The organism is Vreelandella songnenensis (assembly GCF_003002925.1).
Lineage (GTDB): Bacteria > Pseudomonadota > Gammaproteobacteria > Pseudomonadales > Halomonadaceae > Vreelandella > Vreelandella songnenensis.
In genome coordinates this window covers 686271-916956 of sequence record NZ_PVTK01000001.1, presented here as the reverse complement: position 1 = coordinate 916956, position 230686 = coordinate 686271, and the positions used below count along the sequence as shown (strand labels likewise).

Here is a 230686-nt window from a genome sequence, read left to right as displayed (position 1 = left end):
CCCAGCCGCTGAGCTTTGCCGATCTGGAAGCACGGCTCGCGGCACGTGCGCAGCGCACCGACGATGACCGCGCCCGCACGCAGACCAATGATACGAGGTCAGACGATCATGACTCAGAGCACTAACACTCCCCCCGCCAGCGAAAAACTGCAAAAGGTGCTGGCGCGAGCCGGGCTTGGCTCGCGGCGCGAAATGGAAACCGCCATTGCCGACGGCCGGGTAAAGGTCAATGGGCAAGTCGCCAAGCTTGGCGACCGCGTTGAAATTCGTGACAAGGTCAATTTTGATGACCGGCCTGTGACGCTGCGCCCGGAAGACGAAACGCCGCGCCGGGTGATCATGTACAACAAGCCCGAAGGCGAGCTGTGCACACGCAAGGACCCGGAAGGCCGCCGCACGGTGTTCGAGCGCCTGCCGCGCTTGAAAGGCGAGCGCTGGATTGCCATTGGCCGTCTGGATATCAACACCAGCGGCCTGTTGCTGTTCACCACCGATGGTGAACTGGCCAACCGTCTGATGCACCCCTCGACCCAGGTAGAGCGCGAGTACGCGGTGCGCGTGATGGGGGAGGTCAAGCGTGAGCATATTGTCGCCATGGTGGATGGCGTCATGCTCGAAGACGGCCCGGCACGCTTTACCGACGTTCAGGAGTTTGGCGGCGAAGGGATCAACACCTGGTTCCACGTCGTGATTCTGGAAGGCCGCAACCGCGAGGTACGCCGCCTGTGGGAATCCCAGGAGCTTACCGTCAGCCGCCTGAAGCGGGTGCGTTACGGCAACATCTTCCTGGACAAGCGCGCCAAGGCGGGTGAGTGGGTCGAGCTTACTCAAGATGAAGTCGATGACCTGGCCACGCTTGCCAATCTGGAAACCCGCAAGGTACCTGAGCTGACGCCTGACGAGAAGAACCGCTGGAGCCGTGACAAGAACAAGCGCCGCCCGGTACAGGCAATGCGTAAGCCCAAGCAGAACCGCCGCTGAGAGGCGTTTGGAAAGCGCGGCGCCGGTGATGAAACCGGCGCGCGCTTTTCAGGAGCCCGGCCCTGGAATCACCCCAATCAGCGGGGTCGATGGCAAGGCCGCTTTCGATTATTTGATCCAGCTAATTGATCATGTTCAGAAAGCGCTGATAGAAAGCTAAAAAAGCCCTTGCCATCCATAAGTCGTATCTGTACTATATGCATCCGTTCGAGGGGGTCGTTAGCTCAGTTGGTAGAGCAGTTGACTTTTAATCAATTGGTCGTAGGTTCGAATCCTACACGACCCACCACTCGAACGAAAAGGCGGCGCGATCTTGAAAGCGTTGTCGTAAAACGCAAGTCAAGCAAGAATTTGGGTCGTTAGCTCAGTTGGTAGAGCAGTTGACTTTTAATCAATTGGTCGTAGGTTCGAATCCTACACGACCCACCAAATTCAACGCCCCTGGTAGCCTCGCTGCCAGGGGCGTTTTGCCATGCGCGATTCCCCTCGAGTGCCACTTGCGAAGCCCGGCCGCTTGCCACCACAATAAGGCCACGCTTTCACGCCGCTTAAAAGCAGTGGCGGAAAAGCCGACCGCAGCAGGCCACCGCGAAAGACGCAGCGGGCTGGTGCAATCGCGAGCGGCAGGTGTGGATGACACTGCCGCGACGATGGTTAACAGGGGGATTCCCTGTTCGTCACAGTGGTAGACACGATGACTATGATGACTACAGCAGAGCTTGATGCTCCGCTACAAAGCCCTTATTGCCCTACCCGTATTCCCGCTGAAGACCAGGCGCGCGTGGCTGACATAAAAGCGCTGCTTGAGGCAAACAATGCGGTACTGGTCGCCCATTACTATACCGATGATGCCATTCAGCAGCTCGCGGAAGAGACCGGCGGCTGCGTGGCAGATTCCCTGGAAATGGCCCGCTTCGGGGCTCGCCACGAGGCTACCACGCTGGTGGTGGCGGGCGTGCGCTTCATGGGCGAGACGGCCAAGATCCTGTCCCCGGAAAAGCGTGTGCTCATGCCCACGCTCGAGGCCACCTGCTCGCTGGATATCGGCTGTCCGGAAGCGGCGTTCAGCGCCTTCTGCGACGCCCATCCGGATCGCACGGTGGTGGTGTATGCCAACACGTCGGCCGCGGTCAAGGCGCGCGCTGACTGGGTGGTGACCTCCTCCATTGCCGTTGAAGTGATCGAGCATCTGCAGGCGAAAGGGGAGAAGATCCTGTGGGCGCCGGACAAGCACCTGGGTGGCTATATCCAGAAAAAGACCGGCGCGGATATGCTGCTGTGGGATGGCGCCTGTATCGTCCATGAAGAGTTCAAGGCCAAGGGGATTGCAGACCTCAAGCGCCTTTATCCTGACGCCGCGGTGCTGGTACATCCGGAATCGCCGGAGCCTGTGGTGCGCATGGCCGATGTGGCCGGGTCGACCTCGCAGCTGATCAGCGCCGCAAAGGCGCTGCCCAACGACAAGCTGATAGTGGCCACGGACCGGGGGATTTTCTTCAAGATGCAGCAGGCGGTGCCGGACAAGGCGCTGTTCGAGGCGCCTACCGCGGGTAACGGTGCCACCTGCCGCAGCTGTGCCCACTGTCCGTGGATGGCCATGAACGGGCTGGATAACCTGGCCGACGCCCTGCGCCAGGGCAGCGGTGAAATTCTGGTGGACGAGGCCCTGCGCCTGCGCGCGCTGAAGCCGCTGGAGCGGATGCTGGGTTTCAACGCCCAGCGCTAGTACCTGGATGGACCGAAGCGTCCCGCTGTAAATGCGCCCGGCTAAAAGCCGGGCGCATTGCATGGGCGGTGGGGCTAGAAGTCGTCCAGTGCCTTGCGGTACTCGATAAAGGCTTCGCGGCGCTGCTCGATGCGCGCCAGCGCCTGCTGATCGTTTTCGCGCTCAGCGGCGTCCTGGGCCAGGGAGAGCTGGCGTATGCCTTGATCGACCCGTCCGGTCAGCTGCAGATGCTCGGCGCGGGCCAGATGCCCCCAGCTATTGTGGCCGCTGCGCCCGGCCGCTTCGGCCAGCAGATTGAAACCCTGCGGGTTTTCTGGGTGGCGTGCCGTAATCTCGTTCAAGAGCGCGTAGGCGTCGTTCGGGTCGCGCTGCAACTGCGCTTCCGCCAGTACCAGTTGGGCGGGCAGATAGCCCGGCATGAAGCGCAGCAGGCGCTGGCTGCGGCTGATGGCGTCGTCGTAGCGCTGAGCTTCCAGGGCAAGGCTTGCGCCGGTGGCAGGTAGCATGCCGTAGTCGGGCAGCTCGGCAGCCAGTTGGTCGATCATCTGCAGCGCGCGGTCAGCCTGGCCGTTACGTGCCGCAATCAGCGCATCCAGGTAGCGGCGGGCGGGCTCTTCCGCGCCCTCTTGAGCAAGCCGGGAAGCGGCCTGCTGGGGCGAATTGCTGTAAATGCTCAGCAGGGCGCGGGCGCGCATCATGTCGTAAAGCGTATCGCTGGTGTGAGCATTGGCGACGCTCAGCTGCGAGGCGCGTGCCTGGGCATCGCTCAGGCGGCTGTCGGACACCGGGTGGGTAAGCAGAAATTCCGGCGGCGTGCCGCCCTGCAGGCGCGCCATTCGCTGCATGGCGGCAAACATGCGCACCATGGCTTCGGGGTCGTACCCGGCATCGGCCATGGCCTGCAGGCCAATGCGGTCGGCCTCCTGCTCGAAGCGCCGCGAGTAGGTGAGCTGATCTTGAATCAGCGCCGCCTGGGAACCCATGGCCGCCGCCAGGCCCGCGTCGCCGCCACCGCTGGCGGCGACCAGCATGCCGGCCAGCATGGCCGCCATGGCGGGTAGCTGTGTCTGCTCGGCCCTGGCGCTGCCGCGCGCGTAGTGGCGCTGCGAGAGATGACCAAGCTCGTGAGCGATGACCGATACGAACGCCCCTTCATCCTCGGCAAAGGCGAACAGCCCGGAGTTGATGCCAATCACGCCGCCGGGCACGGCAAAAGCGTTGAGCGAACGGTTATCCACCATCACCGTGGTGGTCTGCAGGCTGCCCATCTGGCTGTAGGGGATCAGCCGGGCCACCAGGTTATCCAGGTAATCGCTGACGATCGGGTCCTGCCATTGTGGTGCCTGGGCGCGGAACTGACGCAGCCAGGCGCGCCCTAGCCGGAACTCCTCGCTGGTCGCCGATGATGCGGCACCGCCAAGCGTGGGCAGATGGTAGTCGTTGAGTGCGTAGCTGGTGGGGCTCAGGGCGCTAAGGCTTAAAGCAACGACCAGCGCTTTGAGCCCGCGAGAGTAAGCGTTCCGTAAGTGCGGCATGGCATCCTCATTGATAAGGGTAAGGCGCAGCGGTCAACCTGGAATATTGATGGGTGCAGTGACGTGCCGTTAAATCAAATACGCATTGAACATCGCAAAGTAAACAGTTTATGCAACAATGCGGTGTTCATGCAGGCATTTTTGGGAGTACGTATGTCTGAATCATCGACAGGCCTTCAGCCCGACCAGATACTTGATGCAAGCGGGCTGCACTGTCCGTTGCCTCTGCTCAAGGCCAAGCAGGCGCTTGCCGGGCTGGCCGCCGGTCAACTGCTGGAGGTGCGCGCCTCGGATGCGGGTTCATGGCGCGACATGGCGTCTTTTACCCAGCAGAGCGGCCACACCATGGAAGCGCGAACACAGCAGGGAGATGGGTACATCTTCTGGATACGCAAGGCGGGGGATGTGCGTCCATGACCATGCGGACGATTCTGAAAAGCTGGGTTGAGCGCTACTTCTCCGATGAAGAGGCGCTGGTGCTGCTGCTGATACTGGTGGCGGGATTTGCTGCCATCATCTGGTTTGGCCGCATGCTGGCGCCGTTTTTTACTGCGCTGATACTGGCCTTTTTACTTCAAGGCGTGGTCAGCACGCTGACCCGGCGCGGCGTGCCGCATCTCTTGGCCGTCATCAGCGTCTTCCTGGCCTTTGTCAGTGTGCTGCTGACGCTTGCGTTTATCCTGATGCCGCTGATCTGGAATCAGCTGGTGGGGCTTGTGCAGGAAACGCCGCGAATGTTCGCCAGCGGTCAGGCATGGCTTGACGAGATGCAGGCGCGCTACCCCAACCTGATCACGCCTGATCAGATGCAGAGCTGGATCGGCGTGGCAAGTCGCGAGATCAGCCAGCTGGGCCAGCGCGCTCTGACGCTTTCGCTTGCCTCGCTTGGCAACGTGATGTCGCTGATCATCTATCTGGTGCTGGTGCCCATTCTGGTCTTTTTCATGCTCAAGGATCGTGAAGTGCTGGTCGGTTTTACGCTTTCGCTGCTGCCGCAAAAGCGTAGCCTGCTGACCCGCATCTGGCAGGAGATGGATCATCAGATTGCCAACTATATCCGCGGCAAGTTCATCGAGATCATGATCGTGGGAACGGTTGCGTTTTTCACCTTCACCTTTTTCGGGCTGCCCTATACGGCGCTCTTGGCCGTGTTGGTCGGGTTTTCAGTGCTGGTGCCGTTCATTGGCGCGGCAGTGGCGACGCTACCCGTGGCCGCGGTGGCGGGTTTCTATTTCGGTTTGAGCGATCAGTTCTTTTACGTTCTGGTGGCCTATGGTGTTATCCAGGCGCTGGATGGCAACGTGCTTTCGCCGGTGCTGTTTTCTGAAACCAACAACATCCACCCGGTTTCCATCATCGTGGCGGTACTCTTCTTTGGCGGTATCTGGGGATTTTGGGGAGTGTTCTTCGCCATCCCGCTGGCAACGCTGCTGAAGGCGTTGATCTACGCCTGGCCGCGCGGCATTCGCGAACAGGAAGCGGCCAGCGGCATTGTGCGCGTGGATTCCTAGCTTGGCAGGGCGGGTAGCGTCACACGGCTATTTGGCGTTATAGCGCGTAGAACGCTGGCAGAAAACGCCTCGAATGACGCCCGCTCGGTGATACCGAGCGGGCGCTTAGCTTACTGGCCGGTGCTTAACGCCTGCGCTGCGGCCAATACCTCTTCTACATGGCCCGGCACCTTGACGCCGCGCCACGCTTTGGCAAGCCGGCCCTCTGCGTCAATCAAGAAGGTGCTGCGCTCAATGCCCAGGTGCTCCTTGCCGTACATCTTTTTCAGCTTGATCACGTCAAACAACGTGCAGAGCGTTTCATCCTTGTCGGAAATCAGCGCAAAGTTGAAATCCTGCTTGGCCTTGAAGTTCTCCTGGGCGCGCAGACCGTCTCTTGAAACGCCCAGTATCACGGTGTTGGCCTCATCGAAGGCGGTCTTGCGGTCGCGAAAGTCACCGCCCTGGGTGGTGCAGCCCGGCGTGCTGGCCTTCGGGTAGAAGTAGATGACGACCTGCTTGCCGCGCAGCTCGGCAAGCGTCACGGTCGTGTCACCGGTGGCGCTGGCGGAAAAATCGGGAACGGGTTGGCCTATTTCAATGCTCATGCAGACTCCTTGTGATGGGCGAGGGTTGGGGTGATTACACGCAACCTGAGGCAGCATGTCAAAGGCGGATGAGGCGTGTAGCGCAAACTCACTGCGGTTTGCGCTGTACAGGCTTGAATCGCCTGAGTACCATTTACCCCCTGTAAGCCCAAAAGAGTGATAGCGCTGATATTCCAGGCCGCCATCCGGCGTCTTGTTTGGTGCCCCGCGCTGGGCTTGATTTCACAATTTTGCAGGTGAGGAATAAACGGATGATCACAGGCAGCATCGTCGCCCTGGCGACGCCGATGAAAGTCAATGGCGACATCGATTGGGAGGCGCTTCGCCGTCTGGTAAATTTCCACCTTGAAAACGGCACTGACGGTATCGTGGCTGCAGGCACCACCGGCGAGCCGACCACCATGTCGTTTGCCGAGCACTTTGACGTCATCCGAAGCGTTGTCGAGGAAGTCAACGGGCGCATTCCGGTGATCGCCGGTACCGGTGCCAACGCTACCTCCGAAGCCGTGGAACTTGCCCGCTACGCCAGCGAAGTAGGCGCCGACTACTGCCTGTCGGTATGCCCGTACTACAACAAGCCGACCCAGGAAGGCCTGTACCAGCACTTCAAGGCCGTGGCCGAGGGCAGCAAGCTGCCGGTCATCATGTACAACGTGCCGGGGCGCACCTGCTCTGATCTGTACAATGAAACCGTGGTGCGGCTGGCAAGCGTGGACAATATTATCGGCCTGAAAGATGCGACCGGGAACCTTGAGCGGGCAGAGGATCTAATCTCTCGCCTCAAAGGCAGCGATTTCATGCTCTACTCCGGTGATGATGCAACCGCCTGTGACTTCATGCTGATGGGCGGGCATGGCGACATCTCGGTGACCGCGAACGTGGCACCCAAGGCGATGCACGACCTGTGTGCGGCGGCGGTGGCGGGCGATGCGGATAAAGCTCACCAGATCAACACCCGCTTGATGCCGCTGCATACCAACCTGGGCATCGAGTCGAACCCGATTCCGGTAAAATGGGCGCTTAACCGCATGGGATACATGGACGCGGGGATTCGCCTGCCGTTGACGTGGCTATCCGAGAAGTACCACGCCACTGTGAGTGAAGCGATGCAACTGGCGGGCGTGATCGAGGAGTAATGCTCTTTTATCGCATCCAGCGAGATACTTTTGCTGCTCGGCGCACCCAAATGTGGTCGGGCAGCTGCTCTGTTGACTGAAGGTGGCTTGATGAGCTCTGTGCTTGAAAAACGTGCGCTTAAATGGATACCGCTGGCACTCGTAACGGCTGTCGCTTTGGCTGGGTGTGCGCGTGATGGTTACTACCACGACCGCAACCTGGACTACACGGAAGCCGCTCCGGCGCCGCCGCTGGTGCTCCCTGAAACCCGCAATGCTCAGCGCTATCAGGACGCGTTACCCGTTCCTCAAGCGGCTGTGCAGGGCGCACGCATCAAGGAAGCCGCGGACATACGCCCGCCCCAGTCGCTGGCCATTGGCAGCGGCCTGGAAGCTGAATACGTCGAACGCCGCCAGGTAGGTGATCAGAGCTGGTTGGTGGTCGCTGCCGACACCGGCGCCGTCTGGCCTCAGCTTGAAGCCTTTGCGCAAAGCCGCCAGCTGGGCGTGCAGCAAAGCGATGTATCTCAGGGCGTCATCGTGACCTCCCAGGCCGAGCTGCGCCTGCAAAGCGCGATGCGCGCGGGCAACAGCGAAGTACGCTGCGAACGTGGCGGCCAGACGGTCACCAACTGTCTCGACGCCCTGGAAGAGTACCTGAGCGCACGCAGCGCCTCGCAGAGCGTGACTTCCTCCTGGAACGCACAGCGTCTGAATACCCAGCAAACGCTGCAGATCCGCGAGCAGGGCGATGGCTGGGAAGCCGTGATTCCCCAGCCGGTGGACCGTGTATGGGCCGAGCTAAACCACTACCTGGCGCTGGACTTTACCCAGGAAGGGCAACGCGATCTTTTGAGCGCCGACGCTGAAAACTATGCGTTCCTGGTCGATTACATGACCGAAACCGAACGCGGCCGCAACCCGCTGCAGGTGGTATTCAGTCGAGACGTGCGCCAGATGTCACAAGAAATACGCCTGGTGCTGCAGCCGGATGGCAATCAGACCGTTCTGCGGGCCGTCAATGCCAGCGATCGGGCGTTCACCGCCGACGACCAGCGCGAGCTGATCGAGCGTGTGGCAAGCTATTTACGTTAACCTGTTGACTTGATCCCTTTCGGAGCCCTCATGGAAAAGCGCCAAGAACTCTATGCCGGCAAGGCAAAATCTGTATATACCACCGACGATCCGGACCTGCTGGTGCTGCATTTTCGTGACGACACCAGCGCGTTCGACGGCAAGAAGAAAGAGGCTCTTGCCCGCAAAGGGATGGTAAACAACATCTTCAACGCGTTCATCATGGAGCGCCTGCAGGAAGCCGGAATTCCCACGCATTTTGAAAAGCAGCTTTCCCCCACGGAAAGCCTGGTGAAAAAGATGCAGATGATTCCGGTGGAGTGCGTGGTGCGCAACATCGCGGCAGGCGGGCTGGTAAAGCGTCTGGGCATTGAAGAGGGCATTGCGCTGACACCGCCCACCTTCGAGCTATTCTTGAAGAACGACGAGAAGGGCGACCCGATGATCAACGAGTCGCTGGCGGAAACCTTCGGCTGGGCGACCCCGGAGCAGCTTGCGCAGATGAAAAAGTTGACCTTCAAGGTCAATCACGTGCTCAAGCAGCTCTTCGCCGAGGGCGACATGCTGCTGGTGGACTACAAGCTGGAATTCGGCGTGTTCAAGGGCGAAGTCGTGCTGGGCGACGAGTTCTCACCGGACGGCTGCCGCCTGTGGGATGCCAATACCCGCGAAAAGCTCGACAAGGACCGCTTCCGCCAGGGCCTGGGTGGCGTGATCGAAGCCTATGAGGAAGTGGGTCGGCGCCTGGGTATTACCTTTCCGACGGCGTAAACATCACTATGGCGTAGCCCGCTCGATAGCCACCACGTTCAACGTGGTGGCTTCGTCGTTCTTGAAGGCACAGAATTTCACATCCACATCGCGCAGGCGTACGCCATACACCCGCTCGCTCTCGTCGTCTTGCTTGTAGGCGGGGCGGGGGTCCTGGCCAAGTACCTGGATGATCAAGGCCTGTAGCGTGGCGCTGTCGGCGCGTGCGGCCAGCGTTTCAAGCGCCTGCTGGCGGAAGCTTACCTGCAGCAGGCCCGGCGCCTCGGGGGCAAAGCCGGCGCTGGCATCCGGGCGCGCTTCTGCCCAGGGCAGGTAGGGCTTGATATCCACTACCGGCGTGCCGCTTACCAGATCGCAGCCTTCCAGTTTCAAGCGAACGCCCTGGCGTGTGTCGATGCCGGCCAGTTTCACCAGCGAGAGTCCCAGCCGGTTGGGGCGATGGGTGCTGCGGCTGGCGAATACGCCCACTTTCTGATTGCCGCCCAGGCGGGGCGGGCGTACCAGCGGGGTCCAGCGCTCAGGGCTTTGATGAAAGATGAAGGACACCCAGATATGGCTAAAGGCGTCCAGACCGCGCACGCTGAGCGGGTCGTTGTAGGGTGCCACCAGTACCAGACTTGCCTCTGCTGCCGGCGCCAGGCCCGGTTGGCGCGGGATGCCAAACTTGTCCGGGTAGTCGCTCTCGACGTAACCGACCGGCGTTAGCGTAAAGGGCGCTGCAGGGGCGTTGTGCATGATACTGCCTTATGCTGAGATAGGCGCCCCAGTATAAAGCAGCTTGGCGTTACGCGCCGAGCATCCCGTAAACCCCCTTTTCGATCACTGTGTAGAGGTGATGCATGCCAACGACCGACGAGCTTTCTGCGCCTGAAGCCTCTCCTGCCCGAATAACCTACCGCGCTGCCCTGGCGCGTGACGCCGCCGACCAGGCTGAAGTGTTCTACCACGCGGTCATGCAGGGGGCGGCGAGCCACTACGCGTTGAGCCAGCGGCGTGCCTGGGCCAATGCGCTGCCTCGCGAAGCCAGCGCCTGGGCGGTACGTCACGCGCTTTACACCACGCTGGTGGCTGTGTGTGATGGTCGCTGCGTGGGGTTTCTGGAGCTGGACATCGAAGGGGGGCGCATCGAGACCCTGTACGTCTGGCCGTCGCTAACCGGCCGTGGCATCGGCACGACGCTGCTGATCCATGCCGAACGGATATTGCTGGAGCAGGGCGTTGACCGGGTGGAGATCGAGGCAAGCGAGGTGCTGTTTGATCGCCTGCTGCGCCGCGGATGGGAAAACCGCGGCGAGCAGTGGGTCGAGCGCAGTGGTGAGTCGCTCAAGCGCTATCGGTTGGAAAAACGCCTGAGCGCCATCGAAACCTGACCGATGCGTTAAACGTCGACGTTGAACGTCTGGGTAACGCGCATGGAGAGGTCAACCGACTTCACGTCCTTGGTGAGAGCGCCGCTGGAGATACAGTCAACGCCGGTGTCGGCAATGGCCTTGAGCGTGGCGGCATCCACATTGCCCGACGCTTCTAGGGTGGCTCGGCCGCCGTTGAGCTCGACGGCCACGTGCAGGTCTTCCACGGCAAAGTTGTCGAGCATGATGATATCGGCACCGGCCGCCAAGGCTTGATCCATCTCTTCGAAGGTTTCGACTTCCACTTCGACCGGCAGCTTGGGGGAGAGCGCCCGCGCCTTGGTGACCGCGGCCTGAATTCCGCCGCAGGCGGCAATATGGTTCTCCTTGATCAAGAACGCATCCCACAGGCCGATACGGTGGTTGTGCCCGCCGCCACAGGTAACGGCATACTTCTGCGCCAGGCGCAGGCCGGGAAGCGTCTTGCGGGTATCCAGCAGGCGTACGCCGGTGCCTTCGATCACGTCGACATACGCTCGGGTTGTGGTCGCGGTGGCTGAAAGCGTCTGCAGCACGTTCAAGGCCGCGCGCTCGCCGGTCAACAGGCTGCGGGCGGGTCCTTCGATTTCCAGAAAGCACTGCTCGGGGTCCAGCCGGTCGCCGTCAGCGGCCTGCCAGCGCAGGGTAACGCGCTCGTTTAGCTGGCGAAAGATCTCCTCTACCCAGGCCGTGCCGCACAGTACGCAGGCCTCGCGGGTAATGACCTTGGCGGTCGCCCACTGGTTCTCGGGGATCAGTTGAGCGGTAATATCACCGCTGCCTACATCTTCGGCAAGCAGGCGGGTAGCGCAGAGGCGGATCTCTTCAGCAAGCGCGTTCTGGTCATTCATGGCAGTGAGTTCTCTGGGCATCAGCAAGTGTGACCGGCATTATAGTAAGAGCGCAGACAAAGAGCAGCGAAACCGAGTACTAGATACTGAGTGTTTGATAACGGAGGCCCAGTGAGTGAGCGATAACGACATGGCAGGCGCGGTGTATCCGCGTGCACGAAAGCTTGCCTCGCCCAACTGCGATGCGCGCCCGAGCGATGAAGTCTCCCTCGTGGTGCTGCACGCGATCAGCCTGCCGCCGGGGCAGTTTGGCGGCCCGGCGATCGAGGCGCTGTTCACCAACCAGTTGGTGGCAGCTGACCACCCGTTTTTTGCAGAGATCGCCCATCTGCGCGTCTCGGCACATTTTTTGATCCGGCGCGATGGCGAGTGCGTGCAATTTGTTGATACAGATCAGCGCGCCTGGCATGCCGGACGTTCACGATGGTGGGACAGCCGGTGCGCGGATTATCGACAGGCGCTCAACGATTTTTCGTTGGGTATCGAGCTTGAAGGCGATGATGTCACGCCGTTTGCCAAGGCGCAGTACCACGCCCTGGTAAAACTCGTGAAATGGCTGATGGCGCGCTATCCTGCCCTTGATGAGTCACGAATCACGGGGCACGCCCACATAGCGCCGCTGCGCAAGACGGACCCGGGGCCTGCATTTGATTGGGCCTACTTTTATCAACTGTTGGGCGCCAGAAGCGTTGATGCCTCCTGGAGAAGCGGGATAAGTGATTCACTCTTAACAGAATAAAACGGTAGTTTAGCTACAGCATGGGGCTTCAAAAAGTCTGGAAACAATTTTTGAAAGTGCTTATGTTGCGGTGCAATAGTTTGTTTTCGATAGCCTTTTCAGCGGTTCTGTAATTGGCAGCGTGGCGACTTTGCGGTATCTTCGCATATACAAAAGGCTAACTTTTACGATATTTGTGTAGCTTTACTACATTGCAAGCCGCGTAGTTCGTTGAATGTAGAACGAAAATACCGTTAGCGTTACCGCGCAAATACTTATCTGCGGTGGCCACCAATCACCGCAGCCGCCCCAGGCCCATACGGGTTGGCGGGGCTCATGTCATTTATCGTCATTCGGAGAGACCTCTATGAGTCTGGAGACAAGAGAAGATCTCGATCCGGTCGAAACCACGGAGTGGCTGGAATCCCTGGAATCGGTTCTGGATCGTGAGGGCGAAGATCGCGCCCGCTACCTGATGACCCGCCTGGCGGATCGCTTGCGCCGGGACGGGATGAAGGTGCCCTTCTCGGTGACAACCCCGCACCGCAATACGATTCCGCTTCATCGTGAAGCGCCGATGCCTGGCGACCTGTTCATGGAGCGGCGTATCCGCTCGCTGATCCGCTACAACGCGATCGCCCAGGTCATTCGTAACAACCGGGCAAACCCCGGGCTTGGCGGCCACATTGCCAGCTTCATGTCGTCGGCGACGCTTTACGATGTGGGCTTCAACCATTTCTTCCGCGCGGCGAAAGACGACTTCGCGGGCGACCTGGTCTACATCCAGGGGCACGTTGCGCCGGGTATCTACGCGCGCTCCTTCCTGGAAGGCCGTCTGTCTGAAGAGCAGATGGACAAGTTCCGTCAGGAAGTGGATGGCGACGGCCTGTCGTCCTACCCGCACCCCTGGCTGATGCCGGATTACTGGCAGTTCCCGACCGTCTCCATGGGCCTTGGCCCGATCCAGGCGATCTATCAAGCGCACGTGATGAAGTACCTGCATCACCGCGAAATGAAGGACATGTACGACCGCAAGATCTGGTGCTTCATGGGCGACGGCGAGTGCGACGAGCCGGAATCCCTGGGCGCCATTTCGCTGGCCGGCCGTGAAAACCTGGATAACCTGATCTTCGTCATCAACTGCAACCTGCAGCGTCTCGACGGCCCGGTACGGGGTAACTCCCGCGTCATGGACGAGTTCGAAGGCGTGTTCCGCGGTGCTGGCTGGAACGTCATCAAGGTCGTCTGGGGTCGTCACTGGGACCCGCTGTTCGAGAAGGACAAGAAAGGCTTCCTGCAAAAACGCATGGACGAAGCGGTCGACGGCGAGTACCAGAACTACAAGGCCAACGGCGGCGCCTACACGCGTGAGCACTTCTTCGGCAAGTATCCTGAAACCGAAGAGATGGTCAAAGAGCTTTCCGATGAAGATATCTGGAAACTCAACCGCGGCGGCCACGACCCCTTCAAGGTGTACGCGGCGTATCACGAAGCGGTGAATACCCAAAACGGCAAGCCCACGGTCATCCTGGCGCATACCGTCAAAGGTTACGGCATGGGCAGCGGCGACGGCGAAGCGGCCAACGAAGCGCACCAGGTCAAGAGCATGGAGTACGAAGCGCTGAAGAAATTCCGCGACCGCTTCGGCATTCCGCTCACCGACGAACAGCTCAAGGAAGTGCCGTACTACAAGCCGGAAGACGATTCGCCCGAGCTCAAGTACATGCACCTTCAGCGCGAGCGGCTGAACGGCTACCTGCCGAGCCGCAAGAGCGACTTCGAAGCGCTGGAAATCCCCTCACTCGAAGACAAGACGTTTGCCTCTCAGATGGGTGGCTCCAAGGGTCGTGAAGTCTCTACCACCATGTCCTTCGTGCGCGTGCTGAACGGTCTTGTCAAGGACAAGAAACTTGGCAAGCAGGTAGTGCCGATCATCCCTGATGAAGCGCGTACCTTCGGTATGGAAGGCATGTTCCGTCAGCTGGGTATCTATACCGCTGAAGGCCAGAAGTACGAGCCGATGGATAAGGGCCAGATCATGTACTACCGCGAGGACCAGAAAGGTCAGGTCCTCGAAGAAGGTATTACTGAAGCTGGCGCAATGTCGGCGTGGATTGCCGCGGCGACCTCCTACAGCAACAACCACGTCACGCTGCTGCCGTTTTACATCTACTACTCGATGTTCGGCTTCCAGCGTATTGGCGATCTGGCCTGGGCCGCAGGCGATCTGCAGGCGCGTGGCTTCATGGTCGGCGGTACTGCCGGGCGCACCACGCTGAACGGCGAAGGTCTGCAGCACCAGGATGGTCACAGCCTGATCCAGGCGTCCACCATTCCCAACTGCCGCAGCTACGACCCGACCTACGCTCACGAAGTGGCGGTCATCGTTCAGGATGGTCTGAAGCGCATGTTCACTGATAAAGAGAACTGCTTCTACTACCTGACCGTGATGAACGAGAACTACGAGCATCCGGAGCTTGAGAACGTGCCGGTCGACGATATCGTCAAGGGCATGTACCTGCTGCGTGAAACCCAAGGCGACAAGGGTCGCGTTCAGCTGATGGGCTCTGGCACCATTCTGCGCGAAGTGGAAGCCGCCGCCGAGCTGCTGGAAAAAGAGTGGGGCATTGGCGCCGACATCTGGAGCGTTACAAGTTTCAACGAGCTGCGCCGTGAAGCGCTGCTGCTCGAGCGTGAAGCCTTCCTGAATCCGGACGCCGAGGCCAACAAGCCTCACGTGACCAAGTGTCTGGAAGGCCGCGATGGCCCGGTCATCGCCTCGACGGATTACATGAAGCTCTACGCCGATCAGGTGCGTGCATGGGTGCCGGGCGACTACACCGTGCTGGGTACCGACGGTTTCGGCCGTTCAGATACGCGTGAGAAGCTGCGCCACTTCTTCGAAGTGGACCGCTACTTCGTGACCGTGGCGGCCCTGCGTGCGCTTGCAGACCGTGGCGATATCGACCGCAAGCTCGTTGGCGAAGCCCTCAAGAAGTACAGCATTGACGCTAACAAGCCCAATCCGCTGATCAGCTAAACCGCTGCCCGGCGGGTCAAGTGACCCGCCGGCTCGATCCGATTTGAAAGGAGCGCGACCTTGAGTAGCGAAATCATCAAAGTGCCCGACATCGGCGGTAGCGAAGGTGTCGAAATCATCGAGATCGCGGTGTCGGAAGGCGACGTCATTGCAGCGGAAGACACCCTGATCACGCTGGAATCCGATAAGGCCAGCATGGATATTCCTGCCCCGAAAGGCGGCAAGGTCATCAAAGTGCTGGTGAAGGAAGGCGATACCGTCTCCGAAGGCGACGATATCGTTGAGCTGGAAGCCGAAGGCGGCGGCGATGCCGAGGAAGAGGACGAAAAGCAGGCGTCCGAACCCGAGCAGAAAGAAGCCCCGAAAGCGGAAGAAAAATCCGCGACCGAGCAGAAAAGTGCCAAGAAATCCGGCGGTGGCAAGCAGACCGTGGACATCAAGGTGCCGGACCTGGGCGGCTCGGACAACGTTGAAATCATCGAAGTCGCCGTTGGCGAAGGCGATGAAGTCAGCGCTGAAGACACGCTGATCACCCTTGAGTCCGATAAGGCCTCCATGGATGTGCCGAGCCCCTATAGCGGTAAGATCGTCGCGTTTACGGTAAAAGAAGGCGATACGGTTTCCGAGGGCGACGTTATCGGCCAGATGGAAGTCGAGGGTGAAGGCGGTGATGCTGCTGAAGACAGCGCCGCCGACGACGCCCCCGCTGAGCAAGCGCAAGGCACATCTAGCGACGAGTCTGATGTCGAGAGCGATGAAAGCGAAGACGAGGCGGTCAGCGGCGAGCCCGAGCGCAAGGAAATTCGTGTTCCGGATATCTCCGGTTCCACCGATGTACCGATCATCGAGATTGGCGTTGCCGTCGGCGATGAGATCAACGAAGAAGATTCGCTGATCACGCTCGAGTCCGACAAGGCCTCCATGGACGTGCCGAGCCCCTATAAAGGCAAGCTCGTCGAGCTGAGCGTCAAGGAAGGCGACACCGTCTCTGAAGGCGACCTGATCGGCTATATCGAAGTAGCCGGTGCGAAGAAATCGGCTTCCAAGCCGGCGCCGAAGAAAGACGCTTCTCAAAAGGCCCCTGCGAAAGCGGCGGACAAGAGCGCGGCCAAGCAGGAGAAGCCTGCAAGCGGCGGTACGCCAAGCCCTGAAGCGCAGATGGCTGCCCACAAGCCGCGTGACGGCAAGCTGGTACACGCGGGCCCGGCCGTGCGTATGCTGGCCCGTGAGCTGGGTGTCGACCTTGGCCTGGTGAAGCCAAGCGGGCCCAAGGAGCGCGTGCTCAAAGAGGACGTGCAGGCCTACGTGAAGCAGGTAATGGCCAATCAGGGAGCTGCTCAAGCCTCTGGTGGTGCTGCCACCGCGACAGCGGGCGCCGGTATTCCGCCGATTCCGGAAGTCGACTTCAGCCAGTTTGGTGAAGTGGAAGAGAAGCCGATGGGCCGTCTGCTCAAGATGGGGGCGACCAATCTGCATCGCAGCTGGCTCAACGTGCCGCACGTTACCCAGTTCGACGAAGCGGACATCACCGAGCTTGAGAACTTCCGCAAGTCGATGAAGGCCGAAGCTGAAGCCCAGGGCGCCAAGCTCACACCGCTGCCGTTTCTGGTCAAGGCCTGTGCCTTTGCACTGCGCAAGTTCCCGCAGTTCAATGTCAGCCTCAAGGGCGATGGCGAAACGCTGGTATGGAAGAACTATGTCCATATCGGTATCGCCGTGGATACGCCGGATGGCCTGATGGTGCCGGTCCTGCGCGATGCCGACAAGAAGTCCTTGATCGAAATCGCCAAGGACATGGCAGAGCTTGGCAAGAAGGCGCAAACCAAGAAGCTCAAGCGTGAAGAGATGACCGGTGGCTGTTTCACCATTTCGAGCCTGGGCTCGATTGGCGGCACTGCCTTTACGCCGATCGTCAACGCGCCGGAAGTGGCCATTCTGGGTGTTTCCAAGGCGCAGATGAAGCCGGTCTGGGATGGCAGCGCCTTCCAGCCGCGGCTGATGATGCCTTTGTCGCTCTCCTATGACCACCGAGCCATCAACGGTGCCGATGCGGCACGCTTTACGGCCTTTTTGGCCGATGTACTGACCGATATTCGTCGTCTGTTGCTGTAACGCGGCGTATGCCGGGTACGTAACAAGCAAGCGGTAAGGTCTAACGCGCGGCGCCCCCTAGTGGGCGCCGCGTGCGTTTAGGCAGTCGAAAGGGTGACGAAAGTACAAGGCTTGCGTCATTTGGCTGTTTTATTTAAAAAAATTTCACAAAAAAGGGTATCTCAGGCTTTTGGGGAGTTGTGCCGCCTGAGTGGCGCGGTTATTGTCGGTTAATTCATTGTGTCGCATATTTTTCATTCAAGGAGCAGTGCCATGCGTTTAATCCTGTTGGGTGCCCCCGGCGCGGGGAAGGGGACTCAGGCTCAATATATCTGCGAGCAGTTCAAGATTCCCCAGATTTCCACCGGGGACATGCTGCGCGCGGCGATTAAAGACGGCACCGAGCTGGGGCTTAAGGTAAAAGAGATCATGAACACCGGTGGGCTGGTATCCGACGAGATCATCATTGATCTGGTCAAGGAGCGCATAAGCCAGCCGGATTGTGAAAACGGCTTCTTGTTTGACGGTTTTCCGCGCACCATTCCTCAGGCAGATGCCATGAAGGAAGGCGGCGTGAAGATTGATCACGTGCTGGAAATTGCGGTACCTGACGAGGAGATCGTCAACCGTCTGGCAGGCCGTCGCGTCCACCCGGCCTCTGGGCGTGTTTACCATATCGACCACAATCCGCCCAAGGAGCCGGGCAAGGATGACGTGACCGGTGAACAGCTGATTCAGCGTGAGGATGACCAGGAGTCTACCGTGCGCAATCGCCTTTCGGTCTATCACGACCAGACCGCACCGCTGGTGGATTACTACCAGCAGTGGGCGGAAAGCGACCCCGAAGCCGCACCGCAGTACCACCGGGTAGAAGGCGTCGGCAGCGTGGCCGATATTACTCGTCAGGTGAAAGAAGCCCTGAACTGAGGCCTTGCGGTAGTGCTCCCCGATGGCCCGCCTGGTGCGGGCCATCGTCGTCTGGGAGCGCTGAAGGTATAATGGCCGGATACTTATCACGAGTGCTGAATTGCTATGTCGTTACACCTTCTGGCGTTAGACGCCTCCTCCAGCGCCTGTTCGGTGGCGCTGCTACGTCAGGATGGCGAAACCCACGAGTGCCTGGTGCGCCACGAGATGACGCCGCGCGCCCATACCCGGCGGCTGATGCCCATGATGGATGAGCTGCTGGCGGAGGCCGGGATCACGCCGACACATCTTGATGCGGTGGCCTTCGGGCAGGGGCCGGGGTCGTTTACCGGGCTGCGCATTGCCGCCGGGGCCGCCCAGGGGCTGGCCTTCGGGCTCGACCGCCCGCTGCTCGGGGTATCGACCCTCAAGGCGCTGGCGCTTCAGGCGCACCGGCGTTTTCACTTTCGCTATGTGGTCACCGCCCTCGATGCACGCATGGGCGAGATCTACGCCGCGACCTGGCACTGCCTGAACGATAGCGTGAGCCTTGAACGCGATGAAGCCGTACTGGCGCCCGAAGCGTTTCATCTGCCGGAAGATGAAACCGACTGGGTGGGCGTCGGCGCAGGCTTTACCCTCTGGGAGCGCTTTGCCCCTACCGTGCAGGTACGCATGTCCCAGCATCTGGTCGATATGGAGCCCCGCGCTGAAGAGATGGCCTGGCTTGGCGCTGATGATTTCGCCGCCGGGTTAGGCAAGCCGGCCCACCAGGCGCAGCCGGTTTACCTGCGCAATAACGTGGCCTGGAAAAAGCCGGCATGAACGTGCCGCACGCCGCTGAACTGCCCGAAGGACTCACGCTGGTACGCCAGGACGGGCGCCTGGTGCTGGCCGGGGATGAAAAGCGTTACGGCAAGCCGCTGAGCGTCGACTTTGCCGAAGGCAAGGCCGCCCACCGGCGCCAGTTCGGCGGCGGACGCGGGCAGCTGGTGGCCAAGGCCTGCGGGCTTGCCAAGGGCGTGACGCCAAGCGTGGTGGATGCCACTGCCGGGCTTGGCCGGGACGCCTTCGTGCTGGCAAGTCTGGGCGCCCGGGTACTGCTGATCGAGCGGGTCGAGGCGATTGCCGCGCTTTTGGAAGATGGCCTGGCGCGGGCCGCGCGTGAAAGCGAGATTGCCGAGATCATCGCCCGCATGACGCTGCGCCAGGGTGATTCCGCCAAGAGGCTTGGCGCGTTGATTGAAGACGCCGCGTTCAGTCCCGAGGTCATCCATCTGGACCCGATGTTTCCCCATCGGGAGAAGTCGGCGCTGGTCAAGAAGGAGATGCGCCTGTTTCGTGAGCTGGCCGGCAGCGACGATGACGCGCCCCGTTTGCTTGAAGCGGCGCTGGATATCGCCACGCACCGGGTTGTGGTCAAGCGCCCGCGCAAGGCGCCACCCGTTGCAGGGCCTGCGCCGCAGCACGTGCTGGAAGGCAAGACCAGCCGCTACGACCTCTATGTTAAAAAGTCGCTGCACCGTTAGGGCAGGGCGGATTGCCAAGGATAGTGCAAAGGAGCAGGTCTGTATGAAGTATCAGCCGCTGACGTGGCGTGAGGGCAATCACTTTACCCTGCTGCCCGAAGTGTCGCGTTTTCTACCCGCCATGTTCGAAGCCATCGAGCATGCCCGCCACTACGTACTGGTCGAGCTTTACCTGATGGAGTCGGGGGAGTTTGCCGACCAGCTGATCGAGTCACTTTCAAGCGCTGCCGGTCGCGGCATCAGCGTCTATCTGCTGCTCGATGGCTACGGCGCCCGCGGGCTTGCCAGAGCCGACCGTGACCGATTGACGGATGCTGGCGTGGCGCTGCGCTTTTTCAATCCTCTGGGGCTTCACTCGCTGGCGCGTAACCTGAGCCGTGATCATCGCAAGATCATGGTGGTCGATGGCAGCATTGCCTTTACCGGCGGGTTCGGGGCGGTCGATGAGTTCCTGGAAGCCTGGTACGAAATTGCCGTGCGTATCGAAGGCCCGGTCGTGGCTGACTGGGAAATGCTTTTTCGCAGGCTGTGGCGCTCGCGCCTGACCCGGGCCGACGACAGGCGCGCGGCCGAACCGCTGCCCAAGCAGCGCAAGGCCCAGGCGCTTGAGGACGGCAAAGCCGGGCGTGCCATGCAGGGTCGCGGGTATCGCTACCAGGCCATCCGGCGCTCGCTGTATCAGCAGGTAGGCGGTGTGCAGGAGCGCTTGTGGCTGTGCACGCCTTACTTCGTGCCTACCTTTACCCTGCGCCGACGCCTGGTGCGTGCGGCAAGGCGAGGTGTGGATGTTCGCCTGTTACTGCCGGGCGCCAAGCATGACCACCCTGGCGTGCGCTATGCCGGGCAGCGTTTTTACCAGGCCATGCTCAAGGCGGGAGTGCGTATTTATGAATTCCAGCCGACGTTCATTCACGCCAAGTTCGTGCTGGCGGATGACTGGGTGAGCATCGGCTCGTGCAATTTCGATCACTGGAATCTGCACTGGAATCTCGAAGCCAACCAAGAAGCCATTGACCCGGCGCTTGCAAGCGACGTGCAGGCGCTGTTTGAACGTAACTTTGCGGCCAGCAAGGAAGTGCTGGCCGAGGAGTGGGCAGAACGCTCCTGGACACAGCGCGCCTTCGAGTGGCTATTCGGCACGCTGGACGCTATCGTTACCCGGCTCAAATAGCGCCTCAAGCTTGTGTTCCGGGCATGATCAGCGGCGCTTGCCGCCCTTGGAGGGAGTCTTCTTGCGCGGCTTGGGTTTCGGGGTTTCCGGCGGTACGCGGTAGTGCAGGTACAGATCCAGCACCAACTCCGGCAGCTGTACTACCAGCGCTTCCTGGCGTGCGGTGTCGCTGGCCATTTCAGCCATGTCGGGCTCGTCATCAAATAGCCCGGAGAGCAGCATGAAAGGCAGCAGCAGCGTGGCCGCGGCCTCCTCGTCATCCTGGAACCAGGCGCTCTCATCGCTGAAGACGCCTTCCATGAAGCCCGCGCACCAATCACCAATCGGCGTCTCTTCGGCGGGCAGGCCGTCAAGGGTCAGCTCGAAGGGCAGTTCCGGCAGGCCGCCCTGCTCCAGCACCGCAACGGCGTTATCGCGCAGCAGCGTCAGTAGGGTGATGATCTCGTCGCGCTCGGCATCGTCGGCGTAGCGCGGCTCGCCCTGGAACAGCTCAGCGAGCCACTGCGTAGGGGGCACTTCGCTGGGCGCGACGGCAAGCGCTACCAGAAAGCCGTGAGCCGAGATCAGATCCAGCGCATCTTCGTCTACCTGCTCCGAGTCGAGGAAGTCATCCAGCCGGTCAAGCTGCTCATCGGTCAGCAGCGGCTGCGGAGGGGCGGTTTCGGACGCGGCGTCATTGGGGCGCTCTGCCATGGCAAGCCTCGTGGGTTGTTCGGTTGATGAATCGCAATTGTCTGGCGTTGATTGATGACCAGTTTATCACTAATAGAGGAATCCCCCATGGGCGTATCGCCACTGCCGCCCTGGCTAGAGGGCGGTCTGGACGCACTTTCCACTGATGCCCTGCACGAGGCCGCCTTGAGGCGCGTTGACGAAGCGTGGCGGCGCTGCCTGGAGGTCCACCCGACGCTTCCGCGCCCTGGCGTGTGGTTTGATCTGAGAGGTGCTTCCGCCGGGCAGGCACACATGGGCCGAGGCGGGCTGCGCTTCAACCCTATTCTGCTGAGTGATAATCGCGCCGCTTTCTTCGATGACGTCATCCCCCACGAGATGGCTCACTGGCTGGTCTTTCATCTGGACGATGCGCGCCGTTTCAAGCCCCATGGACGCGAATGGCAGACCGTGATGTGTGAGCTGTTCGGCCTTCCACCCCGGGTGACGCACCGCTTCGATGTGCAAAAGGCCCAGCCGGCGCCTTACCGCTACCGGTGCGGCTGCCGCACCCATGCATTGACACCCAGACGCCACGCCTGGGTGTTGAAAGGGCGCCGCTATCGCTGCCGTCACTGCCAGCAGCGTCTGGTCCATACGCCGCATGCGCCAGGATAATCGCTATAGGTTGCTGTTTTTAAATTAAAAATTGCTAATACCAATGTCTAAGGGGAAGGCGCCTTAGGGAGGTTTATGCTAGGGGAACAATTAGTGGTGTCGGCGCAGCCCGTGCGCATATCGACTACATTCCTATAAAAGTGCATTTCCACGGACAGAGGCAACTATGAGCGAACATCAAAACGTCTACCCGGTGCGCGATGCCATCGCCGCCAATGCCTGGGCCGATAAAGACACGTTCACGGCCATGTACCAGCAGTCCAAGGATGATCCGGAAGGTTTCTGGGCAGAGCAGTCCAAGCGCCTGGACTGGATCAAGGCGCCGACCAAGATCAAGAACACCTCTTTCAAACGCGACAATGTGGATATCCGCTGGTTCGAGGATGGCGTGCTCAACGTCAGCGCCAACTGTCTGGATCGCCACCTGGAAAAGCGTGGCGATCAGACCGCGATCATCTGGGAAGGCGACAACCCGGACGAGTCCAAGCATATTACCTACCGCGAGCTGCACACGCGTACCTGCCAGCTGGCCAATGCGCTGAAATCCCTGGGTATCGAGAAAGGCGATACCGTCACGCTGTACATGCCGATGATTCCGGAAGCCGCCATGGCCATGCTCGCCTGCGCGCGGATCGGCGCGGTGCACTCGGTGGTGTTTGGCGGCTTCTCGCCGGACGCTGTGGCCCAGCGCATCATCGGCGCAGATTCCAAGCTGATCATTACCGCCGATGAGTCGGTGCGCGGTGGCAAGCAGGTGCCGCTCAAGGAGAACGTCGATTCAGCCCTGACCCGTGACGGCACCGACGTCTGCAAGAACGTGCTGGTAGTGAAGCGTACCGGCGGCGATATCGACTGGCATGAGGGCCGCGATCTCTGGTTCGATGAGCTGGTGGATAAAGCGTCTGCCGAGTGCGCCGCCGAACCGATGGGCGCTGAAGACCCGCTGTTCATTCTCTATACTTCCGGCTCGACCGGCGCGCCCAAGGGCTTGAAACACACCACCGGCGGCTACCTGACCTACGCCGCCATGACCCACCAGTACGTGTTCGACTATCAGGATGGCGAGGTCTACTGGTGCAGCGCCGATGTTGGCTGGGTCACCGGGCACAGCTATATCGTCTACGGGCCGCTTGCCAATGGCGCCACCACGCTGATGTTCGAAGGCGTGCCGAGCTACCCGACCCATGGCCGCCTGGGTGAAATCGTCGACAAGCACAAGGTCAACATCCTGTATACCGCACCCACCGCCGTGCGGGCGCTGATGGCTCACGGCGACAGCGTGATGGACACAAGCTCGCGGGACAGCCTGCGCCTGCTCGGTTCGGTAGGGGAGCCCATCAATCCGGAAGCCTGGGAGTGGTTCTACCGCGTGATCGGCAACCAGAACTGCCCTATCGTGGATACCTGGTGGCAGACCGAAACCGGCGGCATCATGATTTCGCCGCTGCCCGGCGCCACCGCCCTCAAGCCGGGTTCTGCCACGCTGCCGTTCTTTGGTGTGCAGCCGGCGCTTGTAGATAACGAAGGCCATCAGCTTGAGGGTGCCGCGGAAGGCAACCTGGTGATTCTGGACTCCTGGCCTGGCCAGGCGCGCTCGATCTGGGGCGATCACGAGCGCTTCGTGCAGACCTACTTCTCCACCTACGACGGCATGTACTTTACCGGTGACGGCTGCCGCCGTGACGAGGACGGCTACTACTGGATCACCGGCCGCGTGGACGATGTGCTCAACGTTTCGGGCCACCGCATGGGCACGGCTGAAATCGAGTCGTCGCTGGTGGCGCACTCGGCGGTTGCCGAGGCGGCGGTGGTGGGTTTCCCGCACGATATCAAGGGGCAGGGTATCTATATCTATGTCACCCTGAACGACGGCGTCGACCCGACCGACGAGCTCAAGAAAGAGCTTTCACTGTGGGTACGCAAGGATATCGGTCCAATTGCCTCGCCGGATGTCATCCAGTGGGCGCCGGGGCTGCCGAAAACCCGCTCGGGCAAGATCATGCGGCGTATTTTACGTAAAATTGCCGCGAATGAATGTGATGGCCTGGGCGATACGAGTACACTGGCAGACCCCTCGGTGGTTGACGATTTGATTGAGCATCGCGCCAATCAGTAGTAGCTTAACATTCAGCGAGCTTAGCCTGGCTAAGCCACCTGTCTTGATAAGCGCCCACCAGTCAGGGCGTAGATAGCAGCATACTGCGCTTACGCGTTGTAGTGCCGGCCACGGGGCCGGCACTGTTGCGTTTAAACGGGTGATATAACGACGACCAATGTGCATGGGATATTTGGGCTTGAATAAGCCCATGGGGTACCATGTGACCGTATGAGCCTAGCGTCGCGGCGGCCGGTAATACCGCTGCACGAGGAACCGGAGGAATATCCATGGCAGTAGCCCATAAGTTTATCGTCGCAGACGACCATCCGCTGTTTCGCGCAGCGCTTACCCAGGCGTTACGCCAGCTGGCCCCACAGGCTGAGATTGTCGAAGCTGATACCATGGAAGCCACAACGGATGTGGTCAATCGTCATCCCGATGCCGATTTGATCCTGCTGGATTTGCACATGCCGGGCGCGCACGGCTTCTCCGGACTGATTCAACTGCGCGGCCAGATGCCGGATATTCCGGTGGCCGTGGTATCGGGCAGCGACGAACCTTACGTTGTTCGCCGGGCGATTGATTACGGCGCCTCGGGCTTCATTCCCAAATCCTCCTCGCTGCAACTGATTGCCGAAGCGGTAGGCGAAATCCTGCAGGGTGAAGTCTGGCTGCCTGAAGCACTGGCCAACGTGCTTGAAGAGACCAGCGAGGAAGAGTCGCGCTTTGCCGAAGCGATTGCTTCATTGACGCCGCAGCAGTTCCGCGTGCTCAACATGCTCACTGAAGGCCTTCTGAACAAGCAGATCGCCTACGAGCTCAACGTCTCGGAGGCCACCATCAAGGCGCACGTGACGGCGATCCTGCGCAAGCTTGGCGTGCATTCGCGCACTCAGGCAGTGATTGCCGCACAGAAACTGGAAGTCGATCCGCCCAAAGTCGAATCCTGAGCATCTTCTCCGGTTCAAAAAAACCTCGCTTGCGACGCCGCAAGCGAGGTTTTTTGTGTGCCTGATACGGGCTATAGAAAGCCGTTATCTGGGGCTCACTTTTCTTCGATCAGCTTTTGGCGCGGCTGGCCTGCAGCGTGCGGGTTAGAAGCGCCCGCAGGGCGGCGGGCTTGACCGGTTTGAGCAGCAGTTGGTAGCCCGCACGCTTGATCAGCTCGGCCACTTCCTCGGTGCGGTCGGCGGTAATCACAATGCCCGGTACCGCATCGGTCAGGCGCTCGCTGAGCGCTTCCAGCGCCATCAGGCCGGTGACTTCGTTGTCCAGGTGGTAGTCGGCCAGAATCGCATCCGGGTCGCCGTCCATGTTGCGCAGAATCGATTTGGCCCCGCCGATGCTTGTGGCCGTGAACACCTCGCAGCCCCAGCCGCTGAGCATGGCGGTCATGCCTTCCAGAATCAGCGTCTCGTTATCGATACACACGATGCGCGCCCCGGCAAGCTTGTTGCCGCTGCGCTTGCTGGTCGGCTCTTCGGTTGTGCTGATTTCTCGGGGTGCGACGATAGGCACGCTGACAGAGAACACCGTGCCCATGCCCTCCCAGGAGCGCACCTTGATGGGGTGATCGAGCACTCGGCTCATGCGGTCGGCAATCGAGAGCCCAAGGCCCAGGCCCTTTTCGCTCTCCTTGTGCCGCGATACCTGATCCAGACGGCGGAATTCCTGGAAGATTTCCGTCAGCTTGGACGCCGGAATGCCGGGGCCGCTGTCCCACACTTCAATTATCAGGCGCTGGCCTTGGCGGCGGCAGCCCAGCAGTACGCGGCCGTGCTGGGTGTAGCGAATGGCGTTGGACAGGAAGTTCTGCACGATCCGGCGCAGCATCTGCGGGTCGGAATCCACCCACTGCTGGGTCGGTACCACCATGAAGTCCAGGCCCCGGTTATCGGCCATGACCTCGAACTCGGCGCGCAGCGGGCGGAAGATATCCGCCAGCGCAAAGTGGCTGCGCCGGGGCGTAAGCGCGCCGGCATCCAGCTTGGAGATATCCAGGAGCGTGCCCAGAAGCTCTTCGGCCGCCTGCAGCGAGTTGTCGATATGGCCGATGGTGCGCTGAGTATCCGGAGCGGTAACGTTCTGCATCAGCGCCGAGGTGAAGAGCCTGGCGGCATTGAGCGGCTGCAGCAGGTCGTGGCTAGCCGCGGCCAGAAAGCGGGTCTTGGAGGCGTTGGCGTCTTCGGCTAGCTGCTTGGCCTGTCGCAAGGCTTGCTCGGCCTCGGCGCGCACACGGTTCTCCTGGCGCAGTGCGGCGTTGGCTTCGGAAAGCGCCTGGGTGCGCTCGCGCACGCGCTCCTCGAGCGTTTCGTTGGTCTCTTTCAAGGCAATCTCTGCCCGGCGCCGCTCGGTAATATCCTGATAGAGCGCGAAGAAGCCCAGAATCGACTGGCTGTCGCCAAAGTGGGGCGTGTAGGTGACCAGCATGTAGCGCATGGCGTCGTTGACACGCATGGACACCTCGAAGCTGACCCGCTCGCCGGAAAGCGCCAGATCGACCCAGGGGGCACGCTCTTCGGACTGCTTCAACGACAGCACGTCTTCATAGCGGCGGCCAATGACCGCATTGCGGTCGATACCGAACGCCTGCTCGTAGGCGCGGTTGGTGAACAGGTAGCGGCACTCTTTATCGAAGTAGGCGATCAGTGCGGGCACGTTATCGGTGTAGATACGGATATTGTTTTCCGAGCGGATCAGCGCTTCTTCGATACGCTTTTGCTGGGTAATATCCTGATAGGTATACACAAATCCACCGCCGGGCATGGGGTTGCCCTGGACTTCCAGCACACTGCCATCCTGGCGGTAGCGCACGTAGCGGTGGGGCTGGCCGTCGCGGATGTTGTCCAGCAGCAGCTGGACGTGCTCTTCCGGGTCGCCGGGGCCATACTCGCCGTTATGGGCGTTGTAGCGAAAGATACGATCGATCGGCGCGCCCACTCGAATCAGGTGGTCGGGAAAACGAAACAGCTCCAGATAGCGCTGGTTCCAGACCACCAGACGCAGGTTCTGGTCTACCACGCTGATGCCCTGGTTGATGTTCTCGATGGTGGCCTGCAACAGTGCACGGTTGAACTCCAGCACCTGAGAGGCTTCATCGACGATCGAGATCACATCCGATATGCCGATCCCGCGCCCCTGAAGCGCCGAGTTCACCACGATGCGCGCCGATGAGGCGCCCAGCACTGAAGCCAGAAAGCGCTCGGTAAACTGGATGACATCGATTGATGCTCGCGTACCGTTATCCAGCGGCTTGCCCGCGCGGCGGGCGTAATCCTCGAACGCCCGGTCGACCTGGCCGGCGCCCAGAAAGCGTTCGCACAGTACCTTCAAATCGCCCACCGTGGTGGCGCCGGTCCAGGGGCGGTTGACCGAGGTCTGGCGGGTTTCCACACTGTCCACGAACAGCGAGGCCTGAATACGCTCGACCACGCGCTGGGAGGTCATCTGAGAAATGAAGATATAGCAGAACAGGTTGACCCCGAGCGACAGCATCACGCCGTTGGTGAAGCTGTCGCCCAGATGCAGGCCAAACAGTGCCGTGGGTGAGAGCCAGGTCACACCCAGCGGCCCGCCGACAAGCCACGCAGCGGGCAGGACGCCGGCATTGATCATTGCCGGCATCAGCAGGCTGTAGGCCCAGATGGCAAAGCCTGCGTTCATGCCCACAATGACGCCCAGCCGGTTGCCGCGTTTCCAGTAAAGCCCGCCAATCAGGGCGGGCGCGAACTGCGCCGCCGCGGCAAAGGAAAGCATGCCGATGGAGGCAAGCGAGGTGAACTCGGCAATCAGCCGATAGAAGCCGTAGGCCATGGTCAGGACCACGGCGATGGTGATACGCCGGGCGCGCAGTACCAGGCGGCCGTAGTCGCGCGCCTTGGTATCAAACCAGCGCAGCCGGAAAAGCGCTGGAATCACGATTTCGTTGGAGATCATGATCGAGACCGCCACGGCCGCGACAATCACCATACCGGTGGCGGCGGAAAAACCGCCGATGAAGGTCAAGAGCGTCAGCCACTGCTGACCGGACTGCATGGAGAGCGCCAGTACGTAAGTGTCCGGCTCCACACCGCTCTCGGAAAAGAGCAGCAGCCCGGCGGCGGCCAACGGTACCACGAAGAAGGCAATGGCCAGCAGGTAGAGCGGGAATAGCCAGCGCGCCTTGGTGGCGTCGCCCGGGTGGATGTTTTCCACCACGGCGACGTGAAATTGGCGGGGCAGGCACAGAATCGCCAGCATGGCGAGCAGGGTCTGGGCCCAGAAGCTCTGACCAAAATCCTGATTGGCGAGTTGGCGCTGAAGTTCCAGCTGGCTCTCGGCATGTCCCATCAGCTCGCCCAGGCCATCGAACATGCCCCAGGTGACGAACGCGCCAAGCACCAAGAAGGCCAGCAGCTTGACGACGGACTCGAAGGCCACGGCGTGTATCAGGCCCTCGTGGTGCTCGGTAGCGTCGGTATGCCGGGTGCCAAACAGAATCGCAAACACCGCCATGACGATTGCCACGTAGAAGGCGGTGTCGCCAAACAGTGGGGCGCCGGAGGTATTCTCATCGGTGAGCACGCTGAAGGTGGTCGAGACGGCTTTGAGCTGCAAGGCGATATAGGGTAGCGTGCCGACCAGAGCCACCAGGCTTGCAAACGCCGCCAGTGACTGGGTCTTGCCGTAGCGCGAGGCGATGAAATCGGCAATCGAGGTCACGTTCTGGTGCTTGGCCACGCGAATCATCTTGGCCAGCACCGGCCAGAACAGCAGAAACGTCAGGATCGGGCCGACGAAGATACTGGCAAACGACCACCCGGCGGTGGCCGCCTGGCCCACCGCGCCGTAAAAGGTCCAGGAGGTGCAGTAGATGGCCAGTGCCAGGCTATAGATGATGGGGCGGCGGCGGCTGGCGCCGTGGGTGCGCGCACGGCGGTCACCGTACCAGGCAATGCCGAACAGCACCGCGATATAGAGTAGAGATACCGCGACCAGCAGCCCACCGTGAAACATGCCTATTTCCCCAGCCAACGATTATTGGCGCCCGCCAAGGCGCGTGCAGTCCCCCATTCTAGGCGAAGAGCGCCGCGTGCGTCTCGCTCAAGCGTTGGAGAGTCCGCATACCGTGGTCAGCAGAGGCGAGGTTTCGCGCAATCGGCGCAGCTCGCCGATTTCGGCTTCACCGCCGATGCCTTCAAGCGGCACCAGCTCGCGGCTTGCACAGTTCAGCACGTAAGGCTGCATGATGAGGATATCGGTATGATGACGCTCGAACTGGTACAAGATGAATTCCACTACCGGCGTGCCTTCGATGTCACGCGCCACGATATTGTCGCGGTCTACCACGCTGAACTTGGTGGTCATGGGAAACGCAAAGGTCCAGGGGCGCCACACGGCGGTAGACGTATCGCTTGATATCACCATGGCCGTCTCGGGCAGCTGTGCCTTTTTGTGCTCGAACCACGAATACTCTACCTGGATCTGGTAGCCCAGCATGCCCAGCCCGCCAAACACCGGCACGATCCACTTGGGCAGTCGTTTGCCGCTGAGCGTGCGCAGCAACAGGCCAATCCCGGCGCCGGCAAGACCGGCGAAGACGGCGGCAATCAGGTGCCATATCATACATTTCCCTTCTGAAAGTCATCGGGCCTCCCAGAGGAGGCCCGATGGTCACTTTTGATCCCAGCGCCAAGCGTCAGGAGTGATTATGGCTTAGTGATTGATGGCTGTACCAGCACCTTTTGGATAGCGAACGCTCTCCACCAGCTCGCGGATTTCCTGCGGCGGCTTGGCCGTGACGCTGGATACCGCGAAGGCCACGATAAAGTTGATCATCGCACCGACTGCACCGAAGGAGAGCGGCGAAATACCCAGGATCCAGTTATCCGGCGTGTTGGCCAGCGTGTTGGTGCCAGGGATGAAGAACCAGCCAAGGTAGGTGAAGATGTACAGCAGCGTGCAGATAAGGCCTGACAGCATGCCGGCAATCGCCCCCACGTTGTTCATGCGGGTCGAGAAGATACCCATCATGAGCGCCGGGAACAGCGAGGCACCGGCAATACCGAAGGCAAGCGCCACGGTTTGTGCCGCAAACCCGGGAGGATTCAAGCCCAGGTACGTGGCCAGCAGGATTGCCCCGCCCATGGAGATACGCGCTGCGAGCATTTCGCCTTTCTCGGAAATGTTCGGGTTGATCATCGTCTTGATCAAGTCGTGGCTGATGGCCGAGGAGATGGCCAGCAGCAGACCCGCCGCGGTTGAAAGGGCAGCGGCAATACCGCCTGCGGCAATCAGGCCGATAACCCAACCTGGAAGGTTGGCAATTTCCGGGTTCGCGAGTACCAGGATGTCGTTGTTGACCGTCAGCTCGTTGCCTTCCCAACCGCGATCAGCGTAGTCAGCAGCATCATTGTAGAACTGGATGCGGCCGTCGTTGTTCAGGTCGTTGAAGGTGATCAGGCCGGTATCTTCCCAGGTGCGGAACCAGTCTGGGCGCTCCTCGTACAGGATGGGGGTCTGAGCAGCCTCTTCGTAGTTCTCCACCTGGCCTGCCATTTCCGGATAGACCGTGGTCATCAGGTTAAGGCGTGCCATGGAGCCCACCGCCGGTGCGGTCAGGTAGAGCAGGGCGATGAACACCAGCGCCCAGCCGGCTGACCAGCGTGCGTCGGATACTTTAGGCACGGTGAAAAAGCGGATGATAACGTGAGGAAGACCGGCGGTACCCACCATCAGCGAGAGCGTGAACAGCACCATGTTGAGCTTGTTGTCCACATCGGCGGTGTAGTCCTGGAAGCCCAGCGCGCTGACCACGTCATCGAGTTTCTGCAGCAGCGGAATGCCGGATTCGGTGTGCGTGCTGAACATGCCGAACATGGGGATCGGATTGCCGGTGAGCTGGAAGGCGATAAATACGGCGGGAATCGTGTAGGCCACGATCAATACGATGTACTGAGCCACCTGAGTGTAAGTGATCCCTTTCATGCCGCCGAACACTGCGTACAGGAACACGATCAGCGCGGCAAGCCAGATACCCCAGGTATTGCTGACTTCCAGAAAGCGCGAGAAGGCAACGCCCGCACCGGTCATCTGGCCGATAACGTAAGTGACCGAGGCAATGATCAGACACACGATGGCAACAAAGCGTGCGGTGTTGCTGTAAAAGCGGTCGCCGATAAAGTCCGGTACGGTGAACTTGCCGAACTTGCGCAGGTAAGGCGCCAACAGCATTGCCAGAATAACGAAGCCGCCGGTCCAGCCCATCAGGAAGGTAGAGTTGGCATAGCCGCCGGAGGCGAGCAGACCCGCCATGGAAATGAACGAAGCCGCGGACATCCAGTCAGCGGCCGTGGCCATCCCGTTGGTAATCGGATGAACGCCGCCCCCCGCAACGTAGAAGTCCTTGGTGGACCCCGCTCGCGCCCAGATCGCAATGCCGATATACAGGGCAAAGGAGGCGCCAACGAACAGTAGGTTGATTGCAAATTGGCTCATGCTGGCTTACTCCCCAAGGCCAAATTTTTGATCGAGCTTATTCATTCTCCAGGCGTAGAAGAAGATCAGCACGATGAAGGTAAGAATGGAGCCTTGCTGAGCAAACCAGAAGCCCAGGTCTGTTCCCCCCACTGGAATGCTCGCCAGAAGAGGGCGAAACAGGATCGCACACCCATAAGAGACGAAGGCCCATACCACCAGGCATCCGAAAATTAAGCGAACGTTGGCTTTCCAGTATTCAGCAGCATTGGATTTGTCGTCTGCCATTGTGTTGCTCTCCACTTGTGTTTTTAAGGTTTGGAAAGTTCACCAGGAGTAGCATTTGGCATGTCAGGGTAACCGCACGCCAAAAAACCACTTAGCTCTTAGTTATCGATTATTTTGGGTTTCCGCTTGGTTGAATGATCACTTTTAATATCAGGGAAAGTTTGCGCGTCCCCTATGTGATTTTCCTGAATCATACCGTGTTAATACTGGACAATAATAGCTAAAAAATAATCCCAGACTTTGGTATCACGAATCGTGCAAGCGTATGGAAGGTTTTAATCCTTCTGTAATAAAAGAGGTTTTTCGTTTTCCATAGGGTGGGCGACAGTCACTTGAACCATGGTCTAGGGTTTGGTTAAGCGATATTGTTTGCTACTTTGAATAAAGTGAGGAATATACATATATAAAGTCAATAAACCACGACTTTAGTCGTTAATCCAAACGTAGTGTCGACGTTGGCAGCATATCCCAAAGTATGGGTGGTCAAGGCTAACAAGCGAATTAGTGAGTCTTCTGGTTAAGCATTTCGTTTCTGCTTCATCTTGGCATAAGTTTTATTAAGCATGGTCAGTTGCCTGACATCGCCAGGCAGAGTGATTTTCCATTTAACAATAACAAGCGACCTAACGGATGTTTGCCCCATGGTTGATGTCGATCTGTCCCAGCTGCCGTTTACGTTGCTCGATGACGAAGGGCGCGACCATGTTCGCCGCAGCATGGACCTGGCCTATTTCGAGCGCGACAGCATCATCCTGGAAACGGGGGAAAAGGGGGAGCATGTATTTCTGGTGCACAAGGGCGACGTGGCTGAGATTGACCCCACGCTGCCCGCCGCCAGCGCCCGGCTGGGTCACTACACCGCCGGAGATCTGTTCGGGGCCATCAGCATCTTGAATGGCAAGAGCCGCTACCGCTTTCAGGCCGAACAGGAGTGCCTTTGCTACCTCTTGCCGCGTGCGCTGTTTCTCCAGCTGTGCCGTCAGTATCCGCCGTTCGAGCAGTTTTTCCGTCAATCGCTGGCGCACAAGGCGCGCTTGTTGACCGAAAAGCGTGCCGAGGGGGGCGTCACCATGGCGGGCTTCATGCTGGCAAGCGTGGGCGAGTGCATGCGTGAACCCCTGCTGATGGATGCCCAGGGCAGCATTGCCGACGCCGTCAGAAAGCTCAACGACAGCCACGCCGACAGCCTTCTGGTCGAAACCCGGGGCAAGCTTGGCATGGTTACCAAGACCGACCTGCTCAATGGCCTGGTGGTTGAAGGTTTTACTCAGGAAACGCCGGTCGATCAGGTCGCACACTTTTCCCTGGTCACGGTGACGCCTGTCCAATACCTCTTTGAGGCCCTGGTGCTGATGACTCGGCACAAGGTGACGCGCGTGGTGGTCATGGAGCAGGCCAGTTTGAAAGGTGTGGTCGAACTCACCGATGTGCTGAGCTACTTCTCCAGCCGAAGCTATGTGGTCAGCCTGCAGGTAGAGCAGGCCAATGACCTGGATACCCTGGCGGTTGCCAGCCAGCGCACGCCGGAGCTGGTTCGGGCGCTGATGGCACAAGGGGTCAAGCTGCGTTTTGCCATGGATCTGCTGGCCGCGCTCAATGGCCGCATCATGAACAAGGCGTGGGAGTTTACCGTCAATGAGACGCATCACTCGCACAGCTGCCTGATGGTGATGGGCAGCGAAGGGCGCGGCGAGCAGATTCTGAAAACCGATCAGGACAACGGGCTGATTCTTGACGATGACGCGCCGTGGCCTGATGTGTCAGGCGACATGCAGCGCCTCACGGATACGCTGATACGCCTGGGCTATCCGCCGTGCCCAGGCAACATCATGGTGTCCAACCCGCAGTGGGTGGCAAGCGTCAGCCAGTGGAAAAACAGTATCATCCAGTGGGCCAGCGTGCGTGATGGCGACAGCCTCATGAAGCTTGCCATCCTGCTGGACGCCCACGCCGTGGCGGGCAACCCGCGGCTGCTGGAAAGCGTCCGCGAAGCGCTGTTCGAGCACTGCGCCCGCGACGAGATACTGCTCTCCTACCTGGCCCGCACGGCGCTGCGCTTCTCTACGCCGCTCACCCTGTTTGGCTCGCTTAAAAAGCCTCAGCACGGCATCGATATCAAGAAGGGAGGCATTTTTCCCATCGTTCACGGCGTGCGCACCATGGCGCTTGAACGACGTATCGGCGTGACCTCGACGCTTGGCCGTCTGGAAGCGCTGGCCGATGACGGCCGCCTCGAGCGCCGTGTGGCCGACGACCTGGGTGAAGCACTTTCTCTTTTTACCGAACTGCGCCTCAAGCAGCAGTTGGGCAGCCAGGAGATCAACGATGCGCACTCCAATCGTGTCATCGTTCAGGAGCTTTCATCGCTTGAGCGCGATCTGCTGCGTGAATCGCTGCATATCGTGAAGGATTTCAAGCAGCATCTTTCCCACCGCTACCACCTAGAGTACTCATGAGCGGAATCGATAGATACGCCGCACTCCTGGGGCGCTCGCTGCGCCTGTTGTTCAAGCGCGAAAGGGATCGCCGCCGCTACGCCAACTCGCCCTATGCCTGGCTTTTTCAGCCCTACATGGGCGAGGAGCTCGTCGCTTTGGCCTGTCAGGTAACACCGGGGCCTGCGCCGGTGCTCAGCATCGCCGCGGTAGTGATGAATCAGCAGCACATTCAGTTGAGCCATGCATGGGTGGCGACCTTCGCCGACGCCGAGACCGCGTGTGGCAAGACCGTGCGCCGTCATCAAGAGCTTTATGATACCCAGACCACGTTACGCTTCAGCGCCCAGGCGCTGAAAGGGTTGGCGGAGTTCATCGGCAACCGACCATTGATCGGTTGGCAGCTGGAGCAGCAGCTGGCAATGCTCAACAGCGCCTTCAGAGTCCACCTGGGCTTCGGGCTGCCCAATGCTCAAGTGGATGTGGCGAGGCTGCATCAGCGCCAGCTACGCCGCCGGCATCCGCTGGTCGAGTCCTCCTGCCAGTTTCCCGAGGCACTGGCGTGCTGGCAGATTCCCACGATTGCCGCACGCGGGCTGCTTGGCAAGGCGGCCGCCAGCGCGCTTTTGTATATGCGCCTGCAGCGTGATATGGCCCAATCTGGTTAGTATCTTCCGCTTGAAGGGCGTGAGTTTGCCAGTTGGGTGAATGCAGGGAGTGTTGTTAGAATAGCCGCTGCTCCTTCTACCATTGGCAGTGCTTATACCATGCAACACATTGATCATTTTGACCCCGCCACGGCAACGGTTGCGCCAACGGCTGGCCCTGACAGCCAGCAGGACGCTGTTGATGCCAAACAAAAGCGTGAATTCAACAAGTTGCAAAAGCGGCTGCGGCGCGAAGTGGGTAACGCCATCATCGACTATCAGATGATCAATGAAGGCGACCGGGTCATGGTCTGCCTGTCCGGTGGTAAAGACAGCTACACGATGCTCGAGATTCTGCGCAATCTGCAGCGCAACGCGCCGGTGAATTTTTCCCTGGTAGCGGTCAACATGGATCAGAAACAGCCCGGTTTTCCCGAGCACGTGCTGCCGCGCTACCTGGACGCGCTGGGCGTGGAGTACCACATTCTGGAGCGCGATACCTACTCGGTGGTGAAAGAGAAGACCCCGGAAGGCAAGACCACCTGCGCGCTGTGTTCACGGTTACGGCGCGGCTCGCTCTACGGCTTTGCCGAAGAGATCGGCGCCAACAAGATTGCTCTTGGCCATCACCGCGAAGACATTCTGGAAACCATGTTCCTGAACATGTTCTTTGGCGGCACCCTGAAGGCAATGCCGCCCAAGCTGCTTTCCGACGACGGCAAGAACATCGTGATTCGCCCGCTGGCCTACTGCAAGGAAGCGGATATTGCCGAGTTTTCGCGGCTGATGGAGTTCCCGATCATCCCCTGCAACCTGTGTGGCTCGCAGCCCAACCTGCAGCGCCAGGTCGTCAAGGAGATGCTCGCCGAGTGGGACAAGAAACACCCAGGCCGCCTTGAAAGCATGTTCAAGGCGGTGACCAATGTCGCCCCTTCGCAGCTGGCCGACCGTGAGCTGTTTGACTTTGCAGGCCTTGAAGCCAAGCAGGCCGAGCTGATGAGTGGACGTATTCAGGCGTTTAACGTGAAGTGATCGTCTGATCGTCCTCTTCACTCAACGCCACAAGGCGTTGCATGTCGAGAATGTTGACCTCCCGGCCGGAAACGGCCACTACCTTCTGCTGCTGAAAACGGCTCAGAATGCGGCTGACCGTCTCGACGGCCAGCCCCAGATAGTTGCCGATATCCGCCCGCGCCATGGAGAGCCTGAAACTGTAGGGCGAGTAGCCGCGACGCCGAAAGCGCTCGGATAGCGTGAGTAAAAAGCTTGCCAGCCGCTGGTCGGCGGTCTTGCGCGAGAGTAGGCGCATCATGCGCCGGTCGTCGCGAAGCTCCTTGCTCATGCTGCGGTAGAGCTGGCCACGCAGCTCCGGCAACTCTTCTGAAAGCGTATCCAGCTGGTCGAACGGGATCTCGCAGATGGTCGTGGTTTCAAGCGCGATGACGCTGCCGGGGTAGTGCTCTTCGTCAATCCCGTCCAGGCCAACGAGCTCGCTGGGCAGAAAGAAGTTGGTCAACTGATCGTTGCCATTACCTTCGCTGGTGATCTGCTTCAGGCTACCCGAGCGCACCGCGTACACGCTGGTAAAACGATCACCCTGGCGAAACAGCGGCTCGCCTTTTTTCAACGGCGCCCGGCGGCGAATGATGGCATCGAACTGCCCCATGTCCTCCAGCTCCAGCGCGAGCGGCAGGCACAGCGAGCTCAGGCTGCAGGTCTGGCAGCGGGCTTCCTGAAGAAGCGATCGGCGTTGGCTTGCCGGTAGTGACATACATCTCTCCCTGTTCTTGTGCCCCAGTAAATATCAGTGCGTTCAGGGCGCTAGACAATGCGTGAATAGCGCGAACCCGACTGCCCAGGCAGATAGCCATCAAACGCCATGGCCAGATGGCGGATCAATAGCCGCCCCATGGGGGTGGTGCTTAGCGTATCACCCTGCCAGGTAATTAGCCCGTCCTGCTCGGCGGTGCGCAGTGTTGCCATTGCGCCGGCAAAATAGTCGGCCGCTTCAATGTTCCAGCGCTGGCTCACGGCGCCCAGATCAAGGTGCATATCGCACATCAACCGCTCGATGACGTCCGCTCGTATTAGATCATCCTTATTTAAACGCACCCCTTTTAGCGTGGCTAGTCGACCTTGATCCAAGGCGTCTTCATAGCTGCCGAGGCTTGACGGGTTCTGGGCATACACATCGTCGATGCGCGAGATGGCGGAAACCCCGAGGCCGATCAGATCGCACTGGGCGTGGCTCGAGTAACCCTGAAAGTTGCGCTGCAGAGTGCCGTTGGCCTGGGCAACCGCCAGACTGTCACCGGGTTTGGCGAAGTGATCCATGCCGATATGCACATAGCCCGCCGCCGTGAGCATCTCGATCGTGGTGCGCAGAATTGAAAGCTTCTCCTCGGCTCCTGGCAAATCGTCCTCCTTGATGCGCCGCTGGGGCTTGAAGCGTTCCGGCATATGCGCGTAGTTGAACACCGACAGGCGCGCCGGACTCAACTCGATCACCTGCGCCAGGGTGTCGGCGAAACTTCTTTCGGTCTGAAAGGGCAGGCCGTAGATAAGATCCAGGTTCAGCGAGCGAAAGCCCAGCCGGTGGGCTTCATCCATCAGCGTTTCGGTCAGCACACGGGGTTGATGACGATTGATCGCTTTCTGTACCTGTGGGCTCAAGTCCTGAACGCCCAGGCTCAAGCGGTTGAAGCCTAACGACTGCAGGTGACGCAGGGTAAAGACATCCGCCTCGCGCGGGTCGATTTCAATGGCGTAATCGCGGTCAGCATCGCTTGAAAGCCCGAACCGGGCGTCCAGGCGGTCGATCAGGTCGCCCATCTGTGAAAGCGAGAGAAAGGTTGGTGTACCGCCGCCCCAGTGCAGTTGCTTGACCGGGCGTGAGGTGTCCAGGTGGCGGGCCGTCAGCACCATTTCCCGGTCAAGTCGCGAAAGATAGGGCTCAGCCAGCGAGGTGTTCTTGGTGGCAATCTTGTTGCAGGCGCAGTAAAAGCAGATCTTGCGACAGAACGGCACGTGAACATACAGCGAGAGCGGGCGGCCGTACCGGTTGCTGCGCTCCAGCGCTTGAATGGTGTCATCCGCCGTGAAGCGTTCATGAAAGGCCAGCGCTGTGGGGTAAGAGGTATAGCGCGGGCCGCTCTTGTCGTAGCGGCGCAGCAGGGCGGCGTCCCAATGGGGAATCGGCTGGCTGGCACCCAGGGCAGATAGGGAGGCAACAGGGGCACGCACGGGCATGAGGAACGCCTCCGGTAGCTGATACGTTTAGAACTTGTTGCAAGACTAAACGAGCCGGTGCCCTGAAGTGTTGCGCTACATCAATGAATGGGGTGGGAGGGCGAATATGGTGGCGAATGTGAATGTGAATGTGAGTGTGAAGGCGTGGCGGGTGCTGAGTGCCCCTGGGAGTGTTCGCCCGAGTGAGCGTTCAGCGTCCACAGCTGCCATAGCGCAAAGGCGATGATTATCAGTGCCGCCAGGGTACGCGTGGCTGGATGGCGAATCAGGCCACCCAGCTTGCGGGCCGCAAGCCCGGTGGCCAGAAGCGCTGGCAGCGTGCCGAGGCCAAAGGCGCCCATCAGTAGTGCCCCTTGAAGCGGTTCGGCAATCGCCAGGCTCCAGGCCAGCATGGCGTAGACCAGGCCGCAGGGCAGCCAGCCCCAGATAGCCCCCAATGCAAACGCCTGGGGCAGGTGAACCACCGGCATCAGCCGCCGACCGACCGGCTCTAGGTAGCGCCACAGGCGCTTGCCCAGGGCTTCAATGCCCAATAGTCCCTTCCACCAGTTGGCGATATACAGCGCCATGAGAATCAGCATCACTGCCGCCAGGCCCTGCAGTATCTGGCGGGCGAGCGGGGCCAGCGATATCAGCGTGCCCAGCGCGGCCACCAGGGCGCCTGCTGCCATATAGCTTGCAATACGCCCCAGGTTATAGCCAAGCAGCAGGCCCGCCATGCGCCCGGGGCGGCGCATGCTGGGCGGCACGGCAAAGCTCAGCGCGCTCATGATGCCGCCGCACATGCCGATGCAATGAGCGCCCCCCAAAAGACCAAACACAAAGGCGGCCATCAGCGGCGGAAGATCAAGCCCGGTTGGGTTCATAGGCTACCTGTGGGAAAAGTGGGGCGGCCCAGCCGCCGCTGCGTGTTGGCGATCACCATCAGCGCACTGACGGCACTGCCCATCACGGCACCCAAGGGGGAAAGCTGGCCCAGTGCGGCCAGAAGTACCAGCACAAGCGTCATTCCAAGCGCAATGTAGCGGTTTTGTTGCACGCAGCGCTGGGTAAAGCGCGCCATCGCCACGGCTTCATCGAGGCGCCCTGCGCGAGGGCTAAGCAGCGAGACATCCGGAGGCGCGGTGATAGGTGCAGCACGCGCCAGTGTAAGCAGCGCGTGGGGGCGGGTAACCCATACCCCGCGCCTGCCAAGCTGCTTGAACCCGGCCACCAGGGCCAGCGGCGTGGCCAGAGCCAGGGCAAACGGGCTGCCCGCCATCAGCATGGCAACGGGCGCATCGATGGCCTGGGGGGCGTCCCATGAAAGCCCTGCAATGACGGCCGTTGATATCAGCAACCCCAGCACCCAGGCGTGCATGTAAGGCGCACTTGTCGCGCCCAGGTGCCGCGCGCGCCAGTTGGCCTGAAGATGGCGGTTGATGCAGGCCGCGCGCGCCTGGTCGGCGGCGCGAGATACCTTGATGACCAGCGGGTTCTCCAGGTTGAGTGCACCGCACAGCGCCTCATCGCCCGCCCGGCAAGCGGCCGGCAGCGGCTCACCGGTCAGGCGCGAGGTATCCAGGCTGGATTCGCCCCGAATGATGGTGCCGTCAGCGGGCAGGCGCTGGCCGGGCGCCACCTTGATGCAATCGCCGACTAGCAGCGCGGCGACGGGTATCAGGCGCTCGCGAGCTTCATCCGCGCCTTCGAGCCGCGTGGCAAAGGCGGGCAGCGCCCGCTGTCCGGCGGCGTTTACAGTGTTGCGAAGCGCAACGTAGCGTCCAAGCAGTAAGAGCGCCACCAGCAGGGCGATAGCGCCTGCGTAATGCCCGCTGCCGTGCAGAATCACATAGCCCTCGGCCAGGTAGGCGCTTGTCAGTGCCAGGCTGACGGGCACCATCAGGCCCAGTTGGCGGCGCTTTAGATCGCCAAGCGCCTGGAAAAAGAAGGGCGCGGCGGCGAGCATTGACGCGCTGGCCAGCGCCAAGGTCAGCCCGGCAAGAAGCGTTGAGCCGCCACTCCCAGGCCCGTCCAAAAGCGGATAAAGCGCCAGCGCTGCGATGCCCGCAAGGCTCGCTGTCGCCACGGTCAGCCGCCTGGCCGTCTGGCGCATGCATGCTTCAAGGCGTGCCTGGGCGGGGACTGGCATATAGGGCAGAGCGCTATAGCCGATGGCGGCAAGCTCCCCCATCAATGTCGACGGTTGGAGCGTTTCGGGGTGCCAGCTGACCACAAGGCGGTGGTGGGCCAGATCCACGGCGCTGGCAGCAATGCCGGGAAGCGCGTTCAAGCGGTGCTCGATAAGCCAGGCGCAGGCGTTGCAGGTAATCCCCTCGACGGCCAGCGTCGCACTTGCCTTGCCGGTTGCCGGTTCGAGGCTGACCCAGTGCTGGTATTCGGGCAGATCAAAGTGCGTCCAGAGATTGCGCTTCACAGCTTGCGTGGCGGGCTTTTCGGGCGGTTCGGTGCGCTGTCGGTAGTAGTGCTCGAGCCCGCCCTGCACGATGGCATTGGCCACGGCTTCGCACCCCGGGCAGCACACCGGGTAAGACACGCTATCCAGCGTAATCTGCCAGGGGGCACCGGCAGGCACGGCGCTTTTGCAATGATAGCAGGCGGCAGGTGTCGTCATGCCCTGGCTATCCACTCTTGAGATAACCGGCGCATCAGCGTTTTCTCAGCCAAACGGATGTCCTTCAGGCCAAGGCCCGGTGCAGTAGGGTGAATCGAAAGCCCGTATTTAACGGTTTGAAAAGGTTAGCAGGATCGCAGCCTAAGGGGCGAATTTAACGCGCAGGAGACGCCGAAAACCGCCAAAATGCGACCCACTACCCCAAAGGAGATCAAACAGTGACTCAGCATGCCTATGCAGACTACACGCCGGTTTTGCCAGATGCGCTGGCCGCAGCGCTAGAGGAGTCTGCTGCGCCGCGCCTGCGGGTAGAAGGCCTGGGGCCTCTGGCGGTGGTAGGGCAGCCGCGCCATGGGCGAATTTTATGGGCTCACGGCGCTGGCGCCGGGCATCAATCGGCATTCATGCAGCAGATCATCAGAGCGCTTGCCGAGCACGGCATTCAGGTGCTGGCGATCGACTTTCCCTACATGCAGCAGATGCTGGAGCAGGGAAAGCGCCGCCCGCCGCCCCGCGTCGAACGCACGCTTGAGCACTTCGTCGCCTGGTACCGTTTGCTTGAACCCATGAGTAGCCAGCCGCTCTGGGGGGGGGGCAAATCCATGGGTGGGCGTATTGCCACGCTGTTTGCCAGTGGGGTGCACCGCGGTGAGATAGAAGACGCCAACTGCCCCGGTGTAGTGGTTGCCGGCTACCCGTTTCACCCGCCCAAGAAGCCGGAGGCGCTGCGCCTGGGCCACTGGAGTGATATTCACTGCCCGCTGCTGGTGCTTCAAGGCGAGCGCGACCCGTTTGGCACTCGGGAAGAGGTGGAAGGTTACCCGCTTGCCCCGCAAACGCGCCTTGCCTGGCTTGCCGATGGCGACCATGACTTCAAGCCGCGAAAGGCGTCAGGGGTGAAACATGAGTTTTTGATTGACGAAGCGGCCCTACTTGCGGCATCCTTCGTCCGCGCTCATGGAACGCCTTCGGCAGGGTGAGCAACGCGCTGGTTTAAATCATAAAGTTTAAACATAACGTGTTGACATCCCGGTAGGCTTCTGTAGAATGCAGCGCCACGTGACCAGCGGGTGGTTAGCTCAGTTGGGAGAGCACCAGCCTTACAAGCTGGGGGTCACTGGTTCGAACCCAGTACCACCCACCATCGCAAGATGGCCTGGAAATGTGAAGCAGTATCAAAGTAGCATCAGCATGATGTAACAGCGGACCGGTAGTTCAGTTGGTTAGAATGCCGGCCTGTCACGCCGGAGGTCGCGAGTTCGAGTCTCGTCCGGTCCGCCATCATCACGCCCACCTACTTTAAAGCAGTTATCGCTATTCGGACCGGTAGTTCAGTTGGTTAGAATGCCGGCCTGTCACGCCGGAGGTCGCGAGTTCGAGTCTCGTCCGGTCCGCCACGATAACTTGCTGATTGGTTGATGAAAATCGGTTGATTAAACATCAACACCCCGGGTGGTTAGCTCAGTTGGGAGAGCACCAGCCTTACAAGCTGGGGGTCACTGGTTCGAACCCAGTACCACCCACCATTTAAAGTCCTTTTAAATGGTTGTAATAGTGTTAGAAAGTGCCTTATTAGTGGACCGGTAGTTCAGTTGGTTAGAATGCCGGCCTGTCACGCCGGAGGTCGCGAGTTCGAGTCTCGTCCGGTCCGCCATTAAGCACTAGTATCAAGTACTCGTTTTCAAGTAATTATCTTGAAAACTATCGGTTGATACCGAACAAATTCCAAAACCCCGGATCCTTGATCCGGGGTTTTTTGTGTGCGCTCGTAACACCTGTCAGGCGATCGCGCTGACACCCGCCTTGGCGATCTGCACATCCTGTTCGGGCTTCACGCCGGAAATACCGACCGAGCCGATCACCTGGCCATCCACGATGACCGGCACGCCGCCGGAAAGAAGACCCTGTAGAGGGGCGGTCACAAATGCCGTGCGCCCGCCGTTGATCATCTCTTCGAACACCTGGGTCTCCTTGCGGCCCAGCGCTGCATTGCGCGCCTTGTGAGTGGCCACTTCGGCGCTGAAGGGCGCAGCGCCATCCAGGCGGCGCAGCGCCAGCAGGTGGCCGCCATCGTCGGCCACGGCAATGGTCACCGGCCAGGCGTTGCTGTCGGCCTCTTTCTGCGCGGCATCCAGTATCTTGTTGATATCGGTCAGGGCAAGAATCGCTTTGGTTTGCATATCGGTTTCCTGTGGTTGGACAAAGTGTTGTTTCAGGGGGTTAAAGCCGCGCCCGCCGGGCAGGCGCGGAGCGTTGTCAGCCAAGCGCGGCCTCCACGACTTCTATCCAGTGGCGCACCGGCGTGCGGTTGGCACCGGCCAAGTGCGTCTGGCAGCCAATGTTGGCGGTCACGATAAGCTCAGGATTGCCCGCTTCCAGGGCATTGAGCTTGTTATCGCGCAGCTGGGTGGCAAGCGCTGGCTGGGTGATCGAGTAGGTACCCGCCGAGCCGCAGCACAGGTGGGCATCCTGCACCGGCGTCAGCGCAAAGCCGAGCTTGGTAAGCACGCCTTCGACCGCGCCGTTGAGCTTCTGGGCGTGCTGCAGCGTACACGGGCAGTGAAAGGCGAGCCGCTGTGGTTCGGCTACCTTGAGCGACTCCAGAGGCTCGTCGCGCAGTATCTCGACAATATCCTTGGCCAGCATGCTGACCCGCTTGGCCTTTTCAGCGTAGGCCGGGTCATCCTTGAGCATGTAGCCATACTCCTTGATGAAGGCCCCACAGCCGCTGGCGGTCTGCACGATGGCTTCGACGCCCTGCTCGATATGCGGCCACCAGGCATCGATATTGGCGCGCATGCGAGCGCGGCCGTCATCCTGGGCGTTGAGGTGAAAATCGATCGCCCCGCAGCAGCCGGCCTCGCTCACCGGGCTCAGGCTGATACCCAGGCGGTCGAGCAGGCGCGCCGTGGCCGCGTTGGTGTTGGGCGAAAGGCCGGGCTGGACGCAGCCTTCCAGAATCAGCATGCGGCGGGCGTGCCGGGTGGCGGGGCGCTTGCCGGCATCCACCGGGGCGGCGGGCATCTTGTTGCGCAGCTTGGCAGGTACCAGCGGCTTGAAGGTCTGGCCCAGCGTGAGCAGCGCCTTGAAGCGCTTGGGCTCGACCATCATCTTGCGCAGCGCATAGCGCTGGGCGCGGTCTGCCGGTGGTCGCGGTACGCGGCGCTCGATCTCCGCCCGGCCGATGTTGAGAAGTTTGTGATACTCGACGCCGGACGGGCAGGTGGTTTCACAGTTCTGACAGGTCAGGCAGCGGTCCAGGTGCAGCCTCGTCTCTTCGGTGACCTGGTCGTCATCGTCACGGCTCTCCAGCAGCTCCTTCATCAGGTAGATGCGCCCGCGCGGGCCGTCGCGCTCATCGCCCAGCAGCTGATAGGTGGGGCAGGTGGCGTTACAGAACCCGCAGTGCACGCAGGTGCGCAGAATGCGCTCGGCTTCCTGAATATGCGGCTTTTGACGATCGGCCTCGGTGAAATGCGTTTGCATATCAGCTCTCCTGATTAAAACGCCGCGTAAAGACGACCGGGATTGAAAATACCGTGGGCATCCAGCTGAGTTTTCAGATTGCGGTGATACTTCTCCACCACGGCGTTAAGCGCCGTAAAAGGTTCGGCCGCGCCGCCCTGGGCCTCGGGGGTGTAGCAGGTGGCATGCCCGCCGGCCGCCTGACAGGCATCGCGCAGGGTCTTGGCATCCAGCGCCGCCTTTACCCAGCGCTGGCAGCCAGCCCAGTCGTAGAAGATATCGGTCTCGGCTATATCCAGCGAAAGCGGCGGCGTATGGGGCGGCAGCGACAGGCGCCACAGCGCCTGGCCTTCGGTCAGGGTGAAGAAATCGAGCGTATGATCGCGCAGCGCCGTCCAGAACTCGGCGTCCAGCGCCTCGCCGCCCAGACGTTCACGGGTGGCCTTCACCGAGCTTTCACCGCCTTCAAGGCGAATGAAAAGCTCGCCGGCATGCCAGGCCGCCGCGGTAATAGGCAGTGGCTGGCGGCCCAGTTCGGCAAGCTTGCCCAAGGCATCATCAACGCCCATGGAAAGGCGCAGACAGTGGCTGGCGGTGGGAATGGGCAGCACCTTGAAGGAGATATCTGCAAGCACGCCAAGCGTGCCTTGGGCACCGGCCATCAGCCGGGAAAGATCGTACCCCGCCACGTTTTTCATGACTTCGCCACCAAAGCGCAGCAGCTTGCCTTCCTGGGTGATGACCCGCGTGCCCAGCACGAAATCCCGCGCCGCGCCCGCCCAGGGGCGGCGCGGGCCGGAAAGCCCGGTGGCGACCGCGCCACCGATGGTGCTCTGTTCGCCAAACACCGGCGGCTCGAAAGGAAGCATCTGGTGATGCTCGAAAAGCGCGCTTTGCAGGGCATCAAGACGCGTACCGGCGCGCACGGTGACCACCAGTTCTACCGGGTCGTAGGAGACGATACCGCTGTGCGCCGCCAGGCAAAGCGCCTGACCTTCGACCGGGCGGCCATAGAAGGCGCGGGTGTCGCCCCCGACAATGCGTAGCGGCGTGCGCGTTTCATAGGCTGTGCGTACCTGGTCACACAGGGTGTCGGCGATATCGCGGTCGGCGGAGTGAATCGCTAAATCGGTCATGGGGTGTCCTTGTGCCATCAAAAGCGCGGAAGCTCCGGGTGTGGCAATTCGTTGTTATGCACGTGCATGGCGCCAAATTCCGCACAGCGCGCAAGCGTGGGAATATTCTTGCCCGGGTTCAGCAGGCGCTTCTCGTCGAAGGCGGCTTTCAACGCGTGAAACACGCTGATCTCATCGGCCTGGAACTGGCTGCACATCTGATTGATCTTTTCACGCCCCACGCCGTGTTCGCCGGTGATCGAACCGCCGGCGGCTACGCACAGCTCCAGAATCTTGCCGCCCACGTCTTCGGCAAGCGCAAGCTCGCCCTCTTTGTTGGCATCGAACAGTATCAAGGGGTGCATGTTGCCGTCGCCGGCGTGAAACACGTTGGCCACCGCCAGGCCGCTCTGCTCGGAAAGCGCGGCAATGCCCTTGAGCACGCGGGGCAGCTCGCGGCGCGGGATGGTGCCGTCCATGCAGTAGTAGTCCGGCGACATGCGGCCCACCGCCGGGAAGGCGTTCTTGCGCCCGGCCCAGAATTTCGCCCGCTCGAGCTCGTCGCGAGCCTGCTGGATCTGGGTGGCCCCGGCTTTCTCGAGTACCCGGCGCACCGTTTCGCAGTCGTCGTCGACGTCGGCCTCCACGCCGTCGAGCTCGCACAGCAGGATGGCTTCGGCGTCCAGCGGGTAGCCCGCGCGAACGAAATCCTCCGCGGCCTTGATGGCAAGCCTGTCCATCATCTCGAGCCCGCCTGGAATGATGCCTGCCGCGATGATGTCGCCCACCGCACGGCCCGCTTTCTCGACATCGTCAAAGCTTGCCATCAACACCTTGGCGGTTTCGGGTTTGGGCAGCAGCTTGACGGTGATTTCGGTCACCACCCCCAGCATGCCTTCCGAGCCGTTCATCAGCGCAAGAAGATCAAACCCCGGGGCGTCGAGGGATTCGGCGCCGAGCGTCATGCGTTCGCCTTCGATGGTCAGTACATCCACGCGCAGCACGTTATGTACGGTCAGACCGTACTTCAAGCAGTGCACGCCGCCGGCGTTCTCCGCCACGTTACCGCCAATGGAGCAGGCAATCTGGGAGGAGGGGTCCGGCGCGTAGTAAAGCCCGTAAGGGGCGGCCGCCTCGGAAATGGCCAGGTTGCGCACCCCGGGCTGCACGCGGGCAAGGCGGGCGTCGGGGTCGACGCTGACGATCTTGTTGAAGCGCGACATTACCAGAAGCACACCCTGCTCGAGCGGCAGCGCGCCCCCGGAAAGCCCGGTGCCCGCGCCGCGGGTCACCACCGGAACGTCCAGCGCATGGCAGCGCTTGAGCAGCATTTCCACCTGGTCAAGGCTTTCCGGCAGGGCCACCAGCATGGGCAGAACGCGGTAGGCGGCCAGGCCGTCACACTCGAACGGGCGCAGATCTTCCTCGCGGTGAAGCAGGGTCATGCTGGGCACGGCCTGCTGCAGGTCCGTCAGGACCTCGTGCTTGTCGCGGCGTACCAGCTCACCATCAAGGCGCTCATCAAAGAGGATATTCATCACGACATCCCAGTTTTTATCGTTGAAAGTAACCGCACGGTCGGTAGGGCAATAGCGTCAATCTGAGCTTTTTTTGTGTGCCTGTCCAGACTGTGGTGCAATGGTCAGACCAGTAATTGGTCGACGATAGCGAAGCATCGCGATTGCCGCAGCGCTGCGCTGGCAGCCGCTGCCACAGGTCTTACCACTGCCTGCTTTCAAGGTGCAAGACGAGCCGGTGGTTCGAGAGGAGAGAGCATGACGCTTTCAAACGAGAAGCGAGTGGCCGGACGGCGCACGCCGGAAAACGTGGCGGCGCGGCTCGAGCAGCTGATTCTGGATGGCGTGTTCCGCCCGGGCCAGCTGCTGCCTTCAGAGCGCAGGCTGTGCGAGCGGCTCAAGGTGTCGCGCGCCTCGTTGCGCGAGGGCCTGCGGATTCTGCGCAGCAAGCAGATCATCGATACCCGCCAGGGCCACGGCTCCACGGTGGCGTCGCTTCTGCCCATGCACCAGCACAGCCCGCTGATGCACCTGTTCAACGACCATCCGCGCACGCTGTTCGATCTTCTGGAAGTGCGCGCGCTGCTGGAGGGCGAGTCGGCGTTTCTGGCGGCCCGGCGGGGCACGTCGATGGACCGCGTGCTGATCACCCGGCGCTACCGCGAGATGGCCGACTACGCCGAGCAGGCAGAGCCCATCGAGGTGGAACGGCTGGCGCGACTGGACCACGCCTTTCATCTGGCGATTTCCCAGGCTTCGCACAATCCGGTACTGGTACACACGCTGCAAAGTTTGACCGACCTGTTGCTGAGTTCGGTGTTTGCCTCGGTCAAGCACCTTTATCACCGCGAAGGCCCCAGAGAGATGATCAACCGCCAGCACGCCCGGCTGCACGATGCCGTGGTGGCGGGCGATGCCGAACAGGCAAAGCGGGTGGCGCTCGAGCACCTCACCAGTATCAGCGAGCTGTTGCGCGAACTTGAAGCCGAAAGCGAGCGCCTGGAGCGCTCGGCCATGCGCATCGAGTCCTGGTAGCGCCTTACCCGTTGACCGCCTCAAGAGGCCCGTCATCGTCGATCACACCGGCCAGGGTGGCTACCTCCAGCTTGTTGCACAGGTGGTCGCGCAGAATCTGGCCAAGCAACTGGCTGTCGCGCGCTTCCAGGGCGTTGATCATGTTTTCATGATCCTTGACTGCGCGATCCCAGAACGCCTGGGTCATCTTCTTGGAGTAGCGCACGCGCTTTACGCGCTGGCTGAGGTTGCTGTACATCTCCTGAAGTACCTCATTTTGCGACGCCGCCAGAATGCTTTCATGAATCTGTCGGTTGAGTTCGAAGTACGTCTTCAGATCCTGCTGGCGGTAGTGCTCGAGCATACTGTTGTGCAGCCGGCGAATGGCGGCGATTTCCGCATCGCTGATATGCTGGCAGGCAAGCTCGCCGGATAACCCTTCCAGCGCGGCCATCAGGTCGTAGGTGTCCTTGACCTTCTTGAACGTCAAGCGCACCACGCGTGCGCCGCGGTTGGGCAACAGCTCGATCAGCCCTTCGGTGGCCAGCACCTTCAACGCTTCGCGCAGGGGGGTACGCGATACGCCGAATTTTTCGCACAGCTGCTTTTCGGAAATGCGCTCGCCCGGCGCCAGTTCGCCATGCTCGATCAGATCACCGATGCGATCGGCCACTTCTCGATACAGGTTGCGCTGAAGTATCTTGGTCATTTGCTCATCCTTCTGGGTCGTCCACCTGGCGATCCTACCAAGCTGTCCGCTCTGCTAAAGGGATTTAGGCGCCTACCCGCTTGGTATAGTGGCGAGTCTGCGTATGATCTGCAAAAGTAATTATGAATTCAATATTAACAAGGTTATTAAAAACCTCAGCCGTGATATTGAAATTTTCTCCTCAAGCTAGGGGAAATTAGCAGTTAACAACGATAACAAGGAGCAGACAATGGCCGGTAACGTATATCACGCGAAGGTAGCGCTGACGCGCGCCCAGGCAAAGGCAATGCTGGAGGGGGCGGTTGCCCAGGCGCGCAAGGCGGATCTACCCCCTCTGACCATCGTGGTGCTGGATGGCGGAGGCCACCTGATCGCCGCCGAGCGCGAAGACGGCTGCGCCCCGCTGCGCTTTCCCGTCGCCCAAGGCAAGGCCTTTGCCGCGCTCGGCATCGGCGTGGCAAGCGGAGTAATCGGGGAGCGTAACAGCGAGCGGCCGGCCTTTCTGGCAAGCGTGGCGGCGGCCTCTCAGGGCCATTTCGTGGCGGTGGCCGGCGGTGTTCCCATTCTGGATCAATCGGGGTATGTGATTGGCGCAGTAGGGGTAAGCGGGGCGTCGTCCGGCGAAGATGAGCAGACGGCCATTGCCGGTATCGACGCCGCCGGGCTTGCCTGGGGGCTTGAGCCCGCGCCGGATAAGTAAAGTCTCGGGTTTTGTTTGAACCACAGGCGCCTTGAACAGGGCGCTTTTTTTGTGCCTGCAGGTTTTTTTGCGCCGCTGACCGGACGGAGTGCTTATAAATCAACCCGGTGTAACGCGCAGAATTCTCACGATACGAAAGTTTAATACCTAATTTTGAATTTTGAATTCAAATTGAATGAGCGAGTTGACAGGAGTGTCGCTCACGCGACAGGGATGTGGCCGCTTGCAAAGCTACCGGCAAGCGCTGAGCAGGAACCGCCGGGCACAAGGCCCGCGTGGTGACGTAGCCAACAACAACAAGTGTTCACCTGGAGTGCTCCATGAAATTTCTCAAGACCACGCTTGCAAGCGTTATCGTGGCGGCTGGCCTGCAGGCCGCCGCCGCGAACGCCGCCACCGAAGTTCGTCTGGGCCACGTCGGCGGCCCGGGCTCGCTGTTCGAGATCACCGCCAACCGCTTTGCCGAGCTTGCCAATGAACGCCTTGAAGGCGTGGCCGAGGTGAACGTGTACGGCAATAGCCAGCTGGGCAGCGATGAGTCGATGATGCGCAGGCTTCGCCTGGGGTCGCTGGACCTTTCCATTCCATCCACGGTAATGAGCTCGGAATCCCCGGAGTTTGCGCTGTTCGAGATGCCCTACCTGATCAAGGATCGTGAGCACATGAAGCGCGTGCGCGATGAGGTGGTGCGCGGGCCGCTTTACGAGGCTGCCGAAGCGCGTGGCTTCAAAATCATCGGTGTCTGGGAGAACGGGTTTCGACAGATTACCAACAACGTAAGGCCGATCGTCGTGCCGGGGGATCTCGAGGGCATCAAGCTGCGTACGCCAAGCGGTGTCTGGCGCATCGAGATGTTCAGAAGCTACGGTGCGGCCCCTTCGCCCATGTCGCTTTCCGAGGTGTTCGTGGCGCTGCAGACCGGGGCCATGGACGGGCAGGAAAACCCGCTGATTCAAACCTACTCCTCGCGTTTTCAGGAAGTGCAGGATTATCTCTCCATGTCCAACCACGTCTATACCCCGGCGTACCTGACGGCAGGCGCCAGCTGGAATCGCCTGCCCGAGGAAATCCGCGAGGTACTCGAGGAGGTGGCCCTTGAAATGGAGGACTTTGCGCTGGAAGAGGGGCTGCGCCTGGACGAGGAGACGCTGGTGAAGATGGAGGAGGGCGGTATGCAGGTCAACGAGGTGGATTTCGATGCCTTCGTGGAAGCCTCTCAGACCATCTACGCCAAGTTTGCCGATGATGTCGAGGGTGGTCAGGAACTGATCGATTCCGTGGCCGCGCTTCGCGAGTAGGCCAAGCCGCCGTTTCCTGGAGGCGGGCTGGCCTGCGTGCCGGGCCGCCTCACCGTTCTGGAGGTTTCAATGAGTGCTTTTAGCAAGTTCAGGAACGCCTACTTCTCGTTTCTCGAAGCGATAGTCGTGGTGCTGGTGATTGCACTGGCAGGCGTTGTGACCATCGGGTTCGTGACCCGCTATCTGGGTTTTCCGCTGAGCTGGTACGACGAGCTGGCCGCGGTACTGCTGGCCTGGGTGACCTACTACGGCACGGCGCTGGCCGCGGCACGGGGCGCGCATATCACCTGCCCAAGCGTGCTCAACATGTGCCCACCGGCCATTCGGGTGCCGGTCGCGCTGCTGGCAGAGGCCATTACCATCGGCTTTTTCGTGTTTCTGGGTCTGGCCAGCTACCAGGTGATGCTGATTCTGGAAGGCGTCAACATGGTCAGCCTGCCGGCGATCTCCATGCAGCTTACCCAGTCGGCCATTCCGGTGGCGTCTGTACTGTTCATCATCGCTGAACTGCTGCGTCTGCCCGAGGTGCTGAAAAGTGCGCGGGGCAAAGGGTTCATCGATCACGAGCTGGAAGAAGCCGGGATCGATGCCGAAGAAGTTGAAGCCGTCAGCACCCATCAGCGAGGGTAGGTAACCAGCATGACCATACTGTATATATTTCTCGCACTGATCGTGCTGATTCTGATCAACGTGCCGGTCGCCGTGGCGCTTGCGCTGGTAGGCACGATTGCCACCTTCATGACCTACGGCAGCATGGCGATGCCGACAGTGGGCATGACCATGTTCGAAGGGGCGACCAACTTTCCCCTGATCGCCATTCCGCTGTTCATTCTGGCCGGCGCCATCATGAACGCCTCGAGCATCTCCCGGCGCCTGATCGATCTGGCCATGGCCATGGTCGGGTTCATCAAGGGTGGGCTTTCCATGGTGACCATCGGCGCTTCGGTGTTCTTCGCCGAAATCTCCGGGTCGTCGGTGGCGGGCGTGTCGGCGATCGGGAGCATCCTGATTCCGGCCATGCGCAAGAAGGGCTACTCGAAAGAGTTTGCCGCTTCCATCTCTTCCTCCGCGGCGAGCCTTGCAATCATCCTGCCCCCTTCGATTCCCATGATCCTGTACGCGGTGATGTCCGGCGAGTCCGTGGTACAGATGTTTGTGGCGGGCATTTTCCCCGGCCTGTTAGGCGCCATGGGGCTTGCCGCCATGTGCTACTACCTGGCCAGGAAATACAACTTTCCCTCTGAGGGACGTTTTCAGGTCTCCGTGCTGTGGACGGCGCTCAAGGAGGCGGTCTGGGCGCTGTTGATTCCGGTGATCATTCTGGGCGGTATCTTCGGCGGCTTCGTCACGGCGACTGAAGGGGCGGCCCTTGCAGTGTGCGTGGCGATCTTCATCAGCGCCGTGGTGTATCGCGAGTTCACGATCAAGAACTTCCTCGACTCCTGCAAGAGCGCCGGGGTGCAGACGGCGGTGGTCATGCTCCTGGTGGCGGCTTCGGCGGTGGTGGGCAGTTACCTGACCGAAACCCGCGTGCCACAGGAAATCGCCATGCAGATCAGCGAACTGACGGACAACAAGTACGTCATTCTGGCGCTCTTGAACATCATCTTCCTGATTCTGGGGATTTTCCTGCACTCGGCGGCGGCGATCATTCTGGTAGTGCCCATCGTACTGCCGCTGGTGCTGGAAGTGGGCATCGACCCGCTGCACTTTGGCCTGATCGTGACCCTGAACCTGGCGATCGGTCAGCAGACCCCGCCGGTGGCGAGCGTGCTGATTGCCGCGTGTTCGATTGCCAAATCGGATATCTGGGCAACGTCCAGGACCAACCTGTGGTTCATCGCGGTGCTGTTCACGATCCTGATGATCAATACCTATATTCCCGCCTTCGCGCTGGCACTGGTCAACTTCATCTACGGCTGAGGGAGTCATTCATGAGCGATTCACCTGATTCATCGCCGACCGAAAGTGTGACGTTCAACGTTCGTGACGGCGTTGCCTGGCTGGGGTTCAACCGCCCGCAAAGCCGCAATGCCATGACCTGGGAGATGTACAGCGCCCTGGAGCACTACTGCGATGTGCTGGCCGATGACGACGACGTTCACGCGCTGGTGCTGCACGGGGTGGGCGGCGAGGCGTTCGTGGCGGGTACCGATATCACCCAGTTTGCCGGCTTCTCGAAGCCTGAGGATGCGATTGGCTACGAGCGGCGCATCGATCAGGTGGTGGGCAAGCTCGAGCGCTTTCCCAAACCGACGCTTGCCTTGATCGAGGGCGCCTGCGTGGGCGGCGGCGCAGCAATCGCCCTGGTATGCGACTTTCGCTACGCCACTTCCAGCATGAAGTTCGGCGTGCCCATTGCCAAGACGCTGGGCAATACGCTGTCGATCAGCAACGTATCGCGTCTGATCGATATGCTGGGGGTGGCCCGTACCAAGGAAGTGCTGATGATGGCGCGGCTGGTGAATGGCGAGGAGGCGCATGCCGCCGGGCTTGTGAACGGGCTGTTTGATGCCGCCACCATCCATGACGACGTTGCCATGCTCGCGGCAGATTTTGCCAAGCGCGCGCCGCTGACGCTCCAGGCCAGCAAGGCGCTGATCAACCGGGCGCTTGAGCAGCGCCGCCTTGATGCGGGGGCAAGCGACGACTGGATAACCACCTGCTACATGAGCCGCGATTTTGCCGCCGCCGTGGATAAATTCGTCAACAAGACCGCGTTTGCGTGGACGGGCCGTTAATCACAAGGAGGAGAGCGCATGCTTCCCTTACACAATATCAAGATACTCGACGTCTCCCAGATCATGGCCGGGCCCTACTGCACCATGGTGCTGGCCGACATGGGCGCTGAAGTGATCAAGGTGGAAAAGCTCAACGGCGGCGATGACAGCCGCCAGATGGGGCCTTACGTCAACGGCGAGTCCACCTGCTTTTCCCAGATCAACCGTAATAAAAAGAGCATTTCACTCAACCTGAAGGATGAGCGGGCGCGGCAGATCTTCTACCGCCTGGCGGGTGATGCAGACGTGATCGTCGAGAATTACCGCCCCGGCGTCACGAAGTCGCTGGCCATCGATTACGCCACCATCAAGGCCATCAACCCCGGTATCGTGTACTGCTCCATTTCGGGTTACGGCCAGACCGGCCCTTACAGCCACAAGGGTGGGTTCGACCTGGTCGCCCAGGGCATGACCGGGCTGATGTCGATGACCGGAGAACCGGGCCGGCGTCCGCTGAAAACCGGTATCGCGGTTTACGATATCGGCGCGGGTATCACTGCGGTGTACTCCATACTCGCCGCGCATATCCACAAGATGGCCACCGGCGAGGGCCAGCATATCGATATCGCGATTACCGAGTGCGGCCTGCCCTGGTTTACCTGGGAAGCAGCGGCCTACTTCGCCGAAGGCACCGTGCCGGCCCCGACGGGCTGGCGCCACCGCGTATCGGCGCCGTACCAGGCGGTCAAGGCAAGCGACGGCTACTTGATGCTGGGCTGTGCCAACCAGCGCACCTGGGAGCGGTTCTGCCAGGATGTATTGAAGCTTGAAGCGCTGATGGACGACCCGCGCTTTCTCACCAATCACGACCGCGGCCAGCACGTGGATGAGCTGGAGGCGCTGCTCGAGGAGCTGATGGCCGAGCAGAGTGTGGATGAATGGCTGACACTTTGCGACAGCGCCGGCGTGCCGGCCGGCCCGATCAACAACTTCGCCGAGGCGATGGCCGATGAACATTACCTGGCCCGCGGCATGGTGGAAGAGATGGAGCATCCGGTGATCGGCAAGATGAAAACCATCGGCTTTCCCAGCAAGTTCTCGCTTACTCCTTCCACGATACGCAGCCCGGCGCCGCTGTTTGCCCAGCATACCGATGAAGTGCTCGAAGGGCTGGGCTTCGACGCTGACGCACTGGATAAGCTACGCGCCGAAGGCTGCATCAAGTAGGTTTTTTAATGCTGTAAATTGAATTCATTATCCATTTAAAGATGTTCAACCGGCAACAATAACAAGAGGCACCTACCATGCTGAAGCTCGACTTCCACCCCTCTGGCCGCCATTTCCTGCAGATTCCGGGGCCGTCACCCGTGCCTGACCGCATACTGCGCGCCATGAGCCTGCCCACCATCGACCACCGCGGGCCGGAGTTCGGCGCGCTAGGGCTTGATCTGCTCGCCAAGGTAAAAAAGGTCTTCAAGACCGAGCATCCGGTCATCATCTACCCGGCCTCCGGGACCGGTGCCTGGGAGGCGGCGCTTGCCAACACGATGTCGCCGGGCGATCAGGTACTGATGTTCGAGACCGGCCACTTCGCCACGCTGTGGCAGAAGATGGCGCTGCGCCTGAGCCTTACGCCCGAGTTCATCGGCCTGCCGGGCTATGACGGCTGGCGCCATGGTGTCCAGGCCGACATGATTCAAAAGCGCCTTGAAGCTGACCCCGAACACGCCATCAAGGCGGTGTGCGTGGTGCACAATGAAACCTCCACCGGCGTTACCAGCGATATCGCGGCGGTGCGCCGTGCCATCGATGCCGTCGGACACCCGGCGCTTTTAATCGTGGATACCATCTCGGGGCTTGCCAGCGCCGACTACCGCCACGACGAGTGGGGTGTGGATGTCACCGTCTCAGGCTCGCAAAAGGGTCTGATGCTGCCCCCGGGCATCAGTTTCAACGCGCTTTCCCCCAAGGCCATCGAGGTGAGCAAGACCGCCCAGCTTCCCAGAAGCTTCTGGGCCTGGGACGAGATTCTGGAAGCCAACCAGAAGGGCTACTGGCCCTATACCCCCAGCACCAATCTGCTGTATGGCCTCAATGAAGCGCTCGACATGCTGCTCGATGAAGGGATCGATCACGTGCTGGCGCGCCACCAACGCTGGGCCGCCGGCGTGCGCACGGCGGTCGAGGCCTGGGGGCTTGAAGTGCAGTGCCAGGACCCGGCGCTTTACTCCCCGGTGCTCACCGGTGTGGTGATGCCCGAGGGCGTGGACGCCGATGCCATAAGAAAGATCATCTACGAGCGTTTCGATCTATCGCTGGGCATGGGACTTGGCAAGGCCAAGGGCAAGATGTTCCGCATCGGCCACCTGGGTGACTGCAATGACCTGACGCTGATTGCCACGCTGGGCGGCTGCGAAGCAGGGATGAAGCTCGCCGGTGTCGATCTGCAAGGCAGCGGCGTGCTCGCAGCGCTGGATTACTTCGCCAACCACCCGCTTGAGGCAGACGCATCAGGCCGTTAGGAAGGGGGGAACGCCGCATGACATCACTGACCCAGAAGCCAGTGCGTCGCGATGCCAGAATCAAGCCGGTCAGCGAACTGGCCGCACGCCTGGGCCGGGAAATCGCCGGTGAGGTGCTGTTCGATCAGGCAACCCGGGGGCGCTACGCCACCGATGCCTCCATCTATCAGGTGACGCCGGTAGGCGTGGTGATCCCTCGCCATCAGCAGGACCTGAAAATTGCTCTGGATATCGCTCGCGATGCCCGCGTGCCGGTACTGGCACGCGGCGCGGGCACCAGCCAGTGCGGCCAGACCGTGGGCGAGGCGCTGGTCATCGACACCACGCGCTGGCTCAATCAGGTGGTCGAATTCGACGCCGAGGCCCAGACGGTGGTAGTGGAGCCGGGCATGGTGCTGGATCATCTCAATGCCTGGCTCAAGCCCTACGGCCTGTGGTACCCGGTGGATGTCTCGACCAGCGCTCAATGCACCATTGGCGGTATGGCGGGCAACAACTCCTGCGGGTCGCGCTCGATCTACTACGGCAACATGGTGCATAACGTGTTGGGGGTGGATGCGCTGCTTGCCGATGGTCAGGAAGCGCAGTTCGGCATTGTGGATAGCCTCGTTGAAGGCTCCCGGGAGCATCAGCTGGCCCGCCAGGTAAGGGCCATTGCCGAACGTGTCAGCCCCGAGATTCGTGCAAACTTCCCCAAGGTGCTGCGCCGTGTGGGCGGCTACAATCTGGATCTGTTCGACTGCCAGAATCCCATGCCCTACGACGCGGATGGCCGGGCCAATCTGGCGCATCTGCTGGTCGGCTCGGAAGGCACGCTCGGAGTAAGCCAGCGCATCAAACTGCGCCTTTCGCCACTGCCCGGACAGAAGGTGCTTGGCGTGGTCAATTTCCCGACCTTCTATCAGGCGATGGAAGTTACCCAGCATATCGTCAAGCTCGGCCCCACCGCTGTCGAGCTGGTGGATCGCACCATGATCGAGCTGGCCCTGGAGAACCCCGCCTTTCGCCCGGTGATCGAGAAAGCCCTGATCGGCAAGCCCGGCGCTATTCTGCTGGTCGAGTTTGCCGGCAGCGACAGCTCCGAACAGCTGGCGGCGCTTGATCGGCTCAACGAGCTGATGGGGGACCTGGGCCTGCCGGGAAGTGTGGTGAACATGCCCGAGGCCCGCGAGCAGAAAGCGCTGTGGGACGTGCGCAAGGCCGGACTCAACATCATGATGAGCATGAAGGGCGACGGCAAGCCGGTGTCCTTCATCGAGGACTGCGCGGTGCCCCTTGAGCATCTGGCCGAGTACACCGACAAGCTTACCCAGGTGTTCAACCGCTACGGCACCGAGGGTACCTGGTACGCCCACGCCGGCGTCGGTACGCTGCACGTGCGGCCCATTCTGGACATGCGCCGCGACGGCGCGGAAAAGATGCGTGAAATTGCCGAGCTGGCGTCAGCGCTGGTACGTGAATACAAGGGCGCCTATTCCGGCGAGCACGGCGACGGCCTCTGCCGCGGGGAGTGGGTCGCCTGGCAGTTTGGTGACACGGTCAACGACGCCTTTCGCGAGATCAAGGCGCTGTTCGACCCGCAGAACCTGTTCAACCCCGGCAAGATCGTCGACACCCCGAAAATGGACGACGAGCGCTACTTTCGGTTCCCGAAGACCTACCAGACGATCCCACTGACCCCGGTATTCGACTGGTCGGCCTGGAACGTCAAGCGCGACCCGCTGAGCGGTGAGCAGACCCCGCCCGGCACCGGCGGGGATGCCACCCACGGGCTCGCCATGGCGGTGGAGATGTGCAACAACAACGGCCACTGCCGCAAGTTCGATGCCGGCACCATGTGCCCGAGCTTTCGCATCACCAGGGACGAGCAACACCTGACCCGGGGCCGAGCCAACACGCTGCGCCTGGTGCTCTCGGGCCAGCTCGGTGAGGAGGGGCTCGCCAGCGATGATGTCAAGGACGCGCTTGATCTGTGCGTCTCCTGCAAGGGCTGCAAGCGCGACTGCCCGACCGGGGTGGACATGGCCAAATTCAAGATCGAAGCGCGCACCGCTCGCGCCAAGCTGAAAGGCCTTACGCTGCGTGACCGTATGGTGGGGGAAATGCCCCGCTATGCGCCCTGGGCAAGCCGGTTTTCCGGGGTGATGGAGTATGTGGAGCGCACCCCGTTTCTGGCCAGTCGAATCAAGAAAGCCCTCAAGCTTGCTCCCGAGCGTGCGCTGCCTGCCTTCAAGGGCAACTTTCTGGCCGGGGAGCACCATTCCGGCAGCGAAGCCGCCGAGCGTGAAGTGCTGCTGTTCGTGGATACCTTCAACAACTACATGGAAGGCGACAACGCCCGCGCCGCCAAACGCGTGCTGGAAGCCGCCGGGTACCAGGTGCACTTGAACGTTACCCAAGGCCAGCGCCCCTTGTGCTGCGGGCGCACCTACCTCTCCTCCGGGCAGTTCGAGAAAGCCAAGGCGGAGGCCCGACGAACGCTTGCGCACTTGATGCCGTTCGTGGAGCGCGGCGTGGCAATCGTGGGGCTCGAACCGTCGTGTCTGCTGAGCATGCGCGATGAATTTCTGCAGTACGGCTTCGGCGAGCAGGCCCGAGCGCTCGCCGCATCGGCGTATCTCTTCGAAGAATTCCTGGTGACTGCCCATCAGGCCGGCGAGCTGCCGCTGGCGCTCAAGCATTCGGGTCACAGCAAGGCCCTGCTGCACGGACACTGCCACCAAAAGTCCTTCGATGCGCTGCGCCCGGTCGAACAGGTATTAGGCTGGGTGCCGGGGCTTGAGGTCAGCACCATCGAGTCCTCCTGCTGCGGTATGGCGGGAAGCTTTGGCTATGAAGCCGAGCATTTCGATGCCTCGCTCAAGATGGCCGAGCTTTCGCTGCTACCCGCCATTCGTGACGCCGCAGACGACACCGTCCTGATTGCCGACGGTACCAGCTGTCGCCACCAGATTCATGATGGCAGCGGCCGGGAGGCCATGCATGTTGCTCGTTTGCTGGAACAGGCGTTAGCCTGACATGAGGCTATCAACAACAACGCACAGGAGAATCACGTGGCCATTTACCAATACGCAGAGCATCAACCCGATATACACGAAGAGGTGTATATCGCCGAGACGGCGGACGTGATCGGGCAGGTGACCCTGAAGGCCCGCGCCAGCGTCTGGTATCAGGCGGTGCTGCGCGGCGACAGTGAACGCCTGGAAGTGGGCGAGGAGAGCAACATTCAGGACGGCGCCGTCCTGCACGCTGACCCTGGTTTTCCACTCAAGGTGGGCCGAGGTGTCACGGTCGGCCATCAGGCCATGCTCCACGGCTGCACGGTAGAAGACGGCTGCTTGATCGGCATTCAGGCGGTGATACTCAACGGCGCGGTGATTGGCGAAAACAGCCTGGTCGGGGCCTGCGCTTTCGTGAAAGAGGGGGCGGTGTTTCCGCCTAACTCCATGATCATCGGCTCCCCGGCGCGGGTAGTGAAGGAGCTGCCCGAAGGCGCGGTAGAAGGGCTCAAGCTCAATGCCCAGAGCTATGTTCAAAAAGGTCGCCAGCATGCCAAGCAGTTGACGCGCATCGGTTGAGCACCCTTCAACGAAAACCCCAGGCCAATGCCTGGGGTTTTTTTGCCTGTCATCAACGGTGGGTTACATCAGCGTATCGGTTACGCCAATCACGTAGAAGGCGACCAGCGCGATGATGCCGGTAAACAGCAGATAGTACATCGTGGGGATGATCGTCTTGCGGATAGTGGCCCCTTCGCGGCCCAGCAGGCCGACGGTTGCCGACGCCGCCACCACGTTATGAATCGCGATCATGTTACCCGCCGCCGCGCCCACGGCTTGAAGCGCAACCATCATCGCCGTGGAGAGCCCGAGGGTTTGCGCCACGTTGAACTGGAACTCGGCCAGCATCAGGTTGGAAACCGTGTTGGAGCCAGCGATAAAGGCACCCATGGCACCCACGGCCGGGGCAAAGAACGGATATATGTCGCCTACACCGCTGGCCACGGCCTGGGCCATCATCACCGGCATGGAGGCAAGGTCTGCGCCGTTGACGCCGGAGTTGATCAGGATGCGTACCATGGGCACGGTGAATACCAGCACGAAACCGGCGCCAAAGATCGTCTTGGTGGATTCCGACACCGCCGCGCTGATCTTCTGCGGATTCATGCGATGCAGGAAGTAGGTGATGATGACGACGGCCACGATAATCCCGCCGGGCAGGTACAGTGGCTGCACGCCGCCACTCACGCCCGCTTCGCCCAGGATATTGTTCCAGTTCAGATTGATCGAGGTCAGCGCAACGCGCAGCGGCTCGATCGTGCGTGAGGCAACCAAAAACAGCGCCAGCAGCACGTAGGGAATCCAGCCGCTCAGGGTCGACATGGGAGCCTTGCCCGCCACGTCATCCAGCTTGATCTGCAGATTGCCGATCCACTCATCGGGCCAGGCACTCGTTTCCGGGAAGTCCCAGGTATCCTTGGGCAGCAGGAACCCCTTGCGCGCGGCCGGCACGACAATGGCAAGGCCGACCATGGCACCGATCATGGAGGGGAATTCCGGGCCGAGCAGCACGCCCACCAGCATGTAGGGCACCACGAAGCAGACGCCGGTAAAGATCGCGAAAGGCGTGATCGAAAGCCCCTCTTTCCAGGAGCGGTTGGCGCCGAAAAAGCGCACCATCATCACCACCAGAATCAACGGCATCAGAATACCCACAATGCCGTGGGTGATCGCCACTTCGCTGGTAATCAGCTGGAAAAACGTATCCCAGTTCGAGCCGTTGGCTTCCAGCTGCGCGGTAATGCCCGCGCGGTCAAGGCCACTGCCGACACCTACTACAATGGGGGTGCCCACGGCACCAAAGGATACCGGCGTTGACTGAATCATCATGCCCACAACCACCGCGGCCAGGGCGGGGAAGCCCAGCGCCACCATCAGCGGTGCAGCAACCGCAGCGGGGGTGCCAAAGCCGGAGGCGCCTTCGATGAAGCAGCCAAACAGCCAGGCAACAATCAGCGCCTGTACCCGGCGGTCGGGGCTGATGTTTGAAAAGCCGTTACGAATCGCGGTAATGCCGCCGGAGTGCTTCAAGGTATTGAGCAGCAAGATGGCGCCGAAAATAATCCATAAAAGCCCTGCGGTCTGAATCAGGCCCTGAATGGTCGAGGCCGCCACGCGAGTAAACGACATGTCCCAAGCGGTCAGACCAATAATGGCGGCCGTAAAAAAGACAATCGGCATGGCGATCTTGGCAGGTATCTTGAATCCAACGAGCAGAATGCCCGCCAGCAGTAGCGGTAGGAAAGCCAGAAGAGCTAGTGTTGTTTCGTTCATGGGAGAAGGCCGCCCCGGTTATTTATTTGATGTACTCCGTGCCCGTTCAACGTTCAAAGCATTAAACGTGACAGTATGAAAGATACGGCCCGGCCAAAAAAATAACATCACTGGAAAATTGGTATTACCAGTTAAAGCCTTCCCTCGGAGGCTTTTCTGCACAGGTTTATGCAGTATAAATCGCTGTTTTATAGGTAATTTATAACGGCAGTTTTAAGGGAGTACCACCAGCGCCCATTAGACTAAAAGACAGTGTAGAAGGGGCCCCAGACGTTTAGGCTCAATGTCGGCTGACCCAACCCGATAAATCATCCGTTCGTTAATGGTGAGGATAAAAAGATGACGCGTACCCTTTATGACCTGTGTGGCCGTGATGAACGCCTGCGTTTTTCTCCCTACTGCTGGCGCGTTCGTATGGCGCTTGCTCACAAGGGGCTGGACTTCGATACCGTCGCCTGGCGGTTTGAGGACAAGCAGGCGCTGGCATTTGCCGATTACGACAAGGTGCCGGTGCTGTGCGATAACGATCAGGTGATTACCGACAGCTTCGACATCCTGCGCTACCTGGATAACGCCTATCCAAACGCCCCGGTACTGGGCGAGGGCATGAGCTTTCAGCGGGCGCTGTTTTTCAAATATTTTGTCGAACGCAGTGTCACACCGGCGCTGTTTCGCCTGGTTGCGATGGACCTGCTGGCGGCCATTCATCCGGATGATCGGGCCTATTTTCGTAAAACCCGCGAAGCGCGCTTTGGCGCCCGTCTGGAGGAAGTGCATGCTCCCGATGAGGCGCGCCGCCAGTTGGCAACGCTGCTGGCCCCGGTACGTGACCTGCTGGAGGCGAGCCCTTTCCTGGACGGCGATGCCCCAGCTGGCGCCGACTATCTGCTGTTTGGCAGCCTGATGTGGGTGCATACCGTATCGCTTGAAACACTGGGCGAGGCGAATGCCTCGGTGGAGGCGTGGTTTCAGCGCATGCTGACGGTTCATGGTGGCGTTGCCGGCCAAGCCATCACGATTCGTGATCTGGCATGAGCGCCGGTGAGTGAGCGGATGCAGCGAATCTTCCGAGATGCATCATCAAGGCTTCTTTCTTCGCCAACGTGCTGATTGGAAAGCCGTTAGAGTGAATCGCGGCGGTATCAGCCACGGGATTTAAAAAATTCATGTTGCGCTGCACAATGAGCACTGCTAGCTTGTGGGTAGCAACGGCAGACGCCGACGCATCAGCATCGCTTCCAGTATGACCGAGTAGCGACCTGCTGGCTTACTCTAGGAGATGTCATGATGAAGACTTTAGAAAATACGACCCAACAGTTCGAGTCTACGTTTGTATCGCCTATGCGTTCTTACACGCTGGCAGCACTCGATTATTACGAAAAGCTGATGGGTGCCCAGATTGACGCGGCGCGTGCCTACTCGGACATGACCATTGCTCAGACGCGCACCTGGCTTGATGTCAAGGATGCCGATGGCTTCAAGAAGGCTCTGGAAAGCCAGCAGCGTGTGGCTAGCGACTTCATGGAGCGGGTAAAAGGCGATTCCGAGAAGGTGACGTCCATCAGCCAGAGCTTTGCCCAGAAAAGCCAGCAGGCGGTAGAAGAGAACACGCAGAAAGCGGCCGACGCCGTCAAGCAGTAAACGCTCATGCTTGGCTGCCGTTAATCGGCGGCTTTAAAAAGCGCGGCACCCTCGGGTGCGGCGCTTTTTCTATTTCAGGCCGGGCGATTCATTCGCCTTTAGCCCTTGCGGTCAGGCGCAGCCTGGCGATGCGAACTATCTGCTCGATGGCCGTTCGGCGCTCGGTGGCGGCATCATTGTTCAGACGCTCTTCAAACGCGCTCAAAATGGCGTGGCGATCCAGCCCCTTGACGGCAATCACGAAAGGAAAGCCAAACCTCGCCTTGTAGGCCTCGTTTAGCGCTTCGAAGCGGGCGAACTCTTCAGGTGTGCATTGATCAAGCCCGGCACCTGCCTGCTCACGCGTGGAGTCTCGGGTCAGCTCACCGGCCAGGGCCGCCTTGCCGGCCAGGTCCGGGTGCGCCTGGATGACGGCTATCTGCTGCTCGGCGGCCGCCTGTTGCAACACCAGCCCCATCTGGATGGCCAGGGCATCAGGGGTGTCGTGGTCTTCACTCAATCCCTGGCGCCAGGCACCTTCGGCAACCCAGGGTGAATGCTCATAGATATCGCCGTAATGGGCGACAAAGGCCTCCAGCGAAAGCTCACTTGGACGTGGATCAAGCAATAGGCGTGCGGTATCGGATGACGAATCGGATAACATATTGATTCCCTGAACGTGTGCATCGGCTAATCATGTATACAATATTAAGCACACGAAGGTAATCTAGACCTGCCATTTTTGATCATCAGGTAGCAGCAAGGAGCCGCTATGGGACATTTGACAACGCACGTGCTGGACATTGCAAAGGGCCAGCCAGGGCAGGGAATTACCATCGAAGTGTTTCGCGTGGAAGCCGGCCGGCGTGAGCATCTGGGCGAAGCGGTGACCAACGTGGACGGGCGCTGCGATACGCCGATTCTGGAAGGCGACACCTTCATTCCCGGTGAGTACGAGCTGGTTTTTCACGTGGGCGACTATTTGCGCGTACAGGGCGTCGAATCCGCAGAGCCGCGCTTTCTGGACGTGATTCCGCTGCGCTTTGGCGTGGCGGATGCCGATGAGCACTATCATGTGCCGCTACTCTTGTCCCCGTACGGCTACTCCACCTACCGGGGAAGTTGATTCATTGCCGACAGGAGCGCTGGATGAGCGATGTGCAGGCGGCCGCCAAACGGCCCGCTTCAGAAAAAGAGGGCGATGAGCGCCACGAGATCATCTACCGCGCGGTCAGCGACGCCATTGTCGAGCAGCGCCTCAAGCCCGGTGCCCGGCTGCGCGAAGATGCCCTGGCGGAAGTGTTTGCGATCAGCCGCACCGGGATTCGCAAGATTCTGCAGCGTCTGGCGCTCGAGCAGCTGGTCACGCTGACGCCCAGGCGCGGCGCCCGCGTGACCCGGCCAACGGCGGATGAGGCCAAGGACGTATTCGACGCCCGCCAGCTTGTCGAATGCGGCCTGATGCCGGAGGTAGCTCGGCGCATAGGTGCCAAGGAGGCAGCCGAGCTGCGCGACATGGCCCGCCAGGAGCGACAGGCGCTGCGCACCGGTCAGCAGAGTGTAGCCATTCGGCTTTCGGCGGATTTTCACGTGCGCCTGGCCCAGCTTTCCGGCAATGCCACCCTCGCCGAGTTCGTCGAGCGGCTCTGCTCGCGCTCCTCGCTGATTCTGGCGGTCTACGGCCACCGCGGTCATCTGGGCTGCGAATCTCACGATCACGACGACCTGATCGGTTATCTGGAAGCGAGAAACGGCGAGCGCGCCCGCGCATTCATGAGCCGCCATCTCAAAGCCATCGAAGCCTCACTCTCCATGGTAGAGGAAGAAGAGAGCGTGCCCGATCTGCAGCAGATCTTCGGGGATTAAAGGCGGGTAACCCTCACCAGAACTAAGAGAAGGGCTTACATCAAGCGCCAGAACGCCTCGACCAGCGGGTTTTTCAGGTTCTTCTTCAGGGTGAACAGGCCAATGTCGTAGGGCGCCAGTTCAGGCTGCACGTCGAGCACTCGAATGCTGTCCTTCAACGGGCTGTTGTCGAGAACGATCTTGGGCACCACGCCAATGCCAAAGCCCAGGCTTACCATGCTGACAATGGCCTCGTTGCCGGTGACCTGCGCATAAATGCGTGGAGAGATATCCCGATGGCGAAACCATTCATCCACCCGCGCTCGGGAAACACCGCTTTCCGACAGGATCATGGGAATATCCGCCCATTCAGCTGATGTAATCGGCGTGCTTGCTGGCGTATTCGGCACCTGTTGCTCCAAAGGGGCAATAAACAGCAAGGGTGACGTGGCGATGGGCTTGAAGGCCAGCCCCCGGGGTAGATGGGCGGGCTTTGCCGCAATGCTGAGCTCTTCCTTGCCCTCCAGCACGTGGGCAATGGCGTGTTCCGGGTCCCCGGTGCGCAGCTTGATCTCGATAGCGGGGTAGGCGATACGAAAGCGGCGCAGCAGCTCGTGCAAGAAGCTGTAGCTTGCCGTCACCGAGCCATACAGGCTGATTTCACCGCTCAATTGACCAGAGTTATCGGTCAGCTCGTGACGAATCAGGTTCCACTGGCTGCTGGCCTCACGGGCGTACTCGAGAAATTTCTGCCCTTGCCGAGTCAGCATCACGGTTCGGTTGTCGCGGTTGAACAGCGTCACGCCCAGCTCATCTTCCAGATGACGAATATTACGCGAAAGCGCAGAGATGCTGACATAGCACTCTTCGCTGGCGCGGCCAAAATGCAGCGTTTCCGCCAGTGCGAGAAACTGTTTCAAGAGTTTGAAGTTCATGGGTGCCATCATAAGGGCGTTTTGTGAAAAAAGGGACATGCCGTTGCAAATATATCAATTTAAGAAAGAGTCGTTTTTAGGTAGATTGGCTCTACTCGCACGGCGCTGACCCTCTCATTGAACGCCCGTGTCACTCTTTTCTCGTGTCGGTGCGCGACATCGGCCAACGGATCATCAGGACGTCAACCATGGCTAACTATTTCAATACCTTGTCTCTGCGTGAACAGCTGGAGCAGCTGGCGAAATGTCGTTTCATGTACAGCTCGGAATTCGCTGACGGCGTCGACGCGCTGAAAGGCAAGAAAATGGTCGTCATCGGCTGTGGCGCCCAGGGCCTCAACCAGGGCTTGAACCTGCGCGACAGCGGCCTGGACGTTGCCTACGCACTGCGCCCTGATGCTATCGAGCAAAAGCGCCAGTCCTGGAAGAATGCCACGGAAAACGGCTTCACCGTGGGCACCTACGAAGAGCTGATTCCGACCGCAGACGTGGTTCTGAACCTGACTCCGGACAAGCAGCACACCGCGGTGGTTAATGCCGTCATGCCACTCATGAAGGAAGGCGCGTGCCTGTCCTACTCGCACGGTTTCAACATCGTCGAAGAAGGCATGAAGATTCGCGATGACCTGACCGTCATCATGGTCGCGCCCAAGTGCCCGGGCTCCGAGGTGCGCGCCGAGTACGTGCGTGGTTTCGGTGTTCCCACTCTGATCGCCGTTCACGAAGCCAACGACCCCAAAGGCGAAGGCCTGGCGCTGGCGAAGGCCTACGCGGTGGGCACCGGCGGCCACAAGGCGGGCGTATTGATGTCTTCTTTCATCGCGGAAGTGAAATCCGACCTGATGGGCGAGCAGACAATTCTTTGCGGCATGCTGCAAACCGGCTCTATCCTCTGCTTCGACAAGATGATCGAAGAGGGTATCGAGCCGGGCTACGCCTCCAAGCTGATCCAGTACGGCTGGGAAAACATCACCGAAGCGCTCAAGTACGGCGGCGTGACCAACATGCTGGACCGGCTTTCCAACCCGGCCAAGATCAAGGCCTTCGATCTGGCCGAAGAGCTGAAAGACATCATGCGTCCGCTGTACAACAAGCACCAGGACGACATCATGAGCGGCCATTTCTCGCGCACCATGATGGAAGACTGGGCGAACGACGACGCCAACCTGCACAAATGGCGCGCCGAAACTGCGGAAACCAACTTCGAGAAAACGCCGGCCGGCGACGTTGAAATCTCCGAGCAGGAGTACTTCGACAACGGCATCCTGATGGTCGCCATGGTGAAAGCGGGTGTCGAGCTTGCGTTTGAGACCATGACCGCAGCGGGCATCATCGCCGAGTCTGCCTACTACGAGTCGCTGCACGAAACGCCGCTGATCGCCAATACCATCGCGCGCAAGAAGCTCTACGAGATGAACGCGACGATCTCCGATACCGCGGAGTACGGCTGCTACCTGTACAACCACGCCTGCGTACCGCTGCTGGCGGACTTCATGAAGGGCATCAAGTCCGACGTTATCGGCAAGGGTCTGGAAGTCGACGACAACGGCGTGGACAACGCGCGCCTGATCGACGTCAACGAAGCGCTGCGTTCGCACCCGGTAGAAGCCGTTGGCGCTGTTCTACGTGGCCACATGGCCGATATGAAGAAGATCGTTTAACCCTTGGGTTAGCCGTTAGCTAGTCAAACAAGAGCCGGGCTATCCCCAGGATACGCCCGGCTTTTTTGTCTCTTTTTCAGCCCGAAGGAGCAACTGCATGGCGTCCTCGATTCCGCTTGCGAGTATTCAGTTAAATAGCGCGACGATCAGTTTCGATGATCGCTTCACCCTGAGCGAGGTCGACTGGACCATCGAACCCGACCAGCACTGGGTGATCACCGGCGCCAACGGTTCCGGGAAGTCTGCGTTGGCGGCGACACTGGCCGGTATCGGTGACATTGAAGCGGGCAGTATCGAGGGGCTTCCCGAGCGCGTCGGGCTGGTCTCTTTCGAGGCGCAGGCCGAACTCATCGCCGCCGAGCTTAAAAAGGACGATGCTGACATCATGGATGTCGTATCGCTCGGCACACCGGTCAGGGAGATGATTTTTGATTACTGCCGGGATGTTGAGCTTGCCGAGGAGCTGGTCGAAAAGTTTGGCCTGGCGCCGCTGCTGGAGCGCGCCTTTCGCAAGCTCTCGACGGGTGAAACCCGCAAGGTCATGCTGGTCCGCGCGCTGGCCAATGAACCGGCCCTGCTCATTCTGGACGAGCCGTTCGATGGCCTGGATGTTGACACGCTCGCCATGCTGCAGGCGCATCTCGCCGCGATCGTCGACCATGTTCCCATGGTGCTGGTGCTCAACCGCTTCGATGAAATGCCGGATTTCATCACCCATGTGGCCTACCTGGATAAGGGCCGTCTGGCCCCGGCGCAAGGGGGCAGGAAACGCGGGGATGAACAGCGTGGCGAGAAAGGGCGTCTGGCGTTCACGGTCGACCGCAAGGACGAGGCCGCCTTCAACGAGCTTTACCAGCTGCTGCATTTGAAGACCACTGACCTGAACGTGCCCGAGGCCGACCCCGCCAGCCGGCTGCCCGCCCTCGACCCGGGCCAGCCGCTGGTGAAACTCACCCAGGCGACGATCCGCTACGGCGATACCCTGATCGTCGACCGGCTCGACTGGACGATCGAGCGCGGCCAGCACTGGCAGCTGAGCGGTCCGAACGGTAGTGGCAAGACCTGCGTGCTCTCCCTGATCACAGGCGATCACCCACAGTGCTACACCAACGATATCTTCGTGTTTGGCTTCAAGCGCGGCAGCGGCGAGAGTATCTGGCAGATCAAGCAGTTCATCGGCTACGTCTCCACGGCCCTGCAGTGGGAGTATCGGGTCAGCACCAGCTGCAAGAACGTCGTCATTTCGGGCTTCTATGACAGTATCGGCGTTTATACCAAGGCCACCGATCAGCAAAAACGAGTCGCCGATCAGTGGCTTGAGCTGCTGGGCATGAGCGCGCGGGCGGATCAGCCGTTCAACAAGCTCTCCTACGGCGACCAGCGGCTGTTGCTGATTGCCCGTGCCATGGTCAAGCACCCGCCGCTTCTGATCCTCGACGAGCCCTGCCTGGGGCTGGACGACATGAACCGCCAACTGGTGCTCGCGCTGATCGAGAAAATCTGCGAAGGCGGCGAAACCACGGTGCTTTACGTCAATCACCACACCGAAGATCGAATCAAGGAAATCGACAACCATCTGACGCTGGAGAAACACCACTAGGCGAAAGCGATTTCGCCGTCGCCCGGGCCTGGAAAGGCGCCGCCGGCACGAAGCCGGCGGCGCTTTCAATAGAGCTTCTTTTCGTTAACGTTTACGCATCAGCCCGAAGTACAAGAGCCCGCCCAGGCCAGCGCCGATCAGCCAGCCGTAGCCGCCAAGCGCGGATAGTGCAGGGACCAGCACGGTCGAGAGCGAGAAGACCGCTGCCACGGCGAAGGCGATCAGCGCGCGAGGGTTCCAGCCGCTTGTGTAGTAGTAGGCGCCGCCGGGTTTTGATGAGAAGAGCTCCTGCATGTTCAGGTGCTGACGCTTGATCAGGTAATAATCCACCACGATGATGCCGTAGAAGGGCGCGACGATCGCGCCGAGCGCGTTGACGAAACCCGGTACGCCGATCTGGCTGATCACCGATACCCACAAGGCGCCGACGAAGAACGCGATGATGGCGGTGATCAACCCGCCCAGCTTGAAGCTTATCTTGCTGGGGAACAGGTTCGCCAAGTCATAAGCCGGCGGAATGAAGTTCGCGACCAGGTTGATGCCCACGGTGGCGGCGAAGAAGGTCAGCGCGGCCACGATGGTCAGCGGCAGCGAGTCCACCCGCTCGACGATATCCGCCGGATTGGTCAGTGCCTCACCGAATAGCACCAGCGTACCGGCGGTAATGATCAGCGCAATGAACGAGAAGAACGCCACGTTGAGCGGCAGGCCCAGAAGGTTGCCCAGCTTCATCTGACGTTCGGTCTTCACAAAGCGGGTAAAGTCGCCAAAGTTGATCACCACCGCGGCGAAGTAGGCGATCATGGTCCCGACGATGGCAAAGAACGCCGCCACGCCACCACCCGATTCACCGCTGCCGCTGAAGATCGTGCCCACTGCGGGGAGCAGCTCGTCACCGGCCTGATACCAGACCACGCCCATCAGTACCAGCATGACCACGTAGACCAAGGGCCCTGCCCAGTTGAGGAAGTGCTTGATGCGCTCGATGCCCTGCCAGAAGATCGCGATCTGAAACAGCCATACGATTACGAACGACACCCAGGCAACGCCGGAAAGCCCCAGGAAAGTGTTGCCGCTACCAGCACCGAAGAACGCGGTAATCATCAGCGTCACTGCCGTCGAGGCGAAGTAGGTCTGCACCCCGTACCAGAAGATGCCCACGATGGCGCGCAGCATGGCGGGCAGGTTGGCGCCGCGCACCCCTAGGCTCGCCCGCACCATCACTGGAAACGGAATGCCGTACTTCACGCTGGGCTTGCCGGTCAGGTTGACCAGAAACATCACGATGACGCCGGCCAGAATGATGGCCGCCATCACCGCCCAGCCATTCAGCCCATAGGTCAGAAACAGCGAGGCGGCCAACGTGTAGCCAAACAGGCTCTGGATATCGTTGGACCAGACGTTGAAGATCTCGAACGCGCCCCAGCTGCGCTTCTCAGGTTTTATCGGTGCCAGATCGTCGTTGTACAGCGTCGGATCGATACTGCGTATATCCAGGTCGCTTGCCGTTTCACGCTCTTTCATTACGAACTCTCATTTTGTGTACTGTTTGGCAGAGTGGTGTTTCTTTACTGTTCTTGTGAACCGTTCTTGTGGACCGTTCTTGTGGACTGCTCTTATGGGGCGAAGCGCTGGCAGGGCGCCCAGTGCTTCATCAACAGGTAGTAGGTAATCCCGGCCGGGAGCAGGCTTGCATACCAGGAAACCGACGAAAACGAGAGGGCGGCGGCAATGCCTACCACCGTGGCAACGAGTGCTGCCATGTTGACACCCCGGTACGGGCCATTGGCGTCGTAGAGCTTGTCGATATCCAGCGTGCGCCGGCGGATGGCGTAGTAATCAACCACCAGAATGGCAAAGATCGGACCGAGAAACGCCGAGTAGGTCTGCACGAAAAGCTGAAGGCCCGCGGCCGACTCCGGCTGAACCAGCTTCCAGGGGAAGGTGGCAAAGGCGAGCAGGCCAACGATCACGGTGGCCACCGGAAACCGGATCTTGAACACGTCCATCAGCACGTAGGTGGGCGGCACCACGTTGTTGAGCACGTTGGTGGTGACCTGGGCGAAGGCGATAAACAGCAGCGTGATCATCAAAAGCGGGGTGTTATCTACCGCGTTGGCAAAGACCTGGATAGGGTCGGCAGTGCCCGTGGCCTCTGACACCATGTAGCCAATCAAGCCCATGAACAGCGTGCAGGGCAGAATCGACATGGCGTAGATCGTGGCCAGAAGGCCCGAGCCGGTGCCTTTCTTGTGCTCGCGAGAATAGTCGCTGACGTTGAGCATCATGGTGCTGTAGATGCCCAGAAACAGCATGGTCGCGCTCCAGAACGGCATGCCCCAGGAGCCTTCCATGGTCAAGAGGCTTGCCGACAGCTCATCGCCGTAGCGCTGCACCGTGGCGTAGAACATGTAGGTCAGCGACCCGAGAATGAAGATACTGCCGATATTCTCGAGCCACTTGATGCCCTGGAACCCGGTCACGGACAGCGCAATCTGCAAAAGCTGGAAAGTGATGAAGTAGAACACCAGGTTATCGAAGCCGAACAGGGTGGCCGACACCATGTTGAGAGCGCCTGCGCCAATCCAGCTCTGAAAGCCGTACCACACCACGGCGGGCACGGCACGCACCAGCCCCGGAATGCGCGTACCGGTAAAGCCGAAGGCGGATCTGGCCTGGACCATGAAGGGAATGCCGTACTTGTAGCCCGCGGCGCCGTTGATGGCAAGCGCAATACCAATCACGAAACAGCCGATGGCAATGGCAAGGGTGGCCTGTAGAAGGTTGAGCGTGCCGACCACGCTTGACCCCATGGCAAAGGTCCCGATGGAGACGCAGCCGCCGAACCAGGCCAGAAAATAGGACCCTCGCCCCATTATCCGAGTGTGCTGCGGTGCCAGGCTTTCGGCGCCCAGGGCTTTGGTTCCCGCGGCTTCACCGGCCGCGGATGGGTCTTCTGACGCAAGAGCAGACGTGGTTGTGCTCATGATGTCGTCCTCGCAAGATTATGAGTATTGTTGGTATTTCAGGCGGTGCCTGAATACGCTTGCGGCTTGGCGTGCTCTGGACGTTCTGTTGCTTTTTGCTTTTATGGTGAGTGCTGACAACCGGTTTTTCTACAGCGGGTGAGTCGTTACTTCCTGGGCAGTTGAAGGTTTGAAAGCGCGGCGAACTTGCCGGTGAACGGCTTGGGACGCGGGTAGTCCAGATCACCATGCTTGCTCGTATGCAGTCCCAGGCCCACCAGTGATTCCGCAAGCTTCAAGGCGGCACTGACGCCTTCGACCACGGGAATCCCCACTTCGCGGCTGATCTCCTGGGTAAGGCCCGCCATACCGCCGCAGCCCAGCACGATGGCGCCTATGTCATCCTCATCCCTGGCCCGGCAGCACTCCTCGACAATACGCTTGAACGCTGCATCCGGGTGATGCTCAAGATCCAGCACCGGGATTTCCGCGGCGCGGATACGCCGGCAGTGGTGGCGAAAACCGTACTGTTCCAGAAGATGCTCGGCGATGATGCCGGTGCGGCCCAGAGTGGTGACGATGGAAAAGCGCGTGCTGATCAAAGTGGCCAGATGGAAGGCCGCTTCGGCGATGCCAATGACCGGTGCGCGGGTCAGCTCGCGGGCGCTGAGCAGGCCCGGGTCACCAAAGCAGGCCACGATATAGGCATCGATACCGCCTTCCCGCTCGCCCTTGAGCACCTCTTCGGCGACGCCTACCGCGCTGACCACTTCGTCAAAATGACTCTCGATCGAGACCGGCCCCGACTCGGGCTGGGAGGCGCTGACCCGCGTGCCGCTTGAGGCCTGCTGCTCGGCAGCGCGATGGATGGCCTGAGTCATCGAGGCGGTCGTATTGGGATTGATGATGTGTATATGCACGATAAGCGATCCGCAGGTGAACAGGGTAAAGCATCTTGTATACGAAAATAGGGCGGTTTATCACCCAGTGCAAGACCTTTCCCATGCGCTAAAGGTGGTAGGCGCCTGACCAGACGGTCAATTGATGGCGGTATTAGAGTGTTCCTGGCGGGCATGGATAATGACTTAGCAGTTCGACGTATTGCAGCGCTCCATCAATCTGGCTATTTTGTATACAACTATTCAGGGCTTTCGGGCTTACTTGAGCCATCATAATAAGGATCTGCCCCATGACCTCGACCACGGCTTCTTTCTACCCCCGCGATCTCATCGGCTACGGGCGCCATCAGCCCCAGGCCAACTGGCCCGGCAAGGCCAGAATCGCCGTTCAGTTCGTGCTCAACTACGAAGAGGGCGGAGAGAACAGCGTGCTGCACGGCGATAGTGGCTCTGAGCAGTTTCTCTCCGAGATCATCGGGGCAGCCGCCTACCCGGACCGTCACCTGAGCATGGAGTCCATCTATGAGTACGGCTCGCGCACCGGCGTGTGGCGAATCCTGCGCGAATTCGAGCGCCGCGGGCTGCCGCTGACGGTGTTTGGCGTGGCCATGGCGCTGGAGCGCAACCCGGAAGTCGCCAAGGCGTTTCAAGAGCTTGGCCATGAAATTGCCTGTCATGGCTACCGCTGGATTCACTACCAGGAAGTACCCGAGCATATCGAGCGCGACCACCTGCACAAGGCCATGGAGATCTTCCAGCGCCTTTATGGTGAGAAACCCCAAGGCTGGTACACCGGGCGCGACAGCCCCAATACGCGCAGGCTGCTGCTGGATGAAGGTGGCTTCACCTACGACAGCGACTACTACGGCGATGATCTACCCTTCTGGACCCGGGTGACCGACAGCCAGGGCAGCGAGCACTCCCACTTGATCGTGCCTTATACCCTGGACACCAACGATATGCGCTTTGCCGCGCCGCAGGGTTTCAACACCGCGGATCACTTCTTCACCTACCTGCGCGATGCCTTCGATGTACTCTACGAAGAGGGTGAGGAAGCGCCCAAGATGCTCTCGATCGGTATGCACTGCCGCCTGCTGGGCCGCCCCGGCCGATTCCGCGCCTTGCAGCGCTTTCTCGACTATATCGAATCTCATGATCGGGTATGGGTAGCGCGCCGGATCGATATTGCCCGCCACTGGGCAGAGCACCATCCGGCGCCGGATCAAGGACGGCTAAAGGGTTAGCCTACCCACTGCACCGCCTGGGCGAAGACGAGAAAGCCCAGTGCAATCAGCACCCAGACGCAGAACAGCGGGAAGAAGAACTTGACCCACTTCTGCCAGGTCACGCCGGCAAGCGCCAGGGTAGCCATGAAGTATCCGGAGGTCGGATAGAGAATGTTGCCCATGCCGTCGCCGAGCTGAAAGGCCAGCACGGCGGTCTGGCGGGTAACGCCGATCATGTCGGATAACGGGGCCATGATGGGCATGGTCACCAGTGCCTGGCCGCTGCCGGAGGGGATCACAAAGTTGAACAGCAGCTGGGCGATGTACATGCCGATGGCGGAAAGCAGGGTGGGCAGTTCGCCGACCACGTTGCCAAGGGCATACACCAGGGTGTCCATGATCTGGCCCTGCTCGAGAATCACCGCCACACCGCGGGCAACGCCTGCAATCATGGCGCCGACCAGCACATCGCGAAAGCCCTTGTTGAAGCCTTCGCAGATATCATCGGTACTCAGGCCTGCAATCAGCCCGACCACCACGCCCATGATGATGAATAGCCCAGCCATTTCGAGCATGAACCAGCCCAGGCGCAGCACGCCGTAAACCAGCACGGCAAAGAAGATGAACGTGGCCGCCGTGGCAAGTTTCTGTCGCGTATTGGCCACCCGCGCTGGCGCGCTCACGCTATGCTGGTAGCTTGAGCGCTTGTCCGCCTCGCGGGCATCGCCCTGCATAAGGCTTGCAGCCGGGTTCTGCTGCACGTTACGGGCATAGCGCATCACAAAGAAAATCGCTGCGCCCAGAATGGCAATAAAGGCGAGCGCACGCAGCCCAAGCCCTGAATACAGGGGCAGGTCCGATAACTGCTGGGCAAGCCCGGTATTGATCGGATTCAAAAGGCCGGTGGCAAAGCCGGCGGTGGTGGCGCACAGCGCAACGGCCGCGGCGGTAACGGAATCAAAGCGCAGCGCAATCATCAGCGGCAGAATGACCGGCACATACACCAGCGCAAGCTCCTGGGTGCCGATCACGGTGGCAATCAAGGCAAACACCGTCATCAGTACCGGAAGCATCAGAAGGCTTTGATTGGCAAAGCGGCGCGTCAGTTTATCCACGCCGATTTCAATGATACCGGTACGCTGCAACACCATGAACATGCCGCCGATCATGAAGGTGAAGAACACCACTTCGCCAGCGCTGATAAGCCCGTTGGGAATGGCCAGCATGAAGTCGGTGAAACCGGCGGGGGTGGCCTCCACGAACTGAAAGGACGCCGGGTCAATCGTGGTTCGCCCGGCAGGGCCTGGCACGCGTTCGAACTCACCCGCCGGCACAAAGTGAGTGGCAATGGCCGCCATGGCAATAAAGATGAACAGAATGACGTAGATATCGGGAACCCGGCACCACCCTCGTTTGGGCGTTGTTTCTGGCGGGGGGGTAGAGCGCTGAGTGTTAGGGGACATGGGGTGCCTCGCATTAATGAACGTTATCGTTATGTGAGTCTGGCGGCCTGACCTGGACATATGCGCTTGCTGTGCATTTGCCCTCTTTTTTTTATGTTTGTGTTACGTGCGTGCCGTGCACGCGCTAAAGGAGTCTTTCTTGGCGATATCGTCCTCCTCTTCGATGCCGCATATTGGTCAGCGAATTACCCGGCAGTTTGCCGAGCTGAGCGCTCAGGAGCAGCGGGTAGCCACCTTTATCCTGGATCATTTCGATGACCTGGCGACCTTCAGCGCTGCTGACCTGGCCCGCTCGACCGGTGTGTCCAAGTCTACGGTCAGCCGCCTGTTCCGGCGGCTGGGCTTCGAGAACTTCCAGGTGGTCAAGCAGCATGCACGGCAGCTGCGCAGTCTGGGGGTGCCTCTGGTGACCGGCAGCGAACGGCCGGACGAGGCACACTTCAAACGCCACTTGACCCGCGAGCACGACAACCTGCGTCAGACGTTCGCCAACGTTGCGCCCGAACATTTCGAAGCGGTGGTCAACGCGCTGGATCACGCCGGGCGCATCGTGCTGATCGGATTTCGTAACAGCTACCCGCTTGCCGTGCATTTTCGTCAGCAGCTGATCCAGGCGCGTGACCATGTCAGCCTGGCCCCGCAGCCGAATCAGAGTCTGGCCGAGGAGATTGTGTCGCTGGGGGAAAAGGACGTGGTGGTGCTGTTCGGGTTCCGGCGCCGTCCGGCGGTCTTCAATACCCTGCTGGCGACGCTTGCGGCCAAGGAGTGCCGCGTACTGCTGTTTGGCGATGCCACCGCCAGAGGCCATGCCCCGCGCGTGGATTGGTGGCTTGAATGCCCGCTGGACACGGTTTCGGCCTTCGACAGTTACGCCAGTGCCATGAGCCTGATCAGCCTGCTTTCGAACAGCCTGCTGCATCAGCGGCTGACCGAGGGGCGGGCGCGTATTCATGCCATTGGTGAGCTTTATCAAGACATCGATGAGCTTGAGCTTTGCGAACGCTAGATGGCCTGGGTAAAGCGCTGATGCCATGCGTCGCGGATCCGTTGTGGATGTCATTACGCGTCTGTTTTGTTAGATTTTTGAAACGAAGGTTTCTAAAGACGTTACTATCGGGATGAATGTTTCACAAGCCTTGCCGATAACTAAAAGCTTGCCGATACATAAAGCACAGTACGGCCGGGCGCCAGAACGCCCGCGATAATAATGAGGAGACACAATGCCAAGCAATCGCCCACCCGCCAGCTACTACGCCCCCCAAGGCGGGCATCCGCCGCAGACACAGCTGACCGCTGATCGCGCGGTGTTTACCGAAGCCTACGCGCTGATCCCCAAGGGCGTGATGCGCGATATCGTGACCAGCAACCTGCCGTTCTGGGAAGGCACCCGCCTATGGGTGCTGGCACGCCCGCTGTCAGGCTTTGCCGAGACATTCTCCCAGTACATCATGGAAGTGGCGCCGGGCGGTGGAAGCGACAAGCCCGAGCCTGAAGCTGACGCCGAGGGCGTGCTGTTCGTGGTCGAAGGCGAGCTTACTCTGACCTTGGAGGGCGTGCGCCACACCCTGGCGCCGGGTGGCTATGCGTTTATTCCGCCAGGGTGTGAATGGCGGGCGCGCAATGAGTCGCGCGAACCCGTGCGCTTTCACTGGGTACGCAAGGCTTATGAGTTCGTTGATGGCCTGAAGGTACCCGAGGCCTTCGTGACCAACGAGCAGGCGATTACCCCCATCGAGATGCCGGGCACCGAAGGCCGCTGGGCGACCACGCGCTTTGTCGACCCAAACGATGTTCGCCACGACATGCACGTCAATATCGTCACTTTCCAGCCCGGCGGCGTGATTCCCTTCGATGAAACCCATGTGATGGAGCACGGCCTCTACGTGCTGGAAGGCAAGGCGGTGTATCACCTGAACCAGCAGTGGGTCGAGGTAGAGGCCGGAGATTTCATGTGGCTGCGTGCCTTCTGCCCGCAGGCGTGCTATGCCGGTGGCCCGGGGCCGTTTCGGTATCTGCTGTACAAGGATGTGAACCGCCATGCCGTACTCAAGCTTTCTTCGCGCTAAGGAGTCACGATGCTGAACCTGACCGCCATCCCGCTGACGCCGGATGCCTTTGCCCCTTTTGGTGATGTGATCGACGCGCGCAGCAGCGCGTCGTTTCCCATCAATGCCGGGCGCACCCAGCGCCATCACGACCTCGCCCAGGTGGAAACGCTTGGCGAGCGCGCCCATACGCTGATCAATATCTTTGTCAGCCAGCCGGTCTCGCTGCCGCTGGAGCTTAGCTTTCTGGAGCGCCACCCGCTGGGCAGTCAGGCGTTCATGCCGCTGCGTCAGGAGCGCTTTATCGTGGTGGTTGCCCCGCCCGGTGAAATCATCCAGCCAGAAGACGTACGCGCTTTCGTCACCGACGGCCGCCAGGGGGTGAACTACCGTGCCGGTACCTGGCACGCCATTCAGTCGGTGCTGGAGCGTGAAGGCGAGTTTCTGGTGGTGGACCGCGGTGGCGAAGGCAACAACTGCGAAGAGTACCCGTTAAAAATTACGGTCACTCTGCGCGAATAACTTGTCACCCCGGCGTATGGTTGTCATCTTGGTGGTCTTATACTGCTAAGCTAATGATGCACCTCATGGTTGTTTGGAAAACTGTTTAGGAAAATTATGAACGCACAGACCCATATTCCGCTTCGCCGTACCAAGATTGTCGCTACCCTAGGCCCTGCCAGTGACCGCGAGGGCGTTCTGGAGGCAATGCTGAAAGCGGGGGTGGATGTCGTACGTTTGAACTTCTCCCACGGTACCCCGGATGATCATCGCAAGCGCCTGATGCGAGTGCGCGAAATAGCTGCCCAGCTTGGCCGCAGCGTGGCGGCGCTGGGCGACCTCCAGGGTCCGAAGATCCGTATCGCCCGGTTCAAGGACGGCGCGGTGACCCTGAAAGAGGGCCAGGCGTTCGTGCTGGACATGGCGCTGGACCGCGATGCCGGCGATGCCGAGCAGGTAGGCTGCGACTACAAGACGCTGGCCCAGGACGTGGGCGCCGGCGACCGGCTGCTGCTGGATGACGGCCGCGTGGTGCTGGACGTGACCCGCGTGGAGGGTCAGCAGGTGCACACCCAGGTGGTGGTGGGCGGCAAGCTCTCCAATCACAAGGGCATCAACAAGCAGGGCGGCGGGCTATCGGCCCCGGCATTGACGGAAAAGGACAAGCAAGACCTGAAGACCGCCGTCGAAATCGGCGTTGATTATCTGGCAATCTCGTTTCCCCGCCACGCAGAAGACATGCTCGAAGCGCGCCGCCTGCTGGGTGAGGAGGGCAAGGAAATTGGCCTGGTCGCCAAGGTAGAGCGCGCCGAAGCGGTGGCGGATGACGCCACGCTCGATGGCATTATCGAAGCGTCGGAAGCGGTCATGGTCGCCCGGGGCGATCTGGGCGTGGAAATCGGCGATGCCAAGCTGGTGGGCGTTCAAAAGCGCATGATCAAGCGCGCACGCTCGCTCAACCGCGCGGTGATTACCGCCACGCAAATGATGGAGAGCATGATTTCCGCACCGCTGCCTACCCGCGCTGAGGTGTTTGACGTGGCCAACGCCGTGCTGGACAGCAGCGATGCGGTGATGCTCTCGGCGGAAACCGCCGCCGGCGACTACCCGGTCGAAACCGTGCAAGCCATGGCGCGCATTTGCCTCGGCGCCGAGCGTGAAAAGCTTGTTCAGGAGTCGGGCCACCGTATCCATGAAGGCTTTACCCGCCCGGATGAAACCATCGCGCTGTCTGCCATGTATGCTGCCAACCATATGACCGGTGTGGCGGCAATTGCCTGCATGACCGCCTCTGGCTATACCCCGCTGATTGCCTCGCGCATTCGCTCAGGGTTGCCTATCGTCGGGCTTGCCCATAACCCGATTGCCCAGCGACGCATGGCGCTCTATCGCGGCGTGGTGTCACTGCCCTTTGATACCTCTGAAATGAGCGCCACCGAGCTTAACGACCGGGCGCTGGAACTTCTGGTGCAGCATGGTCTTGCCGAGGCTGGCGATCATGTCATCCTCACCCGGGGGGATCACATGAATGCCCACGGCGGCACCAATACCATGAAAGTCATGACCATTGCCGATCAGCCGACCGCCTAAAGGAAGCACTTTATGAATCCGACCCGTCGTCTTGTGCTGAAAGCGGCGCTAGGCCTGCCGCTGGTGGCGCTGCTGCCCGGTAGCTTGTGGGGCGCGTTTGCCTTTGCAGACAGCGCTGGTGAAGGGAGTGACGCGCAAAGCGGTGATCTGCTGGCGCTGGCCATTCATAGCGATGGCGGCCCGCACCGGCTGGAAGTAGAGGTGGCCCAGACTGCCGCCCAGCGTCAGCGGGGCCTCATGGAGCGCGAGCATCTGCCCGAGCAGCGCGGCATGCTGTTCCGGTTCGAGCAGGAACAGCCAGCGGGCAATGCGTTCTGGATGTACCGCACGCTGATCCCGCTGGATATCGCGTTCATTGATCAAGACGGGCGCATCGTGGCCATCAACACCATGCCTCCCTGTGAATCCAGCGCCCCGGGCGAGTGCCCCACCTACCCGGCAGGCGCGGCCTATTACGCCGCCCTTGAGGTCAACGGTGGCTACTTCGCCGCGCGCAACATTCAGGTCGGCGACTGCGTGTCGGTACCGGGCGAGGCTGGGTTCTGCCAGCCCGCCAAGTGAGCGATCTGAGGCCCAGCGGAAAAGCCTCGACCAGCGGGAAAATTTAAAGCGCCGGGCGGCGCTTGCGAAAGCGGATCAGGATCAAGCCGATTCCCGCCACGACCAGACCGCCGCCCATCAGCTTATGAAACCCCAGAGTATCGCCCATCAGCACTGCTCCCAGGCCCACGGCAAGCACAGGTACCAGCAGCGTCATCGGCACCACCCGGTTGACCGGATGACGGCGCAGCAGGGCATACCAGATGCCATAAGCCACGATTGACGACATCACCGCGGTGTAAAAGACCGCGCCCCAGCCCGCCCAGCTTGCCTCCCTGATTGCCTGCCACTGCCCGCTTTCAAGCAGCCAGGAGCCAATCGCTACCTGGGGCACGGCGAGCAGCGCCACCCACCCCGCCAATGCCAGTGGCGCAATGGCCGGGCCACGCTTGATCAAAAGCTGCGATACCGCCCAGCCGAAAGCGCTCAGCAGCAGAATGCAAAGCGGCAGCGGCGAGGGCAGCGTGGGCCCACCGGCCAGCACCACCACCCCGGCAAACGAGAGCAGCAGGCCCGCCAGGCGCTTGGGGCCCAGTTTCTCCTTTAAAAATATCACCGCCAAAAGCGTGGCGAAGGGGGTGCCCATCTGTACTAGAAGGGCGCCGGTACCCGCCTCGGACTGGCCAAGGCCAATGAACAGCAGGGCAAAGTGCAGGGTGCCGAAGGTAAAGGAGAGTAGAAGTAGAAACGGTAGCTGAGTGCGCGACACCGGGTAGAACGGCACCAGCAGAATGGCTACCAGCATGAAACGTAGCGTGGTCATCAAAAGCGGCGGAAGCTCCGCGACGCCCACCTTGATGACAATGATATTGAGTGCCCAGATGGCTATGACCACCAGGCCGAGCAGCAGGTCGCGTAGAGGCACGGCAGTATCCGGTATAAATGAAAAGTTCTGTGCATCATATCAGCTTGAGCGTCTTCCCTTCGCCCTTTAAGTCCCTACAATGGGGCAGAGAGCTGCCTGCTTGTGTATACAGGCGGTGGCGGCTCTACCATAAAAAAATAGATAAAAAAGGAAACATCATGACGCTGACACGCCACATGACGCACGCAACGATGGGACTTGCCGGAGCAGTACTGCTGACGCTGGCCGCTTCCGCCCAGGCCCGCGAGCTGTCTGTCTCGACGGTTCTATCCGACGCCTTTCCCTGGGGGCAGGCCGCTGAAAAGTGGGCCGAGCTTGTGGAGGAGCGTAGCGAGGGCGAGCTGACCCTGCGCGTCTATCCCAACTCCCAGCTGGTATCCGGCGACCAGACCCGCGAGTTTTCCGCCATGCGCTCGGGCCTGATCGATGCCGCGGTGGGTTCGACCATCAACTGGTCGCCCCAGGTGCCGGCACTCAACCTGTTCTCGCTTCCGTTCTTCATTCCTGATGAGGCGGCGGTCGATGCCATCACTGGTGGTGAAGCGGGCGAGATGGTGTTCGAGGCCATCGAGTCGCGCGGCGTAGTGCCGCTTGCCTGGGGCGAGAACGGCTTTCGCCAGGTGTCCAACTCGCGTGGCCCTATCACCGAGCCTGATGATCTGGACGGGCTGAAGATTCGCGTGGTCGGCTCGCCGCTGTTCCAGGATACCTTCAACGCCCTCGGCGCTGACCCCACCCAGATGAGCTGGACCGACGCCCAGCCAGCGCTGACCACCGGCGCCGTGGATGGTCAGGAAAACCCGCTTTCCGTGTTTGATGTGGCGCGTATCGACCAGGTAGGTCAGGCGCATCTGACCCTCTGGAACTACATGAACGACCCGCTGATTTTTGCAGTGAATCAGCAGGTGTGGCAGACCCTCTCTGAAGAGCAGCAGACGCTTCTGCGTGAAACGGCGCTGGAAGCCGGCGAGTGGGAAACCGCCATGACCCGCGAGCAGGAGAGTGAGCGGCTGGCCGCCATTCAGGAGCGCGGCGTGACGGTCACCGAGCTTACCGATGCGCAGTACCAGGCCTTCGTCGACGCGACCCAGTCTGTATACGAGAAGTGGGCGCCGCGCATAGGTGAACCTCTGGTAGACGCCGCCCAGAAAGCTATCGACGCGCGTTAATCGCTTTTCTGATGTTCCGCCTCCCGGCCTCGGGAGGCGCTGTTATGACGAGGCTTTCATGAAAGGCTTTCCTGATGCGCGGCCCGAGCGCTGGATAGGTGCGCTGGCGCTTATCGTGATTTCATTGATCAGTTTGGGCAACGTGATCACCCGCTACGTTACCGGCGGGTCGTTCTCCTTTACCGAAGAGTTTTCCGTTTTTCTCCTGGTGGTGCTGACCTTTGCTGGCGCCTCGGTGGCTCTGCGCCGCAACCGGCATATTCGCATCGGCTTTCTGGAGCGGGCGCTGCCGCCGCGCTATCGCAATGCACTGATCGTGTTTCAGGCGCTGTGCGGTGCGCTGGTACTGGGGCTGATCACCTGGTACGGCGGCAAGCTCGCCTGGCAGGAGTATCAGTGGGAGTCGCTCTCCCCCGGCCTTGGCCTGCCCCAGTGGTGGTATCTGGTCTGGCTGCCGGTACTTACCCTTGCCATGCTATGGCGGCTTTTCCAGCAGACCCGGGCACGGCTGGTCGGGGAGATGGCTGATGACGCCTGATGTATGGATGATCCTGGCGTTTGCCGGGCTACTGATTGCCGGGGTGCCGGTGGCGTTTTCGCTGGCGCTGTCCGGCGCGGTGGGTATCGTGCTGGGACTGTCGCCGGATATGCTGGCAACGCTTGGCACCAACACCTACAACAGCATCGCCAAGTACCCCTTGATTGCGATTCCGCTGTTCATCCTGACCGGGCTGATATTCGAGCGCTCGGGCGTGGCGCTACGTTTGGTGCGCTTCGCCCAGGCGCTGATTGGCCCGCGCCACGGCGGGCTTGCGCTGGTGGCAGTGCTGGTGTGCATGATCATGGGCGGCATGAGCGGCTCAGGCCCGGCGGACGCTGCCGCGGTTGCCATGGTGATGCTGCCCAGCATGACCAGGGCGGGCTACCCCAAGCCGTTCTCGGCCACCCTGATCGCGGCTTCGGCCTCGACCGCCATTCTGATTCCGCCTTCGGTGGCGCTGATTCTCTACTCCATCGTGGTGCCCGGGGTGGACCTTCGCGCACTGTTTGCCGCGGGGCTCTTTCCGGGCATTCTGGCCGGGCTTTCGCTGCTGGTGCCGGCACTTATTCTGGCCAGGCGCAACGGCTGGGAGGGCTCGCCCACGCTAGACTCCGAGCGTTTGAGCGTGCGCACCACCTTCAAGGAGGCGTTGCCAGCGCTGTTTGCGCCGATCCTGATTCTAGGCGGTTTGCGTTCGGGGCTGTTTACCCCCACCGAGGCGGCGGTGGTGGCCGTTGCCTACGGCACGCTGGTCGGGCTCTTTTTTACCCGCGAGCTGTCGCTGCGCGATCTGTGGGAGCTTCTGGGTGAAGCCGCGATCATTTCTGGCGTGGTAATGCTGATCATCGCCCTGGCCGGCATCTTTGCCTGGGCGGGCACCATGCTGGGCACCTTCCGCCATCTGGCGGAGTGGATCATCGGCCTTACCGATAACGGCGTTGTGCTGCTGATACTGGTCATGCTGGCGGTGCTGTTGGCGGGCATGCTGCTCGACGCCATCTCGATCTACCTGATCATGATGCCCATTCTTATTCCGGTCATGCAGCACTTCGAGTGGAACCCGGTATGGTTCGGCATTCTGCTGGCGATGAATATTGCCATCGGCCAGTTCACGCCCCCTGTGGCGGTCAATCTGATGGTGACGACGGAAGTCGCCAAGATTCGCCTTGAACATACGCTGGGCTGGGCGCTGATTTTCGTGCTGGCAATGGGAGGGGCTCTGGCGCTGGTGGCGATTTTTCCAGCCATTGCGCTATGGCTGCCGCAGATGCTGGGCTATAACGTTTAAGGGGAGGGCTCGGGTGGTGATAGCGAAAACGCCAGATGTCGCTACGCTTAGGTAGGTCATTGAGTGCTGATCTCATAACCCCTATGCAAAAGAGGCATGACCCTTAACGCTGACTAAACGTTACGCAAGGGGTAAGTCGTGTTTCAATAGGCAGCGCTAAGCGCGGCCGTTGTCCACCATGACTTCGCCAAGCGGATTTTTTTTCGCTAAAGTAGCCAAGGTAGGCACAACCAGGTGCCGTGTTATAACAGTTTGTCTTGAAAACGTTCTGGAAGCAGGTTCACCCAAAGGGGACAGGCTGATGGGTGTTTCCAGAGCGCATAACGCTCACAACATCAAGATAGAGGTGTGTCCATGAAACGCCATGTATTTTCCACCGCTGCCTTTTCAGGCGCGTTAATTGCCGCGGCAACCTTTGCGGCTCCCGCCGTCGCTCAAGAGCGCTATATCACTATCGGTACCGGCGGCCAGACCGGCGTTTACTATGTCGTGGGCCAGTCGGTCTGCCGTATGGTCAACCGCGGTAGCGAAGAGCACAACATTCGCTGTAATGCGCCGTCAACCGGTGGCTCCGTTGCCAACGTCAACGGCATGAAGAGCGGCGAACTGGACATGGGTGTCGTTCAGTCCGACGTTCAGTACCGCGCCTACAACGGCGAAGCCAACTTTGAAGAAGAGGGCCCGTGGGAAGACATGCGCTCGGTCTTCACCATGCATGGCGAGCCGCTCACCGTGGTGGCTCGCGCCGACTCCGGCATCGAGAACATCAGCGACTTCCCGGGCAAGCGCGTCAATATCGGTAACCCAGGCTCTGGCCAGCGCAACACCATGGACGTGGTCATGGAAGCGTTCGGTTGGGACGAAGATACCTTCGCACTGGCTTCACAGCTGGATGCCGCCGAGCAGGCTTCAGCGCTTTCCGATAACAACATCGATGCCATGGTTTACGTAGTGGGCCACCCGAACGGCTCCATCCAGGAAGCAACGACCACCATCGACGCCCGCCTGGTATCCGTGACCGGCGACGAGATTGATGCGCTGGTCGAAGAGTACCCTTACTACACCCGTTCCGTGATCCCGGGCGGTTTGTACCGCGGTAACGACGAAGACGTTGAAACCTTCGGTGTGGCGGCTACTTTCGTTTCATCTGCCGACGTTGATGAAGACATCGTGTACGAAACGGTCAAGGCCGTGTTCGAGAACTTTGATCGCTTCAAGCGCCTGCACCCGGCGTTCGAGAACCTCAACGAAGAAGACATGATCGCCGATGGTCTGACCGCACCGCTGCATGACGGCGCGGCGCGCTACTACCGCGAGCGTGGCTGGATCGAATAAGGCCTGGCGGCACGCTATTGGCCATGACCGGTAGCGATCGCTTTAGAAGTGCAAAGCGCGGGCACCTGGGGTGTCCGCGCTTCTTGTTGAAAGCGCTGATTGTCAGCGCTGACCATTAGGCAGGACAAGCGTATGCGTGATGACAAACAACCCTCGGCAGCCGCAGGAGACGACCTGGATGATATGGTCGCCGCCAGTGACACAGGGGCACGGAAGCCTCACGGCGTACCCGGTAAGCTGCTGGTAAGCATTGCAGCTGTGTGGTCGCTGTTCCAGCTATGGATTGCATCGCCACTTCCTTACATGGTGGGCTTCGGCGTATTCAGTGCCACTGAATCGCGCTCTATTCACCTGGCGTTTGCGCTCTTTCTGGCCTTCATGGCCTATCCGGCGCTAAAACGCTCGCCGCGCGACCGCATTCCGTTACAGGATTGGGCGTTAGCTGCGGTGGCCGCCTTCTGCGGCGCGTATCTGTTCATATTCTATTCTGACCTGGCGCAGCGCCCCGGTCGGCCCATTACTCAGGATATCGTGATCGGCATTCTGGGCATCGTGATGCTGCTGGAAGCCACACGGCGAGCCCTCGGGCCACCGCTGATGGTGGTCGCCGCCATTTTTATCGCCTATTCACTGTTTGGCCCCTATATGCCCGGTATTCTGGCGCACCGCGGGGTGAGTCTGGGTGGGTTGATCAACCACCAGTGGCTAGGCACCCAGGGCGTCTTTGGTATCGCGCTTGGCGTATCCACCAGCTTTGTATTCCTGTTCGTGCTGTTCGGCGCCCTGCTGGATAAAGCGGGGGCAGGCAACTATTTCATCAAAGTGGCGTTTTCCATGCTGGGCCACCTGAAGGGCGGCCCTGCAAAGGCAGCCGTGGTTGCCTCGGGCATGACCGGCCTGATTTCCGGGTCGTCGATTGCCAATACGGTGACGACCGGTACCTTTACCATTCCCATGATGAAGCGGGTAGGGTTTAGTGCTGAAAAAGCCGGCGCGGTTGAAGTATCTTCATCGGTCAACGGTCAGATCATGCCGCCGGTCATGGGCGCTGCCGCGTTCTTGATGGTCGAATATGTCGGCATTCCCTATGTTGAAGTCATCAAGCACGCTTTCTTGCCCGCCATTATTTCGTACATTGCCCTGATCTATATCGTTCATCTTGAAGCATTAAAAGCCAACATGCAGGGCCTGCCTTCGAGTAATCCGGCGCGCCCGCTGCTCAATAAAGTGATCGGCTTCTTGACGGGTCTTCTACTGCTCATGGGGCTTTCCGTCGCGGTTTACTATGGCCTGGGCTGGCTGAAGCCGCTGCTCGGCGAGGCAACCCCTTGGGTCATCTCACTTGGTCTGGTCATTGCCTACGTAGGGCTATTGAAAGTTAGCGCCAACTATCCTGAACTGGAAATGGACGACCCGACTTCCAAGATCATTACACTGCCGCAAACGCGGCCTACCGTGATGGTCGGACTGCACTACATCCTGCCGGTTATCGTGTTGGTATGGTGCTTGATGGTCGAGCGCCTTTCACCGGGGCTTTCCGCATTTTGGGCGACCATGTTCATGATTTTCATCATGGTGACGCAGCGTCCAATTATCGCCATCTTCCGTGGGCGCAGCAAAATGGCGGCCGATATCAAAGAAGGCTTCTTGGATCTGTGGGACGGCTTGGTAACCGGTGCTCGAAACATGATCGGTATCGGTATCGCGACCGCCACGGCGGGTATCATTGTCGGTGCCGTATCGCAAACCGGTGTAGGTCTGGTGCTGGCGGATGTCGTTGAGATTCTATCCGGCGGTAATCTGATGATGATCCTGCTGCTTACCGCGCTGCTGAGTCTGATTCTAGGCATGGGCTTGCCCACGACGGCCAACTACATCGTGGTATCGGCATTGATGGCGCCGGTCATCGTGATGCTGGGCCAGCAGAACGGCCTGATTGTGCCGTTGATTGCCGTCCATCTGTTCGTGTTCTATTTCGGCATCATGGCGGATGTCACCCCTCCAGTGGGACTGGCTTCCTTTGCCGCCGCGGCGATTTCGGGAGGCGACCCGATACGTACAGGCTTCCAGGCGTTCTATTACAGCCTGCGTACGGCAGCACTGCCATTCTTGTTTATCTTTAACACGGATCTGCTGTTAATCGATGTCACCGTCATGCAGGGCGTGGTGGTGTTTATCGTGGCAACGATTGCGATGCTGATTTTTGCCGCCGGTACCCAGGGCTATATGCTGACGCGTAACCGCTGGTACGAATCACTGCTGTTACTGCTGGTTGCCTTTACCCTGTTCCGTCCCGGCTTCTGGATGGACAAGATCCATGACCCCTACGAGTCGGTGCCGCCCGCCCAGTTTGCCGAGGCGCTCGAACGGGTGGACGATGGCAGCAGCCTGCGCGTGCAGATTGCCGGTGAGGATGCCTTTGGCGCGCCCATGTCGACCTACATTCTGGTACCGGTGCCCAGCGGTGAAACGGGCGAAGAGCGTCTGGAAAACCTGGGCATGGAGCTCTACGTGGACGGCGATCAGACGCTGGTAGACTTTGTCGAGTTTGGCGGCCCGGCGGCTGAGCTGGGGTTTGATTTCGACCAGGAAATCACCCAGGTACTCGCCCCGGTAGATCGCTGGACCAAGGAGTGGATGTGGCTACCTGCGCTCGGGCTGTTTGGTCTTGTCGTGCTGATGCAGCGCCGTCGTCGCAGCAAGCAGCAGGGTAACGATACAGCGGCAGTCGCTTGAGGAGGTTGCCATGTACCAAAAAGTGCTACTCCCTGTGGATCTGAACGAAGCGGCCTCGTGGCAGAAGGCGTTACCCACGGCGGTCACGCTCTGCCAGACGTTTGGCGCATCGCTGCATATCGTGTCGGTGCTGCCGGAGTTCAAGATGCCCATGGTCGGGGCCTACTTTCCGAAGAACTTTTCGGAAAAGGCCCATGCGGCGATGAAGCAGGCACAACAGCGCTTTATCGACGAGCATGTTCCCAAGGACATCAATACTCAGAGCGTGATTGTGGATGGCTCGCCGTGGGAGGCGATCATCAAGGTGGGCAAGAAGCTCGATGCCGACCTGATCGTCATGGCCTCGCACACCAAGCACAAGTTCGTTGACTATGTGCTGGGCCCCAATGCCGAGCACGTCGTGCATCATGCCAAGGTATCGGTCATGATCGTGCGCTAGTCGGGCGGAACGTCTGTCGTCATACTGAAAACGCCAGCTCGATTGAGCTGGCGTTTTTTTAATGCGTCGCCGATCAACTCTGGCCTGACCTTGAAAGCCAGATCGCGTACTCTACTCCCAATTGATGAGGGCGCCAGGTGCCTGACGATAAAGCAACGCTTTGTGAGGAAGTGATCGTGAAAATGTTATTTGCAGGCTGGGTCTTGATGGCACTGTGCGTATCCCAAGCGGCTCAAGCCGCCCCGGATGAGGCGTTGCCTGCGCCAACCGGTACGGTGCTGCTGGAAGTGAAAGGCAATGTGGCGCATCAAAACAGCGCCGGAGAGGCGCATCTGGACATGGCGATGCTGAAGTCGCTGCCCCAGCACGGTTTTGATACCAATACGCCCTGGACCAGCGGTGTCAGCCACTACTCTGGCCCGCTGATGCGTGATCTGCTCGAGTACGTAGGCGCTGATAGCGACGCCGTGCAGGTATCGGCGCTCAACGGGTATGCCGCTGAAATTCCGATGGAGGATTTCTACGACTATGATGTCATCCTGGCGCTTGAGCGTAACGGTGAGCCGATGCCCATTCGCGAGTATGGCCCACTGTGGGTGCTCTACCCCTTCGACCAGAACGAGGTGCTGCTGAGCGAGAAGATACGCTTCAGGGCCGTTTGGCAGGTCATGCGCATCGATGCGCTTTAGCCACTCCGTGGTACAAGCGCCAAGGCTTCTGCGGTATCCGCGCCGGCTCAAGCTGGTGGCCATTTTTACCGTGCTGCTGTTTGCCGGCGCCCTGGTCGTGGCAGCACTTGCCTCCTGGCGCCAGGACAACCTGACCCAAAGCCTGCGTGAGGATACGGCCTGGGTGGTTTACAAGCTTGATCGGGATGCCGTTCAACTGCTCAACCACTTGCTCTCGGCCACGCGCACAGCGCTGGACCCGGCCACCCAGGACGGGCTCAACCTGCGCTTCGAGCTGCTCTATAGCCGCGTGATGTTGCTGCAGGACGGCGAGGTCAATTCGCTCTTGCAAGCCGCCTCGGGCGCCAGCGAGCTGCTTGGGTACATTCAGCAGCAGATGGAGCTGCTCGATCCCATGTTCGCCCCCAGAAGCGAGCTTGATGCGCTGCCGCTTGTCTCGCTCGAGGCTGAACTCAATCGGCTGACCCAGCTGACCGAGCGGTTCGTCATCACCATCAACGGCTACCTGGCCGAGTCGGCCACCGAAGAGCGCATTCTGCTGAGTACGCTCTACAAGCTCTTGATGACGCTGCTGGTGGGCATGAGCCTGGCCGTTTTACTGGTCATCGTGTTTCTGGTGCGTGAAATGCGCGAAAGTGCGGCGGCCCGGCGCGAGCAGGAGCTGTTGAGCCAGCAGCTCGAAGTCACCGCCGAACAGGCTCAGGCGGCCAACCATGCCAAGTCGGATTTCCTGGCCATGGTGAGCCACGAGATACGCACCCCGCTCAACGGCGTGATCGGCATGAGCGAGCTTTTACGCGAGCCGGCAAGCCCGGCCCAGGTAGAGGATTACGCGCGCACCATTCACGATAGCGCCAATCAGCTTCTGGCCATGATCAACGAGATTCTCGATTTCTCGAAAATCGAAGCGGGCCACCTGACGCTTGAAACCTCGCCGACCGCGCTGAAGCCCTTGATCGATAGCGTCGTGGCGCTGTTTGAGCCCCGCGCCCAGGCAAAAGGGCTTGTGCTTGATGTGGATATCGATGCGCTGGTGCCGCCCTGGGTCATGCTGGACGCCGGGCGCGTTCGGCAGATCCTGCTGAATCTGGTAGCCAACGCGATCAAGTTCACCGACTACGGCCGCGTCAGTATCCGCGTCTCTTCAACGTTCGAACATCTGCTGCTCGACGTAAGCGATACCGGCTGTGGTCTGAATGAAAGCCAGCAGGCCAGCCTGTTCGAACCCTTCCAGCAGGCCGATGCCTCGGTGGCGCGCCGCTATGGGGGCACGGGACTCGGGCTTGCCATCTCCAAACGGTTAAGCGAGGCCATGCAGGGGCATTTGAGCGTGCAAAGCCAGCCCGGCCAGGGCAGCACGTTCAGCTGTGAGCTGCCGCTGGTAACAGCAAGCCCCTCGGTCGCCAAACTGCCCAAGGAACCGGCGCGCGACTTCACGGGCACTTCGCTGCTGCTGGTGGAAGATAACGCGATCAATCGCAAGGTCGCCACTGGGCTACTGTCGCGCCTGGGGTGCGACGTGGTGTGCGCAGAAAACGGCCAGGAAGCGCTGGCCATGGCCAATGCCCAGACCGTTGATTTGATCTTCATGGATATCCAGCTGCCGGACATGGACGGGCTGGTAGTGACTAAGCGCCTGCGCGAACAGAGCGGCTGGCTTGCAAACGTCCCCATCGTTGCGATGACGGCGGGGGGCAACGGCCGGCAGTTCTGCCTGGAAGCCGGCATGAATGACTACATTACCAAGCCGCTGTCGCTGTCGGCGTTGAGTAACGTGCTCGCTCTGCACCTGCTACCGACCGCCACGTCTGCCACGGCCCCTTTGCTGCACCACGCAAGAGACGACGCACCGCATCAGGATGTACTCAATATTGCCACGCTCGACATGCTCAAGGAGAGCCTGGGAGAAGACCGGCTGGTAGATCTGGTGGTGCTCTATCATCAGCAGGTAAGCGACTACCTGTCACAACTGGCTGCCTATCTGGTCGCGGCGGAAGGGCTTTTCGATGAACAGGCAAGGCAGGTAAAACGGCTTGCCCATCAGCTACGCGGAGAGTCGCTGAGCATGGGGGCCGAGCAGCTTGCCGCCTACGCCAGACAATTGGAAGCGCTGGCCGATGACAAGGAGGCAACGCCGTGCCAGCTGGATCAAATCTTCGGCAGCCTGCGCCACAGCGCTACGCGTACCCATGCCGCGCTCCAGCGCTGGCGGCGCGACAACCTGCCTGGTTAAACAGAGCGTTCGCTGCTGATAACCAGCCAGGAGTGCCATTCTGCTAATGGTCTATTTCGCAAAGCATCAAGGTGGCCCACACTGCATAGGCGCCTTCAATAACCATAAGATGCAGGAGCTTTGCGATGATCTACGCCAATCCGGGTGATGCCAATGCCGTGGTGTCATTTGAAAAACGTTATGGCAACTATATCGGCGGCGAATTCGTGGCGCCGGTAAACGGGCAGTATTTCGACAATATCAGCCCGGTCAATGGAGACGTATTCTGCGAAATCCCGCGCTCGACCGCGGAAGATATCGATAAAGCGCTGGATGCCGCCCACAAGGCCGCCCCGGCCTGGGGCAAGACCTCTGCCGCCGAGCGCAGCAATATCCTGCTCAAGATGGCCGACCGCATCGAGCAGAACCTGGAGCTTTTAGCGGTGGCCGAAACCTGGGACAACGGCAAGGCCGTACGCGAAACCCTGAATGCCGACATACCGCTGGCGGTGGATCACTTTCGCTACTTTGCCGGCTGTCTTCGTGCGCAGGAAGGCACGGCGGCGGATATCGATGCCAACACCGTCTCCTACCACTTCCACGAGCCGCTGGGCGTGGTAGGGCAGATCATTCCCTGGAACTTCCCTATCCTGATGGCCGTGTGGAAGCTTGCACCGGCACTTGCCGCCGGCAACTGCGTGGTGCTCAAGCCCGCCGAGCAGACGCCCGCGTCCGTTCTGGAACTGATCAAGATCATCGGCGACCTGCTGCCGCCGGGCGTGGTCAATATCGTCAATGGCTTCGGCGCAGAAGCGGGGCAGGCGCTGGCCAGCAGCAAGCGCATCGCCAAGATCGCCTTTACCGGCTCCACGCCGGTGGGCTCGCACATTCTCAAGTGCGCCGCTGAAAACATCATTCCTTCCACCGTCGAGCTGGGCGGCAAGTCGCCCAATATCTACTTTGCCGACATCATGAACGCCGAGCCGACGTTCATCGATAAAGCGGTCGAGGGGCTGGTGCTGGCCTTCTTCAACCAGGGCGAAGTGTGTACCTGCCCTTCGCGCGCGCTGATTCAGGAGAGCATGTACGACGAATTCATGGCCAAGGTGCTCGAACGCACCAGGACCATCAAGCGCGGTAACCCCCTGGATACCGACGTGCAGGTAGGCGCCCAGGCATCCCAGGAGCAGTACGACAAGATCATGTCCTACATGGACGTGGCCCGTGAAGAGGGCGCCGAATTCCTCACCGGGGGCAACAAGGAGAGCTTCGACCCGAGCTATGACAAGGGCTACTACATCCAGCCGACGCTGCTGAAAGGCGACAACAAGATGCGCGTCTTTCAGGAGGAGATCTTTGGCCCGGTGGTTGCGGTCACCACCTTCAAGGATGAAGAGGAAGCGCTGGCGATTGCCAACGACACCGAGTTCGGACTCGGCGCGGGCGTGTGGAGCCGGGATATCAACGTGGCGTTTCGAATGGGCCGCGGTATCCAGGCCGGCCGCGTATGGACCAACTGCTACCACCAGTACCCCGCGCACGCTGCCTTTGGCGGCTACAAGAAATCTGGCGTGGGCCGCGAAACGCACAAGGTGGCACTCGAGCACTACCAGCAGACCAAGAACCTGCTCATCAGCTATGACATCAACCCGCTCGGGTTCTTCTAACCCCGATTCAACATGCATTCCATCGCATGGTGTGCCTGTAATAACGCCCGGCAATGCCGGGCGTTTTGCATGGTTCACCACGGCAGCGTGGTCTGGCGCTACAGCTGGGCATTCTCGGGCGGTTCGCCGATGGTGCCGGGCATGGGTTGTACGGTGCCGCGCTCCTGGCCTGCCAGAGCGAGGAAATGCAGGTGGCGCTCGTATTCGCTTACCAGATCACCGATCACCTGTCCGCGGGTATAGCCGTTCAGATCCTTGTCCAGGCCGCCTTCGGCCAGATAGACATCCAGGCGTACGTAGAAGTCATCGTCGGCTTCGATAAAGCTTGGCGTGCGCATGCGGTGCGGGCACACCTGATAGACAAAGCGGGTGGCTTCGCCCAGATCAACCTGAAGCATCAGGCTGGGCAACGACTCGCCTTCCTGCTGCTCTTCGCTCACATTTGCAGCCTGGCCACGGCTTTCAAGCTCCTCGGCAAACTGGATCATTGCCGGGCGAATCGAGTGCTTGATGGTCGCAGCAGCCCCTGCGCGGTTGGAAGTGTCTAGGGCATGATCCAGGCGCTCCTTCCAGTCACCGCCGGGGGCGCTACCGGCAATTGCCCGACGCGCATCGGCCTTGTTGCCCTCAAGCTTGAGGGCTTTGTACATTCCCAGCATGACCGCGAAAATCACCACCGAGAAGGGTAAGGCGGTAATGACCACTGCACTTTGCAGGGCGTTGAGTCCACCGGCCATCAGCAGAGCAATGGTGATCAGCCCAATCACTGCCGACCAGAAAATGCGCAGGCGAATTGGCGCATCGTGATTGACGTCGCTCAAGATCGATGTGAAGTTGGCCAGTACCAGCGCGCCGGAGTCGGCGGAAGTAATGAAGAACACGATGCCCAGAATGGTGACAACGGCCGCGGTGATACCTGCATACGGGTAGTACTCAAGCAGTGTGTAAATCGTGGTTTGCGGCGTGTTGAGAGCCTGTTCGCCAAGTGCTGTGACGCCCTGATTGGCGACCAGTTCAATACCACTGTTACCAAATACCGACATCCATACCATCATGAACGCGAGCGGTATGAACAGGGCACCGGCGACAAACTGACGGATGGTGCGGCCACGGGAAATACGCGCCAGGAACAGACCCACAAACGGGGTCCAGGCAATCCACCAGCCCCAGAAGAAGATCGTCCATCCCATTTTCCACTCCTGGGCACCGTCGCCGGTGAAGGCGTTGGTATCAAAGCTCGCGGCTACAAAGCCTGAAAGATAATCGCCTGCGTTGTTCACCACCTTGTCGAGCAGAACCAGTGTGTCGCCGGAAAACAGGATAAACAACATCAGTCCCAGCGCCAGCAGCATGTTGAACTCTGACAGACGGCGAATGCCCTTTTCGACCCCGGTAACCACTGAAATGGTGGCCAGTATCACCACCAGTACAATCAGGATGACCTGTACCGTCAGCGTCTCCGGCACATCAAACATGTAAGTCAGGCCGTAATTGAGCTGAATGACGCCGATTCCAAGGCTTGTGGCGATGCCGAACACGGTGGAAACCACCGCCGTGATATCCACCGCGTTACCTATAGGCCCATGAATGCGCTTGCCCAAGAGCGGATAGAGCGCGCTGCGAATGGCCAGCGGCAGGCGATGCCGATAACTGAAGTAGGCCAGTGCCATACCCATCAACACGTACAGCCCCCAGCCGGAGAGCCCCCAGTGCAGATAGGTTTGAACAACGGCGTTACGCATCGCTGCCTGACTTTCCGGAGTCAGGTCGGGTGGTGCCAGATAGTGAGAAATCGGCTCGGCCACGCTGAAGAACAGAAGGTCGATGCCGATACCCGCCGCAAACAGCATGGCTGACCAGGAGAGCAGCGAAAACTCGGGTCTTGAGTGATCCGGCCCGAGGCGAATGCTGCCAAATCGCGACATGCCAATCACCACGACAAATACCAGATACGCCACAATTGCCAGCATGTAGTACCAGCCAAAGGTGGTGCTTACCCAGGCAAGCGCTGCATTGAAAAACTCACCGGCCTGCTGAGTGAACAGCAGCGTGAGCACAAGAAATATCAGTATACCGGCCATACTGCCGTGGAAAACCACGGGATTCAGACGGTCACGAGAGGAGAGGGAAGCGTTGTCTTTCGCCATGCAGGCGGACTCCTGTGGTTGAGACAAAAGGTAAGCGAATTTATTTTTAAATGAACGTTCAATTTAAAATACGTGGTTTAAGAGTCCGCTTCAAGTCAACGTGCGGTTTAGAGAGGGCATGGGGAGGCAGACGGCCGGTATGAAAAGCAGAACGCCCGGCAATGGCCGGGCGTTCTTGATAGGCAGCGAGTAGAAGGATTACTCGCTGACAGCTTCCGCTTCACCATCTCGATGGTCATGCCCGCCGCGACGGCCGTGGCCTTTACCTTCGCCGCGATGCTCGTCGTGCACTTCCTTCATGGCATCTTTCAGGGCATCGCGCTCTTCTTCGGAAAGAATGTCAGCGACTTTTTCCTGATGCTCGGCACGCAGCGCCTGCATGGCCTGGTAGTGCTCGGCGTTCACTTCGTTGAGGGCAGCCTGCTGCTCTTCGTTCAGGCCGGCGCGCTCATAGACTTCCTGGCGGCGCTCTTCCATGCGCTGATGAAACGCTTCACGATCAGCCTCGGAGGCGTGGCCTGAGTGCTGCTCCGCCTGGGCCGAAAAGGCCAGCGGGGCCAGTGCCAGGGCAAGCAGGGTCGGGGCAAACATCTGACGTAATGACATTTTCATGACGTACCTCCTGATAAGTTGACTATTGCAGTATCCGGCAGCGCCGTGCAAACCCGATGCACGGAGTGTGCAACAACCAAGACCTTCTGCGTCTGCCATTACCCCTCCGGCTGGTACTTGTAGCCCACTCCATATACCGAGCGAATGATCTCCTGTTCGGGCAGGGCCTCGGTGATCTTCTTGCGCAGCTTCTTGATATGACTGTCGACGGTGCGCTCGGAGACGATACGGTTGTCGCGGTACATGTGATCCATCAGCTGTTCGCGGCTGAAGATGCGCCCGGGTGACTGCATCATGACCCGCAGCAGCTGGAACTCGACGGCGGTAAGCCCCAGATCCTGGCCGCCGGCCAGCGCCTGCCAGCCGTCTTCATTGAGAGTGACTGGCGTCGCCTCATGGCTTTTTTGGTGATCCGGGGCGGCCTGCTCGGCCATCGCCTGGCTGCGGCGCAGTACCGCTTTCACCCGGGCGACCACTTCGCGGGGGCTGAAGGGCTTGCAGATATAGTCATCGGCGCCCAGTTCAAGGCCCAGCAGGCGGTCCACTTCCTCCACCTTGGCAGTCACCATGATGATGGCGATGGCGGGCCGGGCGTTGCGAATTTCGCGGCACAGCGTCAGGCCATCCTTGCCGGGCAGCATGACATCCAGCAGCACAAGCTCAGGCGAGTTTTCCTCAAGCCAGGGAAGCACCTCGTCGCCGTGGCCGATGGTGGTCACGCGGTAGCCGTGGGAGGTCAGGTAGTCATCCATGAGGCGGGCAATCTTGGGCTCGTCCTCGACGATCAACAGCGGGGTATCTTGGGTCATGGAAGGCTCTTTTATCATCAATGGGCCGTCAGAAGAGGAAAGCGTAGTGTCCAGCAAAGCCCGCCCAGCGCCGCGTTGGAGGCTTCCAGGGTGGCGCCGTGAGCGCTGACCAACGCGCTTGCAATGGAAAGCCCCAGGCCGCTGCCGCCGCTGGCCCGGTTGCGCGAACCCTCAACGCGATAGAGGCGCTCGGTCAGCCTTGAAAGCTCGCTTTCGGGCACGCCCGGCGTACTGTCCTGCCAAGTGATCACCGCCTGCTGGTGCTCGATGGCAAGCGTCACTTTGAGCGTGCCGGGGGCATCGGTATAGGCGCAGCTGTTGTCCAGCAGGTTGTTCCACAGCTGGTGCAGACGCTGGGCGTCGCCCCGAATCATCACGTCCGGGGCGATCTGTGTGACCAGCGCAAGGCCGCTGTCACTCAGCCAGCGATCAGCGTCTTCCAGGCGGCTTCCCAGGCTGGCGCTCAGGTTCATCGGTGCCAGGTGAATGTCCAGGGCACCGGCATCGCTTTGGGACAGCAGGCGCAAATCCGCCACCAGGTGCTCGAGCTGGGCGACTTCCTGAGCCAGCGAACTCAGGTTCTCCTGATTCAGCGGGCGGATGCCGTCCTGCATTGCCTCGATTTCACCGCGCAGCACGGCCAAAGGCGTGCGCAGCTCGTGGGCGGTATCGGAGACCCAGCGCGCCCGGGCATCGCGATTGGCTTCAAGGGTAGCGGCCAGGACGTTGAAGTCCCGCGCAAGCCGGGCCAGTTCATCCCGGCCGCGCTCGGGCAGGCGGGTGTGGTAGTTGCCTTCGGTAAGACGCCGCGTGGCCACGGCGAGTGCCCGCGTGCGCCGGCTCAGCCACCAGGAGAGCCCGGCGGCCAGCAGCAGCGAGGCCAGGCCGATCGAGATGACGATGATCACCAGATTGCGCTGCTGAAGCTCCAGAAAGCGGTTCTCCATGCGCTCCATCATCTGCTGCGGGGGACGAAACCCCAGCGAGCCGATAGCTTCGCTGTTGCTGTAGAGCGTCAGCCAGCGCCAGTCGCCGGACCCCGTGCGGCCGTTACGGGGCGGCACGACGAACTCACCTTCCGGCGCCCGCAGGGCAAAATCCTGCGCTTCGCCGAGCGGGGAGGGGCGCTCGCGATGCTCCTGACCCAGCTCGAAGCGCACGATATGCGGCCAGCGCTCGGGGTTCTGCTCAAGCCAGCGCCAGTCGCCTTGGGTTTCCCAACGCGTAATCAGGCCGTCGGCCAGCAGCATGGCGCGGCGCTCCTGCGCCTGGTTCAGGTAGTCGATGAATCCGCGGTCGATGCTGTAGGACACGGCCAGAAACATGCTGGCGGAAATCGCCACGTTGACGCTCAAGATAGCGGCAAAGAGTTTCAGCCCCAGCCGTGAAGGTCGCCATCCGGGTAGAGAAATCGCCATCAGGCAGCGCCCTCCTGGCGAGGTTTTTGCGGCATGCTTCGCCGCTCGCGCCAGTTCTCCATGCCCAGATAAAGGCAGGGCACCAGAATCAGCAGAATGACGGTGGCGAAGATCATGCCAAAGCCCAGCGAAATGGCCATGGGGATCATGAAGCGCGCCTGACGCGAGGTTTCCAGAATCATCGGTGCCAGGCCCAGAAAGGTGGTCAGCGTGGTCATCATGATCGGCCGCAGGCGGCGGGTGGCGGCGGCAACGATAGCTTCCCGGGGCGCCATGCCTTCACGCCGCTTGCGGTTGGCGTAATCGATCAGCACCAGGGCGTCGTTGATTACCACCCCGGAGAGCGCCAGCATCCCCAGCAGGCTGATGATCGAAAGCCCGAAGCCCATGATCATATGGCCGACCACGGCACCCACGATGCCAAACGGAATGGCGGCCAGTACCAGCAAGGGTTGCAGGTAGCTTCTAAACGGGATGGCCAGCAGCGCATACAACGCGGCCAGCATCAGCCACATGGCGGTGCGCAGCGAAGCGAGGTTATCAGCGGTATCCTGCTGGCGGCCGCCCAGGCTGACCTCGAGCCCCGGCCAGGTATTGGTCAGCGTGGGGAAGATGTCTTCCTGCAGCGTGGCTAGTACCTGATTGATGGTCCGATCGCCTTCCGAATCGGCGGTGACGGTAATGATGCGCCGGCCGTCAATGCGCTGCAGGCTGCTGGACGCCTGGCTCAAGGTGATATCGGCCACGCGGGAGAGCGGCACGCTCAGGCCATCCGGCGTGCGTATCGGCATGCGGTAAAGCTCGTTCAGGCTATCGCGGTCGGTTTCGGGCAGGCGCACTTCCACGCTGATCTCGCTGCGTCCGACAAACTGCTCGACCGCTGTGGCGCCCTGAAGCGGCCCGCGCAGTGCCTGTGCCAGGTCGCTGCCGGTCAGGCCAAGCGCGCGGCCTTCTGCCGAAAGGCGCATTTCCAGCTGGGGTTTGCCGTCGCCAATACCGCTGTCGATATCGGTCAGGCCATACTCGCTAAGCACCTCGGCCAGACGTGCCGCGGCTGCTTCCAGCACCTGGGTGTTGGGGTGCGAGAGGCGCAGGCTGAGGGCAGCGCCGCTGCCGGGGCCGCCAAAATCGGACTCAAAGCGTACCGACTGGGCGCCCACCAGGTCGCCGGCCACCTCACGCCACTCACTGGCAATGCGTGACGGCGGCCATGCCTCCAGGCTTTCGCTGGCGATATCCAGGCGTACTTCGAGGCTCTCGCCATCCAGGCGGCTGCGCGTGCTGCTGAACGCCAGCGTGTCTTCACGCTCGCTCAGCTGCCGAGCGGCCTCCAGCAGCTGCTGGCTAAGCTCCCGGCTGACGCTGATGTTGGTGCCGATCGGCAGGGTCACGGTGGCCTGCACCTGGTCGGATTCGGCTCGCGGCATGAGCGAGAACCCAAGCCGCCCGCTCATCGCCCACGACAGGGCGACGAGCAGCACCGCCACGCCCAGCGCGATGCTCAGCATGCGCTGGTTGAGCGCGCGCTGCAGAAACGGCTCGAACTGGCGATAGGTAAAGTGGTGCAGGCCGCCCTGCATGCGCTGGCGCAGCGCTTCAAGCGGTTTCTGCCAGGCCGGTGTCTCGCGCGGTTTGCGGCTGTGGGCGAGGTGGGCGGGCAGGATGAACAGCGCCTCGGCCCAGGAGATCAGGAAAACTGTAATCACCACCACCGGCACCGTAGCAAACAGCATGCCCAGAAAGCCCGGCAGGAACAGCAGTGGCAAGAACGCCACGATGTTGGAAAGAATGGCAAAGGTGAGCGGGATGGCGATTTCGCTGGCGCCCTTGACCGCCGCATCGCGCAGCGAATAGCCCTCTTCACGATAGCTGTAGATGTTCTCGCCCACCATGATCGCATCGTCCACCACGATGCCAAGGGCAATGATAAAGGCAAACATCGACATCATGTTCAGCGATACGCCGATCCAGGGCAGAAACAGCATGGCGCCCAGAAACGCGGTCGGGATGCCCAGCGTTACCCAGAAGGCCAGGCGTGCTTCCAGAAACAGCGCCATCAGCACCAGTACCAGCGCCAGGCCCATCCAGGCGTTCTTGAGCAGCAGGCTCAAACGGTCTTCATACACCTTGGAGCTGTCGCGGGCGACATCCAGGCTGACCCCGGGGGGCAGGCCCGCGCGCAGGTTATCGAGCTCGGCGTAAACGGCCTGTGAAATGCTGGTCGGCGTCTGGTGGCCAATCTGATAGATGTTCACCGAAAGCCCAGGCTCGCCGTTGTAGAACTCCTCCCGGTCGGTTTCCGCAAAGCCGTCGCTGACGCGGGCGATATCGCCCAGCAGCACCGGCGTGCCCTGGGCGGTGGTTAGAATGGGCAGGTCGGCGAACTCGGCGGCACTGTTGCGCCGGCCCTGGTAGCGAATCAGCCACTCGCCTTCGGCGGTGGTCAGCTGGCCGCTGGCCAGATCCAGCGCCTCGGCACCGATGCGGCTGGCCAGCTGCTGGTGGTCGAGCCCGTAGCGTTCGATGGCCTCTTCATCCAGATGCACCTGAATTTCACGCTCGCGGTTGCCCGAAAGCTCGGCCCGCGAGATGCCCGAGGCGGCCTGCAGCTCGGCGCGCACGTCTTCGGCGGCATCGTGAAGCGCGGAAAGCCCCACCGCGCCGTAAACCTGGAGGCTGACCACGCTGCGAGAGCCGCCAGCCAGGGTAAAGCGGGGCGGGTCGGCAGCGTTGGGCAGGGTGGTAATTGCATTGACCGCCTGCTGGATATCCTGATACACGCGCATCACGTCCACGCCGTCAATCAGCGTGGCGCTGACCATACCGCTGCCTTCGCCGGCGCTCGAGGTCAGCTCGTCGATACCCTCGACGTTGGAAATCGCCGCCTCGACGGGCAGCAGCAGGCTCTGCTCGACGTCTTCCGGCGTGGCGCCCGGATAGCTGATGGAGACCTGAACGATCTCGATCTCGAACTCGGGAAAGACCTCTTTCTTGATCGCCAGTGACGCCATGAGGCCGCCCACGATAAACAGCACCATCAAGAGATTGGGGGCTACCCCGTGATCGATCATCCAGGCGATAGGGCCACGGCGCATCAGTTGTTCTCCCTATCGCTTGCCGGCGTGTCGCCGCGCGTGCGCACGCGAATCTGTTGGCCTTCGCGGGGTTGGGCAAGCCCTGAGGTCACTACCCGCTGGCCGGCTTCCAGGCCGCTGCGCACCAGCGCTTCGTCTTCGCCGCGGTAGGCAAGCGTTACCGTGGTGCTGTGCAGGCGGTCCTCGTCATCCACCCACCAGACGCGCTCGCCGGGACGCAGGGCCGCCGAGGGCAGGGCGATCAGGTCTTCCTGGGCCTGGGTTTCAAACGCCACTCGCATCACATCGCCCAGGCGCAGTGCCGGGCCGTCGCTTTCCAGCGCCAGTGGGTCGTTCACGGCAATCAGTAGCTGCGCCTGAAGCCCGCTCTCTTCCAGGTTGGGCAGAATCGATACCAGGGTGCCCTCGCGACTCGCTCCATCCGGCCAGCCGCGGCTGGTGAGCGTGACCAAACTTCCGGGCTCCAGCCACTCAAGCGCATCGCCGGGCAGCGACGCGCGCACCCAGAACTGTTCGACGCCTACCAGGCTCAAAAGCTCTGTACCCAGGCTCAGCAGGCTGCCGGCGCCTACCAGGCGCTCCTGCACCATTGCTTTCCAGGGCGCGGTCAGCGTTGCCCGCTCGAGATTCAGCGCCGCCTGGTCGCGAATGACCCGGGCCTGGGTAAGCTGGGCCTGAGCCTGGCGCAGCTGCGGCTCGCGCAGTACCAGCGCGCGCCGCTCGGCGGAGAGCTGGCGGCCGAACGACTCGTACTCGCTGCGCGCGCGCTGCTGCTCGGCGTTCTCCAGGGCCAGCTGCGCTTCGGCGTTGCGTAGCTGGGCTTCGGCGTCTTCAAGGGCCAGGCGCAGATCGGCCTGGTCGATATAGGCGACCGGCGCGCCTTGCTCGACTACCTGACCCGGCAGGACGCCATCGCCGAAGCGTTCGAGCTGGCCCGCGACCCGGCTTGCCAGCATCGCCTGCTGCTCGGCCTCGACCCGGCCAAAACCGCTCAGGATGGGTGATTGGGGGCGCTGTTCGAGTGTGATGACATCTACCACCGGCGGCGTCGGAACCGGCGGCGGGCGGCGCTCGATACGCGGCGGCTGGGTGATGATCCACCAGGCGCAGGCCAGGCCGACCACTACCACCAGCAGGGCGGCCACGCCGCCTAGACGGACTCGGCCCCGTTGAGCCGAAGGCGAAGATTCAATAGATTTCATCAACACGGGTTATCCGTTGTGAGAGCAAAAAGGGAAGCAGCGAAAATTCCGGTAAAAGAAGCGTATCATGCTAGCATCACGCATTGGTTCGCAGCGATTAGGCAAGCATTATGAAAAGAGCGTGCAAGCCTTCGCCAGTCCAATAAATAACCGCCGACCGACGAGTCCCGTGTAAACGTATGAAAAACACCGCCACCCGCGATAAGTTGATTGATACTGGTGCCGAACTGATTACCCAGCAAGGGTACAACGCCACGGGCATCAACGCCGTACTTAACGCCTGCGGCGTGCCGAAAGGCTCGTTTTACCACTATTTTTCCAGTAAAGAGGACTTTGGGCTGGCGGTGATCGAGCGGTTTGCCAACGACTACGATGCAAGCCTGGTCGTACTGCTCGAAGATCCGATGACGCCTCCGCTCGAGCGCCTGAAGCGCTATTTTGCTGCCGGCCGTGCGCATATGGGCGAGCACGACCACGCCACCGGCTGCCTGATCGGCAACCTGGGCCAGGAGCTTGCCGGGCAAAGCGACCGCTTTCGCCAGGCGCTCAACCACGCGTTCCAGCGCTGGGAAACCCGCTTTGCCCACTGCTTGAGCGCCGCCCAGGCGCAAGGCGCCATCACCTCCACGCTCGATCCCCAGCAGTTGGCAAGCTTCATTCTTTCCGGTTGGGAAGGGGCCATACTGCGCGCCAAGACGCTGAAATCAGCCGCGCCCATGGAAGTATTCGAGAGCCTGCTGTTCAAGCAGGTGCTGACCCCGCCGGCCGGCTGAGCGGCTTGCGTTGATCCGTTTCCGGCCAGGAGTTCGCCATGTTTACCGGCTATGAAAAACACACCCGCCACGTCAACGGCGTCGAGATCGCCTTTCGTATGGGCGGCAGCGGCCCCGCGCTACTGCTGCTTCATGGCCACCCGCAGACCCACGTTATCTGGCACAAGGTCGCGGAAACACTTGCCCGGCACTTCACCGTGATTGCTGCCGACCTGCGCGGCTACGGCGACAGCGCCAAACCCGACGATGATTCCGAGCACCTGACCTATTCCAAGCGCACCATGGCCGCCGACATGGCCGAGCTGATGGGAGAGCTTGGCTTTGCGCGCTTCAAGGTGCTGGCCCATGATCGCGGCGCGCGAGTGGCCCACCGGCTGGGAGTGGATTACGCCGAGCGCGTCGAGCGCATGGTGCTTCTGGATATTGCGCCCACTCTTGCCATGTATCGCGGCACCACCGAGGCCTTTGCACGCAGCTACTGGCACTGGTTCTTTCTGATTCGCCCTCAACCGCTGCCGGAAATGCTGATCAATAGCGACCCCGCCCAGTACCTGAAAAGCGTGATGGGGGCGCGCAGTGCGGGGATGGCGCCGTTCACACAAGAAGCCCTGGCGGAGTACGAGCGCTGCCTGACGCTGCCCGGCACCGCGACCGGCATCTGCGGCGACTACCGCGCCAGCGCCACGATTGATCTGGTGCATGATCAGGCAGATATCGACGCCGGCGTAAAGCTCACCTGCCCGCTGAAAGTGATGTGGGGTGCCGAAGGCGCCATCGAAGCCTGCTTCGATGCCCTGGCCGAATGGCGCAAGGTAGCCACTCACGTCGACGGCAGGGCGCTACCCTGCGGCCACTACATCGCCGAGGAAATCCCCGAGATACTGCTGGAACAGGCGCTTACGTTTCTAGGCGACGCCGGTTAGACGATTCGGGAAACTGCCCAAGACGAAGCGGGTGAAAAACTGGATAATGGGCGGCAATTCGCCCGGTGCCCGGCAGGAAAGGGCAAGGCACACTCATTACTCCGGATGCCCGCTTTATGGAAATCAAGGTCAACTATCTCGACAACCTCCGCCTGGAGGCCAAGTTCGACGACTTCACGGTCATCTCCGACCAGCCGATCCGCTACAAGGGTGACGGCTCCGCCCCCGGCCCGTTCGACTACTTCCTGGCCTCATCGGCCATGTGCGCGGCCTACTTCGTGAAGGTGTACTGCAACGCGCGGGATATTCCCACCGAGAATATCCGTCTGTCCCAGAACAACATCGTCGACCCGGAAGACCGTTACAAGCAGATCTTCAAGATTCAGGTGGAGCTACCCGACGATATCTCCGAGAAGGATCGCCAGGGCATCCTGCGCTCCATTGACCGCTGCACAGTCAAGAAGGTGGTGCAGACCGGCCCGGAGTTTCAGATCGAGACAGTGGAAAACATCGATGAGGACGCCCAGGCGCTGCTGATGGGCGCCCCGGACGGTGGCAGCACCTACATCGAAGGCAAGGATGCGCCGTTGGAGGAGACCATCGCCAACATGAGCGCGATTCTGGCGGGCCTCGGCATGAAGATCGAGATCGCCTCCTGGCGCAATATCGTGCCCCATGTGTGGTCGCTGCATATTCGCGATGCGGCGTCGCCCATGTGCTTTACCAACGGTAAGGGCGCCACCAAGGAGAGCGCGCTGTGTTCGGCGCTTGGCGAGTTCATCGAGCGCCTCTCCTGCAACTTCTTCTACAACGACCAGTTCTTCGGCGAAGAGATCGCGGGAAGCGACTTCGTGCACTACCCGAACGAGAAGTGGTTCAAGCCAGGGCCCAACGATGAGCTGCCCGAAGAGATTCTCGACGAGCATTGTCTTGCGATCTACAACCCGGAAGGCGAGCTTTCAGGCTCGAATCTGATCGATACCAACTCCGGTAACGAGGCCCGCGGCATCGTCTCGCTGCCCTTTGTGCGCCAATCCGATGGCGAGACGGTCTACTTCCCCTCGAATCTGATCGAGAACCTGTTTCTGAGCAACGGCATGAGCGCAGGCAACACCCTGGTGGAAGCCCAAGTGCAGTGCCTTTCCGAGATTTTCGAGCGAGCGGTGAAGCGCGAGATTCTGGAGCAGGAGCTTTCGCTTCCGGACGTACCGGCGGATGTGCTGGCGAAGTACCCCAGTATCGTCGAGGGCATCAAGGCGCTGGAGGCCCAGGGTTTTCCGGTGCTGGTAAAGGATGCCTCCATGGGCGGGCAGTTCCCGGTGATGTGCGTGACGTTGATGAACCCGCGCACCGGCGGGGTGTTTGCCTCCTTCGGCGCCCACCCGAGTTTCGAGGTGGCGCTGGAGCGCAGCCTGACCGAGCTATTACAGGGGCGTAGCTTCGAGGGCCTGAACGATTTGCCGCTACCCACTTTCAACTCGCAGACGGTGTCCGAGCCCAACAACTTCGTCGAGCACTTCATCGACTCGGTAGGCGTGGTCTCCTGGCGCTTCTTCAGCGCCAAGGCGGATTTCGAGTTCAGCGAGTGGGACTTCTCCGGCACCAACCAGGAGGAGGCTGACACGCTGTTCGGCATTTTTGAAGAGCTGGGGGCCGAGGTGTACATGGCGGTCCACGAGGATCTCGGCGCGCCGGTGTGCCGTATCCTGGTGCCGGGCTACTCCGAGGTGTACCCGATCGAGGACCTGATCTGGGACAACACCAACAAAGCGCTGGATTACCGCGCGGATATCCTCAACCTGCACCGCCTGGAGGACGACCAGCTTCTCGATCTGGTCGAGCGTCTGGAGGAGAGCCAGATGGACGACCACGCCGATATCATCACGTTGATCGGCATCGAGTTCGACGAGAACACCGTCTGGGGCCAGCTCACCATCCTGGAACTCAAGCTTTTGATCTACCTGGCGCTTGGCCGTTTAGAGGAAGCGCTGGACTGCGTGCAGATGTTCTTGCAGTACAACGACAACACCGTCGAGCGCGGCCTTTACTACCAGGCGGTGAACGCGGTGCTTGAAATCGCGCTCGACGACGAGCTGGAAATCGACGACTACCTGCCCAACTTCCAGCGCATGTTCGGTGAAGAGACCATGGCGGCGGTCGTGGGCTCGGTGGAGGGCAGCGTGCGCTTTTTTGGGCTGACGCCCACCAACATGCAGCTCGACGGTCTGGAGCGCCACCAGCGTCTGATCGAGAGCTACAAGAAGCTTCACGCGGCGCGCGCGGCTCGCGCCGAGTAAGTTCGGCGTTTGATTGTGTTCAATGTTCACTTGTTTAACGGGAATGCCATGACTTCGATGACCTATCGCTCGCCCTTGATGGCGGCGGCGCTGACCCTCGTCTCCACCGCCACGTTGGCCCAGAGCGCCGAGCAGAGCCAGCTGGAGGTGCGCAAGCTCTACAGCGGGCGCATGATGCCCGATGAGCAGGTCGAGCTTTCCCGCCATATCGACCGGCTCTTCCCGACCCGCACGGTGAAGGCGGCAAGCGCCCCGCACGCGTTCGGCTCGCGCGACGCCTCGCTCGAGGATTTCTCGCTCACCCATGAAGGCGTGACCTACGATATTTACGACTTCATGGCGCTCAACCGGGTGAGCGGCCTGATGGCGGTGCACGACAACGACGTGGTGTTCGAGCAGTACGCCTTGGGTAACACGGCAGACACGCCCTGGATGTCGATGTCGATCGCCAAGTCGATCTCGTCGACGCTGATCGGCGCTGCGCTCAACGACGGCCATATCGAAAGCCTTGATGACGCTGTCAGCAAATACGTGCCCGAACTCGAGGGTAGCGTGTACGACGACGTCAGCGTCGAGCAGATTCTGCTGATGGCCTCCGGCGTTGCCTGGGATGAAACCTACGCCGACCCGGACTCCCAGCGCCGTCAGATGCTCGAAGTGCAGCTTGAGCAGCGCCCAGGTGCACTGCTTGAATTCATGGGCGGGCTGGAGCGCGCCGGTGAGCCTGGCGAGGTGTGGAACTACAGCACCGGCGAAACCCAGCTGCTCTCGGCGATCATCAACGGTGCGGTGGGCAAGAGTGCCTCCGAGTACCTGTCCGAGAAGATCTGGTCAGGCTACGGCATGGAGACGGACGCCAGGTGGTGGCTGGACAGCGAAGATGGCCAGGAAATCGGCGGCAGCGGGCTGTTGATCACGCTCAAGGACTATGCCCGGTTCGGGCAGTTCGTGCTGGATGAATATAACGAGCCCAACGTGCTGCCCGAAGGCTGGGTGGCGGAATCGGCCCGCCCCCACGAGATTGGCGGCGAAGAGATCGAGTACGGCTACTCCTGGTGGCCGGAAGGCGAGGGCGCGTTCTCCGCGGTAGGGATATTTGGCCAGTGGGTGTTCATCGACCCGGACAACGACATGGTGATTGCCATGACCGGCGCCCAGCCCAAGGCCGAAGCCTTCGAGATCGTCCCGGTCACCCAGTTCTTCCACGCCCTGAGCGACCACCTGGCGGGCGAAAGCCGATAAGCGCCTAACCGAAGAACCAGTAGCACACGCCGATTGCCGTGAGGATACCCGCGGCGTCGGCGATCAGTGCACACCCCAAGCCGTGGCGAATGCGGGTGATGCCCACCGCGCCGAAGTAGACCGCCAGCACATAGAAGGTGGTTTCGGTGCTGCCCTGAAGTGTTGCCGCCAGAAGCCCCGGGAAGCTGTCCACGCCGAAGTTGTTCATGGTTTCGATCATCATCGCCCGCGCACCGCCGCCGGAAAGCGGCTTGATGAAGGCGGTGGGCAGTGCATCGACGAAGCGCGTATCCCATCCAACCCCCTCCACCAGCCAGCGCACGCCGGCAAGCCCGGCATCCAGAACGCCGCTGGCGCGCAGCACGCCCACGGCGACCAGCATGGCGATCAGATAAGGCAGAAGCGTCAGAGTGAAGCTCACGCCCTCCTTGGCGCCTTCGATAAAGGCGTCGTAGACCTTGACGCCGCGCAGGGCGCCCACTCCCAGAAACAGGATGACGATGCTGAACAGCGTCAGGTTACCCACCAGGGTAGAAGCGGCGGCCAGCGCTTCGGCGGAAAGCCCGGCCAGGGTGGTAATCAGCAAGCCCAGGCCAAGGGCCGCCGCGGCAAAGTAGGCAAGCACCGTGGGGTGCCAGAGCTTCAAGCGCTGAACCAGCGCCACCGCCAGAAGCCCTACGAAGCTGGAGGCGCTGGTGGCAAGCAGGATGGGCAGAAACACGAGCGTCGGGTCAGAAGCGCCCTGCTGGGCGCGATACATGAAGATGGTGACGGGCAACAGCGTCAGCGACGAGGTGTTGAGCACCAGAAACAGGATCTGCGCGTTGCTGGCGCTCTCTTTACTCGGGTTCAGGCTCTGCAGCGAGTGCATCGCCTTGATCCCGATGGGCGTGGCCGCGTTATCCAGCCCCAGAATATTGGCCGCAAAGTTCATGCTGATCAGGCCCATCGCCGGGTGGCCCCGAGGCACCTCCGGCATCAGGCGGCAAAACAGTGGATCGAGCACCCGGCCCAGCAGCCGGATCATGCCGGCCTTCTCGGCAATGGATAAAAAACCCAGCCACAGCGTCATGGCGCCCAGCAGCACCAGGATGATATCCACGCTCACCTTGGCCATATCGAAAAGCGACTGCACCAGGCGCGCAAACACCTCGCCATCCCCGCCCACCAGCCACTGCCAGAGCGCGCCGACAAACGCGGCGATGAAAAAGCTTAACCAGATTCCATTGAGCATGAAGAGCGAATGTCCTGAGTGGATAGTAACGTACGGGCATCCTACCTAATTTGCTTGAGCACCACAGCAGCGGCGCGTCCTGGCAATCTGACGATTGAAGCTCACCTTGTTTGGCCGTAGGGGAATAAAAAAGCTTCAGGCGCTGAAGCGCCTGAAGCTTTTGACTACCGTCTTGGTTCCATGTGTGCCGGTTAAGGCGCCTTTACCGGGCGCAACAGCAGCACCGCCAGCGGCGGCAGCGTCAGTTCAAGGCTGGCGCTTTGGCCATGCAGCGGAGCATCCTTTGCCGTTAAGCGCCCCAGATTGCCCATATTGGAGCCGCCGTAGCACTCGGCGTCGCTGTTGAAGCGCTCTTCCCAGCTACCGACATGGGGCACACCCAGGCGGTAACCCTCGCGGGGGATGGGCGTCAGGTTGGCGACCACCAGCAGCGGCTCGCCGGAAGCGCTCCAGCGCAGCCAGGCAAATACGCTGTTGGCTTCGTCATTGCCGACTACCCAGGTAAAGCCCTGGGGCTCGCTGTCGCATTCGTGCAGCGCGGGCAGCTCCTTGTAGCAGCGGTTGAGATCCCCCAGCAGCCGGTGAATGCCGGCGTGACGCGGCTCGGCAAGCAGCGACCAGTCCAGCTCCCGGTCATGGCTCCACTCGCGCCACTGGCCGAACTCGCAGCCCATGAACAGAAGCTTCTTGCCCGGCTGTGACCACATGAGCACCAGATAGGCGCGCAGATTGGCGAACTGCTGCCACTCGTCGCCGGGCATCTTGCCGATCAGCGAGCCCTTGCCGTGTACCACCTCGTCGTGAGAAATCGGAAGCACGTAGTGCTCCGAGAACGCGTACACCATGGGAAAGGTCATCTCATGATGGGCGTGGGAGCGATAGATCGGGTCCTTGGCAATATAGGTCAGGGTGTCGTGCATCCAGCCCATGTTCCACTTGTAGGCAAACCCCAGCCCGCCTTCTTTGGTAGGCTGAGTCACCCCCGGCCAGGCGGTGGACTCCTCGGCGATCACGATGGTGCCGGGCGCCTCTTCGCTTATCACATCGTTGAGATGGCGCAGAAACTCGATGGTCTCGAGATTCTCCTGGCCGCCGTGGCGATTGGGGATCCACTCGCCTTCGTTGCGCGAGTAGTTGCGGTAGAGCATGGAGGCCACCGCATCCACGCGCAGCGCATCGATATGGAAGTGCTTCAGCCAGTGCAGCGCCGAGGCCAGCATGAAGCCGTGCACTTCACGCCGGCCCAGGTTGTAGATGTAGGTGTTCCAGTCCTGATGAAACCCCTCGAAAGGGTGTTCGTACTCATACAGGGCGGTGCCGTCAAAGCGTGCCAGGCCGTGGGGGTCGGTGGGGAAATGCGCCGGCACCCAGTCAAGAATCACGCCAAGCCCGGCGCGGTGGCACTCATCGACGAAGTAGGCGAAGTCGGCGGGTGTGCCAAAGCGGGCGCTGGGAGCAAACTGGCCAAGCGGCTGATAGCCCCAGGAGCCGCCGAAGGGGTGCTCCATGATGGGCAGCAGTTCGACATGGGTGAAACCCAGCTCGAGCACATAGGGAATCAGGTGCTCGGCAAGGTCGCGCCAGCGGTAAAGTTCGCCGTTGTCGCCGCCGTGCTTGCGCCAGGAGGCCGCATGCACCTCATAAATACTCATCGGACGAGAGGGCGCGTGCGCCTTTTCCCGCTGGGCGACCCACTCGTCGTCATGCCAGGTAAACGGCGTGGTGTCGGCAACCACCGAGGCGGTGGAGGGCGGGGCTTCGGTGGCCAGTGCCACCGGGTCGGCGCGCAGGCCAAGCGCGCCCTGAGCTTCCAGAATCTCGTATTTATACGCCTCGCCCGGGCCGAGGCGTGGAATGAACAGCTCCCACACGCCGGCTGGGTGGCGCAGGCGCATTGGGTGGCGTCGGCCATCCCAGCTGTTGAAGTTGCCGACTACCGAGACTCGGCGTGCGTTAGGCGCCCAGACCGCAAAACGCACGCCCTGCGTCTCCTCTACCGTCATGGGCTGTGCGCCCAGGCAGTGCCCCAGGTTGCGGTGATTGCCTTCGCCCAGCAGGTAAAGATCCATTTCACCCAGCAGCAGGCCAAAGCTGTAGGGGTCTTCTGTGATCTGCTCGCCTTGGGGCCAGCGGATATGCAGCTGGTAAGGCGCGGCGTGAGGCAGACGCGCGGCGAACAGGCCGGGAATCTGAATGCCCGTCAGGCAGCAGCGCAAGCTGCCGCCGTCACGGTCAAGTACGTCCACGCCAACGGCACCGGGCAGAAAGACCCGTAGGTAATCGCCCTGTTCATCGCTATGCATACCCAATACCGAGAAGGGGTCACGATGGGTGCCTTCCACCAGGGCGTCGGCGTCGTCTTCACTTAGCCACAGGGTGTCATCCAGCACGGGCCGGGTGGTCGTGACATCATTCATGGGGCTCTCCTGGGCTTAGCTGGTCGACAATGGCCGCCAGGCCGCGCAGCGGTACGCCAAGCCAGGCCGGACGGTTGGCGGCTTCGTAGGCGATCTCGTAGGCAGTCTTTTCGAGCACGAACAGGTCAACGGCCGCCGCAGCGCCGTTGGCTTTCTGCCACTCGTGGGGAAGCTCCAACGTGGCTTGCCAGTAGGCATTCAAGAACACCTGGCGCCCTCTAAGCAGATACTGCTCCACTACCTGATGGCCTTTGCCGGCGCTGTCGGCTTCACTGTAGCCACCCTGAGCCTCCTCGATCTTGGCGTAGGCGTAGTCGAAGGAGCGCAGCATGCCGGCTACATCGCGCAGCGGGCTGTCCTTGGCGCGCCGCTCTTCCAATGGCCTTGCCGGTTCACCCTCGAAATCGATGATATAGGCATCGTCGTGGGCCACCAGCACCTGACCAAGATGCAGATCGCCATGGATCCGCGTGATCAGGCTGCCTTCGGCAAGGTCAGCCATGTAACCGATGGAGGAGAGGAGCTTGTCGCGCTGGGCCAGAACGCTTGTGGCAATCTGCTGTTCGGCGGCATCAATAGCCCCCAGGTGACGCTCGAGCACATCCAGCGCCTCTTCAACGCGCTCGGTCACCCGCTGTTTCCAGTGAGCGGTGTGAGAGGGGCCGGCCATTTCGCTTGCAAACGCCGGGTCATCGGTAGGCAGTGCCAGCACCATGTGCAGTTCGCCCAACCGCTGCCCGAGGGTGGCAGCAAACGCTTCCAGCTCATCGAACGCGCCGTAGCGAGCCTTGTCCTGGGCAGGCTCATTGGCCTGCTCATCCGCCAGCGCTTCGCGAATCGCGCGCTCGAGCGTGGTGCGGGTCCATGACCAGGCATCGCCCTGGTTATCGATAAAGCCCTGCAGAATCATCAATGTCTGCGGCGTGCCCTGTTCATCGAGCTGAGTCACTTCACCCAGCAGCGGCGCGGTGTTGATAAAGCCTCGCTCGGTCAGGTAACGCCCGATTTCCGCTTCCGGGTGAACGCCCGGCTCAAGACGACGAAACAGCTTGAGTACCAGCTGATGGTCGATCACCACTGAGCTGTTGGACTGCTCGGCGCCCTGCTGGGTAATGCCGGGGTGTTCGGGAAGCGTGAGTTCGACAAGCTCCGGCGTCGGCAAAAAGTGAATAGCCCCTCTGGCGCTTGGCAGCACGACGGCCTGGCGCAGGGCATCCAGAATGGCCAGGGTAAAGGCGTCCAGGGTCAGCGCATCGGTGAGCAGGCCTACTTCATGGAAGCGGCGTACCCGCGCCATGGCAAGCTGCTGGGCAAGAGGACTGCTCTGCTCATCCTCAGCCAGGAAGGCTAACGGTAATTGATAGCGCTCGCTGCCTTGGGCATGGGTGATTTCCAGTTCGCTGAGCAGCAGGGTATGGCCGCCGTGCTCAAGGCTTGCAAGCGAGTGCAGGTGAATCTCCTCGACGCGCGCCTGCTTGGCCGCAAACCAGCGCCGCTTGGTCAGGTAGTGCGGCAAGGTCTCGCGCTCGAGCAGTTGCCTTGAGGAGCCTTCGAAAATCTCCTCGAGGCGCTTCTTGATGATCAGGGTGACGAAATCCGGCATCGGCTCGGGTACTGGCGTATGCCACTCGGGCATGGCGGTTGCCGGGGCCAGCAGGAACCAGAAGAAACCGTAGGGCGGAAGCGTCAGCAGATAGCTCAGCTTGCCCACCGGCGGGAAGGCGCTGCCGCCGACCATTTCCACCGGCACCTGCCCTGCAAACGCGGAAAGATCGAGCTCGACGGCCTGGGCGGTGCTGGCCACGTTGGCCACGCACAGCAAGGTTTCAGTCTCGCCGTTATCCAGGGTCATTTCGCGCAGGTAGGCGAGAATATGCCGGTTGGCCGGGTAGAGCGGACGCAGGGTGCCGCGGCTGAAGGCGCGGTGCTGGCTGCGTACCGCCAGCAGGCGGCGGATGTTGTTCAACAGCGAATGGGCATCGCGCACCTGGGCTTCGACGTTGACCGTCTGGTAGCCGTAGAGCGGGTCCATGACCGGCGGCAGCACAAGTTTGGCCGGGTCGGCGCGGGAGAAGCCGCCGTTACGGTCCACCGACCACTGCATGGGCGTGCGCACACCGTCGCGGTCGCCCAGATAAATATTGTCGCCCATGCCGATCTCGTCGCCGTAATACAGTACCGGCGTGCCCGGCATCGAGAGCAGCAGGCTATTGAGCAGTTCGATACGCCGCCGGTCGCGCTCGAGAAGCGGCGCCAGGCGTCGGCGAATGCCCAGGTTGATACGCGCCCGGCGGTCGGCGGCGTAGTGGTTCCACAGGTAGTCACGCTCCTTGTCGGTGACCATTTCAAGCGTCAGCTCGTCGTGGTTGCGCAAGAAAATCGCCCACTGGCAGTTGGCAGGAATTTCCGGCGTCTGGCGCAGAATATCGGTGATCGGGAAGCGATCTTCCTGGGCGAGCGCCATGTACATGCGTGGCATCAGAGGGAAGTGGAACGCCATGTGGCACTCATCACCGTCGCCGAAGTAGGGGCGGGTATCTTCGGGCCACTGGTTGGCTTCGGCGAGCAGCATGCGGTCCGGGTAGCGCTCATCGAGCACCGCGCGGATCTTCTTGAGTACCACGTGGGTTTCGGGCAGGTTTTCGTTGTTGGTGCCTTCGCGCTCGACCAGATACGGAATGGCGTCCAGGCGCAGGCCATCCACCCCCATGTCCAGCCAGTACTCCATGACCTTGAGAATCTCGTCGAGTACCACGGGGTTGTCGAAGTTGAGATCCGGCTGGTGGGAGTAGAAACGGTGCCAGAAGTAGGCGCCGGCCACCGGGTCCCAGGTCCAGTTGGAGGATTCGGTGTCCAGAAAGATGATGCGCGTACCGGCGTAGGCCTGGTCGGTGTCCGACCAGACGTAGAAATCCCGCTCCGGTGAGCCGGCCGGCGCCTGACGCGCGCGCTGAAACCACTCGTGCTGGTCGGAGGTGTGGTTGATGACCAGCTCGGTAATCACGCGCAGCCCGCGTTGGTGGGCTTCCTGAATGAAGCGCTTGGCGTCATCGAGGGTGCCGTAGTCGGGGCTGACGCCGGTGTATTCGGCAATATCGTAGCCGTCATCGCGCCGGGGCGACGGGTAGAACGGCAGTATCCAGATCGTGTTGACGCCAAGGCTTACGATATAGTCGAGCTTCTGGATCAGGCCTTCGAAATCGCCGATACCGTCGTCATTGGCGTCAAAGAACGCCTTGACGTGTACCTGATAGATCACGGCATCCTTGTACCAGAGTGGGTCGTCGAGGAAATCCATCGCCTCGACGGCGTGTGTTTCGCTACTGGCATCCATCATTGGCTTGCCCTCTCTGCTGTCATCAATGTGTATGAATCAGTTAGAAATTTCCGTTTTCCAGATGGCTAGTCCGCCGGGCGGATGCGCCAGATAGCGAACGGCATCGCCGCCGGGTCAAGCCGAACCGACTGCCATTTGCCCTGCCAGATCCAGCGCCTGCCGCTCATCAGGTCTTCGACGTGCAGGGCCGCATCCTCGGCCAGGCCGAATAACGAAAGCGGTAGTTCAAGCGCCCCTTCCTGTACCTCGAAAGGGTCCAGGTTGACGGCCACCAGAATGACGTTGTCGAGTGCCTCGGTGTTCTTGCTGAACAGCAGCACGCGGTCGTTATGAACGGTATGAGTCTCGAGGTTCAGGTGAGTATGCAGGGCCGGGTTTTCTCGCCGGATCCGGTTGAGCTGGGCGATCTCGTAGACGATATTGCCCGGCGCGCTATAGTCGCGAAGGCGAATCTCGTACTTCTCTGAATCGAGATACTCCTCCTTGCCGGGCACCGGGGCGCCTTCACACAGCTCGAACCCCGAGTACATGCCCCAAAGCCCGGAACCCATGGTGGCCAGCGCCGCGCGCTGCAGGAAGCCGGCGCGCCCGGAGGACTGCAGAAAGTAGGGGTTGATATCCGGCGTGTTGACGAAGAAGTTGGGACGGTAGCCGTCACGCAGTGGCGCTTCGTTCAACTGGGTGAAGTATTCGGTCAGCTCGGCCTTGGTGTGACGCCAGGTAAAGTAGGTGTAGCTCTGGCTAAAGCCGAGCTTGCCCAGACGCAGCATCATGGTCGGGCGAGTGAACGCTTCCGCCAGGAACATCACGTCGGGATCACGTCGGCGGATATCGGCGATCAGCCACTCCCAGAAGGGCAGCGGCTTGGTGTGGGGGTTATCGACGCGAAATATCTTCACTCCTTCATCGACCCAGCCTTGTACCACATCGCGCAGCTCGAGCCACAGCGCGGGCATGGCGTCCTGGGCGTAGAAGTCGACGTTGACGATGTCCTGATACTTCTTGGGCGGATTTTCGGCGTAGCGGATCGAGCCATCGGGCCGCCAGGAGAACCAGCCCGGATGCTCCTTGAGCCAAGGATGATCCGGCGAACACTGAATGGCAAAATCGAGCGCAATCTCCAGGCCGTGCTGGCTGGCCGCGTGCACCAGCGCGCGAAAATCCTCACGCGTGCCAAGCGCCGGGTGAATGGCCTCGTGGCCGCCTTCGGCACTGCCGATGGCGTAGGGGCTGCCCGGGTCATCAGGGCCCGCTACCAGGCTGTTGTTGGGGCCTTTACGGTGGGCGCGCCCAATCGGGTGGATAGGCGGAAAGTAGAGGACGTCAAAGCCCATGTCGCGAATGATCGGCAGACGGCGGTGAACGTCCTTGAACGTGCCGTGGCGGGTCGGGTCGTCGGTTTCCGAACGGGGGAACAGCTCGTACCAGCTGGCAAAGCGCGCCTTGAGCCGCTCCACGTCCAGGGGGTAACGGGTATCGCTTTGGGTCAGGTGCGGGCGGGTGTCGGCGTCGTGCATCAACCGGGCTGTCTCGCTTGCCAGCAGCAGGGCGACGCGCTCGGCCTCCTGCTGAGCCTTTAAAAACTGCTCGTGGACACTGTTCAAGGCGTCTCGCAGCGCGCCTTCGCTGCGCTCAGAGGCGCGCTCGACCAGCAGCCGGCCTTCTTCGAGTTCGAGCCCAACCGCCACCCCTGCCTGGTGCTTCTTGGAAAGCTCGTAGCGGTAGGTGGCATAAATATCCCACCAGGCTTCGATGACGAACGCATGGCGCCCCACCCGGCGGGGAGTGAAACATCCTTCCCATTCATCAAGGCCGAGCGGTTTGGCCAGATGCATGGGCTCGCGCTGCTCTCGGCCTTCGTCATCCTGCCAGCAGATCGCTGCGGCGAGGACATCGTGGCCATCGGCAAAGATCGTGGCCTTGACCAATACCGGCTCATCGACCACCGCCTTGGCCGCGAAGCGCCCCTGGTCAAGGGATGGCATGACGGCTTCAATGGCAATGCGCGGGGCCTCGACGGCCGCCAGGATATCGCTTTGCTCCTGCGCCGGGTTGGCCCCCGGCGCTGAGTGGACGGTTGAACTCATCGCATGCTTCTCCTTGCCGCTAATGGTTAGGAAACGGTGTTATCAGCCTGCTGGACCAGTTCCAGCAGGGCCAGCGACCGGCCTTCCATGACGTGCTCCTCGCCAAAAGCGCGGGGTGAGGGGGCGTCCCCCATGGTCTGGCTGGTGTCGAGACGGCATCGCCAGCCGCTGCCGCTGGGCGCTTCGGGTAGCTGGAACGCCACGGCATCGTGATGGGCGTTGAACAGCAGCAGCAGGGTGTCATCCGCCCCGGCCCGGCGTATGCCGGAGGGCTGGGCGCGGCCGTCGAGCAGCAGGCCGAGGGTGCGCGACTCGGTGTCCTCCCAGCGCTCCACGTCCATTTCGTTGCCGTCCGGGGCAAGCCAGGTGACTTCCTTGAGCCCCATCTCCTCGTTGTAGTCACCGGAGAGAAAGCGCCCTCGGCGCAGGATGGGGTAGCGCAGCCGCAGTGCGTTGACCTGGCGAACGTACTCGATCATCGCGTGGGCATCGCCATCCAGGTTCCAGTCAAGCCAACTGATCTCGTTATCCTGGCAGTAGGCGTTGTTATTGCCCTGCTGGGTGCGCAGCAGCTCGTCGCCGGCCAGCAGCATGGGGGTGCCCTGAGAAAACAGCGTGGTGGCAATCAGGTTACGGATCTGGCGCAGGCGCAGCGCCTGGATGTCGCTATCGTCGCTGGGGCCTTCAACGCCGTGGTTCCAGGACAGGTTATGGCTGTGGCCATCCTGATTGTTCTCGCCGTTGGCCTCGTTGTGCTTGTCGTCATAGGCCACCAGGTCATGCAGCGTGTAGCCGTCATGGGCGGTAACGAAGTTGACCGACGCAAACGGCCTGCGTCCGCGGCGGTTGAAGAAGTCCGCCGAGCCCATGAGCCGCGTGGCAAGCGTTGGCAGTTGCCCCTCATCGCCGCGCCAGAAGGCACGCACGGTATCGCGGAACTGGTCATTCCACTCCGCCCAGCCTGGCGGAAAACCGCCCACCTGATAGCCGCCGGGGCCGCAGTCCCAGGGTTCGGCAATCAGCTTGATCCGGCTGAGCACCGGGTCCTGGCGGCAGGAGTCGAGAAAGCCGCCGCCTTCATCAAACCCGTGAGGCTCGCGCCCAAGGATGGTCGCCAGGTCGAAGCGGAAGCCGTCGACGCCCATTTCGGTCGCCCAGTAGCGTAGCGAATCGGTAACCATCTGCAGAACGCGCTGGTGGCTCAGATTAACGGTGTTGCCGGTACCGGTATCGTCGATGTAGTAGCGCGGCTCCTCGGGCATCAGGCGATAGTAGGAGGCGTTGTCGATGCCCTTGAACGATAGCGTCGGGCCGAGCTCGTTGCCTTCGGCGGTGTGGTTGTAAACCACGTCAAGAATGACTTCCAGGTCGGCTGAATGAAAGCGCGCGACCATTTCCTTGAATTCGTTGACGCTATCGCCGGACAAGTAGCGCGAATGGGGGGCGAAGAAGCCCAGAGTGTTGTAGCCCCAGTAGTTGTGCAGCCCCTGCTCCTGCAGGTGCTGGTCGTCGGCAAACGCGTGGATGGGCAGAAGCTCTACCGAAGACACGCCCAGCGAGCGGATATACTCGACAACGTCGTTGACCATCAGGCCTGCGAAGGTGCCGCGTAACGCTTCGGGTACCGAGGGATGGCGCATCGTATAGCCGCGCACGTGGGTTTCGTAGAGCACGGTACGATCCCAGGGGCGCTGTACCGGCCGCGAGCGGCCCCAGGTGAAGGCGGGGTCGACCACCCGGCAGCGCGGCATGAACGGTGCACTGTCGCGTTCATCGAAACTCAAATCGCCGTCGGCATGGCCGATGGTGTAGCCAAACAGCGCTTCATCCCATTTTATCTCGCCAACGATCTGCTTGGCGTAAGGGTCGAGCAGCAGCTTGTTGTGGTTGAAGCGATGGCCTTCCTCGGGGGCGTAGGGCCCATACACGCGGTAACCGTAAAGCTGGCCCGGGCGAGCATCGGGCAGATAGCCATGCCAGACTTCGTCGGTATATTCGGGCAGCTCGATGCGCTCAAGCTCATGCTCACCGGTATCGTCGAACAGACACAGTTCAACCCGCGTGGCATGCGCCGAGAACAGCGCGAAATTCACCCCCAGCCCATCCCAGGTGGCGCCGAGTGGGAACGAGGAGCCTTCATGGACGCGCGAACGCCGCATGACGCTGGGTGATTCATCAGTGGCAACGGAGTTACTGCCGTCCCGCCGAGCTTGGCTTGTATTCATTACCTTCATCCTTGAGCTGTTCGGCCACTCGATTGTGGGGCTAGCGTGTTAACGCTGATCGGATTTAAGCGGCTTGGATCGCTTCGCCGGCCCCGCCTTTTTCGTTTCGCTGTCCTGGGTCTTGCTCTTGCTGGTCTTGCTTGTACTTGTCTTGCTCGCACTGGCCTTGCGCTTCGTGGCGGGCTTGCCAACCGCGGCGGTATCTGCCGCTGAAGCGGGTTCGCTGGCGCGCCGGGGGCGGCGGGTACGGGTGACCGTGGCGGAGTCCTCGGGCAGTGGCTCCAGCGAGCCGGTCGTGTCCTCCGGTGTGGGTGTTTGTGAAGGGTGGCCGCGGTCATGGACGGGCACGTCCTGACCTGCCGTTACGTCATCCCGAAACGGGATCTCATCGAACGAAGGGTCTCCGTCCGGGGCTTCCAGCGGCAGGCGATTTTCCTGAATGCCGAGCTCGTCCTCCTCCAGAGGCAGGTCGTCTTCCAGAATCGGGGTCTCGTCGATGAGTTCACCCACTTCTTCGAGCCCGGCGTCGTTGCCCGCCGCCTGCTCGGCGGCCGCTATCTTGAGTGCTCTGTCCCAGTGCTGCTGCTGCTGCCCTTCGGGGCGCCCTTCAGCTTCCCAGATGCTGTAGGCCAGTTGACGTACGCGTTCTTCGTCAGTCATCTCAGCTCTCCCTGTGTGCTATCTAAAGGTGACTCGGTGTTGAGGTACTGCTGTCCAGGTGCTCTTCACGTAGAAAAACGCCCACGGGCAGGTCGCAAAGCAGGGTGGCCAGGTAAACGCTGGCGCTGCCTGTGTCCAGAGGCGCTTCAGTCAAGACGTTGTGCCAATTGCCCGGGCTAAGTTGCAGGCTGGTATCCCCCCACGCGGGCGGCGCGATAAGCGGCCGTTCGGCGCCTGACAGCAGGGGCGTTGCCAGGCGTGGAACCACTACCAGCAGTTGATGACCGCTATACCGGCGGGTAAAGGCCACCACACGATGAGCATGTTCACCGGTGGCCGTCAGTGGCTGGTAATCGCCGTGGGCAAACAGCGCCAGATGGCGGCTGCGCAAGGCCAATAGCCGGGCCGTGAGCGCCTGCTTTACTCGGCCATCGCGCCAGGTGGGTAGCGCCTTGGCAGGCGAAAGCGCCTCATCGAGCGCTGCCTGACGCAAGGCGTAATCGATGGGCCGGCGGTTATCCGGATCAACCAGGCTGTAGTCCCAGAACTCGCCACCCTGATACAGATCGGGCACGCCGGGGACGGTCAGGCGCAGTACCGTTTGCGCAAGCCCGTTGACGGCACCCGGCAGATCAAGCTCGCGCGCCGCGGCGGCAATCGAGTCGCGCAGGGCCGGGGTCGTCAACAGCCCCTCGAGAAATTCGCGGCAGGCCGCCTCGTAGGCGTCATCGGGCCAGAGCCAGTGGCTACGCAGCTTGGCTTCACGCAGGGCCTTGAGCTGCCATTCGGTCAGCCGCTCGATGAACTGGCGCATGCCATCGTCGTCCTGCGGGTCGAGCGTTGGCGGCCAGGCCCCCAGCAGTATCTGATAGACAATCAGCTCATCGCCCGGGGAGGGCGCCGGCCCGTCGGGCAGCGCCTGGCGCAGCGGCGCCGCCATCCGCCGCCAGCGCTCGACCTGGGCACTAAAGCGGGCCGGGGCTTCGCTCAGGGCGGCAAGGCGGGCGCGTATATCTTCGCCACGCTTGTGGTCGTGGGTGGCGGTGGTCAGCATGCTCTGCGGGAAATCGCGGGCACGCTGGGCGTTGGCCTTGTGAAAGCGCTCGGGAGTATGGCTGAAGTGCTCGCCATCAAAGCCCACGTCGTTTCGCGAGATCAACACGGCGCTGCGGTAGCCGGCGGTATCCTCGACCGCCTTGGCGGCCACCGGCGAGGTCAGCTGTTGGAAGCGGGTAATCGCGTGCTGGCGCAGCTGGCGCTCTTCGTCCTTGGCACACGCCTGGGGCGCTTCGCCCCCCAGCCAGCGCTCAAGCGCCTCGAGCACCGCCGTATCCGGTGGGCTCAGTACGTCGCGCGCCCCCAGCATCGCTTCAGCGAAGAAGGGCGCGTCGGCGGCGGGGCGGCCGGCGGCATCGGCATAGCTGCGGTAAATGGGAAAGTGGACAACCAGCGCCTCAAGGGCCCGGCGAATGCCCGCCAGGGTAATATCCCGGCTCTCCAGCCGAGCGCGAGCGACGCGGTGCAGGGCGCGTGCGCAGGCGGAAAATTCGCTGGCCAGCAGAGAGTTGAGTACTTCGCGTCTGGCAAGGCGTACCTCGGCGGGAAAGTCGGCCTCGCGCCCGCTCATGTCATGCCATAACCGGCGTAACGGTTCTCTGCCTGCCGGGTCGTGCTGTATCCCCGAGACCTCGTTCATGAACTCGTAGCCGCTGGTGCCATCCACGCCCCAGTCGGTGTGCAGCGTTTCGCCATCACCCAGAATCTTTTCTACATAAAGAGCCACATGGCGCGGCGCATTCAAGGGGCGCTTTTCCGCCAGGGCATCCAGGCGCTGGCGCAGGCGCAGGCAGTAGCCGCGCGGGTCGGCCAGCCCATCCACGTGGTCAACGCGCAGCCCATCGACCCAGCCTTTCTCGACAAGCCGTAGCGGCAGCGCGTGTACGGCGTCGAATACGTCGGGTATCTCGACCCGCACGCCGCCGAGTTCGGTAACGTCGAAAAAACGCCGCCAGTTGATCTCGTCCGAAGCGGTGCGCCACCACGCCAGGCGGTAGTGCTGACGCTCGAGCAGGGCGTGAAGCCGCGTGGCGCCATGGGCGTTGGTAGCGTCGAACAGGGCAGTCGCCGCGCGGGCCGCCTTTTGCGCCGCGGCCGACTCCATCACCTTGTTCAACTGGGCACACATACCTTGCGCAGTGCCGTAGGCGTCTTCGTTCTGCTGTAGCGATTCGAAAAACGCCGCCTGTTCATACAGGGTGTTGTGCTCGGCAAAGCGCAGGATATCGCCGTAGTGACGCGGGTCGATGGGAAAGCGGTGCTCGTGATAGTCGATATGAAACCCGGCGGTGTCAGCGTCATAGCCAAGCGCGAGCTCACCGGAGCGCAGCACCTCGGCGTAAGGAGCGCCTAGAAACGGTACGAGCAGTTTGCCGGCAAGAGCGGGGTCAGGAGAGTGCCAGTCGATATCGAAGAACTTGGCGTAGGGGCTGTCGCTCCCCCAGGTCAGCACGTTCAGCCACCAGGGGTTTTGCGAACCGCCCACGGCCAGATGGTTGGGCACGATATCCAGCACCAGCCCCATGCCGCGCTTGCGCAGCCGGGAGACCAGGCTTTCAAGGGCGGCTTCACCGCCAAGTTCGGGGTCGATACGGGTAGGATCGACACCGTCGTAACCATGCGCAGACCCCGCCCGTGAAACCTGAAGCGGTGAGGCATAGAGATGACTGATGCCAAGGGCCGCGTAGTAATCCACCCAGCGCTCGGCATCCGTTAAGGTGAAGTCGCGATGGAACTGCAGCCGCAGCGTGGCGCGGATGTCATTCATGAGCCGAGCTCCCGTGCAGGGCGGAGTGTGAAGGCGGGTTTGCGGTGGAGGCCTTGCGCGCCTGGCCCAGCGTGGCAAGCCGCTTGCGTGTCTCGTCGGAGACCAGCAGTTGGCCAGCCTCGGCGGTAAAGCGGCGGCGCCAGTTGGGGTGCTCATCCACGGTGTTCGGCAGATTGGCCTGCTCTTCAAGGCCCAGCGCATCTTCCACGGGTAGCAGCAGCAAGGGGGCGGCGGTGCTGCCCAGGTGACGCGCGCAGGCATCCAGCACTTTGGAAACCGGGATATCGGCGGCTTCCAGGGTCAGGGCCGCCGGCGTGGTACCCAGCAAGCCAAGCGTGGCGGCCAGCTTGGCGCGTTCCTGACATCTCACCTGCTGCTCGCTGGCGGCGGTTTGCGTCTCCTTGAGCAGCCCTAGGCGGCTGCGCCATTCGATATCGCGCCCCGCCCACCAGCCGGCCACGGTGGGCAGGTCATGGGTCGAGGTGGTGGCCATGGCCTCAGGAGACCACTGGCGAGTGGGAAGAAAGTTGTTCTCTTCATCCTGCTCAAACCACAGCACCTGCATGCCCAATATGCCGCGAGCGCCAAGGCGCTGACGAAACCCCGGCGCCACGGTGCCCAGATCTTCACCAATCACGATGCCACGATGGCGCCAGGATTCGAGGGCGATCAGGCGCAGCAGATCATCCAGCGGATAGCACAGGTAACCGCCTTGCGTGGGCGAGGCCCCATGGGGAACCAGCCAGAGGCGCATCAAGCCCAGGATATGGTCGATACGCACCCCACCCGCGTGAGCGAAGGCGCTGCGCAGCATGTCGATGAAACTGCGAAACCCCGAACGCTTCAGGCCGTAGGGGGAGAAGGCGGCCAGGCCCCAGTCTTGCCCATAGGCATTGAACAGATCCGGCGGCGCGCCGATGGAAACGCCTTCCAGCATGTCTGCCTGGCGGCTCCAGGTCTGGCTGCCCCCGGCATCGGCGCCCACCGCCAGATCGGCGATCAGGCCAATGGCCATGCCGCTTTCGCGTGCCGTTTGCTGGGCACGGGAGAGGCCCTCGGCGGTGATCCACTGCAGAAAGGCATGAAAGCCGACCTCAAATGCCTGGGTCTCGGCGAACCGGGCAAGCGCCGGGTTTTTCGGGTCGCGCAGTTCCGCAGGCCAGGTGCGCCAGTCGCTGGGGCCCAGTTTCTCCTGCAGCGCCTCGAAGCGGCAGTGGTCTTCGAGCATGTCGCCGCTCTTGTGCCGAAATGCTTGAAACGCCTGGTGCAGAGGTTGGGCCACGTCCTCCTTGCGCGCGATGAAGTCTTCGTAAAGGCAGCGCAGCCAGGTGAGCTTGACGCGTGCCGCCTCGGGCCAGTCGAGCAGCTCGCAGGCTTCCAGCTGGCGTAGCGTCGCCTGCAGGCCGCTGCGCTCTTGGGCTTTGTGAACGCAGGCCTCACCCAGCAGGGCTTCAGCGGCGCTATACAGCACGTTATAAAGCAGCCGGGTGGAGGGCGAGTAAGGGCTGTAGGTATCCGGGTTGGCGCTGAACATGGCATGGGTCGGGCTGATGGCCACGGCGTCTGCGCCTTGCCCGGCGGCCTGGACGATGCACTGCTCGAGCGCCAGGGTATCGCCAATGCCGCCATCCCCGGTGCGGCGCAGCGCATAAAGCTGCGCGGCCAGGCCCCACAGCCGCGGCGTGGCGTCACCGCTGACATCGCCCGGCGAATAGCACTGACGGGGGGCGACGGCCAGGGTCAGCCGAGTGCCGGCAATCTGTAACCGGTGATAGCCTATTTCCGCGATGCCGGGCACGCTGCCGTCGCTCTCCAGATGGCCGTCAATCTGGTCACCCTGTTCAAGGACAAGGGTATAAGCCTGGCCAGACGCCAGCGGTGAGGGTAGGGAAATCGGCGTGTCGACATCGCAGGTCAGCAGCGACGGCCACTCGTCGGGACCTTGCGGTGTGTTCAGGCGCTCGAGGCGTTCAAGGCTTTGTTCAATGTCCGTTTCGCTTGCCGTCTTGAAGCCGAGAATCTCCAGCAGATGTCGTTGGGTTTCTTCGGGCAGCTGGCAGGGCTTGCCGTCGCTATCTTCCCATTCAAGCAGTAGACCGGCGGCTTCGGCGAGCTGTCTCAATGTAGCTTTCATAAGGCCACCTCATCAGCAGGCTGTTCGCGGTGCAGCCAGACGGCTGCCGCCCGGGGCGGGAGCTGGCCCTGTTCCGCGGCGGTCGCGACACCGCTGCGCGTCTCATGCAAGCGCTCGCCTTTCAACATCGAGATAGCCACGGGCTGCTCGCTCAGGTTGAGCGCAATCACAAGCTGGGTCGCGTCGCCCATCCGCCAACGGGCCAGCACGGCCTTGTGGCCAAGCACCTCTGTGCCTGTCGAGGCCGCCCCTTCCAGGCGGGGCACAATGTGCTGGTGGCGCAGGGCCAGCAACGTGCGGTAGCGCGCCAGGCTGTCAGCGTGGGGCGCAATTTCCCGCGCGGCGAAATCGGGCACTGACGCCTCGAAGGTGGCAAGCGCGTTGGGGTCTGGGATTCCTGCCCGGGCCTTTTCGTCACGAAAGGCGCTGAAGTCGGCAAACTCTGCCCGGCGCCCTTCGCGAACCGCCTGGGCGAGTTCTTCATTGTGTTCGGTGAAAAACAGAAACGGTCGCGTGGAGCTCCACTCTTCGCCCATGAACAGCAAGGGAATCATCGGCGAAAGCAGCAGCAGGGTAGCGGCGGCCGAAAGCGATTCGGCATCGGCCAGCACGCTCAGGCGCTCGCCAAGGGCGCGATTGCCGGTCTGGTCGTGGTTCTGCAGAAAGGCAACGAAGGCAGTAGGGGGCAAATGCGCGCTGGGTTCGCCCCGGATATGGCCATGGCGTGACGGCTGGCCCTGAAAGATGAAGCCTTCACCAAGGCAGCGTGCCAGACGTTGGGTAGCATCTTGCACAAAGTCGCTGTAGTAGCCTTCCTGCTCATCGGTCAGCAGTACGTGCATCACGTTGTGCCAGTCGTCATTCCACTGGGCGGTAAACTGCGGGGGGGTAAGCAGGCTTGCGGTGTTGCCTTCGTTTTCCAGCACCAGATGAACGTGCCGTTCGGGGGCAGTGTGGCTGCGTATCGCCTGGGCCAGCTCGGTGAGAAAATCCTGCTCGCTGATCGCGTGAACGGCGTCGAAGCGCAGGCCATCCAGGCGATACTCCTCGAGCCACATCAAGGCGTTGTCGATGAAGTAGCGGCGCACCTGAGGGTTCCGAAAGTCGATGGAAGGTCCCCAGGGGGTGGTCAGGTCCTCGCGGAAGAAGGGGGCCGCGTAGCTTGCCAGGTAGTTGCCGTCGGGGCCGAAGTGGTTGTAGACCACGTCGAGAAATACCATGATGCCCAGGCGGTGGGCCTCGTCGATCAAGGCTTTCATGTCATCTGGGCTTCCGTAGGAAGCCTCAACGGCGTAAGGCAGCACGCCGTCGTATCCCCAGTTTCGCGCACCGGGAAACTCCGAGATCGGCATCAGCTCAATGGCGGTGACGCCCAGTTCGGCAAGGTAAGGCAGGTGCTGACGCACCCCGGCAAAGCCCCCGAGTGCGCCCACGTGCAGCTCGTAAAGCACCGTTTCGTGCCAGGGGCGCCCCTGCCAGCCTTGTGTTTGCCACGCGTAGCGGCCTGGGTCGATTACAAGGCTTGGGCTATCGATATCCGTTTGCTGGGCACGAGCGGCCGGGTCGGGCACCAGCGTGCCCTGTTCGTCGTCTTCCATGAAGACACGGTAGCGGTAGCCTGCGCCATGGCCGCAATCCAGCTCCGCGGTGACATAGCCATCCTGAGTGGATGTCATGGTGGCACGGGGCAGCCCCTCAACCTCGACATCCACTCTCCTGGCTGTGGGTGCCCAAAGGGTGAAACGTGTCCGCCCCGCTTCAATGATCTGAGCGCCGAGCATCGGTTGAAAGGCTTCCTTGTGGAATAGTGGCTTTTCCAACATTGCGTATTTCACCTTTACTGGCAGGCCAGCGTTGTCTCGTTGCCTAACTGCTCGAGTGCTACCCGGTACAGCTTGCTGTAGGGCACGATCGACTGTTTCCAGTGGTAGCGTCCCGCCATCGCCGCTCCGCGCATGGCGTTGAACAGGTCGGTTGACTTGTACACCGCGAACGCCCGCTGAATGGCGCGCATGTAGCTTTCAAACTGCATGTCGTCGAACAGGAATCCGGTGACGCCATCTTCGATGGTGTCGGCCAGACCGCCGGTGCGGTGAGCGATGGGCAGTGAGCCAAACCGCTGGGCGTACATCTGGCTCAATCCACACGGCTCGAACCGTGAAGGCATGAGCAGAAAGTCGCTGCCGGCGAACAGGCTGCGGGCCTGATACTCATCGAAACCGATATAGGCAGAGATCGCCCCCGGGAAGCGCTCCGACAGCTGGCGCAAAGCGTCTTCCACGTGGCGTTCGCCGCAGCCCATGAACACGATCTGACCGCCTCCATGGACGATGGCCTTGGCGGCTTCGATGGTAAGGTCGAGGCCTTTTTGATGTACCAGCCGGGAGATCACGGCAAACAGCGGGCCCTGACTCGGGTTGAGTCCGAAAAAGCGCCGCGCGTAATCGGCATTGGCGCGTTTTCCCCGCCAGTCGTTGCAGGAGAAGGCCTGCACCAGGTGGCTGTCGGTACGCGGGTCCCAGGAGTCGTCGATACCATTGGGAATGCCGCTCAGGCGCCCCTGCTCGGCTTTGCAGCGCAGCAGGCCGTCCAGCCCGCAGCCGAATTTGGGGGTGGTGATTTCCTGGGCGTAGGTGGCGCTGACCGTGGTGACTTGCGAGGCATAATTGATGCCCGCTTTCATGAACGAGAGCTCGCCGTAATACTCGACGCCGTCGATGTGAAAGGCGTCTTCGGGCACGCCGAGTACCGCCATGCGCGAGGCGTTGAACAGCCCCTGGTATGCCAGATTATGAATGGTGAAAACCGTGGGTACCGGGTGACCCTGCCAGTGCAGATAGGCCGGTGCCAGGCCGCAGGCCCAGTCGTTGAGATGGAGTAGCTGAGGTTGCCAGTCAAGATCTGCCTGGCCCAACGCGATGTCGGCGGCGGCGCGTGACAACCTGGCAAAGCGGATGTCGTTGTCTACCCAGCCTTCGCCCTGGCCATCGCCGTAGCCACTTGCGCCGCTCCCGTAGGGGGTGCCCTCGCGGTCGTAGAGCTCAGGGCATAGCAGGACATAGAGGATCAATCCGTCGCTGCAGGTGATTCGGCCAATATCACAGGCCGGTAAGCCAGCGAAGGCAGGCACGTGTCCCGCCGGAACAATTTCGTACTCAGAGTGAATCATTTCACGATAGGCGGGAATCAATACGCGTACATCGTGGTGTGCGGCAAGCGCACGAGGCAGCGCTGAGGAGACGTCGCCCAAACCACCCACTTTTACAAAGTCGGTAATCTCGGTAGTCACAAAGAGAATTCGCTGCGCTGCGTCTGACTTCTTGTGATGGGGCTGATTACTCCCCGTATCATGAAAACTATCAGTAAAGCCTGGATCTGAAGAGTGGTGGGTGTTTGCAGATGGAGTAATAAAAGAAGTGTTAACTATACTTGGCTCTTCGTCGCTAACTTCTTTTAGACTCTTTTCGGAACCACTATCTTCGTTTATTGCCTCGCCAAAAGCCACACTACCCATGTTCAACCTCCTTGGATTACCATGGTTAATTATCGTGTAACTAGATAACTCATCTTCTTGACGATTTGCTTGCGTTTCCCGCCAGCTGCCTTGCCATCAGGGAGCACGCTATCGTCACTACTGAATAAAGTGTTTAAAAAGCATACGCCGATGGTACGCAGGATAACCATAATATAGATTATCCTTTTGCTAAAATAATGGATTAATTGTCATTTTTTAGAGAAAAGTTAATTCTTTTTTTAAGTCTATAAAAAATATGGTTTTTAAAGTTGATGTTGATAAGTGTCAAGCCAGGTAGTTTTGAGAGGAAATAAGAGAGTGATCTTTTATTTACTATATTTATTAATCGCTTGGTGGTTTTTTGACTATTTCAATAAATTTTAAATAGGCACGGAAAGATACCGGCCTGAGGCCGGTAGGATTCACGTGCTAAAAGCAAGGCGGAACACGCAGGCGCGTCGATGTGCCTGACGGCTGTCGAGCTAAGCCTAAGCCGACAGGGAAAGAAAAAACAGAATCAGTGGCGGTGATAAAAGCGAGAGAATAAAGCCGCTGACAACGGCGATGGGCACGCAGGCCACGCCGCCGTGCTGCTGGATGACCGGTAGGGTGAAATCCATGGAGGTGGCGCCACCGTAGCCGATGGCCAGCGCTGTGTGGCGGTGAATGACCAGCGGAATCAGAACGAACGCCAGCAGCTCGCGGGCCAGGTCGTTGAAAAACGCAACGCCACCCAGAAGCGGCCCCAACTGATCGCCGACCAGAATCGCGGAAAGCGAGTACCAGCCAAAACCGGACGCCATCGCCAGGCCCTCGTTCCAGGTAAGCGAGAGCAGAGGCGCTGCCAGCAGCCCCGCAAGCAGCGAGCTTGCGGCCAGGGTAAGCGCGATGGCAAGCCCCAGCCGGTTGAGCAGAATCTGCCGGAGCGGCATGCCGGAGTTACGCAGCTGGCAGCCAATCAGTGCGAGCAGCGCGTAAAGCACCCCTTCGGCCAGCAGATCCGCCGCTGCAAAAAGCGTCTCGCCAAGCCTTGGGCCCAGCAGCAAGCCTGCCACCACGCCAACCACTACCACGACCAGCAGCAGTAGCGAGCCCTGCATGGCCGCAAGCTTGCTGGTTGGAGCATTTTTCACCACCGGAGATGTGCCTGCTTTTAACGCTACCCGCCTGGATAGCCACCAAAGGGCGGCCAGGTTGAACACGGCCGTGATGCCAAATAGCACAAACGCATTGCCGCCCAGCCGTGAAAGCTGGCTTGCCAGGTTTTCAAGCCCGGCCAGGCTTACACCCATCAAGAGCAGAATAAGATACACCGAGCCGCTGACGGCCCGGTTGATCAACGATTGCAGATAAGAGGAACGAATGCGTACCAGGTAGCCCACTACCAGGGGCAGAAGAACAATCAGTAATCCAGACAGCATTGAAGGTGTGATGCCCCCTTAGGGTGTAAAGCTGGTCAGTCGAATGCGGGTCTGGCGTTTACCCTCTTTCAGGTACTCCGCCGAAACGATCAGCCCGGGCCAGTCCGGGTGAAAGTTGAGTTCAAGAAAACGGTCAGGTTTTTCGACATCGTTTAACACGACCTGCTGAACCTCGAATTCGCCCGCCGGAACATTGACCGTTTGCAGCCCTTCAACGGCGTAGTACTGGAAGTGTTCGTCGCGGCCGCGGTGATCGACAAACTCAAGATCGCAGGGCGCGCTTTGGGTACACGATTCATGGCCCGCGCGGCGAGACAGATCGACCAGCGCGGCTTGGCGGTCGATGCTTGGGATGTCGGCCTCGGTGAGCTGATAGCTGTCGCCTACGCCGAGCAGCGAGTAGCTGCTGCTGTACAGCAGTGAGCGAATGGTGTCCTGGCTATCCGAGAAGCGGCTGTACTCCTGCCCACGCGCGATGGCAACGGAAAAGCGCATGTCGCTTAGCCAGTGCAGGCCCTCCTGGGAGAGCGTATGGGTAATGGTCGCGCTGGGCCAGCTGCGGGTTTCCAGTCGATACTTGGCCTCGAACGGGGCCAGGTCGGCAAGTGCCTGAGGGGGTTCTTCACCGGCCCGGGCCTGAAATGCCAGCAGTGAAAGGCAGGTAGCACCCAGCAGGGGCGTTAAACGGGCGGTTCGCATGGTGACTCTCCTTGTTGACAAGCGATTGCCCAATCAGGCCGGGCAGAGATTGAAAACGAACGTGTCGATAGAGGGCGAAACGCAGACATAGGTTCCTGCGGTTGATCGCACTGTCCTTTCTCTAGCGCGGTATTCTACCTTTCATGAGCCTGGGCGTCTTGAGCAGTATGAAATGTGCGGCTTAATAACCCTGATCTGAATTCACGGTAGGCAGCGTTTCGCCCGCTTCAAAGTCGTGCAGGTAGGAAATTACCTGGTCGATGGCCTCGTTGAGCGGCGTGGGGGCGGCCATATGCGGCGTGACCACTACCCGTGGATGCTGCCAGAGTGGGTGCTCTGCGGGCAGCGGCTCTTCGTGAAAGACATCCAGCAGCGCACCGCGCAGATGCCCAGGCGTCTCTTCGTGACCCAGAGCGTCCAGCAGGGCCTGCTCGTCGATCAGGCTGCCGCGGCCCGGGTTGATAACGCTGGCACCCTTGGGCAGTTGGGCCAGCCGCCTTGCATCGAGCAGGTGCCGGGTGGCGGCGGTGTCGGGCAAAATAGTGATCAGACTTTTCACCCGAGGCAGCAGGGTATCAAGCCCCTCGTCGCCGTGCAGGCACTCCACGCCCTTCACGGCCTTGGGGGAACGACTCCAGCCCAGTACCGGAAAGCCCGCCTGCTGCAAGGCGCTGGCCACATACGCGCCAATGGCCCCCAGGCCCAGCACGCCCACCGGCCAGTCGGCTTTTTCGACCACCTCGTGCGGCTGCCAGCAGGCGCCGGCTTGCTGCGCCGCGTAGCGGTCCATGCTGCGGTAGAAGTGCAGGACCCCGTAGAGCGCGTAGTCGGCCATCAGCTCGCCCATGCCTGCATCGCGCAGCTTCACGATGGGTACATCAGAAGGTAGCCCTGGAGTGCTCAGCAGGTAGTCCACCCCGGCGCCCAGGTTGATGATGCCCTTGAGATGAGTCTGCTCTTCCAGCAGATGGGCTGGGGCTTTCCATACGGCAAGGTAATCAGCGCCCTTGCGCTCGTCAGTCTGGGCCTCGCTGGTCAGTACCGTGGCCTGGGGCAGCGCTTGGCTCAGCGCTTCCTGCCACTGCCGGGCATTATCGATATGCACCACAATTTTCATCTCGCCTCCACAGGCATGGTTACGCGATTGAGTCACTATCATGGGCGACCTCCCGCGTGTGCTGCAAGTCGTAACGTACTGCTTGCTATCTACTAATTTTCATCTACCGACTTGGCGAGGGCGAAGAAATCAAAAGTCTGGCCTACGCTGTAAAGCGACGATCACGGTAAAGGGAAATTGCCATGTCACCAGTTTCACCGCGCAAGGTCACCCGCCATCGATGCGGCAAGGGCTTCACCTATCGAACGGCTTCCGGCAACACGCTACGCGATGCGAGCTGGCGGGAGTGGATCGACTCGCTGGCCATTCCGCCGGCCTGGCGTGAGGTGGAGATAACCCTCAACCGCCGCCACCATATCTACGCCGTGGGGCGCGACGATGCCGGACGCAAGCAGTACATCTACAACCCAAAATGGCGCGAAGCCCGCGAGGCAAAGAAATTTGATCGCATCGTGGATTTTGCCCAGCGGCTGACCACCATGCGCCGTATCACCGGGCAGCACCTGACGCTTGACGGCATGCCGCGGGAAAAAGTGCTGGCCTGCATGGTGCGACTGATCGACAGCGCCTACTTTCGCCCGGGCAGTGAGCGCTACCGGCGCGAGAACGACTCCTACGGGCTGACTACCATGCGCTCCAAGCACCTCACCATCGACGGCGACGAACTGATCTTCGACTACCAGGGCAAAAGCGGCCAGCACCAGCATCGGGTCGTGGAGGACGCCAAGCTTGCTCAGGTGGTCGCCGAGCTCGATGACATACCCGGCTACGAGATTTTCAAGTATTTCGATAGCGAGGGTAACAAGGTGCGGGTGGATAGCACCGAGCTCAATGCGTATATCCACGAAGTCATGGGCGAGGAGTTCAGTGCCAAGGATTTTCGTACCTGGGCGGGAACCTCTATCGCGGCGCTGGCGCTTGAAGAGCTGGGCATTGGCGAAGACGAAAGCATCAGCCAGAAAAACGTGCGCCAGGCGGTAGAGCGGGTGGCCAAGTCCTTGGGCAATACCCCGAGCATTGCCAAGGCCAGCTATATCGACCCCCGCGTGGTCGAAAGCTACCTGGATGGCCGCACCCTTGAGCATTTCCGCCAGCTGGTGGAGCAGGAGCTTGAAAAGGAGCAGTTGATCGGCCCGGATGAGCGCGCCGTGCTCGAGCTTTTGCGCAGCCGCCTGAAGGATCAGACGGCCTGAGGTGCATAAAGGCTTTGACCCGCAACCAAGGGGTGGTGCTAGTATCGGGCTAAGACGACGTTGGCGGCCCTCAAGCGGCAATCCAGGTCGATCCTGTGGCTCGGTGCTTGGCGTAATACAAACGCGCATCGGTACTTAGTGATCTTTGATGGCGAGTTGCCCGATGACTCAGGTTTCCCTGCCCTTTACGCGTGAAGAGTATGCAAGCCGCCTGTGGAAGGTGCGCGCTGAAATGGCCGGCCGCGGCATTGATGTACTGATCGTCAGCGACCCTTCCAACATGGCATGGCTGACCGGCTATGACGGCTGGTCATTCTATGTTCACCAGTGCGTACTGGTTGGCCTTGAAGGCGAGCCGGTGTGGTTTGGCCGACGTATGGATGCCAACGGGGCGCTGCGCACCTGCTGGATCGATCCATCCAACATCACCTATTACCCGGATTACTACGTCCAGAATCCGGACATGCACCCCATGGACTATCTGGCCCAGTCGATTCTGCCTGACCGGGGCTGGCATACCGGCGTGGTGGGCATGGAGATGGACAACTACTACTTCTCTGCCAAGGCCTACCAGAGCCTTCTGCGCGAGCTGCCCCACGCCCGCTTCATCGACGCCAATGCGTTGGTGAACTGGTGCCGGGCGATCAAGTCGCCTCAGGAAATTGCCTACATGCGGGTGGCCGGCAAGATTGTCGAGGGCATGCACTCGCGCATCCTGGAAGTGATCGAGCCTGGCCTGCCCAAGAGCAAGCTGGTCTCGGAAATCTACCGCGTCGGCATCGAAGGTTTTGTGGACGAGAACGGCAAGGTGCATGGCGGCGATTACCCCGCCATCGTACCCATGCTGCCCACCGGCAAGGATGCAGCGGCCCCGCACCTGACCTGGGACGACACGCCGTTTCGCGAAGGCGAGGGTACGTTTTTCGAGATTGCCGGGGTGTTCAAGCGCTACCACGCACCGATGTCGCGCACCGTGTTTCTAGGGCGCCCGCCGATCGATTTCATTCGCGCAGAGTCCGCCCTGCTGGAAGGCATCGAAAACGGTCTGGCGGTGGCCAAGCCTGGCAATCGCACCGCGGATATCGCCATGGCCCTGGGGGCGGCGATGGACAAGTACGGCTTTGATCGGGGCGGGGCGCGCTGCGGCTACCCCATCGGGATTTCCTACCCGCCGGACTGGGGCGAGCGCACCATGAGCCTGCGGCCCTCGGATGAGTCGATTCTGAAACCCGGCATGACGTTTCACTTCATGCCAGGACTCTGGGTGGAGGACTGGGGCCTGGAGATTACCGAAAGCATCCTGATCACCGAAACGGGCTGCGAGACGCTTGCCAACTTCCCGCGTCAGCTGTTCGTCAAGTAACCAATTGAAGGATTTATCATGACCCTGCGACCGAGCCCGATTTCCGCGACCGTCGATTTTGATGCTGACGGTGTGCAGCACGGCTTTCTGAAGCTGCCCATCTCGACCGATATTTCTGCCTGGGGCGCGGTAATGATCCCGATCACGGTGGTCAAGAATGGCGACGGCCCTACAGCACTTCTGACCGGCGGCAACCACGGTGACGAGTACGAGGGCATTACCTCGCTACTCAAGCTTGCCAATGCGCTGAAAGCGCAAGACGTCAGCGGGCGGGTCATCATCGTGCCCTGCATGAATACCCCGGCGGTGATGGCAGGCGCACGCACCTCGCCCATGGATAAGGGCAACCTCAACCGCAGCTTCCCCGGCGACCCCGACGGCAGCGTGACGCTGCAGATTGCCGACTACTTCACCCGCGTACTGGTGCCCATGAGTGACGTGGTGCTGGATCTGCACTCCGGCGGGCGCACCCTGGATATTCTGCCTTTTGGCGCCTCGCATGTGCTCGATGACAAGGCCCAACAGCAGGCCGCGCTTGACGGCGCCAAGGCGTTTGGCGCGCCCTACGCCATGGTGATGTTCGAGCTCGACGCCGAAAAGCTGTTTGACACGGCCTGCGAGCGCCAGGGCAAGGTATTCGTGGCCACCGAACTGGGCGGTGGCGGCACCTCCACGCCCCAGAGCATGGCGATCACCGAGCGCGGCGTGCGCAATTTTCTGATCCATTACGGGCTGATGGAGGGCGAGGTAGCCATGCCGGAAGGTGGTCAGGTCTATCTCGATATGCCGGACGCCAGCTGCTACGTGCAGAGCCAGCACACCGGGGTGCTGGAGCTGACCGTGGCGCTGGGCGATGCCGTGACCCAGGGGCAGGTGCTGGCCTACGTTTATGACATGACCCGCACGGGCAGCGAGCCGGTGGCCTACCGCGCCGAGCGCGATGGCATTCTGATCGCGCGCCGTGCCCCGGCGCTGGTCAACATGGGCGACACCATTGCGGTGATTGCCGACGTTGTCGACCGCCTGGAGGCGTAGCCCCAGGCATGATGAAACTTGACCGCTATGATCTGAACATTCTCGCTATCCTCTCCCGGGACGGGCGCATCACCAAGTCCCGACTGGCCGAGGCGATCAACCTGTCGATCAGCCCCTGCTGGGAGCGCGTCAAGCGCCTGGAAAAGGCCGGGGTCATCGAGGGCTACACCGCACGTATCAATGCCGATGTGCTGGTGCCGCGTAATCCGGTGTGGGTGCAGATCGAGCTGAAAGCGCACAACGCCGAAAGCTTTGCGCGTTTTGAAGCGCTGGTGATGGAAACCCCGGACGTCACCGAGTGCGTGGCGGTCGGCGGCGGGGTCGATTATCTGGTGAAGTTCGAAGCCCGCAGCATCGACAGCTACCAGCGGTTAATGGACGCTTGGCTGGTGTCGGAGGTGGGCATCGAACGTTACTGCACCTATATCGTGACCAAGACGGTCAAGCGGGCACCACTGCCTATTGAACTCGTCGACTGAGATAGAGGCAGTAGCGCTTTTCGTTAGCGCCTTTTCTTGCTCTTCCAGGTATCCAACCAGGCTTGAAAACGGCCGCGTTTCTGACTGAACGCCTCTCCAGCGGCACTGAAATTATCTCCTACTCCTTCAAGCGCTGGTGTGATCCGGTTGCGACGAAAGCGCCGCCAGCAGTAGTAGCCGTAGCCCACGCTGCCACCAAACACGATCAGAAACAGCGTCGTGAACCAGTTGAACGGCTTATCGTCAGGGCCATCCACAGGGGTAATGGAGATCGCATTGGGGAAAATGGTGAAAAACAAGTTGCGCCAGCCAAAATAGGTGACGCTGACCCAGCGCGGATTGTCGCGGGCCGAGATGGAATCGCTCGCTTCAGTATGCAGGTTGGCCGTGTCGAATTTGAAGTAGGGCGGCCATCCCCATCCGGTGTCTTCATTGCGGTAGACGATGCTGTTGCCGTTGGGGCGTACCCCCTGAATGAATTTTACATCACGGTTGACCAGCGTCTTGGCTTGTTCGGTGGGGTCTGACCAGAAGATGCGCGTCCAGGTATCTAGGTCGATACGCTCTTCATAGGTGTTCACAATTCTCACCACATCGTGGCGGGGCAGGCTGTAGTGCAAAAATGCCCCGATCAGCGTCCACACGACCAGCAGGAAAAACCATTTTAAATAGACCATCAGGGTCGCCTCACATAAAGTTGATCACGTAGATGATGAGCACGATGGCGCTTGGCGGGGTCACGTACACCAAGTGGGCCAGCTTGCGTTTGAAAGAGTCTTCGAACTCAGCCATTCTGCGTTTGACAAAAGTGGCCTGGTCCAGCGCTGGGCGCTCGTGCTGCCAGAGACGCTTCAATCGCCAGCGCTGGCATGTGCGCATATAAAATGTCAGCGCGTTATACAGCACGGCAAGCGTCATGATAAAAATGACGACCAAGCGCATGAAGTGCAGCATGCTGGCCCCCTTGTCAGATGATTACCTCAAGCACACGCGCCGCCTCGCTTATTCCTCATCGCCAAACAGATAGGCGCGAGCCCCCGCTTTGTTATCGACGTATTCCCGCGCCAGAAAGTCGACGCAGTAGGCTTTCTTGGCGTCGGGCCAGTCACGGTATTGGCGGTAAAACTCGTTCTTGTGGCAAATATAGAGCTGGCGCATATCCAGCGGCGAGAGTTCGGCCAGCAGCATGTTGACCAGATCTCTATCTGGGCCATGGGTTGCCCGCATTAGATAAAAGTAGCTCGGGTCATCCAGGCCGATTTTGGGGCGAGCGCCGCGGGTTTCAGCCCATCGCACCATGGCGGCCAGGCCCTCGTACTCCGGAGGGAGATCATCGGTGTAACGGGCGGCAAGGCGGCGCACGTCGGCGTAGGAGAGGCCTGCGACATCCATACCCTTGTTGACTAGTGTCTCTGCCAGTACAAAGGTCATTTTCTGGCGCAGAATCTGGGCCTCATCGGCGCCGCGAACTTTAACGATGGGTTCGGCAAGCTGATTCTCCTGAAGAAACTCGCCAATCTTCTTGCGCTCGCCAAGGCTCAAGATGCGTTTGACGGGAAATCGCCCCTGTGGCTTTTCGCGACTGGCAATCAGCGCCGAGCTGTCCGCATCCTGAAAAAGATAGAGTCCTCCAAAGTGGGCTGTCCAGAAATTCTTCTGCTCAAATGCTTGGTGCTCAAGCGACAGAGGGTTGCGGGTGATGTTGCCGGTGCGCTTGGCGCTTGTCACCATCGCCTCGATCAGTTCATCGTCGAACCAGCTGTCCTCCTCCTGCATGAAGCGGTCGATCATTGTTTCCAGGCGCGCTGATTCCTTGATGGTACCGGTAGTCGTGTCAGCTTCAATGACAATCCGACGAATATCGAACAGTTGCTCCGGGGAGTCGACGCCCAGTACCGAGTTCTCGAGCTCCCCCGCCACGGCATCGGTGGCCATCAGCGCAAACAGCTGGCGCTCGTTGGCCTCCATGAAGCGCTTGAGGATATCGTGGCTGGTGGAGAAGTGGGCGTTGAGCAGCGGGCAGAACTTCTGTTCAGTAGAGAGCAGGATGAACTGCCGGTTCACACCGCCATGATTGAGGTAATAATGGTCTTCCAGCTCATCGCCGATCTCCGGCGAGTAGCCGGAGATATCGATATGGAATTCGTCAAGCGCGGTGGTGTGGCCGGTGAGGTGCTTGAGTGCGCGGGCGTAGCGCTCTACAAGCGCCGGGGAGCCGACGTATAACAAGTTGCCAAACATCAACCCCTTGTCGATCAGGCGTTTCATGGGTTGGCTCCCTGCAGATAGCGTCGCTTGGCTTGCTCCTGCAGCCCCATGTCACGGACCATCCGCTCGATAGCCGCTTCGTCGGACTTGCCTGAATAGCGGAACTCGCTGTCGGCGTAGCGGTTGATCTCCTGAAGCACCATCTCGGCGGTGATGGGCTGGCGCAGCTCCTTGATCATGCCAAGCTTGGTATCATAGTCCCGGTGCAGAAACAGCTCCGGATGCTCCATCCACTCGTCGGGCAGTTCGAAGTCCATGGAACGCACCTTGACCGCGTCGGTAATATTCTTGATCGCCCGGCCGGTAAAGCGCTCATCGGCCTCCTGAATGGCTTTCAGATAGGTGCCCAGCTTGGCGATGTTGTCGAGCTCGCCCACCCGGGAGTGGACCTTGTCAAACACATTCAGGAGCCGCTCTTCCTGCGGACGGCTATGGGCATCGAATGACTTGGCAACGGCTTTTTGAATCTCCTGAGCGGCGTAGAGGTCGTGGTCGCCCAGTGGCAAGTCGGCACCCTTGCCAAGCAGCAGGTGGAGGACGTCGATGTAGTCATCACGGGTCTGCGGCCCATCGACCAGAAAGCGTGCGCCGGAGCGCTGGCGCAGGGCATCGTCGACGTTTTCCGGATAATTGGAGAACATGCCGAACGTGCAGTTGCCGCGCACCACCGTATTGGCGCCGGCAAAGGCATCCATCAGCACGGCCGTCACCTCTTGCTGACCGGCCGAGGAGTGGCTATCGCCCCGTTTTCCGGCAATCTGATCGATATCGTCCACCGTGCCGAAACCGATAACGCTCGGGTCCATCAGATTGTTGATGAAAGATTTGGCGTTCTGGCCGGATTTACCCTGGTAACTGTCGATGTTGTCGATACCAAAGTTCTGGTAGCGAAACGGGTAGCCGGCTACCTGGCAGTAGTCGTTCAAAAGCCCCGCCATCATCTGGATCAGCGTCGTCTTACCTGTGCCGGGCTTGCCGTCGCCCATGAAGGTGAAGATGAACCCGCCAAGCTCGGCAAAGGGATTGAGTCGCCGTTCGAAGTCGTAGGCCATGATCATCTTGGACAGGCGCAGCGACTGGTACTTGGCGATATGGTTGCCGACTACTTCGTGGGGCTTTTTGAATGACATGGTCAGCGTTGTCGACTTGGCCTTGGTGGCGGGCTCAAAGCCGCGCAGGGTCAGGTCGTCCGACTCGATGTGCCATGCCGCGTCGGTGAAAGCTGCAAGCCGGGGAGCATTTTGCGCCCGTAGGGCAACTTTCTCCATGCACTGTTCGGCAAAGGCGCCCAGCGTGGCCAGCAGTCGTGGCTCATCGGTGGCGTGCTGGGCCAGGGTCTGGTCAAGTTCCCACAGAACGCCGTTGAGCGCCAGCGGGGCATTATCGGTGAGCAGTTCTTCGACTTCGCCGATCTCGACATTGACCTCACCAATGTGTGGCGCCAGCAAATAGGCGCTGGCGTTGGCGAACACGTGCATTACAGCAAGAGACTCACCGGCTAACAGCTCGCTGAACTCGCGCTTGCGTCCGGCGTCCAGAGTGCCGGCCAGATTGGCACGTTTCAGCTCGGCAAGACCCGAGGCGTTGGCATAGTTATCGCCAACGGCAAGAGCAATGGCCAGCGCACGGCGAAGCTGATGCAGCGCCGTTGCCTGAAGAGGCGAGATAAGCGGATCTTCCTCCTCTGTATCCTCGATGCGCGCGCGCAGGTGAACGCCCTGCGGGCGTGCCGTGGAACGGGTTGCGAGCCCCGGGGTGGTGGAGCGCATCCGCCGGGTATGGCCAATGCCCGGCGAGCGTTCGGAGGCCGCTTCGGCGGGGGCAGCCTGGGGTTTGGCGATGCGCGGGGTGTGGTCGATACCGTCCAGCATGGCCGTCGCGGCGGCATAGTGTTTGCGGATATCGTCTTCGCGCAGTTCCATCTGGTCGCTGGTCAAACTCATTGTGTCCTCGCTGGCAGGGCACTCCGGCCCTAGTACAGTATTTCGTGCTGGCTGGCGGTGCTGGATAACCGCACGAGCCGACTTGACGTGTCTAATGTGTATCTGGCGCGAGCGCGCGCCGGGCTAATAGCTGAGTACCTGTCCCTTGGTGCTCACCACGAATTTACGAACGTCAAAAAAGCCCGGCGGGTTGAGTTCGGTGAGCACTTGAAAGGGGTGCTGGGGCAGAATGATCGCGCGTTCGGTACGCGTGGCGCCGGTATCGGCCCCCTGTCCACCAAATGGATCAAGGGCGTAGACTTCGCGCTCCACTTTGCTGAACCAGCCAGCGCGCTCCTCGCGAACCTCATGGCTATCCAGAGTCTCCAGAGTCCAGGCCAGCGCCCAGTCTTGCCCTGGCTGGGTGGCCGCCTGCTCCAGCACCTCGCGCAGCGGTCCTGCCTGATGGGTATAGGCTGATGAATACATCGGACCAATGTGGTAGCGACGCAGCTGCTTGGGATGTAGGTCGCGGAAATCCTTGTCAAAGCCTTGGGCAATGGTCAGCAGCTTGAGTCCCGCCAGTGACTGAGACATCAGGTGCATTTGCGCCTGCGGCCAGCGGCCTTGATCGTAAGGCAGCGGCGTATCTCCGGTATCTTCGACCTCCATGAGATAGACAACCGGTAGGTTGACTTGGCTGTCGTACACCGCCCAGTGCAACAAAAACTGGCGGCGCCCCTCGGCGGATGGGTCCAGCAAGATAAACTGCGGGTCGTTGCGCGACCAGAAAAGATTCCCCTCTGTCAAGGTTTCGTAGTAAAGCCGTTGGGAGAGCGCAAACTGCAGCTGGGACGGCGACCTTCTCTCGGTCAGGATGGTATGAAGCATCTGCTTTTTCAGCGCCTGCGCCGAGGGCTGGTTGGCCAGATGAAGCACGGCCTGCTGGGCATCGTTGCCCATGGTCAAAAGCTCTGTGGCCACCGGGAAACCGCTATCCCGCCGGTCCATGGTCAGACCGTTGACCAGCGGGCTTCGCTCGCTGCCAACGAGCAGATATTTCATGCTCAATGCCTTAAAAGAGCGGTTAAGGCGCAGCAGGTAGTCTGATAACACCTTTGTATGTGTCTTGGAGAGCTGGCCCTCTGCCTGAAGCGTAACGGCGGTTCGCGCCAGGTAGTGGATAATATCGTCAAACTTGCGAAAGTAGCGACGCGAAGCCATGGCATCTGCCAGGTTGGAATGGTCGCGGCTGAGCTCTGTCATGGAGGTCCTTCGAGGCGCTGCCTCAATCATCCTTTAGCGAAACGCAAGCAGGGCGTGGGCACCGGGCGGGCAAGTGCCCGCGCTGCTGTGTTACGGAGTTCTCATGGCTTTGCGGGACCTGCGCAGTCGGTCCCGCGGGCCGTGGTTATCCGTAAAGGTTTTTGTCGTGTTTTTCGACGATGGCCGAGAAGCGCCGGGCAAAGCGATCGTCCGCCTTGGCTTTTTTCTCGATGACTTCGCGCGCAAAGACCATGTTATCTTCGTGGGATTCCATCATGTCGGCCATACGCTTGTTGGTGGCTGAGCCAATTCCGGCCATGGCGGTTTGCGCCTCTTTGTCCGTTTCGACACCGATCTCGTTGATACGGTGGGCGACCTCCTGCTGTTGGGCGGTTTTGAGCGATTTGGTCAGTGCGTCATAGAGCACAACGCGCTGCTGAGTGTCGGTCTGCAGCTTGTTGATCAGTACCATCTGGGTCGCTGCCTGGTTCTGCAGACTGTCGACCCAGGTCTTGCCTTTTTCAACGTAGCGCTCAAGCGTCTGAGACTTGGCAATCTTGACCTGCTCCTGCTGGACGAGCGCGTTGTACTGTTCGTTTAGGCTGGCTAGTGCGTTTTCCAGCTGGGTTCGCGCACCAGCGTCCTGCTCCACGGCGATCTTGTTTTCAAGCTCAAGGATTTTGGGATCGAGCGCCAGAATTTCTGCGCGCACGCTCTCTAGCTCCTGAACGGTCGCTTCACGCTCATCCAGCGTGCTACTCAAGTTTTGCTGAACTTTTTCGCGCTGCTCTTCAAGCGTTTCCAACTGGTCTTGCAACAGATTAACGATAATATCCGACTTGGAGATCAGGTCCTGGAGCTTATCGTCGATATTGGCCGTGCGAATACGCTCCTGGCGCATGGACTCGGACTTTCCCTTGCTAAAGAAGCCGACGAAATTTTCCCAACCGCTCTTGCTGCGCATTTGGTCAAAGTCTTGGGAAAATCCCGCCGTTGTATCGTCAAGCCCCATGATCAGCTCGGCGATATTGGCATTCATCGAGTCGGCGTGATTTTGTACGTCGTCCAGCGTGGCGTTTTCGATGTCGAGATCAGCGTCTTCGCCAGCGGCCATCTTGTCTCTGGCTGATTCCATCTGTGCGGTTACTGCAGACACCTTCGCTTTAGACACTTTAACTTTCTCTTGCGACTCTTGAATCATTTGATCGAATTGTGAAGCACTCATTAATTTATCCTTAATCACGTTGGGCGTTCCCTGACAATGACAGCAATTAACCCAAAGGGTTTAGTATGCTGCCCGCTTTAAGTTGGGTAACTTGATATGAATTGATATCGTTGGCTATGGTAAATCGACTAGTCAGAATAATAAAACAAGCGGATTAGAGTATAAAGAAAAAGACGCTATAAACGTGTCAATCATTCGTTATCAATTGGCGACTATAGGCTGTCCGTAACGAATGATGGGTAACCGATCCCTGCTCATAAATAGCGTATGCATAAAATGCCCTAGCATGTGCTGATTTCACAGCAAGTTGTTAACTACTCTTTACAGGTAGCTGCACGTAGATTTTGTGTTGTCATTAAAATGCTGTAAGCGCTTTCTTCGACGCGGTTTCTGCCCTTGCGTTTTGCCTGATAAAGCGCCTCGTCGGCGTGTTCGATTAACGTATTGAGCTGGCTTGCATCGCTTAGGAGGCCGCTGCACACGCCCACGCTCACGGTAACGTGGCCCTTCTGGGTGGGTTGGTGGGGCATGGCCAGACAGTCAATGCGCCCGCGGATACTCTCCGCAAGCGCCCGAGCATTAGCGGCAGGGGAGAATGGCGTGATGTGAAGTACCAAGAACTCTTCACCGCCGTAGCGGCATATCAGGTCGTTGGTACCACAGGCCGTGCGGATGGCGCCCGCGACGGCACACAGGCAGTTATCGCCCTCGCTATGACCGTAAAAGTCATTAAATGCCTTGAAGTGATCCACATCGATAATGACCACGGCCATTTCACTCGGCGCGCCAGCCTGGTCGGTTAACTGGCTGATCCTGTTTGTCAGGGCGCGGCGGTTTGCCAGGCCAGTAAGGGGGTCTATCAAAGAGAGCTTTTCCAGCTCACGATTACGCTGAGCCAACTCCCGGCGCAGCTGATCAACGCTGAGCTTTTCTAGATATAGACGCAGCGATTCAGCGGAAAATCGATAGTTGGCCATGAGCGATAACAGTGTAACGGGTATTCCTACTGACAAATGTAAAAGGACGTAATGCATCGTCGCGCCAGGTAAAAACCAGATAGTGGTATAGAGCGCGGCAAACACCAACAGGGTGCCGTATAAACTCTGCTCGAAAGGGGGAGTGGCCACAATAGTCAGTACCAGAATAAAAACCAGACCAGCGTAGTAGTAGTTCAGCACATCGGGGGTCTGGGTGGAAATGAGGATCATGCACCACACCAGCGCGCCGAGGCACCCCTGACATACGGCGGCCAGTTCCTTGCGACGGATCGAAACCGGACGTTTGAAATAGGCGAACAGCAGCAGAGTCGACGGTCCAACCAGGCCAAAACGCAGCGCAAAAGAGCGCATGGAAACATCAGGAATCAAATAGATATCGACCAGCGTGTACGTGAAATAGAACAGCGCCAGCCACCCGCAAACGCGCTTGAGTGAGTGTAACCGCTCATCGTGGCGGTCGCGGTCGTACTGGTCGCGTACCGAGCTCGTCTCATCGGCGGGCTGTGAAAGCTGCTGGTAGTAATAAGAGAGTCGATGCACGGCGCTGCCTCTGCGCTGATCATGGCTAATTTTAATGAGGTTGAGGATGGGCAGGGAGGTTAGCCACACGCAAATAAGCTTACCCGATATTGGCGGTAGAGTGAGTATTAAAGTTTTATTGGTATTGGGCGTAAGAGGTTTGCGTTGACAGGCTTGGTCAAGATGATCGCTGGCTTGCCAAAAAAAAGGTCACTTTCAGTGCTGTTTGCCAAAAAAGTTGCCTGTACGAGTACGCTATTCAAAAACACTTCATGACGACTCTGCCGTAGCCTAGACACATCAAGAAAACGGTAGTCGGCACTGCTTGCAATATAGTGATGCGGGCTTGCAGCCGCCCAGTGGCGTTAGCCAACGGAGATTTTCATGACGATGCTATCAACCCAACTATCGACTGCCCTGACAAAGCGGCTCAACGACCCTCGGCTGTTTCGCCAGTACGCCTATATCAACGGCAAGTGGACTCACGGCGATGCTGGGCGTGAAGAGGCCGTCGTCGACCCGGCTACCAATGCTGTCATCGGCCATATACCGCTGCTGGAGGGCAACCAGATTACCGCCACGGTAGATGCTGCAGAAATCGCTTTCGTGCAGTGGCGCGCCCTGCGGGCCGACGAGCGCTGCGAGCGCCTGCTGGCCTGGTATGACCTGATTCAGGCCAACCGTGAAGACCTCGCCACTATCATGACCCTGGAGCAGGGCAAGCCGCTGCCCGATGCCCGCGGCGAGGTGGAGTACGGCGCAAGCTTCGTGCGCTGGTTTGCCGAAGAGGGCAAGCGCACCTACGGCGAGACGATTCCGAGCCATATCCCCAATGCGTCGCTGGGCACCCTCAAGGAGCCGGTGGGGATCGCGGCAATGATCACCCCCTGGAACTTCCCGCTGGCGATGATTACCCGCAAGGCCGCTGCTGCGCTGGCCGCTGGCTGCCCGGTGATCGTCAAGCCTGCCAACGAGACGCCGTTTTCGGCGCTGGCGCTTGCAGAGCTTGCCGAGCGCGCGGGCATTCCGGCGGGTATCTTCAATGTGGTGCTGGGCGAGCCTGCCGAGGTATCGAAGATCCTGTGCAGCGAGCCGCGCATTCGGGCGCTCTCGTTTACCGGTTCCACCCGCGTGGGGCGTCTGCTCATGGAGCAGAGCGCCAGTACCGTCAAGCGTCTTTCCCTGGAGCTTGGGGGCAACGCGCCGTTTATCGTCGGCCCGGACATGGACCCCGAGGAGGCAGCTTACGCTGCGGTGGACGCCAAGTTTCAGACCGCCGGCCAGGACTGTCTCGCAGCCAACCGCATTCTGGTGCACGAATCCATTCACGACGCTTTCGTTACCGCGTTTACCGAGCGCATGGCCGCGCTCACCGTGGGTAACGGGCTCAAGGGTGAGGTCGATCTCGGCCCCTTGATTCATCGCCAGGCGGTAGAGAAGGCCGCAGCGATCGTCGATGATGCGATTTCCCGTGGGGCGACTCAGATACTGGGCGACCAGCGCCAGGCGCCGGGCGAGAACTTCTTCATGCCGGTACTGCTGACCGGCGTGACACCGCAGATGAAGGTCTGGCGCGAGGAGAACTTTGCCCCGGTGGCCGGCATCACCGCTTACGGCAGCGACGAGGAAGTGATCGCGCTTGCCAACGACACCGAGTACGGCCTGGCCGCCTACCTCTACACCCACGATATTCGCCGTATCTGGAAGCTGATGCGTGCCCTCGAGTACGGTATGGTCAGCGTCAACTCGGTGAAGATGACCGGCCCGCCGGTACCCTTTGGCGGCGTGAAGCAGTCCGGCCTTGGACGCGAAGGCGGCGCCACCGGCATCGACGAGTATCTCGAAACCAAGTACTACTGTCTCGGCGCGCTGGGTTCGGTGTCGGGAAGCTAGTGCGGATAAAATCACGGTAGAGGCTGGTCAGGCACTAAGCGAACCGTCTTTTTCAGGGATGAAAAAGCCGAGCGCCCAGGGATGGGTTTACAGCGTGTTCGCGTGTGCCTGACCCGCCGTGAAGCCCGCAATATTTCAAATGCCGCCCCGCTGATCGGGGAGGTTTATCGTACAGAGAGAACGCCATGAGCCAGCATCAGGACCTGATCGAACGCGACCGCAAGGTGACGTTCCACGCCTCTACCCACCTGCGTGATTTTGCCCACGGCGACGCGCCGGGCCGCGTGATTACCGGCGGCAAGGGCATCAACATCGTGGACAAGGATGGGCGCGAGTTCATCGACGGCTTCGCCGGGCTTTACTGCGTCAACATCGGCTACGGTCGCACCGAAGTCGCCGAGGCGATCTACAAGCAGGCGCTGGAGCTCTCCTACTACCACACCTACGTAGGCCACTCCAACGAGCCGCAGATCGAGCTTTCCGAGCGCGTCCTGAAAATCGCCGGCATGAACATGTCCAAGGTCTACTATGGCATGTCGGGCTCCGACGCCAATGAAACCCAGCTCAAGATCGTGCGCTACTACAACAACGTCCTGGGCCGCCCGCAGAAGAAAAAGGTCATCTCGCGGATGCGCGGCTACCACGGCTCGGGCATTGCCTCAGGCTCGCTGACCGGCCTGAAGGCCTTCCACGATCATTTCGACCTGCCCATCGACACCATTCGCCATACCGAGGCGCCGCACTACTATCTGCGCGCCGCTGAGCAGCACGGCATGACCGAGCTCGAGTTCTCCTCCTTCTGCGCCGAGAAGCTCGAAGCCATGATTCTCGAAGAAGGACCGGACACCGTGGCGGCGTTCATCGGCGAGCCGGTGCTGGGCACCGGCGGTATCGTACCGCCCCCGGAAGGCTACTGGGACGCCATTCAGGCGGTGCTCGAAAAATACGATGTGCTGTTGATCGCCGATGAAGTGGTGTGCGGCTTTGGCCGTACCGGCTCCGACTTCGGCAGCCACCACTACAACATGAAGCCTGATCTGGTCACCATCGCCAAGGGACTGACCAGCGCCTACCAGCCGCTCTCCGGGGTGATCGTCGGCGACAAGGTGTGGAAAGTGCTCGAAGACGGCACCGGCGAATTCGGCCCCATCGGCCACGGCTGGACCTACTCGGGCCATGCGCTGGGCTGCGCTGCCGGTATCGCCAACCTGGATATCATCGAGCGCGAGAACTTGGTGGGCAACGCCGCTGAAACCGGTGCCTACTTCCAAAACCAGTTGAAAGCCCATTTCGAGGGCCATCCGCTGCTGGGTGACGTGCGCGGCGTCGGCCTGATGGCAGCGCTTGAGTTCTCGCCGGATGCCAGGCAGCGCCTGCACTTCGACCCGGCCTTGAAAGTCGGCCCGCGGGTCGCCGCCGCGGCGATGGAGGAGAACCTGATTGCCCGTGCCATGCCCCAGGGCGATATTCTCGGCTTCGCGCCGCCCTTGACCATCAACCGCGGTGAAGTTGATGACATGATCGGCCGTGCCAAGCGCGCCATCGACCGCGTCACCGATGAGCTGACCCGCTCGGGGGACCTCAAGACCGGTCGACAGGAAGCCGCCTTTACCGTGTAGTAACTAATACGGTGTAGTAACTAATACCGTGTAGAAACTAATCCGTGTAGTAACTATGCGCTGGTGCTACTTCACGCCGCTGCTCACGCAGCGGCGTTTCTGTTTTCCAGGCAGGCAGCTATGCTGGTAAAGCTAACCATTTGCCCTACACGCGGGGGAGATTATGCAACCGGTACTGGCTTTTGATGTTTACGGCACGTTGATTGATACCCAGGGCGTCACACTAGAGCTAGAACGCCGCCTGAGCGATGCCAGCAAGGCGGTGGATTTTGCCAAGCGGTGGCGAGACAAGCAGCTTGAGTACAGCTTTCGGCATGGCCTGATGGGCGCTTACGTGCCGTTTGCCGAATGCACCCGCGAAGCGCTGGCGTTTACCGACCGCGCCTTGCAGACTGGGCTTTCCGAAAACGACCGCGATCATCTGATGGCGGTATACGCTGAATTGCCTGCGTTTGACGATGTAGTGCCTGCGCTGGATCAGTTGCATGACGCCGGTGTGCGCTGCGTGGCGTTCTCCAACGGCACCGGGGACGCCGTGGCGCAACTGCTTGCGCGCGCCGGCATCAAAGACCGTATGGATGACGTCGTAAGCGTTGACGATATCAAGCGCTTCAAGCCCGACCCGGCGGTCTACGCCTATCTGCGCAGCCGCCTGGAAACACGCCCGGAGCAGACCTGGCTGGTGTCGAGCAACCCCTTTGATGTCATTGGAGCCGCGCATGCGGGGCTGCATAGCGCCTGGATACGGCGAAGCTCGGATGCTCCTTTTGACCCTTGGGGCGTGGAGCCGGACATGACGGTGTCCGATCTGGAAGCCCTGGCCGAGCGTATCATTCGCTAGGGTGTTCACCTGTCAGCAGAAGCCGCATAATGACGCACGTTTAACGAATCAGGACGCGATCATGTCAGAGAAGATTTACTGTGTAGCCAGCTTCAAACCTAAGCCCGGCAAGGAAGAAGCGGTATTCAAGGCGCTTCAGTCACTTGAGCCCAACACGCACCGTGAAGATGCCTGCATTCACTACACGGTCACGCGCCAGATCGATAATCCCTTCGCCCGCGGCACCAGCTACCCGATCGTCTTTCATGAAATCTGGGCAAGCCGTGAAGAGTTCGAGGCCCACTGCCAGCGCAAGGAAATTCAGGACTTCTTCGCCCAGCACGTTGAATCCCCGGATGGGGATATCGAAGACGCCAACGTGTGTGTCTACACCGACGAACCCTGGAACTTTGATGCCCCCAGGGTATAAGTCAGACGTGTAGAATGGGCTAACGTAATCGAACACCGTGGAGCAGACATGACCGAAAAAAAGATGAACGTCGAAAGCTTTAACCTGGACCATACCAAGGTCAAGGCCCCCTACGTGCGCCTGGCGGATATCAAGCAGGGCCAGAATGGCGACAAGATTCACAAGTACGACCTGCGTATCTGCCAGCCGAATAAAGAGCACATGGAGATGCCCGCACTGCACTCCCTCGAGCATCTGATGGCCGAGCTTTCGCGCAACCACACCGACAAAGTGGTCGATATCAGCCCGATGGGCTGCCAGACCGGCTTCTATGTCGCACTGATCAACCACGACGATTACGACGATGTGCTGAGCATCATCGAGCAGACGCTCAACGACGTGCTGGAAGCCACCGAAGTACCCGCCTGCAATGAAATGCAGTGCGGCTGGGCCGCCAGCCACAGCCTGGAAGGTGCCCAGAAGCTCGCCCGCGACCTGCTCGCCAAGCGCAGCGAATGGACCGAAGTGTTTGCTTGATTGATAGTTGCCAGCGCAAGTAAAAACGCCTCCCTAATGGGAGGCGTTTTACGTTCAGGCAGGGTCGATAGTCAGCAGTAGGCGTTTTTCACCTTGGGTAAGCGTAGGACTGCGATGAACCAGCGCGCTATTCTCACTGCCTTCCCAGCCGCTGCCCTTGATAAGAGCCACATCGCCTGCTTGCAGCGTTTGAATAGCGCTTGGGTCACGCACAATATCCGGCTGGCCGGGGCGAGGAGCGCCCAGACCGTCACGGTTAACGGCCGTGTCGGGTAGCCACTGGCTGCCGGGGCCAAGATACGTGGTCACCAGACGTACGGCGAGATTATCGCAGTGAAAGCGTGGGCACATGGCCTCATTCAGTACTCTAAGTCGAATGCCGACGTTCTGGGTATCGAACAGGTAGGCAACTGCCTGGGAGATCAGCAGCACATCGTCGATCAGCGCGGTGGCGGCTTCTGGTTGAGGGGCGCGGCGGTAGAGCTCATCGATCAGCGTGACATCGGCGGGCCCTAACCAGGAAAACTGCCAAGGGCGCTCTGACTGACACTGCGCCGCCGCACTTAGCTGGATATCTGCCGGCAAGCGGCGCTGCATGATGGCAACGTTGATCGCGTCTTCAAAAATACGCGGCAGCACGCTGATGTCTTTATCCTGCGCGGCGTGTGCAGGCCATAAATTAGCGGCAGAGGAGGCGTTGGTAGCCATGGGATGACCTCATCGGTGGGCAAACAATCAGTGATCACAACTCTTTTTTGAAATGTTATAACATATAAAATATTTCAAAGACAGCCGCGCTTATTCTGAAGCGTACATCCTCTGGGACTACCCTGATGTTGCCTTCAAAAAACTCTTTGACAGGCGCACGCATTGCTCCTATAAAAGCTTTATCATCCCTTACCTCAGGCACCCATGTTCCTTCTCATCACGATTGCTACTCTTTCAATCGCGCTCTCCTTTCTATGCTCCATCCTTGAAGCGGCACTACTCTCGATTACGCCAAGCTATATCGCCAGGCTCAAAGAGGAAAAGCCCAAACTGCACGCATCGCTCAGCCAGCTTAAGAACAGTATCGACCGCCCGCTGGCCGCTATCCTGACGCTTAACACGATTGCCCATACCGTGGGGGCCACGGCGGTAGGTGCACAAGCGGCCGTAGTATTCGGTGAAAGCTCTATTGCCATCGTCTCAGCCGTCATGACAATGCTCATTCTGGTACTTTCGGAAATCATCCCCAAGACCATCGGAGCCACCTACTGGCGTGGGCTGGCGCCGTTTCTGCCGCGCCTGCTGAAGCCGATGATCGTCGGACTGCTGCCGTTTATCTGGCTTTCCGAGCAGATTACCCGCCGCCTTGGAACCTCAGAACATGATGTTGATCTACGCGATGAAATCAAGGTGCTGGCGCGGGTAGGGCTGGAGGAGAAAGTGCTGGATGCCGACGAGTCGCGCACGATCATCAACATGCTCAACTTGCACGATATCCTTGTCAGCAAGGCAATGACGCCGCGCACGGTGTGTGTCACTGTACCGCCCAACATGACGGTTGCCGACTTTGATAAACAGTACGGCAAGGCGCCCTTCACCCGCTTTCCGGTAATGGATAACGGGGAACAGGCGTTTGGCTATGTGCACAAGTCTGATATGTACCACGCTGATGACGCCAAAACGATGCGTGAGCTGATGCACCCGATCAGTAGCGTGGACGTTGGCAATAACGTCGAACAGGTCTTCACTTCCATGCTGAAGGATCATCTGCACATGCGAGTGGTATACGACGAGCACGGCACATTTGTTGGCCTGATTACCCTTGAAGACATTATCGAAACCATACTGGGCCAGGATATTGTCGATGAAACCGACAGCGTGGCCAATTTGCGCCATTACGCCAAGCAGCGCTGGCTAACGCGTATAAAGGGCAAGGGGGCGCAGCCTACAGCGTAGATGAGATGACCGGCTTTATGGGCGAATGAACGATAGCGCGTTATCGGCTGTCTTAGTGCCAAATGGTCTATAGCGAATTACTTAATGGTGGTTTAAGGTATTAAAAATAATCACCCGCGAGGAGGCAACATGTCACTACGTATCAATGCCGTTGTTCCGGATTTTGAAGCCCAGACCAGCCAGGGCCCGATTCAGTTTCACGAGTGGATTGGCGACAACTGGGCCATCTTGTTCTCTCATCCGAAAGACTTTACGCCGGTGTGCACCACCGAATTTGGTGCCGTGGCCAGGCTGAGCGCCGAGTGGGAAAAGCGTGGCACCAAGGTTATTGGTGTATCGGTGGATGGCGTGGAAGATCACAAGCGCTGGGCCGGGGATATCGAAACCTATAGCGGCAGCGAAGTCGGCTTTCCTATCATTGCCGATGAAGGCCTGAACGTTTCAAAGCTGTTCGATATGCTGCCCGAAGATGCCTATCTGCCGGATGGTCGTACACCTGCCGATAGTGCCACCGTGCGTTCCGTGTTCATCATCGGGCCTGACAAGAAGCTCAAGCTCTCCATGACCTACCCGATGACGGTAGGGCGTAACTTTGCCGAGATTCTGCGGGCTCTCGACGCGCTGCAGGCAACGGCCAAGCATGGTATTGCCACTCCTGCCGACTGGACCGTAGGGCAGGACGTTATCATTCCGCCCAGCGTTTCAGATGAAGATGCCAAGCAGAAGTTTGGCGAGTTTGATGCGGTGTTGCCTTATCTGCGTAAAACGTCGCTGAAATGAGATAATAGCGCTCCTGAAAGCGGATAACGCTAGGCAAAGGCCCGGGGATGATTCATCCCCGGGCCTTTTTGATTTCACCGCTGGCTTAAAGCTCTGGGGATTCCAGAGCGAGCTGGTCGATGGAGGTGGACACATTGCGCGCGCCCGTCAGAATTTCGTTAACGATCATTTCGATCTCGCCAACGCTCTCCTGACTCGATTTTCCCTGCTCGACCACCTGCTGCATGGCTTCCGTGGTCTGCATCACCAGCGCCGTATTCTCTTTCAGTACTCGGGTAATTTCATCGACCGCTGCGCTGGAACCCTTGGCCAGCTGACGTACCTCATTGGCCACGACGGCAAAGCCCCGGCCCTGTTCACCAGCGCGGGCGGCTTCCACGGCGGCATTGAGTGACAGCAGGTTGGTCTGGTTGGCAATACGGGCAATGGAGGTGGTGATGCTGTTGATGCTCTGCGCCTGCTGGGTTAACGCGCCTACCAGTTTTTGCGCCTCAGCGAGGGTTTGGGCCGCCTGCTTGGCGTCTTCCATCACTCGCTGAAGGTGTGTCAGGCCATTGCGCGCGATCTGTTCAGTCTGAGTGGAGGTGCTCTGAGCCGAGTAGACGGCAGCCTTGGCGGCCTCGGACTCTTCTACCGAGGCGGTAATATCTGTCGCAAACTTGACCACCTTGAACACCTGGCCCTGGGCATCAAAAATGGGATTGTAGGTGGCCTCCAGCCAGACGCTTCTACCCTGAGCATTCAGGCGCTCGAACTTGCCCTGCTTGGATTTACCCTGTGCAAGCTCCTGCCAGAAGTGTGGATGCGCTCGATAGAATTCTGGAGTGCAAAAACGTTTATGGTGAGAGCCAATCAGTGCTTCACTGGTATAACCCATGGCACGCTCGAAGTTGGCATTGACCCCCAGTACATGGCCATCGGGGGTAAACTCGATAACCGCCATGGAGCCATTCAACGCCTGAAGAACGGCATTCTTGCGCTCGGCTTCAATATGCGCTTCGGTGATGTCATTGGCGATCTTGACGATCTCCTTGACCCGACCGCGTCGGTCAAGTGTGGGCAAATAGGTAGCTTCCAGCCATACCTCATCGCCCTGAGCATTGAAGCGCCTGAACGTTCCGCGTCGGCTTTCACCTTCGGCAAGTGATTTCCAGAAAGCTTGATACTCAAGGGCCTGGGTTTCGGTATGACTACAGAACATGCGATGGTGCTTGCCCGCTATTTCCTCGAGTGTATAGCCCATCGTGGTCAGAAAAAGCGGGCTTGCCTTTTTAATATGGCCTGTCGGAGTAAAAGTGATATAAGCCGTGTGCTGACTCAAGGCAGTTTTCATGGATGAGTTTCGACGGAAGCGTAGCATAGGGGGCGTGCTCTCTGTACAGGGTTAGTACAATTTTATACAAGAAGAGTAGTCCGTGTCCGTCACATATGCACTGCTTTTTTCTTAATACGAATGATTGAGAAAAGTAATCTTGGCGTTAGTGCTAAAAATAGTGCGACTTGATGGAAAATATCTGCCGTTGGGCCCCATTGAAGCCATTGGTAACTTCATAAGCGCCAACAAAATTGGCACGAGGATAGGGCAAAATTTATGAGCGTGGTAAGCGAAGGGCGTTTATAACCCCCCCTCCCGATGGCGCTGGCAAGGCCGGTCAAGAAAGCGTTTGCGTGTCAGGTCTGTACAAGAGTGTCTGATGCTTATGATAAAGAGCAAGTTGCGCCCCTGCAGAGGAAGGGCGCGTGATGGATAGGGCAATATTGGCTGGTTAGGCCTGAACGTACTCCACCAGGGCCTGGGCAAATGTATCGGTGGTGCCGCTGCCGCCCATGTCGGGTGTGACCATGTCGCGCCGGGTTTCCAGTACCGCCCGGATACCGCGGCGAATCGCTTCAGCTTTTTCCGCCATTCCCAGGTGGTCGAGCATCTGCGCCGCGGCCAGCAGCAGGGCGCAGGGGTTGGCGAGCTTCTTGCCGGCAATGTCTGGCGCGGAACCGTGTACCGCTTCAAAGATCGCGGCCTTTTCGCCGATATTGGCACCAGGCGCCAGGCCCAGCCCGCCCACCAGGCCAGCACACAGATCAGAAAGAATATCGCCAAACAGGTTGGTGGTGACCACCACGTCAAACTGATGCGGATTCATGACCAGCTGCATACAGGCATTATCGACGATCATCTCCTGGAACTCGATTTCGGGGTACTCGCGGGCAATCTCGCGGGCCACGTCCAGAAACAGCCCGGAGCTTGTCTTGATGATATTGGCCTTGTGTACCGCCGTGACCTTCCTGCGGCCACTGCTTTTTGCCAGTTCAAAGGCGTAGCGCACGATGCGCTCGGAGCCTTTTCGGGTCACCTTGATCACCGAAATGCCGGTATTGCCGTCGTCGATCATCTCCTGGCCATCGGAAAGGTACGCGCCCTCGGTGTTTTCACGCACCGTGATCATGTCGATATCTTCAAAGCGCGAGCGGGTACCGGGAAAGCTGATCGCCGGGCGCACGTTGGCGTAAAGATCAAAGTGACGGCGCAGCTGCACGTTGATGGAGGAGAACCCCTTGCCGATAGGTGTGGTGAGCGGGCCTTTCAAGGCAACACCGTGCTTCTCGATGGCATCAAGCGATGCCTGGGGGATCAGGGTGCCGTGGTTTTCCAGCGCGACCAGGCCAGCATCGACAAACTCATACTCGAGCCCGCATTTGAGCGCTTCAAGCACGCGCAGGGTGGCGTCCATGATTTCCGGCCCGATACCGTCGCCCTTGATCACTGCAATTGACTGGCTCATGTACTGCTCCTCAGGTTTGATGTTGATCGCTTGAGTGGCGACCAGGCGTAGCGGTGGCGTCTTGTTGCTAGCTGCCTATGGTAAGGCATGGCGAAGCGCAAGGTCATCCCATCGCGTGGGTCCATACGTCTAGCGGGTGCAGGCCCTGCCAATTGCTGATAAACTCCGCGCCCTGTTGGTCTGCACCCCTCAAGCGGCCGACCATGACATAGGTTTTCACGGCAAGGCATACACGCAATGAAACGCACACAGGTTACTCCTGTACGACTGACTGCTGGGTTGATGACTCCACCCTAGGCAACACTCCCCCCTGAAACGTCACGGCGCTTACGCGCTGCTACGGCGTATCGGCCCCCTGCGGCCGTTATCTGGTCACTTGTGGCCGTTGTTTGGTTATGGACGCTACTGGCGTCTTCAATCTGTCGCTTGAAACATACAACCTGACTCTACGGCGTGACCTCTGCCCTTATGCGGCGGCGTTGGCGCGTCGTGTTCACATCTTAACCATGGACTCCCTGAATGGCACTTTTCAGCAAGCATGAGTGGTTTTCCAATATCAAAGGCGACACGCTTTCAGGCCTGGTCGTGGCGCTGGCGCTGATTCCCGAGGCAATCGCGTTCTCGATCATCGCCGGGGTGGACCCCAAAGTGGGGCTTTACGCCTCGTTCTGTATCGCAGTGATCATCGCCTTTACCGGCGGCCGCCCGGGCATGATTTCCGCCGCCACCGGCGCCATGGCGCTTCTGATGGTGACGCTGGTGCGTGAGCACGGCCTTGAGTACCTGCTGGCCGCCACGCTCTTGACCGGCGTGTTCCAGATCATTGCCGGGTATCTGCGCCTTGCCGAGCTGATGCGCTTCGTGTCGCGCTCGGTAGTGACGGGCTTCGTCAACGCCTTGGCGATTCTTATCTTCATGGCCCAGCTGCCGGAACTGACCGACGTTACCTGGCACGTGTACGCCATGACTGCGGCGGGCCTGGGGATTATCTACCTGTTTCCGTACCTGCCCATTATCGGCAAATCCTTGCCGTCGCCGCTGGTGTGCATCGTGGTGCTGACCATCGTGTACATGGCAAGCGGCATGGATATTCGCACCGTGGGCGATATGGGTGAGCTTCCCGACACGCTGCCGGTATTTCTGTGGCCCGATGTACCGCTGAATATCGATACGCTGCTGATCGTTCTGCCGTACGCGCTGATGCTGTGCGTGGTGGGCCTGCTGGAATCCATGATGACCGCGACCATCGTCGACGATCTGACCGACACCCCCAGCGACAAGAACCGTGAGTGCAAGGGGCAGGGCGTTGCCAACATCGGCGCGGGCCTGATGGGCGGCATGGCGGGCTGTGCGATGATCGGCCAGTCGGTGATCAACATCAAATCCGGCGGGCGCACGCGTCTTTCTACGCTGATCGCCGGTGTGGTGCTCCTGCTGATGGTGGTGTTTTTATCCGACTGGGTATCCCAGATCCCCATGGCGGCACTGGTGGCGGTGATGATCATGGTATCGATCGGCACCTTCAGCTGGGAATCGATCCGGGATCTGAAAAAGCATCCGCTGAGTACCAATATCGTCATGCTGGCCACCGTTGCCGTCACGGTGGGTACGCATAACCTGGCGATTGGCGTATTTGTCGGCGTGCTGCTGGCGGCGCTGTTCTTTGCCAATAAAGTTGGCAACATCATGGTTATCAGCTCTACTGACGTTAAGGCGGGTAAAGAGCGCGAATATCAGGTGGTAGGGCAGGTGTTTTTCGCCTCTTCGCAGCGCTTTATGGCGGCGTTTGATTTCAAGGAGAGCCTTGATAAGGTCACAATCGACCTTTCCAGGGCGCATTTCTGGGATGTGACGGCCGTACAGTCTCTTGATCGCGTGGTGATCAAGTTCCGCCGTGAAGGCACCGAGGTGGAGCTTGTGGGATTGAGCGAAGCCAGCGCTACGGTGGTCGACCGTTACGCAATACATGACGATCCCCAGGCGGTCGAGAAACTGATGGGCGGCCACTAACGCAAAAGGAGAGCAGCATGACTGAGCGCGTTGTTAACCAATACGTCGTAGCCGCGATTGACGGCTCCCGGTTTTCAGAAGGCGTCTGTGATTATGCCGCCTGGGCAAGCCTGGCATTGGACGTGCCGCTGACCTTCGTGCACGTGGTGGATAACCATTCGCCAGCCCCAGCCGAGCAGAACCTTTCGGGTAATCTGCATTTTGGCGCCCGAGAGCACCTGCTGGAAGAGCTTTCGACGCTGGATGAACAGCGCGCCAAGGTGAACCGGGAGCAGGGCCGGCTGATGCTGGAAGCTGCCCAGACGCGGGCTTCAGAAAAGGGTGTTAGCATCTGCGATACGCGTCAGTTGAATGGCACGCTGGTCGAAACGCTGGTCGAGCTTGAAGAAGACGTGCGCTTGCTGATAATGGGCAAGCGCGGCGAAACGGCCCATCAGGCCAGTGATCATCTGGGCGCGAACCTTGAGCGTGTCGTGCGCGAAATGCATCGGCCCATTCTCATGGTGCCGCCAGTCTTCAAGCGGCCCGAAAAGATACTGATCGCGTTCGATGGTAGCAAAACCACCCGCAAGGGAGTGGAAATGCTGGCTCGTTCACCGCTGTTTACCGGCATCGAGTGCCACGTGCTGGTCGTTGGCGTCGATAACGCCGAGCATCATCTGGAGCTTGGCTGGGCGTTGGGTGCCCTGCGTAATGCCGGTCATCGGGTAGAAGGCAGCATTCGCGCTGGCAAGGTAGATGAAGTGCTGCAGATTTATACCGCAGAGCAGGATATCGATTTGCTGGTGATGGGGGCCTATGGCCACTCGCGTATTCGTCATCTGTTGATTGGAAGCACCACCACGGCCATGCTGCGCGGTAGTCAAATACCGGTACTGATATTGCGCTGATCAGCCATCAGTCCGGTGAACAGAGCTGCCCGTTTAGCCGCCGCCCCGCTAGCCATAGCGGGGCGGCTTTTGCGTTCAAGGGCGCTTGGGTAGCAGCGTACCGGGTACCCAGCGCAGGAAAACGATCATGCCGAAAAGCTCGACCAGCGACTGAAAGACAATCACCACCACGGCTATCTGCAAGGCTTCCGGCAGGGCCAGGGCAACGGGCAGCATGACAAACGAGTTGCGCGTGCCAAAGCTGAAGGCCAGCGTCCGGGCGCTGGCGGTGGGGAGCCTGAACAGCCTGCCAAGGGTGCGGCCGAGCCAGCCGGCAAACAGCAGAAAGCCGATGAAGATAGGCATCACCTGCGCCATCACTGGATAAAGTCCGCTCAGACTGCTGACCTGAGAAGCGGCGATGATCAATACCACCAGGGCAAGCAGCGGTACGGGCAGCAGGCCCAGATGGTGGGTGGCACTCTTGATGCAAACGTGTCGGCTGCCCGCATGCTCGGTCAGCCAGGCCAGTGCCAGGGGCAGCAGGATAAGGCCCGCAAAGGCGCTCAGTAACGATGCGGAAAGCGCCCATTGAAACCACTCGGCGCCCAGGAAAAGCCATAGATAAGCAGGCAGGGCGATTATTTGTATCAGCAGCAGAAGCGGGGCGGCGGCAACGGCCTGAGGTGTATTGCCCTTTCCCAGATGGGTAAAACTGATAAACCAGTCGGTGCAGGGCACCAGAAGCACCAGCAATACCCCGGCCAATACCGCTGGGGAAAGCGGGAGCCAGAGTACGCAAAGCGCTAAAAAAGCCGGAATGGCGATAAAGTTACCCACCAGCAGCGCCACGATGAAGCGCCCATCGGTAACGCTGCGAGCAACACTAGGCAGCGGGATCTGAGTAAAGGTTGCGTAGAGCAGCAGGCCCAGAAGCGGCCACAGCAGCTGTTCAAACGCCTGTGCCAGGGCGGGTAGGTGAATACCCGTCACAAGCCCCAGGCCGATGCACGCCAGGTATAGCCAGCCCTGATGCTTTTCTAGCTGCGCACGCATGGCATTACTCTGCAGTGAAGCCGCGACGTGATGCCAGACGTTCGCCCGCCATGGCCGCCAGCAACCACAGTGGCAGGCTCACCAATACGTATAAAAGCCCCAGCCACGCTTGACCAAGCGTAATGAAATACAGTGATTCCAGGCTGAACACGGAAAACGTCGTAAAACCACCGCAAAAGCCAGCGACCAGAAACGGATGCCAGTGGGCAAGTTGGCCGCGGGGGGCGCGCAGCGCCGTAGCCGCTATCCAGCCAATCAGGCCTGAGCCCAGCACGTTCACGATAAGCGTACCCCAGGGAAAGTGGCTGCCGAGCACAGCCTGGGAGGCAAGAGAAACGCCGTAGCGCAGCACGCTGCCCAACCCGCTACCCAAGCCTACGGCCAGATAGGTTTTCAAGCTGTTCATGCATGGCCCCCTGCCAGTAGCCAGCCCAGCGCTGCCATGCTGATGCCAAGCAACAGCGTGGCGCTTATATTGAAAGCGGCGCGCCCTGCTTGACCGCCTTGCCATAGTTCAAGGGTCTGCAAGCTAAAAGAAGACACCGTGGTATAGCCACCCAGCAACCCCGCGACGGTAAACAGCCATAAGGCATCTGGGGTGCCTGGCACGCCCTGGCTACCCAGCAGCCATCCCGCTGCCAAGGCCCCCGTGGCATTGACCACCAGCGTACCCCAGGGAAACGCCTTGCCCAGCCAGCGCGCCACCACATTGGACATGGCAAATCTGCCCATTCCTCCTATCGCCCCGCCCAGCGCCACCAGCAGTACGTTCGCAATGCCCTGGCCCATGTTTCCTCCGTTTGCTGACTGAATACGTGTTCGACGAACCGGCGCTCGATTCTAGCACGTGGCTACAAGGCAAAAGAAAACGCCTTGCGTGGCAGGCCACGCAAGGCGTCGGTTCAATTATCCGCTATGGGTGCCTAGGCCGTCAGGGCATTGTCCTTTCGACTTGCCGCTGCTTTACTCGTGCTTAAGGTCTTGTTGATACCCGAAATAAGGGCCTTTAGAGAAGCGCTTACAGTGTCGCTGTCTTCAGCCACGGCGCAGATTCGCTGGCCATCGATATTGAGCTGCACGAAGGCAATGGCGTTGGCTTCGCTGTCGCCGCCCAGCGAGTGCTCGCTGTAATCGAGGATGCCCACCTTGACCCCGGAGTGTTTTTCCCAGGCATCGGTAAAGGAGGACATGGCGCCGTTGCCGGTGCCTGACAGGCGCAGGGTTTCGCTGCCCTGCCACAAAGTAACTTCGATGCCTTCACGCTGTCCCTTGGAGAGCTGGTAGTCCGCCAGCGACAGCGGCGCTTCCTGAGTGAAGTTATCGAACATCACCTGACGAATCATTTCGCTTGAAAGCTCGCTGGCGCGCTCCTCGCTCTCTTTTTGTACATAGGGGGCGAGGGCCAGCATCATCCAGCGTGGCAGATTGATACCGTAGTCGCGCTCCAGCAGGAACGCCATGCCGCCCTTGCCCGACTGGCTGTTGACGCGAATCACCGCCTGGTAGTCGCGGCCAATGTCGTGCGGGTCGATCGGCAGATACGCCACTTGCCAGGGCTCATCACTCTTCTGATGCTTGAGCGACTTGCGAATCGCATCCTGATGGCTTCCGGAAAACGCGGTGTACACCATCTCGCCCACCCAGGGGTGGCGCGGATGCATGGTAATACCGGTGCATTCTTGAACCACCTGAATGATTTCATCCGGGTTGGAAAGATCAAGCTGGGGGTCGATGCCCTGGCTGTAGAGATTCATGGCCAGCGTCACGATATCCATGTTGCCGGTACGCTCGCCGTTGCCCAGAAGCGTGCCTTCCACGCGGTCAGCGCCAGCAAGCAGGGCAAGCTCGGCGGAGGCCACCGCACCGCCCCGGTCGTTATGGGTATGCACCGAGATGATCACGCTGTCGCGACGGCTGATGTGCTGACAGAAATACTCGATCTGGTCGGCGTGGTGGTGAGGCCCTGCTACTTCCACCGTGGTCGGCAGGTTGAGAATGCACTTGTTCTCCGGCGTGGGCTGCCAGACATCCATGACGGCTTCGCAGATAGCCAGTGAGAAGTCGATTTCGGTGCTGGAAAAACTTTCTGGAGTGTATTCGAAACGCCAGGCGATATCTGGGTAGCGTTCGGCATACTGCTTGACCCAGGTAGCACCCTGAACGGCAATCTGGGTGATGCCCTCACGATCCATCTCAAACACCCGCTCGCGCTGAATGGTCGAGGTCGAGTTATACAGATGGACAATGGCGCGTTTGGCGCCCACCAGAGATTCGAAGGTCTTTTCAATCAGGTGTTCGCGGCACTGCACCAGCACCGCAATGGTCACGTCCTCAGGAATCTGGTTCTCGTCGATCAGCCAGCGCACGAAGTCATAGTCGGGCTGGCTGGCCGATGGAAAGCCTACCATCACTTCCTTGATACCCACCTTGATGATCTGGTGCCAGAAGCGCTGTTTCTGCTCAACGGTCATCGGTTCCAGCAGTGCCTGGTTGCCGTCACGCAGGTCTTCGCTCACCCAGATCGGAGCACGATCCAGATCACGGTCAGGCCATTGGCGGTCAAATGCAGGCACGCGCGGTGCTGGACGGTATTTTTGATGATCGAAAGCAGACATTGTTAGATTCCTGAGGATTGATGACTTGGAAAATTGGCCGCTTGTGGCGTAGGCCGGACTCGTTCATGCACGTGTATCGATACAGGCTCGTGGTTCAAGGCGCTGCACCATACCGTTTACCGCTTCTGGCAGTTTTCCCGCTTTTGGCAGTTTTCATAGTGTAACGGGTTTGCGGCGCTAGGTTGTTGCTAAAAAAGGCTAATAATGGCATTAATTGGCAGTATATTCTAAATAATCTTGTTTTCTTGGCAGAGGCTGCTTTTTATGTCGGTAACGCCGTTGACACTGGATCGCTTTGACCGGCAGATCCTGTCCGTTTTGCAGCAGGAGGGGCGGATCAGTAATCAGGAGCTTGCCGATCGTATCGGTCTTTCCGCCTCGCCCTGTCTGCGGCGGGTTCGCGCTCTGGAAGAGCACGGCCTGATCATGCAGTACCGCGCCGAGGTGGATGCTCGGCAGCTGGGTTTTCAGCTCATGGTACTGCTGCACATCGCCATGGACCAGCACACTTCAGAGCGGTTCGAGAACTTCGAGCGCCATATCCGCGAGATCCCCAACGTGATCGAATGCTTGATCATTACCGGCCAGGCGGCGGATTTCCAGTTAAAGATTCTGGTGCGCGACATGGACGACTACCAGCACCTGCTGCTGCACGTCATCAATCGGATCGAAGGCGTGACCGGGGCACACACAAGCTTTGTGCTGCGCCGGGTGTTCGAGCATCGCCCGGTGCCCACCGAGCGCTGAACAGACAGGCGTGGTCAGGCGCCTGCCAGGCGTTTACACTGCTTTTTTTCATGTCTGCAGTGGAGTGTCCCATGACCATCGAACGTCACGATACCAAAGCCCGTATGAGCCGCGCGGTGATTCATCAAGGAGTTGCTTACCTGTGCGGCCAGGTGGCCGGGCCGGAAGCGCGAAACGGCGATATCACCGAACAGACCCAGAGCATGCTGGCGCGCGTGGATGCGCTGCTGAAGGAGATTGGATCAAGCCGCGAACAGCTGCTCAGTGCCACCCTCTACCTGAAAGATGGCGACGATTTTGCCGCCATGAACGCCGTCTGGGATGCCTGGGTACCCGAAGGCCACGCCCCGGCGCGCACCTGTGTCTGCGCACCGATGCCGGCCGACGAGCTGAAAGTGGAAATTACCGTTACCACGGCGGTATCGGCGTAAACCTTGGTGGCTGACGCTTAAAGGCTAGCTATCCAGCGGAAAGCGGGTGTCGCGCAGGCTGTCCTTGATCTTCTTCAGGTGCGGCAGAAAACCTTCACCGCGACGCAGCGTGACCCCGGTCGCCAGCGCGTCTATCAGGGTGAGCTGGATCACCCGTGAGGTCATCGGCATATAGTGGTCGGTGTCTTCCGGGGTGGCGACCTCGAGTGTCGCGCTGCACGCCTGGGCAAGGGGGGAGGCCGGCGCGGTAATCCCCAGCACTACCGCGCCCGCTTCGCGCGCCACCCTGGCGATATCCACCAGTTCCCGGGTACGTCCGGTGTAGGAGATGATCACGACGACATCGCCGGTATGGCAGGCCGCCGCCACCATGCGCTGCATCAGTACATCCACATAGGCCATGACCGGCAGGTTGAAGCGGAAGAACTTGTGCTGGGCGTCCTGGGCGACCGCCCCCGAGGCACCCAGGCCGAAAAAGTGAATCTGTTTTGCCTGGGTGAGGTAGTCGACCATGCGCTCGACGGCGCCCATGTCGATAGCGCGCTGGGCTTCATCGAGAGCGGCAATGGTGGCGCCAAAAATCTTGTGCGTATACTGGGTGGCCGTGTCACCTGGTTCCACGGCGCGGGTCACGTAAGGCGTTCCCCCTGCCAGGCTCTGAGCGAGCTTGATCTTGAAATCCGGGTAGCCCTTGGCGCCAAAGTTGCGGCAGAACCGATTGACGGTCGGCTCGCTGACGCTGGCTGCCTGTGCAAGGCTTGCGATGCTTAAGCTGGTAGCCGCTGCCGGATCGTCCAGAATCACGTTAGCCACCTTGCGCTCGGAGCGGTTCAGCTCTTCTACGCGTTCGCGTAAGCGGTCAAGCAAGTCATGCGCCATCAAACAAGCTCCATGGCAGTAAGTGGGGGAAGCACCGGTGCCCAGTGGTTGCACCAGTCGATAAATTCATTGGCCGGTAGTGGGCGAGCATAATAGTAGCCCTGTGCCGCTTCGCAACCAATAGAGTGCAGATACGCCGCCTGAGCGGCGGTTTCGATGCCCTCTGCGACCACGTCACAGCCTACGGCGTGGGCCAGTTGAGTGATCATCACTGCCAGTTGACGATCCACCGGGTTCTTGTCGATATCCATCACGAAAGCACGGTCAATCTTGAGCGTCGAAAATGGCAGCGTCTTGATGTAAGCAAGCGATGAATGCCCGGTACCAAAGTCGTCGATGGCCACCGCCACGTTCATCTTGGCAAGTTGGGCCAGTTGGATACGCGCATTCTGCATGTCGCTCATCAACCCGGATTCGGTTACCTCAAGGGCAAAAAAGCGCTCGGGGATGCCGTATGCCGCCAGCCGGTCCAGCAGCCGCTGGGCAAAATCCCGGCGTGTCAGCTGCCTTGCCGCCACGTTCACCGCCACATGAAAGCGGTCATTGAGCAGGCCCTGTTTTCGCCATGTCACGATATGCTGCATGGTTTCTTCAAGTACCCAGTCGCCAATGGCCAGAATATCACCGCTGGCCTCGGCCAGGGGAATAAAATCCGCCGGCGAGATATGCCCAAGTTCGGGATGATGCCAGCGTAGCAGCGCCTCGGCGCCAATGATCTCCTGGGTGAGCAGAGATATCTTGGGCTGAAACGCCAGCGACATCTCGCCGCGCTGGGTGGCGCCACGAATAGCCTGCTGAAGTCTAAGCCGGTGGCGCTGCTGGGCCTCAAGGGCTTCGCTGTAGCTCTGTATGCGCTGGGGAGTGTCCTGTGGCAGCGCCAGGGCGGCCATGTGAACTAGCCGTTCGATATTGAAGCTTCCCGTGGTCCAGCTGATGCCGATACGCGCGTCTAGCGGAATCAGCAGGTCGTCCAGCGCCTGGTCGTGTTCGAAAAAGCTGAGTAACTGCGTGGCCAGCCGTTCCAGCGTTTGCTGGTCGGCGCTGCGGGTAATCAGCAAGAGTTCGCTGCCGCCCCACAGGCCAAGAATGCAGTTACTGCTCAGCTGCGAGCATAGCGTCCGGCTGATATGGCCAACCAACTGGTCGGCAATGCGATACCCATGTAAACGAATCGCCTCATCGAGATGGTCGAGCGCGATAAACAAAAGCCCGGTGTCGGCAGCACCGAGGGAGGCTTCGCGCAGCGCCTGCATCAAACCACGGCGGTTGGGCAACTGGGTAATGGGGTCGGTACGCGATTGGCGGTCCAGCTCCTGAGTTCGCTTGGCGACCATGCGCTCAAGGGTTTCGGCCTGCTGGTCGCGTACCTGGTAGCGGTGCTCGAGGCGCAACGTGTTGCGAATGCGCTGAAGGACTTCGTCGTGGTTGAACGGTTTGGTAATAAAGTCGCGCACGCCCAGGTTGAGCGCCCGGTGGCGCGTTTCGTCGTCAATTTGTGCCGTGAGTACGATGACGGGCGGCATCTGGTGCAGAAAACGTTCTTGCAGCAGGCTGAACAATGCATAGCCGTCAAGGTAAGGCATACGAATATCAAGCAGCAGCAGATCAGGTTTGTGCTGTTCGCAGTAGGCAAGTACCTCGCGCGGGTCGCTTACGCCGTGCACGTTGGTAAAGCCGTGATCATCCAGCAGGTCAAGCAGAAGCTCTACGTTGACGGGGTTGTCATCTACCACCAGCAGGTGCTTATCGGCTAGGTTCATGGCGATTTCTCCGGCGCTAGGGTAATGAACTTGGTCAGCGTCGCGATAAGCCGGTCGATATCCAAGGGCTTGGTCAGATAAGCATCGAAGCCCGCGGCCAGGCCGTGCGTAATATCGCGCTCCATGGCGTTGGCCGATAGGGCAATCACGTAGATGCCGCGCAGCTGGGCATCTTTCTGGATGACGTCAAGCGCCTGAAAGCCGCTCATTCCCGGCAGGTGAATATCCATCAGCACCACATCCGGCGGCGACTGGCGCATCAGCTCCAGGCCGATTTCGGCACTGGGCGCAATCAGCAGCTTGAGTTCGTCGATCTCGTCAACGATATCTTCCATAAGACGCTGATTGGTTGGGTTATCTTCAATATAGAGCAGGGTATAGGCGCGCGGGTTATCCAGAGCAAGGCTCGCACTGTCGCTGCTTGAACGGCTGCTCTCGAGCGCGGCCGGGTTGGCTCGCGGAAGCGTGAACCAGAATGTGGCGCCGTGCCCAGGCTGGCTGTCAACGCCAATTCGCCCATTCATGCGCTCGATCAGTTGGCGCGTAATGGCAAGGCCGATGCCCGTGCCTTCAATGGCCCCATGCTCGGCGTCCAGGCGATTGAAGGGTTCGAACAGCTCATGATGGCGCTCGGGGGCGATGCCCAGGCCGGTATCGGTCACGTTGATGCGCACATTCTCGCCCACAAGTTCGGCGGATAGCGTGATGGAGCCGCTGGCGCTGTTGTACTTGATAGCGTTGGAAAGCAGGTTCAACAGCACCTGCTTGGTGCGCGTGTAGTCTGCCGCAACGTGTAGTCTGGTCGAAAGCGGGGGGCGCACCAAGGTGATGTTGGCCGCTTCCATGTTTGCTTCCAGGGTCAGGCAGGCGTCGTCGAGCAGGCTTTCAAGCGGCAGCGGCTCGATGGAAAAAGCCATTTTTCCGGCCTCTATCTTGGCCAGGTCCAGCACTTCATTGATGAGGCTCAGCAGGTGCTGACCGCTTTTTTCGATCTGATTGACCTGACGCTGCTGCTTGCTGCTCAGTGGCTCGCGGCGGCCCTTGCTCAGAAGCTGGGAAAATCCGATGATGGCGTTGAGCGGTGTGCGCAGCTCGTGGCTCATGGAGGAGAGAAATTCGCTCTTGGCGCGGTTGGCCTTTTCCGCCTGATCGCGGGCCGCACTCAAATCCTGGGTTACCTGCTCGCGTTCGGCCATCTGGCGATAAAGATTGATCAGCAGGGCGCAGGTATCGGTGAAGGGCTGCAGCCAGCCAAGCAGCGCGTGGTCCAGGGGCTGCTTGCTGTTGGCAATCGCGTACATGCCGATCAGGCGTTTACCGTTGTAGATCGGCACGCCCAGAAAGTTGTTGAGATGCGGATGCCCGGGTGGAAAGCCTCCGTGCTGGGTGTGCGTCAGCACATCGTCGGTCATGACCACCTCGCCGAAGGCGAACACTCGGCCCAGCAGCGAGTGGGGGTTGGTCAACGTCATGTCGCCGCTGCGCAGGCGCTCCATCAGAACCCGTGATTCAGCGTTCCAGGAAAGGTCGGTAAGCGCATGTATCTTGAGCGTATTGGTAGTATCTGATGGCAGCACCTCGCCAATCAGCGCATAGTCGCTGTCGGTCAGCTCACGCAGGGCTTCCATCAGGAAAGCCCATAAGCGCTCGCCCGACATCAGTGCTTGATAATCCGTGATTCCCTGATGCAACACCTTAAGTAGGCTCTGTTCTTTTTGGATACGTTGATTGGCCGTTTGAATATGGCGCAAGTCCGTTAAAATACCCAAAAACTCAATCACTTCGCCTTGATCATTGGGGATAGCGTTGATGGCCAGATGGACGGGTATGTAGTGGCCGTGCTTGTGCTGTGCATCTACTTCGCGGCCGCGCCCCATGACAGAGGATGCACTGCCGGAAAGGTAGCGGCTAATAAAGCTATCATGTTGGGACGCGATATCCGTCGGTGTGAGCATGGCTACGTTATTGCCAATGAGCTCACTCTCGGTATAGCCCAAAAGCTTAAGGGCAAAAGGGTTCACGGCAATAATGGTACCGCTTTGATCTATACGCACCTTGCCGGTCGCGCTTTTAGTGAACAGCGCCTCAAAGCGACGCGCTGTGCTGCTTAGACGCTCTTTTAAGGTGTACTGGCGCAGAAGCTCTTCAACCTGGTGTGCCAGACCTTCAAGAATGCGCTGTTCGCGCGCTGAAAAACTTCGTGGCTCGCGGCCAATAATACACAGCGTGCCAACGGGTAGACCGTCGTGTGGGCGTATAGGAAAACCCGCATAAAAACGAATAAACGGTCCGTTACTCACCAGTGGGTTATCAATAAAACGCGTGTCCGTATGCGTATCTTCAACCACCAAGGGGGCGTCATGAATAATGGCATGGGCGCAGAAGGAAACTTTGCGCTCCGTTTCCCTGTTCGCCAGACCTAAATGTGATTTAAACCATTGACGTTCCTTATCGATCAGCGAGACAAGGGCGATAGGAACATCAAAAATTTCACGTGCCAGCTGTGTGATGCGATCAAAGGTCGCTTCAACGGGCGTGTCAAGAATATTCAGAGCATGCAAGGCCGCAAGGCGTTGTGCTTCGTTTTGAGGCTTGTCAGCGGCTTGCATCGGGTTTCCAAATGAAAAAACAGGTAAATTAACTTATCTAAATATCGGACGTTAGTACGCAAGCTTTAATCCGCTCGCCATAATTTTATTGTCTCGATACGGTCAAGACCGATGTTCTATCGCTAGCTCCCTGTTTAGCCTGCTAAAACAGGAAAGCATCTATGATAAGCGTCCATGCCGATTTCGCCTACGCTGCCAACGGCTAGAGGTCGTGAAGTTAGGTAGTGGGTTAAATGCTAAAGTAGGCGGCAGACGAACGGATGCCACCGCTATGCTTTCTGGGAGATACCATGTCTGTGTGCCCGCTAAGACGCTCTACGCTATCCGCCATGGAAGACATTGAAGCAGGCCAGTGGGATAACCTGGTGGGGCGCGACCAGCCGTTTCTGCGTCATGCGTTTTTGAATGCCCTGGAAGTCAGCGGCTCGGTTTGCCCTGACACCGGCTGGGAGCCGTGCCATGTGTGCATCTGGCAGGGGGAGGCGCTGGTCGGAGCGCTGCCCATGTACCGCAAGCACCACTCCTATGGAGAGTATGTCTTCGACTGGGGCTGGGCCGAGGCGTTTGAGCGCGCCGGCGGTGCGTACTATCCCAAGCTGCTCAGCGCCATCCCGTTTACCCCGGTGCCGGGGCCGCGCACGTTAATCGCCCCGCAGGCGGATGCCGGTGCCGTTCGTGCTGCGCTGGCACTGGCCTGGCAAGCAAGTAGCCAGTCGCCCTCGCTGTCCAGTTGGCACCTGCTGTTTGCCGACGAGAACGATGTCAGCGCCTGGCAGGCGCAGTTTCCCGAGCTGATTGCCCGGGAGGGCGTTCAGTTTCAGTGGCAGGATGATGGCTTTGGCGACTTTGACGGGTTCCTGACAAGCCTTACCTCCAAGCGGCGCAAGATGATCAAGCGCGAACGGCGGCTCGTGGCCGATCAGGACATAAGCCTCAAGCGCCTTGAGGGCCATGAGATTACGCCTGAAGCGATGGCACACTTCTACCGCTGCTACGCCATTACCTATCACGAGCGTGGCCGGGCGCCTTATCTCAACCAGGCCTTTTTCAATCAGTTGCGCCACACCATGCCCGACGCGCTCATGCTGGTACAGGCCCACATAGACGGTCAGCCGGTGGCCACGGCGCTCTATTTTCGTGGCGAGCAGACACTTTATGGCCGCTACTGGGGCAGTGAGGTGGTCGCCGACTGCCTGCATTTCGAAGCCTGCTACTACCAGGGCATCGAGTACTGCCTCGAGAAGGGGCTGTCGCGTTTCGACCCCGGCACTCAGGGCGAGCACAAGCTGGTGCGTGGTTTTGCCCCCCAGCGGGTGCGTTCGCTGCACTATATGGTGCACCCAGGGCTTGCCGCGGGGGTTGCGCGATTTTGCGCGGAAGAAGGCGCCCACGTGCTGGCCTACCGGGAAGCGGCGTTTCAGGCGCTGCCTTTCAAGTGATCTGCGGCTCGCTGATGGTGCGCCATGATGGCATAATGCGCGCCGTTACTGCGGGTCTTGCACGCCCGCTTATTTATTCTTGGGAGATCGGTGATGCACAAGTGGCTGGTAGTGGCACTGCTTGGCGTGCTGGGCTTGCTCCAGTATACGCTGTGGCTGGGCAATGGCGGCTGGCGCGACCTGCAGGTGGTCGAGCAGCGTGTGGCCGTTCAAGAAGCCGACAATCTGCCCATGCGCGAGCGCAACGCCCGCCTGGCGGCTGAGGTTACCGATCTCAAGACCGGCCTCGACGCCATCGAAGAGCGCGCCCGCAGCGATATGGGCATGGTGCGCAGTGACGAGCAGTTCTTCTGGGTGCCGGGCGTGGCGATCGCCACCGAGCTTCTAGGCATCAACGCAGGCCTGGTTACCCAGCCAAGCTTTGGCCGCGAGCGGCCGACCCCGTGAGTGCGGATACAACGCTCTGGCTGATCGTGCCTGCCGCTGGGCAGGGGCGCCGCATGGGGGCGGATAAACCCAAGCAGTATCTGACACTTGGCGAGCAGCCCATTCTGGCCCATACCCTGGCGCGGCTTTATCAGGCCTTCCCCGAGGCGACGCTGGTGCTCTGCCTGGACAGCGACGACCGCTGGTTTCAGCCCGAGTGGGTGCCGTTTGCCCGCTGGCAGCGGGTCAGCGGCGGTAACGAGCGCATGGACAGCGTGCTGAACGCGCTGGAGGCGATAGCGGCCCAGGATGATGACATCGTCATGGTTCACGATGTGGCCCGGCCGTGTATTACCCCCGCTGACCTGCACGCCCTTTACCAGGCGGCAAGCAGCCACCCAGGCGGCGCGCTTCTGGCCATGCCGGTAGCCGACACCATGAAACGCGCCGGCGCCGGGCAGCAGAGTATCCACACCGAGCCCCGCGACGGGCTTTGGCATGCGCTGACGCCTCAGGGGTTTCGCTATGCGCTGCTGCGCCAGGCGCTTCAGAGCGCACGCGGCGATGCGCGCCTGGTGACCGATGAAGCCTCGGCAGTAGAAGCGCTGGGCGAGCAGCCGCTGCTGGTCAGCGGGCGACGCGACAACCTGAAGGTCACCCATCCGGATGACCTGGCCCTGGCCGGTGCCATTCTGACCGCGCAACTTGATCAGTTAACCTAGGAGAGCCCAATGCGAATTGGCCATGGATTTGACGTACACCGTTTTGGCCCCGGCGATCATCTGATGATTGGCGGCGTCAAGGTGCCGTTTTCGCAGGGGTTTGTCGCCCACTCTGATGGCGATGTGCTACTGCATGCGATCAGCGATGCGCTGCTGGGGGCCTGCGCGCTGGGCGATATCGGCCACCACTTTCCGGATACCGATCCCGAATGGAAGGGCGCTGACAGCCGTGCACTGCTGCGCCACGTCATGGGGCTCGTTCAGGCAAGGGGCTGGGGCGTCGTCAATCTGGACGCCACGCTCATGGCCCAGGCGCCCAAGATGGCGCCGCATATCGAGCCGATGCGTAAAGCCATTGCCGATACGCTGGGCGTGGCGCTGGATCAGGTCAACGTCAAGGCAACGACCACCGAGCAGCTTGGCTTCACCGGCCGGGGCGAAGGCATTGCCGCTGAGGCCGTGGTGCTGCTGGGCCGCGCCGAGGCGCTCAATGAGTGAATTACCCCGCTGGCAGCGCTGCCTGGATGCCACGTTGGGCGCGCCCAAACCGGGCCAGTACCGCGCCCGGCCGGAAGACTTCCTGGTCGATGAGCAGCTTGATTTCACCCCGGAAGCTCACGGTGAGCACCTCTGGCTGCGGCTTGAGAAGCGTAACCAGACCACGCTTGATGTGGTAAGAAGCCTCAGCCGAATCTGTGGCGTTACCCCGCGAGATATTGGCTACTCCGGCATGAAGGATCGCATCGCCGTGACTCGCCAGTGGCTGAGCGTGCACCTGCCGGGGCGCGACGCGCCGGGCGAGCTGGACGCCTCGCTTGAGGCGCTGGGTATCAAGGTGCTGGAAAAAGCCCGCCATCCGCGTAAATTGAAGCGTGGTGTGCATCGCACCAACGGCTTTATCCTGCGCTTGACCGGCGAGGCTGTGCAGGCTGAGGATTTCGAGCGCCGCTGGCAGGCTCTTTGCGAGCACGGTGTGCCCAACTATTTCGGTCCGCAGCGCTTTGGCTCTGAGGGGCGCAACCTGCAGCGCGCCCAAGCGCTGCTGGCAAGGGGCTGGCGCAAGCGTGACGACCGCCAGGGGATGATGCTTTCCACGGCGCGCAGCTTTCTGTTCAACGAGCTTTTAAGCGCCCGACTGGCCGACGGCACCTGGAACCGGCCCATCGCAGGCGATACGCTGATGCTGGAAGGCACGCAAAGCGTCTTTACCATCGACGCTACCGATGGCAACCTGCTGGCCCGCGCCGAAGCGCTGGACGTGCACCCCACGGGCGTACTCTGGGGTGTTGGAAGCGGCGGGGCTGAGGCACAGAGCAAGGCGGCGGCCCATGAAGCACAGCTGCCACGCCGGCACCCGGCCCTGTGCGAAGGCCTTGAGAAAAGCGGTGTAAAAAGCGCACGTCGCGCCCTGCGTATGCGCTTGACCCAGCCTCAGCTGCGCTGGGAGCCAGAGGGCGTGCTACTCTCGTTTGCGCTGCCCCGCGGCAGCTTTGCCACCGCTGTGATCGGTGAGCTGATTGACCACCCAGACATGGCGTAAGCCGCCAGACTGCGCTGACTGACAAGGAGACTCCATGCGGCGACTGCTGCTTTCCAATGATGACGGCGTTCACGCGCCGGGGTTGAAGGCGCTGCATGACGCCTTGGAAGCTCATGCCAATCTGCGCGTGGTGGCCCCGGACCGCGATCGTAGCGGAGCGAGCAATTCGCTGACGCTGTCGCGGCCGCTTTCGTTGACCGCGCTGGATAACGGGTTTTACAGCGTTGACGGCACCCCCGCCGACTGCGTTTACCTGGGGGTCAACGGTATCTGGGACGAGCGCCCGGATCTGGTAATCTCCGGCATCAATCACGGCAGCAATCTGGGCGACGACGTGCTCTATTCAGGTACCGTGGCCGCGGCCATGGAAGGGCGCAACCTGGGCATGACCGCCATTGCGATGTCGCTATGCGGCCATCGTCACTTTGCCACGGCGGCGCAAGTGGCGGCCAGCCTGATCGGCGCCGCCGACCGGCTTTCTCTGCCGCCCAGAACGCTCTTGAACGTCAACGTGCCGGACGTACCCTGGGAGGCGATCAAGGGATTCAGAGTGACCCGCCTTGGCTATCGCGGGCCTGCGGAAAAGCCGCTGCCCGTTGAAGACCCGCGTGGGCGCACGCGCTACTGGATTGCCCCGGTGGCCGCCAACGCCGATGATGGCGACGACACGGACTTTGCCGCCATCGAGGCAGGCTATGTGTCGATTACCCCGTTGCAAACCGACCTGACGCGCCACCCGGCGCGCAGTGATGTGCAGGACTGGCTGGATGCCTTTGCCTGAGCTCTCCTCGACCGAGCGACGCGGGCGAGGGATGACCTCGCAGCGTACGCGGGACCGCATGGTCGACCGCCTGATCGAGCAGGGCATTCGGCATCCGCAGGTGCTGGAGGTCATGGCCTGCGAGCCCAGGCATCTATTTGTTGATGAAGCCCTTGCCCACCGCGCCTATGAGGATACCGCGCTGCCCATCGGCTTTGGGCAGACGCTCTCTCAGCCGCTCACGGTTGCCCGGATGACCGAACTGGTGGTTCGCGCCAACCCGCGCCGAGTACTGGAGGTCGGGACGGGCTCGGGCTACCAGACGCTGATTCTGTCGCGTCTGGTCAAGGAGCTTTACTCCATTGAACGTATTTACGCGCTGCATGAGCGCGCCAGCGAGCGGTTGTGGCGTCTGGAGGCCGAGGCGGCTCTGACGGTAGCCGATGGCGGCGAGGGCTGGCCGGAGGCGGCGCCCTTCGACGTCATCCTGCTCACCGCCTGCGCCCAGACGCTGCCGGAAGTACTGCTGGAGCAGCTGACCCGTGACGGCGTATTGATTGCGCCCCTGGAAGAACCAGATGGCAGCCAATGGCTTACCCAGATCAAGCGCATTGGCGGTGCCTTTGAAAAGCGTCGGCTTGAGCCCGTTCGTTTTGTACCTTTGTTGCAAGGAGTGGTGGATTGAAGCGTAAATCCTTGGGAATTTTTTTGAAGGGCGCCGGAATGGGCGCCGCAGATGCCGTGCCCGGGGTGTCAGGGGGCACGATTGCCTTTATTACCGGCATCTATGAAGAGTTGATCAACACCATCAAGCAGTTTGGCCCTGGGGCGCTGGTGGCGCTTTATCGTGGCGGTTTCAAGGCGCTGGCCATTCACCTGAACCTGGCGTTTTTGATTCCACTTTTGGCTGGCGTGGCCATCAGTCTGGTCAGCGTGGCGCACCTGGCGCTGTGGCTGATGGAAGCACACCCGCTGCTGCTGGACGGATTTTTCTTCGGCCTGGTGGCGGCGTCTGCGCTGGTGGTCGGCCAGGCCGGTGATCGCTGGCGGATCTGGTATATTCTTCCCCTGCTGGTCGGGCTGTTTCTTGCTCATATGCTGCCAGGTCTGATGCCGTTGGTGCTGATGCTGGGCAATGAGGCCATGGTGATCATGGTCGCCGGCTGTATCGCTATCAGCGCCATGCTGCTGCCGGGCGTGTCGGGCAGCTTTTTGTTGCTCACCATGGGACTCTACGGCACGATTATGGGGGCTATCCGCAGCTTCGATATCACCATCATTGCGCTGTTCGGCGTAGGGTGTGTGGTGGGGCTTGCATTGTTTTCGCGTCTGTTATCCTGGCTGTTGAAACGCCACCATGGCTTTACGCTGCAGCTGCTGCTGGGCTTCATTGTCGGCTCATTGCCGATTCTATGGCCATGGCGGGAACTGTTACGCTATCAGATTGGGCCGGAGGGGCAGATGATTCCGCTGGCCTATCGCTATTTACTGCCGGATGATTACACGATGCTGACCGGCGCCTCCGCCCAGGTCATGGGAGTGGTGGCTCTGATGGTGCTCGGTGCGCTGCTGGTGGTGCTACTTAATCGCCGTTCAGCAAGAACGATAACGACTCATTCAACAGATACCGCACAGCGCTGAAAAAGGAGTAGGGTTTGCATGCGTAAAGTCTTCATGATGTCAGCGTTGGTGTTGGCCATTAGCGGCTGTGCCAATCAGCAACATAACACCCCACAGGTACGCGATTTAAGCGAAGCGCGCCGCGCGGTGGAAAACTCACCCCAATATACGGTGAAAGCGGGCGATACGCTCTACGGCATTGCCTGGCAGCATAATCTGGATTACCGCCAGCTGGCGGCCATGAACAGTATCGATGCGCCTTACCAGATCCACCCGGGCCAGACGATTACCCTGCGTGCTGGCGGAGCGGCCAATACCGCCCAGGCAAGTGCACCGGCCCAGCCCCAGGCGGCCGGACGCAGTGAATCACGCGGTGTGGTGGCCACCGGGCTGCGGCCGCAGGCCACGGCAGTGGCAAGCAACGACCAGGAACTTGACTGGCTGCTGCCCGATGAGTCCGCCATCGAGCGCAATCAACGCCTGAATGCCGAGCATAAATCCGCCGAAACGCCCGACCGCCAAGCCGTTGCCAGCGCTCAGGAAGTTGCTGCCAATAATGATCGCCCGGCCGAGCCGCCAGCGGCAAGCGAGCCTGAAGTAGTCGCGGCCGCCGAGCCCGAAACGCAAGCTTCGAAACCCGAAGCTCGCCAGGAGCCGGCGCGCGAGCCAGCGGAACAGGCGGTTGCACAATCGGCAACTCCGGCGGCAACGCCGCCTGCACCACAGGCACGGGTTGACCGTTCGTCGCGTACCTTCACGCCTGCCGAGACGATCAACTGGCAGTGGCCTGCCAATGGCCAGGTGACCGGCAAGTTTGGCGAAGGGGATTCGATTACCGCCGGGATTGATATCGCCGGACAAAAGGGGCAACCTGTTAAGGCAGCTGGCCCTGGAATCGTCGTGTATGCAGGCAGTGGCGTACGTGGCTACGGTAATCTCATCTTGCTCAAGCATAACGATCAGTTCTTGAGCGCCTACGCCCATAACGATAGTTTGAGCGTCAGCGAAAACGACGTGGTCGAGGCAGGTGAAGTCATTGCCACCATGGGTAACAGCGATGCAGAAAGTGTCAGGCTGCACTTCGAAGTGCGCCGCGACGGACAGCCGCAGGATCCCCTGAACTTTCTGCCCTCACGCTAACCACACGCACCAACCGGATAAACGAACAGTTAAGCTTTCTTGAATCGGCATGCATATTGCCGGTTCAAGCGAATAATAATAACGGTACGGCGCATGGAAAATGCGGCTACCTTTCATTTTTTTGAAAAAGGCGGGCAGGCGATACTACGGGGGTAAGACCATGAGTATGCTGGAGAAGGATCTACAGGAGGTTGACCTGGATGCTGCCGAAGAAGCGTTGGATAACGCTGATGATGATGTTGCAGTGGAAGAGGATGCCTTTGAAAAAGCATTAGGGCGAGAGGATCGACAGTCGACTCAGAGCTTGGATGCCACACAAATTTACCTCAATGAAATAGGATTTTCGCCACTACTGACGCCTGAAGAGGAAGTCTATTACGGACGCCTGGCGCGCAAGGGAGACCCGCTTGGCCGTTCGCGGATGATCGAGTCCAACCTGCGCCTGGTCGTCAAGATTGCGCGGCGCTACCTCAACCGGGGGCTAACGCTGCTGGATCTGATCGAAGAGGGGAACCTGGGGCTAATTCGCGCCGTCGAGAAGTTCGATCCGGAACGCGGGTTTCGCTTCTCGACCTACGCTACGTGGTGGATTCGTCAGACCATTGAGCGTGCGCTGATGAACCAGACGCGCACCATTCGTCTGCCGATTCACGTGGTGAAGGAGCTCAATATCTACCTGCGGGCAGCTCGTGAGCTGACCCAGAAGCTTGACCATGAAGCGACAGCGGAAGAGATCGCCGAGCATCTCGACAAGCCCGTGGAGACGGTCAAGAAAATGCTGGGCCTCAATGAGCGGGTCTCCTCGGTGGATTATCCGATGGGCGGTGAAAGTGACAAGCCGCTGATCGATACGCTGGCCGATGACGACGTGCAGGGCCCGGAAGGTAGTCTGGTAGATGGTGACGTGCGCGAGCATGTCGATCTCTGGCTCGACGAGCTGAGCGAAAAGCAGCGTGAAGTGGTGGTACGCCGTTTCGGGCTACGCGGTCATGAAGCCGCCACGCTTGAAGAAGTGGGCGCAGAGATTGGCCTGACCCGCGAGCGCGTTCGCCAGATTCAGGTAGAGGCGCTGAAGAAGCTGCGCCGTTCGCTTGAAAAGCAGGGGCTGTCGATGGAAGCTATCTTCGAAAGCTGACCCAGTGACGGGCCATCACCCCTTGACGCACCGAGTTCATGCTCGGTGCGTTGCTGTCAGGGGGAAGGTTCCGGTAAATGATTATCCACAAGCGAGAGATGTGATGCGCCCGTTAGTGGCCCATATCGATTTGGACGCGCTGCGTCATAATTACCAGTTGGCGTGCCGCTGCGCTCCCGAGAGCCGCTCACTGGCGGTAATCAAGGCCAACGCTTACGGTCATGGGGCCGTGGCCTGTGCCCAGGCGCTGGAAAGCCAGGTGCCGGCGTTTGGCGTGGCGTGCATCGAAGAGGCGCTTGCCTTGCGCGAAGGCGGCATTACCAAGCCCATTGTGCTGCTGGAAGGCTTCTTTGATGCCGAGGAGCTGCCGCTGGTGGATCGCCACCGATTTTGGGTAGCCGTGCACAGCGCGTGGCAGGTAGACGCGCTGTTGGCTTTCTCGCCCAGCCAGCCGATTCCGGTATGGCTTAAGGTTGATTCAGGCATGCACCGGCTGGGCTTTGAACTGGAACAAGCGGCCTGCGTCTGGCAGCGCCTCTCCACGGCCCCGCAGGTCGCTGACCTGCATCTGATGAGCCATTTCGCAACGGCAGATGCCGGCGACGGCACGTATTTCACCCGGCAGATGCAGCACTTGCAGGCACTGGCCGGCGCGCTTGAAGCACCACTTTGCCTGGCCAACTCTCCGGCTACGCTGGCCTGGCCGGCCGCCCACGGCGACTGGAATCGCCCGGGCATCATGCTTTACGGCAGCGACCCGCTGGAGATCGCCAGCGACACCACCCGAAAGCTGCGTCCGGTCATGAGCCTGCGCTCGGAAATCATCGCCCTGCGCGAGCTCGATGAAGGCGAGCCGGTAGGTTATGGCGGCCGCTGGCGTGCCCCGCGCCGCTCGCGCATAGCGGTGGTGGCTGCCGGTTACGGCGACGGTTACGACCGCCACGCCGCCGATGGCACGCCGGTGCTGGTCAACGGCCAGCGCTGTGCCATTGCCGGCAAGGTCTCCATGGACATGCTGACCGTGGACGTGACCGATATCGAAGACGCCGCGATCGGCAGCGAAGTGGTGCTCTGGGGCACTGCCAGCAACGGCGCGGTGCTGCCGGTTGATGAGGTGGCGCGCTACTGCGATACCATCAGCTATACCCTGTTAACCGGCGTATTACCGCGCGTACCCCGGCGCTATCAGGCGCCCTCAGTCTAGGTTGTACGAATGTCGAAAACACACTACCCAAGCTCCTTTGCCCACCCACGTTACTGGGGCACCTGGCTTGCCATTGGCGCCATGTACGTGGCCGCCTGGCTTCCCTGGAACATCAAGCTCTGGGTGGGCAAGACAATCGGGCTGCTGGCCTGGCGATTTGCCAAGCGCCGACGCCATATTACCGCCACTAACCTGGCGCTCTGCTTTCCCGAGAAAAGCGCCGATGAGCAGCAAGCGCTGGTCAGGGACACCTTTATCGCCAACGGTATCGGCCTGGTGGAAACCGCCACGGGCTGGTGCCGTGATGCAGAAGCACTGCGCCATCGCGTGGCGTACAACGGCCAGGAGCATCTGGCGCATGCCAAGGCGCAGGGCAAGGGTGTGCTGGTAGTGGGTATTCACTTCTCGACGCTGGATCTGGGCGGGGCGCTGCATTCGCTGTTCTTTCCGGCGGATGTCGTCTATCGCCCGCACAACAACCCGCTGTTCGAGCGCTTCATGACCCGGGCGCGCTCGCGCATTTTTGGCCAGGCGATCGACCGGCACGATTTGCGCGGCGTGGTACGGCGTATCAAGGCGGGTCACATTGTGTGGTACTCGCCAGACCAGGATTTTGGTCGCGATGTCAGCGTCTTTGCGCCGCTTTTCGACCAGCAGGCGGCGACCATTCGGCTGACGTCAAAAATCGCCCGGATGACCGGGGCGCCGGTAGTGCCGCTGATGTTTCACCGAAACCCCGACAACCGTACCTACACCATCGAGTGTCTGCCGGCGTTCGAGAACTTCCCGAGCAGGGACGAGGTGGCGGACGCCACGCGGGTGAATCAGTTTATCGAGCGAGCGATTCGCAAGCACCCGGAGCAGTATCTCTGGCTGCACCGGCGCTTCAAGACCCGGCCAGAAGGCCAGGAAGGGTTTTATTAGGTATAAAAAAAGCCGGCATTTACATGCCGGCTTTTTAGCGTCTAACGCCTGAGAGCTTCTATCAGTCCAGATTTCGCGAGTAGAAGATTTCCAGCATCTCCTTGCGCAGGCGGCTTTCGATATCGCGCGCCTCTTCGAAGGTGATGTCACGGCGCGACGTGCCGAACAGGTAGTTGTCGAGCTCGAAGTCCTTCAAGAGCATCTTGGTATGGAACATGTTGTCCTGATACACGTTCACATCCATCATCTGATACGCCTGCTTGGTATCTTCGGCCAGGTAGTCCTGAATCGAAGAGATCTTGTGATCGATGAACAGCTTCTTGCCGTCCACATCACGAGTAAAGCCGCGCACTCGGTAGTCCATGGTGACGATATCGGAATCGAAACTGTGAATCAGGTAGTTCAGCGCTTTCAGCGGGCTGATATGACCACAGGTTGAAACGTCGATATCCAGGCGGAAGGTGCTGATGCCATTATCCGGGTGAGATTCCGGGTAGCTGTGCACCGTCACATGGCTTTTATCCAGATGGGCCACCACGGTTTCCGGCAGCGGGCCGGGGCCGGGTACCGTTTTCTCTGGATCTGCTTCATCAAGCTCATGCTCGGCAATGAGAATGGTGACGCTCGCCCCGTGAGGTTCGTAATCTTGACGGGCAATATTCAGCACGTGTGCGCCGATAATATTGGTGACATCTTTCAGAATCTGCGTCAGACGTTCGGCGTTGTACAGCTCATCGATATAGTCGATATAAGCGGCACGCTGCTCTTCGGTCTTGGCGTAACAGATGTCGTAAATATTAAAGCTCAACGAGCTGGTCAGGTTATTGAACCCGTGGAGTCGGAGATTATCTGTCATGTCCGAACCTCCCTATGGCAGATGAAGATACCCCGACGAACCAGCGCCGGAACCAGAAAAAAACTAATGCCATGCAGGAAACGCGCTCTTTCAAAGCGCTTGCAAGGCAGTAGGGGGTATTACAAGGAGGCGTATTATGCCCGGCCGGGGCACGGTATGCATCCGGCCATGACATTTTTTTTGCCAGCGGGTCCAGCAAGGGCCGAGTCAGGCGCCAAGCGGCGCCATCCATCTGGCTCAAGCTTCTACGATCTCGAAGGAGTGCGTAATCTCGACGCCGCCATTGACCAGCATGATGGAGGCGCTGCAGTACTTCTCGGCAGACAGCTCCACCGCGCGTGCAACCTGCTTCTCCTTGAGTGCTCGACCCGTGACCACGAAGTGTACGTGAATCTTGGTAAATACCGCCGGCACTTCATCGGCGCGCTCGGCATCAAGCTCAGCGACGCAGTCGGTCACATCGGCGCGCGCTTTATCGAGAATGTTCAGAATATCGAACGCGGTGCAGCTACCCATGCCCATCAGCAGCATTTCCATGGGTCGCGGTCCGGTATTGCGGCCGCCGTGATCGGGCGGGCCGTCGATCACGACGCTGTGCCCGCTACCCGACTCGGCGACAAATTGACGACCATCCGTCCATTTTACCCTTGCTTTCACGTGGCTCTCCTTATCTAGGCAACGACAGGTAAGTCGCGCAGCATAACATTTCCCGCCACCCGCGCACCGTTTCGATGCCGGGGCGGCTTGGCTGTTTAACAAGCGTTACTCAATGGCTTAACCGCTCATCCAGCGCCTTCAAGCGCTCGGGCGTGCCTACATCCACCCAGTGACCGGTAAAGTGCTCGCCGCTGACGCAAGCGCTGTCCATGGCGCTTTTCAAAAGCGGCGCCAAGGCAAAGGCGCCCGTAGGATAACCGGCCAGCAGGCCGGGGTGGATAATACTCACCCCGGCAAACGTCAGCCGCGGCGCGCCCTGGGTGGCAACGCGGCCTTCACGCAGAGCGAAATCGCCCTCCAGGTGGTGGGCTGGGTTATCCACCAGGACCAGATGCGCAAGGTCTTGTCCTTGCAGCATGGCCGGGTCTGGCAGGTAGTCGCACCACACATCGCCGTTGACCAGTAAAAAGGGCTGTTCGCCAAGTAGTGGCAGGGCCTTCTGGATACCGCCGCCGGTTTCAAGCGGGCTGGCTTCCTCGCTGTAGTGAAGGTGCAGACCATAGGCTTTTCCATCGCCGAGTGCCTCGATGATCTGCTCGGCGCGGTAGCTTACGTTGATGACTACCTCAAAAATGCCCGCCCGTGCAAGCCGCTCAAGATGATGGCCAATCAGAGGTTTGCCCGCGACCGGCAACAGTGGCTTGGGGCAGTGGTCGGTCAAGGGGCGCATACGCTTGCCAAGCCCGGCGGCCAGAATCATTGCCTTCATGGGGTCGCGTCCGCAAGGCGCTGAACAATGGCCGGGCGCAGCGTGGTACGCACCCACTGGGCAAAGTGGGCGTGTTCGGGCAGGGCGGCCAGGCTGTCTTCCAGGTGATCCAGAAAGTGCGGCAAGCGAGCAAGGTAGCCCGATTTGTGGTCGCGCAGCGTCAGCCGACAGAAAATACCGAGCACTTTAAGTGAGCGCTGAGCCGCCATGGCATGGCACTGGGTGATAAAATCTTCCTGGCTCGACGCGGCAGACAGTCTGCCATCGCGGCGCGCCTGATCATGAAAAATACCGGCAAGTCGGGCAAACTGTGCCGGTGTGAACCGCCAGTAACGCCCGCATAGCAGAGAAATGACGTCGTAGCTGATAGGGCCTGCCACGGCGTCCTGGAAATCGATCATGTAAAGTCGCGCTTGATCGACCATCAGGTTCATGGCGTCGAAATCGCGGTGTACGCTGACGATCGGCTGCTTGAGCGCTGACTGGGCAAGCGCCTCGCGAAGCGCTCCCCAGCATTCCGGGGCGGGCAGGCCGAGCCACTCGCCCAGGCACCACTCGGGAAAAAGGTCGAGCTCGCGCGTGAGTAACGGTGCATCATAGCCGGGCAGCGGCTCGGGGCTTGCCCGGTTTTGCAGCTCGGCAATCAGCGCCAGTGCGCTTTCGACGTAGCCAAGCACGGTGCTCTCATCGGTGAAATGTTCCTGCATGGGCGTGTTACCCAGGTCGTCGAGCAGCAGGAAGCCATCCTCCAGGTTGGCGGCATGCACCTGAGGCACGGGCAGGCCGGCTGCGTACCAGCGGCGGCCGATCGCCACAAACGGTGTGGAATCTTCCTGAGCCGGTGGCGCGTCCATGACGACCTGGGTGCTGCCACCGGGCAGTGTCAGGCGAAAGTAGCGTCGAAAACTGGCGTCGCCACCGGCAGGCTCGAGGGTGATATCGGCTTGGTTCAGGCCGTGCTGTTCTGCAGCCCACTGGGTGAGGGCGTCTATCCGGGAAGAGGACATGCAAGCTCCTTGCTGGTCGGGCATCATGCGCGCTGTATAATACCTATTCTGGATGCCAAGGATAACGAACATGGGCAAGCGATTTTCGCGCACACTACCGGTTGCGCATACGCTGATGGGCAGTCTGCTCGCTGGCGCCTCGTTTTCAGCGGTGGCGCAAGGCGAAGCGCTGCCCGCTGAAGCGTTGGATTGGCAGCCCTGGGGCCAGGGGGAAGCCTCGCAGCAGCTGTGCCGTGGGCGATATGTCATGCCCGATTACCGGTTGGCCGCCGAGCAGAACCCCGAAACGCTGTCGGTCGAGACCGAAGAAGCCGATTACGCCGCTGACGGTGAAGCGCTCTTGCGCGGCGATGTGGTATTGCGGCGTGGCAATTCAGAGCTTGAAGCCGAGCGCATCTTTCTCCCCGCCGAGCGCCAGCAGGTGGACGCCGAAGGCAACCTGGCGCTACGCGACGGTCAGGCGCTGGTGCGAGGCGACAGCGCCACGCTGATGCTCAACGAAGATAGGGCGACGGTGAATAACAGCCACTACGTGCTGTATGATCAGCGCCTGCGCGGTCAGGCAAGCCGGCTTGAGCAGCTCAACGAGAGCCAGTACCGGCTGCGCGATGCCACCTTTACTACCTGCGACCCCGGCGCCAACACCTGGCAGCTTGCCAGCAGTGACATCCGCCTCAACCAGGCGCAAGGGTTTGGCACGGCGCGCAATGCACGTCTGCTCGTCAAGGACGTGCCGATTTTCTACTGGCCGTGGCTGCGCTTTCCGATTGACGACAAGCGCCATACCGGCCTGCTGTGGCCGGCGATCGGGTTCTCGACCGACGGCATTGATTACGCCCAGCCGTTTTACTGGAACATTGCCCCCAATCACGATGCCACCATTACCCCGCGCTGGATGACGGATCGCGGACTGCTGCTCAACGGCGAGTACCGCTACCTGCTGGACGATAGCGCAGGTACCGTGGAAGGTGGCTATCTGAGCAGCGATGACGGCAACTCCAGTAACGACAACCGCTTTTCCGGTGAAGAGCGCTGGTATATCGATGCCCAGCATGCGGGCCGAGTAAACAGCCGCAGCAACTACAGCCTGCGTTACGGCGCCGCCAGCGACGGCCGCTACTTCGATGATTTCGGCGGCGAGTTTGGCGACAGCGACCGCGCGAGCATGGAGCGGCTGGCCCAGGTGGACTACCGCGGCGAGCGCTGGCAGCTCGACGCCCGTGCCCAGGGCTTTCAGCGTCTTGAAGACCCGCTAAGCGACACTGACAAGCCGTTTTACCGCCTGCCGAGCCTGACGGCCAACTCCAACTGGGAGCTGGGCGGGGGGCTTTACAGCGAATGGCGCTCCAACGCGACCTACTTCTGGCGTGATGTGGATGAGCGCCGCGTGCCCGAGCGCGAAGCGGCCACCGGTACCCGCTTGCACCTGACCCCCGCCGTCGGCTGGCGTGGCGAGGAGTCCTGGGGATATATCGAGCCGCGCACCGAGCTCTGGTATACCGCCTATCAGCTTGACTACGGCGAGCGGGAAACCGATCGCGGAACTTCTCCCACGCGCAGCGTGGCGGTAACGTCGGTTGATAGTGGCCTGGTATTCGAACGCGAGCTTGAGCTTGGCAACCGCGACTACCGCCAGACCCTTGAGCCGCGCCTCAACTACGCCTATGTGCCGCGCACCGACCAGACCCAGCTGCCGGATTTCGACAGCCGCGAGCGCGCCTTCTCCTGGGATCAGCTGTGGTCACCGCACCGTTTCTCCGGCGCTGACCGGGTAGGGGATCTCAACCGCGTGTCGCTGGGGGTGCAGTCGCGCTTGATCGAAGATGCCAACGGCCAGGACCGCTTGACGTTCGGCGTCGGTCAGAGCGTCTACTTTGCCGATCGACGTATCGATAGCGAAGGCGATCCGGACACGCTGCCGCCAAGGCCGGAAGAGGACCCCAACGTCAACCCGCAGCGCTACTATCAGGCCACACGTGACCGCTCGCCGCTGGTCACCCGGCTGGACTGGCAGATCAATGATCGCTGGAGTACCGGCTACGAGTGGCTTTACGATGATCATCGTGAGCAGACCGAACGCTCGAGCGTTGATCTGCGCTACCGCCACCCCGAAGGCCATGTAGTGAACCTTGGCTATCGTTGGGAGATCGAAGGCTTCGATCCTGACGTGGTGCCGGGCGATGACAGCTTCCGTAATTACAGTCGCGAAGAGTGGGATCTGTCATTTGCCTGGAAAGCGAGCCCCAGGATTGATTTGATTGGCCGTTATCTGCACGATCAGACCAACGACCGTCCGCTTGAGCAACTGGCCGGATTACAGTGGAACGACTGCTGCTACGGCGTGCAACTTGTCTGGCGCGAATGGGTCGATGATAACGACACGGCGCGCATCGAAGATGACTTTAACGACCGCGGGCTGTTCTTGCGCTTTGTATTCCGTGGCTTAGGCGGCATTGGCCAAGAGGCCGACAGCTATTTTGAACGCACCATTCCAGGCTACCGTCCTACTCCCCTGTAGACGTTGGCGAATGGCGACTGAAAGAGACCTTTTATGAAGACCAGAAATACGCTGCTAGCCCAGGCACGCAAAGTATCGGCCACGGGCGTCATGGCGCTGTGCATTGGCGCGGGCGCTTTTGTCGTCCCGCTGGTATCTCAGGCTCAGGATTACACATCGACCCAGCGCCAGCCCATCGATGGCGTGGTGGCGGTGGTCAATGATGGCGTCATCATGCGCAGTGAACTCAACGACCGGGTCGCGCAGATCGAGCAGCAGGCCCAGGCTCAGGGCGGCTCGCTGCCCCCGCGCTCGGCGCTTGAGGCCCAGGTGCTCGAACGCATGGTAATGGATGAAATCCAGCTGCAGCTGGCACGCCGTGCCAATCTGAGCATCGACGATACCGAGCTCAATCGTCAGCTGCGCAGCATTGCCGAATCCAACAACATGAACCTTGAGCAGTTTGCCGACGCGGTGGAAGCCGATGGCATGACCCTGGCCGAGGTGCGCGAGGAAATTCGCCGCGAAATGCTCATGCGCCAGGTGCAGCAGCGCCAGATCAGTCAGCGTGTGACGGTCAGCGACCGCGACGTTGAGCGCGTACTGGAACAGCAGATGAACCAGAGCAGCGACCAGTCGTTTGTGGAAGAGACTCGCGCCCGCCACATTCTGATCGAACTCAATCCCACGCGTAACGAAGAGCAGGCCCGGACACGTGCTCAGGAAGTGCGTCAACGCCTGCAGCAGGGTGCGGATTTTGCCTCGCTGGCACGTGAATACAGCGACGACCGCGGCAGCGCCCTCAACGGCGGAGAGCTTGGCTGGGTTCGCCCCGGCCAGACCGTGCCGGCCTTTGAAGACGCCATGCAGTCGTTGAGCGAGGGTCAGGTATCCGAGCCGGTGCGTTCGCAGTTTGGCTACCACGTGATCGAAGTGGAAGAGCGTCGTCGCCAGAACGTGACCGATGAGAGCCGCCGCGAACAGGTTCGCCAGGCGATCTTCCAGCGCCGGGCCAACGAAGAGCTGCAGACCTGGCAGCAGGAAATTCGCGCAGAAGCCTTCGTGGACGTGCGCCTCTAATGAGCGCAAGCGCCGACCTGCCGCTGCTGATTACCACCGGCGAGCCGGCAGGCATTGGCCCTGAGCTTACGCTGATGCTGGCGGCCCAGGGTAGGCTGCCTGAACAGACGGTGGCCATTGGCGATATCGGCATGTTGCGAAAGCGCGCAGCTACGCTTGGGCTTGACGTGGCGCTGGTGGAATCCAGCCCAGGTCAGTCGGTCAGGGCCACTGCGGGCACGCTGCCGGTCTGGCCGGTGGCGCTGCGTACGCCGGCCGAGCCCGGCGTTCTCGACCCGGCCAACGCAGGCTACGTGCTGGCCACCCTGGCGCTTGCCGTCAATGCCTGCCAGGCCGGGCAGGCGGCGGCCATGGTCACGGCGCCACTGCACAAGGGTGTGATCATCGAAGGCGGCTACCCGGGGTTCACCGGGCATACCGAGTGGCTGCGCGATGCCTGCGGGGTGGATGACGTGGTCATGATGCTGGCCACCGATGCCGCTCTGCATGCCCGCGCCCCGGGCTGGCAGGGCAGCGCTGATCTGCGTGTGGCGCTGGTCACCACGCACCTGCCGCTGCGCGAGGTGGCGGATGCCATCACGTTTGAGCGGGTAACCCATATCAGCCGCTTGCTGGCCGCCGACCTGACCCGCCAGTTTGGCATTGCCGCGCCGCGGATTGCCGTATGCGGATTGAACCCGCATGCCGGTGAAAACGGCCATCTGGGCCGCGAAGAGCGTGAGATCATTACCCCCGCCCTCGATGCGCTGCGCGCCGAAGGCATGGACATTCAAGGGCCGCTGCCCGCCGATACGCTGTTTACTCCGCGCCATCTGGCGGGTGTGGATGCGGTGCTGGCGATGTATCATGACCAGGGGCTTGCGGTACTCAAGTACGCAGGCTTTGGCCAGGCCGCCAATATCACCCTGGGCTTGCCGCTGGTGCGCACCTCGGTTGATCATGGCACCGCGCTTGACCTGGCGGGCAAGGGCGTTGCCGACCCTGGTAGCCTCGGCGTTGCGCTGGCGCTGGCCCGACGCCTTGCCACCCAGCGGGCCGGCGCTGCCTGCTAACCCCATGGGCCACTCGCCTTACACGCTTCACGTACTGAAAACCTCCAAGGAACCCTGTTAGATGTCTCAAGTGCCCCAGCAGCACCGCGCTCGCAAACGCTTCGGTCAAAACTTTCTCCGTGATCTGGGGATTATTTCGCGTATCGTGCGCTCCATCGGGCCGCGGGAAGGCGACCGTCTCGTTGAAATCGGCCCGGGTCAGGGCGCGCTGACGGGCCCGCTGCTGGAAGCTGCCGGGGCACTGGAGGTAGTCGAGCTGGATCGTGATCTGATTCCCGGTCTGCGGGTGCAGTTCTTCAACTACCCCGACTTCGTGATTCATGAAGGCGATGCGCTCAAGTTCGATTTTGCCGCCCTCAAGGGGGATGGCCCGGCGCTTCGAGTCGTGGGCAATTTGCCTTACAACATCTCGACACCCTTGATCGTGCATCTGCTGACCGCGGGTAACGCGATTGCCGATATGCACTTCATGCTGCAAAAGGAAGTGGTCGAGCGGCTGGCGGCCAGTCCCGGCGGCACCGACTGGGGGCGGCTCTCGGTGATGGCCCAGTACTACTGCCAGGTGGATCAGCTGTTCATCGTGCCGCCGGAAGCGTTTGTGCCGCGGCCCAAGGTCGATTCTGCCATCGTGCGCCTGACGCCGCACGCAGCGCTGCCGCACACCGCCGACGACCCGGTACTGCTGTTCGAGCTGGTCAAGCTTGCTTTTGGCCAGCGGCGCAAGACGCTGCGCAACAACTTCAAGGGCCGGGTAAGCCCCGAGACGCTGGAAGCCCTGGGTATCGACCCGACTCGCCGCCCGCAGACGCTGACGGTGGCCGAGTACGTGACCATCGCCAATCAGGTCGCGGCGGATGACGCGGCAAATGCGGCAGGGAGTGACAACGGGTGAGTGGTCTAGCCATCGAGGTCAGCGTTGCCCCGGAGTACCAGGCGGCGGAGTCGAGCGAGGCGGAATCGCGCTACGTCTTCAGTTACACCGTCACAGTACATAACCAGAGCCCGCACAGCGTGCAGCTGATGGCGCGCTACTGGAAAATCACCCAGGGCAGCGGCGATAGCCAGGAAGTGCGCGGCAAGGGCGTGGTAGGCCAGCAGCCGCTGATTGGCCCCGGCCAGCGCTTTCGCTACACCAGCCGTGCCATTCTGCAAACCCCGGTGGGGGTGATGGAAGGCGCCTATACCCTGCTGAATACCTACAGCCAGCGCGCCTTCGAAGTGCCGATAGCGCCGTTTCGGCTGGCCGTGCCGTGCCAGCTGCACTGAGCACGACACGCACGCTTGGCGATACCTGACTAGGCCAGGCGCTGTTCCAGATGATCACACAGGCGTAGGGCAAGCTGTACCAGCGTCAGGGTCGGGTTGGCGTGCCCGGCACTGGCGAACACGCTCGATCCCGCCACGTAGACATTATCCTGGGCAAACAGCCGGCAATCGCTATTGACGATACCCTGCTCCGGGGTGTGGCTCATGCGCGTACCCCCCATATGATGCCGCCCGGCGATTTCACCGTCTGTCGGCAGTACTACCGGCAGTGCGGCCAGCCAGTCCGTCAGCTGTATGCGGCCAGTGTCTTCGTCAAGCAGGTACTCGCCCAGCAGCAGCATGCTTTCGCGAATGGTGTGGCGGTCGAGTTCGGACTGCTCCCACACCAGGCGGCTACGCGGTATGCCCAGCGCATCGCGCTCCTCGCCAAGCTCGATGCGGTTCTCGAAGCGCGGCTCCTGCTCCCAGGCGGCTCGCAGCATGGCGCCGTGCATCACGCGACCCTCTTGCTGCCAGGCGGTTATCTGCTCACCCAGCGCCGGGGCTAGGCTGCTCAGTTGCTCCATCAACCCCTGAGTAGCCTCGGCGTTCATGCGGTGCAGGCGCAGGCCGCAGTTGAGCATCTGTCGGCTGGCAAGCGCGTCTTCGTCCGGCGAAAGAAAGACGTTATACGCTTCATCCAGACCCAGCGCCTCGGGCTTGAAAATCAGCGCCTGGCCGACCGTGGCGTGCGGGTGCTCCATCCAGTAGCGCCCCAGCGTATCCGCCTGAGGAATCAACTTCCCCTGTGTCTGCTGGTTGCACCACAGCAGCAGGCGGGCGTTGTCGATTCCGCCGCAGGCCAATACGAAATACCGCGCGCGTACCGTCTGCTGCTCGCCGGCATAATTGCTGAACGTTGCGTGACTCACTCGGCCGTTTTGGGTCTCGAGGCCCATCAGGTTGGCGGTCAGGCAGCACAGCAGGTGCTCGGAATCCTGCAGGGTATCGGCGTACTTGTGCTGCACGCGAACCGGTGCGCCCAGCGAGAAATGAATGCGCTGAAGCGCCGACCCGGCAATGGGCGTGTCGGCGGGAATCGGGTCGAGCTCCAGCAGCGCGGCGGCGGCGTCAAAATAGGGCGTGAGCTGCTCACGGCCAATAGGCCAGGCGGTCTCGGGGGCAGCGGGCTTGGCGGTAAAGTCGTAGGCATCGAAGGGCCTGCAGACCCCGCCCCAGTGGTTGGTCGAACCGCCTAGGTGACGCAGCCGGGTGCTTTCCAGGGGTAGATAGGTATCGCCTTGTACTTCGCCGCGATAGCTATCCTGGGAGCGCTCGCTGAATTGTGCGTCGCCACCTTCGCACATGAGTACCCGATGGCCGCGGCCGGCAAGCGTCACCGCGACTGATACACCCGCCGCACCGCCGCCAATCACGCAGACATCCACACTGTCGCCCAGTTCGCCAAGCGTCTCGAAAGGCAGGTACATCAGCGATCGCTCGCATTCAAAAGCCAGCCATCCACCATTACCCGCGGGGATTTTTCGGCCTGGCCTTTGGCTGAGCGGCTGGAGGCACCAGCAGCGGAAATTAGCGTGCAAAGGGGCAGCAGGGCGATGCCCATGCCCGTAAAGGTAGCGGTCTTTAAAAGCCTGCGCCGCGTGTAGGTAGGCGTCATAATGGTGGCATTGTCCTTGGATAGGGCGAGCGTGCTGCTCCCCAGTAGTATCAGCGTTACTAAAAGCCAAAGCGCCTGAAAGTATAAGGCATGGCTTGCCTTTATTGACTCATATTGATTCATGTTGGGCTGTCCCACCAGCGTTAATACGCGTCATGGGTGGGCGGGGCGCGCTGTAGGTTTTATCCTGTCTGCCATCCACTCTTCTCAACATAAGGCCCTGCGCATGAGTACCTACGCGATTGGCGACCTGCACGGCTGTTACGCCGAATTCATGGCGCTGCTTGAAGCGCTTGATTTCAACCCCGGCCAGGACACCCTGTGGCTGGTAGGTGATGTGATCAATCGTGGCCCCGGCTCGCTCGAGTGCCTGCGCCAGGCCCAGGCACTGGGCGGCGCGGTACGCTGCGTGCTGGGCAATCATGACTTTCATCTGCTGGTGGTCGCGCGCGGCGGCGGGCGGCAGAAAAAACACGACACGCTCGACGGCATTCTTGCCGCACCGGATTGCGAGCAGTTGCTGGACTGGCTGCAGAGCCAGCCCCTGGCCGTGCGCGAGGGTACAACACTGATGACCCATGCCGGACTGCTGCCCCAGTGGAGCGTCGAGCAGGCAGTGGCCTATAGCCGAGAGGTCGAGCAGGCGCTGGCCGGCGAACAGTCGGGACGCTTTCTGGCCGAGCTTTATGGCAATCAGCCGGATATCTGGCGCGAAGCGCTTGAAGGCATGGACCGGCTGCGGTTCATCGTCAATGCGCTGGCACGAATGCGCTTTATCGATACCCAGGGGCGGCTGGATTTCGCTGCGAAAGAGGGCCTCGACAGTGCCCCGGAAGGGTTTGCGCCGTGGTTCCAGTACCCGCGCAAGGACGACCCTCGGCTGCTGTTTGGCCACTGGGCAGCGCTTGAAGGACGCACGCCCGGCGCTCAGGTACGCGTCGAGGCGCTGGATACCGGGTGTGTGTGGGGCGGCGCGCTGACCGCGCTCAATCTGGAAACCGGCGAGCGGACCAGCGTGCCAAGCAAGCAGCGGGGAGGTTGCTGATGGTTGCCCATGCCGATGACCCGCGCACCGCGGGGCTTGAGGTCTACCGCGTAGGGGGGGCGGTGCGCGATGCGCTGCTGGGCTGGCCGGTCTACGACAACGACTGGGTCGTGGTAGGCGCAACGCCGGAGATGATGCGAAAGCGCGGGTTCAAGCCGGTCGGGCGCGATTTCCCCGTCTTCCTGCACCCGGACTCTGCCGAAGAGTACGCGCTGGCGCGCACCGAGCGTAAATCCGGCCACGGCTATGCGGGGTTTGAAGTGCACGCAAGCCCGGATGTCACGCTGGAGGAGGATCTGCTGCGCCGCGACCTGACCGTCAACGCCATTGCTCAAGGCCTGGATGGCGAGCTGGTCGACCCCTTTGACGGTCAGGGCGATATCGAAAAGCGCCTGTTGCGGCATATTTCCGGTGCCTTCAGCGAAGACCCGCTGCGCGTGCTGCGCTGTGCCCGCTTTCTGGCTCGCTACGCGCCGCTGGGGTTTTCCATCGCCCCGGAAACGCTGGCCCTGATGAGTGAAGTAAGCGGCAGCGGCGAGCTTGAACACCTGGCCGCCGAGCGCGTCTGGGTCGAGACCGAAAAGGCCCTGGGCGAGCCCAGACCTGAGGTCTATTTCACCACGCTGGCCGAGTGCCGGGCGCTGGCAGTCTGGCTGCCGGAGCTTGCCGGAGAGGCGCTTGTCCAAGGGCTGGCGGCGCTTGAGCATGTGCCCGATGTTGAAGGTACATCGCTTGCCCACTGGCGCTACGCAAGGCTGGTCTCGCCGCTTGATGACACCGCGCGCGAGGCGCTGGCCGAACGCCTTCGCCTGCCCAATGCAGTGGCGCAGCTGGCGCGCCACGTTGCGTTGACCGGGCAGCTGCTGGCCGAGCCGCTGACGGCCGATACGGTAATTCACTGGTTGGAGCGGCTGGACGGCTGGCGCAAGCCTGGCCAGGTAGAAGCCCAGCTGGCGCTGGTGGCCGTGCTGGCCCGTGAACACGTGGCGACGCTTGAAGCCGCCTGGCAGGGCGCGCGCTGCGTAAGCCCCCAGACGCTGATGGCGCAAGGTTACAAGGGCGCCGCGTTAGGGGAGGCGCTGCGTGAACAGCGCAGGCTTACCGTAGAGAATGCGCTTTAAGCGCCTTTAACGTGCCAAGGCCTTCAAGGGGGAGGCCTCGGCGCGGGAGAGCCAGGCGTTACCCCAGCTGAAATCCACCGGCCAGAGGCGCTGGCTGCCGAGGGAGAAGCTATCCCAGAGAGCGGCGTAGGGCGTTTTGCAGGCCGGATGGCGCTCATCGGGCAGCAGTTCGGCAAGCGGCTGCAGCACGAAGGCGTTCTGGGTGATCTCGCCGCGCGGAAGCTCGATGCCCTCAATGACGCCGCACATGTCACCTACGGTAAGCAGGTCGATATCCAGCGCTCTAGGGCTGTACTTGGGGGTATCCGGCTTGCGGCCGTAAAGTACTTCAACGCCCTTGGCCCAAGCCTGTAGTTCGCTTGGCGAGCGGTCGCTTTCAAAGGCCACTACCAGATTGTAGAAGTTATGACCGCCGCTGAAGCCCACCGGCTCGCTTTCAAACACGCGGGAGATACGCAGCGCCCCGAAGGTGTCAAACAGCGCATCCAGGCACAAACGGATATGGCGCACCGGCTCGATATTGCTGCCTAGACTGACGGTAACCAGGCTCATGGTTACTCCTTGGCGGCCGGTAGCTCGCCACGCGTGATTTCAAGACCTACGCTGGCCGCCTGGGGCACGGCGCCAGGCTTGCGTACTCTCAAGCGTAGCCAGGAAATCGGAAACTCGTGACGTAAACATTCCGCCAGGCGTTCGGCGAAGGTTTCGACCAGGGCAAACTGGTGCGCATCGGCAAAGCGCTGAATGCGCTGGCAGATGGCGGCGTAATCCAGCGTCAGGCTCAGATCGTCGGTCGCCGCGGCGGGGCGGATATCGGTTGCCAGCGTAAGATCCAGGCTTAAGGTCTGTTGAATGGTGCGCTCCCAATCGTACACACCGATGACGGTGTCTACCTTCAGCGCTTCGATCAAAATGCGATCCACGAGCTTTTCCTCGGCTGCAACAAGCCGGCGATTGTACGTTAGGATGAGACGAAACGACAGCAGGACGGAAAGACGCCATGGCATGGATAGTGATCGGCTATTTGAGCGGCAGCTGGCTTTCGGCAATCAGTGTCTGCCGGGCCGCAGGCGTTGCCGACCCGCGCTACTGCGGCTCGCTGAATCCCGGTTTTTCCAACGTGCTGCGCCTTTATGGGCCGCGCCTGGCCGCCGCCACGCTGATACTCGATGCGCTCAAGGGCATGCCCGTGGTATTGGCCAGCAAACTGGTGGGGCTACCCATCAGCTGGCAGGGGGTGATTGGTCTGGCGGTGCTGCTTGGGCATAGCTATCCCGTCTGGTACGGCTTTCGCGGGGGCAAGGCGGTGGCCAGCGCCCTGGGCGTGTTGCTGGTACTGGTGCCGGGGGTGGCGATTTTCAGCGCAGTGGTATGGGCGCTGCTGGCCTGGCGACTCAAGACCGCTGCCCTTGCCTCGCTGGTAAGCGCCCTGGCAGCACCGCTGGCCTGCTTATGGCTGGCACCTGCTTATGTGGGGGTGGTGGGCGGGCTGAGCCTGCTGGTACTGCTGCGCCACTGGCTGAATATTATAAGGCTCAGACGCGGCGAGGAGCCGCGCCTGAAAAGGCCTTGAATGGAAGGCGTCTCAATCGGCTGACGTGCTGGGCGGCGCCAGACGGTCAAGCGGCCAGCGTGGGGTGGCCTGCATCACGCCGTCGGTATCCTGCTCGCCCGCTGCCAGGCGCTGGGCGCCCACATAGGCAATCATGGCGCCGTTATCCGTGCAGAAGCGCCCGCGTGGATAGTAGGCTTTCGCTTCGCGCTTCTCACACTCAAGGGCCAGGCGCTCGCGCAGGCGGTGGTTGGCGCTGACGCCACCTGCTACCACCAGTCGCTTGAGCCCTGTTTGATCCAGCGCGCGGCGACACTTGATGACCAGCGTGTCCACCACCGCTTCTTCAAAGGCGCGGGCCACGTCGGCGCGCGCCTGCTCATCCAGCTCGTCGGCGGTTTCAAGCTGGCGGATCGCGGTCAGCGTGTGGGTCTTGAGACCCGAAAAGCTGAAATCGAGCCCCGGGCGGTCGGTCATGGGGCGCGGGAAGCGAAACCGCTTGGGGTCGCCCTGTTCGGCCAGCCGGGCAACCTCAGGGCCGCCGGGGTAGGCAAGGCCGAGCATCTTGGCGGCCTTGTCGAACGCCTCGCCGGCGGCGTCGTCCACCGATTCGCCCAGCAGTGTGTAATCCCCAAGGCCTTTCACCTCGACCAGTTGGGTATGGCCGCCGGATACCAGAAGCGCGACAAACGGAAACTTCGGGGCGTCATCTTCAAGCATCGGAGCGAGCAGATGGCCTTCCATGTGATGGACGCCGAGCACCGGCACGCCCAGTGCGCGGGCCATGCCGTGGGCAGTGCTGGCGCCGACCATCAGCGCACCGACAAGGCCGGGACCGGCGGTGTAGGCGATGCCGTCGATGTCCTGACGGGTCAATCTGGCGTCGCTGAGCACCTGCTCGATCAGGGGCAGCAGGCGGCGCGTATGGTCGCGCGAGGCCAGCTCCGGCACCACGCCGCCGTAATCGGCGTGCATGGCAATCTGGCTATACAGCGCATCGGCGAGCAGCCCGCTTCCGCCTGACAGGGAAGTATCGTAAAGCGCAACGCCGGTTTCGTCGCAGGAAGTTTCGATGCCCAATACGCGCATGGCAGGTAAGACTCTTCGGATGAATATGGGTAAACGTCGTAGTCTATCACTCTCGGCCAATGACCGCGTAGCATTTGCAAAGTTGGCTTTTCACGACTAGAATATCGTGCGCTGTAAAACTGGGTCGTACACCGCAAAGGGGCTTTATGCCCACGTGGTGTGCGTACTATCCGAACTCAAGACTCCTTAAGGTAGGTGAGTGCTTAATGCCTTCTGTAAAAGTACGTGATAACGAGCCGTTTGACGTCGCCCTGCGTCGCTTCAAGCGTTCTTGCGAAAAAGCCGGTGTTCTCTCTGAAGTACGCCGTCGCGAGCACTATGAGAAGCCGACTGCTGAGCGTAAGCGCAAAGCGGCAGCTGCCGTAAAGCGTCACGCCAAGAAGTTGCAGCGTGAGCGTAAGCGTTTCGAACGGCTCTATTGATCCGTACCTGGAGAGGGCCAGAGTAGTTAGCTGGCTGTCTCAAGAGGGATGCCAAGCGGCCGCCACTAGGTGGCCGTTTGTTTTTTCAATTGTCTATCGCTGTTTAAGGTGATCCGGCCGCAGGTCTGATGACCCTAACCAGGCGAACCAGCGCTTTGCGCGAGGATGCCCGTAGTTCATGGCAGGCCAGATTCCACAGCGTTTTATTGACGACCTGCTTAGCCGCGTTGACGTGGTGGAGGTTGTTGGCGAGCGTGTGCAGCTCAAGAAGGCTGGCCGGAACTACTCAGGACTCTGTCCCTTTCATCAAGAAAAGACGCCCTCCTTCACCGTGAGTGCCGATAAGCAGTTTTACCACTGCTTTGGCTGTGGTGCGCACGGAAATGCACTACGCTTTCTGATGGAGTACGACAAGCTGCCTTTTCCCGAAGCGGTCGACCAGTTGGCCGGCCGCTTGGGGCTTGATGTGCCGCGCGAAGGTGCCGATGACCCCCACGCCCGGGAGCGCGATAAAAAGCGCAAGGAAGGGGTCAATCTGCTTGAGCTTGCCGCCAGCTTCTACCGCGAGCGGCTGAAAATGGGCGAAGGGCAGGGCGCCAAGCGGTATCTGGAAGGGCGCGGGCTCTCTTCCGAGGTAATCAAGACCTACGGCATCGGCTACGCGCCGGGCGGCTGGGAGGCGCTCAAGCAGCATCTGGGCGAGCGCGGTATTTCCGAGTCGGTCCAGATCGAGTACGGCCTGCTGATTCATCGTGAGGACACGGGGCGTACCTACGACCGTTTCCGCGACCGGGTGATGTTCCCGATCCGCGACCTGCGTGGACGTACGATTGCGTTTGGCGGCCGGGTGATGGGGGATGAGCAGCCCAAGTACCTCAACTCGCCGGAAACGCCGGTGTTTCATAAAGGACGCGAACTGTACGGTCTTTATGAAGCGCGTCAGGCCTCCAGCAAGCTTGAGCAGCTGGTGATGGTTGAAGGGTATATGGACGTGGTGGCGCTGGCTCAGTACGGCATCCATAACGCGGTCGCAACGCTTGGGACGGCCACCACCGAAGATCACTTGAGCCGCCTGTTTCGGCTGGTCAGCCGCGTGGTGTTCTGCTTTGACGGCGACCGCGCAGGGCGCCAGGCAGCCAGCAGGGCGCTGGAAACCGCGCTGCCACTGATGATCGATGGGCGCGAAGCGCGGTTTCTGTTTCTGCCGGAAAGCGATGACCCGGACACGCTGGTCAGGCGCGAAGGGGCAGATGCCTTCAGGGATCGCGTCACCTGCGCGATGCCGCTTTCCGAATTCCTGTTCGAGCAGGCGGCGCAAGGGCGCGACCTGAACACCGTGGAAGGGCGCGAGCGTTTTGCAAGCCAGGTGCTTGAGGCGCTGAACAAGGTGCCCGAAGGCATGCTCAAGTCGCTGCTGCTGGAAGCGCTTGCCAAGCGCAGCGGGCTTGCGCAGCAGCAGCTTCAGACACTGCTTGATAAGCGGGCCGCGCCACCGAAAGAGCAGGCGCACTGGGAGCCGGTTGCAGAACATGACCATGCAGAAAGCAGGGAACCTGAATACGTCAAGCGGTCTAAACCCCGCACGCGTAGCCAGGCACTTTCGCCGGTTGGCCGTATCGTGCAGCTGCTTTTGCACGAACCAGGCCTTGTTTCGGCCCTGCCCGATACGCTTGAGTGGCTGCCTGAAGATGACGATACGCCGCTATGTCGTGATTTGATCGCGCTCTTGCAGGCTGGCCGTTACCGTAGCCCTCAGGTAGTGCTTGCCCACTTTCAGGGCAGTCCTCAGGGGCAGGTGTTGGCAGAGCTTGCCAAGCGGGAGTTGCTGATTCCCAAGGCCGCCCGGGAAGCGGAGCTTCTAGGTTTGGTTGAGCATTTACAGCATAAGCAGCGTAAACGTTCGCCCGAGGAAGAGTACGAGGCGTTGCTGGCACAGGAGCGTGCCGGGCAGAAGCTCGATAAACAGCAGCGTCAACGCTTGGCAAGCCTGGTAGTGGAGCTTGCCCAGCGGTTTTAAGCGGGAATTGAAGAGGCGGGGTTGAATTCTGTCTGCTTCAGTACCACCTTTAGGTCAGTAACGAAATATTGACCTAACCGAACAAACTAACACACCTGAATGACCGCGCAAATACGTTTTGCTGGAAAAAGTTCAGTAAATTACGCTATAATGTTCGGCTTGTTGAGTTTAATCGATTCAGCGCTCCAGGTGTTTCATTCTTCTTCGTCGAGATAGGGTTTCTATGGCTGGAAATGCGCAGCAGCAGTCACGTCTGAAGGAGTTGATCGCGCGCGGCAAAGAGCAGGGTTACCTGACGTATGCCGAGGTCAACGACCATTTACCCGAGGACATCGCCGACCCGGATCAGGTGGAAGACATCATTGGCATGATCAACGACATGGGTATCCGTGTCGCTGAGGAAGCGCCTGATGAAGACACTTTGATGATGTCGGATCATTCCACGGATGAGTCCGCTGCGGAAGAGGCCGTTGCGGCACTTGCCGCAGTGGAAAGTGACGTGGGTCGCACCACCGACCCTGTACGCATGTATATGCGTGAAATGGGTACCGTAGAACTCTTGACCCGCGAAGGCGAAATTGAAATTGCCAAGCGGATCGAGGAGGGTACCCGTGAAGTGATGTCGGCGCTGGCATACCTGCCAGGCGCGGTCGCCTCGATTCTGGACGCCTACGACGCCACCCAGGATGAAGAAGCCCCTGGCCGCCTGTCGGATCTGTTTTCCGGTTTCATCGACCCTGACGAAGGTATCCCCGGCGTTGCCGAAGCGGATGTGCCGGAGCCCGAGGTAGATGCCGAGTTAAGCGATGATGACGACGTCTCCGGTGACGATGACGAGGATGACGACGACTCAAGCGCAAGCGAAGGTGGTCCTGATCCTGAAGAGGCGAAAGCCCGCTTCGAGCAGATTCGCGAGCAGAACGCTCTGGTCGAAGCCGCGCTTGCCAAGCACGGTCGCGGCAGTGCTGAGCTGAAAAGCGAACAGGCGCGCCTTGCCGAGCTTTTCTCGCCGATCAAGCTGGTGCCGAAGCACTTCGAGCGTCTGGTAGGCCAGGTACGTATCAGCGTCGAGCAGGTGCGGGCCCAGGAAAAGGCCGTCATGCAGCTTTGCGTGAAGAAAGCCAAGGTACCGCGCAAGACGTTCATCAAGTCGTTCCCGGGCAGCGAATCCAACCCCAAGTGGCTGGATGCGTTTCAGGAAGCGCAGCCCAAGTACGCTGATCGTCTTGAGCCCTTGCGTGCCGATATCGCTCGTTCGCAGCGCAAGATCGCCTTCGAGGAAGACATGGTGCAGCTCACCGTGGCGGATCTCAAAGAGGTCAACCGCAAGCTGTCGATCGGTGAAGCCAAGGCGCGTCGTGCCAAGAAAGAGATGGTCGAGGCCAACCTGCGTCTGGTGATCTCGATCGCCAAGAAGTACACCAACCGTGGTCTGCAGTTCCTGGATCTGATTCAGGAAGGCAACATCGGCTTGATGAAGGCGGTCGACAAGTTCGAATATCGCCGCGGCTACAAGTTCTCGACCTACGCCACCTGGTGGATTCGTCAGGCGATTACCCGCTCGATTGCCGATCAGGCGCGCACCATTCGTATTCCGGTGCACATGATCGAGACGATCAACAAGCTCAACCGCGTATCGCGCCAGATGCTTCAGGAAATGGGCCGCGAACCGACGCCGGAAGAGCTTGGCGAACGCCTCGAGATGCCGGAAGACAAGGTGCGCAAGGTGCTGAAAATCGCCAAGGAGCCGATCTCCATGGAGACGCCGATTGGTGATGATGACGACTCGCACCTGGGGGACTTTATCGAAGACGGCACCATGCTGTTACCGATCGACATGGCCACCGGCGAAGGCTTGATCGAAGCCACGCGCAACGTGCTGGGCGGCCTGACGGCGCGTGAAGCCAAGGTACTGCGCATGCGTTTCGGTATCGACATGAATACCGACCATACCCTCGAGGAAGTCGGTAAGCAGTTTGACGTGACCCGCGAACGGATTCGTCAGATCGAAGCCAAGGCGCTGCGCAAGCTTCGCCACCCCAGCCGCTCTGAGCCGCTACGCTCGTTCCTTGACGAGTAACGCTTTCAGCGACTGCTGAGCGTGTTGACAAGACCCCGCCTCGGCGGGGTCTTGTCGTTTATAGCGACTTGAACAATAAAGAGTGTTGCTCGAGTAAGCACTAACCCAGCAGTGGGCGTGAATCAATTCGTAAACGCCTTATTTTTAATAACTTACTCTTATAAAGCTAAAATCGTTTAACAATTGGCTCAATTCAACGAAATGAAGTGATCCTTTGGTCGTATGCTAGTCGCCGATATCGCTGTGGATACCCGTGATGCGCGCATCGGCCGAGTCAACGCGTTAAAGGCCCTTGGCAGGAACCCATGGCGTGTCCTGATCGGTTTATGAAGACCGGTTTGCCAGATACGCTGATAAGGAAGTGCAATGCGAAGGCTGAAAATATGTTTGTTAATGGCGCTCCTGGTGTCTCCCCTGGCCCAGGCAGAACTCAAATTCGCCATTGTTGCGCCCCAGACGGGGGGCGCGGCCTTGATGGGAATAGAAATGCAGCAGGGCATCAGCACCTATTTTGCTGAAGTGAATGCACAGGGTGGCGTCAACGGGCAGTCGCTCACCCTTGTTCCCTTTGACGACCAGTACCACCCGCTTATGGCGGCCCAGCATACGCGGGAAGTCGCTGCAGATGCCTCCATCCTGGCCTCGATCGGTAACGTAGGCACGCCAACCGCCGCGGTAACCGTGCCTATTCATGACGATGAACAGATGCTGTTGTTTGGCGCGTTCACCGGTGCCGGGCTGCTGCGCCGCTCGCCGCCAGATCGTTATGTCATCAACTACCGGGCAAGCTATGCCGAGGAGACCGCCACCATGATCAGCGGGCTGCTGGAGGCGGGCATTGAACCGGAGGAGATCGCGTTTTTCACTCAGAACGACAGTTTTGGTGATGCGGGTTATAACGGTGCCATCAATGCTCTCAAAGCCCAGGGCGTGACGAGTGCCGAACACCTGGCGCACGGGCGGTTTACTCGCGGTACGCGCAATATCCATCAGGGCCTGGCGGCCATTCTTCAGGCGCCCGTTACACCGCGTGCCATCATCATTGTGGGTACCTTTGGCCCTGCTGCCGACTTTATCCGCGAGGCGCGTGAAGATCTGCCCGATACGCTCTTTCTGAACGTCTCCTTTGTGGGTAGCCAGGCGCTGCTCAATGAGCTTGGCGATAAAGCCGAAGGCGTCATCGTGACCCAGGTCGTGCCGCCGCTGGATTCGGCGCTACCTGCTGTTGAAAGCTACCGCGCCGCATTTGCGCGCCATGCGGGTAATGCCGAGCCCAGTTTCATATCGCTGGAGGGTTACCTTGCGGCCAAGCTGTTCGTCGAGGGTATCAAGGCAGCGGGCACTGCACCGGATCGCGAGTCCATCGTGGATGGGCTGCTAAGCCTTGAAGATATTGATATTGGCCTTGATGCGCCGCTGACGCTGAGCGCCGACCAGCACCAGGCCAGCCACAGCGTATGGCCCACGATTATTCGCAGCGGCCGTTTCGAACCCGTGGACTGGACAGCGCTCACACCCTAAACAAGCAGTTCTCTGCTGATACCCTGACAGCGAAAAAAACATGAAAAGATCCCTGAGCATTCGCGCCATGCTGGTCGCGCTATTTCTGGCGGCCGTGATCGGCGCTCTTGTACTAGCGGTAACCGGGTGGGCGACCAACCAGCGGTTGATCAATTCGCAGCGCTATATCACCAACGACGTCATGCCCCTCCAGGCTGCCAGTCGTGACCTGGTACTCACCATGGGTGAGTACCGCCAGCGCCATACCGACCTGTTGACGGCGGATACCACCACAATCGATCAAGTCGTTTCACCTGAACTGCTCGATGCTCGGTTCAATGCAGCGCTTGATTCGCTGCAAAGCGGCCAGACGGCGATCGATCAGCGTGACCAGTTAGCCACCATCGCAGCAAGCTATCAGCGTCTGAAAGAGGGTGACAGCCTGCTTGAGCAAGTACGTCGTGAAGCGCTCAAACTATCGGCGCGTACCGACGAGCGCCTGGTAGAGATGGAGGCAATGATTGGAACGGTCATGCTCAGCGCCGAAGATATCGCCGGACGTACCGCACTGGCCCAGGTACGCCGCGAGCGCAACCAGCGTGAACTGATGTTGGCCTGGCGGGAAGATGGCATGACGGAGTTGCCTACTCAGCTGCTGGATAACATGTTCGAAGTGCAGCCGGATATTGGTCAGCTCAGCGGCAACGTGCGCATGGCGGTGGCGCTACTTTCCGATCTTGGACGACAGATTACGTTGACCCATAGCCAGGATGCGCTGGTGCACCTGCGCACCAATGAGATCGCCCAGCAGGTAATGCTTGCACGTCAGTCGCTTTCAGCGATTGCCGAAGCACCCAGCACCGAAGCTGAGCAGCGCGTCATGATTGCCGAGCTCGATCAGATCATCGCCGATGTTGAAGCGTTGATGATCGGCGATAACGACTCGGTGTACGTGCTTCGCGAGCAGCAGCTTGAGATGGCCGCCCGCGTTCAGGATGCCTTGAGCGAAGTATCGGTGGCGATGGATGACATGCGCGCTCAGCTGCGCGATATCGAGGTTTACGCGGTCGAGCAGGCCGACAGCGCCGCCGGTCAGGCCGAGACGCTGGCCAATGCCGGTCGTACGTTGCTGATTGCCGTGACGCTTGCCGTGATTGCGCTGCTGGCCATTTTCGGCTGGCGAACCCTGGTGCGTGTACTCGGCCCGCTGGTGACCATGCGTCGTCAGATGGAAAACATCAGCGGCGCGGCTGGTGAAAACGCCGATCTTTCCATGCGCCTGGCGCTGCAGCACAACGATGAAGTCGGTCAGACGGCGCAGGCTTTCAACCGCATGATGGATACGTTCGAAGGCATGGTTGCCCAGATTCGTGACAGTGCCGAAGCCATTGCTTCCAGTAGCCGTCAGATCGCCGCCGGTAACGAAAACCTTTCCCAGCGTACCGACCAGCAGGCAGCCTCGCTCGCCGAAACGGCCTCAAGCCTTGAACAGATCACCGCAACGGTCAGGCAGACGGCCGACTACGCCGACCAGGCGCGCGATGCAAGTTCGAGCGTTGACGGCCGCGCCCGTTCGGCAGGCGAGGTCGCCACACGCACGACAGCGGCGATGGGCAAGATCCGGGAAGCCAGCGAAAAGATCACCTCGATCATCAAGGCGATTGACGACATCGCTTTTCAGACCAACCTGCTGGCCCTCAACGCTTCGGTCGAGGCCGCACGTGCCGGCGATCAGGGGCGTGGCTTTGCCGTGGTGGCCCAGGAAGTACGCATGCTGGCTGGGCGCAGTGCCGAAGAGGCGGCCCAGATTCGTCATCTGGTGGATGATAGCGTCGCCAAGGTGAATGAGGGAGAGCACCTGGTCAAGGCTTCCAGCCAGCATCTACAGGAGATCATCGATAGCCTGTCGTCGGTAACCCGTTACGTTACCGAAATTGCCGATGCAACCAAGGAGCAGTCGACGGGGATCGAGCAGATCAATGAGGCGGTTTCGCAGCTTGATCAGGTAACTCACCAGAACGCGCGTCTGGTGCAGGAAGCCTCAAGTGCAAGCCAGACGCTGGATGAGCGGGCAGGCGGTATGCATAGCCTGGTCAGCCGCTTCAGAGTGGGCGATCAGGCAGGCAAGCACCCGCTGGCGCTTCCCGGCAGCGTTGAAGATGAGCGTCATCAGTAAGCCTTGCCGTAGGTAGAAAAAGCAGGCTGAGGCCCGTTACCTGCCCGTGTCAAAAAAGCCCGCCGTTCAATACGGCGGGCTTTTTCATTGGAGCTTGACGCGTCTTGCCAAGCTGTCGGGCTATAGCGTGTAGTAGGTGGCGGAGCCCGGACCTACCGGCAGGCCAAATACGAACACCCAGACAAAGAACAGAATGCTCCAGCCAATCAGCATGAACAGCGTATAGGGCAGCATGATCGCGACCAGCGTGCCGATACCCATATCCTTGCGATAGCGCGAGGCCACCGCGAGAATCAGGCCGAAATAGCTCATCATCGGGGTGATCAGATTGGTGACCGAATCACCAATCCGGTAAGCCGCCTGGATCACTTCCGGCGCGTAGCCCATCAGCATCAGCATGGGAACGAAGATAGGCGCCGTTACCGCCCACTGAGCCGAGGCGCTACCCAGCGACAGGTTGACGATGGCACACAGCAAAATGAACAGCGCAAACAGGCCCGGGCCGCGCAAGCCAAGCGACTGCAGCAGGTCAGCGCCGGCAACGGCAGTAACCGTGCCAAAGTTGCTCCAGTTGAAGAGCGCCACAAACTGCGCGGCAAAAAAGACCAGCACGATATAGAGCCCAAGGCTGCTCATGCTCTTGGCCATGGCGTTTACCACGTCGCGGTCATTGTGCATGGTGCCTGCCAGACGGCCGTAGACAAACCCCAGCAGGGTAAAGGCGATTGCCACGATTACCACGATGCCGCGCAAGAACGGCGAGCCGCTTACCAGACCGGTTTCCGGGTTACGCAGAATGCCGCTGTCGGGTACGACCATGACCGCGATCAGCGCCGCTAGCGCCAGGGCGGCAAGGCCGGTACCTTTCAGTGCGCGCTTCTCTTGCTCGCCAAGCCCTTCCATGCGCTGTTCGTCGATATCGCTTTCGGCATAGGCCGAGTCGAACTTGCCAAGCTTGGGTTCCACGATGCGCTCGGTGACCAGTCCACCAATCAGCGTCACAAAGAAGGTACTGGCAAACATGAAGAACCAGTTGGCTTCGGCCCCTACGATATAGGCCGGGTCCAGCAGTCGTGCGGCTTCCTGGGTAATGCCTGAGAGCAGCGGGTCAACGGTGCCGATCAGCAGGTTGGCGCTGTAGCCGCCGGAAACACCGCAAAACGCCGCGGCAAGACCGGCAAGCGGGTGGCGCCCCAGGGAGTGGAAGATCATGGCGGCCAGCGGAATCAGCACCACATAGCCAAGCTCGGCGGCCATGTTCGACATGATACCGGCAAATACCACGGCGTAGGTCACGATGCGTGGTGAGCGGTTGAGCACCAGCGCTCGCATGCTGGCTGACAACAGCCCCGAATGCTCGGCCACACCGACCCCCAGCATGGCCACCAGCACGGTGCCCAAGGGCGCAAAGCCTGTGAAGTTGGTGACCATTTCGGTTACCAGACGGCGCAGACCCTCGGCGTTGAGCAGCGAGTTGACTGCAATGATCTCGCCTTCGTTGGCCGGACGCGGGTCGGCTACCGATACGCCGAGCGCGCCGGCAATGCCGCTTGCGATAACCACGAAGATACACAGCAGGGCGAACAGGGTAACGGGGTGGGGCAGTAGATTGCCCAGCCATTCGACGCTATCGAGAAAGCGGGTAAAGACGCCGCGATTAGAGCGGCTCTCGGGTTGATTAGGCGTATTCATAAGTCATGGGCCATTGTTATTGAGAAAGGTTATTGAGAAGAGTCGAAAAAAGGTATCGCGCGAAACACTACGGTGACGCGGAGCGCGGTGCAAACGGGTTTGCGTATAGCGGAATCCAAAAAATGAAACGCCGCCCAGGAAAGCCTGGGCGGCGCATGGGTGGCAGGCGGGCAGTTACGACGTGAGGCGTTGGGATTTACGGATTCTAAGTGCCAGCAGTAAAAGCTCGATGGTGGCAAACAGAATCAGGCTGTAGCCCATGAGTTCGACCACTTCTTCGGCAACGTCCTTGAAAACGCGCACGTAGTCATCTTCAAGAACGGCACGCCAGAAGATCTGACGCCCATACAAGCGCGAAAAGATGTAGGTGGTCAGTACGCCGCCGGCAAACAGGCCAAACGCAAAAGTGTTGCTGTAGTGGGCAAACTCGGCAAGAAAGCGGCGGCGCTGATAGATCACCCAGCCAATCGAGGGCAGCGTGATCATCGTGACCAGTACTTTCCAGCTGTTATCCGCCACGAATTCGTCCAGGAAGTAGTCCTGCTCACGGACCAGTGAAGCGGCAATGAAGGCAAACAGCAGTAACGTGACATTAGGCCATACCTTGAGCACCTGGCGAATATACAGCAGCAGGACGCAGCAGCTTGCCAGGGTCAGCGTCTGGGCAAACTCGGTAAAGCCCAGTTCGCTAAAGCGCACGGAGGGAAAGTAGAGTGCTTCCAGGTAGGCGCCTTGTGCGATGCCGCCAATAAACAGTACGTAAAGCGTAGCCCTTAGTAACGTAGTACGAAAATCGATGGGCCAAACAGGAGGGGGGAGGTGCATGCCTTTTCCTTGGGGGTAGAGAGTAACAGATCTTGCTGATGAAACATTCGGTGGTGAATGTTCATTATATCGTCACCTCTCTATGCTGGCACGCCACTCTTGCGAATAAATCTGATACACATACGCCGACAGAATAGGTGGGCAGTTCCTTTAAGGGCAGCGTAAGGGCTGCCTTTCAAAAAAAGTGTGGGTTAGGGCGTTTCAGGCAGCACGCGCGCGATATTGGCAACCAGATAATCGACCAACTGGCGAATCTTGGGCGAGAGGTGGCGGTGGCGGGGATATACTGCCCATACGGCGGTATCGTGATGCTGAAAGGGTTCGAGTACGGCCACCAGTTCTCCGCTGGCGAGATAAGGGGCCACGTAGTAATCGGGCAGCTGTGCCAGCCCCAGGCCCTTGAGCGCGGCATCCAGCAGGGCAGGACCGGAGTTGCCGCTCCAGCTGCCTTCCACGCGCACTTCGCGGCGCTGGCCGTTTACCTCGAACAGCCAGTTGGGCCGTGAGCCTATCAGGCAGCGATGCTGGCTGAGCTCCGCCAGAGTATGCGGCGGTGACATCTGGCGGAAATAGGCCCTGGAACCCACGATATATTCGCGCCGCTGACACAGCCGCCGGGCAATCAGGCTCGAGTCCTTGAGCACACCCATGCGAATGGCGATATCAAAACCCTCTTCAATCAGCTCGACCGGTCGGTTGGTAAAATGCATGTGTACTTCAAGCTGGGGGTGCAGGCACTGAAAGTCATTCACGAGCGGCGCAATGTAACGCTCGCCAAAGGTGGTGGCCGAGGTCAGCTTCAGCAAGCCGTGGGGTTTGGCCTGAAGCTCACTGATGGCTTGTTCGGCGTCCTTCAAGCCATCGAACAGGTGCTGGCAGTGCTCTACATAGATGGCACCTGCATCGGTCAGGCGAATCTGGCGCGTGGTGCGATAGAGAAGCTGAATGCCCAGATGGTTTTCAAGCTGGCTGACCAGGCGGCTGATATGCGATGTCGATACTTTTAAATGCTGGGCAGCCGCTGAAAACGTGCCCAGCCGCACCACTTCGATAAACGCTTCAATACGGTCCCATCGTTGCATTGTCGTTCCAGTCGGCAGGTTGATTGTTGCACACAGGCAATAATCTTATGAGTATATCCCGCTTTTTCTTGAGCCCCCAGCTAACTTACACTGCCCGTGTCCGACTGCTTGGCGATACACGTAGTCTATAGTGCAGTAACCGTATTAAGGAGTTGATCCATGAAGTCACGCGCAGCTGTTGCCCTGGAAGCGGGTAAGCCGCTTGAACTGGTCGAAATTGATGTAGAAGGCCCCAAGGCGGGCGAAGTGCTGGTCCGCATGGCGGCCACCAGTGTCTGCCACACCGATGCCTATACCCTGTCAGGTACTGACCCGGAAGGGCTCTTTCCTTCCGTGCTGGGCCATGAAGGCGCCGGCGTAGTGCAGGAAGTCGGTGAAGGGGTCACCAGCCTCAAGCCCGGCGACCACGTCATTCCGCTTTATACTGCCGAGTGCGGCAAGTGCAAGTTCTGCCTGTCCGGCAAGACCAACCTGTGCGGCAGCGTACGCGCTACCCAGGGCAAGGGCGTCATGCCCGACGGCACCTCGCGGTTCTCGCTCGACGGCAAGATGCTGCATCACTACATGGGCACTTCGACGTTCAGCGAATACACCGTTGTTCCTGAAGTGTCACTGGCGGTGGTTTCCAAGGAAGCCCCGATGGACAAGATCTGCCTGCTGGGCTGTGGCGTCACCACCGGCATCGGCGCGGTGCTCAACACGGCGAAAGTGGAGCCGGGTTCTACCGTTGCCGTCTTCGGCCTGGGCGCGATTGGCCTGGCGGTCATTCAGGGCGCAGTCATGGCCAAGGCGGCGCGTATCATCGCCATTGACGTCAACGCCGACAAGTTCGAGCTTGCCAAGCAGTTTGGCGCCACCGACTTCGTCAATCCCAAGGAGTACAGCGACCCGATTCAGCAGGTGATTGTCGATTTGACCGATGGCGGCGTGGATTACTCGTTTGAGTGCATCGGCAACGTCAACGTGATGCGCTCGGCGCTTGAGTGCTGCCACAAGGGCTGGGGTGAATCGATCGTGATCGGTGTCGCCGGTGCCGGTGAAGAAATCTCTACCCGTCCGTTCCAGCTGGTGACCGGACGCGTCTGGAAAGGCTCTGCGTTTGGTGGTGTCAAAGGCCGCAGCGAGCTGCCAGGCTATGTTGAACGTTACATGAACGGTGAAATCAATATTGATGACTTCATCACCCATGATATGCCGTTTGAAAAGATCAACGAGGCCTTTGAGCTGCTGCATGCCGGTAAGAGTATCCGTACCGTACTGCACTACTAAGCAGAGCCTTTAAGTTTCCACCTGATCTAGTCAAGGCGCGGTAGGGATTCTGCCGCGCCTGCCTGTTTGCAAGGAGCCTGCCCATGAGCATGAGTGAAACTCTAGAACTGGTGTCTGCCAACCGAAGTTTCGGTGGTTGGCACAAGCGCTACCGCCACTACTCCCGGGCGCTGGACTGCGATATGGAGTTTGCGGTTTACCTGCCGCCCCAGGCAGAAAGTGAGCGCGTGCCGCTTTTATGGTGGCTTTCCGGGCTGACCTGCAATGATGAGAACTTCATGCAGAAGGCCGGCGCCCAGCGCCTGGCGGCTGAGCTTGGCATCGCGATTGTCTGCCCCGACACAAGCCCCCGCGGCACCGATCTTCCCGGGGAGCATGAAAGCTATGATCTGGGCTCAGGTGCCGGCTTCTACGTCAACGCTACCGAGACGCCCTGGAAGCCTCACTACCGGATGTACGACTACATCATTGAAGAGCTGCCTTCCGTGGTACGCCAGCATTTTCCGGTCAATGGACGCGAGTCGATCAGCGGCCACTCCATGGGCGGGCACGGCGCCTTGATTCTGGCGCTGCGCCATCCTGGCCGCTTCAGCTCGGTCTCCGCGTTTGCGCCTATCGTCAATCCGATGGAGTGCCCCTGGGGGCAAAAAGCGTTCACCCACTACCTGGGTGAAGATCAGTCACGCTGGCGCCAGTACGATGCCTGCGAGCTGGTGGCCAACGGTGCTTCGCGCCAGCGGCTGTTTATCGATCAGGGCGAAGCCGACCAGTTCCTCGAGGAGCAGTTGAAGCCTGAGCGTCTGGAAGCCATCTGTGAAGCCCATGACCATCCGCTGACGCTGCGCCGTCAGCCGGGTTACGACCATAGTTACTTCTTTATTGCCTCGTTCATCGAGGACCATCTGCGTTATCATGCGGAACATCTTATGAAACCCTAAGGACAATAATGCTTAAACGTACGCTGGGCCGCTTTCTTCGTCAGCTATGGCGTCTTGTGTGGCGCGGCGTGCTGCTTTTTGTCCTTCTTTCGGTAGCGCTGGTGCTGCTGTTTCGTTTCGTCCCGCCGCCGGGCTCCATGGTCATGGTGGAGCGCAAGATCCAGAGCTGGATTCATAGCGAACCTATCACTATTGAGCGCCAGTGGCGCAGCTGGGACGAACTTTCCAGCAGCGCCAAGCTCGCCGTCATTGCCGCCGAAGATCAGCGCTTTCCCATTCACCGCGGATTCGATCTCGTAGAGCTGCGTCGCGCCTGGCAAACGAGCCAGGACGGTGGACGCCTGCGCGGGGCAAGTACACTGAGCCAGCAAACCGCCAAGAACGTCTTTCTGTGGAGCGGGCGAAGCTGGACCCGCAAAGGGCTTGAAGCCTGGTTTACCCTGCTGATCGAAACCTTCTGGAGCAAGCAGCGCATTCTGGAGGTGTACCTTAACGTGGCGGAGTGGGATACCGGTGTCTTTGGACTCGAAGCCGCCTCCCGGCACTATTTCGGCGTATCCGCCAGTGCGCTCTCTGACCGGCAGGCAAGCCTGCTGGCCGCAATTCTTCCAAGCCCGCGTACCCGCAGCGCCTCACGCCCTGACGCCCAGGTAGAGAGACGCAGCCAGTGGATTGCCCGGCAGATGCGCAACCTCGGAGGCGCAGGCTATCTGCAGCGCCTCTAGCATCCATCAGCAAGCGTTTTTTCAAGTGATGTGGCCTGAGTGAATGTATTTGCCGGGCGCGTTCATGAAAAAAATTTAAAAAATTCTGGTGATTTTCATTAGCACAGCGGATAGCGGCTATCTTGTTTTAAGTTATTGAATATAAATTGTTTATTTTATTCTTTATGATGGCGGTTGACTCGAGTCCATCAACGGATTTAGCCAAAATTACATTCTATTACCTAAAAAATTGAACCTGTCCTGATTCGCCGCGTCACACTTTGCACATTCACAACGCGTCAATGAGGTTTCTTTCTATGCAACGTATAACTGCTTTGTTCTCTGCTGCTCTGCTTGCAACTGGTCTGATGGCAACGACTGCCAACGCCCAACAGGCACAGGATCCGGCTCAGGATCCGATGGCCACCCAGCAAGCCGCGCCTACTCAGGATTTTTCTGACGAGCAGCTACAGCAGTTCGCCGATGCTTCTCAAGAAATCGCCGTGATCTCGCAAGAGTACACACAGCGTCTGCAGGAAGCAGGAGACGAATCTGCACAACAGGAAGTTCGTGCTGAAGCCAACGATCGCATGATCGAAGTGGTTGAAGATAGCGGTCTCGATGTCGATACCTTTAACGCGATCGGCCAGTCCATTCAGCAAGATCCGGAAATGATGCAGCGTGTTCAAGAGATGGCAAGCCAGTCGTAAGCAATGACTGAGCGTCAACGGTAGCTGAGACTGTCTTTCAGCCGTCCGTTGAACATCGCGAAAGCCCGGTACTTACGTGCCGGGCTTTTTATTGGGCGCAGGGTTTACGATATTGTTGAACCCATCCAAACTACTGATTTGTCTGCCGGGTTCGTCAAGGAGAGTGTATGGACGTTGAGCTACTCGAAATCCGCCAATTCATGGGCCAGTTTCCCCCCTTCGACGGGCTCTCGGACGAGCTGCTTGATGCGATTGCCGAACGAGTAGAGGTCAGCTATTTCAAGACCGGCAGCGATATCCTGGTGCTCAACGACACGCTGGATGAGCTGTGCTTCATCAGAAGTGGGGCCGTTGAGGTATACCGCCGCCAGGGCGAGCTTTACAACCGTCTGGGCGAGGGGGATATCTTTGGTCACTTCAGCCTGCTGCGCAATCACAAGGTACGCTTTCCTGCGCAGGCGATTGAAGACACGCTGATCTACTTCATTCCCAACGATGTCTTTCAGCGGTTGTGCGAAGAGGACGACGACTTCGCCGATTTTGTAGAGCTTGAGCGGCCAAGGCTTGAAACCGCCGCCGAGCAGCAGAAAAAGTCCAACGACATGATGGTCACGCGTATCCGCAAGCTCGTGACACGCTACCCGGTCATGGTCGAGGCCAGTACCACGCTTCAGCAGGTAGCCCAGCAGATCAGCGAAGCCCAGGCGTCGGCGGCCATCGTGATCAACCAGTGTTCGGGCAATCCGCGCTACAGCTTTCAGGATAGCGAAGGCCAGACCTGGCGCATGGAAGGGATCTTTACCGATAGCGATTTTCGTACCCGCGTGGTGGCTGAAGGGCTCTCACCGCAGGCCGCCATTGGCGATGTAGCCTCCTCGCACCTGATAACCATCCAGTCGGACGCGTCAGTATATGAAGCCATGCTGACCATGCTGCGCAATAACGTCCACCATCTGCCGGTCGTCTATCGCCAGCGCCCGGTGGGCGTGGTCCATCTTTCCGATATCATTCGCTATGAAACCCACAGTGGGCTTTATCTGGTCAGCAACATCTTTAACCAGTCAAGCGCTCAGGGCCTCGCCAAGCTGGCTCCAGACGTAAGGGCCGCGTTTGTGCGGATGGTGCAGGAAGGCGCCAACTCGCAGATGGTGGGCAGTGCGCTTTCGACCATCGGGCGAAGCTTTACTCGCCGTTTGCTGGAGCTCGCCGAAGCCGAGCTCGGCCCGCCGCCGGTGCCTTACTGCTTCATGGTGAACGGCTCGATGGCGCGTAACGAACAGAGCATCGTGACCGATCAGGACAACGCGCTGGTGCTATCCGATGATTTCGTGGCCGAGGAGCATGATGCGTACTTTTACGCGCTTGCCAAGTTTGTAAGCGATGGTCTGGATGCCTGCGGCTACACCTACTGCAAAGGCGATGTAATGGCCACCAACGAGCAGTGGCGCCAGCCGCTAAGCGTGTGGAAGCGCTATTTCCAGGACTGGATGGAAAACCCGACGCCCGAGCGCCTGCTGCACAGCTCCATCTTTTTCGATCTCGACAGCATCTACGGCGAAGATCACTTCGTTGAAACCCTGCAGGACCTGATTGCCCAGAAGGCACCCCAGTCACCGCTGTTTCTGGCCGCCATGGCACGCAATGCGCTCAACCGTACGCCACCGCTGGGGTTCTTTCGTACCTTCGTGATGGAGAAAGACGGCAAGCACAATAACTCCATTAACCTGAAACGCCGCGGAACAGCCCCCATGGCGGACCTGGTACGTATCCACGCGCTGGCATCCGGCTCCAAGGCCCAGAACACCTTTCAGCGCTTGAACGATATTAGCAATACGCAGCTGCTGGCGACCGGGGTCAGCGACAAGCTGAGCTACGCGTTCGAGTTTCTCTGCATGTCGCGGCTGCGCCACCAGATGATCGATATTCAGGAAGAGCGAGTGCCGGATAACAACATCGAGCCTGAAAATGTGGAAGATAGCGAACGGCACACGCTGAAAGATGCGTTTCAGGTACTCAGCAATGCCCAGAAGTTTCTGAAGTTCCGCTATCCCATGCCCTCCCAGCGGCCGAGGCAGTAATATGCTAGGCATTCGTCCACGTCAACGAGTCACCCAGGCCAACTGGGCAGAATACATGGCAACGCGGGAGCAGCAGGTAAAGGATCCGGCGATCAGGCAGTTTTTCGCCACGCCCCTGCCCGCCGAGGATACGCCGATTTCACAAGTGCCCATGATCGCACTGGATATGGAAACGACCGGCCTGGATGAGCACCATCATGCCATTGTCAGCATCGGCATCGTGCCGTTCACGCTTGACCGTATAAGGCTCGCCGAGCGTCGGCACTGGGTAGTCAAGCCTACCCGGCCACTGTCGGACACTTCGATTACCTTTCACCACATCACCCATTCAGAAGTGGCTGCTGCACCGGACCTGGATACCATTCTGGATGAGTTGCTGGGGCGCTTGGCCGGGCATCTGGTGGTGGTGCATTTTCGCAATATCGAGCGGCCTTTCCTGGATGCGGCAGTCAAGGCCCGGCGCGGGGAAGGCGTCATGTTTCCCATGATCGACACCATGTCGCTCGAGGCGCGGCTGCACCGCCAGACGCTATGGGCACGCTTTCGCCGCTGGCTGGGTCGGCCGCCGGTATCCATACGCTTGAATGCCAGCCGGGAACGCTATGGACTGCCTGCGTATCAGGGGCATCATGCACTGCTGGATGCCATGGCAACCGCCGAGCTTTTTCAAGCTCAGGTAGCCACTCATTATCGGCCGGATACGCCCTTGAAAGACCTGTGGTGCTAGCCTTTCGTTTTTTCTAGGTGAAGATACTCTGCAAACAAAACGGGCAGCCTTTTGGCTGCCCGTTTTGGCCGTGCGCGATAAACGTTATACCGCCTTGGGTTCGCTCATCAGTCCCTTGATGATCGCGTAGCACGCTACCAGCAGGATAATGGTGAACGGGAAGCCCGTTGATACAGCCATGGTCTGCAGTGCGGTAAGGCCGCCACCCAGCAGCAGGGCGATGGCAATGGCGCCTTCGATAATGGCCCAGAACACGCGCTGGGGTGTAGGAGCATCCACTTTGCCGCCCGCCGTAATGGAGTCGATTACCAGAGAACCCGAGTCGGAGGAGGTCACAAAGAACACGATGACCAGCACGATAGCGATGAAAGACGTGATTTGTGACAGCGGTAACTGCTCCAGCATGAGGAACAGCTGCAGGTCGACGCCCGCATCGCGCACGGCGCTGATACCCTGGCTCACGTATTGATCAATCGCCGTGCCGCCAAAGGTGGTCATCCACAGAACCGATACCACGGACGGTATGATAAGTACGGAAATCAGGAACTCACGAACCGTGCGGCCGCGTGATACACGGGCAATAAACATGCCGACGTACGGTGACCAGGAGATCCACCAGGCCCAGTAGAAGGCGGTCCAGCCTTGGCTGAAGTTAGCATCTTCGCGGCCAAACGGGTTGGAGAGCGCGGCAAAATTAGTCGCATAGCTCCACAGGTTTTCAAAGAAGCCCGTTGCAATGAACAGGGTCGGACCTACAGCAATCACGAAGAACAGCAGCAGCGCCGCCATGGCGATGTTGATCTTGGACAGCAGCTGCACGCCCTTGTCGACGCCCGCAATGATGGAGGCGATAGCCACCAGGGTGATGCCGACAATCAACAGGATCATCGTGATGTCGCCTTCCGGCGCGCCAAACAGGTAGGTCAGGCCCGCGGCCGCCTGGCTGGCACCTAGCCCCAATGACGTGGCCAAACCAAATAGCGACGCAAATACCGCCAGAATATCGATGACGTGGCCAGGCCATCCCCACACACGCTCGCCCAGAATAGGGTAGAACACCGAGCGCATGGAGAGCGGTAAGCCCTTGTTGAACGAGAACAGGGCCAGCGACAGGGCCACGATGGCGTAAATGGCCCAGGGGTGAAGGCCCCAGTGGTAAATGGTGGCTGCCATGGCAAGCGACGTCGCCGCGGCCGCATCACCCGCAGCACCGCCTAGTGGCGCCCAGGAATCTCCATCAAGCGAGGTCCCGAAGTGGGTGAGGGGCTCATTCACGCCAAAAAACATCAAGCCAATGCCCATGCCTGCGGCAAACAGCATCGAGAACCAACCCATATAGGTATAGTCAGGCTTGGCGTCGGCTCCCCCTAGGCGAATTTTACCCAGTGGGGAAAAAATCAGACCAATACATAAAATAACGAATATGTTGGCAGCAGCGATAAAGAACCAGGAGAGATTACCGGTCAAGAAGCTGAAGATGGCGTCATATATCGGTGCGATAGTGTCTTGCAGCGCCAGTGTCAACACTACAAATATCAACACAACAATGGCAGAGACGCTGAATACCTTGCCATGCAGGTCAAGGTCAAAGCCCATCTTGTTGGTCGTAATATTATCCTGACCGATCACATAATCGGTATCGATCAGGTTAGCTGCCCCCTCAGGGGCAGGAATGCCCTCTGAGCCCGGTTCATCCGGGGAATGATTCGGTTCTTGCTTATCCACGGGTGCCTCTCCGTTTTGATTTGAAAACACGCGCGTATGCGTCGTGCAGCTTTTGATTAACTATATATTAACAAACGTTGTATTGCCGGATTGTGCTGACTATTTTTTGTAAAATAATTGACCAGAAAAAGCGCCAGCCACAGTGCCACTGCGGCTGGCGCAACTGACCCGATTATTCAGCTATTCAGCCACTGCTCTACAACGTCCTGATTATCTTCCACCCACTGTTTGGCATTTTCATACGGGTCGCTGCCCTCTTCCTGATTCATCAGCATGACTTCCCCCATCTGCTCCGGGGTCCATTCAAACGCATCAAGAATGGCATAGGCTTCGGGCATGTCGTCTTCCAGGCCATCGCGTACCACGGTATGAATCTGCTCCGCGCCTCCGAACACGTCTTCAGGGTCTTCCAGATACTTCAGATCCCAACGGGCAAACATCCAGTGCGGTGTCCAGCTGGTAACAACGATATCTTCTTCGTTATTGATGGCGTTGCTGAGCGCAGCCACCATGGTCGCGTCACTACCGCTACGCAGACGAAGGCCGAGGTCATAGGTATCGACAACATCTTCCGCCAGGCCCATCAAGCCTGCGCCAGGATCTATACCGATGATCTCGCTATTGAATATATCTGCATTGTCGTTGAGCTCGTCGATTGAATCGACTTCTGTGTAGGCAGGAACGACAAGGCCAAGCTTGGTGCCATCCAGGTTAGGGCCCAGGTCCTCGATCTTGTCGCCGATGCGCTCCATGTAGTCGGCGTGGGTGGTGGGCAGCCAGGCCGCCACGATGGCATCAGCGTCGCCGGTCGAGAGCGCCTGAAACATGGCCGCTGCCGAAAGTGAGGTCAGTTCGACGTCATAGCCTGCCTGCTCGAGCACCGCGGCCATCACGTTGGTGGACGCCACCTCGGATGACCACTCCACATAGGCCAGGTTGATCGTTTGTTCCTGAGCCTGAACACCACCTGCCGCAAGGCCTGTGCTTGCGATCAGGATGGCCGAGGCCAGGCGAGTAGTGCGTTGGCTTAACAGTTGCGTTTTCATTCACTTGCTCCCTTTTGTAGTCAACGCTTTAACCAAAGTTAAGTAAGCGTTTTTAGCATGGTCGTGAAACGACAGTTCATCAAGTAACGTTGGTTCATCAAGCAAGGCGTTTTATCGGGACGATTTGCGCAGTGCCTGGGTCAAACGGTCCAGCAGCATGGCCAGAATTACCACGGCGATACCGGCTTCGAACCCATCGCCAGGACGCAGGCGCTGAATGGCACGCCATACTTCGCTGCCCAGGCCATCCGCGCCAATCATGGCGGCAATGACCACCATGGAGAGTGCCAGCATGATTGTCTGGTTGATACCCGCCATTACCGTAGGTAGCGAAAGCGGCAACTGCACCTTGAAAAGCTTCTGGCTGCGCGTGGCGCCATAGGCGTCGGCAGCTTCGATCAGCTCGACCGGCACCTGGCGGATACCCAGCGTTGTGAAGCGGATAGCGGGGGGCATGGAGAAGATGACCGTGGCAAAGATAGCCGATACCGAACCGATACCGAAAAATGGAATGGCGGGAATCAGATAGACAAATGCCGGCATGGTCTGCATGAAATCCAGCACCGGCATGATGACCCGATAGAGCCGCTCGGAAAGCGCCGCCGCAATGCCGAAGGGCAGGGCGATAGCCACGGCCACCAAGGTAGCAATCACTACCAGGGTCAGGGTCTCGATCATCGGATTCCAAAGGCCCAGGTTCCAGATCAAGGCCAGGCCCGCCACCGCGCCAATCGCCAGGCGGGGGCTGGCAAGCTTCCAGCAGACAAGCGCGATAATGGCCAACAGCGCCCATTCGGGTAGCCACATCAAGCCATCGTTCAAGCTATTGATACCGGTCTGGGTGAAGCGTGAAATAGCTCGCGTGACGACCGAGTACTCGCTTGTTAACCAGTCAAGGCCGGTTTCAATCCAACGGCCCAGAGGAAGACGGGGAATATCCATTACTGCTCTCCTGCTTTGGCCAACTCATCCAGTACCGCCCCTTTTACCACTACGCCCAGCAGGTGCTGCTGCTCATCCACGACGGCAATGGGGAGGCTCTTTTCGCTGAACATTGCAAACAGGTGCTGCAAGGGTTCATCGGGAGAGACTTTACGAAAATCCTGGGTCAGATAGCGTTTGATGCTGTCAGCGCCTTGCTGAATGGCAACAGTGGCAGCTTCCGCCTCAAGCAGGCCCAGCAGTGTGCGGTCGCGGTCGGTGACATAGATGGAATCGATGGCGTGGTCGCGCATGCGGTGCAGCGCGGTACGCGGGCCGTCGCTTTCCCGCGCCGTGGTGCGCAGAGGCCGCATGGCGCTGGCCGCCGTCAATACCCGTGAGCGATCCACACCTTCGATGAAGCGGCGTACGTAGTCATCGGCGGGCTGGGTGAGAATCTGCTCCGGCGTACCAATCTGGATCACCTCGCCATCCTTGAGCAGCACGATGCGATCGCCAATATTGAGCGCTTCGTCCAGGTCATGAGTAATAAAGACGGTAGTCTTCTGCATTCGGGTCTGCAGCTGCAAAAGTTCCTGCTGCATGTCTTTACGGATCAGCGGGTCGAGCGCTGAAAACGCTTCGTCCATCAGCAGTACGCTGGCGTCGTTGGCCAGTGCTCGGGCCAGGCCGACACGCTGCTGCATGCCGCCAGAAAGCTGATTGGGGTAGGCGTTCTCCCAGCCCTCAAGGCCTACCTGCTGAAGTGCCGTGTGGGCGATTTTCTGGCGCTCTTGCTTATCGATGCCACGAATTTCCAGGCCGAACTCGGCGTTCTGCTGAACGGTACGATGCGGGAACAGGGCAAAATTCTGGAACACCATCGAGAAGTGCCGGCGGCGACAGGCCAGCAGCGCCTTGTCACTCAAGGTGGGGATATTTTCACCCTCGATGATGATTTCGCCTTCGGTGGTATCGATCAAACGGTTGAGGCAGCGGATCAGGGTGGACTTGCCGGAGCCGGAAAGCCCCATGATCACCAGCAGCTCGCCTTGATAGACATCGAATGAAATATTCGAAAGGCCCAGTGTCTGGCCGGTTTTCTCGAGAATTTCAGGCCGCTTGAGCCCCTGATCGCGAAGTGCCAAGGCTTTTTGGGGCTGTTTACCAAATACTTTACTTACACCACGTACTTTTATTTTGACCGGGCGCTGTTCATCCATCGGCAATGCCTTTTATCGGTATGAGGCACTTTGTGTCGCTACTCTTCTGACCGACTGCTATAGCCTTCAAAGCAGCCACACAAAGAAATCATAAGAAAAATAAAGAATTTATGCGGTTAATTATTAAAAATTATTATACATAAGTGTGCCGATTGTGCCACATCGCTCCTTTCAACGCTGCCAACATTTGCCACATGTGTCATTTTGCACCCGGTTTCCAGGGCTTTTTAAAATGTGTTATTTATCCATAAGGTTTTGAATTAATTGTATTTATTTTTATGTTGGCGCATGTTGGTTCAAAGTGTGCAGTATCAGGCTAGTGATTCAAGATGTTTGCACAGTATCAATGGAGATTACTTTTATGGATAAGCATGTAACTGCCAGCTCGAAACGGCCACGTTTACTTTCTCTGTGCATGGTAGCAGCTGCCGCGAGCGTGCTCATGCTTGCAGGCTGTGGCGACAATGGCGATGACGACATGCCGCCTGCGCAGCAACCTGAATCCATGGATCAAGCCCCAGAACAGGAAGGCTCCATGATGCAAGAGCCGACTGAAACATCCCCCATTGAGCAGTCTTCAGATAGCGCCTCCAGTGACACCGCTGTTCCGCAGGAGTCCATGCAGCCTGAAGATGAAGCACGTACGAATACGGTCGACGATGAGCCGGGCTTTGGCGAAGGCACAGACCCGATGCCGGGCGCCAATGAAGCAGACGATGACGAGTTGACCAGCGGCCAGTAACCGCGTACCGCTCCCTACGATGATAAGCCGCTTCAGCTGTTCGTTCCCTGCGGCTGCTCCACACGGTTTATCATCCTTCCCCCCGCGCCCGCGGGGGTTTTTTTATGGGCCTATTGTCGGCGTAACGGGGAAATCCCTTGCAACGCCTAGGTAGTTGACTATGTTGATAGCTGGTAGTAAGTGAACGCCCTTGTACCAAGCCCTATGAAATGCAAAGGAGAGCGACATAGTGATGCTAAATAAATATCGTATGAAGGCGCTGTTTCTAGCCATGATCTGTGCGTTTAGCGTCATGGCGCTGGGTGGCTGTGGTGATGAGGACGCGCCTAACGAAAACGCTCAGCCTGAACCCCAAGAGCCACTGAATTCGGGGCCGATGGCCAACGATGACGCCAACGGCGTGCCGCCCACCGACGATGGCACCTGATCCTGTATAATTGATCTAATAAAAAAGGCCAGGTCAGCGCTTGCTGATTGGCCTTTTTCTTATGGTGGATTTAATTACTCTTCACTGTCTTCAAGCCGGCGGTACAGCGTGCGTCGTGCTATTCCCAACAGTTCTGCGGTACGCCGCTTATTGCCTCCCGTTGCTTCCAGCACCTTGCGAATATAGCGCTTCTCTACCTCTTCAAGGCTTGGCCAGCGCGTGGGCGTTGGAGCCGGAAGCTGGGAGCCCGGTAGGATTTCGCCAGTCAGTGTAGGCGTGATTTCTACTCCTGCATCCTGATGCGACTGTTCGCGTAGCCGCTCGGGAAGGTCCTGATGCTGTAAAACACCCTCTTCGCTCAACGTGACCGCGCGCATGATGGCGTTTTCCAGCTCGCGAACGTTACCGGGGTAGGAGTAGTGCAGCAGGCTATTGAGCGCGTCCGGCTCGATCTGCTCGATCTGCTTGTCCTGAGCTTCGGCGTGTTTATCAATGAGCGCGAAAATCAGGTGCTCGATATCGCTGCCCCGTTCACGCAGCGGGGGGATGCGTAGCGAAAAGGTTTCCAGGCGATAAAAAAGGTCGCTCCTGAAGCTCTCCTGCTCGATCTCCTTATCCAGATTACGGTGTGTGGCGGCGATGATACGTACATCGACAGGCTCTTCGCGCTCGCCGCCTACCGGGCGGATGGTCTTTTCCTGAAGCGCGCGGAGCAGCTTGGCCTGAAGATTGATCGGCATTTCGCCAATCTCATCCAGAAACAGGCTGCCGCCCTGGGCGGTTTGAAAAAGCCCCTTGCGCGCTTCATTGGCACCGGTGAAAGCGCCTTTCACATGACCAAAAAACTCGCTCTCCATCAAGTCTGCCGGAATACTGGCGCAGTTGACGGGAATAAAGGGAGCCTCATGGCGCGGACTTTCCTGGTGAATGGCACGCGCCAAAAGCTCCTTGCCGGTACCGCTCTCGCCTAGAATCAGAATGGGTGCATTGCTTTTGGCCAAGCGCGAGGCATCGTGAAAAAGCGACTGCATGGCATCGCTTTTCCCCACGATACCGTGAAAATGGCTAAGCTCCGTATCGTGCGAAAGCGACAGACGCTGGCGTTCCAGAACGCGGAACACGGCCTCACGGATGGCGTCCAGATCAAGCGGTTTGGTCAAGAAGTCGTCAGCACCCAGCTTCAGCGCTTCTACTGCCTGGTCGATGGTGCCAAACGCCGTAATGACGATAATCCCCACCTCGCTGCCGCTCTGGCGCAGCTGTTGCAACAGCTGGATGCCGGTCATCCCCGGCAGGCGTACATCGGTAATCACCATGGCAACGGGCGTATGACTTAATAGGGCAATGGCCTCTTCGGCACTGGGGACGCCTAACGTTTGATAGCCCGCATCTTGCAGCTCTTCTTCTAACAGCTCGCGTATCGCCGGGTCGTCTTCCACTACCAGTAAAGGTAAGAGGTTTTCCTGATGGGTCACAAATGTTGTCCTCAAGCGGATGCGGTTTCACTAAGGGGGAGCGTAATTTCAAACCCAGCGCCGCCAAGTGCGCTGTTGAATACGCCAATCGTACCGCCGTGGTCATTGATAATTCGATGCACCATGGAAAGCCCCAGGCCACTGCCTTGACCCACCGGTTTCGTCGTGAAGAACGGGTCGAACACGTGCTGGTGGTTGGCAACTGGAATACCTGGGCCGTTGTCTTCTACCCAAAGCGTTAATTCGTGCTGGTTCTTGCGCGCTCTTACGCGAACGTGGCTGACATCGGGTGCCTGTGCTGCGTTACGCAGCAAGTTGGTCAGTACCTGAACGATCTGCTGCCCATTGGCCAGTAAATGGGGGGTGGGGGAGGGAAGATCAACATCCAGCCGGATATTTCGTGGCTCAAGCTCCTCTTCCACCAGGTCGCTGGCGCTTTTTACCAACTGATCCAACGCCAGTTCGCCCTTTTCGACATTGTGCTGGCGGCCTAATTCCATCAGTTGGCGCACGATTTCGACAATGCGTTCGACCTCACCGCGAATGCGGCCAAGCCTGGCCCGCTCGTCATCACCGATGACATCGCGGCGTGCAAGGCGCTGAGCCTGACCATTGATGACCGTCAGCGGTGCGCCGATTTCATGGGCAACCCCGGCGGCCAGAACGCCCAGCTCGGCCAGCTTCTTGGATTTACGCAGGCGTTTTTCCAGCTCGATTTCCCGGTTCTGGCGTACCTCGATATCGCGATCCTTCTCCGCCATGGCGTCCAGCATGCCGTTCAGGCCCGAGGCAAGGCGGCGGTATTCTGCAGGCCCCTCAACGGTGGCACGCTGGCTGCGGTCGCCATCCTCGACCAGCAGCATCACGTGCAGCAACCGGTTGAGCGGCCGCTCGATATAGCGCCTGAACCCCCACCAGATGCTGAACACGATGCCTGCAGCGCCAATCACGAAAACGAGTACCGCCACTATGCTGATAAAGCCGGTGTAGTTCTCGATCCCGGTATTGAGCCGGTTGACCTGAAGCACGCCGTGAACGGTGCCATCCTGAGTGCGCAGCGGCGTCAGCGCCGAGTAGTAGGTCCAGCCTTCCTGCTGGCGGTAATTGCTGTAGAGGTCGTTGCGCTCGATGACCTGGCGGATCTCTTCGGCGGTAAAGAGATCCTTGCCAAGGCCCAGCCCGTAGACTTCGCGGCCCTGCAGATCAAACACATAAGCGCCATAAATACGGTGAAATGAAAAGGCCGACTGAAGCGCTTCTTCAAGCGGGGCAGGGCTTTCCCGGGCAACGGCGTAGCTTAACGATGTACTCAGCGCCCGAGTGATGATCTCGACTTCGGTCTGCAGTTTGGAGCGGACGTTGTCCTCGAGCGACTTGATGGCCACCAGGCTGAACACCACCAGCACGACGAACAGCGGCACGATGACAGTAAGAATGATTAAGTTACGAAGTCGCATGCTGCATCCATGGTGGTGTTGAGCATTTCATCACTGAAAAAGCCGTTATTTAGTCATGTATCAGGGTTGGTCTGCGGGACGCAGGCGGTAAAGGCTGCCCTGACTTTCATCAGTAAGCAAGTAAATGGCCCCGTCCGGGCCTTGGCGGACATCGCGGATACGGCCTATTTCCCCCTCCAGCAAGCGCTCGGTATCGATAACCTGGTCGCCATCGAGCGCCACGCGCAGAAGCTGTTCGCTGCTCAGCCCGCCCGCCAGCAGGTTACCTTCCCAGGCGCTGAAAAGCTCGCCGCTGACTTCGGCAAGACCCGAAGGCGCAAAGCGAATTTCAAAGTCGTAATGCGGGTCGATCATGCCGGGCAGTGAATCGGCACCTAGTGGCTCGTTGGTCGCGTAATCATTACCCAGCGTTACCTCCGGCCAGCCGTAGTTATTGCCCGCCTCGAGCAGGTTCAGCTCATCGCCGGTCAGGGGCCCGTGTTCCGAGGCCCAGGCGTCGCCGTTGCGGCGTACCACCATTCCCTGAATATTGCGATTGCCCAGGGTGTAGATCTCATCAAGGGTATCGGGATCATCCACAAAGGGGTTGTCTTCCGGCACGCCGCCGGTGTCGGTCAGCCGCACAGTAGAGCCTGCATGATCATCGCGGGCCTGGGCGCGGGTAGGGTCCGATCCGCGGTCGCCGATGCTCATCAGCAGGGTGCCATCGCCAAGCCAGGCAAGGCGCGAGCCATAATGACGCCCAGGTCCTGAGGCACGGTCCTGCTCGAACAGATTCTCCACTTCACCCAGCGTGTCGCCTTCCCATTTCACCCGGGAAAGCGCGCTGCGACTGCCGTCGGCATCCGGCTTGCTCCAAGTGAAGTAAATCCAGTCATGTTCGCCGCTGCCGTCTCCAAAACCGGGATGCAGTACCACGTCCAGAAGGCCGCCCTGGCCGTGATGATTGACCTGGGGCAAGCCTTCCAGAACCCTTGACTGGCCATTGTCTTCGACCAGATTCAACTGCCCGTTGCGTTCGCTGACCAGATAGCGGCCATCGGGCAGGAAGGCCACCGCCCAGGGGTGCTCGAAGCCCTCTGCAACACGTTCGAGGCTGATCGGCAGATGCTCGGTTTCAATCACCTCGCCCTGAGCACTGGCCATGCCCGCTGTCAGGCACAGTGCGGCGAATCCAGGCGCTAGCCAGCGGGAAGTCGTGTTTTTCTTGTTTGCATCTTGCATAAAGAGCCCTTTAGGTGAGGTAGCCGCACGTTGAGTGCCGAACTCATCAGTCTAGCAGTGACTCTTTGCCTCATGGCAGGTTCACTTTTAACGCTACATGAGCAGCGCCAGAAGCGCCGGCAGATATACAAGCGCCAGCAGCGTCGAGCAGAACACAAGGCTTGCCACATACGCGGGTTCGCGCTGGGCACGCTGGGCAAACAGATAGTTGAACACCGCTACCGGCATGCACATCTGCACGACCAGAATGCTTTGCGCCAGTGGAGAAAGCCCGACCCAGCCAGCAATCAGCCAGGCGGCCGTGGCGGCAAGCGGAATACGTACCAGGCTGAACCCAAGCCCTGAACGCAGGCTTTTTACCTGAATGCTGGCAAGCGAGACGCCGAGCGTTATCAGCATCAAGGGAACCGTGAAGCCGGACATCAGGTGCACAGTATTGGCAAGCCACGCCGGCAGTGAGGTGTCGGTCAAGAGCAGCGCCATGGCGATCACGATGGCGTAAACCGTGGGCGTCCTGGCCAGGGTCTTCAGCGGATTATCCTTGCTGCTGAGCGCGGCCCCGAGCGTGAACTGGAAAAGCGAGACGGTCACCATGACCGTAATACCGTAGGCAAACCCCGCGCTGCCAAAGGCATAGAGCACCACCGGCAAGCCCATATTACCGGTGTTGGGGTACATCATGGGCGCCAGCAGTACGCGCCAGTCTCGGCGCAACAGCCGCGCAGTCAGAAAGGTACAAGCCCCCATGGTCAGAATGACCAGTGCGGCGGCCAGCATGGTCTGGCCAAAAGTGGCGGCGTCGATGTCGGCACCCGCAAGCGAGGCCAGCACCAGCGAGGGCGTACCAATATTGAAAACCAGACGGGTCACGAAATCGACCGGGAAAGGGTGGCCCAGGCGCACCCAGAAAAACCCCAACCCCGCCCCGGCAAGCACGGGCGCCATGACGGCAAACAGTTCAGCAAGCATGCATAGTCCTTAACAGACGCCTTTAACAGACGTCCTTGGCAGAAAGGCCGGGCTATTGTCGTTAATCGGCTAGCTAACTGGCAAGCGGTTGACCCAAATAGCGGTTTGCCCCGTGTTGCCACTGCGCTGGCGTACTGGCGCGCAGGAAATCCAGCAGAGCATGAACGCGGCGCGGCTGATGGCCGTAAGCATAAAGTAGCGTAATGGGAAGCGGCGGCGGCGCCCACTCGGGCAGGCAGGCCATCAGCTCACCGGGGTGGTGCTGTTCACGCTGCTGAACCAGCCAGTGCGGCAGCACGCCAATTCCCTGGCCACGAGCAATGGCGTCCATGTGCAGCAGCGCCAGATCAACCCGCAAGCGCGAGCGCGGAGGATGAAAAGCGTAGGATTCACCTTGGTGGTGGCGCAGTGAAAGCCCTTCCTGGGTAGTGCCCAGCAAATCCACCCAGGCGTGATGGCAAAGCTCGCGGGGATGAACCGGCAGTGGCGCTGCCTCCTGATACCGCGGGCTGGTGTAAAGGCCGCGCGAAAGCTCGCCGACCACCTCTTGATTAAGCCCGCAATCGCCCAGCTCGCCAATCCAGACGTGCACGCAGTGGCTATCCGGCGAGGTGGGTAGGGCATCCAACGTCTGCAGGGTCAGCTCGATATAGGGGTAAAGGTCGACGAATTCGTTGATCAGCGCGCTCGCCCAGCCGCGAGTCAGCGAGGTATGGACCTTGAGCGTCAACGGCCCGCAGATATCCTCCTTCAGCTCGGCCAGCGCCTCCTGGCTGTTGGCGGCCAGCGCCAGAAGCTCCTTGCAGTAGGTATGAAACAGGAGCCCTGCCTCGGTAGGAATCAGGCGATTGGCCTGGCGGCGCAGCAGGGGCTGGTTGAGGCGATTTTCCAGCTGGCTGATACGCCGGCTGAGCGTCGACTTGGCAAGCCCCATCGCCTGCGCGCTGCGCGTAAGACTCCCGGTCGCCATCACATTGGCAAAAGCATTGAGTTCGTCAAAGTCGTACATAAGAAACCGCCGAGCAGGTAATCACCTCATTATGCCAGCCAATATTACAAATGAAAATAATTGGCATTTAGGTTGCGGGTTGGTGAACGGCTTGTCCCACCCGTTATGGGGTCCAAACCGTTAAGATATCAACGCTAATAGTTCTCATTTATCTTACGATGTTTTCGACAAGGGACGCGCCATGTCTGGCTCATTCAAACGAACGCTACTAGCCACTACCGTTACCTCATTAGCAGCAGGCTCTGCCTTGGCACAGCAATCCGAAGCATTGAACAATATGGTCGTGACTGCATCGGGATTCGAGCAGCAGGCCAAGGATGCGCCTGCCTCCATTAGCGTGCTTTCCCGCGAGCAGCTAGAGCGTGGGCATTATCAAGATGTGACGGATGCGCTGCGGGATGTTCCCGGGGTCACGATTACCGGAGGCGGGGCAGGGGATAACGGACACGACATTTCCATTCGCGGTATGCCTGCCCAATACACGCTGATTCTTATAGATGGCCGCCCGCAGAGTTCGCGTGAATCGCGCCCTAACGGCAGCGCAGGGTTTGAACAGGACTGGTTGCCGCCACTGCAGGCCATTGAGCGTATCGAAGTGGTGCGCGGGCCCATGTCAACCCTCTACGGCTCAGATGCCATCGGCGGGGTGATCAATGTGATAACTCGAAAGGTGGCCCAGCAGTGGCACGGCAATCTTCAGCTCGATACGGTGCTGCAGGAAAGCAGCGATGCCGGTGATAGCCGACAGGCCAATTTCTACCTGAGCGGCCCGTTAGTAAGCGATACGCTTGGTCTTCAACTGTACGGCCGGGCTTCACAGCGTGATGAAGACGATATTCTCAATGGTCATGAAGACAAGCAGTTGCAAAGCTTGACGGCACGCCTAAGCCTAGCGGCGGCGGATAATCACGACGTTACCTTTGAAGCGGGTATTACCGAGCAGGAGCGCCAGTCATTGATGGGCCGTTCGGCACCCGCTGAAGGCTGCCGGGGCGGTTGTGAAGATAGATTTGACGAGTTTACCAACCGGCACGTCGCCCTGACCCACAGCGGGCGCTTCGATATCGGCACCACGGAAACTTTTGTACAGCGCGAAAGCAGTGAAAACCGCTCGCGGGATATCGAGATCACCAATACCACGGCCAAGACCAGCCTGGTGATGCCGCTTGGTATGCACATGCTGACCTTGGGCGGCAGTTATGAAAGACAGGCGCTTGAGGATAATACCACCAATCAGATTTCAGACCGTGTAACCCTTGACCAGAACCAGTGGGCGCTGTTTGTCGAAGATGAGTGGATGTTGACCGATAGCTGGTCATTGACCGGTGGCATTCGTCTGGATGAGTCGGACAAGTACAGCAGCCACCTGAGCCCCCGACTTTACAGCGTGTGGAACATGACACCGAACTGGACATTGAAAGGCGGTATATCAACCGGGTATCGCTCACCCAATATCCGTGAAACCGCGCCTGACTGGGGCCAGGTTAGCCGTGGGGGCAACGTGTACGGCAACCCCGACCTAAAGCCTGAAACCTCACTCAACAAGGAATTGGCCCTCTACTACGCAAATGAAGATGGCCTCAGCGCAAGCCTGACGGTCTTTCACAATGACTTCGATGACAAAATCACCCGAATCGCTTGCCCGGTCGCGATTTGTGATGCGGGGCCCAACGACTTTGGCAGCGACCCGACGTACCGCGTTAACGTCGATGAAGCCGTTACCCGTGGCGTCGAGGTCAGTCTATCCGCGCCGCTCAATGGGTCACTTGACCTGACCGGCAGCTATACCTTCACAGATTCTGAGCAGAAAAGCGGCGAGTATGCAGGCAGCCCGTTGACGCAATTACCGCGCCACCAGGTGTCGGCATCGCTTGATTGGCAGGTCTCTAGCCGATTAAGCCAGTGGACCAAGCTGACCTACCGAGGCGAGGAGAGCCAACCGGTCAGCGGGCCATCCTCAAATTCCACCATCGCGCCTTCCTATACGTTCGTGGATACCGGCATTGGCTATCAGCTGAATGACAACACCCAGCTCAAGGCCGGTATCTATAACGTGCTGGATGAAGAGATTACCTACGATGAGTACGGCTATGTCGAAGATGGTCGCCGCGTGTGGCTAGGCTTGAGCGTGGATTTCTGATTCGCGCGCTGTCTGGGATTTTTGGTCCGAGATACCCTCTCTTGCGTCATACCTCTTCATGTAACGGCTACCTTCTGGGTGGCCGTTTTTTATTGTCAAATCATGGACACAAAAAAGCCCTGGTAAATACCAGGGCCAACAAGGTGCGTTGAAACAGCAGCGAGCAAGGAGCGTCTAGAAATCGTAGGTGGCGGATACCCAGAAGCTGCGGCCATCCAGCGCGACGCCGTCTGTCGAGCGGCCGGTCTGCGTGTAGCGGAAGGCGGCGTAGGTATCGCCATTGTGCTCAAAGGTATCGTAGGTGGTGAAATCCTTGTCCAGCAGGTTGTTGATAGCGCCGGTCAGGCGGATATCGTTAGCGAAGCGGTAGGTGCTGCGCAGGTTGAACAGTTCATAACCATCGAGCTTGTTGCCCAACTGCTCGTACAGGGCAAGGTTTTCGCCGGCGGTGGGAAGGCCGCCGGAGAAGCGCTCGCGGGAAGAGTAGTACTCGCCCTCGAGGGTCGTGCTCCAGCGGTCGTTGATCGCCCAGCTAAGGTCGGCGGTCAGCTTGTGCTTGGGTACGTTGGTCAGTATCTGGCCTTCGTTCTCACCCGAGGTGATTTCGGTGTCGGTATAGGTATAGCCGCCGTTGATCGTCCAGGCGGGGGCGAACTGGTAGCTGCTGGTCAATTCGACGCCGCGGGTTTCGGCGCGGTCGATGTTGACGGCCTGGCTGAAGCTTTCCTGCTGGGTGAAGCTGCCCACGCTCAGGCAATTGGCCGTATTGGCGTAAGGACGGTTGCCGTTATTGTCCACAAACTGGCAGTTGAGCAGGTCGTCACCATCGGCGATCCGGTCGCGGAACTGGGTATAGAAAACGGTCGCCCCGGCAGAGAAGCCTTCAAGATTGTCGTAGATGGCGCCAATTTCGTAGTTGGTGCTTTTTTCCGGCTCGAGGTCTGGCGAGCCGAGCGTCACCGACTGCCCCTGGTTGCCGAAACCGACGACGCCATCGTGCAGCTGGTTCAGCGTCGGCGTCTTGTACCCCTGGCTGATACCGCCTTTGAGTGTCCACTCGTCGGTGGTGTTCCAGACAAGGTAGCCGCGCGGGCTGAAGTGGCCGCCAAACGCGTTGTGCCTTTCATAGCGCCCGCCCAGCGTCAGCGCCAGGTCATCGCGCAGCAGCCATTCGTCTTCGGCAAACAGCGCCCAGCTTGACTGGGAGAACGTCTCGTTGCCCGCCGTGCCGTCCTTGAGTTCGGCATCGATGTACTGCCCGCCCAGGGTGACCATGTGATCATCCAGCGGTGCGGTAAACTTGCTGTCGACCACGATGTCACGGTTTTCCAGCAGACGCGGTTCGCCGCCCTGGGCGATATAGCCATAGTCCGGCGCGTTGCCTGCGGGCAGCGTGCGGCCAAGCGATTCGGTGAAGTTGCGGGTAACGCTGCTTTCCAGAGTGCCAGCGGCATAGCGTCCGGTGTGGCCAATGGCAATCTGGTCGCGGTTGAAGCGCAGCTCATCTTCATAGCCGAAGGCAGCACCCGGCTGCGGCGTTGCGCAGTCGTTGCGTCTCAGGCCATCCAGGCTGCCCAGGCGGCAATCGTCGTTGTCATAAACCTGGCGAGAGCGCTCGGCGTCTACCCACAGCTCGTTGGTATCATCCGGCGTCAAGTTCAAGCGCCCGCCGATGGAGTAGATGCGCGCCTCGGAGGAGCGCGGGTCGCGGCCTACGCTGTTCTCTATGATGCGCTCGGAGTCGCCGCGATCAAACAGGCGGCCGCGCAGCTGCAGGCCTAGCGTGTCTTCAACCAGGGGGCCGGCAGCATACAGGTTGATCGCCGAACTGTTGCCCTCGTCGCGATTCTGCTTGAAGGTGTTCTCGACCGTTACCGAGCCTGCCCAGTCTGCTCCCACGCGGCGGGTAATGATGTTGATCACTCCGCCCATGGCGTCTGACCCATAAAGCGTGGACATCGGGCCACGAATCACCTCGATACGCTCGATGGCCGAAAGGGGCGGCATGAAGCTTGTGGAGGTTTCGCCAAATCCGTTAGGCGTGACATCGCCGGAGGTGTTCTGGCGGCGACCATCGATCAGAATCAGGGTATAGGCGCTTGGCATACCGCGAATGGAGATGTTGTAGCCACCTGTCTTGCCGGTACCGGCGCGGACATCAACCCCCGGCACGTCAGCAATGGCATCGGCGATGCTGGAGAACTGGCGCTGCTCGAGCTCTTCGCGGGTAACGACCGAAATGCTGGCCGGAGCGTTGTTCAGCGCCTGCTCGTAACCCGCCGCGGTCACCACCATGTTATCCAGCGCGGTATTTTCCTGAGCCTGCACGGACGTTGAAGCGACAGCGGCAAGCGCCACGGCACTGGCCAGCGTGTTACGAGAAAAGCGGTACATTGCAAACCCCTTGGTAATGATAGTTTTTTTCTAATGATATTGATTATCATGAACAAGCGGGATTCTATTTCGAAAAGTTCCGGATATCGATATTTTTCAACGGGAACGGTACGTTGCTTTACATGCAACGTTGAAGCCGCAAGCAAGTTCTCGAAGGGTTGCGTAAATTCGAACACTCAATTCGAATAAATGATGATGCAACTGATTTTGAGAATCGTTACTATTCACCCATTGGCGACTTGATGGCAAGCATGCTTAGCCTGTGAAATTGCATTTACGTGCATTACATCAACGCCCGCTTCATACCTTCAAGCGATCATCTGGATAGGGAATCACCATGCTGCGTACGGTACTACGTCACGGTTTAACAGGTGTGCTACTCGGTAGCCTTATCGGCAACGCCCAGGCGCGTGAGCTCGATACCGCGTTCGGCAACGTTGAAGTGCCTGACTCGCCAGAGCGTATCGTGACACTGTATGAAGGGGCGCTGGATGCATCGGTTGCCGCCGGGGTTACGCCGATTGGCGCCATCGCGACACGCGGCGGCAACGAAGTGGCCGCGTATATCGGTGAGCATATCGATACCGGCCTGCTTGAAATGGTGGGCGTTGCCCGTGAAACCAATATCGAAGCGGTGCTGCGTCTGGAGCCCGACCTGATCCTGGCCGCCCCGCAGCTTCCCGAAGAGCAGTATCGGCTGCTTTCCCGTATAGCGCCCACCGTCGTGCCCGCGTCCGATGGCTTTTCGCGCGATGGCTGGAAAGCCGAGTCGCGCCTTTATGGCCAGGCGCTGGGTAAGGAAGCCGATATTGAAACAGTGCTCGAGAACGTCGAGCAGCGCGCCGCCGCGCTCAACGAGCGCCTGAGTGACGCCGGTATCGGCGGTACCGCCTATCTGGCCCGCTGGATGCCCGCCGGCCCCATGGTCATGTCATCCGAACTGTTCGCTACCGGCGTGCTCGCCTCGACGGGCCTTGAGGTCGACGATGAAGGGCTGGTCAAGGAAGGCAGCGCGCATAGCGATGTCCTGAGCCTTGAAAACCTCTCCATGATTGACGGCGACTGGCTGTTTCTTGCCACGCTCAACGAAGAAGGCCAGCAGGCGCTGGACGCTGCCGAGCAGAGCAGCGCCTTCACCCGCCTGAACGTGGTGAAAGAGGGCCACGTGGTACCGGTGAACGGTCAGGTCTGGAGCAGTGCATCTGGCCCGCTGGCGGCCGAGGTCATTCTGAACGATATCGAAGAAGCCCTTTTACCCTGAGCTGCTTGCACTAGTAATGATGAACAACAAGGTCTGCTCGTGAGGGAGTGTCCATGAAAGTGCTCGCACGAGCCAAGCGTCTTGATCAGCGCACGCTGCTGTTATGCCTACTCACCGCCCTTGTGGCGGTGAGTGTCGTTAGCCTGCTGGTCGGCGCGGGCAGCGTTTCGCCTCTTCGAGCGTTCTCCATGCTGCTGGGCAGTGAAGACAGCGACGCGCATTTTGTGGTTTGGGAGCTGCGTGCACCCCGCACGCTGATTGGCATAGCCGTAGGCATGGCGCTCGGCG

General features: G+C 60.1%; 193 protein-coding genes and 7 tRNA genes (2 of these 200 only partly in view). 116 read left to right on the top strand and 84 right to left on the bottom strand.

The features are described from left to right. From scpB to nadA, 5 genes are all read left to right on the top strand, one after another. Nucleotides 1–125 carry the end of an SMC-Scp complex subunit ScpB gene (gene scpB, locus B0H98_RS04055; RefSeq protein ID WP_106373759.1) on the top strand. The gene continues 697 nt to the left of window position 1, outside the view, so 125 of the gene's 822 nt are visible here — the last part of the coding sequence; the start codon falls outside the window, past its left edge; it ends in the stop codon at nt 123–125. Beyond that, nucleotides 109–981 (top strand): 23S rRNA pseudouridine(2605) synthase RluB, encoded by an 873-nt coding sequence (gene rluB / locus B0H98_RS04050; RefSeq protein WP_106373758.1) that lies wholly within the window; start codon nt 109–111, stop codon nt 979–981. The genes scpB and rluB overlap by 17 nt, the downstream gene beginning before the upstream one ends. Before the next feature lie 213 nt (nt 982–1194). Then, nucleotides 1195–1270: transfer RNA gene (locus B0H98_RS04045), tRNA-Lys, on the top strand. Between the two features lie 64 nt (nt 1271–1334). Continuing rightward, nucleotides 1335–1410, top strand: a tRNA-Lys gene (locus tag B0H98_RS04040). 265 nt (nt 1411–1675) lie between these two features. Further along, complete coding sequence (nadA, locus tag B0H98_RS04035) at nt 1676–2707, top strand: quinolinate synthase NadA (protein ID WP_106373757.1); 1032 nt, start codon at nt 1676–1678, stop codon at nt 2705–2707. A gap of 74 nt (nt 2708–2781) precedes the next feature. Here the strand turns inward: nadA and B0H98_RS04030 are convergent, their stop codons facing one another. Beyond that, the gene (locus B0H98_RS04030; protein ID WP_106373756.1) at nt 2782–4242 is read right to left on the bottom strand and encodes a M48 family metalloprotease; all 1461 of its coding nucleotides are present in this window, start codon (nt 4240–4242) and stop codon (nt 2782–2784) included. A gap of 153 nt (nt 4243–4395) precedes the next feature. Between B0H98_RS04030 and B0H98_RS04025 the strand changes: the two genes are divergently transcribed. Together B0H98_RS04025 and B0H98_RS04020 are read left to right on the top strand one after the other, a co-directional pair. Continuing rightward, the gene (locus tag B0H98_RS04025) at nt 4396–4659 is read left to right on the top strand and encodes a sulfurtransferase TusA family protein (protein WP_106373755.1); all 264 of its coding nucleotides are present in this window, start codon (nt 4396–4398) and stop codon (nt 4657–4659) included. After that, on the top strand, nt 4656–5753 hold the full coding sequence (locus B0H98_RS04020; protein ID WP_106373754.1) for an AI-2E family transporter: 1098 nt from the start codon (nt 4656–4658) through the stop codon (nt 5751–5753). Before B0H98_RS04025 ends, B0H98_RS04020 begins: the two co-directional genes overlap by 4 nt. Before the next feature lie 110 nt (nt 5754–5863). Here B0H98_RS04020 and B0H98_RS04015 read toward each other — a convergent pair whose 3' ends face one another. Beyond that, nucleotides 5864–6340: a peroxiredoxin gene (locus B0H98_RS04015; protein ID WP_106373753.1), complete on the bottom strand. Its 477-nt coding sequence runs from the start codon at nt 6338–6340 to the stop codon at nt 5864–5866. Between the two features lie 251 nt (nt 6341–6591). On the opposite strand from B0H98_RS04015, the gene dapA reads away from it, so the two are divergent. The 3 genes from dapA (at nt 6592) to purC (ending at nt 9300) form a co-directional block, all read left to right on the top strand. Continuing rightward, nucleotides 6592–7476, top strand: coding sequence for a 4-hydroxy-tetrahydrodipicolinate synthase (dapA, locus tag B0H98_RS04010; protein ID WP_106373752.1), 885 nt, complete (start codon nt 6592–6594; stop codon nt 7474–7476). Between the two features lie 90 nt (nt 7477–7566). Continuing rightward, nucleotides 7567–8550, top strand: coding sequence for an outer membrane protein assembly factor BamC (gene bamC / locus B0H98_RS04005; RefSeq protein WP_106373751.1), 984 nt, complete (start codon nt 7567–7569; stop codon nt 8548–8550). A gap of 30 nt (nt 8551–8580) precedes the next feature. Next, nucleotides 8581–9300, top strand: a complete 720-nt coding sequence (gene purC, locus B0H98_RS04000) for a phosphoribosylaminoimidazolesuccinocarboxamide synthase (protein WP_106373750.1) — start codon at nt 8581–8583, stop codon at nt 9298–9300. 6 nt (nt 9301–9306) lie between these two features. Here the strand turns inward: purC and tsaA are convergent, their stop codons facing one another. Continuing rightward, nucleotides 9307–10035 (bottom strand): tRNA (N6-threonylcarbamoyladenosine(37)-N6)-methyltransferase TrmO, encoded by a 729-nt coding sequence (gene tsaA / locus B0H98_RS03995; RefSeq protein ID WP_106373749.1) that lies wholly within the window; start codon nt 10033–10035, stop codon nt 9307–9309. Between the two features lie 104 nt (nt 10036–10139). Between tsaA and B0H98_RS03990 the strand changes: the two genes are divergently transcribed. Next, nucleotides 10140–10670 carry a GNAT family N-acetyltransferase gene (locus B0H98_RS03990; RefSeq protein ID WP_106373748.1) on the top strand — a complete coding sequence of 177 codons (531 nt, stop codon included), beginning with the start codon at nt 10140–10142 and terminating at the stop codon, nt 10668–10670. 8 nt (nt 10671–10678) lie between these two features. On the opposite strand, the gene nadC is transcribed toward B0H98_RS03990, so the two are convergent. Continuing rightward, entirely contained in the window at nt 10679–11539 is an 861-nt protein-coding gene (nadC, locus tag B0H98_RS03985) for a carboxylating nicotinate-nucleotide diphosphorylase (protein WP_106373747.1), read from the bottom strand. A gap of 130 nt (nt 11540–11669) precedes the next feature. Here nadC and ampD point away from each other — a divergent pair, with 130 nt between their 5' ends. The 7 genes from ampD (at nt 11670) to B0H98_RS03950 (ending at nt 20994) form a co-directional block, all read left to right on the top strand. Further along, nucleotides 11670–12278 (top strand): 1,6-anhydro-N-acetylmuramyl-L-alanine amidase AmpD, encoded by a 609-nt coding sequence (gene ampD, locus B0H98_RS03980; RefSeq protein WP_106373886.1) that lies wholly within the window; start codon nt 11670–11672, stop codon nt 12276–12278. A gap of 346 nt (nt 12279–12624) precedes the next feature. After that, complete coding sequence (gene aceE / locus B0H98_RS03975) at nt 12625–15297, top strand: pyruvate dehydrogenase (acetyl-transferring), homodimeric type (RefSeq protein WP_106373746.1); 2673 nt, start codon at nt 12625–12627, stop codon at nt 15295–15297. Between the two features lie 60 nt (nt 15298–15357). Further along, complete coding sequence (gene aceF, locus B0H98_RS03970) at nt 15358–17409, top strand: pyruvate dehydrogenase complex dihydrolipoyllysine-residue acetyltransferase (RefSeq protein ID WP_106373745.1); 2052 nt, start codon at nt 15358–15360, stop codon at nt 17407–17409. A 252-nt stretch (nt 17410–17661) separates the two neighbouring features. Then, nucleotides 17662–18315 (top strand): adenylate kinase, encoded by a 654-nt coding sequence (gene adk / locus B0H98_RS03965; RefSeq protein ID WP_106373744.1) that lies wholly within the window; start codon nt 17662–17664, stop codon nt 18313–18315. 105 nt (nt 18316–18420) lie between these two features. Beyond that, on the top strand, nt 18421–19119 hold the full coding sequence (tsaB, locus tag B0H98_RS03960) for a tRNA (adenosine(37)-N6)-threonylcarbamoyltransferase complex dimerization subunit type 1 TsaB (protein WP_106373743.1): 699 nt from the start codon (nt 18421–18423) through the stop codon (nt 19117–19119). Beyond that, complete coding sequence (locus tag B0H98_RS03955) at nt 19116–19823, top strand: class I SAM-dependent methyltransferase (RefSeq protein WP_106373742.1); 708 nt, start codon at nt 19116–19118, stop codon at nt 19821–19823. Before tsaB ends, B0H98_RS03955 begins: the two co-directional genes overlap by 4 nt. A 43-nt stretch (nt 19824–19866) precedes the next feature. Beyond that, nucleotides 19867–20994 (top strand): phospholipase D-like domain-containing protein, encoded by a 1128-nt coding sequence (locus B0H98_RS03950; protein ID WP_106373741.1) that lies wholly within the window; start codon nt 19867–19869, stop codon nt 20992–20994. Between the two features lie 27 nt (nt 20995–21021). On the opposite strand, the gene B0H98_RS03945 is transcribed toward B0H98_RS03950, so the two are convergent. After that, nucleotides 21022–21687, bottom strand: coding sequence for a YecA/YgfB family protein (locus B0H98_RS03945; protein WP_106373740.1), 666 nt, complete (start codon nt 21685–21687; stop codon nt 21022–21024). An 87-nt stretch (nt 21688–21774) separates the two neighbouring features. Between B0H98_RS03945 and B0H98_RS03940 the strand changes: the two genes are divergently transcribed. From B0H98_RS03940 to B0H98_RS03930, 3 genes are all read left to right on the top strand, one after another. Further along, a complete protein-coding gene (locus tag B0H98_RS03940; RefSeq protein WP_244182955.1) occupies nt 21775–22323 on the top strand; it encodes a SprT family zinc-dependent metalloprotease in 549 nt (182 codons plus the stop codon). Nucleotides 22324–22489: 166 nt separating this feature from the next. Continuing rightward, nucleotides 22490–24439 carry an acetate--CoA ligase gene (acs, locus tag B0H98_RS03935; RefSeq protein ID WP_106373738.1) on the top strand — a complete coding sequence of 650 codons (1950 nt, stop codon included), beginning with the start codon at nt 22490–22492 and terminating at the stop codon, nt 24437–24439. Nucleotides 24440–24708: 269 nt separating this feature from the next. Next, the gene (locus tag B0H98_RS03930; RefSeq protein ID WP_106373737.1) at nt 24709–25371 is read left to right on the top strand and encodes a LuxR C-terminal-related transcriptional regulator; all 663 of its coding nucleotides are present in this window, start codon (nt 24709–24711) and stop codon (nt 25369–25371) included. 109 nt (nt 25372–25480) lie between these two features. Here the strand turns inward: B0H98_RS03930 and B0H98_RS03925 are convergent, their stop codons facing one another. From B0H98_RS03925 to B0H98_RS03910, 4 genes are all read right to left on the bottom strand, one after another. Further along, entirely contained in the window at nt 25481–29416 is a 3936-nt protein-coding gene (locus B0H98_RS03925) for a hybrid sensor histidine kinase/response regulator (RefSeq protein ID WP_106373736.1), read from the bottom strand. 87 nt (nt 29417–29503) lie between these two features. Further along, complete coding sequence (locus B0H98_RS03920) at nt 29504–30025, bottom strand: hypothetical protein (RefSeq protein ID WP_106373735.1); 522 nt, start codon at nt 30023–30025, stop codon at nt 29504–29506. Between the two features lie 90 nt (nt 30026–30115). Further along, nucleotides 30116–31897 (bottom strand): sodium:solute symporter family protein, encoded by a 1782-nt coding sequence (locus tag B0H98_RS03915; RefSeq protein WP_106373734.1) that lies wholly within the window; start codon nt 31895–31897, stop codon nt 30116–30118. Nucleotides 31898–31903: 6 nt separating this feature from the next. Beyond that, nucleotides 31904–32164, bottom strand: coding sequence for a DUF4212 domain-containing protein (locus B0H98_RS03910; RefSeq protein ID WP_106373733.1), 261 nt, complete (start codon nt 32162–32164; stop codon nt 31904–31906). Between the two features lie 641 nt (nt 32165–32805). On the opposite strand from B0H98_RS03910, the gene B0H98_RS03905 reads away from it, so the two are divergent. The 3 genes from B0H98_RS03905 to ttcA all read left to right on the top strand — a co-directional run bounded on the left by B0H98_RS03905 (nt 32806) and on the right by ttcA (nt 36278). Continuing rightward, nucleotides 32806–34620: a DUF294 nucleotidyltransferase-like domain-containing protein gene (locus B0H98_RS03905; protein WP_106373732.1), complete on the top strand. Its 1815-nt coding sequence runs from the start codon at nt 32806–32808 to the stop codon at nt 34618–34620. Next, a complete protein-coding gene (locus B0H98_RS03900) occupies nt 34617–35267 on the top strand; it encodes a 3'-5' exonuclease family protein (RefSeq protein WP_106373731.1) in 651 nt (216 codons plus the stop codon). Before B0H98_RS03905 ends, B0H98_RS03900 begins: the two co-directional genes overlap by 4 nt. 99 nt (nt 35268–35366) lie before the next feature. Further along, entirely contained in the window at nt 35367–36278 is a 912-nt protein-coding gene (gene ttcA / locus B0H98_RS03895) for a tRNA 2-thiocytidine(32) synthetase TtcA (protein ID WP_106373730.1), read from the top strand. Here ttcA and fnr read toward each other — a convergent pair. The 4 genes from fnr to B0H98_RS03875 all read right to left on the bottom strand — a co-directional run bounded on the left by fnr (nt 36265) and on the right by B0H98_RS03875 (nt 41109). Continuing rightward, a complete protein-coding gene (fnr, locus tag B0H98_RS03890; protein WP_106373729.1) occupies nt 36265–37017 on the bottom strand; it encodes a fumarate/nitrate reduction transcriptional regulator Fnr in 753 nt (250 codons plus the stop codon). The genes ttcA and fnr overlap by 14 nt on opposite strands. 50 nt (nt 37018–37067) lie before the next feature. Beyond that, nucleotides 37068–38495: an oxygen-independent coproporphyrinogen III oxidase gene (gene hemN, locus B0H98_RS03885; RefSeq protein ID WP_106373728.1), complete on the bottom strand. Its 1428-nt coding sequence runs from the start codon at nt 38493–38495 to the stop codon at nt 37068–37070. Between the two features lie 80 nt (nt 38496–38575). Continuing rightward, nucleotides 38576–39361: a sulfite exporter TauE/SafE family protein gene (locus B0H98_RS03880; RefSeq protein WP_106373727.1), complete on the bottom strand. Its 786-nt coding sequence runs from the start codon at nt 39359–39361 to the stop codon at nt 38576–38578. Beyond that, nucleotides 39358–41109, bottom strand: coding sequence for a heavy metal translocating P-type ATPase metal-binding domain-containing protein (locus B0H98_RS03875; RefSeq protein WP_106373726.1), 1752 nt, complete (start codon nt 41107–41109; stop codon nt 39358–39360). Before B0H98_RS03875 ends, B0H98_RS03880 begins: the two co-directional genes overlap by 4 nt. A gap of 218 nt (nt 41110–41327) precedes the next feature. Here B0H98_RS03875 and B0H98_RS03870 point away from each other — a divergent pair, with 218 nt between their 5' ends. From B0H98_RS03870 to B0H98_RS03845, 6 genes are all read left to right on the top strand, one after another. Next, complete coding sequence (locus tag B0H98_RS03870; RefSeq protein WP_167392640.1) at nt 41328–42089, top strand: alpha/beta family hydrolase; 762 nt, start codon at nt 41328–41330, stop codon at nt 42087–42089. A gap of 88 nt (nt 42090–42177) precedes the next feature. Then, nucleotides 42178–42253 (top strand) — tRNA-Val (locus B0H98_RS03865). Between the two features lie 60 nt (nt 42254–42313). Further along, nucleotides 42314–42390, top strand: a tRNA-Asp gene (locus B0H98_RS03860). Nucleotides 42391–42429: 39 nt separating this feature from the next. Continuing rightward, nucleotides 42430–42506: transfer RNA gene (locus tag B0H98_RS03855), tRNA-Asp, on the top strand. A 53-nt stretch (nt 42507–42559) separates the two neighbouring features. Then, nucleotides 42560–42635 (top strand) — tRNA-Val (locus B0H98_RS03850). Nucleotides 42636–42686: 51 nt separating this feature from the next. Continuing rightward, a tRNA-Asp gene (locus B0H98_RS03845) sits at nt 42687–42763 on the top strand. 124 nt (nt 42764–42887) lie between these two features. On the opposite strand, the gene B0H98_RS03840 is transcribed toward B0H98_RS03845, so the two are convergent. From B0H98_RS03840 to glcD, 4 genes are all read right to left on the bottom strand, one after another. Continuing rightward, complete coding sequence (locus tag B0H98_RS03840; protein WP_106373725.1) at nt 42888–43289, bottom strand: heme-binding protein; 402 nt, start codon at nt 43287–43289, stop codon at nt 42888–42890. A 76-nt stretch (nt 43290–43365) separates the two neighbouring features. Continuing rightward, the gene (gene glcF, locus B0H98_RS03835) at nt 43366–44595 is read right to left on the bottom strand and encodes a glycolate oxidase subunit GlcF (RefSeq protein ID WP_106373724.1); all 1230 of its coding nucleotides are present in this window, start codon (nt 44593–44595) and stop codon (nt 43366–43368) included. Nucleotides 44596–44609: 14 nt separating this feature from the next. Next, on the bottom strand, nt 44610–45710 hold the full coding sequence (glcE, locus tag B0H98_RS03830) for a glycolate oxidase subunit GlcE (protein ID WP_106373723.1): 1101 nt from the start codon (nt 45708–45710) through the stop codon (nt 44610–44612). A gap of 17 nt (nt 45711–45727) precedes the next feature. Next, entirely contained in the window at nt 45728–47227 is a 1500-nt protein-coding gene (gene glcD / locus B0H98_RS03825) for a glycolate oxidase subunit GlcD (RefSeq protein WP_106373722.1), read from the bottom strand. Between the two features lie 237 nt (nt 47228–47464). On the opposite strand from glcD, the gene glcC reads away from it, so the two are divergent. Continuing rightward, nucleotides 47465–48241 (top strand): transcriptional regulator GlcC, encoded by a 777-nt coding sequence (glcC, locus tag B0H98_RS03820; protein WP_106373721.1) that lies wholly within the window; start codon nt 47465–47467, stop codon nt 48239–48241. A 4-nt stretch (nt 48242–48245) separates the two neighbouring features. On the opposite strand, the gene B0H98_RS03815 is transcribed toward glcC, so the two are convergent. Further along, nucleotides 48246–48929 carry a GntR family transcriptional regulator gene (locus tag B0H98_RS03815; protein WP_106373720.1) on the bottom strand — a complete coding sequence of 228 codons (684 nt, stop codon included), beginning with the start codon at nt 48927–48929 and terminating at the stop codon, nt 48246–48248. A gap of 229 nt (nt 48930–49158) precedes the next feature. Here B0H98_RS03815 and B0H98_RS03810 point away from each other — a divergent pair, with 229 nt between their 5' ends. From B0H98_RS03810 to B0H98_RS03770, 9 genes are all read left to right on the top strand, one after another. After that, complete coding sequence (locus tag B0H98_RS03810) at nt 49159–49629, top strand: GlcG/HbpS family heme-binding protein (protein WP_106373719.1); 471 nt, start codon at nt 49159–49161, stop codon at nt 49627–49629. A 320-nt stretch (nt 49630–49949) separates the two neighbouring features. Then, nucleotides 49950–50927: a TRAP transporter substrate-binding protein gene (locus B0H98_RS03805; RefSeq protein WP_106373718.1), complete on the top strand. Its 978-nt coding sequence runs from the start codon at nt 49950–49952 to the stop codon at nt 50925–50927. Nucleotides 50928–50996: 69 nt separating this feature from the next. Beyond that, nucleotides 50997–51557 (top strand): TRAP transporter small permease, encoded by a 561-nt coding sequence (locus B0H98_RS03800; protein ID WP_106373717.1) that lies wholly within the window; start codon nt 50997–50999, stop codon nt 51555–51557. A gap of 9 nt (nt 51558–51566) precedes the next feature. Then, nucleotides 51567–52850 (top strand): TRAP transporter large permease, encoded by a 1284-nt coding sequence (locus B0H98_RS03795; protein WP_208623573.1) that lies wholly within the window; start codon nt 51567–51569, stop codon nt 52848–52850. An 11-nt stretch (nt 52851–52861) separates the two neighbouring features. Continuing rightward, nucleotides 52862–53668, top strand: a complete 807-nt coding sequence (locus tag B0H98_RS03790) for an enoyl-CoA hydratase (protein WP_106373716.1) — start codon at nt 52862–52864, stop codon at nt 53666–53668. An 18-nt stretch (nt 53669–53686) separates the two neighbouring features. Then, a complete protein-coding gene (locus tag B0H98_RS03785; protein ID WP_106373715.1) occupies nt 53687–54874 on the top strand; it encodes a CaiB/BaiF CoA transferase family protein in 1188 nt (395 codons plus the stop codon). 77 nt (nt 54875–54951) lie between these two features. Further along, entirely contained in the window at nt 54952–56169 is a 1218-nt protein-coding gene (locus tag B0H98_RS03780; protein WP_106373714.1) for a pyridoxal-phosphate-dependent aminotransferase family protein, read from the top strand. A gap of 17 nt (nt 56170–56186) precedes the next feature. Next, nucleotides 56187–59186: an FAD-binding and (Fe-S)-binding domain-containing protein gene (locus B0H98_RS03775; protein ID WP_106373713.1), complete on the top strand. Its 3000-nt coding sequence runs from the start codon at nt 56187–56189 to the stop codon at nt 59184–59186. 36 nt (nt 59187–59222) lie between these two features. Next, nucleotides 59223–59747, top strand: coding sequence for a gamma carbonic anhydrase family protein (locus B0H98_RS03770; protein ID WP_106373712.1), 525 nt, complete (start codon nt 59223–59225; stop codon nt 59745–59747). 63 nt (nt 59748–59810) lie between these two features. On the opposite strand, the gene B0H98_RS03765 is transcribed toward B0H98_RS03770, so the two are convergent. Continuing rightward, nucleotides 59811–61502, bottom strand: a complete 1692-nt coding sequence (locus B0H98_RS03765; RefSeq protein ID WP_106373711.1) for an L-lactate permease — start codon at nt 61500–61502, stop codon at nt 59811–59813. Between the two features lie 339 nt (nt 61503–61841). Between B0H98_RS03765 and B0H98_RS03760 the strand changes: the two genes are divergently transcribed. Both B0H98_RS03760 and B0H98_RS03755 read left to right on the top strand, forming a co-directional pair. Further along, nucleotides 61842–62537 (top strand): glutathione S-transferase family protein, encoded by a 696-nt coding sequence (locus B0H98_RS03760; protein WP_106373710.1) that lies wholly within the window; start codon nt 61842–61844, stop codon nt 62535–62537. Nucleotides 62538–62786: 249 nt separating this feature from the next. Further along, complete coding sequence (locus B0H98_RS03755) at nt 62787–63143, top strand: phasin family protein (protein ID WP_106373709.1); 357 nt, start codon at nt 62787–62789, stop codon at nt 63141–63143. An 88-nt stretch (nt 63144–63231) separates the two neighbouring features. On the opposite strand, the gene uraD is transcribed toward B0H98_RS03755, so the two are convergent. After that, the gene (uraD, locus tag B0H98_RS03750; protein ID WP_106373708.1) at nt 63232–63786 is read right to left on the bottom strand and encodes a 2-oxo-4-hydroxy-4-carboxy-5-ureidoimidazoline decarboxylase; all 555 of its coding nucleotides are present in this window, start codon (nt 63784–63786) and stop codon (nt 63232–63234) included. 108 nt (nt 63787–63894) lie between these two features. Between uraD and uraH the strand changes: the two genes are divergently transcribed. Both uraH and B0H98_RS03740 read left to right on the top strand, forming a co-directional pair. After that, on the top strand, nt 63895–64248 hold the full coding sequence (uraH, locus tag B0H98_RS03745) for a hydroxyisourate hydrolase (RefSeq protein ID WP_106373707.1): 354 nt from the start codon (nt 63895–63897) through the stop codon (nt 64246–64248). A 23-nt stretch (nt 64249–64271) separates the two neighbouring features. Beyond that, nucleotides 64272–64988, top strand: a complete 717-nt coding sequence (locus tag B0H98_RS03740; RefSeq protein ID WP_106373706.1) for a GntR family transcriptional regulator — start codon at nt 64272–64274, stop codon at nt 64986–64988. Nucleotides 64989–65023: 35 nt separating this feature from the next. Here B0H98_RS03740 and ilvY read toward each other — a convergent pair whose 3' ends face one another. Beyond that, nucleotides 65024–65902, bottom strand: coding sequence for an HTH-type transcriptional activator IlvY (ilvY, locus tag B0H98_RS03735; protein ID WP_106373705.1), 879 nt, complete (start codon nt 65900–65902; stop codon nt 65024–65026). Nucleotides 65903–66090: 188 nt separating this feature from the next. Between ilvY and ilvC the strand changes: the two genes are divergently transcribed. Together ilvC and modF are read left to right on the top strand one after the other, a co-directional pair. Then, on the top strand, nt 66091–67563 hold the full coding sequence (gene ilvC / locus B0H98_RS03730) for a ketol-acid reductoisomerase (protein ID WP_106373704.1): 1473 nt from the start codon (nt 66091–66093) through the stop codon (nt 67561–67563). Nucleotides 67564–67660: 97 nt separating this feature from the next. Then, nucleotides 67661–69163 carry a molybdate ABC transporter ATP-binding protein ModF gene (gene modF, locus B0H98_RS03725; RefSeq protein WP_106373703.1) on the top strand — a complete coding sequence of 501 codons (1503 nt, stop codon included), beginning with the start codon at nt 67661–67663 and terminating at the stop codon, nt 69161–69163. An 84-nt stretch (nt 69164–69247) separates the two neighbouring features. On the opposite strand, the gene B0H98_RS03720 is transcribed toward modF, so the two are convergent. From B0H98_RS03720 to B0H98_RS03710, 3 genes are all read right to left on the bottom strand, one after another. After that, on the bottom strand, nt 69248–70687 hold the full coding sequence (locus B0H98_RS03720; protein WP_106373702.1) for an NCS1 family nucleobase:cation symporter-1: 1440 nt from the start codon (nt 70685–70687) through the stop codon (nt 69248–69250). A gap of 92 nt (nt 70688–70779) precedes the next feature. Further along, entirely contained in the window at nt 70780–72150 is a 1371-nt protein-coding gene (locus B0H98_RS03715) for an NCS1 family transporter (protein WP_106373701.1), read from the bottom strand. A 146-nt stretch (nt 72151–72296) separates the two neighbouring features. Continuing rightward, entirely contained in the window at nt 72297–73049 is a 753-nt protein-coding gene (locus B0H98_RS03710) for an aspartate/glutamate racemase family protein (RefSeq protein WP_106373700.1), read from the bottom strand. Nucleotides 73050–73318: 269 nt separating this feature from the next. On the opposite strand from B0H98_RS03710, the gene puuE reads away from it, so the two are divergent. Beyond that, the gene (gene puuE, locus B0H98_RS03705) at nt 73319–74272 is read left to right on the top strand and encodes an allantoinase PuuE (protein WP_106373699.1); all 954 of its coding nucleotides are present in this window, start codon (nt 73319–73321) and stop codon (nt 74270–74272) included. Here puuE and B0H98_RS03700 read toward each other — a convergent pair. Further along, nucleotides 74269–75717 (bottom strand): YfcC family protein, encoded by a 1449-nt coding sequence (locus B0H98_RS03700; protein WP_106373698.1) that lies wholly within the window; start codon nt 75715–75717, stop codon nt 74269–74271. The two genes, puuE and B0H98_RS03700, sit on opposite strands and share 4 nt — an antisense overlap. Nucleotides 75718–75856: 139 nt before the next feature. Here B0H98_RS03700 and B0H98_RS03695 point away from each other — a divergent pair, with 139 nt between their 5' ends. The 5 genes from B0H98_RS03695 (at nt 75857) to B0H98_RS03675 (ending at nt 80414) form a co-directional block, all read left to right on the top strand. Next, entirely contained in the window at nt 75857–76723 is an 867-nt protein-coding gene (locus B0H98_RS03695) for a MurR/RpiR family transcriptional regulator (RefSeq protein ID WP_106373697.1), read from the top strand. Between the two features lie 214 nt (nt 76724–76937). Then, nucleotides 76938–77783, top strand: coding sequence for a bifunctional allantoicase/(S)-ureidoglycine aminohydrolase (locus B0H98_RS03690; RefSeq protein WP_106373696.1), 846 nt, complete (start codon nt 76938–76940; stop codon nt 77781–77783). Nucleotides 77784–77792: 9 nt separating this feature from the next. Beyond that, nucleotides 77793–78284 (top strand): ureidoglycolate lyase, encoded by a 492-nt coding sequence (locus B0H98_RS03685; RefSeq protein ID WP_106373695.1) that lies wholly within the window; start codon nt 77793–77795, stop codon nt 78282–78284. A 96-nt stretch (nt 78285–78380) separates the two neighbouring features. Beyond that, on the top strand, nt 78381–79853 hold the full coding sequence (gene pyk, locus B0H98_RS03680; protein WP_106373694.1) for a pyruvate kinase: 1473 nt from the start codon (nt 78381–78383) through the stop codon (nt 79851–79853). A gap of 12 nt (nt 79854–79865) precedes the next feature. After that, nucleotides 79866–80414 (top strand): DUF192 domain-containing protein, encoded by a 549-nt coding sequence (locus B0H98_RS03675; protein WP_106373693.1) that lies wholly within the window; start codon nt 79866–79868, stop codon nt 80412–80414. A 43-nt stretch (nt 80415–80457) separates the two neighbouring features. Here the strand turns inward: B0H98_RS03675 and B0H98_RS03670 are convergent, their stop codons facing one another. Next, nucleotides 80458–81318 carry a DMT family transporter gene (locus tag B0H98_RS03670; protein ID WP_106373692.1) on the bottom strand — a complete coding sequence of 287 codons (861 nt, stop codon included), beginning with the start codon at nt 81316–81318 and terminating at the stop codon, nt 80458–80460. Nucleotides 81319–81476: 158 nt separating this feature from the next. On the opposite strand from B0H98_RS03670, the gene B0H98_RS03665 reads away from it, so the two are divergent. The 9 genes from B0H98_RS03665 to exaC all read left to right on the top strand — a co-directional run bounded on the left by B0H98_RS03665 (nt 81477) and on the right by exaC (nt 93394). Continuing rightward, nucleotides 81477–82487 carry a DctP family TRAP transporter solute-binding subunit gene (locus B0H98_RS03665; protein ID WP_106373691.1) on the top strand — a complete coding sequence of 337 codons (1011 nt, stop codon included), beginning with the start codon at nt 81477–81479 and terminating at the stop codon, nt 82485–82487. 58 nt (nt 82488–82545) lie between these two features. Further along, complete coding sequence (locus B0H98_RS03660) at nt 82546–83025, top strand: TRAP transporter small permease (protein ID WP_106373690.1); 480 nt, start codon at nt 82546–82548, stop codon at nt 83023–83025. Continuing rightward, nucleotides 83015–84316, top strand: a complete 1302-nt coding sequence (locus B0H98_RS03655) for a TRAP transporter large permease (RefSeq protein WP_106373689.1) — start codon at nt 83015–83017, stop codon at nt 84314–84316. The genes B0H98_RS03660 and B0H98_RS03655 overlap by 11 nt, the downstream gene beginning before the upstream one ends. Before the next feature lie 354 nt (nt 84317–84670). Then, nucleotides 84671–85651: a TAXI family TRAP transporter solute-binding subunit gene (locus B0H98_RS03650; protein WP_106373688.1), complete on the top strand. Its 981-nt coding sequence runs from the start codon at nt 84671–84673 to the stop codon at nt 85649–85651. A 132-nt stretch (nt 85652–85783) separates the two neighbouring features. Then, nucleotides 85784–88387, top strand: coding sequence for a TRAP transporter permease (locus B0H98_RS03645; protein ID WP_106373687.1), 2604 nt, complete (start codon nt 85784–85786; stop codon nt 88385–88387). 10 nt (nt 88388–88397) lie between these two features. Next, nucleotides 88398–88826: a universal stress protein gene (locus B0H98_RS03640; RefSeq protein ID WP_106373686.1), complete on the top strand. Its 429-nt coding sequence runs from the start codon at nt 88398–88400 to the stop codon at nt 88824–88826. A 182-nt stretch (nt 88827–89008) separates the two neighbouring features. Beyond that, nucleotides 89009–89515 carry a putative pterin-binding protein gene (locus tag B0H98_RS03635; RefSeq protein ID WP_167392643.1) on the top strand — a complete coding sequence of 169 codons (507 nt, stop codon included), beginning with the start codon at nt 89009–89011 and terminating at the stop codon, nt 89513–89515. After that, the gene (locus tag B0H98_RS03630; RefSeq protein WP_106373685.1) at nt 89505–91748 is read left to right on the top strand and encodes an ATP-binding protein; all 2244 of its coding nucleotides are present in this window, start codon (nt 89505–89507) and stop codon (nt 91746–91748) included. The genes B0H98_RS03635 and B0H98_RS03630 overlap by 11 nt, the downstream gene beginning before the upstream one ends. A gap of 125 nt (nt 91749–91873) precedes the next feature. Next, nucleotides 91874–93394, top strand: a complete 1521-nt coding sequence (exaC, locus tag B0H98_RS03625) for an acetaldehyde dehydrogenase ExaC (RefSeq protein WP_106373684.1) — start codon at nt 91874–91876, stop codon at nt 93392–93394. A gap of 98 nt (nt 93395–93492) precedes the next feature. On the opposite strand, the gene betT is transcribed toward exaC, so the two are convergent. From betT to B0H98_RS03595, 6 genes are all read right to left on the bottom strand, one after another. Beyond that, nucleotides 93493–95541 (bottom strand): choline BCCT transporter BetT, encoded by a 2049-nt coding sequence (betT, locus tag B0H98_RS03620; RefSeq protein ID WP_106373683.1) that lies wholly within the window; start codon nt 95539–95541, stop codon nt 93493–93495. Between the two features lie 198 nt (nt 95542–95739). After that, nucleotides 95740–96153 (bottom strand): hypothetical protein, encoded by a 414-nt coding sequence (locus B0H98_RS03615; protein ID WP_106373682.1) that lies wholly within the window; start codon nt 96151–96153, stop codon nt 95740–95742. A gap of 98 nt (nt 96154–96251) precedes the next feature. Further along, nucleotides 96252–96962: a response regulator gene (locus tag B0H98_RS03610; protein WP_106373681.1), complete on the bottom strand. Its 711-nt coding sequence runs from the start codon at nt 96960–96962 to the stop codon at nt 96252–96254. 17 nt (nt 96963–96979) lie between these two features. Next, nucleotides 96980–98380, bottom strand: coding sequence for an ATP-binding protein (locus B0H98_RS03605; protein WP_106373680.1), 1401 nt, complete (start codon nt 98378–98380; stop codon nt 96980–96982). Further along, the gene (locus B0H98_RS03600) at nt 98380–101475 is read right to left on the bottom strand and encodes an efflux RND transporter permease subunit (RefSeq protein ID WP_106373679.1); all 3096 of its coding nucleotides are present in this window, start codon (nt 101473–101475) and stop codon (nt 98380–98382) included. Before B0H98_RS03600 ends, B0H98_RS03605 begins: the two co-directional genes overlap by 1 nt. Continuing rightward, the gene (locus tag B0H98_RS03595) at nt 101475–102677 is read right to left on the bottom strand and encodes an efflux RND transporter periplasmic adaptor subunit (protein ID WP_106373678.1); all 1203 of its coding nucleotides are present in this window, start codon (nt 102675–102677) and stop codon (nt 101475–101477) included. The genes B0H98_RS03600 and B0H98_RS03595 overlap by 1 nt, the downstream gene beginning before the upstream one ends. Nucleotides 102678–102856: 179 nt before the next feature. On the opposite strand from B0H98_RS03595, the gene B0H98_RS03590 reads away from it, so the two are divergent. The 4 genes from B0H98_RS03590 to B0H98_RS03575 all read left to right on the top strand — a co-directional run bounded on the left by B0H98_RS03590 (nt 102857) and on the right by B0H98_RS03575 (nt 107912). Then, nucleotides 102857–103450, top strand: coding sequence for a TetR/AcrR family transcriptional regulator (locus B0H98_RS03590; RefSeq protein ID WP_106373677.1), 594 nt, complete (start codon nt 102857–102859; stop codon nt 103448–103450). A 38-nt stretch (nt 103451–103488) separates the two neighbouring features. Beyond that, nucleotides 103489–104373 (top strand): alpha/beta fold hydrolase, encoded by an 885-nt coding sequence (locus B0H98_RS03585; protein WP_106373676.1) that lies wholly within the window; start codon nt 103489–103491, stop codon nt 104371–104373. A gap of 116 nt (nt 104374–104489) precedes the next feature. Further along, the gene (locus B0H98_RS03580) at nt 104490–106670 is read left to right on the top strand and encodes an OsmC domain/YcaO domain-containing protein (protein ID WP_106373675.1); all 2181 of its coding nucleotides are present in this window, start codon (nt 104490–104492) and stop codon (nt 106668–106670) included. Nucleotides 106671–106718: 48 nt separating this feature from the next. Next, complete coding sequence (locus B0H98_RS03575) at nt 106719–107912, top strand: serine hydrolase domain-containing protein (protein WP_106373674.1); 1194 nt, start codon at nt 106719–106721, stop codon at nt 107910–107912. A 4-nt stretch (nt 107913–107916) separates the two neighbouring features. Here the strand turns inward: B0H98_RS03575 and B0H98_RS03570 are convergent, their stop codons facing one another. The 13 genes from B0H98_RS03570 to B0H98_RS03510 all read right to left on the bottom strand — a co-directional run bounded on the left by B0H98_RS03570 (nt 107917) and on the right by B0H98_RS03510 (nt 131581). Then, the gene (locus B0H98_RS03570) at nt 107917–109146 is read right to left on the bottom strand and encodes a nucleoside recognition domain-containing protein (protein ID WP_106373673.1); all 1230 of its coding nucleotides are present in this window, start codon (nt 109144–109146) and stop codon (nt 107917–107919) included. Between the two features lie 191 nt (nt 109147–109337). Further along, nucleotides 109338–111563, bottom strand: a complete 2226-nt coding sequence (glgB, locus tag B0H98_RS03565; RefSeq protein ID WP_106373672.1) for a 1,4-alpha-glucan branching protein GlgB — start codon at nt 111561–111563, stop codon at nt 109338–109340. Next, a complete protein-coding gene (gene treS / locus B0H98_RS03560; protein WP_106373671.1) occupies nt 111556–114900 on the bottom strand; it encodes a maltose alpha-D-glucosyltransferase in 3345 nt (1114 codons plus the stop codon). Before treS ends, glgB begins: the two co-directional genes overlap by 8 nt. Before the next feature lie 65 nt (nt 114901–114965). After that, nucleotides 114966–116987 carry an alpha-1,4-glucan--maltose-1-phosphate maltosyltransferase gene (locus B0H98_RS03555; RefSeq protein WP_106373670.1) on the bottom strand — a complete coding sequence of 674 codons (2022 nt, stop codon included), beginning with the start codon at nt 116985–116987 and terminating at the stop codon, nt 114966–114968. A 26-nt stretch (nt 116988–117013) separates the two neighbouring features. Next, nucleotides 117014–119212: a glycogen debranching protein GlgX gene (glgX, locus tag B0H98_RS03550; protein WP_208623572.1), complete on the bottom strand. Its 2199-nt coding sequence runs from the start codon at nt 119210–119212 to the stop codon at nt 117014–117016. 48 nt (nt 119213–119260) lie between these two features. Next, nucleotides 119261–119872, bottom strand: a complete 612-nt coding sequence (locus B0H98_RS03545; RefSeq protein WP_106373669.1) for a DUF2934 domain-containing protein — start codon at nt 119870–119872, stop codon at nt 119261–119263. Nucleotides 119873–119894: 22 nt separating this feature from the next. After that, nucleotides 119895–122696: a malto-oligosyltrehalose synthase gene (gene treY, locus B0H98_RS03540; protein WP_106373668.1), complete on the bottom strand. Its 2802-nt coding sequence runs from the start codon at nt 122694–122696 to the stop codon at nt 119895–119897. Further along, entirely contained in the window at nt 122689–124830 is a 2142-nt protein-coding gene (malQ, locus tag B0H98_RS03535) for a 4-alpha-glucanotransferase (RefSeq protein WP_106373667.1), read from the bottom strand. The genes treY and malQ overlap by 8 nt, the downstream gene beginning before the upstream one ends. Further along, complete coding sequence (treZ, locus tag B0H98_RS03530; protein ID WP_106373666.1) at nt 124827–126653, bottom strand: malto-oligosyltrehalose trehalohydrolase; 1827 nt, start codon at nt 126651–126653, stop codon at nt 124827–124829. The genes malQ and treZ overlap by 4 nt, the downstream gene beginning before the upstream one ends. Nucleotides 126654–126667: 14 nt before the next feature. After that, complete coding sequence (gene glgA / locus B0H98_RS03525; protein WP_422822138.1) at nt 126668–128239, bottom strand: glycogen synthase GlgA; 1572 nt, start codon at nt 128237–128239, stop codon at nt 126668–126670. 593 nt (nt 128240–128832) lie between these two features. After that, nucleotides 128833–129765: a LysO family transporter gene (locus tag B0H98_RS03520; RefSeq protein WP_106373665.1), complete on the bottom strand. Its 933-nt coding sequence runs from the start codon at nt 129763–129765 to the stop codon at nt 128833–128835. A gap of 18 nt (nt 129766–129783) precedes the next feature. Then, on the bottom strand, nt 129784–130464 hold the full coding sequence (locus B0H98_RS03515) for a hypothetical protein (RefSeq protein WP_106373664.1): 681 nt from the start codon (nt 130462–130464) through the stop codon (nt 129784–129786). A gap of 181 nt (nt 130465–130645) precedes the next feature. Further along, entirely contained in the window at nt 130646–131581 is a 936-nt protein-coding gene (locus tag B0H98_RS03510) for a 2-hydroxyacid dehydrogenase (protein WP_106373663.1), read from the bottom strand. A 182-nt stretch (nt 131582–131763) separates the two neighbouring features. Here B0H98_RS03510 and B0H98_RS03505 point away from each other — a divergent pair, with 182 nt between their 5' ends. The 4 genes from B0H98_RS03505 (at nt 131764) to B0H98_RS03490 (ending at nt 135651) form a co-directional block, all read left to right on the top strand. Continuing rightward, nucleotides 131764–132774 carry a DNA topoisomerase IB gene (locus tag B0H98_RS03505; RefSeq protein ID WP_106373662.1) on the top strand — a complete coding sequence of 337 codons (1011 nt, stop codon included), beginning with the start codon at nt 131764–131766 and terminating at the stop codon, nt 132772–132774. A gap of 163 nt (nt 132775–132937) precedes the next feature. Continuing rightward, the gene (gene doeA, locus B0H98_RS03500) at nt 132938–134137 is read left to right on the top strand and encodes an ectoine hydrolase DoeA (protein WP_106373661.1); all 1200 of its coding nucleotides are present in this window, start codon (nt 132938–132940) and stop codon (nt 134135–134137) included. An 18-nt stretch (nt 134138–134155) separates the two neighbouring features. Continuing rightward, complete coding sequence (doeB, locus tag B0H98_RS03495; protein ID WP_106373660.1) at nt 134156–135172, top strand: N(2)-acetyl-L-2,4-diaminobutanoate deacetylase DoeB; 1017 nt, start codon at nt 134156–134158, stop codon at nt 135170–135172. Nucleotides 135173–135180: 8 nt separating this feature from the next. Beyond that, nucleotides 135181–135651, top strand: a complete 471-nt coding sequence (locus B0H98_RS03490; protein ID WP_106373659.1) for an Lrp/AsnC family transcriptional regulator — start codon at nt 135181–135183, stop codon at nt 135649–135651. 23 nt (nt 135652–135674) lie between these two features. Here B0H98_RS03490 and B0H98_RS03485 read toward each other — a convergent pair whose 3' ends face one another. The 7 genes from B0H98_RS03485 to B0H98_RS03455 all read right to left on the bottom strand — a co-directional run bounded on the left by B0H98_RS03485 (nt 135675) and on the right by B0H98_RS03455 (nt 143870). Then, a complete protein-coding gene (locus tag B0H98_RS03485; protein ID WP_106373658.1) occupies nt 135675–136328 on the bottom strand; it encodes a DUF1523 family protein in 654 nt (217 codons plus the stop codon). 10 nt (nt 136329–136338) lie between these two features. Beyond that, nucleotides 136339–136605 carry a hypothetical protein gene (locus tag B0H98_RS03480; RefSeq protein WP_106373657.1) on the bottom strand — a complete coding sequence of 89 codons (267 nt, stop codon included), beginning with the start codon at nt 136603–136605 and terminating at the stop codon, nt 136339–136341. Between the two features lie 48 nt (nt 136606–136653). Beyond that, nucleotides 136654–137919 (bottom strand): DUF6638 family protein, encoded by a 1266-nt coding sequence (locus B0H98_RS03475; RefSeq protein ID WP_106373656.1) that lies wholly within the window; start codon nt 137917–137919, stop codon nt 136654–136656. Further along, the gene (locus B0H98_RS03470; protein WP_106373655.1) at nt 137916–139862 is read right to left on the bottom strand and encodes an AAA family ATPase; all 1947 of its coding nucleotides are present in this window, start codon (nt 139860–139862) and stop codon (nt 137916–137918) included. The genes B0H98_RS03475 and B0H98_RS03470 overlap by 4 nt, the downstream gene beginning before the upstream one ends. Nucleotides 139863–139985: 123 nt before the next feature. Further along, nucleotides 139986–141107: a hypothetical protein gene (locus B0H98_RS03465; RefSeq protein WP_106373654.1), complete on the bottom strand. Its 1122-nt coding sequence runs from the start codon at nt 141105–141107 to the stop codon at nt 139986–139988. A gap of 145 nt (nt 141108–141252) precedes the next feature. Then, nucleotides 141253–142332 (bottom strand): coiled-coil domain-containing protein, encoded by a 1080-nt coding sequence (locus B0H98_RS03460; RefSeq protein WP_106373653.1) that lies wholly within the window; start codon nt 142330–142332, stop codon nt 141253–141255. 314 nt (nt 142333–142646) lie between these two features. Next, nucleotides 142647–143870, bottom strand: a complete 1224-nt coding sequence (locus B0H98_RS03455) for a GGDEF domain-containing protein (RefSeq protein WP_106373652.1) — start codon at nt 143868–143870, stop codon at nt 142647–142649. A 369-nt stretch (nt 143871–144239) separates the two neighbouring features. Here B0H98_RS03455 and B0H98_RS03450 point away from each other — a divergent pair, with 369 nt between their 5' ends. From B0H98_RS03450 to B0H98_RS03430, 5 genes are all read left to right on the top strand, one after another. Further along, complete coding sequence (locus B0H98_RS03450) at nt 144240–145742, top strand: NAD-dependent succinate-semialdehyde dehydrogenase (RefSeq protein WP_106373880.1); 1503 nt, start codon at nt 144240–144242, stop codon at nt 145740–145742. 185 nt (nt 145743–145927) lie between these two features. Continuing rightward, the gene (locus B0H98_RS03445; RefSeq protein WP_106373651.1) at nt 145928–147361 is read left to right on the top strand and encodes an aminotransferase; all 1434 of its coding nucleotides are present in this window, start codon (nt 145928–145930) and stop codon (nt 147359–147361) included. Nucleotides 147362–147524: 163 nt separating this feature from the next. After that, entirely contained in the window at nt 147525–148202 is a 678-nt protein-coding gene (locus B0H98_RS03440) for a haloacid dehalogenase type II (RefSeq protein WP_106373650.1), read from the top strand. Between the two features lie 61 nt (nt 148203–148263). Next, the gene (locus tag B0H98_RS03435) at nt 148264–148611 is read left to right on the top strand and encodes a putative quinol monooxygenase (protein ID WP_106373649.1); all 348 of its coding nucleotides are present in this window, start codon (nt 148264–148266) and stop codon (nt 148609–148611) included. A 48-nt stretch (nt 148612–148659) separates the two neighbouring features. After that, on the top strand, nt 148660–149127 hold the full coding sequence (locus B0H98_RS03430; RefSeq protein WP_106373648.1) for an S-ribosylhomocysteine lyase: 468 nt from the start codon (nt 148660–148662) through the stop codon (nt 149125–149127). 54 nt (nt 149128–149181) lie between these two features. Here the strand turns inward: B0H98_RS03430 and B0H98_RS03425 are convergent, their stop codons facing one another. Beyond that, nucleotides 149182–149835, bottom strand: coding sequence for a DUF1826 domain-containing protein (locus tag B0H98_RS03425; protein WP_106373647.1), 654 nt, complete (start codon nt 149833–149835; stop codon nt 149182–149184). Nucleotides 149836–150039: 204 nt separating this feature from the next. On the opposite strand from B0H98_RS03425, the gene B0H98_RS03420 reads away from it, so the two are divergent. Together B0H98_RS03420 and B0H98_RS03415 are read left to right on the top strand one after the other, a co-directional pair. After that, the gene (locus B0H98_RS03420; protein ID WP_106373646.1) at nt 150040–151071 is read left to right on the top strand and encodes a CNNM domain-containing protein; all 1032 of its coding nucleotides are present in this window, start codon (nt 150040–150042) and stop codon (nt 151069–151071) included. 129 nt (nt 151072–151200) lie between these two features. Next, nucleotides 151201–151851, top strand: coding sequence for a peroxiredoxin (locus B0H98_RS03415; RefSeq protein ID WP_106373645.1), 651 nt, complete (start codon nt 151201–151203; stop codon nt 151849–151851). Nucleotides 151852–151936: 85 nt separating this feature from the next. Here B0H98_RS03415 and B0H98_RS03410 read toward each other — a convergent pair whose 3' ends face one another. Together B0H98_RS03410 and B0H98_RS03405 are read right to left on the bottom strand one after the other, a co-directional pair. Continuing rightward, the gene (locus B0H98_RS03410; RefSeq protein ID WP_422822137.1) at nt 151937–153184 is read right to left on the bottom strand and encodes a methyl-accepting chemotaxis protein; all 1248 of its coding nucleotides are present in this window, start codon (nt 153182–153184) and stop codon (nt 151937–151939) included. A 433-nt stretch (nt 153185–153617) separates the two neighbouring features. Then, nucleotides 153618–154631: an isocitrate dehydrogenase gene (locus B0H98_RS03405; RefSeq protein ID WP_106373643.1), complete on the bottom strand. Its 1014-nt coding sequence runs from the start codon at nt 154629–154631 to the stop codon at nt 153618–153620. 519 nt (nt 154632–155150) lie between these two features. On the opposite strand from B0H98_RS03405, the gene B0H98_RS03400 reads away from it, so the two are divergent. Beyond that, nucleotides 155151–156641 carry a SulP family inorganic anion transporter gene (locus B0H98_RS03400; protein ID WP_106373642.1) on the top strand — a complete coding sequence of 497 codons (1491 nt, stop codon included), beginning with the start codon at nt 155151–155153 and terminating at the stop codon, nt 156639–156641. Nucleotides 156642–156658: 17 nt separating this feature from the next. Next, nucleotides 156659–157531 carry a universal stress protein gene (locus tag B0H98_RS03395; RefSeq protein ID WP_106373641.1) on the top strand — a complete coding sequence of 291 codons (873 nt, stop codon included), beginning with the start codon at nt 156659–156661 and terminating at the stop codon, nt 157529–157531. Nucleotides 157532–157606: 75 nt separating this feature from the next. On the opposite strand, the gene B0H98_RS03390 is transcribed toward B0H98_RS03395, so the two are convergent. From B0H98_RS03390 to B0H98_RS03375, 4 genes are all read right to left on the bottom strand, one after another. Continuing rightward, the gene (locus B0H98_RS03390; protein WP_106373640.1) at nt 157607–158566 is read right to left on the bottom strand and encodes a bile acid:sodium symporter; all 960 of its coding nucleotides are present in this window, start codon (nt 158564–158566) and stop codon (nt 157607–157609) included. Between the two features lie 4 nt (nt 158567–158570). Further along, nucleotides 158571–158972 carry a fluoride efflux transporter FluC gene (locus B0H98_RS03385; RefSeq protein WP_106373639.1) on the bottom strand — a complete coding sequence of 134 codons (402 nt, stop codon included), beginning with the start codon at nt 158970–158972 and terminating at the stop codon, nt 158571–158573. Continuing rightward, complete coding sequence (locus B0H98_RS03380) at nt 158969–159355, bottom strand: fluoride efflux transporter FluC (RefSeq protein ID WP_106373638.1); 387 nt, start codon at nt 159353–159355, stop codon at nt 158969–158971. Before B0H98_RS03380 ends, B0H98_RS03385 begins: the two co-directional genes overlap by 4 nt. A gap of 134 nt (nt 159356–159489) precedes the next feature. Then, on the bottom strand, nt 159490–161181 hold the full coding sequence (locus B0H98_RS03375) for a 2-isopropylmalate synthase (RefSeq protein WP_106373637.1): 1692 nt from the start codon (nt 161179–161181) through the stop codon (nt 159490–159492). A gap of 264 nt (nt 161182–161445) precedes the next feature. On the opposite strand from B0H98_RS03375, the gene B0H98_RS03370 reads away from it, so the two are divergent. Together B0H98_RS03370 and B0H98_RS03365 are read left to right on the top strand one after the other, a co-directional pair. Continuing rightward, nucleotides 161446–161928: an Lrp/AsnC family transcriptional regulator gene (locus B0H98_RS03370; protein ID WP_106373636.1), complete on the top strand. Its 483-nt coding sequence runs from the start codon at nt 161446–161448 to the stop codon at nt 161926–161928. Nucleotides 161929–161999: 71 nt separating this feature from the next. After that, complete coding sequence (locus tag B0H98_RS03365) at nt 162000–162359, top strand: RidA family protein (protein WP_106373635.1); 360 nt, start codon at nt 162000–162002, stop codon at nt 162357–162359. Between the two features lie 24 nt (nt 162360–162383). Here B0H98_RS03365 and B0H98_RS03360 read toward each other — a convergent pair whose 3' ends face one another. Genes B0H98_RS03360 through B0H98_RS03350 form a run of 3 tightly spaced genes read right to left on the bottom strand, consistent with a single transcriptional unit; the run spans nt 162384 to nt 167607 of the window. Continuing rightward, nucleotides 162384–163238 carry a MurR/RpiR family transcriptional regulator gene (locus B0H98_RS03360; protein WP_106373634.1) on the bottom strand — a complete coding sequence of 285 codons (855 nt, stop codon included), beginning with the start codon at nt 163236–163238 and terminating at the stop codon, nt 162384–162386. Further along, nucleotides 163238–164998, bottom strand: a complete 1761-nt coding sequence (locus B0H98_RS03355) for an EAL domain-containing response regulator (protein ID WP_106373633.1) — start codon at nt 164996–164998, stop codon at nt 163238–163240. The genes B0H98_RS03360 and B0H98_RS03355 overlap by 1 nt, the downstream gene beginning before the upstream one ends. Beyond that, nucleotides 164995–167607 (bottom strand): ATP-binding protein, encoded by a 2613-nt coding sequence (locus tag B0H98_RS03350; RefSeq protein ID WP_106373632.1) that lies wholly within the window; start codon nt 167605–167607, stop codon nt 164995–164997. The genes B0H98_RS03355 and B0H98_RS03350 overlap by 4 nt, the downstream gene beginning before the upstream one ends. A 290-nt stretch (nt 167608–167897) precedes the next feature. Here B0H98_RS03350 and B0H98_RS03345 point away from each other — a divergent pair, with 290 nt between their 5' ends. The 12 genes from B0H98_RS03345 (at nt 167898) to lpxL (ending at nt 178517) form a co-directional block, all read left to right on the top strand. Continuing rightward, nucleotides 167898–169046 (top strand): GNAT family N-acetyltransferase, encoded by a 1149-nt coding sequence (locus tag B0H98_RS03345; RefSeq protein ID WP_106373631.1) that lies wholly within the window; start codon nt 167898–167900, stop codon nt 169044–169046. Nucleotides 169047–169139: 93 nt separating this feature from the next. Beyond that, on the top strand, nt 169140–169493 hold the full coding sequence (gene ftsB, locus B0H98_RS03340) for a cell division protein FtsB (RefSeq protein ID WP_106373630.1): 354 nt from the start codon (nt 169140–169142) through the stop codon (nt 169491–169493). Then, nucleotides 169490–170194 carry a 2-C-methyl-D-erythritol 4-phosphate cytidylyltransferase gene (ispD, locus tag B0H98_RS03335; RefSeq protein ID WP_279628360.1) on the top strand — a complete coding sequence of 235 codons (705 nt, stop codon included), beginning with the start codon at nt 169490–169492 and terminating at the stop codon, nt 170192–170194. The genes ftsB and ispD overlap by 4 nt, the downstream gene beginning before the upstream one ends. A 9-nt stretch (nt 170195–170203) precedes the next feature. Next, nucleotides 170204–170692: a 2-C-methyl-D-erythritol 2,4-cyclodiphosphate synthase gene (gene ispF / locus B0H98_RS03330; protein WP_106373629.1), complete on the top strand. Its 489-nt coding sequence runs from the start codon at nt 170204–170206 to the stop codon at nt 170690–170692. Continuing rightward, nucleotides 170685–171734 carry a tRNA pseudouridine(13) synthase TruD gene (truD, locus tag B0H98_RS03325; protein ID WP_106373628.1) on the top strand — a complete coding sequence of 350 codons (1050 nt, stop codon included), beginning with the start codon at nt 170685–170687 and terminating at the stop codon, nt 171732–171734. Before ispF ends, truD begins: the two co-directional genes overlap by 8 nt. Before the next feature lie 34 nt (nt 171735–171768). After that, on the top strand, nt 171769–172515 hold the full coding sequence (gene surE / locus B0H98_RS03320; RefSeq protein ID WP_106373627.1) for a 5'/3'-nucleotidase SurE: 747 nt from the start codon (nt 171769–171771) through the stop codon (nt 172513–172515). Then, a complete protein-coding gene (locus B0H98_RS03315; protein WP_106373626.1) occupies nt 172502–173179 on the top strand; it encodes a protein-L-isoaspartate(D-aspartate) O-methyltransferase in 678 nt (225 codons plus the stop codon). The genes surE and B0H98_RS03315 overlap by 14 nt, the downstream gene beginning before the upstream one ends. Then, complete coding sequence (locus B0H98_RS03310) at nt 173176–174135, top strand: DUF368 domain-containing protein (RefSeq protein WP_106373625.1); 960 nt, start codon at nt 173176–173178, stop codon at nt 174133–174135. Before B0H98_RS03315 ends, B0H98_RS03310 begins: the two co-directional genes overlap by 4 nt. An 18-nt stretch (nt 174136–174153) precedes the next feature. Further along, complete coding sequence (locus B0H98_RS03305) at nt 174154–175254, top strand: peptidoglycan DD-metalloendopeptidase family protein (protein WP_106373624.1); 1101 nt, start codon at nt 174154–174156, stop codon at nt 175252–175254. 160 nt (nt 175255–175414) lie between these two features. Further along, complete coding sequence (gene rpoS, locus B0H98_RS03300; RefSeq protein ID WP_106373623.1) at nt 175415–176389, top strand: RNA polymerase sigma factor RpoS; 975 nt, start codon at nt 175415–175417, stop codon at nt 176387–176389. 103 nt (nt 176390–176492) lie between these two features. After that, nucleotides 176493–177593 (top strand): alanine racemase, encoded by a 1101-nt coding sequence (gene alr / locus B0H98_RS03295; RefSeq protein WP_106373622.1) that lies wholly within the window; start codon nt 176493–176495, stop codon nt 177591–177593. A 9-nt stretch (nt 177594–177602) separates the two neighbouring features. Further along, the gene (gene lpxL, locus B0H98_RS03290; RefSeq protein ID WP_106373621.1) at nt 177603–178517 is read left to right on the top strand and encodes an LpxL/LpxP family Kdo(2)-lipid IV(A) lauroyl/palmitoleoyl acyltransferase; all 915 of its coding nucleotides are present in this window, start codon (nt 177603–177605) and stop codon (nt 178515–178517) included. Nucleotides 178518–178578: 61 nt separating this feature from the next. Here the strand turns inward: lpxL and speD are convergent, their stop codons facing one another. The 4 genes from speD to B0H98_RS03270 form a co-directional block, all read right to left on the bottom strand. Beyond that, nucleotides 178579–179373: an adenosylmethionine decarboxylase gene (gene speD, locus B0H98_RS03285; RefSeq protein ID WP_106373620.1), complete on the bottom strand. Its 795-nt coding sequence runs from the start codon at nt 179371–179373 to the stop codon at nt 178579–178581. 237 nt (nt 179374–179610) lie between these two features. Then, nucleotides 179611–180030 carry an OsmC family protein gene (locus B0H98_RS03280; protein WP_106373619.1) on the bottom strand — a complete coding sequence of 140 codons (420 nt, stop codon included), beginning with the start codon at nt 180028–180030 and terminating at the stop codon, nt 179611–179613. A gap of 109 nt (nt 180031–180139) precedes the next feature. Continuing rightward, nucleotides 180140–180799 (bottom strand): N-acetylmuramate alpha-1-phosphate uridylyltransferase MurU, encoded by a 660-nt coding sequence (gene murU / locus B0H98_RS03275; RefSeq protein ID WP_106373618.1) that lies wholly within the window; start codon nt 180797–180799, stop codon nt 180140–180142. Further along, nucleotides 180796–181806 (bottom strand): aminoglycoside phosphotransferase family protein, encoded by a 1011-nt coding sequence (locus tag B0H98_RS03270; protein ID WP_106373617.1) that lies wholly within the window; start codon nt 181804–181806, stop codon nt 180796–180798. The genes murU and B0H98_RS03270 overlap by 4 nt, the downstream gene beginning before the upstream one ends. A 70-nt stretch (nt 181807–181876) precedes the next feature. Here B0H98_RS03270 and B0H98_RS03265 point away from each other — a divergent pair, with 70 nt between their 5' ends. The 5 genes from B0H98_RS03265 to apaG all read left to right on the top strand — a co-directional run bounded on the left by B0H98_RS03265 (nt 181877) and on the right by apaG (nt 187701). Beyond that, nucleotides 181877–184324: an LPS-assembly protein LptD gene (locus B0H98_RS03265; RefSeq protein WP_106373616.1), complete on the top strand. Its 2448-nt coding sequence runs from the start codon at nt 181877–181879 to the stop codon at nt 184322–184324. A 33-nt stretch (nt 184325–184357) separates the two neighbouring features. Beyond that, nucleotides 184358–185383, top strand: a complete 1026-nt coding sequence (locus B0H98_RS03260; protein ID WP_106373615.1) for a peptidylprolyl isomerase — start codon at nt 184358–184360, stop codon at nt 185381–185383. Next, nucleotides 185383–186435 (top strand): 4-hydroxythreonine-4-phosphate dehydrogenase PdxA, encoded by a 1053-nt coding sequence (gene pdxA / locus B0H98_RS03255; protein WP_106373614.1) that lies wholly within the window; start codon nt 185383–185385, stop codon nt 186433–186435. Before B0H98_RS03260 ends, pdxA begins: the two co-directional genes overlap by 1 nt. Before the next feature lie 61 nt (nt 186436–186496). After that, nucleotides 186497–187327 (top strand): 16S rRNA (adenine(1518)-N(6)/adenine(1519)-N(6))-dimethyltransferase RsmA, encoded by an 831-nt coding sequence (gene rsmA / locus B0H98_RS03250; RefSeq protein WP_106373613.1) that lies wholly within the window; start codon nt 186497–186499, stop codon nt 187325–187327. Beyond that, complete coding sequence (apaG, locus tag B0H98_RS03245) at nt 187324–187701, top strand: Co2+/Mg2+ efflux protein ApaG (RefSeq protein WP_106373612.1); 378 nt, start codon at nt 187324–187326, stop codon at nt 187699–187701. Before rsmA ends, apaG begins: the two co-directional genes overlap by 4 nt. 29 nt (nt 187702–187730) lie before the next feature. Here the strand turns inward: apaG and B0H98_RS03240 are convergent, their stop codons facing one another. After that, nucleotides 187731–189170 carry an FAD-dependent oxidoreductase gene (locus B0H98_RS03240; protein ID WP_106373611.1) on the bottom strand — a complete coding sequence of 480 codons (1440 nt, stop codon included), beginning with the start codon at nt 189168–189170 and terminating at the stop codon, nt 187731–187733. Then, nucleotides 189170–189358 carry a hypothetical protein gene (locus B0H98_RS16945; protein ID WP_146130229.1) on the bottom strand — a complete coding sequence of 63 codons (189 nt, stop codon included), beginning with the start codon at nt 189356–189358 and terminating at the stop codon, nt 189170–189172. The genes B0H98_RS03240 and B0H98_RS16945 overlap by 1 nt, the downstream gene beginning before the upstream one ends. A 226-nt stretch (nt 189359–189584) precedes the next feature. Between B0H98_RS16945 and B0H98_RS03230 the strand changes: the two genes are divergently transcribed. Beyond that, the gene (locus B0H98_RS03230; RefSeq protein WP_106373609.1) at nt 189585–190403 is read left to right on the top strand and encodes a symmetrical bis(5'-nucleosyl)-tetraphosphatase; all 819 of its coding nucleotides are present in this window, start codon (nt 189585–189587) and stop codon (nt 190401–190403) included. Next, a complete protein-coding gene (locus tag B0H98_RS03225; protein ID WP_106373608.1) occupies nt 190403–191524 on the top strand; it encodes a tRNA nucleotidyltransferase/poly(A) polymerase-related protein in 1122 nt (373 codons plus the stop codon). Before B0H98_RS03230 ends, B0H98_RS03225 begins: the two co-directional genes overlap by 1 nt. Nucleotides 191525–191530: 6 nt before the next feature. On the opposite strand, the gene folK is transcribed toward B0H98_RS03225, so the two are convergent. Next, nucleotides 191531–192076 (bottom strand): 2-amino-4-hydroxy-6-hydroxymethyldihydropteridine diphosphokinase, encoded by a 546-nt coding sequence (folK, locus tag B0H98_RS03220; RefSeq protein ID WP_106373607.1) that lies wholly within the window; start codon nt 192074–192076, stop codon nt 191531–191533. 2 nt (nt 192077–192078) lie between these two features. Then, on the bottom strand, nt 192079–192447 hold the full coding sequence (gene folB, locus B0H98_RS03215; RefSeq protein WP_106373606.1) for a dihydroneopterin aldolase: 369 nt from the start codon (nt 192445–192447) through the stop codon (nt 192079–192081). Nucleotides 192448–192524: 77 nt separating this feature from the next. Between folB and plsY the strand changes: the two genes are divergently transcribed. Then, a complete protein-coding gene (gene plsY / locus B0H98_RS03210) occupies nt 192525–193097 on the top strand; it encodes a glycerol-3-phosphate 1-O-acyltransferase PlsY (protein ID WP_106373605.1) in 573 nt (190 codons plus the stop codon). Nucleotides 193098–193109: 12 nt separating this feature from the next. On the opposite strand, the gene tsaD is transcribed toward plsY, so the two are convergent. Further along, complete coding sequence (gene tsaD / locus B0H98_RS03205; protein WP_106373604.1) at nt 193110–194165, bottom strand: tRNA (adenosine(37)-N6)-threonylcarbamoyltransferase complex transferase subunit TsaD; 1056 nt, start codon at nt 194163–194165, stop codon at nt 193110–193112. A gap of 206 nt (nt 194166–194371) precedes the next feature. On the opposite strand from tsaD, the gene rpsU reads away from it, so the two are divergent. The 5 genes from rpsU to B0H98_RS03180 all read left to right on the top strand — a co-directional run bounded on the left by rpsU (nt 194372) and on the right by B0H98_RS03180 (nt 202360). Then, nucleotides 194372–194587, top strand: a complete 216-nt coding sequence (rpsU, locus tag B0H98_RS03200; protein ID WP_016416934.1) for a 30S ribosomal protein S21 — start codon at nt 194372–194374, stop codon at nt 194585–194587. A 178-nt stretch (nt 194588–194765) separates the two neighbouring features. Further along, entirely contained in the window at nt 194766–196604 is a 1839-nt protein-coding gene (dnaG, locus tag B0H98_RS03195; RefSeq protein WP_106373603.1) for a DNA primase, read from the top strand. Between the two features lie 223 nt (nt 196605–196827). Continuing rightward, entirely contained in the window at nt 196828–198684 is a 1857-nt protein-coding gene (gene rpoD, locus B0H98_RS03190) for an RNA polymerase sigma factor RpoD (protein ID WP_106373602.1), read from the top strand. Nucleotides 198685–199050: 366 nt separating this feature from the next. Beyond that, nucleotides 199051–200205, top strand: a complete 1155-nt coding sequence (locus B0H98_RS03185) for an ABC transporter substrate-binding protein (protein ID WP_106373601.1) — start codon at nt 199051–199053, stop codon at nt 200203–200205. A gap of 40 nt (nt 200206–200245) precedes the next feature. Continuing rightward, complete coding sequence (locus B0H98_RS03180) at nt 200246–202360, top strand: methyl-accepting chemotaxis protein (RefSeq protein WP_167392639.1); 2115 nt, start codon at nt 200246–200248, stop codon at nt 202358–202360. Nucleotides 202361–202480: 120 nt separating this feature from the next. On the opposite strand, the gene B0H98_RS03175 is transcribed toward B0H98_RS03180, so the two are convergent. From B0H98_RS03175 to B0H98_RS03165, 3 genes are all read right to left on the bottom strand, one after another. After that, entirely contained in the window at nt 202481–204052 is a 1572-nt protein-coding gene (locus tag B0H98_RS03175; protein ID WP_106373600.1) for an AbgT family transporter, read from the bottom strand. A 174-nt stretch (nt 204053–204226) separates the two neighbouring features. After that, the gene (locus B0H98_RS03170) at nt 204227–204877 is read right to left on the bottom strand and encodes a hypothetical protein (RefSeq protein ID WP_106373599.1); all 651 of its coding nucleotides are present in this window, start codon (nt 204875–204877) and stop codon (nt 204227–204229) included. Between the two features lie 191 nt (nt 204878–205068). Continuing rightward, entirely contained in the window at nt 205069–205959 is an 891-nt protein-coding gene (locus tag B0H98_RS03165) for a LysR family transcriptional regulator (RefSeq protein WP_106373598.1), read from the bottom strand. 159 nt (nt 205960–206118) lie between these two features. On the opposite strand from B0H98_RS03165, the gene B0H98_RS03160 reads away from it, so the two are divergent. The 6 genes from B0H98_RS03160 to B0H98_RS03135 all read left to right on the top strand — a co-directional run bounded on the left by B0H98_RS03160 (nt 206119) and on the right by B0H98_RS03135 (nt 212385). After that, nucleotides 206119–207228, top strand: coding sequence for an S-(hydroxymethyl)glutathione dehydrogenase/class III alcohol dehydrogenase (locus B0H98_RS03160; RefSeq protein ID WP_106373597.1), 1110 nt, complete (start codon nt 206119–206121; stop codon nt 207226–207228). 83 nt (nt 207229–207311) lie between these two features. Continuing rightward, a complete protein-coding gene (gene fghA / locus B0H98_RS03155) occupies nt 207312–208166 on the top strand; it encodes an S-formylglutathione hydrolase (protein WP_106373596.1) in 855 nt (284 codons plus the stop codon). 8 nt (nt 208167–208174) lie between these two features. Further along, on the top strand, nt 208175–208891 hold the full coding sequence (gene mtgA, locus B0H98_RS03150) for a monofunctional biosynthetic peptidoglycan transglycosylase (protein WP_106373595.1): 717 nt from the start codon (nt 208175–208177) through the stop codon (nt 208889–208891). Between the two features lie 296 nt (nt 208892–209187). Continuing rightward, complete coding sequence (locus tag B0H98_RS03145; RefSeq protein ID WP_106373594.1) at nt 209188–209580, top strand: DUF4168 domain-containing protein; 393 nt, start codon at nt 209188–209190, stop codon at nt 209578–209580. Nucleotides 209581–209747: 167 nt separating this feature from the next. After that, the gene (locus B0H98_RS03140; protein WP_106373593.1) at nt 209748–211658 is read left to right on the top strand and encodes a DUF294 nucleotidyltransferase-like domain-containing protein; all 1911 of its coding nucleotides are present in this window, start codon (nt 209748–209750) and stop codon (nt 211656–211658) included. Between the two features lies 1 nt (nt 211659). Continuing rightward, the gene (locus B0H98_RS03135; protein ID WP_106373592.1) at nt 211660–212385 is read left to right on the top strand and encodes a 3'-5' exonuclease; all 726 of its coding nucleotides are present in this window, start codon (nt 211660–211662) and stop codon (nt 212383–212385) included. Between the two features lie 84 nt (nt 212386–212469). On the opposite strand, the gene B0H98_RS03130 is transcribed toward B0H98_RS03135, so the two are convergent. The 4 genes from B0H98_RS03130 to B0H98_RS03115 form a co-directional block, all read right to left on the bottom strand. Then, nucleotides 212470–214110: a BCCT family transporter gene (locus B0H98_RS03130; protein ID WP_106373591.1), complete on the bottom strand. Its 1641-nt coding sequence runs from the start codon at nt 214108–214110 to the stop codon at nt 212470–212472. Between the two features lie 176 nt (nt 214111–214286). Continuing rightward, nucleotides 214287–215156, bottom strand: a complete 870-nt coding sequence (locus B0H98_RS03125; protein WP_106373590.1) for a glycine betaine ABC transporter substrate-binding protein — start codon at nt 215154–215156, stop codon at nt 214287–214289. 111 nt (nt 215157–215267) lie between these two features. Beyond that, entirely contained in the window at nt 215268–216098 is an 831-nt protein-coding gene (locus B0H98_RS03120) for an ABC transporter permease (protein WP_106373589.1), read from the bottom strand. Beyond that, complete coding sequence (locus tag B0H98_RS03115; protein ID WP_106373588.1) at nt 216098–217300, bottom strand: quaternary amine ABC transporter ATP-binding protein; 1203 nt, start codon at nt 217298–217300, stop codon at nt 216098–216100. The genes B0H98_RS03120 and B0H98_RS03115 overlap by 1 nt, the downstream gene beginning before the upstream one ends. A gap of 442 nt (nt 217301–217742) precedes the next feature. On the opposite strand from B0H98_RS03115, the gene B0H98_RS03110 reads away from it, so the two are divergent. After that, nucleotides 217743–218042 (top strand): hypothetical protein, encoded by a 300-nt coding sequence (locus tag B0H98_RS03110; RefSeq protein ID WP_244182953.1) that lies wholly within the window; start codon nt 217743–217745, stop codon nt 218040–218042. A gap of 232 nt (nt 218043–218274) precedes the next feature. Continuing rightward, nucleotides 218275–218469 (top strand): hypothetical protein, encoded by a 195-nt coding sequence (locus B0H98_RS03105; RefSeq protein WP_106373586.1) that lies wholly within the window; start codon nt 218275–218277, stop codon nt 218467–218469. Between the two features lie 74 nt (nt 218470–218543). Here B0H98_RS03105 and B0H98_RS03100 read toward each other — a convergent pair whose 3' ends face one another. From B0H98_RS03100 to B0H98_RS03080, 5 genes are all read right to left on the bottom strand, one after another. Further along, the gene (locus B0H98_RS03100; protein ID WP_106373585.1) at nt 218544–219944 is read right to left on the bottom strand and encodes a sigma-54-dependent transcriptional regulator; all 1401 of its coding nucleotides are present in this window, start codon (nt 219942–219944) and stop codon (nt 218544–218546) included. An 11-nt stretch (nt 219945–219955) separates the two neighbouring features. Next, nucleotides 219956–221401: a sensor histidine kinase gene (locus B0H98_RS03095; protein ID WP_106373584.1), complete on the bottom strand. Its 1446-nt coding sequence runs from the start codon at nt 221399–221401 to the stop codon at nt 219956–219958. Nucleotides 221402–221461: 60 nt separating this feature from the next. Then, nucleotides 221462–222625, bottom strand: coding sequence for a PQQ-dependent sugar dehydrogenase (locus tag B0H98_RS03090; protein ID WP_106373583.1), 1164 nt, complete (start codon nt 222623–222625; stop codon nt 221462–221464). A 93-nt stretch (nt 222626–222718) separates the two neighbouring features. Then, nucleotides 222719–223594 carry an AEC family transporter gene (locus B0H98_RS03085; RefSeq protein WP_106373582.1) on the bottom strand — a complete coding sequence of 292 codons (876 nt, stop codon included), beginning with the start codon at nt 223592–223594 and terminating at the stop codon, nt 222719–222721. Between the two features lie 73 nt (nt 223595–223667). Beyond that, nucleotides 223668–224603, bottom strand: a complete 936-nt coding sequence (locus B0H98_RS03080; protein ID WP_106373581.1) for a LysR family transcriptional regulator — start codon at nt 224601–224603, stop codon at nt 223668–223670. Between the two features lie 181 nt (nt 224604–224784). Here B0H98_RS03080 and B0H98_RS03075 point away from each other — a divergent pair, with 181 nt between their 5' ends. Next, on the top strand, nt 224785–226743 hold the full coding sequence (locus tag B0H98_RS03075) for a ligand-gated channel protein (RefSeq protein WP_106373580.1): 1959 nt from the start codon (nt 224785–224787) through the stop codon (nt 226741–226743). A gap of 174 nt (nt 226744–226917) precedes the next feature. On the opposite strand, the gene B0H98_RS03070 is transcribed toward B0H98_RS03075, so the two are convergent. Then, entirely contained in the window at nt 226918–229137 is a 2220-nt protein-coding gene (locus B0H98_RS03070) for a TonB-dependent receptor domain-containing protein (protein ID WP_106373579.1), read from the bottom strand. A 337-nt stretch (nt 229138–229474) separates the two neighbouring features. On the opposite strand from B0H98_RS03070, the gene B0H98_RS03065 reads away from it, so the two are divergent. Both B0H98_RS03065 and B0H98_RS03060 read left to right on the top strand, forming a co-directional pair. Further along, complete coding sequence (locus B0H98_RS03065; RefSeq protein ID WP_106373578.1) at nt 229475–230398, top strand: ABC transporter substrate-binding protein; 924 nt, start codon at nt 229475–229477, stop codon at nt 230396–230398. Nucleotides 230399–230451: 53 nt separating this feature from the next. Next, a protein-coding gene (locus B0H98_RS03060; RefSeq protein WP_106373577.1) for a FecCD family ABC transporter permease crosses the window boundary here: on the top strand, nt 230452–230686 show its beginning. It continues 779 nt past the right edge of the window; 235 of the gene's 1014 nt are visible here — the first part of the coding sequence; the start codon lies at nt 230452–230454; its stop codon lies beyond the right edge, outside the window.

Excerpts from the sequence above, each read along its gene's own strand:
- rluB (WP_106373758.1), top strand. The coding sequence starts at position 109 with ATGACTCAGAGCACTAACACTCCCCCCGCCAGCGAAAAACTGCAAAAG.
- nadA (WP_106373757.1), top strand. The coding sequence starts at position 1,676 with ATGACTATGATGACTACAGCAGAGCTTGATGCTCCGCTACAAAGCCCT.
- B0H98_RS04030 (WP_106373756.1), bottom strand. The coding sequence starts at position 4,242 with ATGCCGCACTTACGGAACGCTTACTCTCGCGGGCTCAAAGCGCTGGTC.
- B0H98_RS04025 (WP_106373755.1), top strand. The coding sequence starts at position 4,396 with ATGTCTGAATCATCGACAGGCCTTCAGCCCGACCAGATACTTGATGCA.
- B0H98_RS04020 (WP_106373754.1), top strand. The coding sequence starts at position 4,656 with ATGACCATGCGGACGATTCTGAAAAGCTGGGTTGAGCGCTACTTCTCC.
- B0H98_RS04015 (WP_106373753.1), bottom strand. The coding sequence starts at position 6,340 with ATGAGCATTGAAATAGGCCAACCCGTTCCCGATTTTTCCGCCAGCGCC.
- dapA (WP_106373752.1), top strand. The coding sequence starts at position 6,592 with ATGATCACAGGCAGCATCGTCGCCCTGGCGACGCCGATGAAAGTCAAT.
- bamC (WP_106373751.1), top strand. The coding sequence starts at position 7,567 with ATGAGCTCTGTGCTTGAAAAACGTGCGCTTAAATGGATACCGCTGGCA.
- purC (WP_106373750.1), top strand. The coding sequence starts at position 8,581 with ATGGAAAAGCGCCAAGAACTCTATGCCGGCAAGGCAAAATCTGTATAT.
- tsaA (WP_106373749.1), bottom strand. The coding sequence starts at position 10,035 with ATGCACAACGCCCCTGCAGCGCCCTTTACGCTAACGCCGGTCGGTTAC.
- B0H98_RS03990 (WP_106373748.1), top strand. The coding sequence starts at position 10,140 with ATGCCAACGACCGACGAGCTTTCTGCGCCTGAAGCCTCTCCTGCCCGA.
- nadC (WP_106373747.1), bottom strand. The coding sequence starts at position 11,539 with ATGAATGACCAGAACGCGCTTGCTGAAGAGATCCGCCTCTGCGCTACC.
- ampD (WP_106373886.1), top strand. The coding sequence starts at position 11,670 with ATGGCAGGCGCGGTGTATCCGCGTGCACGAAAGCTTGCCTCGCCCAAC.
- aceE (WP_106373746.1), top strand. The coding sequence starts at position 12,625 with ATGAGTCTGGAGACAAGAGAAGATCTCGATCCGGTCGAAACCACGGAG.
- adk (WP_106373744.1), top strand. The coding sequence starts at position 17,662 with ATGCGTTTAATCCTGTTGGGTGCCCCCGGCGCGGGGAAGGGGACTCAG.
- tsaB (WP_106373743.1), top strand. The coding sequence starts at position 18,421 with ATGTCGTTACACCTTCTGGCGTTAGACGCCTCCTCCAGCGCCTGTTCG.
- B0H98_RS03955 (WP_106373742.1), top strand. The coding sequence starts at position 19,116 with ATGAACGTGCCGCACGCCGCTGAACTGCCCGAAGGACTCACGCTGGTA.
- B0H98_RS03950 (WP_106373741.1), top strand. The coding sequence starts at position 19,867 with ATGAAGTATCAGCCGCTGACGTGGCGTGAGGGCAATCACTTTACCCTG.
- B0H98_RS03945 (WP_106373740.1), bottom strand. The coding sequence starts at position 21,687 with ATGGCAGAGCGCCCCAATGACGCCGCGTCCGAAACCGCCCCTCCGCAG.
- B0H98_RS03940 (WP_244182955.1), top strand. The coding sequence starts at position 21,775 with ATGGGCGTATCGCCACTGCCGCCCTGGCTAGAGGGCGGTCTGGACGCA.
- acs (WP_106373738.1), top strand. The coding sequence starts at position 22,490 with ATGAGCGAACATCAAAACGTCTACCCGGTGCGCGATGCCATCGCCGCC.
- B0H98_RS03930 (WP_106373737.1), top strand. The coding sequence starts at position 24,709 with ATGGCAGTAGCCCATAAGTTTATCGTCGCAGACGACCATCCGCTGTTT.
- B0H98_RS03925 (WP_106373736.1), bottom strand. The coding sequence starts at position 29,416 with ATGTTTCACGGTGGGCTGCTGGTCGCGGTATCTCTACTCTATATCGCG.
- B0H98_RS03920 (WP_106373735.1), bottom strand. The coding sequence starts at position 30,025 with ATGATATGGCACCTGATTGCCGCCGTCTTCGCCGGTCTTGCCGGCGCC.
- B0H98_RS03915 (WP_106373734.1), bottom strand. The coding sequence starts at position 31,897 with ATGAGCCAATTTGCAATCAACCTACTGTTCGTTGGCGCCTCCTTTGCC.
- B0H98_RS03910 (WP_106373733.1), bottom strand. The coding sequence starts at position 32,164 with ATGGCAGACGACAAATCCAATGCTGCTGAATACTGGAAAGCCAACGTT.
- B0H98_RS03905 (WP_106373732.1), top strand. The coding sequence starts at position 32,806 with ATGGTTGATGTCGATCTGTCCCAGCTGCCGTTTACGTTGCTCGATGAC.
- B0H98_RS03900 (WP_106373731.1), top strand. The coding sequence starts at position 34,617 with ATGAGCGGAATCGATAGATACGCCGCACTCCTGGGGCGCTCGCTGCGC.
- ttcA (WP_106373730.1), top strand. The coding sequence starts at position 35,367 with ATGCAACACATTGATCATTTTGACCCCGCCACGGCAACGGTTGCGCCA.
- fnr (WP_106373729.1), bottom strand. The coding sequence starts at position 37,017 with ATGTCACTACCGGCAAGCCAACGCCGATCGCTTCTTCAGGAAGCCCGC.
- hemN (WP_106373728.1), bottom strand. The coding sequence starts at position 38,495 with ATGCCCGTGCGTGCCCCTGTTGCCTCCCTATCTGCCCTGGGTGCCAGC.
- B0H98_RS03880 (WP_106373727.1), bottom strand. The coding sequence starts at position 39,361 with ATGAACCCAACCGGGCTTGATCTTCCGCCGCTGATGGCCGCCTTTGTG.
- B0H98_RS03875 (WP_106373726.1), bottom strand. The coding sequence starts at position 41,109 with ATGACGACACCTGCCGCCTGCTATCATTGCAAAAGCGCCGTGCCTGCC.
- B0H98_RS03840 (WP_106373725.1), bottom strand. The coding sequence starts at position 43,289 with ATGCAAACCAAAGCGATTCTTGCCCTGACCGATATCAACAAGATACTG.
- glcF (WP_106373724.1), bottom strand. The coding sequence starts at position 44,595 with ATGCAAACGCATTTCACCGAGGCCGATCGTCAAAAGCCGCATATTCAG.
- glcE (WP_106373723.1), bottom strand. The coding sequence starts at position 45,710 with ATGACCGATTTAGCGATTCACTCCGCCGACCGCGATATCGCCGACACC.
- glcD (WP_106373722.1), bottom strand. The coding sequence starts at position 47,227 with ATGAATATCCTCTTTGATGAGCGCCTTGATGGTGAGCTGGTACGCCGC.
- glcC (WP_106373721.1), top strand. The coding sequence starts at position 47,465 with ATGACGCTTTCAAACGAGAAGCGAGTGGCCGGACGGCGCACGCCGGAA.
- B0H98_RS03815 (WP_106373720.1), bottom strand. The coding sequence starts at position 48,929 with ATGACCAAGATACTTCAGCGCAACCTGTATCGAGAAGTGGCCGATCGC.
- B0H98_RS03810 (WP_106373719.1), top strand. The coding sequence starts at position 49,159 with ATGGCCGGTAACGTATATCACGCGAAGGTAGCGCTGACGCGCGCCCAG.
- B0H98_RS03805 (WP_106373718.1), top strand. The coding sequence starts at position 49,950 with ATGAAATTTCTCAAGACCACGCTTGCAAGCGTTATCGTGGCGGCTGGC.
- B0H98_RS03800 (WP_106373717.1), top strand. The coding sequence starts at position 50,997 with ATGAGTGCTTTTAGCAAGTTCAGGAACGCCTACTTCTCGTTTCTCGAA.
- B0H98_RS03795 (WP_208623573.1), top strand. The coding sequence starts at position 51,567 with ATGACCATACTGTATATATTTCTCGCACTGATCGTGCTGATTCTGATC.
- B0H98_RS03790 (WP_106373716.1), top strand. The coding sequence starts at position 52,862 with ATGAGCGATTCACCTGATTCATCGCCGACCGAAAGTGTGACGTTCAAC.
- B0H98_RS03785 (WP_106373715.1), top strand. The coding sequence starts at position 53,687 with ATGCTTCCCTTACACAATATCAAGATACTCGACGTCTCCCAGATCATG.
- B0H98_RS03780 (WP_106373714.1), top strand. The coding sequence starts at position 54,952 with ATGCTGAAGCTCGACTTCCACCCCTCTGGCCGCCATTTCCTGCAGATT.
- B0H98_RS03775 (WP_106373713.1), top strand. The coding sequence starts at position 56,187 with ATGACATCACTGACCCAGAAGCCAGTGCGTCGCGATGCCAGAATCAAG.
- B0H98_RS03765 (WP_106373711.1), bottom strand. The coding sequence starts at position 61,502 with ATGAACGAAACAACACTAGCTCTTCTGGCTTTCCTACCGCTACTGCTG.
- B0H98_RS03760 (WP_106373710.1), top strand. The coding sequence starts at position 61,842 with ATGACGCGTACCCTTTATGACCTGTGTGGCCGTGATGAACGCCTGCGT.
- B0H98_RS03755 (WP_106373709.1), top strand. The coding sequence starts at position 62,787 with ATGATGAAGACTTTAGAAAATACGACCCAACAGTTCGAGTCTACGTTT.
- uraD (WP_106373708.1), bottom strand. The coding sequence starts at position 63,786 with ATGTTATCCGATTCGTCATCCGATACCGCACGCCTATTGCTTGATCCA.
- uraH (WP_106373707.1), top strand. The coding sequence starts at position 63,895 with ATGGGACATTTGACAACGCACGTGCTGGACATTGCAAAGGGCCAGCCA.
- B0H98_RS03740 (WP_106373706.1), top strand. The coding sequence starts at position 64,272 with ATGAGCGATGTGCAGGCGGCCGCCAAACGGCCCGCTTCAGAAAAAGAG.
- ilvY (WP_106373705.1), bottom strand. The coding sequence starts at position 65,902 with ATGAACTTCAAACTCTTGAAACAGTTTCTCGCACTGGCGGAAACGCTG.
- ilvC (WP_106373704.1), top strand. The coding sequence starts at position 66,091 with ATGGCTAACTATTTCAATACCTTGTCTCTGCGTGAACAGCTGGAGCAG.
- modF (WP_106373703.1), top strand. The coding sequence starts at position 67,661 with ATGGCGTCCTCGATTCCGCTTGCGAGTATTCAGTTAAATAGCGCGACG.
- B0H98_RS03720 (WP_106373702.1), bottom strand. The coding sequence starts at position 70,687 with ATGAAAGAGCGTGAAACGGCAAGCGACCTGGATATACGCAGTATCGAT.
- B0H98_RS03715 (WP_106373701.1), bottom strand. The coding sequence starts at position 72,150 with ATGAGCACAACCACGTCTGCTCTTGCGTCAGAAGACCCATCCGCGGCC.
- puuE (WP_106373699.1), top strand. The coding sequence starts at position 73,319 with ATGACCTCGACCACGGCTTCTTTCTACCCCCGCGATCTCATCGGCTAC.
- B0H98_RS03700 (WP_106373698.1), bottom strand. The coding sequence starts at position 75,717 with ATGTCCCCTAACACTCAGCGCTCTACCCCCCCGCCAGAAACAACGCCC.
- B0H98_RS03690 (WP_106373696.1), top strand. The coding sequence starts at position 76,938 with ATGCCAAGCAATCGCCCACCCGCCAGCTACTACGCCCCCCAAGGCGGG.
- B0H98_RS03685 (WP_106373695.1), top strand. The coding sequence starts at position 77,793 with ATGCTGAACCTGACCGCCATCCCGCTGACGCCGGATGCCTTTGCCCCT.
- pyk (WP_106373694.1), top strand. The coding sequence starts at position 78,381 with ATGAACGCACAGACCCATATTCCGCTTCGCCGTACCAAGATTGTCGCT.
- B0H98_RS03675 (WP_106373693.1), top strand. The coding sequence starts at position 79,866 with ATGAATCCGACCCGTCGTCTTGTGCTGAAAGCGGCGCTAGGCCTGCCG.
- B0H98_RS03665 (WP_106373691.1), top strand. The coding sequence starts at position 81,477 with ATGACGCTGACACGCCACATGACGCACGCAACGATGGGACTTGCCGGA.
- B0H98_RS03660 (WP_106373690.1), top strand. The coding sequence starts at position 82,546 with ATGAAAGGCTTTCCTGATGCGCGGCCCGAGCGCTGGATAGGTGCGCTG.
- B0H98_RS03655 (WP_106373689.1), top strand. The coding sequence starts at position 83,015 with ATGACGCCTGATGTATGGATGATCCTGGCGTTTGCCGGGCTACTGATT.
- B0H98_RS03650 (WP_106373688.1), top strand. The coding sequence starts at position 84,671 with ATGAAACGCCATGTATTTTCCACCGCTGCCTTTTCAGGCGCGTTAATT.
- B0H98_RS03645 (WP_106373687.1), top strand. The coding sequence starts at position 85,784 with ATGCGTGATGACAAACAACCCTCGGCAGCCGCAGGAGACGACCTGGAT.
- B0H98_RS03640 (WP_106373686.1), top strand. The coding sequence starts at position 88,398 with ATGTACCAAAAAGTGCTACTCCCTGTGGATCTGAACGAAGCGGCCTCG.
- B0H98_RS03635 (WP_167392643.1), top strand. The coding sequence starts at position 89,009 with ATGTTATTTGCAGGCTGGGTCTTGATGGCACTGTGCGTATCCCAAGCG.
- B0H98_RS03630 (WP_106373685.1), top strand. The coding sequence starts at position 89,505 with ATGCGCTTTAGCCACTCCGTGGTACAAGCGCCAAGGCTTCTGCGGTAT.
- exaC (WP_106373684.1), top strand. The coding sequence starts at position 91,874 with ATGATCTACGCCAATCCGGGTGATGCCAATGCCGTGGTGTCATTTGAA.
- betT (WP_106373683.1), bottom strand. The coding sequence starts at position 95,541 with ATGGCGAAAGACAACGCTTCCCTCTCCTCTCGTGACCGTCTGAATCCC.
- B0H98_RS03615 (WP_106373682.1), bottom strand. The coding sequence starts at position 96,153 with ATGAAAATGTCATTACGTCAGATGTTTGCCCCGACCCTGCTTGCCCTG.
- B0H98_RS03610 (WP_106373681.1), bottom strand. The coding sequence starts at position 96,962 with ATGACCCAAGATACCCCGCTGTTGATCGTCGAGGACGAGCCCAAGATT.
- B0H98_RS03605 (WP_106373680.1), bottom strand. The coding sequence starts at position 98,380 with ATGGCGATTTCTCTACCCGGATGGCGACCTTCACGGCTGGGGCTGAAA.
- B0H98_RS03600 (WP_106373679.1), bottom strand. The coding sequence starts at position 101,475 with ATGCGCCGTGGCCCTATCGCCTGGATGATCGATCACGGGGTAGCCCCC.
- B0H98_RS03595 (WP_106373678.1), bottom strand. The coding sequence starts at position 102,677 with ATGAAATCTATTGAATCTTCGCCTTCGGCTCAACGGGGCCGAGTCCGT.
- B0H98_RS03590 (WP_106373677.1), top strand. The coding sequence starts at position 102,857 with ATGAAAAACACCGCCACCCGCGATAAGTTGATTGATACTGGTGCCGAA.
- B0H98_RS03585 (WP_106373676.1), top strand. The coding sequence starts at position 103,489 with ATGTTTACCGGCTATGAAAAACACACCCGCCACGTCAACGGCGTCGAG.
- B0H98_RS03580 (WP_106373675.1), top strand. The coding sequence starts at position 104,490 with ATGGAAATCAAGGTCAACTATCTCGACAACCTCCGCCTGGAGGCCAAG.
- B0H98_RS03575 (WP_106373674.1), top strand. The coding sequence starts at position 106,719 with ATGACTTCGATGACCTATCGCTCGCCCTTGATGGCGGCGGCGCTGACC.
- B0H98_RS03570 (WP_106373673.1), bottom strand. The coding sequence starts at position 109,146 with ATGCTCAATGGAATCTGGTTAAGCTTTTTCATCGCCGCGTTTGTCGGC.
- glgB (WP_106373672.1), bottom strand. The coding sequence starts at position 111,563 with ATGAATGATGTCACGACCACCCGGCCCGTGCTGGATGACACCCTGTGG.
- treS (WP_106373671.1), bottom strand. The coding sequence starts at position 114,900 with ATGATGGATGCCAGTAGCGAAACACACGCCGTCGAGGCGATGGATTTC.
- B0H98_RS03555 (WP_106373670.1), bottom strand. The coding sequence starts at position 116,987 with ATGAGTTCAACCGTCCACTCAGCGCCGGGGGCCAACCCGGCGCAGGAG.
- glgX (WP_208623572.1), bottom strand. The coding sequence starts at position 119,212 with ATGAATACAAGCCAAGCTCGGCGGGACGGCAGTAACTCCGTTGCCACT.
- B0H98_RS03545 (WP_106373669.1), bottom strand. The coding sequence starts at position 119,872 with ATGACTGACGAAGAACGCGTACGTCAACTGGCCTACAGCATCTGGGAA.
- treY (WP_106373668.1), bottom strand. The coding sequence starts at position 122,696 with ATGAATGACATCCGCGCCACGCTGCGGCTGCAGTTCCATCGCGACTTC.
- malQ (WP_106373667.1), bottom strand. The coding sequence starts at position 124,830 with ATGAAAGCTACATTGAGACAGCTCGCCGAAGCCGCCGGTCTACTGCTT.
- treZ (WP_106373666.1), bottom strand. The coding sequence starts at position 126,653 with ATGTTGGAAAAGCCACTATTCCACAAGGAAGCCTTTCAACCGATGCTC.
- B0H98_RS03520 (WP_106373665.1), bottom strand. The coding sequence starts at position 129,765 with ATGCTGTCTGGATTACTGATTGTTCTTCTGCCCCTGGTAGTGGGCTAC.
- B0H98_RS03515 (WP_106373664.1), bottom strand. The coding sequence starts at position 130,464 with ATGCGAACCGCCCGTTTAACGCCCCTGCTGGGTGCTACCTGCCTTTCA.
- B0H98_RS03510 (WP_106373663.1), bottom strand. The coding sequence starts at position 131,581 with ATGAAAATTGTGGTGCATATCGATAATGCCCGGCAGTGGCAGGAAGCG.
- B0H98_RS03505 (WP_106373662.1), top strand. The coding sequence starts at position 131,764 with ATGTCACCAGTTTCACCGCGCAAGGTCACCCGCCATCGATGCGGCAAG.
- doeA (WP_106373661.1), top strand. The coding sequence starts at position 132,938 with ATGACTCAGGTTTCCCTGCCCTTTACGCGTGAAGAGTATGCAAGCCGC.
- doeB (WP_106373660.1), top strand. The coding sequence starts at position 134,156 with ATGACCCTGCGACCGAGCCCGATTTCCGCGACCGTCGATTTTGATGCT.
- B0H98_RS03490 (WP_106373659.1), top strand. The coding sequence starts at position 135,181 with ATGATGAAACTTGACCGCTATGATCTGAACATTCTCGCTATCCTCTCC.
- B0H98_RS03485 (WP_106373658.1), bottom strand. The coding sequence starts at position 136,328 with ATGGTCTATTTAAAATGGTTTTTCCTGCTGGTCGTGTGGACGCTGATC.
- B0H98_RS03480 (WP_106373657.1), bottom strand. The coding sequence starts at position 136,605 with ATGCTGCACTTCATGCGCTTGGTCGTCATTTTTATCATGACGCTTGCC.
- B0H98_RS03475 (WP_106373656.1), bottom strand. The coding sequence starts at position 137,919 with ATGAAACGCCTGATCGACAAGGGGTTGATGTTTGGCAACTTGTTATAC.
- B0H98_RS03470 (WP_106373655.1), bottom strand. The coding sequence starts at position 139,862 with ATGAGTTTGACCAGCGACCAGATGGAACTGCGCGAAGACGATATCCGC.
- B0H98_RS03465 (WP_106373654.1), bottom strand. The coding sequence starts at position 141,107 with ATGACAGAGCTCAGCCGCGACCATTCCAACCTGGCAGATGCCATGGCT.
- B0H98_RS03460 (WP_106373653.1), bottom strand. The coding sequence starts at position 142,332 with ATGAGTGCTTCACAATTCGATCAAATGATTCAAGAGTCGCAAGAGAAA.
- B0H98_RS03450 (WP_106373880.1), top strand. The coding sequence starts at position 144,240 with ATGCTATCAACCCAACTATCGACTGCCCTGACAAAGCGGCTCAACGAC.
- B0H98_RS03445 (WP_106373651.1), top strand. The coding sequence starts at position 145,928 with ATGAGCCAGCATCAGGACCTGATCGAACGCGACCGCAAGGTGACGTTC.
- B0H98_RS03440 (WP_106373650.1), top strand. The coding sequence starts at position 147,525 with ATGCAACCGGTACTGGCTTTTGATGTTTACGGCACGTTGATTGATACC.
- B0H98_RS03435 (WP_106373649.1), top strand. The coding sequence starts at position 148,264 with ATGTCAGAGAAGATTTACTGTGTAGCCAGCTTCAAACCTAAGCCCGGC.
- B0H98_RS03430 (WP_106373648.1), top strand. The coding sequence starts at position 148,660 with ATGACCGAAAAAAAGATGAACGTCGAAAGCTTTAACCTGGACCATACC.
- B0H98_RS03425 (WP_106373647.1), bottom strand. The coding sequence starts at position 149,835 with ATGGCTACCAACGCCTCCTCTGCCGCTAATTTATGGCCTGCACACGCC.
- B0H98_RS03420 (WP_106373646.1), top strand. The coding sequence starts at position 150,040 with ATGTTCCTTCTCATCACGATTGCTACTCTTTCAATCGCGCTCTCCTTT.
- B0H98_RS03415 (WP_106373645.1), top strand. The coding sequence starts at position 151,201 with ATGTCACTACGTATCAATGCCGTTGTTCCGGATTTTGAAGCCCAGACC.
- B0H98_RS03410 (WP_422822137.1), bottom strand. The coding sequence starts at position 153,184 with ATGAAAACTGCCTTGAGTCAGCACACGGCTTATATCACTTTTACTCCG.
- B0H98_RS03405 (WP_106373643.1), bottom strand. The coding sequence starts at position 154,631 with ATGAGCCAGTCAATTGCAGTGATCAAGGGCGACGGTATCGGGCCGGAA.
- B0H98_RS03400 (WP_106373642.1), top strand. The coding sequence starts at position 155,151 with ATGGCACTTTTCAGCAAGCATGAGTGGTTTTCCAATATCAAAGGCGAC.
- B0H98_RS03395 (WP_106373641.1), top strand. The coding sequence starts at position 156,659 with ATGACTGAGCGCGTTGTTAACCAATACGTCGTAGCCGCGATTGACGGC.
- B0H98_RS03390 (WP_106373640.1), bottom strand. The coding sequence starts at position 158,566 with ATGCGTGCGCAGCTAGAAAAGCATCAGGGCTGGCTATACCTGGCGTGC.
- B0H98_RS03385 (WP_106373639.1), bottom strand. The coding sequence starts at position 158,972 with ATGAACAGCTTGAAAACCTATCTGGCCGTAGGCTTGGGTAGCGGGTTG.
- B0H98_RS03380 (WP_106373638.1), bottom strand. The coding sequence starts at position 159,355 with ATGGGCCAGGGCATTGCGAACGTACTGCTGGTGGCGCTGGGCGGGGCG.
- B0H98_RS03375 (WP_106373637.1), bottom strand. The coding sequence starts at position 161,181 with ATGTCTGCTTTCGATCATCAAAAATACCGTCCAGCACCGCGCGTGCCT.
- B0H98_RS03370 (WP_106373636.1), top strand. The coding sequence starts at position 161,446 with ATGTCGGTAACGCCGTTGACACTGGATCGCTTTGACCGGCAGATCCTG.
- B0H98_RS03365 (WP_106373635.1), top strand. The coding sequence starts at position 162,000 with ATGACCATCGAACGTCACGATACCAAAGCCCGTATGAGCCGCGCGGTG.
- B0H98_RS03360 (WP_106373634.1), bottom strand. The coding sequence starts at position 163,238 with ATGGCGCATGACTTGCTTGACCGCTTACGCGAACGCGTAGAAGAGCTG.
- B0H98_RS03355 (WP_106373633.1), bottom strand. The coding sequence starts at position 164,998 with ATGAACCTAGCCGATAAGCACCTGCTGGTGGTAGATGACAACCCCGTC.
- B0H98_RS03350 (WP_106373632.1), bottom strand. The coding sequence starts at position 167,607 with ATGCAAGCCGCTGACAAGCCTCAAAACGAAGCACAACGCCTTGCGGCC.
- B0H98_RS03345 (WP_106373631.1), top strand. The coding sequence starts at position 167,898 with ATGTCTGTGTGCCCGCTAAGACGCTCTACGCTATCCGCCATGGAAGAC.
- ftsB (WP_106373630.1), top strand. The coding sequence starts at position 169,140 with ATGCACAAGTGGCTGGTAGTGGCACTGCTTGGCGTGCTGGGCTTGCTC.
- ispF (WP_106373629.1), top strand. The coding sequence starts at position 170,204 with ATGCGAATTGGCCATGGATTTGACGTACACCGTTTTGGCCCCGGCGAT.
- truD (WP_106373628.1), top strand. The coding sequence starts at position 170,685 with ATGAGTGAATTACCCCGCTGGCAGCGCTGCCTGGATGCCACGTTGGGC.
- surE (WP_106373627.1), top strand. The coding sequence starts at position 171,769 with ATGCGGCGACTGCTGCTTTCCAATGATGACGGCGTTCACGCGCCGGGG.
- B0H98_RS03315 (WP_106373626.1), top strand. The coding sequence starts at position 172,502 with ATGCCTTTGCCTGAGCTCTCCTCGACCGAGCGACGCGGGCGAGGGATG.
- B0H98_RS03305 (WP_106373624.1), top strand. The coding sequence starts at position 174,154 with ATGCGTAAAGTCTTCATGATGTCAGCGTTGGTGTTGGCCATTAGCGGC.
- rpoS (WP_106373623.1), top strand. The coding sequence starts at position 175,415 with ATGAGTATGCTGGAGAAGGATCTACAGGAGGTTGACCTGGATGCTGCC.
- alr (WP_106373622.1), top strand. The coding sequence starts at position 176,493 with ATGCGCCCGTTAGTGGCCCATATCGATTTGGACGCGCTGCGTCATAAT.
- lpxL (WP_106373621.1), top strand. The coding sequence starts at position 177,603 with ATGTCGAAAACACACTACCCAAGCTCCTTTGCCCACCCACGTTACTGG.
- speD (WP_106373620.1), bottom strand. The coding sequence starts at position 179,373 with ATGACAGATAATCTCCGACTCCACGGGTTCAATAACCTGACCAGCTCG.
- murU (WP_106373618.1), bottom strand. The coding sequence starts at position 180,799 with ATGAAGGCAATGATTCTGGCCGCCGGGCTTGGCAAGCGTATGCGCCCC.
- B0H98_RS03270 (WP_106373617.1), bottom strand. The coding sequence starts at position 181,806 with ATGTCCTCTTCCCGGATAGACGCCCTCACCCAGTGGGCTGCAGAACAG.
- B0H98_RS03265 (WP_106373616.1), top strand. The coding sequence starts at position 181,877 with ATGGGCAAGCGATTTTCGCGCACACTACCGGTTGCGCATACGCTGATG.
- B0H98_RS03260 (WP_106373615.1), top strand. The coding sequence starts at position 184,358 with ATGAAGACCAGAAATACGCTGCTAGCCCAGGCACGCAAAGTATCGGCC.
- pdxA (WP_106373614.1), top strand. The coding sequence starts at position 185,383 with ATGAGCGCAAGCGCCGACCTGCCGCTGCTGATTACCACCGGCGAGCCG.
- rsmA (WP_106373613.1), top strand. The coding sequence starts at position 186,497 with ATGTCTCAAGTGCCCCAGCAGCACCGCGCTCGCAAACGCTTCGGTCAA.
- B0H98_RS03240 (WP_106373611.1), bottom strand. The coding sequence starts at position 189,170 with ATGTACCTGCCTTTCGAGACGCTTGGCGAACTGGGCGACAGTGTGGAT.
- B0H98_RS16945 (WP_146130229.1), bottom strand. The coding sequence starts at position 189,358 with ATGACGCCTACCTACACGCGGCGCAGGCTTTTAAAGACCGCTACCTTT.
- B0H98_RS03230 (WP_106373609.1), top strand. The coding sequence starts at position 189,585 with ATGAGTACCTACGCGATTGGCGACCTGCACGGCTGTTACGCCGAATTC.
- B0H98_RS03225 (WP_106373608.1), top strand. The coding sequence starts at position 190,403 with ATGGTTGCCCATGCCGATGACCCGCGCACCGCGGGGCTTGAGGTCTAC.
- folK (WP_106373607.1), bottom strand. The coding sequence starts at position 192,076 with ATGAGCCTGGTTACCGTCAGTCTAGGCAGCAATATCGAGCCGGTGCGC.
- plsY (WP_106373605.1), top strand. The coding sequence starts at position 192,525 with ATGGCATGGATAGTGATCGGCTATTTGAGCGGCAGCTGGCTTTCGGCA.
- tsaD (WP_106373604.1), bottom strand. The coding sequence starts at position 194,165 with ATGCGCGTATTGGGCATCGAAACTTCCTGCGACGAAACCGGCGTTGCG.
- rpsU (WP_016416934.1), top strand. The coding sequence starts at position 194,372 with ATGCCTTCTGTAAAAGTACGTGATAACGAGCCGTTTGACGTCGCCCTG.
- dnaG (WP_106373603.1), top strand. The coding sequence starts at position 194,766 with ATGGCAGGCCAGATTCCACAGCGTTTTATTGACGACCTGCTTAGCCGC.
- rpoD (WP_106373602.1), top strand. The coding sequence starts at position 196,828 with ATGGCTGGAAATGCGCAGCAGCAGTCACGTCTGAAGGAGTTGATCGCG.
- B0H98_RS03185 (WP_106373601.1), top strand. The coding sequence starts at position 199,051 with ATGCGAAGGCTGAAAATATGTTTGTTAATGGCGCTCCTGGTGTCTCCC.
- B0H98_RS03180 (WP_167392639.1), top strand. The coding sequence starts at position 200,246 with ATGAAAAGATCCCTGAGCATTCGCGCCATGCTGGTCGCGCTATTTCTG.
- B0H98_RS03175 (WP_106373600.1), bottom strand. The coding sequence starts at position 204,052 with ATGAATACGCCTAATCAACCCGAGAGCCGCTCTAATCGCGGCGTCTTT.
- B0H98_RS03170 (WP_106373599.1), bottom strand. The coding sequence starts at position 204,877 with ATGCACCTCCCCCCTCCTGTTTGGCCCATCGATTTTCGTACTACGTTA.
- B0H98_RS03165 (WP_106373598.1), bottom strand. The coding sequence starts at position 205,959 with ATGCAACGATGGGACCGTATTGAAGCGTTTATCGAAGTGGTGCGGCTG.
- B0H98_RS03160 (WP_106373597.1), top strand. The coding sequence starts at position 206,119 with ATGAAGTCACGCGCAGCTGTTGCCCTGGAAGCGGGTAAGCCGCTTGAA.
- fghA (WP_106373596.1), top strand. The coding sequence starts at position 207,312 with ATGAGCATGAGTGAAACTCTAGAACTGGTGTCTGCCAACCGAAGTTTC.
- mtgA (WP_106373595.1), top strand. The coding sequence starts at position 208,175 with ATGCTTAAACGTACGCTGGGCCGCTTTCTTCGTCAGCTATGGCGTCTT.
- B0H98_RS03145 (WP_106373594.1), top strand. The coding sequence starts at position 209,188 with ATGCAACGTATAACTGCTTTGTTCTCTGCTGCTCTGCTTGCAACTGGT.
- B0H98_RS03140 (WP_106373593.1), top strand. The coding sequence starts at position 209,748 with ATGGACGTTGAGCTACTCGAAATCCGCCAATTCATGGGCCAGTTTCCC.
- B0H98_RS03135 (WP_106373592.1), top strand. The coding sequence starts at position 211,660 with ATGCTAGGCATTCGTCCACGTCAACGAGTCACCCAGGCCAACTGGGCA.
- B0H98_RS03125 (WP_106373590.1), bottom strand. The coding sequence starts at position 215,156 with ATGAAAACGCAACTGTTAAGCCAACGCACTACTCGCCTGGCCTCGGCC.
- B0H98_RS03120 (WP_106373589.1), bottom strand. The coding sequence starts at position 216,098 with ATGGATATTCCCCGTCTTCCTCTGGGCCGTTGGATTGAAACCGGCCTT.
- B0H98_RS03115 (WP_106373588.1), bottom strand. The coding sequence starts at position 217,300 with ATGGATGAACAGCGCCCGGTCAAAATAAAAGTACGTGGTGTAAGTAAA.
- B0H98_RS03110 (WP_244182953.1), top strand. The coding sequence starts at position 217,743 with ATGCTTGCAGGCTGTGGCGACAATGGCGATGACGACATGCCGCCTGCG.
- B0H98_RS03105 (WP_106373586.1), top strand. The coding sequence starts at position 218,275 with ATGCTAAATAAATATCGTATGAAGGCGCTGTTTCTAGCCATGATCTGT.
- B0H98_RS03095 (WP_106373584.1), bottom strand. The coding sequence starts at position 221,401 with ATGCGACTTCGTAACTTAATCATTCTTACTGTCATCGTGCCGCTGTTC.
- B0H98_RS03090 (WP_106373583.1), bottom strand. The coding sequence starts at position 222,625 with ATGCAAGATGCAAACAAGAAAAACACGACTTCCCGCTGGCTAGCGCCT.
- B0H98_RS03085 (WP_106373582.1), bottom strand. The coding sequence starts at position 223,594 with ATGCTTGCTGAACTGTTTGCCGTCATGGCGCCCGTGCTTGCCGGGGCG.
- B0H98_RS03080 (WP_106373581.1), bottom strand. The coding sequence starts at position 224,603 with ATGTACGACTTTGACGAACTCAATGCTTTTGCCAATGTGATGGCGACC.
- B0H98_RS03075 (WP_106373580.1), top strand. The coding sequence starts at position 224,785 with ATGTCTGGCTCATTCAAACGAACGCTACTAGCCACTACCGTTACCTCA.
- B0H98_RS03070 (WP_106373579.1), bottom strand. The coding sequence starts at position 229,137 with ATGTACCGCTTTTCTCGTAACACGCTGGCCAGTGCCGTGGCGCTTGCC.
- B0H98_RS03065 (WP_106373578.1), top strand. The coding sequence starts at position 229,475 with ATGCTGCGTACGGTACTACGTCACGGTTTAACAGGTGTGCTACTCGGT.